Raw genomic sequence first — 229,973 nt, 5'->3', positions numbered from 1 at the left:
TCTGGTTCAAACGAAGACAAAAAAGAATAAAACGTCTGTTTTTTGTCAACTACAAGAATGGATCTCTAGTTTGCCCAGCTATATCAAGGGTTTGTTTAAAGATTTAAGCTGCGAAAGTTGAGTTATTAATTAATTAAATACAACGGTTTTATTCTCATGGACCAAAATCCGATCTTCTATATGCCATTTCACAGCTCTCGCTAGAACTACACGCTCTATGGTTCGACCAATTCTTTTCAATTCTCTAACATCATCCCGATGACTAACACGCTGTACATCCTGCTCGATGATTGGACCTCCATCAAGTTCTTCTGTCACATAATGCGCAGTAGCTCCGATGATTTTGACACCACGTTGGTAGGCTTGAGAATAGGGTTTACCTCCTACAAAAGCAGGAAGGAACGAGTGGTGAATATTAATAATACGATTACGATAGTGTTGAATAAAGGTAGGTGAGATAATCTGCATGTAGCGAGCAAGAATGATCACATCTATATCATCCCCAATCACTTCTAGTTGACGTAACTCCGCTTCCTTCTTCGTATCTGCGGTAACGGGAATCAGATGATAGGTAATTCCGAAAGATTCAACGTATTCTTTCATATCTGGATGATTACTAATGACCATCGCAATTTCCCCATCTAGATCTCCGGCTTGCCATTGCCATAGAAGTTCAACTAAGCAATGATCCTCTTTAGATACAAAGATCGCGATCTTCTTCTTCCGATTCACATTATGAATTTGCCAATCCATCTCGAACTTTGAGGCAACCTCTTGGAATTGCTCTTCCAATTCTGGTAACCTCTGTTCCAGATCAGCCAAGTCGAATTCAATTCGCATGAAGAACATCCCACCCGAAGGATCCATCGTGTACTGATCCGATTGAACAATATTCGCTCCATGTTGATGCAAGAAATGAGAGACGGCAGCTACAATTCCTGGTCCATCAGGACATGAAATAAGCATTCTAGCACGTTGTTTATGTGGATTCTCTGACAAAGCAGCGCTTTTTGTGTGTACTTCCATGTGAATGACTAACCTCTTTTCCCCTTCAATTTCACATCTGTTATATCTGTAGACTAGCTCAGAATATCCTTACCTGCTAAGCATGCGATGATCCGCTGATTAATTGCTTCTTCAGTTAGATCAGGAAACAGATCTGCTTGAAGAACCATGTCATATAAACGTTCTAACGGTTCACGTGGATCCGCCTTTTTGGCCTTCGCATCTGTCTTCAACAAGTTCCAAATATCTAATACAAATTCACGAGGATTCAGATCTTGTGCTGCGAAGAACGCATGAAGTTTCTCTACTTGACTTAAAAATTCAATTCCAAAACGTTCAGTCACATTCCCACGTAACATAGCGATTTCAATTTCATACATTGGCCGTTGTTTCTTCACATCTTTACCAATCCAAGGTGTCTCCAGAATAAAAGGTAACCCTTGTAACCGTTCATGATGTACTATGCGGTTAATCGTATCAAAGCCAATAAACCCGCTACCCACAGGCGTATGGCGATCCTTGCCTGCCCCGCGTGGATTCTTACTATCATTTAAATGGATGACACCCAATCGGGATATCCCAATGATTCTGTCAAATTCATCAAGTACACCGTCTAAATCACCGACAATATCGTATCCTGCATCATGAATATGACAGGTATCCATACATATCGTTAAACGTTCATTATATTTTACTTTATCAATAATTCGAGCTAACTCCTCGAAGCTGCGTCCAATTTCCGTCCCTTTACCAGCCATGGTCTCCAAAGCAATATGAACATCTGTCTCATTCGTGCCTTCTAACACATCGTTTAACCCATCTGCAATACGTTGGATCCCGTAATCGGCATCCATATCTGTATATGCTCCCGGATGTAATACAATATTCTTCACACCAATTGCGTGAGTACGACGAATTTCTTCCTGTAGGAAGTTAATTGCCAGCTCATACGTATTGGCCTTGTACGATCCTAAATTAACAATGTAAGGTGCATGAACAACAATCTCTTCGACACTGTTCTTCTGCATAAGCTCCTTACCTTCTTCAAGAAACATAGAATCGATCGGTTTACGGCGTGTATTTTGTGGTGCACCCGTATATACCATAAACGAACTAGCTCCATAGGTATTTGCTTCTTTAGCTGCACTCAATAGACCCTTGTCCGAAAAAGATACATGGGAACCAATTTTCAACATGCTGAATCCCCCTTTATCACGAATAACCTTTATATTAACTTGAATATCGAAAAAAATCTAGAAATGGGTTATAATCATAAAAACGTAAACTTCTTATATTTTTCAAACTAATGATTAAAATAGTGATTAATTTCATTGAGGTGATCATATATGTACACCACACTTGTGGTCAGTTTGTTATTAACCAGTACACCTAACAGGTGGTTTATGAACTCCATTGCCTTCTGGACAGTCGTAATGTTGGGAGCCATGTGTATCGGTGGATTCTTCATGTTGCGTAAGTTTCTGAAGGTACTTCCCAAAGCAGATGGAAAGTCCAAATTGGATTGGCAGAATTATTGGGTGGAGCAAAGCCGTCCGATGTGGAACGACGAATCCAAGGCTTTTCTAGACATGTTAGTTAGTCCCGTACCCACGGCATTTCGAGATATAGCCAAACATTCCATCGCAGCTGAGATTGGTAAGATAGCTATTGAGAGTGACGCTACCGAGGTTACGCAAGATCATTGCATTCAAGGATACATAGTTGCAACACCTAAGCGAGACAATAAATTTCTCATGAAATTTTTAACGAAGAATCAGATTGATTACAAGAAGTATGAGCATCTCCTGAACAGATAATCATGATATCAACAAGTCACTTCGCCAATAAGACCACACAATTGAAATGATTCATTTCTGATTCATTTCAATTGTGTGGTCTTTGTGTATAAAAGATACATTAAACCAAAGGAGTTCATGTTCATGAAGATTGCTATTTGTGGAGGAACCGGCTTTATTGGACAATCATTAATTAAGCATTGGATAACACAAGGACATCATATCATCATCATTACTCGACAGGTCCCCTCTCATACTACAGTGACAAACAAACAACTAGAATACATCACTTGGAATCAAATAAACCAAGACCCCGAGATACTTGAGAACTTAGATGCACTGATTAACTTGGCAGGAGCATCTCTGAGTCAGAAGTGGACGAATCCAGCCAAACAGCGCATTATTGAATCTCGACTAACCACGGTCTCGGCAGTCAATAAATTAATCTCCCGTTTAAACACTAAACCGGCTGTCGTCATTCAGGCATCAGCCGTTGCAATCTACGGTACTTCACTAGAAGAAACATTTGAAGAGACTTCACCAACACATGTTATGGACTTTCCCTCAGGGGTTGTACAACAATGGGAAGAGACCGCAGATCTTATTGTTGGAGTACGGCTAGTCAAGTTACGGATTAGTGTTGTTCTTGGAAACGATGGTGGCGCCTACCCAATGATGCGGCTTCCCTTCAAACTCGGCGTAGGTGGGAGAATTGGTAGTGGCCAGCAATGGATGTCTTGGATTCACATCTTGGATATGGTGAGGCTAATTGAATTCTGCATCCTCAACCCTAATATCGAAGGAGCTGTTAATGCATCTGCACCAGATCCTGTCACGAACGACCAATTCGGTAGAGCCGTTGCTGCTATACACCATCGCCACTATTGGTTCCCCATTCCTAGCTTTCTCTTAAAGGGAATCGTGGGTGAGTTATCACTTATTCTGTTAGAAGGGCAACGTGTCATCCCAAGTAAAGCACTTCAGCACGGATTTGTATTCAGATATCCTGAAATCCAGGGAGCTATTCAGGATCTCAAATGATACGTATACTCACCCTTAATGATTGTAAATATATCCCCATCACGAAGAGGATACTCTTTGTATGCAATCATAGGCTCCTTATTCAATAAGGTACCATTCTTAGATCCCAAATCTTTAAGAACATACCCTTCATTCCCCTTCGAGATCTCCACATGGGCTCTGGATGTTCCTGATGTAACCTCTACAAACTGGGCAACATCAGCAGCCCTTCCAATAATGAAATGAGGAAGATTTAATACAATGGGTGTGGGCAATACTTCACCATAGGATGACTCTTCACGGAGTAACCCACTCTGTCCTATTTCTCTTCGTTCTAGATAGGGATATGATGATTGAGATGGACTCTTTCTATCCGCAGAAGAATGATGATCTGGTTTCAGTAGGACTGTAGCATTGGCCCTAGGAGAAGACAACATTTCCGTTCTTTGTCCTAGCTGGGCATAGTAGTCACCCCTATCATCTTCATTATTTTCAGTTGCAGCAGCGGTCATGGTCGAACTTGAAATCAGTTCCCCACTTAATCCCGATATAAATCTCGAACTCGAGACCGTGCCCGTGCCCGTGCCCGTGCCCGCTTGATTGTGTTCTGATGTTGGGTGATCTGGGAACTCCCATTTAGTACGTGAAGGCTCTGGTTCTCGATCCTTTCCTTCCCCTCCGAAGAATCCCGTTAATCGTTCTACTTGAAATGAAGAACCCACCTTACGAGCTGGACGATAATCTTCCAGTTCTTCAGAATATGGATCAAACAAGGGAACCGACTCGGATAAGATCTGCTCTCTCCTCCCAAGAATCCGGAGTTTACCCTTCCAACCCAACCATGCAATAGCTCCCAAGAGAGCGGTGATAAGAATGCAAACAACTAGCATGCCTGTCCCTTGATGAGTCATATAGAGAAACCGCCATATAATAGCACATGTTACCAAACACCCAAGTGCTATATAGGTAGTCATTGAGGAAGTTTCATGTTCTTCCTGTTCTTGATCGATATCATCCGATCCTCCATTCTTCATATGATCATTATTTCTCCAAGATTGCTCTATATCTATTGGAGATATTACTGGGGGCATTGCAGGAACCTTTCGAACGAGTTCTTGTTCTCCTCTTGATACGAATGGCGCACGGTGAACCATATCCTTCGGAGCAGCAGATGCCCTTCGTTTGTGATCATGATCTGGCGCATGCGAGGATCCTTGAAGGATGATATTAGACTGATGGCTTGGTGCACTAGAAGGATGGAATTCAGACAGATCGTTATTTATGAGTGTAGACTGATATGAAGCATGCTGCCCTACCTCTGAGATTAAGTTTAAGAGCAGACCTTTTAATCCAGTCCATGTAAATTCTTCAACTACACTCACATAATGAAGCAATGATTGAATACCATTACCTTGCAATTCAGATACAGATGCCATAAGTCTTGTTATTAACTGCTGTAGAGAAGCGTGAGTAGCCTCTGCATTCTTCACAGATGGAATGGGTATATAAGTCAGATATACTGCCCCCATATGGAAGGGCCCCTCGATAAATATATAATCTTCTTGAAGTATGTATTGCTCTGGATCTAACATATATAATTTACTATCTTCTAAAGTACTTACAATTTGCAATAATAGGCCGTAGTACTCATTCAACGTTAATTTATCGCTTTTAAGTAAATGGGTAAGCATTTTTTTATTGGTAATTTCATATTGGAGACTTACTTTGAAATTTACTTCCTTCATATGAAGAGGCAACAGATGTGGCACTTTGGCTGCAGAGATCATATTGGTCTGAACTCTACTTAATTCAGATGAAGGAATGCCCTCCGGACTGCTCAGAACCATATAATTGCCACCGTTTTGAATGAAATCACGACTTAACCCAAACAACATACTCACCTCATTCTATTAGGGTAATGTATTTAGATAGACTTAATTACAGTCTATATAGAAAAGCACATAGGATACCAGGAACAACTGCCAGCATAAATGGAAACCGAATCTGCTCCTTGTTCATCTTACTCAACAGGGCAGTATCCTTAAGAATAAATAAGCCTACAATGACATGGAATACCTTTCGGAGACGTACAAGTGTCTCTCTACGCCATAAGAGTATGGCAATTCCAATGAGCCCTGCAAATATTATTGAATACAATAAGGTCTGAATCGTGAACAATGTTCCTGTCCAAGCACCAATGCCGCCGAATAGTTTCACATCACCCGCTCCAACAGCTCCTAACCAATACATCACTAACAGGATGCCAAATCCGACTCCCAGTCCTTTCCCAGTGAACATTAACCCACTCCAACCAGCATCGATGAAGTGGAATAGTATGCCGCACAACATGGCTGGAATGGTCAACACGTTTGGAATTTTCATTGATTTAATATCTGTAATGAAAGCAGTAGCCACGAGTAATCCACATCCTGCAAAAGCAATCTCCATTCCTCTTCTTCCTCCTGTCCTTATGATGAATTATCTCAGATCAACGACGGTAAACATGACTTCAACTCGTTGTCCATCCTCTGTCGTTATAATAAATGGCCATGTACCCGGTGTTGTATTCGTACCGACGAACCATTCCCATTCAATATAACCATCTCCATCCGCCTGACTCCATCCCAGATACTTTGCTGTACTCTGACCAGTTTTATAAAATACAGATAATTGTGCCGTAGCATGAGGAGCTACCTTCACCTTTACCCTGGCTTTCTTCCCGACAATGGCCGGATCAGGCTTCTCTAGGACTTCAATAGATGTTGAAGTATCATCTCCATCTGTACCATCTTTTACGGATTCAGATGTATCTCCAATCCACAGACGTTCTTGCGCTTTCGCTTGTATTACGATTTTTTTATTGATGAATGGGACTTTCATGGGCAGTTCATAACTAACCTCAATGCCGAAATATGGATTGCTTCTAGTCTTCATATCAGGAAGATAAATATTAGACACATGAATACGATCAACGCTTAAGAATTCACTCTGTATGAAGGGCTTAAGCAAAGGTCTAACCACAGGATCAAGCACGGCTTCGGATGCAGCATTCTTTATTTTCTGTAATGGCTCATCTCCCATTGCTACAGCATCCATCATCCATTGATTGAATGGAGCTGGAAGTGAACTACTATACTGGGATGCCCAATCCGTCACAGACAATTTAGGTATGACCCAATTCCCCGTTAACTTAGAGTCTTGGCTCTCCTCTGACGAAGGATTTCCTTGCTCCACTACTAAGGAAATGGGATACATATAAGATGAGACCATCTTGACCGCATCGGATACGGTACTTTGAAGGGCCGTTGAGATCAATGTCATCTGAATCATATAAATGAGGAAAATAACGAAAAAGATAAAGAAGGGAAACACTAACGCAGCTTCAAGAACCATGCTTCCTTGTTCTTTGTTCCTTCTCCTAATAGGAAAAATCCGCTTTTTTGATAGCATAATAACGGCTTCCTTCCACTTTATCTTCACTCGAACCGAACATCTTTAAGATTCCTGGAAGGAACCATACCTGCATTCCAATCCGAACCTCTCCTGAGGAGTATGTCGCCCTCTCTGCGGGATTAATTCCCGTATTGAAGCGAATAAGTGAGAGCATGCGTGACATTTTATTCTCATTATTACTATGAATAAATAGAAATACCCTCAGATAATCGCGGTAAGTCATCTGCACCTTTAAGTATGCTGACAACTCTACGGATCCTTTCACACACAATTGAATCATGTCCGCTATTGCCATCTCAATTCCGTAGAGCAAGGAAGCAGCTAGAATTAACAAGGGATTTCCCAATTTGCTACTCTTCACTAACCCCTCCATCGTGCGTATCGCCAGTCTCGTACCAAATATTTCTGCATATGCGGCTGATACGTTACCAACCGGATTATGAAATCCATACAGAATGTACTCCAACTCTTGATTATGAACACTAAGCTGTTCTACTACATCATCCCCTACTGAACTATCAGGTTGACTGACTATGCTTCCTAATTGAGAAATATCAAAGTGTTGAAAATAGAGTGCCGCATATTCATTCTGGTAGAATTCATCTTGTAATCCAGACATCATCCCACCCATTGAACCAAACAACCCATCCATGTTATCCATAGCTGATGCACCAGCATCATAAGGATCATTATCCAATGGAGCTCCCTTATAAGAATCGCCGGCCGTTTGTCTATTGAAGGATATACTTTCATCGTAATATTGTTGCAACGTACGATATTCCTCCATATGGCCTTTGGCCTTGTCTTCTAATTCATTTATTTTATTTAGTACATTAGCAGCGTCCTTTAACTTCGCTTTCGATTTCTTCTCCGTCGCCTTACGCTCCTGATCCGAAGAGCGGTTCTCCTCCAATTCCCTCTTTTCTTCATCAAGGATGTTCCCTGAACCTGAAATAGAATATTTCCGTAAGTAGGTATCTGCTTGTTCACGTGTCTGAATAGCGATAGACTTCATCTGGCTGCTTGAAGTTCCTCCCATCACCGAAGTAAAGGATGTGATTTGCTTATCCAAAGATCCATATTGGTTTGTCTGAATCTCGATTTCATTCTTTAAATCTTGTAGAAATACTTCCGGTAGTAGTAATTTCTCAGTCTGTCCTCTAATCTGTTTAATAGTTTCTGAATCCTCATTACTTAATTCCTTTGCACTTCCTGGAGTCTTCTCACGAGATACTTGATCGTACCCTTCGTTCTGAGCACGATTCTCTGACTCTCTAATGACTTGTTTCATTTGTTCATTCATCTGATAAGCTTCTTCCCACGACTCTAGTGCTTGGGGCAACAGGATTTGATGATCTACACGCGAAGAATTCTGAATTCTAGAAACATTAGTTATTACACCAGAAGATCCCTGACGATATTCATGAATCATTGCTGCGTATGAGTCAATTAAATCGTCATTGTCGTCGTTATCATCATTGTCATCATTGTCATCATTGTCATCATCATTTTCTTCGTTATCGTCGTTTACACTTTTACCTGAATTGCTATTACTTTGTCTTTCCGCAATTAATCGTTCTAGCTCATCCACCTTATTAACATAATCATCATACTGAGCTGCTATATCCTCTCCAGAATGGACACCACCACCCAATGATTGATTAGAAATGTATGTAGAAGACTGACTCATAATTAGACTAGATAGCTGTTCTGTACTCTTTACCGCCTTTTTTTGCTTTACGATCATCTCATCTAAGGCATCTTCCCTTTTGTCATATAACTTCTGAAGTTTTTTCAACACATCCACAGTGTTAGATGCTTCTTTCATCGATTGAGACAATGGTTTAAACTTGTTTACTATTTCTAACGTGAAATCAATGGGAGCCTTGTATTTCATTTCTTCACCAATCTGGTGATTAAATATGTCATATTCCCCAAGCATCCGCTCCATATGTAAAGAGGACGTATCTAATTCTAGTGGAAGTATTGAAAAGGCATCTCCCCGATCACCATGATCCATACTGCCATTCAGAACCCCCGACATAATCTGATCTCCGTCACTCTCTCCATAAGCAAATAAACCGTATTCTTGCTGTAATTCTGGTTCATAGGCAGACATCACAGAGCGAACTGCGGACCGAACTAGACGCTCACTCTGAACCTTCATTGCAGCAATTCTCGCATAATCAATGAATAAAGCGACAAAAGTAAATACAATAGCTAAGATCAGTATGAGAAAAATAGACACCGAGCCCCTCTGATCCGTATGCCACTTACCGAACATATTGAATTCCCCCCTTTCCCTATCTAATTTAACTTGTGATACTGGCATATCGCTTAGCGTTAACTCTGAAACCCTAATCCTCTACTTCTTCTTTGATCCGTACTTATTCAATACTTCAGCAGCATCGTCCTTATTTGTAGCAATTCCGCCTGATCCTTTGAATTTAGCAGCATAATATCGCATGAAATCAACCGTTCGTATAAATTCAACAGGTTCAACAATGACCGATTGTGCGTTTGCCTCTAACTTAGATCCCCCAGAGAGTATCTGTGTTATGGAAGGTAAATGAATCAATTGATCTAATTCAGTACTCACTTTACGTTGTAGCAATGTGTTCTGATACGTGATCTCACCTTGCATATTCCCTGTTACTAACTTGCTTATTTTTGATAGTTTAGTAGCTGGAAGTGTTCCAGAACTATCGCTTCCAGGTAGAGAAATAGATTGCTTATTCTTAGCACCTGCCCAGCCAAACATAGCACTCAGCATCTGATCATCAGTCAGTCGCCAATACAATGAATCATATTGCCCTTGTTGAAAACCTCCATTAGTTGTTTCTTTGTAACTGTTATCCCAGCTATAGGCGGATCTCTCAACCGCAGCTGAAGCGACTTGCTGTAATATCGATTGTTGATAGATATACATACAGAAGAACATGAGAATGATCGTTACCATCAGTACAATAGGCATCACGAGGGAAGCCTCAAGTGTGAAGCTTCCCTCGTTACCTTTGAGTCTAATTCGCATCAATAAAGTCTTCGCTTTTGCTACCTACTTTGTTTAATAAATTTGAGACAATTGATTTAAGTTGATTCTTAAAGATCACAGCTATTACAATAATTGCTGCGATGATCAGAATCATTTCAAGCATCCCAAGCCCTTCTTCCTCTTGCCAGAATCCCTTTATTTTTCCCCATACCATCGTTACCATGTCATCACTCCTCCTACATATTCATCATCATCATTGCGGGCGCACCAACCAGAACAACAACTACCATAAAAATAACGACCATCGGAAATACCAGCTTAGAAGATGCTTGCTCTCCGCGTGTACGAGTGATCATTTTGCGACTCTCCCATAACGTTCGCGACAGATCACGTAAGGACAATACAAAATCATTACCTCCACGTCTGAAATTCAGCAGAACCGTCGTTGTAAAGATCGATACTTCTTGCAATGCACATCGCTTACTGAAACTCTCAAATGCCTGCTGAAATGAGTACCCACTATCCCAGTCCCCAATCATCCGATTCAATTCTCTATACAAGGGATGTTCCTGTTCCTCTTTCTTTCGTCCAACACAATGAATGATCGCCTTTTGTACCGTTTCCCCGGCACCTACAAGTAAGACTATTTTGTTTAGAAACTCAGGAAGTTCCATCAGTATTTCCTGATCACGTGCTTGAACCTTTTTATGAAGATCTCTCACCAGTGCTACAGGTAAAAGTACCGCTAATGTCGCACCTAATAATAATCCTGTTTTTTCACCTATTCCTATCGAAAGCACACATCCCAGACATAGCAGTAACCAGCTGTAACACATCATTTCTCCTAAATAGAGGAGCGTCATCTCACCACTGTATCTCACGCCATGAATTTTCTGAATGGAACGCTGTACTTTATAGAAGAAGAATGGAAATCTAGTGGTTATCTTTGACTTATCCAGAATACATAACATCGGGGGGACCACTTTGTTAAGCCGTATCCCCTCCATAGGCAACTTGCTAAGTTTCCGGTACTTCTCATCGCTATGCCAGTTCAGCACCACCCAACCTCCCACCAGCAGAACCAGCACCACAATGCATAGGATAATCACAGCCATCACCTCCTACAATTTGATATTCATGATCTTGCTAATCCAGATTCCACAAGCTCCTAATACTGCCAGTGAGAACGTTGAGATGATCAATCCAATACCGCTATACATTGGTGTCATATAATCGGGTGACGATAGATTCATGAATAATATCATGAGGACTGGCGCTGCAAGAATAGCCTTAGATTCGAATTTCTTCTGCGCAATCATAACCGTAATCTCCTGCTGAATATCTAACTTCTCCCCAATAATAGTGGATGTTCGGCGCACTACTTCTACTAGATCCCCACCCGTTCTCTTACAAGTCGTGAATACATCAGCGAAATTCGTGATATCCTCCATCACCGCACGTCTGCTAAAGTCTTGTAATGCTTCTTCAATAGGTTCACCGTATTCTAAACGTGCACAAATAATATTCAATTCAGTAATCAGATCGTTCTCAGCTTCAGGGTCCAGCATTCGTAAATCCTGAACAGCTTCTCTAAATCCATTCTCTACAGAACGTCCTGCTGACAAAGAGGATGATAACGAGAAAAGAGCTTGTTTGAAGTGCAGATTCATGGCAGAACGACGTCGGTTCAACATATATTGTCTCCAGAACCCTGGAACAAACCAAGCACTACAAGATATAAGAAGGGACACAATCCATTGGTGATAGAACAAATATCCTACTCCATAAAAAAGGAACCCACCGATAACCATACTTGTCACGCGTTCAAAGCTACTTAGATCATAGACCGTGTAGTCTGGAAGAACAGGTTGTACCCGCCCTGTCTGATCACTTCTCTCCCTCGTTCCTGCCTCCCCCTTCCGTTTGTTTCTCACTCTCTTTACCTTAGCTATTGCTGTCACTCAAGCTTCACCTCCTTGCCCTCGATCACAAGAACATGATCAAGTCCCGCCATCCTCAGCTTGTCCACGTGTTGCATGGCATGACCACAGGACTCCAATTGTCCAACGATTCGCCCATCCTCCTCCCCTCTCTCCCGGAATTGAAAGAGTGGACTCACTTGTACTTCCCCGTTCTCCATACCCAGCACCTCACTAATTTCCGTAACTCGTCTTGAACGATCACGTAACCTAGATAAATGAACTAGTATATCGATAGCTGAGCTGATCTGCTGACGAACAACAAGGATCGGAAGATTAGCACCACTAAGTACCATCGTTTCAAGGCGACTGATCATATCCTTCGTACTGTTAGCGTGACCAGTTGAGAGAGAGCCATCATGCCCGGTGTTCATTGCTTGCAGCATATCCAAAGCCTCACTACCACGAACTTCTCCCACTACAATCCGATTCGGACGCATCCGTAAAGATGAACGAATGAGATCGCGAATCGTAACTTCTCCCCTTCCCTCCGTATTGGCATTTCTCGTCTCCAACGAGACTAGATTCGGTACGGTTACAATCTGTAGTTCAGCTGAATCTTCTATCGTGATCACGCGCTCGTCTACTGGGATGAACTGTGATAGGGCATTAAGAAATGTCGTCTTCCCCGATCCTGTTCCACCGCTGATGAATATGTTGTACTTGCCTATCACCAACTTCTGGAGAAATATGGCCGACTCCTCACTCAATGCGCCACGTCTTACTAGATCATTCATCGTCATCGGTGACTCTGGAAATTTCCGAATCGTCATGGTAGGTCCCTTCAGAGCAATAGGAGGAAGAACAATATTGACACGTGAGCCATCCTTCAGTCTCGCATCTACGATAGGAGATGACTCATTAACTACACGATTCACTCCCGCTACGATGGTCTGAATAATATCTTCTAAGCGATTCTGCGATTCAAATTGTTGAGTAAGACGTTTCACCTCACCTTCTTGCTCAATAAATATATCTTGATGGCTGTTGATCATAATTTCCGTAATCGATGGATTATCTACTAAGGGTTGTAAGACGTCCAGTCCACGAAAAGAGTCATAAATACGGCGGATGAGTGTACGTTTCTCAAGTGCAGTTAAATCGTATAACTCCTCTTGATGCAGCACAGTTCTCTCGATAACCTTCATTAATTCAGCATCATCTACCGCTGATGTCACATCTAGACCCGACCGAATCCTATTTCGAATAACTTTGAACAGGTCCTCATCCATGTAACTGTCCTCCGACACCACCTGGTAAGAGATCTCCCACTAAATCTCTACATAGATTCAGAATATCTCTTTGAAAAATCGGTGAGCTTAATAGAATATCTTCATGACTTACCTGTTTCCATGAGGGAATATAGGGAAGTACTCCGTCAATATGTTCTATATGGGCTGGTAGTGTGTTCGCTACACTTCCAACATAACGATTCAAGATAAATCTGCTCTTTAACAACATATTATTGAACATCGCAGGGTTACTTTTCTTCATAAAAGAGAGCCAATGCCCCGTCTTGTGCATGCTGATCACATCATCAAGAAGTAGCCAGACTAGACTCTCACAAGTCTCCATAACGGCTTCACAACGCTCTCCTGCACCTGTGTCTGTATCCGCAATAATGACATCATATTGACCGCCATCTGCAATACATTTCATCAGTTGACAAGTATCATGCTTAGTCATCTGAATCCATTCCTTAAGATTATTCAGTGGTGCAAACATATCCGCTTTAATGCCTTCATGAGAAACTGCATAAGTTGAAATAGAAATAGATGAGTAATCTTTCAATTCTTGTGCAGCCTTCAACTCGTATAATAAACGTGAAAGGTCAGGCCCACTTTCTCTACTTCGCATCTGCCTAGGAAACACAGCACTGCTATTCATCGTCTCCAAATTAAGATAGAACACAGACAGCCCACAAGCACCTAATTGCTTGGCCATATTTAATGCGGTTGTTGTCTTTCCACTTCCCCCTACAGCAGATAACAAGCCAATCATAGCCGTCTCACCTGAGGTTATCGTGGCTGATCGCCCCATTGGACTTACTGATAAATCTAGAATAGCTTGGAGCAATTGAGGAAGTGGTTGATATTTCACAAGAACAGGACCTTGTAGTGAACTCTGTCCCACTTCGTCTAAGACGATCCAAGTTAGGGACTGATCACCTTGGTTCAACCAAGGCTTAAGAAATATAGCTTCTGCTACTACAACATCCGGTCTCTCATTTCCGTTCATGTACTGCAGAAATTTATCCGCTTCAGTAAAAGCAACAACTCTGATCTTCTCACCGAACTCACTACTGTGGACGTAGCAGAGTAATGGCTCAATATATTCGTTCTCCTGAACAGCCAGCACTACCAGCACTACTCTAGCAGGAATCATAAGTCTCCTCCTTTAACAATGAAACACCAAAAAGCACCGTTCAACAGCCGCAATTACGCGGTTGTTAAACGGTGCTTCCGTTTACGATCCATTAATTTACTGATAGAATATCACAGTTTATTCCAGCCAGCAAGTATGAAATTAACATACAGAACATTCATAAGTAATTTCTATTTATGATTATCATTTCTAATTCACACATTATAAAGGTAACATATCTCTTGCAATGGCTTTTGGTTTACATTCCTTACATACACCTACTACAGTTCCCTCTTCACTTGCATAGAAAATTAACTTATCCATTTTCTTGCAATATGTACACTTTTGCATCTTCTGATTTTGTTTCTTTTTCTTCTCCTGCGCGAATTCAATGACATGACCGTTGACCGTTGTCTTCGGAGTTCTTAGCATTTTAAATAATAAGATTAATATAACGACAACAACGACCCCTATAATAACTAACCAAATATTATTCACGAAGTTGAATCTCCTCCATTTAGTCTAAGAATCTTTCCCTGTCCTTTGGCGACGGTATCATACATTGATCGGATTTCCCGAACCAGCGATAGCGATGTTTAGCTATAAATTGGTATACAGGATCTCTCATAAGTCTGGGCACAATAATAAAACTATATATAAGCGACCATGGAAATTTTAAGTGTCTGGCAATACGTAAGACCGCCGTAGATTTCGTAAAATACATATCGTTTTCAACCAAGACGATCGTATTCATAGAATCTGTAGGTAGACCACCCTTTCCCAACACTTTCTTCCCCATCTCTGACTGTAAAGAAGCAAAAAAGAACCTTTTTGCAAGATCGCGTTGAATAATAAACTTCGTAGCCCCTTGACACATCAGACAAACACCATCAATAAGTACAAGGGGAGAAGGACTACCTGTTGGAGTGATTTTCGCAATTGGTTTCCCATTGTGTTCTTCCATTCCTAACTCCTCCTACTATTATTTAATTATGACACACAATCATCATAACATGACATACGGAAAGTTTGAAAATTCATAAAGAAAAAAGCGCAGGATAAGTTCCCACGCTTTTCTCACTTCTACATCTACTTAGCAATAGCTTTCTCAAGCCATTGATGTTCATCGACCTGCTCCTGTATTGCACCTTTAAAGTTCTCCATACATTTGCAAATGAAATCTTTGCGACATATAGGACAAGGTGTTTTGAGCAATCTGCTGATGGTGGTCATTTTCCATTCAGGATAACGGTTATAAAACGTGCGGCACTCTGTTCCGTCTGCCAAATAGATGATGAATTCATACAATCCATCTTTCTCATTATTGCTGGCTTCTTCCACGTTCGAAATTATCGGTCTGTAAGACATCAGTATCACCCATTATATTAAATTTGTTAATCCAAAGATGGCTTATCCAACAAGTACTTAGACATTTTAATGAATTTTCAACTTGATGTCAATTTTATTATACCACTACTCCGGCTAAAAGGAGAAATAGTAACCTTATTTCATAAAATTAAACAAGACAAGCAGCACTAAGTTTCCCTAGACAAACAAAATTGCAGGAGTACAATAAGTATTATATAAGGCAACTTTATTATGACAAAATTTACAGGATGTGATTCATATGAAGGGTTCAGATCGTACATTTACTACAGATGACGGTTCGAGAGTTAACAGAAGAACCTCTTTATCAGAAGTAAACCATTCCATGAAGGTGCCCATGACCGGATCATGGATTAAGAAATTTATGGCTTTTGCTGGGCCTGGCTATTTAGTGGCAGTAGGATATATGGATCCAGGGAATTGGGCAACAGATATTGCAGGAGGTTCTCAATTCGGTTATACGCTCTTATCCGTTATCTTGGTATCTAACTTAATGGCTGTTCTACTCCAATCTCTCTCAAGTAAGCTTGGTATTGTCACGGGACATGACTTAGCCCAAGCATGTCGCAATAATTATAGTCGTCCTGTCAGTATTGGTCTGTGGTTTCTGTGCGAGCTAGCTATTGCAGCATGTGATTTAGCAGAAGTTATTGGTTCAGCTATCGCGCTTAATTTACTGTTCGGAATACCTATTATGTATGGGGTTCTTATAACGGCAGTGGATGTACTACTTGTATTACTCCTTCAAAAGAAAGGATTTCGAGCTCTAGAGATATTAGTAGTTGTATTGATTGTTACTATTGGTGGCTGTTTTGCCATCGATCTGTGGCTCTCCCATCCCAATGTAGGAAGTGTATTTAAAGGATTTATACCGGATCCTGACATTATTCAGAATCCTCAAAAGCTATATATTGCGATTGCTATCCTTGGCGCAACTGTGATGCCGCATAATTTATATTTGCATTCTTCCATTGTACAGACTCGTCAATATGAGAATACGCTAAAAGGGAAACGAGAAGCGATTCATTTTGCAACTTGGGATTCTACGATTGCTTTAACATTAGCTTTATTTATTAATTCAGCCATATTAATCGTTGCTGCAGCTACATTTCATAAAGCAGGAATGACTGAAGTCGCTCAGATCAGCGATGCATATCATCTCTTAACACCTCTTGTAGGGACAACGCTAGCTAGTATTCTATTCGGAGTCGCACTTCTAGCTTCCGGACAGAACTCTACACTTACAGGAACACTTGCTGGACAGATTGTGATGGAAGGATTCCTTAATATCCGCCTTCCTCAATGGTTGCGACGGTTAATTACTCGATTGATAGCTATCATTCCAGCTGTCATCGTAACAGCCGTTGCTGGCGAACAAGGTATTGAAAAACTACTGATTCTTAGCCAGGTCATTTTATCACTACAACTTCCCTTTGCAATTGTTCCGCTAGTTAAGTTCACCAGTGATAAGAAAATCATGGGGGTCTTTGTCAATCCACTATGGGTGCAGATATTAGCTTGGTCTGTGACTGTCATTATTATAGCTTTAAATATATATTTGATATTCCGCACCTTTACTGGATGAGATCCATAATAATCACTACACCTGATAAACTCGAAGTCATTTCAAGACCCAGAAAAGAAATACCAAAAAGGCAGCTCAAGGATAAATCACCTTGAGCTGCCTTTTTCCTGCACGTATAAGACTTAATTAATGCGGTCGAGAGGACTCGAACCTCCACGGGGTTGCCCCCACTACCCCCTCAAGGTAGCGTGTCTGCCATTCCACCACGACCGCGTAAAAATAAAGAGGAATTTCCCTTAGCAACACAATATATTTTACATGGCAGCCTATGAAAAGTAAAGAAAAAAGACCTATCCATACCGCACTTCACTTATGTAATACAACATAACATATTGATGATAGTATTTACATTTTTTTCATTATTTAAATTGACAACAATGTGACTATTCAGTATGATTAGTTCAATAAATTCAATATAACTCTAACACAAGTACAGATACGTCAATTTATATAACATATAACAATTCAAACAATTCCCATAATAGCGAAATATATTACATGGAGGTGTCATGACATGGACAAAGGCAGAAAGTTACTTGATTACGTACAAATGTTAGATTCCTCCTTGTACGTAGGTGGATTCAGGCATTCATCTGGGTTCGAAGCTGAAATATCAAAGGGTAACATTCATAACCGCGATGAACTCGATTTATTCTTAAGATGCCAACTTGAGAATGTGTTACTTCACACAGAGATTAGGGCGCTCAAAGAGGTATATCACGCTACTGAGAGTAACGACCTAGAACGAATTGCAATAATTGATAAATCCGTTCACGATCGCAATCATAATCCGATCGATAAACATACGGCTCAGAAGAACGGAAAACGCCTTTTAAAATTAGCTCGGGCTCTTTATCCATGGATGGACTTCGATGAACTGGAAGAAACGCTACAGAAACACGAGGCTGTAGGTTGCTTAATTACGGTACACGCTTGGATTAACCAAAAACTAGGCACAGACTGTGATCAAGCGATACAAGGATACATATTCTCAGCAGTATCCTCTTGTATCCATAGCGCTTCGGTCGTTATGAACATTTCCAGTGAAGATGAGAAACGATGGATCCAAACCTCTCTTGATCTCTTAGCACCAGAGTGGCATTCCGTTACAATGCACTCTAAGGATGTTCATGAATTTTCCTCTACTGCCTAAATCACCATAACAATCATGACAACAATAGAAACGGGTACCCTCCATAAATATGGAAGGTACCCGTTTCTAATGAGCACAAGCTTTTTTATTCGGAAAGTTGATTTCTTCTGTAATCTGTAAATTCAATATATTCCTTAATAAACCCCAATTCCTGTTCACTTAATTTAGAAGAATTACGTTGTATTTGCCGTATTACTTCTGTTGAATATTGTTCTTGCTCTTCTTTCAAGAGTTCGCCCTGCGATTCTCTGCCCACAATGAGCCAATCCAGACTAGTATTGAAATAGGCACCAATCTCAACCAGCTTATTTGTACTCGGTGTAGACTTTCCTCTTTTCCAATCACCGAAATTCCCTGTACTAATTCCTAACTCTTCGCAAAATAACTTTTTAGTCATTCCTTTGCTCTTAATTAAAATTTCAATTCGCTGGTAAATTGTCTGCATCTTATGACCGCCTTCCAATGTTGTCGAGAAAAGTGACGCATGTAAGTATTATATATTGAATAATTACGTAAAAAAGTATATACTATCTAGTATGTCTCCATTGAATTATATCACAGAATTTCCATCTATTTGTTCATAATCTACTCATGTTGCAGGGAGAGACCACTCATGTCAAATTTCACCGCTACACTACATCACGAAGTCCTTCATTCATTACAACAAAGTATTGTAGTCCTAAATCGTGAAGGTCGTGTTATTGCTGTAAATCCAGCCTGGGAAGCATTATCTATGTATCATAACTATCCTTCAACATTCCAATGGCTAGGTGTTAATTTTTTTCATATTAGCGAAATCCGTGGTGATGAACTAGAATTACACACATTATTAACATCATCATTCCACTGTATTATTCAAGGACATCTTCAATCCTTCACTCACGACTTTAGTATAAAAATAAACCAAAAGTTAGAGTGGCTTATGATAGAAATCTCTCCACTTTTAGCGTATGGCACTAACTCCGTTAAGGGAGCAAACATATTGATTACGAATATCACTAAAAGGAAACAATTAGAGCACGATTTACAAGAAGCTATTTCGCAGGTCAGAACAATACGAGGCCTCATTCCCATATGCGCTGTCTGCAAACGTATTAAAGATGATAATCTCCTGTGGAATGCCATTGAACATTTTTTGGAGAAACATACACATGCTGAATTCACCCATGATATTTGTCCTGATTGTATACGTACGCTATATCCTAAATACTCCTCTGCACTGGATAACCCATCCGAAGTATAATTTTCAAGCTGCCTTAGTATAGGTCTCAACGTACCTTTAATCTTATTGTCGTTGACAACCATTATTGTTGTACTTATAATTGTTACAACAACTAACTCTAAGGGAGTGTTTAAGCTGTCTAGATTTCCTTCCCCTGAACAGTCCATCGGTTTCAGATATGCCCATATTTTTCGCAAGTTAAGCACCTTATTCTCGATTCAACTCAAACCCTATGACATCACCCCTGAACAATGGTCCGTTCTCTATCAGGTATACCTTGAGGAAGGGATTAATCAGAAGAAGATTGCACGACGAACAGAGAAGGATCAACCCACCGTTACACGAATCCTAGACGTTCTGGATAAGAAACAACTCATTACAAGAAGCACAGACTCTACAGATCGCAGAGCATTTTTGATCCACCCAACGGAATCTGCAAAAAAACTCATCCTAGCTACGATTCCAATCGAAGTAGAATTGAATGACAATATAATATCTGGCGTCACGGATGAACAACTACAGTTATTACAACAGATCATGCAACAAATCCAACATAATATCGAACAAATTCATCAAGATTAGAGGTTATTGTTAGAATGACAACCATCAAAGAAAAGCTGTGGACCAGAGAGTTCATCATGCTGACCCTATGTAACTTATTATTATTTTTAAATTTACAAATGATTCTCTCGCCACTACCCGCTTATGTTAAGGATCATTTCCATGCAAACGACCTTACGGTTAGTCTTTTCACAACTATATTTGCATTATCAGCCATCGCTTCACGTCTATTCTCTGCCAAAGCATTAGAGAAAGGCAAAAGAAACGCGATTCTGTTCACTGGACTTATCCTGATCACACTCGCTACATTCGGTTATCTATGGAGCGGAACGTTAGCGTTATTACTACTTATGCGTGTTCTATTTGGAATTGGTTTCGGGATGGGAAGTACAACGTTGCCTACGATGGCTTCCGGTGTAATTCCTATAAGACGATTAGGAGAAGGTCTAGGTTATTTCGGGTTATCCACAAGTATCGCCTTATCGCTAGGACCGGTTATTGGGAGTACCCTATTGAATCAGAGCGGCTTTCCTACATTAGTATATGCAACATTGGCAACAAGCTTATTGATTCTTCCAATTATCTATCCATTAAGTAAAAAGGTAAAATCTCCGACTGCAGCACCTAAAGATCTCGCAGCCACATCTCAAAAACAAGGTTTCAACAAGAGTCTGATCATCCCAAGTTTACTTAACATGCTCATGTCCATTACATATGGCGGTTTATTAAGTTTCTTAATCTTATTTGGAAAAGAAGTTCATCTTGCGAATGCATCGTTATTCTTCTTGTTTAATGTCATTTCCGTGGTCATTGTCCGTCCGATATCTGGCAAACTTTATGATAGTAAAGGGCATATTGTGTTGATTATTCCGGCAGCACTATTCCTAATCACGGGACTCCTCTTACTTTCATACTCAACATCTACTGCTTCCCTTGCAGTTGCTGCGTTATGTTATGGTGTAGGATTCGGTACAGCACAACCTACCCTTCAATCTTGGATGGTACAATCCGTATCACCACATCAGCAAGGAATGGCGAATAGTATGTATTTCAACTCACTTGATCTGGGCGTGGCCATCGGTGCTCTGCTCTTAGGGCAAATCGCTTCCCATTCAAGTTATGCGGTAATGTATCGCTCCTCAGCTATATTCCTAGTATTGTTCATAGCGATCTACGCGATTTATATGATTAAGCGCACGAAGAATAACACTAGTAAGGAACAAGCGGTTGGAAACTAAATTTCTTATATTTTAATAAAAGCCATCAAAATCGTTTATGAATGGTTTCGATGGTTTTTTTTCATACACTGATAAGATGATCATTATTCAGCATACAAAAAGAAACCTTACAAAAGTAAGGTTTCTTCAAAAACTATAATGCGGGCGAGAGGATTTGAACCTCCACGGGGTTACCCCCACTACCCCCTCAAGGTAGCGTGTCTGCCGTTCCACCACGTCCGCAAACATAAAAGTGAGCCATGAAGGATTCGAACCTTCGACACCCTGATTAAAAGTCAGGTGCTCTACCAACTGAGCTAATGGCTCTCGGTGACTGTACAATGGTACGCCATAAGTGAGGTAAAATTAAAATGGTGACCCGTAGGGGAATCGAACCCCTGTTACCTCCGTGAAAGGGAGGTGTCTTAACCGCTTGACCAACGGGCCAGAAAGCATCACTTCTTGTGACGACAGGATTTATTATAACAAATAACAAACGGCATGACAAGCACTTTTTTTGAAACAAAAAAAGGAACCTCATCGGCCCCTCCATTTATCAAAATAAATGATAGCTATTGTTAATCATATGGCGGAGAGAGTGGGATTCGAACCCACGCACCGCTTACGCAGTCTAACCCCTTAGCAGAGGGTCCCCTTATAGCCACTTGGGTATCTCTCCAAAAAAATAATGGCTCCCCGAACAGGACTCGAACCTGTGACAACTCGATTAACAGTCGAGTGCTCTACCAACTGAGCTATCAGGGAACAGTAATTACAATTACTTTCATTAATATATCATCCCTGGATATTAGAGTCAAGATGAACTAATCGTAATTTCCCACTGCATTTCCCACATCGGTAACGGTTAGGATCAACCTTGCGTTTACGAAGATACTCCATGCCACATTGACTGCAAGTCAGCTTATATTTGTATGCCTGGGGTTTTCTCGCCTTGGCTCCTGGTAGGGTCTGACAGAATCTACTCCCACCTACTCGCTTCAACAATTGCTTGAACTCAGCATCACGGTGTCGGTACCCTCTGCCTCTCAGATGAAGATGATAATGGCATAATTCATGTTTAATGATTTTCTCCACTTCTTCGTTACCAAAGTTATCGAGTTGATGAGGATTAATCTCTATGTTATGTCCTTTTAGGAAATATCGCCCACCTGTAGAAGATAATCGACCATTAAACATAGCTTGATGTTGAAATGGCACCCCGAAACTTCGAATTGAAATATCCTCTACCCATGCCTGCAATTCCTCATTACTCATGTTTTCTTTCATTGAACGTATTCGTTTCCTTTCTATGTATCTTTTAATTCAATCTATCTACTTGAATTTTAACTTCACCTTAGGCTACACTGTCAAGTATACCGATAGAAAGAATTAATATAGCAGCAGCAACACTTAACTAAACCATGTTATAAAGGGGGATTCCTACAAGCTATGCCACAAATGAGATACGTTATTTTACAGAAACAGCAGGAACTTCAGTTCGTCGAGATGCCTGCAGACTATGCTTATCAGTTAAGTGCCCTTAACTTGCGACTCAACAAAGAGATCGACAAACTGACAGCACTAGATGTTCCAACATTACCCTTAGCCATTGCTGAATGTGATGGTCTAGATCTTTTGCAAGAACAACATAAAATACACGGCGGGTTAGATTATATCAATGAATTAGAGCAATCTTTTGCGTCTATTGATGAGACAAGCTACCCTATTATATCGCTACTCACAGAGATTCGTGCACTACAAGCTCAACTCGAACAGTGGTACGAAGAGGAATTGCAATAGATTATATGTAAACCTGCACATGACGGGCTTCTCTTCCATATGTTAAGAATACAGATGGAATTGCAAGAGGAGGAGATACCCTTGCCGCAGTGGCTAAGCAACCAATTAATGCGTGCTTTCAGTAAAGGTGACCGCCGTCAGATTAAACTGCTTAATGAATGTTGGTTTTTCTATCGCAATACTCCGGATAATAACAGTAGTCGATCTTCATAAATAACATCATCCTTATCAGTTTGTATACAAAAGCTTCGCCTCCCTTCGTAATAAGGGGGCGAAGCTTTTGTATATTATTGATGGATGAATCAGGTTATTAGTTCTGATCTTTCCGAGGGTTTCTCATGGTAAGTCCCACACGACCCTTTTTCTCATCTATATTTAGAACCCATACCGTCACATTATCTCCGACAGAGACAATATCCATTGGATGCTTCACATAACCGTTGCTTAACTGTGAGATGTGTACTAGGCCATCATTCTTAATTCCGATATCCACGAAGGCACCGAAGTCAATGACATTACGAACCGTACCTTGCATTTCCATACCCGGCGTTAAATCTTCCATCTTCAATACATCTGTACGGAAGATCGGAAGTGGAAGCTCTTCACGTGGATCGCGTCCTGGACGTTGTAAGCTTTCCATAATATCACGTAACGTAGGTACACCAACATCCAACTTGGTAGCTAAGTTCTCAACATCTTGTTGTTCTAAGATCTGGCTAAGTTCTTGGCTTCCCAATTTCTCAAGCTCCAGATTTAATTCACTGAAGATACGACCTACAACGGTATAAGATTCGGGATGGATAGGAGTACTATCTAACAAATCCTTACCTTCTGAAATTCTCATAAATCCAATACATTGCTCGTACGTTTTCGCTCCTAAACGTGGAACTTTTTGCAATTGTTTACGGGAAAGAAACTTTCCGTTCTCCTCCCGATACTTCACAATATTCTTGGCTATTGTCGCGTTCACACCTGCTACATATGACAATAACGATGGCGAAGCCGTATTTACATCTACGCCAACATGGTTAACTGCTGATTCAACAACTGCCTTAAGGCTCTCTTCCAAATGTTTCGGGCTAACATCATGTTGATACTGACCGACACCAATGGCTTTGGGTTCGATCTTAACCAACTCTGCTAATGGATCTTGAATACGGCGAGCAATGGATACAGCACTACGCTCAGCTACATCTAGATCAGGGAACTCCTCTGCAGCTAACTTAGAAGCAGAATACACACTTGCTCCAGCTTCATTAACAATAAGATAGGCTAGTTCTTTATCATGTAGATCACTAATAACTTCAGCGACAAATTGTTCTGTCTCTCTAGAAGCCGTACCGTTCCCAATAACGATCAACTGAATCTGATATTTAGTAATCAATTCTTGGAATTTCTCCGTTGCTTCCTTCGTTTTGTGATGTGGAGCAGTCGGATAGGTAACCGCCACTTCAAGAAGTTTACCTGTATCATCTACTACTGCTAGCTTACACCCTGTACGGAAGGCAGGATCCACACCTAATACGCAACGTCCCTTCACAGGCGCCTGCAAGAGCAAACTACGCAAGTTGCCAGAGAAGATAGAGATCGCTTGATTCTCACCTTTCTCCGTCAATTCTGCACGAATCTCCCGCTCAATAGAGGATGCAATAAGACGCTTGTATGCATCTTCAATAACAGATTCAAGCACTTTTTTCACGATAGATTCATGCTTAATCACCTTTGTACCCATAAAAGTATGAATGGATTCAATCGGTACTTCGAGTCCTACCTTCAGGATATTCTCTCGTTCTCCACGATTAATCGCTAGAATACGGTGAGGAGGCATCTTCTTAGCCAATTCTTTGTAACTATAGTAGTTCTCGTATACGGATTCTTGTTCAGTATCTTTCGCTTCCGACACTAACATGCCATGATCCATCGTATATCGACGTACCCATGCACGTACCACGGCTTCATCTGCGATATTCTCAGCAAGGATGTCCATGGCTCCTTGAATCGCATCCTCAGGTGTATCAACACCTTTCTCAGCATCCACATAGGTTGCTGCCTCTGCAGTTAAATCCCCCTGCTTGGGCTGATCCCATATCCAGTTCGCCAAAGGCTCCAAACCTTTTTCCTTTGCCATACTCGCACGGGTTTTGCGCTTTTGGCGATATGGACGATACAAATCTTCCACTTCTTGTAGTTTGACCGCTTGTACAATCGATGCTTTTAATTCAACAGTAAGTTTACCTTGTTCATTTATAATTCGGATGACTTCTCGTTTACGCTCTTCCAAGTTCCGCAAGTAGCCAACTCGTTCTTCAATATCTCTTAGTTGATTCTCATCCAACTCTCCTGTCATCTCTTTACGATAACGAGCGATAAATGGAATGGTATTCCCCTCATCTAGCAATCCAACCGTTGTACGAACTTGCTTCAAGGAGATATTTAATTCTTTAGCGGTTTGTTTAACAATGCGTTCTTGTTCTTCCGCTTTCATCTCAACTTCATTTATCTCTACAACTGCTTCATTCTCTAACAATGGTATCCCTCTTTCCAAATACGGTATGTATCATATTATCACAAACTTTCAGTCATTTTTCCAGCGGAGGGTATAATCAACGAAAATAATCCCCGTTATATAACCGAGAAAACGGTCAAAGTATAATCAGAAAAAAAAGGTATTCTCCATGGTTTAGAGTCTGACTAGCTAATGTTAGCCCATCTGATGCTCTCTTCCAAAGGAGATACCTTTTCTTTATTTAGAAATATTTCTTAGGTTACGCGTCTTCAACATTATTGAAACAATCTTCACACTCTCTTGAATCTAAAGAACTCGCTGTGGTAATCTCCTGGCTGCATGCCAACCGAAATACCTGCATACATCATAGCATCGCCACTAAAAATCTGAGATTCACCCATTAGACGATAATCTGCATTAGGATCTAATCCCTTTAATTTCAAGCGATTCAGCGGAGCATTCGATTCGGATAAGACGCGGAAGTAGAATACAGCTACTTCGTTTCCATCTGGCGATACAAACATCCAAGCCGTCTCATTTCCCTCGAAAGGACTGAGCAAGCGGTAGAAGTGTCCGAACTGTACCAAGCTACGAATCTCTTTATACAGGGAGATCTGTTGCTTCACTGTCTCTTTCTCTTCATCACTAAATTTCGTTAAATCTAGTTCATATCCGAAGTTCCCTGACATCGCAACAAGTCCACGCATCTCTAGCGGTGTTGTACGCCCTACCTGATGATTAGGAACATCAGAGATATGCGAACCCATCGAACTAATCGGATACACAAGGCTTGTGCCATATTGAATCCTCAGACGTGATACGGCATCCGTATTATCGCTTGTCCATGTTTGCGGCATATAATACAGCATACCCGGATCGAATCGACCGCCACCTCCTGAACAACTCTCAAACAAGATTTCAGGGAAGGTTGATGTAATACGCTCCATCACATCATATAACCCCAACATATAACGGTGTGCGGTCTCCTGCTGTCTCTCAGGAGGTAACAAAGCAGAACCAATCTCCGTCATGTTACGATTCATATCCCATTTCACGTAAGTAATCGGGGCACTTTTCAGAATATCACTGAGCATCCGTACAATCTCATCTTGTACATCTCGGCGCGAGAAGTCGAGTATGAGTTGTTGTCTTCCTTCTGTACGACGACGATCAGGTACATGCAGACACCAATCCGGATGTTTACGATACAGATCACTGTCCGGCGACACCATCTCAGGTTCGAACCATAGCCCGAAGCGCATCCCTTGATCCGTTACTCTACTTACTAAGTCTTCAAGTCCATTAGGAAGCTTATTCTTATCTACAATCCAGTCGCCTAACGACGAATTATCGCTATCACGGTGGCCGAACCAACCATCGTCAAGAACGAATAGTTCGATACCAAGTTCTTGGCCTGCTTTTGCAATATCCTCTATCTTGTCTGCATTAAATTGGAAATAGGTAGCTTCCCAGTTATTTACGAGTACAGGTCGTTCCGCATCACGATATTTGCCACGTGCCAACCTCTCACGATACAACGTATGATACTTATGCGACATTCCTCCAAGGCCATCAGCTGAATACACCATAACGACTTCAGGCGTCTGAAAGGATTGTCCCGATTCTAGTGTCCAGTTAAATTCAAAAGGATTAATTCCTATAGAAAGACGCGTTGTTCTGAACTGATCCACTTCAGCCTGTGCAATAAAGCTCCCACTGTACACTAAGCTGAACCCAAATACTTCACCATGATCTTCATCGCTTCCTGGAGATAATAATGCTGCGAATGGATTCTGTTGATGACTACTAGAACCACGACGACTCTCTACGCTCTGCATCCCATAAGTTAATGGGCGACGTACAATATCCCGCTCTCTAGTCCAAGCTCCAGATAACTGTAGCCATTCGTAATCTGCGTGAGGGAAGTCTACACTGGCGCTAAGCACTCGTAGCAATTGTACAGATTCTTTACCCTCGTTGATGATAACCATAGAGCGAGTAATGACATCATATTGTTCAAATGCCGTATACTGCAATTCAATACGTAGGCCTGATACCTTATCTTCTAGCTCAACCACTAAGGTCTCTGCTTCGTGTTCTCCTTCAACATATGTTGCGGGTAGTCCTTCTAAACGAGGTTTTCCACGTTCCACACGGTGGGTGCAATATGTAAATTCAGTAATCATTGATCCATTGCTAAGACGACATTGTAATAACGGGTGGCGGAAATCGCTCGTACCGTATACAGGTAGTTCTTGCGGGAGTGTATCAAAAGAGATCGTACGATCCTCAGCCACTGGATTCGGGCTGAACGAAGCACGTTCTGTTCTTACGAGTAACCAACTTAGGTCTCCTGCACGTAGTTTCTTACCATAATAAAGGTGCGCTAAATATCCTGAAGGTAATACTTGAAACACATAACTAGCACTGGCTGTTTGCAAATGAAATAATTGCTTATCTTGATCAATATAGATGCTCATTTGTGTCCTCCCCTTAAGCTGATAAATGTATCATATCTTCAAATGGTTATGCTTACAATCATACTTTAATATAGCCTGAAGGCAATATGGGAATATGGAGATATGACCTAACGACAATATAGCAATACGGAAGTAAATCTTGAAAAAAAGACGCACCGTAGGTGCGCCTTGTAGTCCCTATATCATTCGTAGTCATCTTTAAAAATCGATTAAACTTAAAGAGATGAGCAGAGCTTCATCTACTTTCTTCATGGTTTCCTCGTCAAGATGAGTGATCTTATCTGTTAGTCTTTGTTTGTCAATCGTCCGTACTTGTTCCAGCAAAATAACAGAATCCCTGTCAAATCCATGGGAGATTGCATCAATCTCCACATGGGTAGGAAGTTTCGCCTTTTGGATCTGCGCGGTAATCGCCGCTACAATGACCGTAGGGCTGAAACGGTTACCGATGTCATTCTGGATGATCAAAACCGGCCTCACCCCTCCCTGTTCAGAGCCAACCACAGGTGAAAGGTCCGCGAAAAATACATCACCGCGTTTAACAATCAATGTTTACACCCCGCTTACTGAGCGGCCTAGAGTGCTGTCTGCATCTTCCTCTGCGTGGAAAGCCTCAGACGCCATAGTCAAATTAATCTTTGCCATTTCCATGTAACCACGTTGCATAGACTCACGGATATATCTCTTCTTCCGTTCTGTCAAATACAGTTTCATGGCTTGCCTAATGAGTTCACTACGATTGGAATTCTCCAGCGCAACGATCCCATCCACTTCCTGCAAAAGATGATCTGGTAAACTGATCATAATTCTCTTCGTGTTCTGCAAATTAGCCACCTTCTCTTCCACCCCCACAACACCTTATCACCTGAGCACCAGTATAGCTTTTTTTAAGGAATTTTATACAAATGAATATATATGCCGATCGTATATCATGTATGCTACATTCCATTATAAACTACAATCAGCATTTTAGTAAGACAATCACTAGGCTTAATTTAATTTAGATCCTGTCCCTTTTCCATTGTTACCATAAAAAAACATCTGATATCAGATCTCCTACCGTAATAAGGGGTTGACGATATGTTGAAGGACTCCATCTAACATATAGTAGCGTGGAACTCTTGAGGATAAAATACAGATCAGTTCGTAATGGATGGTACCTAGCTTGGATGCCAACTCATCTGTGCTGATACATTCACCAGATTGTTGGCCGATGAGTACAACCTCTTCACCCACTTGGATTTCTTGTGCTTCCTTACCCAACGATTGTAGTGACACCATACACTGGTCCATACAGATTGTTCCGATGACAGGAATCCGGCGTCCGCGGATCAGCACTTCTGCTTTACCACTTAGCATACGGGAATATCCATCAGCATAACCGATTGGAAGTGTTGCAATCATTTCATTATCTTCCGTCACATATCTGCTTCCGTAGCTAACTCCCCACTGAGGAGGGAGCGTCTTAACAAAGACTATTTTCGTCTTCAGCGTCATGATCGGGTTCAGTACAATCTTCTGACAATTCACTTCATCTGTCGGATAGAGCCCATATAGGCTAATGCCTATACGCACCATATTATGAGAAATAAGTGGCATATCAATAGCAGTCGCACTGTTTCCCGTATGTATAATAGGGATATTACAGCCCCTCTCCTCTAGTGCATCAGCAACAGATCGAAACCGTCGGTATTGTTCCAGTGTATAGCTTTTATCTTCTTCATCTGCCTTGGCGTAATGAGTGAACATTCCCTCAACTTGAATTCCTTGAATGGAACAAGCTTTCTCTATAAAAGAAAGTGCCTCTTCCCCAGGTAATAGTCCAAGTCGTCCCATTCCACTGTCGATCTTGATGTGTACTTTTAAAGGTTTAACAACACTTTGCACAGGCAATTGGATAATAGCCTCAAGTACTTCCTGAGAAAAAAGTGTTATCGTAATGTCATTTTCCCATGCGATCTGAATTGCTTCAGGTGGAGTATAGCCCAGAATTAAAATGGGGAGTTCTATTCCTGCCTGACGAAGTTCTAACGCTTCATCTAAGAAAGCAACACTAAGATAATCAGCACCCATTCTCTCCATTTCTTGAGCTACTCTCACCGCGCCATGTCCATAAGCATTGGCCTTTACGCAAGCTAATATCATCATTTCTTGTGGTAGTGCTGAGCGGAAGGCTTGATAATTCGAACGCAAATGGTTCAAATTAATTTCCGCGATTGTAGGTCGATAGTTTACTTGCAATTCCAGTCACCTTCTCTGAAGTTTGAGCAATCATCATTGATGTTTGTATTTACCTAATGGTAATGTTCTGGAAGGCGTCTGTCAATTGTTCGCAAGCCATCTTTTACTAGTCATTATTCCCCATAACCACAGCAGACTAGCATAAACGATCTCGTCGTCCTTTTAATGACGAAGAAACGTCTAGCGTTGAAACATAAGCCTATTTATAAGTAGAAATACTTATAAATTCTTATATTTTAAAGAAAAGACGGAATTCGTTATCGTAGAGGGAGAGTTCCCCATCAATAACGGATTCCGTCTACAATTATTATTTACCCGTTTGTTCAGCTAAAGACGCTGCAATATTCATCATTTCGCTATTTGGCAGATTAGCACTCGTAATTCGGAACTCAATTCCATTATCCATCCATTTCAATGTCCGCTGTTCATCCCCTGTTAGTAACCCTACAGTAAACCCTAGATCTATCACTTCTCCTGGAGCAAGCGAGACTGCTCGATCTAAGGGGCGGGCTTCCATAATCGTATATTGATACGTACCGTCATATCGTAATACGACCGCGTGATCTTTGCTATTAGCTATATTATTCGAATAATTTAGAGAAACGCCCTCTGGACTATACCCCGGCTCAATGACACCGAAGCTACCTAACTCCTTCTCAACAATGACAGGCTCAACCTGCGATTCACCGGATAGATCTGTCACAATCGCATTCCCAAATTCATCTACTTCAGCTAATGTACCTACAGAAGGTTGATCCATTGCTGTCATGTTACGCTGCATATCGAATGAATCTTTTTCGAATTTAGTATTGAATGCAAACTCATTAAATTTCACTTCCACAACGACATTCGCTTCGGAATCGGACACTTGTACCTGTTTCGGTGCATAACTATCTTTATTCAGCCAAATCTTTTGTCGTACAAGAGATTGACTGTGATAATTGGCTACTACATCAAACACATAACTATCTTTGTCATCTACGAATTGACGAGTGTTATCCGTAAGGATGCCGCGGACCAGGGTCTGATACAAATACACCTGCCCTTGATTCTCTGGCCAATCACTTTGGAATCTAAAGCTCTTATTGAGGCTTGGCGTAAGAACGAACACGCCATCATCATTACGTAGAACGATTTGAGTGATATCCTTCTGAGCATTCTTCAAGCTAATACGATAGTACGAAGGATTCTGATACCATACCTCTACATCATACTCCTGAGGCTTCTCACCTGTGTACAATGTCATAACACCTTTTCCTTGATAAGAACCGTCCTTACTTTGCAACTTGTCGATTACGTTGTTCAAGTCTTTGACTACGGAAGTGGCATCCTTCTTTCCACCACAACCAGCCAACACGACTGTCACACATAATACCATAGCGAGCACCCATACATACCGGCGCATGACATCATCCCCTTTTTCCACATGTATTGAATTGATTAGTACATGTCTATGAGGGACTTGGTCACAATATGCAGACTAGCATGACAAGCTTGAGATTAGATCTAAGACGTTGCAGATATGACAGCTGTTGGAGTCTTGTTACATGCGGGTGTAGGCTACCTCCGTGAGCTTGGAAGCACGACTATACGATCTATTTGTTGCTAAATACTCTAGAAGTTACGTGGCTCTCTCTGATCGCAAACAAACAAGCCGTTCCGAGGATGATAAGTAGTGTCAATAACGGTCTGAAAGCTGCCGTTAATCGATTATACGTCTTCACTCGGATACTGCACTGTCATTTCATCACAAAAAAGAAGCTCATCCCTGAGCTTCCTGATTACCGCTTTGATGGTGAGAATGACCAGCTAATTCTTCACCATTTCAACGATCAGATGACCGTTATAATTCTCTAGATGTTTTATTGTGAATCCCGTTTCCAATTGATAACGCTCTCAATAACTTTATCTAAAATCAGGCGGAATACGTCTTGCCACACCCGTTAAGATGGCTGCTTCAATAATGGCTTTACGTACGGCTGGAACAACTTGCTCGTTGAAGATGCTCGGGATAATATATTGTTCGTTTAATTCGTTTTCTGTTACAACAGAGGCGATGGCACGAGCAGCCGCTAATTTCATGGGTTCATTGATTCTTTTGGCTCGGCAATCAAGTGCGCCTCGGAATAATCCTGGAAATACAAGTACATTATTGATTTGATTCGGATAGTCGCTTCGCCCAGTTGCAAAGACCGTTACATGCTTAAGGGCTTCATCCGGATTTATCTCAGGCTCTGGGTTAGCTAATGCGAATACAATGGATCGCTCATTCATATTCTGAACGTCTTCTCCATTTAACACACCGCCACGTGACACGCCGATAAAGACATCTGCTCCGCGGATAACATCTTTTAATGAACCAGATTCACTCTCCACTTGTGGCTGATCTGCTAACCACTGCCACATGGGATGATCGTACTTCTCGCCATGGACGATAGCGCCTTCCTTATCCACTGGCACAAGCCGTGTAACACCTGCATCTAATAGCATTTTACATATGGATACACCCGCAGCTCCGATCCCGTTAACGACGATGCGAACCTGGTTAACCCGTTTATTAACGATCTTCAGCGCATTTAACAATCCAGCGATTACAACCACGGCAGTTCCATGTTGATCGTCGTGGAAGATTGGAATACCCAATTCCTCGGTTAGTCTTTGCTCAATTTCAAAACAACGAGGTGAGCTGATATCTTCAAGGTTAATACCGCCAAATATCGGACTAACCGCTTTGATAGTTCGAATAATTTCTTCGGTATCGCTCGTATCCAGACATAGAGGAAATGCATCTACACCCGCTAGCTGTTTGAACAACATGGCCTTCCCTTCCATGACAGGTGCTGCTGCATAAGGACCAATATCGCCAAGCCCTAATACAGCTGTTCCATCCGTAATCACAGCCACCGTATTCCGTTTAATCGTTAACGAATAAGCTTTTTTCGGATCTTCATGAATAGCTTTACATACTTTGGCTACGCCAGGTGTGTAAACTTGCGATAAATCCTCGCGATTCTTAATCGGGAGCGTCGGTTGGATGACGATTTTGCCGCCAAGGTGAACTAGAAAAGTACGATCAGATACGTTAATTAACTTAATACCACTTAGCTTTTTTAAAGACTCGACGATGATGGCTTCACTATGATCCCCTGCGTCTACTGTTATGTCTCGTATGGATGATCCTTTACCTGAACTTATGACGTCAATTGACGTGATATCACCGCCTGCCTTACTCACAACTGCGGCAACATCCCCGAAGCTAACTTGGTCATGATCCAATTCTAACCTAACGATAATACTCGTCTGTGCCATTGGTTAAATCTCCTCTCCCATATCAGTAGTGTAATCATTTTCCAAATAACGTTGTACACACAATATACAATATTTAAAATAGTTGAACAATCCTATTACTAAATTCAATGAGAGAGTCATAAAAAAAGCACCCTCCGAATTTCATCAGACAAACCAGAAGTTTATCCAATGACTATTCTATGGGTGCGTTTCTACTAATTATTCATATATTGTAAGTATTACATATCTGTTCGCGTTCCATTTATCAATGATACTCCCGCCACTTACCAACGCTGTCGCTTTGGCTGAAGTGGGGGTTTCTGATGTATCATCCAACTTAATTCAGGATGCTTAACACCAGTGGAGTTGACACGTTGATGGTCTGGTTACCATCCAACCCCTCTATCCCATTCGCTCCTATGGCGGATACGTTTGGGAATACTTTTCGCATAATATTGGCTGCGCCGTTTACATCGGCATGTACTAAGCCCTTACAATTCTTATACAGACCGCGATACATCCGTTTGCCTGAGAAGGTCCATGTCCCCTTTTCGCCATAACTCGGCAATGGGTCTAGATCTTGGAAGCTAGCTTTCGAGGTATACGCCTCTTCGGTCAGGATAACGAGGACGCCAGCGTGTCCAGAACTTCCTGTTGCAACGGCTGAAGAGGCTCATTCTTCCCAAAAGCGGTAACGATCTGTCGGATGTAAAAATTGGTCGTGTTATACAGATTCTTGGCATCCTGACATGCTTGATCGAGGTACGCAAACAAGTGATGACCTGGTTTAATCCACACTTGATGGGTTCTGTACATTGACTTTGAATCTGACAAAGATTCACCCCTTTACAGTCGCGTAATGCGAATGTATGTTCTACCTTTATTGTACCTCTTAAGATATAAGAAGGGAAGAACATCTTGTGGAATTATTCAGGAGGTCGCCGATTCACCTCACTACTTATAGAAGTGGGAGTCCTCTCGGAGAAAAATGATAGATTCCCTATTCAGACTTTGCAATCCCGTAGCTAATCCTGATAGAAAGAACACTAAGTAAGACACGAGCATCAATATACCCATGATCATGATAAAGCGTAATTTATTCTTCTTTATCTCATTCCAAGCTAAAAACATCTCTTCACATCCTAATTATTGTGTCTTGAAATCATTGAGTACTTTCTGAATATCTTTCTCCAAAGATTCTGTACTATCGGTTGGAGCGTATCTTCCCACAACATTTCCTTCTCCATCAACCAGGAACTTCGTGAAGTTCCATTTAATACTTTTCATTAGAAATCCTTTACTGTTACTAGTCAAATAATCAAATATGGGATGCGCATCTTTGCCATTCACCTTCACCATGTCATGCATAGGGAAAGTAACACCATAGCTCATTCGGCAAGATTGTTCAGCTTCTTCCCCATTACTAAGTTCTTGACGGAATTGATTCGAAGGAAATCCAAGTACAACTAATCCTTCTTCTTTATATTTATCATATAGCTTTTCTAATCCATCAAATTGGTTGCTCAACCCACATTTAGTCGCTGTATTAACAATCAACATCGGTTTCCCTTGATATTCTTTCAACTGATATTCTGACCCATTGGATCTCGTTACGATAATATCGTATATACCCATTTCCAATCACTCCTTCAATGATCAATTTAGACAATCACACTAATTTTCCCAAAAAAGCATTCAAACTTTTTAGATTTTCCATAACCAATTCAGCATTTAGATCCATAAAATTACAGCTGGTAATTTTCTCAATAATGGCTTCTTCAATCGGTTTCCCATTGACCTTTGCCTTCTCTGTCAACGAAATAATCGTTGCTCTTTTGTCAGTCTCTGACGGTTGTTTAATGATCCAACCTCGATCCTCCATTCGAGTAATAAGGGGATTTAACGTCCCTATTCCAAGTTCCAACCGAATACCAATATCCTTTATAAGCAGACGATCTTCTTCCCAAAGAGCTAGCAATACGAGGTACTGCGTAAATGTTAAATCAAATGGTTCTAACGTACGTGCATATAATTTCGAGAAATTACCAGCTGCTTTGTATACCTCAAAGCATATTTGTTGATCGAGTTTTGACGGTTTGTCCACAAAATCACACCTAAATCTAAATTTGAATTACACTACAAATCGCATTACATCGTGTACGATATATATATTATTAATTACATCGCGTACGATGTAAAGTGTGTATTATTATTCCTCCCTTAAATTTCAATAATTAACAACCCAGCTTGGTCATGCGCATGGTACAATGATAGGGTTAAATTACTTTATTCTACTTGAATTTTATAGGGAGACCCCATGGAACTCGAAACTACGATATATACACCATTGAAACCTTCATTTCGCTCACGCATGAAGCTAAGAATCAAGTCACCCACCGCTTTGGACACACCCTTTTGGAGGATCGCACAAAGTGGTGTTTGGACATCATCTTGTTTTATGTTCGCTATTACATCGCTTAGCATACCTACTGGATTAAGCACTACACTTAATATGTTGATATGTATCACTATAGGCACATTAGGATTCGTATGCTCAGCGATCTTACTTGCCATGCTACTCTCGCTTCTACGCATTCCTATTCCACGTCTATACGCAGGTGGGGTTTTATTTAATTTAATCGCTTTTTATTTCATGTTCTGGATTCCGGGGTCTGGCATAGTTCCATCGATAATCATGTCCATAACCCTCACTTTCCTAGGTGTAGTTCTAGGATATTGGATAGCACTTGTTACTAGCTGTCATATAAAGAAAGTCACCAAATGGGTATTCACAATGACACTTTGCATCTTGTCAGGTATCGCTATCGGTATCTTCTCTCACGGAAAATCAGATATCACCCTAGTGCAACCTATATCGGACGACAAGGTTTCTACCATTTCCCTATCGAGTCCAGCTGATCCAGGAGTATACGCTACTAAATATTTCACGTACGGGAGCGGTAGTGATCTACACAGACATGAGTATAATTCTAATGTTGCACTCCAATCGTTATCCGTAGATGCCTCTTCTTATATTGATAAATGGCCGCGGCTACGCACTCTCTTCTGGGGATTTAACCAAAAGTCACTTCCTGTAAACGGGAGAGTCTGGATGCCTACAGGTGAAGGACCATTTCCACTCGTGCTCATGGTTCATGGAAATCACTTAATGGAAGATTACTCCGATGCAGGATATGGTTATATTGGGGAATTGCTAGCTAGTAGAGGATTCATTGCTATTTCGGTAGATGAGAACTTTCTAAACTATTCCGTATGGTCGAATATACCTAATAATGATATAAAAATCCGTGCTTGGCTGCTTCTCAAGCATCTACAACAGATTGAGTCGTTCTCTGAACAATCTGATTCTCCCTTCTACAACAATGTCAATCTAGATCAAATTGCTCTGATTGGGCATTCTCGAGGAGGACAAGCCGCTGCGATGGCTGCAGATGCGAACAAATGGTTTCTATCCGATTCGGATCTTAAGATAGATCTTAAGAATAAGACCTTTTCAATCAAGGCTGTAGTCGCTCTCGCACCCACAGATTCCAAAGTTGATGGGATGCAAGCGAAACTTCGCAATGTTAGCTATATGGTTCTTCAAGGAGCACGAGATGGGGATCTGAATGAATATTTCGGAGAACGTCAGTATGCTCGAACTAGCTTCTCATCCCATGACGAAGGATTTAAAACTTATCTTCACATCCCTAATGCAAACCATTCCCAGTTCAATACGTCATGGGGTGGATTGGACACAAGCTTGCCGAAAGGGTTATTCCTTAACCGAAATCAAATGATGCGCGGGTCAGATCAAAGGGAAATTGCTAAGGTGTATATTTCCTCTTTTCTCGAAACTGTCCTACATGGTTCAGATGACTACGAACCGTTGTTTCGTGATTATCGTACAGGACTGGATTGGCTACCTAACTCTATCTATTACAACCGATTCGAGGATGCTACATTCACGGCCCTAGCTCAATTTGATGAAGATGATGATCGAACCACTGTGTTACAGGATGGGACAGCTAACGCAAGTGATGGGTTACGATGGAAGGAAGAATCTAGTGTTCCACAGAATAAAAGAGTTCTCTTGGAGAATACCGATCAGAAAGATCAAGAATTATCCTACTCACTAACGTGGGACGATGAGGATATCAAAGATGAATTTGCTGAAGCTGACGGGTTAGCCTTATCGATTGCAGACCAAGGAACAATTGCGGATCTAGAGGAGATTAGAGAAGACAATTTAGAGGATGTGCTAGAACAGCGTGATATTCCTCTAGACTTGGACATCGAGGTAGAGACAAGTGATGGTGAATCAGTAACCCTCCCCCTATCTCAATTCATGGACTTGCAACCGATGGTTGTCCCTCAATTCACTAGAAGTGAATGGCTTGAGAAGTATTTTGATAATGGGAAATATGATCTTCCAGAGAAAGCTATACTACAGACGGTTGAATTACCTTTCGAAGAGATTCAAGAGATCAATACGAACTTCAACCCAGCTCTAATCAATAGAATCACACTGAATTTCAATCATGGGCCTAGTAAAATCACTTTAGATGATGTGGGGCTATACCGTTATTAACATAAAAGTGTACAATAGTTGAGGAGGTGAACTACATGGACAACGAAATACTACGTTATACTTTTGCATATAAAGTCATATCTACAGGGAATGAAGAACAAATTAGCGTATTTGCCGATAGCAAAGAAAAGGCTTCTGAGCTTGCTTTGGAAACGGCATATGATTATGAGTTTACTTCCATGGAAGATATTGAAATGGGACAACTCCTTAGCATATCTAAAGCCGTTGGTGATAATTACGTAGAATGCGCAGGCTGCGCATCATAAACAGTAAAAGAGGCTGTCCCTTAAGTCATAAATGACTGGGACGCCTCTTTTTTATTAGAACGATGGGGGTGAATACTCCATCCATTCGCATATTATTCTAATCTCCCCATTCTCACATTCAGCTCTAATGGACCCTCTCATTTTCTCCATCAAACTCTTTGTGATCGAGAGTCCAAGCCCCTTCCCCCGACCTGCCCGAATCTGATCTGCCGTGTAGAACCGATCGAAGATCATGCTCGTGTCGATTGGCATATCTACTTCGTTAGAAATAACGAGTCTAACATGTTGTTCGCGTCGTTCAAGAAAGATAGACACGTTACCTTCACTATGTGATATAGCATTATTTATTAAATTCTCTATCACTCGCTTAATAGCAGATTCATCTGCGATAACATAGAGAGCATCCTCTGGCAAGCTGACGAATGGCACCCTGTTCTGTTCAGTAAAAGAATCATAAAATCCTAGTAAAGTCTCTATGACTAGATCATTCATACTCACTTGTTCGAGTGATAGTGATAGTTCATAATCAACAGACTCTATCACAGACAACTCAAAGAAATCGTTTAGAAGAGTCCTCAACCTGTTCCCACGTCGGATGGCAACACCTTGATAGTCCATTCTTTCTTCCATCGTTAAATCCTGCCCATTCAATAACTGTAAATATCCAAGAATGGATGTGAGCGGGGTTCGTAGATCATGCGAAATGTTGGCAATCGCCTGTTTCAATTCTTGTTCAGTACGTCTCTGATCCGCCTTCACTTGACTGATTGTATCCATCAGCAGATTGACTTCCACAATGAGCTGTTCCATATCTGGATCTATAAGAGATACATCAACTTTTTTTAAAGAGTCAGAACCTCGATAATGTGTAAGCTGAGCAGTCACATTTCTAATATCCTTTTTCAAAAAAAGCCAGCGAGTGAACATCCACCCAAGTACGAGTAAAGTTACCACGTTAAAGACTAGCATGAATGCCCACCCCCTATTTAACTATTTCACTTCTTTGCGACCAAATGCCCCTATTCCTCCAAAAATAAACACAATCATCGTAACGAATCCTACACATAAACAGCGGACAATCTCTGATGTTGTGAGCGTAGGGTCAAACACAACACCGAACATCTGATATAGTATCGTATATTCATAAATGCTACGAATTACGTTAAAGGAATTCCCTAATATGACGAAAAGTAAAGTTACCCCTGTAATGATTCCAATAGATAAAATGATCGCCTTACCACTCTCTTCCACCATAACACCTATAAACACGAGAAGGGCAGAGAATGCTGCAAGTTGTACTAAGGCTAAGCCAAGGAATCTAACGATAAGCATCCACGTTATGCCATCACTTGCTTGGTTGAACCCATTAGCTACCATCGCTCCCCCACCCGATATCAAGGGGAATATCAGCCACATCACAATGACACCGAAGAAAAACACGACACATTTTGAAATAAATATATCTACACGCCGTCTACCACAACTCATCACATTCTTAATAACACCTGTCTTATATTCATTCGATATAAAGAACCCTGCAAATATGCCAAGTAATAGGGAGAGAAATATAGGATTGCTTGCTGATCGTATGGTAATCAAAAAAGTTGCCATACCTGTCTCAATATATTTCGGTCCCTCGTCAGGCCCCGCAACCATTAATCCCCCGGTAATATCAAGAGCAATCAACCCCTTTGAAGATAAGGCAATTAATGTAGCATACAGAATCCCCCATAATGCCATAAGCAGAAAAAGGACCCAAAATGTCCTGTTATGCTTCAACTTATAAAACTCTGCTCTCATCAAATTACGCAACAGGTTCACCCCCGATCAATCTCGTGAAATAACTCTCCAAGTTATCGCTTATCGGTGTAAGTTGCTCAACGAGAATGCCATTGTCTATAAGTAACTTAGAAATATTTCCACCCTCATGAAGATAGTCATACAACTGAATCATGCCATCTTGCATAACCTCAAAGTTCGTGGTCCCAAGATCCCTCTCCATCACGGCAACTGCTCTTTCAACGTCATTTACCTTGATAAGCAAAAATTTACGCAAATGATTATTTAGTTCTGTCGCAGTTATTTGCTCTAGTAGTTGCCCATTGTGAATGATGCCATAGGTGGTAGCCAATTGATGAAGCTCTTCTAGAATATGACTTGAGATAAATACAGTCATTTCCCGTTCTCGATTAAGCTTTTTTAATAGGTCTCGTAATTCAACAATCCCCATTGGATCAAGTCCGTTCGTGGGTTCATCAAGAATAAGAAACTCAGGATCACCCAGAAGAGCAATTGCTAACCCCAATCTTTGTTTCATCCCTAACGAGAAGTTCTTTACTTTCTTACGACCGGTCTTATCAAGTCCCACTAGAGATAGTGTCCGTTGGATACATTCTTTACCTGGAATTCCTTTCTGGAGACGACAGACTTCTAGATTCTGTTCAGCCGTCATGTGTAAGAACAATGCTGGCGTCTCGACAATAGCTCCAATACGTTTCCTTGCTTCAACCAATCCCTGATCATCACTGGTTCCGAACAATTCTAATTCTCCGTCACTCGGCTTTGCAAGCCCAGTCACGATCCGAAGTAACGTGGACTTTCCTGCCCCGTTTTGTCCGATGAATCCATAAATATCGCCTTTTTTTATCGTCAAATCAACTTGGGTAAGCGCATAATCTGACTTATATCTTTTGCTGATTTGTTTGGTTCTCAATACATATTCACTCATGGCTACAGCACCCTTCTCATGTGATAACCTTATTCTATTAACTAAAGCATAAGAAACGTTTAAGAAAACTATTAAGAAAACCTTAAGTTTAATTCCTAATATAACCGATAACCCATGCCCCAGATCGTCTCAATATAGTCACGTTCCGAATCTAACTTGGCAAGCTTGCTACGTAAATGACTTACATGTACATTAACTGTGTTCATATCCTCATTCATATATTCTTCACCCCAGACACTTTCGAACAAATTTACCTTTGAGAACACTTTACGGGGATTCATCATTAGAAGCTCTAGAATGGCAAATTCTCTAGCCGTCAGAATCAACTCACAGTCCTTAAAGAACACCCGCTTCGATTCCCTGTCCAATGATACAGCGTGGTATGTAAGCTGTTGGTTCTCCGAAGGTTCTGCTAATCGTTGATATCTTCTTAAAAGAGAGTCCACTCTTGCCGATACTTCCTCAACATCGAATGGCTTCGTAATATAATCATCCGCACCTGCCCGAAGAGTGGCTACTTTGGTTGATTGTTCGCCCTTTGCTGAGATTACGATAATAGGCACAGACACTTTCAATTCACTGATTTGTTCTATGACCTGTTCCCCATTCAATCCAGGAAGCATCAGATCAAGTAAAATTAATTGCCACTCTTGAGAATTAAGGTATAACAGTGCCTCTGTCCCAGAGTAAACAGGCTGTACCTGATACCCGCTATTCCTCATCATCCTACATAATAATAGATTTATATCATTATCATCTTCTGCTACAAGAATATGTATAAGTGGTTTCTGCACACGTTTCAATCTCCTTAAATAGATCTACTATAGTTACACCGTTAGAATATAATATGTCGATAATAATTAAGATGATTTCATTAGCAAGGACCGAACTTTAATTCTAAAGTTCGGTCCTTTTGATTCCTACTTATACAATATCCACTCTATCAATATTTCTGAAAGTGAAGTAGGCGACGCACACACCTATCACAGCTAGCGTAAGGGGAATCGCGATAATAGAACTAAGTGAGAAATCATTATTATTAGAGTTAACCAATGAAACAATGATAAGGGATGACACTATCGTTGTTGGAACTGATTTCTTCCTCATTCCAAAATATAAGCAGATCAAACTCATTCCTGTTGCTGCTAACGACTGAACCACATTATTGATTAAGGCTGTAGTTAGCCAATCATTTGATAGATCATTTGGAACTAAGTTAGCGTAGTTATTAACCACAATGAAAATCCCCGATACAATTACATTTGAAACGATGATCACGACGAATGTTATCCCCGTAATGAGTAGGATCTTAGCAAGAATGATTTTTTTGCGTGGGATCGGGTAAGTGAATAGTACTGAAATGGTATTCTTCTTATATTCATCAATGATTAATTTAGAAAAGAGTACAGCAGCAAAAATAACAAACGTCACTCTTACGAAAGTTCCAATGATTGAGAGTGCTTCAGTTACACCTGTAAAGGCGGGGTCTACCTCTGTCCCATCCATATAAGGTAGTAAGCACAACAATATAATGATACTTAGGTTCGCAATCACTACCCCTCTAAAATACCATCCCATTTTATTCTTCTTCAACTCAAGCTTCATCAAGTTAAGCATACTTCTCAACCTCCTCTATTTGTGTTAAAAAGTATTCCTCTAGCGACGCCGTTTTTTTGTTAATCGATTCGATGGCAACATCATTAAGGATCAATGTTTTGGAAATATCTGATTGCGCGATACCCGTCTCGTAAATACGAATAACTGAATTATCCATCACCTTAAACTTTGTGATATGAAGCTTATTCTCCAGAACGAAAGTAGCCTTCTTATAATCAGGCGTCTTGAGTTCTACATAGTCCGTATTCTGACCTCTTATGGTGTCCATCGGAATCTCTTGAATCAGCCTTCCGTTCTTAATAATGCCTACCGTATCCGCTACCAGTTCAATCTCTCCCAATAGATGACTTGAGATTAACAATGTCATGCCATATTCTTTACTCAACATACTGAATACATTTCTCATGTCTTTCATACCCACAGGATCCAGCCCATTAATGGGTTCATCTAGAATTAATAGCTCCGGCTTCGTGATAATGGATCTAGCAATACCCAACCGTTGCTTCATACCTAGAGAGAAATCTCGAACAGATTTGTGATCGACATTCGTTAAATGTACTAATTCTAACGCTTCTTTAATCGCCTTTTTATTATAAAATCCCATATAAGCACAGTGTAATTCAAGATTCTCGAGTGCTGTCAATTTGTCATAAAACACTGGGTACTCAATGATGCTACCGATCCGCTTCAAGTAGTCTATAGACGATGGGGTTAGAGGCTCTCCGAACATTTCAATATCCCCACTGGTTGGTTTGACCAGGTTCAGTAACATCTTCATCACGGTCGTTTTACCCGCTCCATTGGGACCTAGAAATCCGTAAATCTGTCCTTGATTGACTCTCATACTCACATCCGTTACAACATCTTTCCCTTGAAATGATTTGGTTAAGTGACTCGTACTTAGGATAACACTCATTTTTTTTGGCTCCTTCAAATGTTCTTATCTAAAGAATAGAGCATAACCTTTTCTTTTTTATTTCATAAATCTTAAGAAATCCTTACGAATGAACAGCATACTAATATGTAGCTCGTCGAAGTTGCACGGTAAATGTTGTTTTCTTAAAAGGACTACTATGAAGGTGTATTTGCCCGCCCAACTGCTCAACCAATCTTTTCGTTATGGTTAGACCTAGTCCGCTACCCTGAAATGATTTATTCCTAGAGTCTTCGAGCGTGTACATTCTTTCAAAAACAAGATCATGGTGTTGCTCGTGAATCCCCTTCCCTTGATCCCACACATCGATATATACGTATGCTTCATCACTTCTTAAATTAATACCTATCACTTTCCCATCGGATCCATATCGAATGGCATTCTCCATTAAATTATTCAATATTCGTTCCAAAGCCTCTTCATTCGCGTAGGCATATATCGGTGCTTCTGGTATTTCAATAACAGGTTGAAGATGATTGGATTGAATCACGTCATAGAATGACAGAATACTATTCTTGCACACCCCATTCATGTTCACACGCGTGACTACCCAATCTTGGTCGTCTGACTCTAGTTTAACCAAGTCAAAAAAATCATGAACCAATTTAACGATTTCTTGCGCCTTTTGATGAAGCATTTTTAATAGGCGTTCTTGCTCTTCCTTATCTAAGTTAGGGTCATGTAGAATCACTTCGATCGTCCCGAGAACGACGGTTAATGGGGTCTTAAGATCGTGGGAGACATTAGCAAGCATTCGTCTCATTACCAGTTCTGTTCGCTTATAATTTGCCGTTAACTCTTGGTTAGCATCCAGCAACAAGTTCATCGCCGTTAATAGCGATTGGATAGTTACATCGTCCGTCACTCGCATGAGCTTCTCTGATGAGGCATTCTCCACTATAGACGTTAGTTTACTGTAACAGTATTTCAAGTCATCTGTTCTTCTCTTCGCAGTTATATATTGAAATGTAATGATTATCACTAATATAAAAATAATACTAACAAGTAGAATTATCATACTAGAAATCTCCTAATCTATAGCCAATTCCCCACAATGTCTTAATATATTTTGGCTCTGAAGGGAGGTCTTCAATCTTCTCTCGTAATCTTCTCATATGTACGTTAATGATATTCTCATCCCCATAATAGGGCTCATCCCACACCGATTGATAAATGTGTTCTTTGGTAAATACCTTTTTGGGATTCGCCATAAGAAGCTTGAGTATGTGTAACTCCTTAGAAGTTAACTTTATTTCTTGTCCATTCTTGCTAAGCGTTAGATTATCCATATCCATGGTCAACTCATGAATCTCAACAATATTTACTCTTTGATCAACAGGAGTATTCTTATGATAACTCGCCCTTCTAAGCGCAGCCTTGACTCTAGCAGAAAGTTCTATCATCGAAAAAGGTTTAGCAATATAGTCATCCGCTCCAAAACCAAGTCCTAATGCTTTGTCTACTTCACCATCTTTAGCAGATACAATCAGAATCGGAATTAGACTCTTATCTCTAATGATTCTTAAGAAGTCCATCCCACTTAATTTCGGAATCATCAGATCAAGAAGAATCAAATCGAAAGGTTGTTGGGCAAAAATCTGTACTGCCTCTTCCCCATCCTGTGCATGAACAACAGAGAACCCTTCCTTCTCCAAGTAACTCACTACCATTTCAGCTATTGAAGGCTCATCTTCTACAAGTAATATTGATTCAGTCACTTCATCCCCACCTCTCTATGACTTGTTATATTCAAGATTGTATCTCACTTCTAACACATTAGCACCCCATGATATGGAATGTTGTGTGATGATCGTATCAATACCCTAACTTGTGAAAATCAAACAAAAGCCTTCCTAATCGAAGGCTTTCAGACAATCACGGAAGCTATATATTTTTCCGACGAAATTTCTTTATTAATACATCAGCAAGTAATGCACACAACGAAGTAACAAATAAGTAAATCCCTATCATACTTATTCCAAGACCTTCATATTGTCCTACTAATATACCTATCGGGACTAAGAATATGGATACAATCAAAATTACTACGAAGATGTACTTACTTAGATTCTTTTTAACTATTCCCTTCACTTCTAGGTACTCAAACATAAAGACAATTAAGATTGCGACTACAACTGTCACTGTATATATGAACCCAAATTCCAACCCATCACACTCCTCACTTTGAATTATTAACATTATATTGTATTTTATAGTAATTAGATAATTTAAAGTTCATTACCCAAGTATTATGCCATCTAAAAGAATAATCCCTCCATATACTGGTTAGGTTCGTAAGGATACGATTAAACCATTGCATATTTATTATGGAGGTCAATTTATGAAGAAGTGGACCATCATTACAGCGACAACTCTTGTCGTTATCGCCTTAGCAATCACGAGTTATTTATTAAGTAACCGAGAAGCGCCTATTTTTAAGTTTGAAGCAGAAGATGGCATTCTCAATGGGGTAGAGAAAAGTCAACAAACAGCTAACTTCTCTGGTCACGGGTATGTGACTAGCTTCGATCAACCTGAGGATGCTCTATCCATGAAGAAATTGCCCCTAAGGAGGGAATGTATCAGTTGAGGATTGGTTATAACGGCCCTAATGAAGATAAACAAAGTACGATATTGCTTAACGATCAACCTTTTGGTGATATTAGATTGCCCCCTACGATGGGATTCACAGGAATGAAATATGGAAGAGTTAAATTAAAAGAAGGAGATAATGTATTCACATTAACGACTGGATGGGGTTGGTACGATATTGATTACGTCAAAATTCAAAAGACATCTTCCAAACCAGAGCATCAAGCCATCGATACGCTTGTTAACCCCGATGCTTCATTGGAAGCATTAACATTACATCAATTTTTAATAGATAACTATGGTAAGCGTATATTATCGGGACAGCAGAACCTTATAGATGCTCTAGAACTCAAAGCTGAATATGGTAAGCTTCCAGCTATGGTTGGATTCGATCTTATCGAATACTCCCCTACTAGAGTAGCTAATGGATCTAAATCTTGAGAAGTGGAGAATATCATACAATGGGATGAACTTGGCGGAATATCGACGCTTGCATGGCAATGGAATGCACCTACAGACTTGATCAATTCGAAAGAACAACCTTGGTATAAGGGTTTCTATACGGAAGGGACAACATTTAACATTGAACAAGCTTTAGCTAACCCAGAGTCAGAAGAATATAAGCTTATTCTGAGTGATATTGATGCTATTGCTATACAGTTAAAACGTCTTCGAGATGCTAATATTCCTATCCTCTGGAGACCCTTACATGAAGCCGAAGGAGGATGGTTCTGGTGGGGTGCCCAAGGTCCAGAGCCTGCCAAAAAGTTATATAGACTTCTATATGATAGATTAACAAATGTTCATCACATCAATAACCTCATCTGGATATGAAATTCTGAATCACCAGAATGGTATCCTGGTGACGATGTTGTCGATATTATCAGTGTTGATTCGTACCCTTCCGCTTCAGAAAGTATATGATCACCCCTATGTCATTACACTTGACAAGCTACGCGACGTATACACGTATAGGTAGACTTAAACATACCTATGATCAATTATAAGAGGTTGACCCGTATCCTAATAAAACTTATAATTCATATATATACTAAAATATGGTTTATTACTAGAAGGTCTTACCATGGGAGTGTTAAGTTGATGGAACATACCACTACGATCCGATCAAGAATAGAAGAATATATAAGACAATCAGGAATTGACCTACACATGTTCTCCGAAGCCTCCAACATGGACCCGAGAATATTAAGTGCTTTATTGACTGATAACTCTCCAATATCTATATCCGTTGGACAACTAGATCTCATTACTTCTGGTATGGGACTCACTGAAGGTGACTTATACGACTTATATGTTGAGTCTTTTGTAACTACTCCTCCGCACTATGATAATCTAAGTGTGTTTATGCTACGTTGTGCGGAGCTAAAGAATCATAGTTGTATCACTAAAGTTATAGGTTATCTAGTAGATATAAATTTGAAGTCATCTATATTTGATATAGCCGAATTCTTGTTTGAGCACGGTCAGCACGATGCTGCTGCTCTCATGTACGAAAACGTTATTGAACATGAAGAATTGAGTCATTCGGAACGCTTAGCAATTAGTTATTATAGACTCTTTCAGATTTATAGAAAAGATGGACATAAGAGCTTCATGATTGCAATGCAGTTCATTCCGTATCGTCATCGATTGCCCGATGACTATGCTCTAGACGGACTATTATTGCTCACTCAACTGTTTGCAGTTAAAGAAAAATGGGATGATGTCGAGAATTATTCTGATGAACTGAGTCAATTGGCTGATACGGTATACCAAAAGCAGCTGCAGTGGAAAGATCCTGAATTCAAACCTGCTCGTCCTCTAATATATTACTATGGACAGGCTCATTTGTTTAAGGCGGGTTCTTATGAGCATCGTGGAATGTTCGAAGAATCAAAGAATTGGATTCCGAAGTATGGAAATATCCAATGGTCTCAAGGATTAGATGAAAAGGATGCCCTGGAAATAGAACAATTTAGTATGTTTGCTAAAGCTAACTTATTATCCATTGAAATTAAAGAAGGAAATCTAACAAGAATTGTAGAATACTTAAATTTCCTCCAACAACAACCTAATGAAATTGTATATGGTTTGACCACTTTACTTGAATCCGCTAATCGAGTTAATCTTTCAGTTGACGAATATCTCGATATATTTACAGATCAAATTGCACAATATCGAATTGATCATAAAAAGGGTATGTGCCATGAATCCACTTCATATTTCTATATGGAGCCTTTTTACACTTATCGTTATCATGTATTTTTCCAAACATATGCTTTATACTGTTTTAAAAAAGGGCTTCCTAGAGAAGGTCTAGAAAATATCCTGCAGAGTTTTAGACTTTCATTCACTATAAATAACAAAGATGGTATGGTGAACAGCATGTCGTTATTCGAAATGAATCGTCAACATGCAACCGAAGAACAAAAATTAATCTATAGTGGAATATGTAAGGAGGTGTGGGAACATGAAGAAAATTTACGTCCGTATGGCGACGCAAGTAATGATGTTTAGCTTTCTAGGAGCTGGTCTAATAACATTATTCTCTCACGGAATGGGAGTTTAAACAAACTAAAAGCTGTCCACGAAGTCTTTAAAGACTTCGTGGACAGCTTCTTTTATATATACTATTCTTTTCTACTTATTCATTTAACTCCGCTTTTTTGGACGCCTTTGATTCTACCGAAGTAGTAACGGTTATAGGCGACCATTCTGCAATAACGGTCTGTCCATGGACAGATACACTTCCCTCAGGCGATAAATCCTTCTCTGTCATTATCCCAAGCGCAATCGTGAACTGATTTAACTTGATTGGAATGTTTTTTTCGCGTCTGATCTCTACGCCATTCAGATAGAATACCGCTTCATCCTTAGCACGATTGTAAGTGATTTTATAGGTATTAAATTCTCTTGGTTTAAAGTTAGTATCTTCTTTAAAAATGCAGAAGTATCGTGTCTTGTCAGACGGAGGCACTTCAACACCTGGAAAAGGAAGAATACCAAACACACTAGCATACTTATCATTTCCAGCAAAGAAGTCAAGCGCTGCACCGGTTGTGAAGTCCAACAAATTCAGAGAGACATACCCATCGTATAGGTCATTCGGAGCTGTATCCTGTGTACGAGCACGGATATCCAGTTCGAAGCTCACTTCACCCGTCTCAGGTACTTCTACTGGATCCACGGAGTAATACATATGTTTGGCGTTATCCAGAATCTGAATGTGATCGTTTTGTCGACTTAATGTAGCTCTTGCATACAGAATCCCATTACGTACAATTACGACAGCATCTGGCTCACGATACTCCCAGAATGTTCCGTCTGGAAGTGGGAATCCACCCATTTTCCATACTTGACCTTCATCCAGAATCGTATGAAAGTCACCAATGACACATTGTTGTTCCATCTTAAGTCCCTCATCTCATATGATTTGATATTTCTAATATTAAACAATAATCCCTTGAATAATCATGACCACAATAAGGATGAAACCGAATCGAGTAGTTGCTTGTACGGAGCCCCCCATTAATGGAAGATAAGCTCTTGATGGATTGTGATCCTTCAACTTACCATAAACACCGTATATCGGTATCAGAGCCAACCAAGCGATTAACGCATAATAGGGTAATGCTCCCACTAGAATAGCTAATATTAGAGAAATAGCAGCGATGAGTAGGAGTATCTTGGAGAATCGAAGCGCTTTGGCTTCCCCCCATACAACGATTAATGTTTTTTTACCGGCTTGGAGATCTAGCTTCCAATGTAAGAAATGATGATTAAATAATACTAACGTGGTAAGGAGTCCTATCGGCAATGATAGAACAAAGGCACGGACATCCATATGTGACGTCTGTACATAGTAAGCTCCCATCACGGGTAAGACACCAAAGGAAATCAAAATGGCAATTTCACTATAACCCTTTCCTCTATATCCTAATCGAAGTGGCGGTGCAACATAGAAATAAGCGATCAACCCGCCGAGAAGACCGAGAACTAATGCCCACCAACCACTAAAGAGGCTTAGAATAACGCCAGATAATATCGCTACCCCGAATAACGCCCAAGTTACGATCGTATAGACACGAACACTCCACATGCCATTTGTCAGGTAGCCAGAGTGACTAGTTATCGCATCTACCTCTTCCTTCGCAACGGTATCTGCACCATTCTTATAATCCCACAAATCATTAATCATATTGGAAAATAGGTGTGCAAGACCTGATCCTAAGAGTGTTAAGAGGAACAACCAACCATTAAACATGCCATCCCATACCCAGCCTCCAATCGCCCCTAATGCAACTGGAACCAGCATAACCATAACAATCGAAGCACGTGATGCCTTCAAGAACTGTCTGAACTTGTTCAAACCATAGCCTCCTTCTGTTTAAGATACTGTCCAAACTAGGTCAGCTTGTCCATCTATCTTCTTTACAATAAACTTGAAAATACCGCCTACACAACATATCGTAGACGGATCTTTGAATTATTATCTTCAATTAAAGAATATCATATATTGTTGAATTTTGTCTTGTTGCGATAATTTCCCACATCAACATGATGGTTATTATTATGACTACAGAAGTCTCTCATATTTACTAAATCCGTTGACTTCACCCTTATATTCGTACCCACATTGGCTATAAAAGGAATTTAGAATTGCATTATCACTCACACAGTCGAGTCTAATTCGATCCTTACCAGCAAATTGGGCTCCACTTTCAATCCAACGCATAATATCTGCGCCAAGGCCTTTTCCAGCGTAACCACGATGAATAGCCAGTCTATGTACAAACACAGCAGTGTTCGAATGTGCTTCGTTCTTTCCCCACAAACCCCGATCCCATTCGCTTACTCCCTGCTTAAGAATGACAGTAGCGACGCAATTACCATTCTCTTTAAAAGCATACACCTCACCACGCGAAATCGACCCCACCATGTCATGACTATCTTCTCCCTGCAATAGACCACTCCATTGCGTGGAATCTTTACTTTGCAACCATTTAGCGGTCCCAATGAGGATATCCATGATATCTTGTGTATCCTTTAATTCTGCTTGAGAGGCTAATACCCTCTCATTTACTGATTCATTCATTATCATTGCATTCATGTCCTCCATCGAAAGTTAGTGAAAATAGAGCTAGGCAAAAAACTTCGGTCGATATCCATATCGACTTCCGTTTTTCGCCTGTTTATCTAATGGTTTTATTATAAGATAAATGCTTTTGAGATAATAACTAATAATATAAAGAGGACTAAAATCGCACCTGTAGATCCGCCTAAACCTAATCCTCCGAACCCTCCAACTCCACTCATGATTCATTCCTCCTCTGAATTAGAATACATCATAGCATATTCAGTATGTTCATGATGGAGAGGGCTAATCGGCAATGAATTGTTGCAAATGTCCCGTAATTAAGGCTTATGTTTGTCCAGTTCTAATTCATTTACGATAGCCGAAACTAATGGTTCTAATGGATTAAGAATCGTCCGTGAAGTCATATGTTTCATTTGTTCAGCGGCTTCCACCATGGACAATTGAGCAACGGAGATGACCCTCTCCTCATTCTTAATTACCTCATGTAAGTACTCCGTTATTTTAAGATTATACTCTTCATTCTTACCTTGCATGATGTAGTCAAAAGCATCTTGAATGACGATCACTTCCACATCCAGCGTTATCCCTACACGGTTAGCGTAGTCATGAAGACGCCTCATAGTTCCCTCTACTGTTGCTGGATTCGTAAAAAGAATCATTTGAGATTGCTCGATGTCGCAAATTTGATGAAAGAAGGGTTCATCAATTTTAATAATAGGTAATGATATCGACGATGTGTCTTCTGGCAACATGGCAATATAATTTGTACAAGTCATAAGAATAGCGTCCACTTTGCTACGTGCAATCCATTCTAGTTGCTCTTTCACCTTATCCTCGGCATCTGCACGTTGGAAACTCTCATCAACTGTAACACGATACATTAACGCAGGATCTACAAAATGAACTAATTCAACGTCATACTCCGAAAGTGCTTGTTCTACATATTCAATATTGGAATAATGCGCATGTAAGCAGCCGATTTTCTTCCTCAATTATATCACCCACCTTTTGTTAATCTAGATTAGATCATTATATCATCATACAACCTCGTATCACCTTTTTATAGCAACAAAAAAAACAGCGACACCTAAGTGCCGCCAATCATCAAAACTATATCTTAACCTTTAATATTACTTTTCTAACTAGGACTTTCTCCTGAATAGCAATCCCAGTCATGTGTCCATCTTGGGGGTAACATACCAATACATCTCCTGCATATACAGCTACAGCAGAGTTGACTTCTCCAGTGAAGAATACAGCATCTTTATCTTCATTGTAGGCTTCTTTTACCGTAAGACGATCAATCTGCTCATAGCCGATCTGCTCGCTACCCTCAATTATATAATGAAAGTCCAGATATTTCTGATGGGCTTCCCAGAAGCACTCTTCTTCATTCTTCGTCTCATATTCAGCAACAACATAGAAGATATCATCATTAACTTGATGAACACCAACGGACTGTTCCGAGAAATCCGTTTTTTTAAGGAATTGCACTCCTTGATGAATCTTTGAATCCAATGGATTCTGTTCCAGAAGATAACTTAAGCGATCAACAATCATCTTATATCCCCCTTAGCGTACCAGCCATCCGCCATCCACAGCTAGAATATGTCCATTCATGTAATCGGATGCTTTACTCGACAAGAAGACAACAACGCCCATAAGGTCAGATGGATCTGCCCAACGGCCCGCAGGAATGCGAGATAGAATTTCCTGATTACGAACCTCATCACTACGAATAGGTGCTGTATTATCTGTCTTGATGTACCCTGGTGCAATCGCATTGATCTGAACGTTATGAATCGCTAGTTCATTAGCGAAGGCTTTGGTAATCCCTGCAACAGCATGTTTGCTTGCTGTATAAGATGGAACGAATTTGCCACCTTGGAAAGATAACATAGAAGCGATGTTGATAATTTTACCGCTCTTTTGCTCCACCATGATTTTAGCTACTTGTTGACTCAAGAAATACACGGAGTCTAGGTTAATTGCCATCACAGCATCCCAATCTTCTTCTTTGTACTCCAGTAGAGGTGCTCTACGAATCGTTCCTGCATTGTTTACTAGGATATCAATCGTGCCGAAGGCCTTTACACATTCACTAACAACAGAAGTAATGGCTTCTTTCTGCGTAAGGTCTGCTTGGTGAAAAACAACTTTACGACCTTCCTTCTCGATCATTTCTCTCGTCTCATCCCAGTTCGTATCATAAGTAACTACGAATAGATCTGCCCCCGCTTTCGCTAATGCCACTGCATAACCTTGACCTAGACCTGTATTTCCTCCTGTAACAATCGCTATCTTACCTTTTAAATTGAAAAAATCCAGTGAAAATTCATTTAAATTCATACTATGTTCCTCCTAATGGCTAATGGTGATATTTCATTTATTTGAAGTTGTGATCTCTTGAAATTTGGCTACATACTGTGCAGCTAGTTCAGTTATAAGGTCATAACGATCATCTTTGGCAGGTGCTGTTAAGTTCCCACCAATACCCACTGCGATACAACCATTACGAATCCACTGTTCCATGTTGTTCAGATCTACGCCCCCTGTTGGCATGATCTGGACATGAGGCATAGGTCCTTTAATAGCTTTGATATAATCAGGTCCGAAGGCGCTACCTGGGAATAATTTAAGAACATCAACTCCCAGCTTCAACGCTTCTTTCATTTCATTTAGAGTCAAGCAACCTGGCATATAAGGAATACCATACAGATTACACATCATAGCTGTCTCTTCTTCAAAAGAGGGACTCACCACAAATTCAGCACCAGCCAATATAGCAATTCTAGCTGTTAATGGATCAAGTACCGTACCCGCTCCAATTACCGCCTTATCTCCATATTTTTTAGCAAGAATCTTGATAGCCTGATCTGCATCAGGTGTTGTGAAGGTTACCTCGATGTTATTAAGGCCTCCCGCAATACAAGCCTCAGACATTTGCACCGCTGCTTCGGCCGTATCTGCTCGAATAACAGCAACAACTCCAACCGATGAAATATTTTGTAAAACTCTGATTTTCTTCATTTCGTGTACGTCCCTCCCCTATTCAAAAAGATTAGCGAATCTCGTCCATCGCTACGGCATCCATATCTTTGTACGTGTAGTTCTCTCCTGCCATTGCCCAAATAAATGTATAATTGTTCGTCGCTGTTCCACAATGAATAGACCATGGAGGAGAAATAACAGCTTCCTCATTCTTCATAACGATATGTCTTGTCTGCGTCGGCTCGCCCATCATATGGAACATTCTCGCTTGTTCGTCCAATTCGAAGTAGAAATATATTTCACTACGGCGATCATGAACATGTGTCGGCATGGAGTTCCATACACTACCTGTTTGAAGTGCTGTCATACCCATACACAATTGACAACTCTGAATACCGTCTTCATGGATATATCTGCGAAGAACACGACTATTTGCGGTCTCTGGTGTACCTAAGGTTTCTGCTGGTACATCCTTGAACGATTGTTTTTGAGTTGGATATGTCTTATGTGCTGTAGCGGAAACCACATAAAACTTAGCTGGATTTTCACTTGAATCGCTTTCAAACATAACCTCTTTATTCCCTAATCCGATGTATAAACAGTCTTTCAGTTCTAATGAATACGACTCGCCATCCACCGTCACCTTACCACTGCCGCCAACATTAAAAACACCCAATTCACGGCGTTGTAAGAAATAGTCCGCTTTAATCTCATCATATCCTTCTAAACGGACAGGTCCATTTACGGGTAGAATCCCCCCAGTAATCATTCGATCTTCAAGCGTATAACACAATTTCACTTCATCTGGAACGAATAAATCCTGAACCAGATAATGACTGCGTAATTCTTCCGTAGTAAAAGACTTCGCTTGTTCAGGATGAGTAGCATATCGTTTTTCCATAGCAACAAATTCCTCCTGTTTAATTAAAAGTTTAGTAAACTTTATAAATATTTTTTGTGATTACACTTGAAATACTAATTATAAGAGTCATATTAGTCAATATCATTTTTCACTATATTATTTTTATTTATTTATGCATATATGATAAACCCCTTATATTTCAAGGATATTTTCATGAAATAAGAATTGATTTATTTATTTAAAGTCGTCAACAGCAGGAAATGTTATTGTTAAAAACCGATTTATGTGATAATTTCTAAATGAGCATTTTTGAATGCGATTTCATAAATCGAATTACTAAACTTTTTTTGCGATGGATAAACAGGAAGTACTTTGTTGATCTAATACGATAAGGAGGCATTTATAATGAATACTCATTTGGATGTAGTTACTTTTGGAGAACCTATGGCGATGTTTTATGCCAATGAACCCGGACCACTGCATGAGAGCAACTCTTTTTCCAAAGCACTTGCAGGTGCAGAAACGAACGTAGCGACAGGATTGTCCCGTTTAGGATTGCATGTGGGTCTAGTAACCAAACTAGGTGAAGATAACTTCGGTAGATTCATCATAGACGCTCTAAACAAAGAGAAGATTGATACCCAAAGTGTAGCATTTACAGAAGACTATCCGACGGGGATGTTAGTGAAATCTAAAGTTCTTACAGGCGATCCTGTTGTAGAATATTTCCGTAAGAATTCGGCTGCATCTAAATTAGATGTTTCTGATTTCAATGAGAATTATTTCTCTTCAGCCAGACATATGCATATGACGAGCATACCCGCAGCCTTATCTCCAGAATGTCGCGAATTCTCTATCCATGCTATGAAGTTCATGAAGAAGTCAGGAAAGACGATCTCCTTCGATCCTAATCTTCGTCCTAAATTATGGGCTGATACGGAAACGATGGTGAGTACCATTAACGAGCTAGCTACCCAATGCGATTGGTTCCTTCCAGGAATTAGTGAGGGTAGAACATTAACTGGATTGGAGAAACCAGAAGATATTGCTTCCTATTATCTAGACCGTGGCGTTTCGCTCGTCATCGTTAAATTAGGTGCTGAAGGAGCTTACTATAAAACAGCCGATCAAGAAGGATATGTACAAGGATTCCCTGTTGCAGAAGTCGTTGATACCGTTGGTGCTGGTGATGGATTTGCTGTAGGTGTTGTCAGTGCGATGCTTGATGGACTTTCGTTTGAGGAAGCAACACAACGTGGAAATGCAATCGGTGCACTTGCGGTCATGTCACCTGGAGATAGCGATGGATTGCCTACTCGTGAGGGTTTAGAGACATTTATGAAGAAGTAACTAACTAATTAAGACTAGTAAATAATAGGTAGGGATGCTAAATCAAGATTCTGGCGCTGTGGGAGTCACGTTAGCTGGAATTTCTCCTGCTAAATCGAATGGTATCCGCTATAGCGACTCGTATACGCCACTATGCAGGGAAACCTCCAGTAACTTATTACTTGTATCACACTTGGTGCAATTTAAGTCACATTAGCTGGAGGTTATCCTGCTAATTCGGATGGTATCCACCACAGCGACTCGTATTCTACTATAACGGGGAAACCTCCAGTAACTTATCCCCTAGTACCGTGCGAACTCTTGTTGGTTCGATGCTCGATGCTCGATGTTGGATGTTGGATGTTGGATCATTAGTAGGATCAAGGTCATAAAATTAAAGAGTGTTTGAGCAGAAACAACCTTCCGCCTAAACACTCTTTTATCATTTAAAATATATTCAGATATGTCCTAGTACATACTCGCCTAGTTCATATCTGCTTCTATGGTCTTAACAGACTTTCCTCTGTGTAATTGTGGGACGAAGCGATAGATGATCGGCACTGCTGTGCCCGTCTCTTCGATGCATTGAAGTAATATTTTGGCGGCTTGCTTGCCCATATCGTAAGTTGGTTGGCCGATGGTTGTAATGTTCGGGTTATAAATATGAGCAAAGTCAGCATCATCTATACCCATAACCGATATGTCCTCAGGAATCTGTATATTATGTGAACTGGAGTATTTCAACATCTCAGCGAGCACGATATCATTACCTGCAAGGATCGCCGTAGGTGGTTCCTGCATTCGAAGCAATTGCTCCATCGTCTTCTGGATATCTTCCTTCGGGACACTTCGGATATATTCTTCTCTGACCGTAAGGCCACATTCATCCATCGCTCTCTTGTATCCGCCCAATCTTTCCACCCTTGGAGTGATACGATGTGTCTCATGTGGCAAGGTAATTAGCGCAATTCGGTCATGGTGATGGTGTACCAACTCTTGAATGCCGATTTTGACAGCCATTTCATTATCTAGAAGTAAGCTATGTGTCGTGACCTGCTCAACAAGTCGATCCAGAAAGACCATTGGGAAGTTCTCAGCGATAAGTCGACTATAGGCTGCAGCATTATTCCCCGTTGGGAAAATAATCAATCCATCTACCTGGCGAGCTACCAACATCTCAATATATTTACTTTCTTTCTCCGGGTTCTCATCTGCATTGCAAATAATGACCTGTACGCCATGAGTTTGAAGCTCGCTCTCAATAGCTCTAATACACTGGATTGATAGGGTATAGTCGATATTCGCCACAATAACACCGATCATATGCGTCCGATTATTCTTTAGACTTCTGGCAAGCCCATTAGGCTTGTAATTTAGTTCATCCACAACTTCTTCAATTCTCTTTTTCGTGGAGTCACTCATATATTTGTATCGTTTATTTAGAAATTGTGACACAGTGCTCTTAGATACTCCTGCTTTCTGTGCTACATCATCAATCGTTAACTTCTTCATATCTTAAGCTCCTTCTTATCCTAAAAGGAAAACCATAAACAACTTTATAAAAGTATATCTTTTTTTTAGTAAATTTACCATAACAACTAGGACACACCATCCCCTATAGCCTCACTCGACGTATTTAACATCTTTTTTACAATTGTATGAGCTAACGTTAATCATCAACCGATAAAATACATTTATGATCCATCCACATCCCCGATGAACGTTAAATGAAGGAGACGACATTATGAAGATAGACTTTCATTTTCATCTAGAACAAGGAACTTATTCCCTAGAATGGCTTAAACGTACAGGATTAGCACTAGAACAAACTTCAAGAAATCATGCCCATCCGACAGAGCCCGAGTCACGTGCCTGGATTGAACATATCAGTAGAAGTTTAGCCCGCAGAATGAAAGAAGGATGTTATTCAGAGGATTGGATTACTAGATACTTAGAACAAGGACGCAAGAAAGGAATTACACAATTTGGGGTCGTTGATCATTTGTATCGTTTCCAAGAGTTCAAGGGTTATTACGAAGAATTCATGTTGGTTGATGATAGTCCACTAGGCAGAATGCAGCGAAAATGGTTGGACCTCGTATGTACTTACTCTATAGAAGATTATTTAACGGGAATGCGGAATGCAGCAAGATTCTATGAAGAATTATCTATTGGGGTTGAAGCTGATTATTTCCCTGGCAGTCAGGAGAAATTGAAGGCTCTTCTTGAACCGTACTCGTTAGATTATGTCATCGGTTCAGTTCATTTTCACGAAGGATTGAAGTTGGATCAACCCGAAGTACAGAATAAGTTGGCGAGTTACGACCCATCTTTGCTGTATATACAATATTATCACACTATCATTGAAGCGATACACAGTGGTATTTTTCAATTCATGTCTCAATTGGATCATATCACAATGTTCAGTCATACACCTCCAGAAGAGGAACTAGCCGTTCATTATAACGATGTAGCTGCTGCCCTCTGTATTGCCGATGTCGCTACAGAGATAAATACAGGGTTAGCCTATCGCCATCCAGCCATGGAAATAGGTCCAAGTGCTTCATTTTTAACTATTCTAAAAGATTATGACGTACCGATTACACTCGCTTCCAATGCTCATTATCCGGATGAATTAGGAACGATGCTCGATGATGCCATCCAACTTCTTCAACAAATCGGATATGAGGAAATCGTCTACTATAAAAATAAACAGCGACTCACGGTCCCCTTATCTTCACCTTCAACGCTTCCGCTTGTTACCCTATCTTAATAGCAGGATTCCTATGAAGACGATAAATACATGTGTGAATAAACTGTACGTTAAATATAGCAAAACAGGATACTCTTCCTTCAAAAGATCGAGGAAGAATATCCTGAAATGGAGGGACTACTTATTTATTTTCACTTCGGAATTTTAACCAGTACGTTATATACGACATCTTGTTGCAGGTCCTTGATGATGCCATCTTCTATATATTTGCCATTCACATATACTTCGGTTGTTGTAACCTCGGCATCTCGCTTCATATCGATATGCAGTTCTGCTCCTCTAAACAACCGCTTAACAGTAACCTCTTGCCACTCAGAAGGTAGTTGTGGCTTAATATGAATTCCTTCTGGACTGCCCTGTAATCCAAAAAGACCATCAATTAAACAGCGATACACCCAAGGAACCGTCCCTGTATTAAATAAATGACTGGATCGCCCAGCGGTATCCGGAAATTGTCTATAAGCACCACGATAATAATTGGGTATAAATACAGGCAATTGACCTCGTCTAATGATATCTTCTGAGTCTGGCCCTGGAATCATTTTTCGAAGTAGACGATACGCATTATCCTTCCCTCCTACAGCGTAGAGCCCATAAATATAAAATGCCGCAGCATGATTATATACCGCTCCATTCTCTGCCGTTCCCGGGTGTTTCTGCGTTACTCTCCCAACATCCTCTCGCATCACTGTGTAGGATGGCGCTAGCTTCTCCACACCATACGGAGTCTCCAACTGTTCCTCAACAGCCTGAATCAGCTTCTGTTGCTTCAATTCATCCGCAGCACCGCTGAGTAATGCCCATCCTTGAGGATTAATGAATATTCTACCTTCCTTATCTTCACTAATCCCAAATACAACATTGTCATCCGTTATGCCGCGTGCATACCATTCTCCATCCCACAAATACTGATTCACTACAGCATTCGTCTCTTCCGCAGCCACTAAGAATTGCTCGCTAATATTGGATCGGCCACTTCTACTAGCGATATCAGCCCATATCATAAAGGCATATGATGTAGCAATCGTTAGCCACCCGGAAACCCCTTTTCCTTTGTAGCCAACCATATTCATGGGGTCACACCAATCGCCTTGATTAATAAAGTTCAACCCTCGCTCATCCCGATCGTTCATAAGCCAGTGCATCGCACGGTTGATATGTTCGAAGACAGATTCGGTTTCCACACTATCCGCAAAAGGAAGCATTTCATCCAATACCGTATAATCATTTGTTTCATCTAAGTAGGTACTCAAACAGATCGGTAACCACACGCAATGATCCGTATGTGGGACTTGGTTAATATATTTCAGCTCCGCACCTTCGTACAGAATGATGCCGTCCGGCATGGATCCGTTTGCTTTTTGTTGGCTTAATGCTGTTAGAAAAGCATTTCTTGCTATCTGGGGTTTAATATAACTCATTCCCATATTGTCTTGAAGGTAGTTCCGAGTCTGAGGATCCGTTGAGAGACGGTTGGTCTGACCATGATAATACATTTGGCGCGGTAGCCAGTGGTTCACGAATTGATCGAGATCCGCATCTGGCGTTGTAATCTCAATACATCCTCTGCCTTCCTGTATGTATTCAGCATATTCCCGTTCAGCCAGAACAAAACCATCCTCACCCCTAGCATTCTTATCTAAGAAATAGCTTTGGCGGATTTGAGCAATCTCTTCCTCTGTTCTAGCTGGACCAAATATAAACCGATAGGCTTGTTCCTCACCCGGATCCAGATCGATTCTGTATTGCAAGGCAGCAACGGGCAATTCATAGCGGGATTCCCCTTTGGACAATGCTTCATTTTGGATCGCTGATGGGTTATGAATACCCCCTTCTCCTTCGAATGCCTCTTGGTTCACTTCCCATGCGAAAGGCTCTTGCTCTGCTAACAAAAATGTTTTATCTTTCAGGTTTTTGATCTTATCGTAATCTTGATATTTCTGATATGGCGTAATCGCAGAGCACACGATCCCTTGCAGATCTTCCTTGTACTCGCCTGATTGATTCATCCATGACATATAGCCTACGGTAAAATAAGGATAGATACTTAACTTCCTTTTCGTCTGCGAAAGGTTCGTCACTTTCACACGCCACAGTTCCATTGGATCCTCTTTAGGTAAACTCAGACTCATTTCGATCAGGATATCATTACTTTCAATTTTCCAGACAATGTTATGTTTCCCTACAGAAAATGTATAGTTATCAGGGAGTACGCGAACAGGCTCATACGGTGCAGAGAAAATTTCACCACTCACTTCATCCTTCACGTACACGAAACGGCCAGGATGATGCGCATAATAAGGTTGCTCAGGTTGCATGAACGTCTTGGCTTCCAAATTGGGTGCATAGGAGTACTTTCCAGGTTCCGGCTGCATAAATTGTGCCACAGCATACCCACGACAATTCATATGTATCATCATATTTTCATTCCACAAAAAACCTGAAGCCTTTGGAAGAACTGTAGGACTCGTCAATTCAACATATTCATTATTTTCAGTTGCTCTTATCATCAACGTACACCTCTTTATTTAGTATTTTAGAGAAAATTATTATTAAGTCCATTTAACTCAACGAATGATCAATGATTACCCTTTCATTTCATGGATGTAAATCCCCTAAATTATACCTGTCTTCAAACAATATTGCACCCTTCGCATCAGGACTTATTCGTAATCATGCAACAAATAAAACCACGAACCCCAACGATGAGTTGAGTATTCATGGCTTTTTCATGATCTTCGTTAGACTTTCTTTATAAATATTTCACTTAAGTCTACCGGTTCGTTTTCAAGAATGTTAATCCTTCTTCATAATTCTCCCAGTGTGTTTCAGTAGTATGTAATGATTCTCTTGTTGTTCGTTTAAGCTGCATTTTGGCTATAGTACCTGCAACAATAACGGCAGCCCGTCTCATTCCAAAGTTCTTTAAAGCCTTTTGATGCTCGACAAGTTTGGCTTGGGATTCTGGCATGAATAGTTTTACACTTCTCACGTCCACAATAACATCAAAACTACCCCCAAGTTCTTGTGCGAGGGCCTGAACCTCACTGGTCACTCTATCGAAATCTTCCGAATTGGCTTTAGCATCCCATACAATCTCAATGATTCCAATAGTACGATCTAATATATTCGTAGATGACGTACATATCCCCCTATAGTTGCTTATTCTGTATACGATTTAATTGCAGATATATCCATTGAGTATAACAGTATGGGTTGTCGAAGGATAGATTATATTCCCGAAAATAATAACACTCACGGTTAGACCGAGACATGGGTCTCAAGGCTATCAAAAAAGAGAAAACCAAAAAAAGCAAAGCCTCTGGGCTTCGCTTCTCTTGTCTTCTCTTGCCTTGTCTTGCTTTAACCAACCTGTTAATTTCTGTTAATTGCTGTTATTCAGCTTTCACAAGAATCTTCACTTGATTTTTTTCTTTCAAGAGTGCTTCAAATCCCTCTTCAACAACTTCATCAAGTGTAATTCGTTTCGTTACAAGCTTCTCAGCAGAGAAGTAGCCTTGAGTCATCAAGCTAATAACGGCAGGGAACACGTTGCGATAACCGATAATCCCTTTCATGGTACGTTCCATCATCACAATATCATTAGGTTTAATAGACGCTTCTTTCTCGAAAATGCTGACGATCATTAATTCGCCGCCAACTTTTGTCGAATTAAGAGCCTGTGTAAGAACAGGAGGCACACCCGTAACTTCATAAGCAACATCTACCCCACCGTTGGTACGATTGTGAATTTCTGCAACGACATCATATTCTTTAGGGTCAATGACGATTGCGCCAAGTTCAGTCGCTTTTTGCTTCCGTTCAGGTGACAACTCAACAGCGTAGATTTCTGCTGCGCCTGAAGCTTTCAACGCTTCAATAACGAGCAAGCCGATTGGACCTGCGCCGAATACGACAGCTTTATCACCAACTTTGAATTTGCTTTGACGAACAGCATGAAGCGCAACTGCGGAAGGTTCTACAAGTGCACCTTGTTCATAGGATACACTATCTGGAATTTGGTGAACCATATATTCTTCAGCGTTCACGTATTCGGAGAAACCACCGCCGCCGCCTGCAAGTCCAAGGAAGCCCATGGTAGAGCAAAGGTTATAGTAGCCTTCTTTACAAGCATCACATTTACCACATGCATAGATTGGTTCTACAACGACACGATCACCCACATTGACTTTGGTTACACCTTCGCCAATCTCTACTACTTTTCCGGAAAATTCGTGTCCCATAACGATAGGTGCTTTTTCTCCAGTGATTGGATGTGGTGTGCCCTCTGGAATAAAGATTGGACCTGCTGTATATTCGTGCAAGTCGCTGCCGCAAATACCGCACCATTCGACTTTAATTTTCACTTTACCTGGTTGAGCTGTTGGTTCTTCAATGTTCTCTAGACGTAAATCTTTCTGACCATGCCATCTTAATGCTTTCATTTGTGTCATCTCCCTAGATAAGTATAACCACGAATAATACGCTATAATTATGGAAATATAATACCTAATTCGGAAACGTTTCCATAAATAATTATGTCACTATATCAACATATTGTCAACCGAAATGGTGCAGTAAACATGATAATATTCATATAATTCCCAAGTATGTTATACTTAATTCGTATTTTATGTATACTACTGTGGAAACAATTTCATACAGTTAAAGGAAGTGCTGGAATTGGCAAATAATAAAGTTACGATAGAGGATGTAGCTGCTCGAGCAGGTGTTGGAATCGCAACCGTGTCTAGAGCTATTAATAATACAGAGGGTATAAGTCCGAAGACAAAAGAAAAGGTGCTGACAGCTGTCGAAGAGCTTGGATTCGTTCCTAATTCCTTTGCACAAAACTTAAAGTTTCGTCAAACCAAACACATCGCCTTGGCTGTACCTGATATTCGCAACGCTTTTGTTCCGGAAATTGCTTATTCCGTTGAACAAGCGGCGAAGCATTATGGCTATCGTGTTGTTCAGATTAATACATTAGGGAATATAAGATCAGAGTTAGAGCTACTACGTGATATGAAGAAACTTCATGTGGATGGCCTTATTATTTTACCGCTTGCTTATCCCAAAACCATGAAAGATCTCATTAATAAAGCTAATCTTCCAATCTCCATCATCAATTATGGCAAGACATTAGAATCTGATGTTAAGGCCGATATTGTAAGTCTCTCCACACCCGAGGGCAGACTAGTCATGGAACATTTGCTAAGTATAGGGAGAACGAGAATTGGGTATGCTGGTGCTCCAAAAGAAATCATTGAGGAAAGATTCTTTGCCTATGAGGATGCACTAGATCAGATCGATCGATCATTAATCTATTTTGGGGATGACTTTTCTCTGCAGACCGGAGCTAAAGCAGCTGATTATTTTGTTAACCTGACGCACATTCCAGATGCGATCTACGCCGGAAATGATATGGTCGCGATTGGGCTATTGAATCGCTTCAAAGAACTAGGTATTCGCGTGCCAGAGGATATTGCTATCGTTGGCGTTGATAACAATTTATTGTGTACGATTACGACTCCAAAGATCAGCTCCGTCTCCATCATGGGTGCGGAGGTTGCAAAGGTGGCAACAGAACTGCTGTTACAACGTATAGAAGAACAGAAAAGGGGCCTTTATGAGAGGATACAATTCGAGCCAAGACTCATCGTTAGAGAGTCTAGTTTAAGCCGAACGCGTACTACGCAGTATATTGAATAGAGTGGAATGAACCTACATTCAAATATGTAGAGCGCCATAAATGTGTATTGCTAACTACACTCATTTACGACGCTCCCATATTGGAAATTATTGACTAAGTATAGGATGAATCCTAGGAATAAATATCCATGTCAACGAGTTTACCTGCTACATATGTGTAGTCAACCTTTGAAAGCCCAAATCCTTGCATTGTTTCACTTACTTGAAGAACTTCCAATGCGGGTACAGTCCATTCTTTTTTAGTCATATTGTTCACCTCCTTTCAAGTGGTCTATTTCTTATTTCAACCTTTGGAGAAAGCGATGTGCGATTAAGCTTCGCATGAGGTATTGTACATGTGGATCCTCCGCTTGCTCTGGCTTAATTGTTGATCCTACCCGATCAAGTGAACTCTTTACTTGATCCATATTCAGATAGGAAGAAGTCAATTCATCACTGTATGACAATCGAATCTCTTCTTGGACAGCGTTCCAATTCGGAGCAATGCGATGTACCCAATCCATCCCTTGAGCACCACGAGTTCTCTGATTCAATCGAACTTTATCCGGAAGAACGTTTTCTGTTGATCTACGAATAAGAGAACGACCGAACCCATTATGGACGTATTGACTGAACGGAACTCCCAAACAAAATTTCACAACTCTCGAATCGCTAGTAGGATCTCGTTCCCATATCCCATAACGATAGGATAATTGGGCTGATATGGTACTCTGCATATTGAGAATAGACAGATTACCGAAGAAACTTTGTCTCTCATTCATAATTTGAACCGGAGATTCTCGCAGACCGACATCGTAATGCTCTAACTTCTCGTATATACCTGATTGAGCTGCGAATTCTGGATGAATAAGAGAAGGAACAATAGGTTGGAACTGAGAGGTTACTTTTTCTGGGAAAGCTTGCTGGCGCACCGCATGGATAATACGCTTCCTACCTATCCTAAGCTGTTTCCCATAATCCGATATTCCTTGGTACAATCGAATCCAACTAAGTCTTTTTAATAGCAAAGCATAGTAACCGACTGCCGAGCCCCAAGATACAGAAAAATTCCCCCTGACTCCTGTCAGTAACACACCTACTCCTTGCTGTGCCGCTTGCTGCTGAATACTTTTAATCCAGAATGAATTTTCTAAATTTTTGTAAGGTGCGTGAAGTATATCTAGCCAGTCATCAATCTCTGACAATGGACTCATTCCAGGAAAATCAAGATAATTCGCTTTTATATTCCCTACATAATCCACAACAGATTGTATATAGGGAGTTTCATCAGCAAATATGTTGCGAGATGTCCAATCAACGAAATCACGCGAGGGAATTGAACTATAAGCCTGTAAACATTTCCCTTCCTGCTGCAGCATCCCCGCTGCAAATCCTGCAACAGATCCAGAATCAAGTCCGCCACTTAAAGTAACGCCAACTTGCTTATAGGTCCGTAATCTTGACCGTATCGCTTCCTGATATATTTCCTGAAATGCCTCAACATACTCTCCATCCGTTCGATATGATATATCCTTCGTATCTGTAACTAGTGATCCATATTGCGTGAAAGAGAGTTTACCCTCATATAAGGTAAATGAATGTGCAGGTGGTATTTGCTTAATATCCTGATAAAATGTTGTATGTACATTAACTGCATCCAGTAACGTGGGAATCGCCAGAAATTCTGCGAATCTTTCTTCACACAGTCGCTTAGGTAAGTTACTTAAAGAAAACATGGGTTGTATGACACTACAGAATGCAAAGCGCTCTATATTGTGGGTATAATAAAGTGTGCGACTACCCACTAAATCCCGAGCACCAAAGAGGGTGTGGCTACGCCGATCCCATATAACAAAAGCAAAGTCTCCTATTAAATACTTTGGTGTTTCTTGGCCCCACTTGACATAAGCAAGAACAATTAATTCGCTATCTGTCATACTTAATCGTATGTCCCGCTTCACATTCAATCTCTCAAAAAGTTCATAACGATTATCGATAATGGCATCGGCTATTATGGCTACCCCATACTCTTCATCCCAGTAAGGAAGTTGTTCATGAACTGATTCTGGCGTAATCCATTGTGAGCGGCATCCGAGAATAGTTGAACCTTGAACCCACGTATCGAAGTCATCTCCTGGGAGATCTCGAATCGCATCCATAAAAGGGGCGACTTCATTGGGAGAAATAAAAGGCTTGTCGAATTCTATAACTCCTGCTATAACGCTGATGTCAACCGCCTCCTATCTATATTGATACAATTTGTATCATAAACGAAAACCTATTATTTTACAATTGTTTTTTTCAGAAAATTTTTAAATATAGTATTCATAGTATCTAATGACAAAAAGCTACCCATTAACCCCTATCTGATAATCCAGCAACTGCCTGAATGTCCCTTTCACTTCCTGCGATAGCTGGTGATATCCACCTTGTTGAATAACCTCACCTTGCTCCATAACAATCACCTGATCTGCATTGCGAATTGTAGATAGGCGGTGAGCGATAACTATAATAGTCATACTTCCTTTGAGCAGCTCCAGTGCTTCTTGAATCAGTCGTTCATTCTCACTGTCAAGCGCGCTAGTCGCTTCATCAAGCACAAGAATGGTAGGACGTTTCAATATGGCTCTTGCCAATACAATTCGTTGCCTTTCTCCTCCCGACAATCGGACGCCTCGATCACCAATGATCGTATCAAGCCCTTGTGGAAGTTTCCGTACAAATTCATCAGAGGCAGAAAATTCCAAAGCTTTCCATAACTCAGAATCATCAACATAAGGTGCCACTAGTTTCAGGTTATCACGAATCGTCTCATTGAATAGAAAGGGATCTTGTGCAACATATCCAATGGAGCTACGGAGAGACAACAATTGCTGATCATCTCGTAGCGTAATACCGTCTATTGTCACTTGTCCACTCTCAGGATGAATGAGACCCATAAGCATATCAATCAAGGTACTTTTACCAGCACCAGATTTACCAACAATGGCTGTCATCCGATTGACAGGGATATGGACATTAATGTCACGAAGAGCATATTCAGACTCACTAGGATCATAACGGTAATCCACTTGATTGCACGTTATTCCTTCTTTCATAAGAATAGGTTGGATTCCTTCAGTGGTATTGATTCCTTCAGTCAACTCTCTATCGGAGTCATACTCTCGCTGCAAATTTCTTAATGCCTTAAAAGCAGGAATATTCGATACAAGCTGTTCCATACTATTCTGTAGAAGAATAAACCTTGGCCATAATCTAGAGAAGATGAGTACAACAAGAATTAATTGTTCAGCAGGTGTATGAATAACCTCTAGAGCTAAATAGACCAACCCTACAATAAAAAGAATAGAAGATATCTTGTAGAAGAACTGCGAAAGTGAGTTAAGCTTAGCAAATTGAATGACATTACTCTCTAATCTCTGGCTAAGATGTTTGAACCAATTGATGTGTGAATATTCTAGCTTGTTACTCTTAATATCCTTGATCGCATTAAAATGATCACTAATGCCAGCAAAATAATGCTGAGATAACACTGAAGTCTCATCACCGATATGTTCAGCTTTCTTAATAAACCTACGTGAGAACAAAGCGAGGAAGATACCACTACCAAGTACTACAAGAGTTAAAACTGGCGATAATAAGAAGGCCAATCCCAACTGAATGATCGTGAATATCGTCGCAGTAATCATCTGAAGAAAGAGCGAGGTACCGAAGCTAACCCTTCCAAGCTCATTGGTCATAATATGATTAAAGTCTGACTTACGTTTTCTCAAGAAAAATTCCCACTTCGCCTGCATCAGTCCCTCATAAGTATTCATTCGAAGTGAACGGACGAATTCTTGGAGGATCTTTGTATTCATCACTAATTGGCTTCTCTGTAGTAATGCCTGCCCCCCCAAGATCATCACATAGATGGCTAGAACGATGGGTAGATTAAGATTGATAGACCATGAATCAACAAATCGAAATAGCGTTGACACAAGGGGTACCCCATCCAAATCCATTTGAATTACACCAATTATACTAAGAAGAGGGACGATCAAATAGATCCCTATGCCATCTAATAAGCTAATCACAAGTGTCATAAACATGTTGAGGTACAGTTTTATTCCTGCGACACGATGCATTTTACGAATATAATAGAATAGATCCTTCATTATACTAACCCCTTATGCGGATCACCGCTTCATAGTCGCTAGAGTTTCAGACTGCTTACTATTTCCGAACATCCCTACGACAGCATACCTTTCGTGTCCTTCACTTCCGGTTACAATATAAGATCCACTACGTAGCCAAGCATGCGCTACCATGTTCCCCGTGTCATCTCGCCCACTTCCCAAATACAAAGTACTTGGAATCCCTCTTCGCTTAAGCATCTTTAGTGCGGCAATACCCTTAACCAGGCATTGGCTCTCCCACCATGTTACGCGACTCATCGCATGAATGGCTATCGATATCTTACGCAATAGTATGAGCTCCTGCTCCGTACATCTAACATATTCCGTTTCCTTCATTCTCTCTCCTAAGGAAGGTGCTACTCTAGAGAAAGGAAGAAGCTTTAAGACTCTTCCCCATGCCAAATAGAAATAAGCTTCTATGAACATCCACTTAACATCCATCGGATAAGAAATGAATTTATGAGCTTTCTTATACAAGCTCATTATTGCTTCCTCACCTGTACGAGTCCATCAGTGGCAAGTTGCTGTATAAATGTGCATACTTGCTGTCTACACACATCTGGTTCAATTTCATACTCTGCCACTAATTGTTCGACCACTCCATTTATGGTGACAGGAGAAGCGATAAGTTCCCATATTTGGCCCCCAATCTGACCAAGGTTGTAATACTTACCGTTTTCGATGCTCAACATCACTTTCTCGCCATCCATATCACTTACCAGGTTACCTTCAGACTGAACGATAAGGTCATTAGCTGTGATTAGTTCAACGCTCATGATTAAAAGCCTCCTCTATTAGAATACTGTACAAAATCATGTATGATACAGATTGTATTATTAATTGTAAATTAGGGGAAGTCGCTCCGCAAAATTTATACAGACAGTCGTTTCAATCGACGCAATAAGCTTAGAAAAGGCCGAAGTGGGAAATATAGAAAATAAAGTGATTTAGGCAATGGTAACATTAAAGCATCGAGTGTGCTAGGAAGAAGTTTGTTTAACATGTATGCTATTATCTGTTTTGCCGACATTAACATAAAGAGGTAGCGATTATAATGCCAAGCGATACTTTTCTCCGGTACGGGATTTAATTTAACGATTCTTTTGACATAATATAGGGCCATTTCTGCTAGTCGTTGAGATTTTGAGTTGATCGTTAATAATTCTAAATCTTGAGAAATCTTCGTTAAAAGTAGGTTCGACAATAGGATGAATGCTTGTCCAACGTATTGCTGCCCACCATATTGATCGAAATGAATTTTCATATTTCCACTGCTTATTGTAGGTAGTAACCTTTCAATATCCATTAACCAGCGTAATCGGAACCAGCCATGTCTAGCACCATGATCCGTAAGATAGCAGAGTAGATCTTCATTTCCCAAACAGTAAAACGTTTGATTAGATATTGTCACATCATTTCTACGTTCCCATAGTTTATCGAATGAGTATGACTTACTGAAATGAGGGTTTAGTCTCCAATGAATTTCAATTTGTGCCGAATGTTCCCTATTCTCGAAGGATAAGTGGTGTGTTTTCTTCTTCCAGTTGTTTAAGATATATGGATCCTTCATCTCGTAACCAAGCTGAACTAATATTTCCTCGGCCTTCTCCACATCATCTGCATGAACTAGAATATCTAGATCTTTGGATGTCCGGTGAGTCAGATTACCGTAGAGTTGTATAGCTAGAACAGGGCCCTTCAATAAAAGAGTACGTATGCCACTATTGGTTAACGCTTTGCATATATGATTCATTTCTCTGCTAAGGTGTAACATCTTCAGGGTATTGGTTTGATATTGATGATGAAGTGTTTCCATAACATTAGCTGGAATTAGTAGTGAGGTGCTAATTCTTTTCAACTTTAAATAAACAAGAGGATACACACGATGATGCATAACAAGCTTCATAAACAATGTCCAATCCAGATCGGATGTATATGGCTCAAGAATACTCTCATCTAGCATATCCTCATGTAAAATCAATAGTAAAAAGGATAACTCTTTGGATACATCACTCAGGTCCAACTCAATTGCATCTAACTTCAAAGTAACTACCCCACTATCTTTCGATATCAGTGATTGCTCGTAAGCTACGCTTCGCTTCAGGAAATATGACGATTACGTCTCCCATTCTGCTCTTACGTACATATCCATCTAATACCATTTTACCTTGTCCAGATATAACCGTCCATACCTCTCGCCGTAAAATATTAAAAGGGATAAGAACTGAACCTATGCACTTTCTTATAAAAGCTCATTATTGCTTACACATGAAGAGGTTCTCTAATATGTAAAAAATTATAATTCGATACTATAAGATACCGCTATACAGTGCGTTTAAATGGCTTATCCCCTAATGCCTACGAGCTACATATAGAGAAAGAAAAGAAACGTCAGTTCTATTTAAATTAAACTGAGGGTAATAACGATCCTTTTTTCACTGTCCGCTTGACAGTGTAGCGTTTCATTCAGGTTATTGTTTCTACAGTCTTCGTATAACATATCCAAAAGTGGAGCTTCTGCGGATATATGTATTTACGGACCTATTCTTAACCACATTAATCCTTGTAGCCCAATCATCTAACCACGCTCTCCTACTTACCCACAGCAGAATCTGATTAATAATTTTTATTTCGCGAAGAAAAGGCATAACAATATAAAAATACATGATTTAATAAAATGGTAATTTGATAAGGAAAAGAGGCTCAATGACCCCTATATATATAACAGGTATTTTATCGTTGGCTTCATATAATATATAAAATAGAAGTGACAATGTAAGTATGTCACATACTTATACTACAGAGAGTGGTAATCCCATTAGTAAGACTAATCCCCTTCCCGTTGTATAGCAATACAACCTCAAAACAAAAATATCCAATAGAAAGTTTGGGGTACTGGAATATCCACAGTTGAAATCCAAAGAATTAATGACAGTGGTCCTCCTGCTCTTTACCTGCATGGAATATCAGCAGTCTAGGATTCTTGGTAGTGGTTCTGAGAAGTGGTTAAGCTATTGGCAAGCATAGATGGAGGGGAATTCTAATGACTAAAAAAAAAGACTAGTAAGAATCTCAGAAAATAACTTACCCTTAAAAGCAGCTGAAATCGGTTTAACAACTGATTCTAAAAAGCCCTTTGTAGTTAGTTCGAATGGGAATATAGAGCTATCAAAAAAAGATGATGTAGATAAGATTCAAGAAAACATTAAAGGCATTACATCCAAACTAGAGTCAACTACGAAAAACATAAACAATGCGAATGCATTTGGAGCAATCGGCAATAATACAAACGATAACTATACTTTCATCAATAAAATGTTTAAAGACGCATTTAGTAAAAACATCTATGATCCTGCTATCTCCAGTAATCAATTCATTACAAAATCAATAACTATTCCTCAAGGTGTTTATCGAATAAAACAACCAAACTTGTTTTTAAGCACTCTTTCAGCAAGATCACAGAACCTCGTTATAAATGGTAATGGCTCCACTCTTGTTTTTGAGGATTTTGAAGGATACTGCTTTATTAATAATGATAAACTCTTAAATGTTGATTTTTATAACCTTAACTTTATATCATTAAATGATGCCACAGCACCAAAAAGAACGTTAATTAAAAGTATTTCAGATGGCGGTGCGCAAGCATTCAGATTTCATCAATGTAATTTTAGCGGAAAATTTCAATATGGTCTCGATCTGCAAGGTTCAAGAACAAATTCAGAATGGACATTCAATCACTGTGGGCTTTTTGGTATATGGGAAAGCTTTCTGTATATAGGAAGTGTCAATACTTCAGATCAATTTTTAAATTACTGGTTTAATAATTGCAAGTATTGGTCATCTTCTAATTGGATTACTGCCCATAGGGGTGGTCATTTTAAATTTAATCATTGCGATGTAAGTGGATTTTCACCTGTAGTGGATACGTATCTGTTTAAGTTGCTAGGTGGGTCTCATGCATACGGTGTAACTTCTTTTATTGATGATGGAACTAGATATGAATTAAAATCTTCTTTTGCTAAAGTGATGTATTGCGAATGGGACTCAGCTAGAATCAGTTTTGAAAACTCAGATATGGGTTCTAACGCTTTCAATGTTATAGAACGATTGGGTGTATTTCACTTCAAAAACTCAACAGTAGGTGATAATTCAAGCTATACATTTATCAATTGTGTGTTACTTGGACGTTTTATAATGACTACAGGCAACGTTGCAACAAGAAATTACTTGAATTTTACCGACTGTCTTCTTTTAGGCGATAACAATTCTACAACTTTAGAATCTGTATTCACTTATATCACAGGAGTTAATCCGTATGAAAAGTTTAAAGTAATTCTAAATAATACAAAGTTTAAGGGTAAATTGATCAATCAAACTATGGACGGATTAACTCACCCTTACAGTTACTTAAAACAAAAGTCAACTTTGATTCAAAGTTCATGGGCAACATTATTGTCAGACTGGCATTACCCAGTGAATCAACCGACTTTTATCGATGAGATAATTGTACAAAACATCTACAAGAGCGATGGAAACACCTATAATTTTGTTATTAAAAGCGATGTATCTACTGTATCTGTAATTCCTGTAACCAATACTTCCTCAATTCAAATAAACAGTAATACTAACAGCATATATATTGGGTCAAAAATCACTATCGGAACATCTAACATTATTTACACAGTAGTTTCTCAAGACTATAGAAAGAATTTTTCACTTATTCTTGATAAAACAATCGAACCCACCGTAACCAGTGGTGATATCGTATCTATTTACTTTACAGAGATAACCTTCACCCCAAATACTCATTTAAAATCTGTTATCTGTGTCACTAAAACCGTTATTACAAATCCCTTGTATTTAAAAGTAATTGGTCAGGCATTTCCTGTGGGTGGGGTCAGAGCTAGAATTTTAGTAAAGACTATTGAATAAAGCCATTATTAATAGAGGCTTTAATTGTTAAATGAAGACCTTAATTAAGTAACTCAAATAATGTTTTATCCCAATAGAGGTCGTAGAAAATCTACACCTCTATTTTGTTTGGCAACAACTATACAGCAAAAATGGGGATTAGAGACTAATCTCCAGAGCTTAACGTGGCGGAATTCACTACTTCCACTACGGACTAATAACATATTTATTGGGAGTTCAGGTGGGCATATAGAATTAGCAAAAACAATGTTCATAATCTATTGGATTCAATTATATCAGTTCAATTAATTGAAAGAATCAAGAAGACAGATCTGATAGGATCCTTAGGTTTCTATATTGATAATTATTGAGTAAAGCAGGTGAACCTGATGACTCTACGCGCATACAGAACGCAATTTATTATGCTAGAAAGTTAATACGGAAGAACTCGGTCGAAAAAGGAATCAATGTACAAAAATAAATGATACATAATGTATCATTTATGATATACTAAATCTGCGACCTCCGTTATCGGTAGCCTTCAATATAGTTGTCTTATGCGTATGACATATATTTACACAGGACAAAAGGAACAGGGTGTGAAAGGAGAATACATATGGATAGACTAATTCTTTTACTAATCTATTTAAGAAAAAAGCCATTAATAGGAAAGGTATTCTTCCTTTTGTTGAAGTTATGTGGCATGGAAATCCCACCGGAAGTGAAGATTGGAAATAATGTGAAATTCGTTCACAATGGTTATGGAGTTGTTATACATCCCAACACCGTGATAAAGGATAATGTTCAGATTTTTCATGGAGTGACAATAGGTCGTGCTGATGCGTACCTTCCAAGTTCAGAATCATCTATGAAGAACATTGTAATTGAGGACGGCGCGATCCTATGCGCTGGAGCGAAAATACTCTGCAAAACAGGTACCCTTATCATTGGTAAAAATACTATAATCGGTGCGAACGCAGTTATATCTAAATCAACCGGAGACAATGAAATTTGGGCAGGTATTCCAAGTAGAAAAATAGGTGATAGAACTATATGAGATTGCATCGAGAGAGCAACACAAATACGCCTTGATACATAATGTATCATCCATGTTATGTTATATCTGAGTTAGGTCAGGTTATTATTACCCAACCTACTTATTAATCGTATCTAGGAGGGTGTATTTTGCAAAAAAATAGTACAAACCTGATATTCTCATCAAGCATTATATTGTTAGGCATGGCATTGTTATTGCCATTTTCTTTATTTAAGGATTACGGTCGCACACTTGATTTCAATCTATTTATTGTATGGACTATTATTTTTATTTCGGTGGTAAGACTTTGCATATCAATGGTAACAGGAAAACGCCAGATAATTGATATGACTTTTTATGTGTTTATATTTGTTTGGTTTGGATATATTCCATTTGTTCAACTTATAACAAATACCTTTCCCCTTGCGGGGGAATACAGCTCAAGTGAAATACGATTCGGGTTGCTTATTATACTTATTGGCATAATAAGCTATGAAATCGGAAAAAAGTTTAACAAAAAGAATAACGATTCAAAAGTTACAGTACCAAGTAAATCACAGTGGACACCAAATTTGAAAATGTTTTATATTACATCTATAATTTCGATCCTTATTACAAGTATAATCGTATTATCTATCGGTGGAATCTCTTCTCTTTTTATTTCAAGACAAGCATTGTCAAACTTTGCAGGTAATGGTGATAAAACATCATTATTAATTACCACAACATTGTTACGAGTTCCAGTTTTTGCCTCTCTTCTACTAGGAGTTTTTTGCATTAAACAGACAACAAATAGAAATTCAACTTTAAATTTAACAGTTTTCACACTATTTATAGTTAATTTCACAGTAACTAATCTTGTTTCGTCTCCTAGATATTGGTTTGGTGCGGTGGCATTAACATTTGTTTTTATGATAACAAAATGGAAGAAATCATCTTTTACGAAATGGACACTCTCATTCATAGTTATTCTTTTATTTATTTTTCCATACTCAGATATATTTCGGCATAACACAACAACTGCAAATGTAAACTATAGTGAAATATTAAATAGTGTTCGAAATGAGTCTGCCAACATAGCCAAAGATGGAGATTACGATGGATTTCAAATGGTTTTAAATACTGTTAAAGATACCCAATATAACGGATATTCATATGGAAAACAGTTTTTAGTATCAGCACTATTTTTTATTCCTAGATCTTTGTGGCACAATAAACCCTATGGCACTGGTCAAACTGTAGCTACTCATCTTGGATATGATTTCACTAATTTATCTGCACCATTATGGGCAGAAGGATTTCATAATTTCGGATTATTTGGAGTAGTGTTGTTATTTTTTATCTATGGTGTTTTTGTACAAAGAATCCAAGATATTTATAACAGCTACCCCAAAAGTTATATGAGTATCTTTGTTCCATTCTTTGCTGCCTATCAATTTTTCTTTCTTAGGGGCGAAATGTTAAGTGGAATTAGTTACTTGGCATTTTTTACAATAATATCATTAATCATGTATAGACTTATAGGAATGAAAGAACGAAATAGAAACAACGTCTAGATTAATACAATCCTTGAAATCACTGTACATGAAAGATATTTGAGTATGAAAGGCTGTCCTGTCCATAATGTAGTTGCAGTAGCAACGTTTTAACTCCTCATGACAGAGTTTGTAATCCAATGGCATCTTGATAGCCAGGATGATTTAACAGTAAAACTATGATTATGTACATTGATTCAACCACATTATTCATGGGACTCTTAGCTACAAGAGTCCATAAATAAAAGATGGAACACCATAAAAAGGTTGCCTAGTTAGGTGTTGACAATCCAATTGATTTGTAAATTTGTGAGGATGCAGAAATGTGTTCTCTTTTTTGTTGTACGGGAATTGTAAATTATATAATGAACGAATTAATCAAATAATAACAATCACGAAATATTCTAAATATGATCCAACCCATGCTAGATTTCTAAAACAGGAAGTTGGACTCTCCTACTTAACCAAACCAAAACAATACATCCAAACACGAAACAGGATTTCATTTATTTGTTATGGATGAAGAACTGGATTGCGCAGAATGGGTCAAATCAAGCGGCTATATAACAATGGATATTTGAATATTAAAGGAGAAGTCTTTGTGGCCCTTCCTCCTCAACTTGGAACAAATCCTAGATGGATTGATTGTTATAAAAGTTCTGGTCAACTTTGTAGTCTATTTATTGATGGTGCACGGTTTTTTTGGGGGAGGAGGGGGGGAGGTTAATTATATACAACTTTATGCCTTCCATTCTTGGCCTAGCCAATAATGAAGAAGGCAATGTAATATCGATACAGAATTGCATACTGATGATACTATTCCATTTAAATGATCAGTGAATCCAACGCGTAGGTTTAGACGTACCTTCGGATTAAGCGAAAGACAAGTGATTCCTGTTCCCCCTGTGTTACATCTTCAACTAGTTACATGTGTTGGCGGAAATGACGGAACTGGTGTAGTAAAACGTCTTAACTATGTAGTGAAAGATTCTATCCCAGGAGGGAAAAATTTCTCAGAGACCTGCGATATCACTTCCGTTCATTGGGGAGCAGGTGAAACTGGGAGTGTAGATCAAGCGAAATCATCACCAAATACGAAAATCACAATTCTCTTTAGCTGTCCTGGCAACTCGGAAGCAGCAGGAGTTACATTCACTCCCTTACTTGGACTCGATCTATAATGAGAGATGTATAAAGTTAATTAAGTTCTTTTCATTACTCTCCAAAACCACAAGAACGGTCTTAGTGGGAAATACAGAAAAAAATATCTTTTGGATAACGGAAGTAAGTCCGCGTCCAGTGAACTTGGAAGAAGTCTCTTAAGCACAAAGAGCGTCTTCTGCCTTACTGTCAATGCTGAGATAACACTTCGCTTGTATTGAGAATTAATAGCTTTAACTTCTGGACTATCCTTAATACCCTGTAGAGCCATTTGAGCTAGCTTAATTGATTTTGTATGAGTTTGTGACGACTTAATATTTTGCGGAATATTGGATGATAATAACAGTTCACTTAATAGAAAAGCTTGCTCCACATAAATTCTACCGCCATATTGTTTGTAATAATTGTTTAAATAGGTGACATCAATTGTATTTTTTACTAGACGCTCTATATCTATTAACCAACGAAGGCGAGACCACCCATGTCTTGCACCATGATCAGAAAGATACGCCAACAAGTCCTCATTTCCTAGTTGGTTAAATTCCTGAGAGGAAATTTTCACAATGTTTTTATTTTTCCATAGCTGTTCAAATGAAGGTGGCTCAACTATGTCCGGGTTGAGTCGCCAATGAATCTCAATTTGTATAGAGTTAACGGGATGAAGAAAAGACAAATGATGTGATTTCTTTTTCCAGTATACATGTAATTCTGATTTATCTGGATGATATCCAAGTTGCTTCAGCACATCCTTAGCTCTATCAATATCATTAGTATCAATTAATATATCTAGATCTTTTGAAGTTCTATGAGATAGTTCTCCATAAAGTTGGACAGCTAGAACAGGTCCCTTTAATACAATTGAGCGAATCCCCTGAATTGCAAATAATTTACAAACCATTCCCAATTCTCTCGTTAGCTCTAACATCTTAACTATATTCCTTTTGTTGAGTAGATGGAGTGCTTTCATAGTATCTTCAGGAATTAAGCCTGGGATAAATTTATTTAATTTCACATATACAAGAGGATACACCCGATGATGCATAACCAATTTCAAAAATAGATTCCAATCAATGTTGGATGTATATTGTTTTATCAATTCTTCTTCTAGGGTTATATCTTCTCGAAGTATTATCAGCATAAATACCATCTCAGTTGAAAAATCATATTGATCAAAACTCATATCATTAAGCATAGGAAGGACCTCTCTTATAATCTTTTAAATTAATCCATGGATTTCATATCATCTCTTCTATAACCCTGACTATTCTTTGTAGGTTCATTTCATTTTGTAATATTCGCTGTGGTTTTTGTTCTGCATCCTTACTTCGGAATGTTCTTTCTATATCTAATTCTATTAGCTCATTCCACGAAACTAGTTGGTATGATTGCCTACTACTTAGTTCCACAATCGTATTTTGGTCTTCATTCATTAAACCTCTATTAAGCAAAATTAGAGGCTTATTACATATAATCGCTTCCCCTACTGTTCCCCAGCCAGGCTTTGAAATGATGACGTCTGCTGCCGCAACATAATTTTGTGACTCCGTATAGTGATGTGGAATATGGTGGACATTTTTCCCATTAATATTTATATTGCTGGAAACGACAAATAAGCATGAATCATCATGCCACATCTTTAATGAATCTAGATTACCAACTTGAATACTTATACCAAGAGCGAAATAAACAATACATTTATTTTGTTCTGGATTTAATTGATGAGATATACGATTGATCTCTTCCGTATTAGGAGTTCTGCAATAAAAACTTGACTTGAGGACATTCCCACTACCCCAACGAGGTTCTATTGACCCCGATAAGTGAATAAAGGCATCCATATGGGAGTAAGCATCATATAATGGTTTGAGGAACTCCTGATCAATTAATTGTTGATAGGCTGTATACCACGTAAAGTTAGAGATTCCCATCGATTTAACATTTGCTAGTTTCGCAGAGCAAATTGGAACTGGCGATATGTCGGAAATGACCATATCAACCTCCTCCTGGAGAATGAACTCTGCTTCCCTCTGAATTTCTATTGGCATTGTCTTCATATAATCTAAATCATAGATTTAAATAACATCAGATCCGGCTCAATAGAATCCTTCTTTAGTATGTATCCTAAATCGGAAGCACATTCACGGAAATCTAAATTTAACATATCTAAATCTCGTAAAGAATCCCGTATAAAACCAAGTCCTTTACCGGAACAGATAATAATATGATAACGATTAGGAGTATATAACATCAATGCTCTGATAATTGCAATACTACGAGTTGCATGCCCGTATCCATAGTCTGAAATATAGTAACAAATAGTCTTCAAAATGTAGCCCTATACCTTAATACAGTGTTGTTCTATCTCATTCCAAGTCTTATATAGCTCAATCATTTGATTGCATTCATGTGTGAATCCACTCTGAACCACAATAATTTCGAGTTCAGAAGAGGCTCTTATGCTGTGTAATGACTTCATAGGAATATGAAGAACATTTCCAGCATTCACATTCACAAAGTTACCATTTTGAATAAATTCGCCTTTGCCTTTAACAATTGTCCAGACCTCTTCACGACTTGCATGCATTCGATAGCTCAAACTTTTATCTTTTTGAATACTCACCCGTTTTGTGGTTACACAACGACCATCTTCGTAATTCTGATCATCTAATATTCTAATCCAGCCCCATTGTCTTTCTTCGTACATTGGACCCTGTTCAAAATTAATGAAATCCTTTATACGCGGGCTTGAACTTTTATCAGTCACTAAAATACCATCAGGACTTACAGCTACAACTATATTGGATAACCCGAGTATTGAAACTGGAATGTCAATTTCATTAATAAGATGTGTATTAACGCAGTCATCACTAATAATACCTTTACCAATTTGTCGATTCGGCATTTCTTCTGTTAACGTATTCCAAGTACCGAGATCCTTCCAATAACCTTCATAAGGAAGTACTACTATTTGAGATGCTTTTTCCAATACTTCATAATCAAAACTAATTTTAGGTATTTTATGATATTGCTTTGTTAACTCTTCGAATTGAATAGGTAGTCCTTTGCATTCAAGCAGTTCAATAACATAACCAAGCTTGAATGCAAATACACCACAATTCCAAAGTGCATTTTGATCTATTAGCATTTCTGCAATTTCTTCTGTTGGCTTTTCCTGAAAATGGCTAACAGACATATATTCATTATCTTTCTCAATATTGTTCTCGGGATTTGTAGGAATGATATATCCATACTTTGTAGAAGGGTAAGTTGGTTGTACACCAATAAGTGCAATTTCAGCATCTGAGGAATTTAATATGGATTCTAATTTTTTTACAGAATCAAAGAAGTGATTCTCCACGTAAGGATCAACAGGTAACACGACAACGACTTCATCCAATCCCACTCCGGCATAGGAATATAAATAAGTAGCTACCAACATGATAGCCGCATATGTATCTCGCCGATCAGGTTCTATGATTAAAGGAACATATTCTCCGATTTGACTTTGCATAATCTCAATTTGAGACTTACTCGTTGCGATATAACTTGAATCTTCTAATCCATTTGCAGTTATTTGCTCCCATACACGCTGTACCATGGAAACCATTTCATCACTATCATTCTCAAGCAACTTAAGAAACTGTTTCGATCTTGCATCATTGGATAAGGGCCATAATCTTTTGCCTGATCCTCCTGACAGCAGTACCAATTTCATATCTACACCTCCATTTATAATGTTGTTTTATTTTGATATTAAAAGGCTCCGATACTTATCCAACGATTGTTCTTTTCTTAAATACTGTTCTAAGTATTCCCTTCCTTGTATTCCTTTGTTTGCTAACAATTGTCGATCAAGTTTATACAAGGATTTCAACTCCTCTATCACGTCTGAGTAATTCTGTGGCTCGACAACGATTCCACATCCACTATTTTCGATTAATAGACAAGCCTCGCTACCTTTCTCGAGAACGCCTAATATAGGTTTACCAGCAGCCATTACACCATATATCTTGCTTGGAACAGAAACACCCTTAATCCCTTTCTGATTCACAACTAAATGAACGTCTGCTGCATTTAATGTATATTTAATCTCTGCCTTCGGTTGAAATGGTAGAAAGAAAACGTTGTTTAGTTGATTACGCTCCGCATATGTTTCCATTGTATTTTTCACTGCCCCATCCCCAATAAATGCAAATACAATATCATCATAATTGGAGAAGTCCTTCGTTATCTTAATCAAATTCTCTAAGTCATAGTAGAGTCCCATATTGCCAGAATACATAATTATAAATTTATTCTCCCAGCCATTCCCTTTAATAAATTCCTGTACTTTAAAATGGTCTTTCGCAAGAGGGACAATTTCCTTCTCGTCGGTCCAATTATTAATAACCGTACTATCTGTAATTGCCTGGTTAGCAAATCTCTTATACAGTGTTTCTTGCATATCGTGGCCAACCGTAATAATATGATCTGCGTACTTACAGTTCATTGTGTCAATCCACCGTGCTACACGGTAAATCGACTTATTCTTCATATAACTTACTGCTTCCGCCTGTTCTGGATTGAAATCTTGAATATTGTATATGTGCTTTGTACGTTTAAAGAACTTTCCAATCGTACCTATTAGTCCACCTAGAATAGGAGGTGTTGAGATGGTATAGAGAATCTGAACATCCTTTTGTTTCAGAACCAGTAAAATCGCATAAAAAAAATAAGTTGCAATATATCGCAACCTACTCCATTTATTTCGTTTATCCTGTTGGGGAAGCCTGATTCTTATGATATCGATATTCTCCATTCGATCCTTGGAAAACCTTTCACTTTTATTATTCCTCTCTATTTCTTCTTGTGTTTGGGCTGCTATGACCGTTATTCGAAAGTCATTTTGTATATGAAGGCATAGTTCTGTCAAAAGTTGTCCTGTTGATGCATAGTCAGGATAAAAGTAATTAATTATAAATACAATCTTTGGCTTCATATGGGCACAACCTCTTTCAATTGTTCTATCTCTTCTTTATCTTCAAATCTATACTTCATAAACCTTGCAGGTGTTCCGGCATGGATTTCATTTGATGATACATCCCTTGTAACTGTACTTCTTGCGGCTACTATCGACATCACACCTATTGTAATACCAGGATTCACAAAGACATCACTTGCGATCCAAGCGCCATCGCTGATTTTTATAGGCTTTGTAGTTAATCCGAATTTTGGATCATGAATATTATGCGTTCCAGTGCAAAGATAGCAATGTTGAGACACTACACAATGTTCACCGACTTCTATGTGATCTAGACTATAGAACTCTGCGTGATCTCCAATCCATGAATAGTCACCTATTGTTACTTTCCATGGGTATGTAAATGTAGCCGTAGATCTTATCTGAACTCCCTTACCTACATGTGCACCGAATATACGTAAAAGAAAATTACGCCATCTATACATAGGATGCAGAGAGAATCGAAACAGGCTTCCTTGAACAAGCCACCACAGTAATACGAACCATCCACTTCTTCCTCTTGAGTAACCGTCTTGATGGTAAAGGTCTAATCTTATCCTGTTACTTTTCATGAACGATCTTACTCCTATTATTAATTGGTTTACTGCTTAACAGTGTATTGTACACTGATAGGGTTGAATTCAAATAATGTTCACGTGTAAATCTATCAAGAACTTGTGTTTTACTATTAAGGCCAAATTGAGCCCTATCTTCATTATTAATCATTCGAATAATTGCGTTGGCAAGAGCATCGGCATTCATTGGGGGTACTAAATATCCTATATCTGGAGTAACCATTTCTGGAACTCCTCCGACATCAGTCGCTACGATTGGTAGTGATGCAGCCATGGCTTCAAGAATAACCGTTGGAAAGATATCATATACGGATGGTAGCACGAATACATCTGCTTGCAATAATAAGTCAGATACATCCCTTCGCAATCCTAGAAAGTAAACATTATTCAGATCTAATTCGGTTGCTAAGGTTTTTAATTGTTCTTTATAACTCATTTCCGATTCAAACGCCACATCACCAATAACCAAATACTTTAAATCTGGGTTTGATTGCTTAGTAATATACGCGGCCTGAAGTAAGTATTCAATCCCTTTCATAGGAGAGAGACGTGCGACGGTTATAAGAATCTTATCATTAGTAGCAATGCCTAACTCTTCCTTCAAGCTGTTTTCATATTTTTTATGAACTACTGATTGATTTATTTCAATTCCGTTATAAATTTTGATGAGCTTATGTGAGTAGCCCTTTCCCCACTTAAACATCACCTTACTCCGTTCACATAACACGATTACTTTGTCGTTGAATAAATGATTTAAGTACCCAATAAATTTATAAGCAACTAAGGGTTTTCTAGGAAGTTCATGAACAGTTTGAATGGTTGGAATACCAAGCAACTTCCCAACTATATTACCTCCCATTAATTCCATCTTGTGAGAATGAATAAGGTCAATTTTGTATTCTTTCACAATTTTTTTAATCGACTTAATGGATAGAAATAAATTTTTCAGATTTCGAAAATAATATGCAAGATCGATCGGTTTGCCAAATACAGCAAGTGTTGTAAAAATCACCTTAGCTCCTGCTGCTTCATACTTTTCAACATAGGGACTAGGTGCGGGTAATACGACATATGGTCTATATTCTGTTTTATCCAACCCTTGAACGAGTTGAAGTAGCACGGTATCCACACCACCTACATGACTGGCATAGGGTTGAATATAAAGTATGTTAATCACTTTCTAAACACCTCCCGAAACTGCCTGTTTAATTGCTGTTGTAACAGCATTAGCATAAGAATTAGGATGAAGCTTCCTCCATAAGCCTAAGCTCATTTTCCAATTGGAGCGTACATACTCTTGATTATCCATTAACCAACGAAAAGCTCTAAGCAAATCTTCTTCATCCAATGGATCTATAATTAAACCATTTTGCTGATCTACGATAATATCCTTTGTTGCCCCAGCGTACTTCGAGGCGAGAACAAATGTATTTGTAGCTAAAGCTTCGTTTACAACCAATCCCCATACTTCAATTAACGAAGGAAATAGTAAGCAATCACTTTGAATTAAATAGTCAGTTAATGCTTCCTTTTGTTTATATCCTTCAAAATATATTTGCTTTTCTAAACCAAACTCTTTAACTCTTTCTTTCAATTTCTGCTCATCTGGGCCAGATCCAACAATTTTTAATTCCCAAGACGGATTATCAAGTATTCTAAGAGCTTCGATAATCTGCACTAACCCTTTACGTTCGATCAGTTGACCAATGAATAATAACTTCACCTTATCGTTCTTGGTCAGTTCCGGTTCTACATGAATAGAATTCTCATTATACTTGTTGCGAAAATACCGTATATCGACGGTATTGTAGCCTACAACAATTTTACTATCCTGTACACCATAGTGTCTTAGACATTTTGCCGATTCGGTACCGTAAGTTACAAACGAATCGGCGGACTTAAAAAATACCTTGCGTGTTCGATTAACTATGGTATTCTGAACTCTGCTACTCTCAAGGGTACTTCCCCACCATACAAGAAGTTTTTTTCTGAAAATTCTACAATAGAAGAGTGCCGACCAATATCCGAGTGAATCATATCCAGAAGTAATAATCACATCAGGATTTTCTCGTATGAGCTTATAAAAAATACCTGGGTTAACATGCACACCCATATCCAATCTTTGAATATAAGTATGAACCCCAGGCAAGCATTCATAATCGTATTTAATTTCGTGATGATTTATATTCCAATGCCTATTCTTTTCTCGTTCTTCTAAATACCAAACCTTTAGCTTAATATCACTATTCTCAACTAATTTATTGAGCACTGGTATTCTATAAGGAGCAATAGTGTTCGTAAGGAGAAGGGTTTTTATCATTGTGATCACCTCACCTTAGATTTATTATTTTTTCTTTTATTGTGTGCGAAAACGATTTGATCTCAGTACGAAATACAATAACTATTAGGATCGAAAGTATAGTGAAGATCCACCAATCTGTGTATAATTTATTAGGGGTAAGTATCCATTAACTTTTTTTTCTTTCTAAATTTGATCATTAATATTCCATTTTTCAAGTAAAACCTTATTGGTTTCATACAATATCCACTTCCTAAACATAAACCCATATAAATAGTTAGATACATAATAAACTTTATCAAGTTATTCTCAATATTATTCAAGCTTGTTATTTCAATTATTAATAATGTGAATATTAATGAAATAGCAAACACCAGGGAAAATAAGAAAATAATTTTTTTGTCTAGATAATTTAATATTTGAGGTGAGTAATATAATTGTATAGACAAGACTAATAATTCTGTTAATACAAATATTAAACATGCTGAATACACACCAAACGTAGGTGTTATTAGTAAGTTTAGTATAAGACTAATTACTGTTCCTATAGTTAAAGGCAAAGAATGAAGCCTTACTTTTCCTAGAGGAATAAGATACCACCCACCAATAATACTTCCTACAGTCTTGAAAAGTAATATTGGAGACATAATGAGAAACAGGGTTATTGCACCGGAATATTCTACACCTAAGAATAGAAGAATAAACTCTTTCGAACATAATATTGTCCCAAAGATAAATAAAACTCCCAAAATCACATATACATTCATACCTTTTTTAATAATATCCTCTGCATCATCGGATTGAGATGTCGCTCTTGAAGACGAGATCTTTTGAATTAATACTGCAGATGGAAACATCAGTAATGCATAAATAAATGAAATAATTCTTTGGTCTTGTTGATAATTGGATAACCCACTGATATCTCCAGTGCTTCCTAATATAATTTTGTCAAGACTCGAATATATAACTACTGATATATTAGGGAGAAAGAGATAAAAGGAAAATTTAAGATGCGTCCCTATTTTCTTGACATCTATAGTTTTTAAATTTCGGAAGAATGGGATCGTACCGCAAAATAAAATGATATTACCAATTAACTGGCTGCCATTTATTAAAACAATATATAACCATAAGTCCTCTGGTTTTTTCACAAAAATAAAAACACTTACAGTACCCACCAGCTTAATAATTATATTTCTTGTAACTATTTTCTTGAATTCTCCAGTTCCTTGATAGTACCAGCTTATATCAAACAAACAAATCGCCATGAATATTCCCTGCAATATAAAAATGATTTTATTATTCCCAACTGGATAATAACCAATAAAAAACATAAAAACAATCATTCCAATAAGCAAAAAAACCATTCTCAGCAATTGGATTTCTAAATAATTTTTGATTCTTTGATTTTCATTAGATTGAGCTATAAGATTAGTTCCATACACCGTAAAACCAAATGAAAAAACAACCGCAAATAAATTTGAGATTGTTAGAGTGTAAGAATAAATACCATTTTGTTCAATTCCCAATACTCTAGCGATATACGGTATAGTTAGAAATGGGAGAATCGTATTAACAAACTGTTGGCCAAATACATATATAATATTCTTAAATGTTTTATTATCCACGACATATCCCTATAATGTTCAGAAACATTTTCATTGATGTTTTATTATTAATATTTACATTATTCTTCTTTGTTGTTTTCAATAATCTTAATGCTTCTTTTATAGAAGGTTTCTGTGAGTGACATCTTCTTAGAAAAATATTTATCATCCAATCAATAAATTCTTCTAAATATTCATTAGTATGTTTCCTTTTTAAATCAAATAATTGATCAAGTATATACTTAAAACTTTGATAACTTGTTTCTCTTCTAAGTGTGCTCATTAATGATGTTTTTCTGATTCTATGAAATAATAATACTTTCTGAAAATATATGATTTTAGGATTAAAAATTAATGTCTGAAAAAAGTGAAGATCATCTTCTGCAGGTATTATTCCAGGATGAAAATTAATATTGTTTTTTATCAAAAATTCCTTCCGATATATTCTTCTCCAAACAACAGGGGAGTATGAGTTCCTTTTTTTTATTTCCTTTAAATATTCAATACCATTAAAACTATTTGTATTTATACTATTGATTATATTAGTTTTGAAACTTAGTTTTGGTTCTATATAATTATTATTATTTATCATCAATCCATTTGAAATATCTTCTTCGAATACATTAGCATCAAAAATAATAATATCAGTTTCATCAAGCTGGTTGACATTTTCAACTAAATCTATTCTTTCAGCTAAAATATCATCCGAATCAAAGAAATAGACATATTTACCTTTTGCATTCTCCAACCCTACATTTCTGGCTGTACTTGGACCCATATTTTTTTGATTTATTAATATTATATTTGTATATTTTAATACATACTCCTGCAAAATCATCAAGCTGTCATCAGTTGATCCATCATTTATAGCTATTAATTCAAATTCCTGAGTATTTTGTTTAAAGATCGAGTCTAAACTTTCTCTCAAATACGGGGCCACATTATAAACAGGAAATACTATGGACAATTCCAAATGTCTTACCCCTTCCTGGATTATTCAACCATACCCTATGCAAATGATAATATTTCGGATATGCTGCCCCTTCTCATAATTAAGAATTATAAATATACTTAAAGAGACAGCGAACTTACCAACATCCGATACATATTGCTATATAAAAATTTAAGCATCTCCTACTGCAATATGAACCTTATCTGAATTCTGTTCTTGTACTCTTCTTATGTCTGCATCCACCATCATATGAATCAGCTGTTTAAATCCAACTTCAAGCTCCCAACCAAGCTGTTCCTTCGCCTTTGAACAATCTCCAAGCAAGAGATCCACCTCCGCAGGACGAGCAAACTCGGGATCAATTACTATATAATTTTTATAATCTAAACCTACATAGGAGAAGGCAACTTCAACCAGTTCTCTAACTGTATGCATTTCACCAGTAGAAATTACGTAATCGTCCGGTTCCTCCTGTTGTAGCATCAGCCACATAGCCTTGATATAATCTCCAGCAAATCCCCAGTCACGTAAAGAGTCTAGATTACCCATACGGAGCTCACTTTGGAGACCGAGCTTAATTCTAGCAGCAGCATCCGTAACCTTTCTTGTAACAAACTCTAATCCTCTTCTTGGAGATTCGTGATTGAATAGAATCCCCGAACAAGCAAACATATTGAAGCTCTCGCGATAGTTTACAGTAATCCAATGCCCGTATACTTTTGCAACGCCATATGGACTGCGTGGATAGAAGGGTGTTGTTTCTTTCTGTGGAGTTTCGATTACTTTCCCAAACATCTCAGAACTTGATGCTTGGTAGAATCTAGCTTCAGGCTTCATGATCCGCACAGCTTCCAACATATTTGTAACTGCAATTGCAGTAATCTGCCCTGTCGCCAAAGGCTGTGGCCAGGATGCTGCCACAAATGATTGAGCAGCTAAGTTATAGACTTCATCCGGATCAGAAATTTTAACCGCTTCTATTAAGGAAGCCATATCGGTCAGATCACCGGAGATCCACTTGATTTTATCTTTGATATGCTGCACGTTCTCATAATTTGGTGTGCTTGTACGCCTCCGCATACCGAAAACCTCATATCCCTTTTCCAACAAAAATTCTGCTAAATATGAACCATCTTGGCCCGTAACTCCAGTAATTAATGCCCTTTTCATTGTTGATTCCTCCACATATCTTCAATTATTGGTTAATCAGATATTCCTTCTGAAATGATTGATATACAGACCGCAATCCATCTTCTAATGAGATCTTAGCTTCCCATCCCAGTTGATTTATCTTCGTTACATCTACAAGTTTCCTCGGAGTACCATCAGGTATCGAACTATTGAACACAATCTCACCTTCATAACCGACGATCGACTGAACAAGTTCAGCCAATTCTTTGATTGGAATATCATCGCCAACACCGACGTTAATAACTTCACTTTCGTTGTAATGGTTCATTAGAAACAAACAGGCTTCAGCCAGATCGTCTGCATGGAGAAATTCGCGTCTAGGATTTCCTGTCCCCCATACTTCTACCGTAGGAACATTATTTTCCTTTGCATCATGGAATTTTCGTATCAATGCGGGCAATACATGAGAGCTTTTCAAGTCGAAGTTGTCATTAGGACCATACATATTGGTCGGCATAACAGATATATATTTTGTTCCATATTGTCGGTTATAGGATTGGCACATGGTAATACCAGCGATCTTAGCAATTGCATATGGCTGATTCGTTGGCTCTAGTTCGCCAGTGAGCAGATACTCTTCTTTAAGTGGCTGTGGAGCAAATTTCGGATAGATACATGTAGAACCAAGAAATAATAACTTCTCCACATTGAACTGATATGCTGCATCAATGACGTTCGTTTGAATAAGTAGATTATCTCTTATGAAATCAGCAGGATAATCATTATTGGCTGCAATTCCACCAACCTTAGCGGCAGCTAAAAACACATATTCAATCTGTTCTTCATGGAACAAGCTATTTACTTCTTCCCGGTTCCTTAAATCTAATTCTGTACTCGTACGTAACACGAAGTTGTGATAACCTTTGCTCTGTAATGCTCTTAAAATTGCGGAACCCACCAGACCTCTATGTCCAGCAATATAAATTCTTGAATTCAATTCCAATTTACGGGTCAACTCCTGTCTTATACTTTAGTTCAATACATTAGCGATTTATTCGAACAAGATGTTCTCGTTGGAGTATAGTCTCCATCCCTTGCAACAATGGTTTACGCAATTCTTCACTCTGCAAAGCAAAGTTGAGAGTTGTCATGATGAAACCCAGCTTCTCACCAACATCGTAACGGGTTCCCTCGAAGTCGTATGCGTACACGCCTTGGCTCTCATTCAACTGTTGTATAGCATCAGTCAACTGAATTTCTCCGCCAATTCCTTCCTCTAGATGTTCAAGAATTTCGAATATTTCCGGTGTCAATATGTATCTGCCCATGATTGCCAAGTTAGAAGGTGCTTTGCCTGCTGGCGGCTTTTCCACAAAATAACCTACCTCATGCAAACGTCCCAACCTATCGATTGGAGCAACTATGCCATAGCGCTGTGTTTGGTCTTGGGGAACTGCTTGAACGCCAATCACAGACTTTTGTACTTGCTCAAATTGGTCCGTCAGCTGACGAATGCACGGTATCTCAGATTGTACGATATCATCTCCGAGTAGCACAGCAAACGGCTCGTTACCGATAAAGTTGCGAGCGCACCATACCGCATGACCAAGTCCCTTCGCCTCTTTTTGTCGTATGTAGTGAATTTCTACATTAGAGGAACGACGTACTTCCTCAAGTAAATCATGCTTCCCTTTACTGAATAAATTACTTTCCAACTCAAGTGCATGGTCAAAGTGGTCTTCAATGGCACGTTTACCTTTTCCCGTCACAATGATAATGTCCTCAATGCCAGATGCTACTGCTTCTTCCACAATGTATTGAATAGTCGGCTTATCGACAATCGGAAGCATTTCCTTCGGCATGGCTTTCGTTGCAGGTAAGAAGCGCGTCCCAAGACCCGCTGCAGGAATAATTGCTTTTCTCACTTTCTTCATCCTTGGTCCACATCCATCTCTATTTATTCTTGTACTAGTATCAATAGGAATTGCTTATATAATAGAAAAACCTAGCTATGTACTCTTCAATGGAGAAAAGAACATAGCTAAATTTTCTAATAAGGGCATTCAACCCATCCTCACATCACACTCTCGACAATCATGTCTAAGGTCCCTTATGACCCACAGCGTGAACGAGTGCCTACAGTAATAGAGGTGCAGTAGACATTACCTTTTATCCCAAACATTTCTCTAGTTATCTAGCCTTTCATTCCGTAATAATTCATGTAGAAGCCAGCTTGATTATCTCGATTGATCCGATTAACCACAATTCCCAACATACGAGCGTTGACATGATCCAACTGTTCTTTAGCTTTCCTCAATTGATTTTTCTTCACCTTACCTGCAGCAACCACCATAATAACGCCATCGCACAATGTGCTGATGATGACACTATCCGTTACAGCTAATACTGGAGGGGAATCAATGAGAATGACATCATATTGCTGTCCCAACTGCTCCAGCAATTCTCGCATGGCTAGAGAATCAATCATATCTGACGGATTACCTAGCATCGGCCCAGAAGGGATCAACGATAACTGACTTACCATGGTTTCTTGGATAACATCATGTACATTTATATGTCCAGCTAACACCGTACTTAATCCCTGGCGATTCGATTGAGAGAAAAGAAGGTGCAGTGATGGCTTACGCATATCCATATCAATAAGAAGCACATTCTTCCCTTCCTGTGCATAAGTAATGGCCAAGTTGCTTATCGTTGTGGTCTTTCCTTCTCCTGCCTGGGAGGAAGTGACCATGATAGTCTTCAATACCTGATCATTAGAAGAATAATTAATATTGGTTCGAAGCAACCGATATACTTCCGATATAGGTGATTCGGGATTCATCGAAACAATTAAGCCGCTACTATTGATTGATCGACGCATATTTTTTCTCACCTACTTTTTGATTTTGTAATGCCTTCATCCTACGAGAGGTCTTTAACTCTTTCTTAGTGATCTTTCCAACAACTGCAAGTACAGAAATATCCAAAACCTCAACAATTTCGTCTTCAGTCTTCAACGTATCATCAAGATAATCGAGCAGAAATACCAGTCCGATCCCAAGCATAAGTGAGACAATAATGCTTATTATAATGTTCATAATTGGATTAATATTGATCGCTGATGGAGCTAATGACGTGTTCGCTTTACTTAAAATGGTGATGTTATCAACATTCATGATGTGAGGAATTTCATCTTTAAATACCGTCGAAACAGCATTTACGATAGCGGCAGCTTTGGCATAGGAGGTATCCTGGTAGACTAGATTCATTACTTGTGAATTATTCGCTGATGTAACAGATATCTTGGAGGATAATTCTAGAGCAGTCACTCCCAAGTCAGGGAATTTATCAACGACTTTATCCATAATGGCAGATGATGTGATAATTTCTTTATAAGAGTTAATAAGAATGATACTCGTTTGTATAGTACCCGGATTGAGTGTTCCCACTTCATTCGCTGAAGCCGATTGATTAACGATTATCTTGGCGTTTGCCGAATAGATCGGTGTTGTAAAGTAAAGGCTCTTGAATCCTGTCGCTGCCATTGCGATAACAACAATCGCTACGATCAACCACCATTTCTTCTGAACAATCCTAAAATACTGTTTGAGTTCCATACTCTCGCAACCCCTCGCTCCACTTGTGGAATATAAGTAACAGACAAAAATTGTATTTGACTTCCATCATAGATAATTTGACAAAATATCTCCGGAATTCACTTACCCAAAAAAAATGTTGATACATTATGTATCATTCTTACCCCATACTTTACGATACAGTTTGTATCATGTCAAGAATATATTTCTATCACTTCTTCTGATAGCGCTTACTATTTTATCTATCTCATTCCTCTCTAACTAGTTGGACTACAACTGCGATTATGTTATATCATTCTGTACGTCATTCTACCGTTCGAGGTACAAATAACGACAAAAGAAAACAGCGTTAATGATATACTCATCATTAACGCTGTTTCCTTTAATTAGGAAATTTCGATCTTGAATCGCTAGTAGAGCTACTATATACTAACTTGGTTAGTTACGATTCATATCAAAATACTCATTCCAATTTCATCTCACAAAATTATACATATAATAGAAGAACTTTAAAATAAAGGAGATGTCTTATGCGTATTATCCTCACAGTAGGTTGGGCTTTCATTCTATTCGTATTCACTTGCTCGGTAAACTTTCATCTGCTCATTAGATATCATATTGTTGTTTTCAATTTTAATCCGACTCCAGATTGGTCTGAGTTACTTAAGCTTGATTTTCAATGGACAAGTCATGATTGGATGAATCGAAAAATAGGCCATTTCTTCGGTTTCTTTATCCTAGCCATACTCTCATCAAGCTTGGGCAAATATAAGTCCGCCTTCTTCTTCTCTATCGTCTACGCAGCCTTGACCGAAATTCTTCAACTATTCTTCTTCCGAGGCGGTAGGATCTATGATATTGCCAATGATTCTGCTGGTATTCTCTTAGCTTATATAATATGTCTATTCCTCTTACGCAAAAGTACGAGACGTACAAGTTACATAAACAAAGAGAAATAAACCATGAGTTGCTGAAGTGTGGTCTGGAGGTCCAGATCAAGCGTGTGGAAAACGAGACTGTTCAGTTATGGAATGTTGTTGTAACATAGAAGGGAAAGTTGAGTTGATAATAATATTATTAAAAATAACTTGATACAAAACATTTGTACGTTATATGATGATACGAATTGTATCGCTAAATTGTTACTATAATTGATTAACAGAGGAAGTACGAATGAGCCCGCGCTTGTCGGTATTTATTTGATCGAGGATCCGTTCAGATCGAGTATGACAGCCTTATGCTAGGAAACTTTGGCTTTCCCTTTTTCAAAAAAATATAATTAATAGGGTGATGACAGTGGTTCATACAATGAGTACAACTATATATAAGGCTTTCGGGTATTCCATAAAAAGCGATATCCCGCTGCCTGAGCTGCAGCAGTTAGACATTCCTCTGAATAATATCGATATTTCCATCCGCTATGCTGACTTAACAGAAAGATGGGCAGAACTCTCTATGTTGACTAAGAAATACGTAGTAACCGAGAATCTGATTATGTTCTGGATACCGAATCAAGCTGTCTTCTCAGTGGAAGGCGGAACAATCATCACTATTTCTCCCGAGAAAGATGCGGATGAAGATAAACTCCGACTATACATTCTTGGGTCATGCATGGGTGCTATTTTACTGCAACGAAAGATCCTTCCATTGCATGGCAGTGCGGTAGTCATTGACCATAAAGCTTATGCATTCATTGGTGAGTCCGGACATGGCAAATCAACGCTTGCATCTTCCTTTATCCAACGGGGATTCCAATTATTAACCGACGACTTAATCGCCGTTACACTTGGTCCAGACAATATCCCTTATGTGACACCAGCCTATCCACAGCAAAAGCTTTGGCAAGAGAGCCTAGATAGCTTCGGCATGAATTCAGATGAATTCCGTCCATTATTTGATCGCGAAACGAAATATGCAATTCCTGTCGCCTCTCAATTTTCTACCGACATACTTCCTCTAGCCGGTATATTTGAACTGATCAAGATGGATTGCAGTCAACCCGATATTCGATTAATAAATAAGTTAGAGCGTCTTCCTCTCCTTTATCGCAATACATACCGTAATTTTTTTCTTCCAGACAGTGGGTTAACCAACTGGCATTTTGATATGACTGCCCGCATGTCTAGCAATATCGATATTTATCAACTCCAACGCCCATTACACGAGTCTACTGTGCAGCAGTTGACAGACATGGTTCTATCTACAATTGAGAAATAAACAACTGATAGCAATAGCCAATATATCTCATACGTACTACTAGCTCCTGAAATATAAGAACATAAAAACCCACTCCTTAATCATTCTACTTAGGAGTCGGTTTAGGTTGTTTCAGTCTTTCACTTAAATTTAATCCGATTCAACTTCTTTAATGCTATATTTCAATTGCGTGCTCCTTCCATTGAATTAGACCCGTGGGAATTTGACTCAGCTTACTGAATTTGATAGGAATATTGCATACAAATGTTTATAATTTAAATAGTTAAAATAATGACATGAAAAAAGGAGCGAAATACATTGATTAATATCGTCGGGCAAATTATGTTGTATGTAAATAACCAGGAAGAATCATTGAAGTTCTGGACAGAAAGGGTTGGCTTCTCCCTCATCTCAGAAACAGATAACGGCGAAGGAATGAAATGGTATGAAGTTGCGCCTACCAAGGGTGCTCAAACAAGCATCGTTCTACATAACAAGGAATTAGTTGCACAGATGTCTCCTGGAATCCATCTGGAGACTCCGTCATTATTGTTTTTCTCGGAGGATCTTGATCAACTGTATAAGGACTTCTCAGATAAAGGAATAACCGTCGGAGAAATGGTTAACGTGCCTGAAGGAAGAGTATTTAACTTTGCAGATGATGAAGACAATTATTTTGCTGTAGTGGAGAAGAAGTAACCGTTACATTTCATCTATTCACTCAGCAAACAACAAGCGCTTGTTGTTTGTATTGAGCTAGATTGATGGACGACCAAGTTAAACAAGCATAAACGGCTTCGCCGTCCTTTAGCGGCGATGAAACGTTTAGCGTTGGAATATAATCCTATGTATAAGCAGAAATACTTATACATTCTTATATTTTCAAAAAACAGCTTCTTAAAGGTTCTCTAAACCTAAGAAGCTGCTTGATACTTGGTATGATCAACCTAGAATAGCATGATCCATAAAACGGATCTCTCTAGTTTCCGTGCCATGTTGCTCGAATATAATAACCTCATTATCTCCTAATTTCAATAAAGGCGCTGGAATATACAATGTTTGCTGCGGACCGATTTCCCAATAACGACCAAGGTTAAATCCATTGATGAAGATTACTCCTTTTTGCCAGCCATCTAAGTGTACAAACGTATCCGCTATTTCCTCTATGCATAAGCGACCTTGATAGAAGCAAGGTTCCTTGGGAAGCTCTGACCCGATCGGTTCAAATGTAAGTTCAGACAAATTGTCCAGTGGTAATGGATAGCTTATCCACTCCGATAAGAATTGGAAGCCATGCCGAACTCCCTCCGTTATTCCCTTTCGATCTTCCAGATAAGGACCATAGTTAATGCGTCCCATATTCTCCACCAAGATTTCTATGGTAGCGCTTTCCTCTGGCACTTCAAAGGATAATCTCTGGTCCGGATTCCATCTCTCAAGAACACCCATTTCCTCACCATTCATATACACTTGTGCCCGATCACGCACTTCTTGCACTTCGAACTCCTTGCTCGGGCGTGGTCCACTAATATGTGTCGTGTATAGACAGTATCCGTACTCTTGGCCCAGCTTCTCCATCGTCTTAGGATAAACCGTATGGATCGGCGAAGAAATCTGAAGCAATTGATCACGCAACAGTGCTTGTCCCGTCATCTGAATCGAACCGTAATCCTTCTTAGGTATTGCAATGGGTAGTTCACGGGTACCTTTAAATCCATATTTGCTTAGTACATCACGAACCTTCCAATACTTATCCGTCGGTTCGCCAGACTCATTCAAGAGCGAATCATAATCATAACTGGTAACGGTTGCTTGATAATCGTACCGGTCTGTCATGCAATTCGCTCCGTTATACAATCCGAAATTCGTCCCTCCATGGAACATATAGAAGTTAACGGATCCCTTTAGCTTTAGCATATCCTCTAATACATTGGCTACATCGTCCGCGTCACGAGCGTGATGCGGTTTGCCCCAATGATCGAACCAACCATTCCAATATTCCATACACATGTATGGCGCATCAGGTTGATATTCACCAAGTTTGTGAAAAGACTCCTCTGCCCGGGAGCCGAAATTGGCCGTTGCCAATATCCCAGGCATCATTCCCCCTTGGATCATCGCATCCTCTGCTCCATCTGAAGTAAATAGTAGGACATTCATTCCATGCTCCAGCATCTTCCGCTTGATATGATCTAAGTACTTCTGATCATTCCCGTAGCTGCCATACTCATTCTCGACCTGCATGGCGATAATCGGGCCGCCATTGGTACACAATAGAGGCTCTAATCTGGGAAGCAGCTCGGCATAATAATCATCCACATGATTCAAATAGATAGGATCTGTGCATCTCAAGCGTAGTTCCGCCTCAGCAAGAAGCCAAGCCGGCAACCCTCCGAATTCCCATTCCGCACAAATGTAGGGTGATGGACGGACGATTACATGTAGTCCCAAATTCCCAGCGATTTGAATAAACTGAGCGACATTGGCCATCCCACTGAACTGGAATTGCCCCTTCTTGGGCTCGTGAAAATTCCAGGGAATATAGGTTTCCACGGTATTGAATCCGCAAGCTAGCAGCTTCTGCAACCGATCCTCCCAATATTCGGGTACTACGCGGAAATAGTGGATGGCACCTGAAATGATGCGCGTCGCTTGCCCATTATAGTAAAATTGATCATTTATATAACTAAATTCTGACATTGTGTTCACCTCAGCACTCGGTCTCTTTGAATTTCCTCTTTATAATAAAGTTGTACTAGTTGAGATCATACGATGATAGAGATTACAGAAACCGAGTTGATCATCCACCCAACTCGCTCCCCCATCATAGCTAAGTTTAGTAGTCTCCAATTCTTCTAAACTGGTAATATCTCCAGATACATAAGCTAGAAGACGTTGCTGCGCTGATCCGATTCTTGCAAGTAACCCTCCGTAACGAAGATCAATAATCTCCCAACCGAATATTTTAAAAGTTGCCGTCCATTGCACACGGTGCGCATCATGTAATTCATTTACATAAGTCATTAGCTGAGCCAATTCCACATCCGCGATTCGACACAGTTCCTTCTGATCTTGTAGCTCATAGCCATTCTTAATACGAATCCCTATGTCCGATTTGATAGATAGAACCGCGCATAACTTTTCGTATACGAGGAACAGCATCGACCATTTCGGATTATTCTTGGCATAAGTCTGCATTTGGGCTGCCATATCCTCGTAATGCTTCGGTAGATTTCGTCCCTCTACGTGCTTATCGAATAACCCCAGCAATAAGTCCTGCCATAATAAATATCTGGATGGATTAGCCTCTATTAAATTGTCCGCTGGTGTTCCAGGAAGTTCATCGATATATTTGGCTTGAATGAAATGATCCCACTCCCCGCCCGTACATGTTTTAAACCTTTGTTTCAGCTTCTTCTCATCTAGCTCTTTCGCATAGGTGTGTTCTGCATATACCTGTAGTGCTGGCAGTCCGGAGAATATGTTCCCTTCGTTGCCATTGTCACCCCACATGGTAGCAATGACCTCCGTTACCCCTTCCTCTTTGCATACAGATAAAGCTGCATTTGTTGTTCGGAACGCTTTTCCATGATTCGGAATAATCCCATTCCAGGTCCAAGCCCCTCCGGCAAAGATTGGCGATGAGCCAAATTTCTGGTGTTTCTGAATATAGTCCTTATAAAATGCAGGGTCACTGTGATAATAATCCCAATAAACATATTGCATTTCTTTCGGCATGTCAGCGATGACATGAGCGGGAACGACTGAATTTGTATCGTAATAGTCTCCATCTTGGGAACCGAGCCGGAAATACATGTCGCTCCATATCATCGGTTTCAAACCATACTTTGCTGTAATTTGAAGGACCCGATTCAAATGCTCATTCATCAATTCAAATCGAGGACGATACCCATTTTTCTTGATATAGTTGCCCAGACCAAGGGTGTGGGCTTCATCCATCCCGATATGAATTCGTTTACTTCGAAGTGGCGCCGTCGTAGCCTGTATCATCTCATCGATGAATTGATAGGTTTCTTCCGATCCAATCAGTAGAATATCATCTGTATCCTTATATTCATCTGTATGTTGCCATTGAAGTGCCTGGCGCAAATGTCCAAGTGTCTGAATGCAAGCAACCATCTCGATTCCAAATATGGTAGCATAATCATCGCATGCTTTTATTTCATCATAGGTATATCTCCCTCGCAAGTAACCAAAGTACGGACGCGTCGGGATTTCATAAGTATCTTCGGTATACAGCATCAACTGATTTAACCCCATCGTTGCCATGATCCGAATCAACCTCTTCACGCTATCGATTGACAAGACGGCATTTCGCGAGTTATCAACCATAGCACCACTGGTACGAAATTGAGGTGTTTCTTCCACATCGAAAGCATCTTCCACCCTGGCATGTTCAATAAAAAGACCCATGGCCCGATAGAGATGGATAGGTTGTTCAAACTGAATGTTTCCTTGCCGATCTTCTAAACTGACCACCAGGTTCCCCGGTCTTTGCGTGACTTCAATACAAAGACCATCCTTGGATAACGTGTATCCGAGTTCCTCTTGTAGGATGTGAAGTCCCTCTAACAACTGTGGCTCCAACGAATTCTTAATATGGATCAACATTCTTTTTCATCTCCTTTTTTTGAAATAGGGATTATCCTTTAACACCGGAACTTGCAATCCCTTCAACAAAATATCTTTGGGAGAATGCGAACAAAATAATAGGAATAATAACGATAATACATGCCCCTGCCATCTGTAGCGCGTAATCGGTCCCTGCTTGCTCTTGGAAATATTCCAACCCTACGGTTACGACCTGCCTGTCTATACTGGAAATGAATATAAACGGATTTACAAAATCATTCCACGTCCAAATAAAGGTGAACAACAGCATTGTCACAAGCGCTGGCACGGCAAGCGGCAATATGATGCGGTAATAAATTTTGAATTGGGAACAGCCATCCACCTTAGCCGCTTCAGAAATTTCTTTAGGCAAGCCTGCAAAGAACTGTCGCAGTAAGAAAATAAAAAATACATCGAACGTGGCCGGAATGATCAACGCCCATTGTGTATTATATATATGTAATGATTTATACAACATGTATCTCGCGATCACTGTCGTATCGGCAGGAATCATCATTGTAGCAATGAACAGGAAGAAAATGCTCTCTTTAAATGGGAAATCCAATCTAGCAAAAGCATAAGCAGCCATCGTAACGATTGCGAATCTGGCAATCATCGTCAGGACCACAATAATGACTGAGTTGCCATACCACTTGAAGAAATACTCATGATGAAAAATCGTTTTGAAATTATCCCAGTAGATCTGGTCTGGAATGAACTTCAGGGGTTCAGAGAAAATGAGTGCATTCGGTTTCAGCGCTGCTGAAATCATAAATAGGAACGGAACGATCATGAATAAACCAAGTACCAAAATCACGATCGAAGCGATGACCATGGAGGGTTTAACTTCGGTTCGCGATTTCTTTTTCATTAATAGTGAACCCATCTCTTTTGCCCCTTCCACTGAATGATCGTAATTACTAAGATGACCGCAAATAACAAAATAGCCTGTGCTGCTGCATAACTATACCGATTATAGGTAAAGGCTTCTTCATAAATGTTGAGTGAAATGACGCGAGACGCTACACCCGGTCCTCCGTTCGTTAACGCGCGCACAGATGCGTAGTTCTGAAAAGAACCGATAATACTTGTAATTACAAGGAAAAAGGTTGTAGGTGATACAAGCGGAATGGTTACGTTACGCACCCTTTGCCACCAGCTTGCTCCATCTAGATCTGCTGCCTCGTATAATTCACCAGGAACTCCTTGCAGAGCAGCTAGAAAAACGATGGTTTGAAACGAAAGACTCTGCCATACATTAATTAATGCGATCGTAGGCAGCGCCGTACTTACTCCTCCTAACCACATCGGTGGATTTTCAATTCCAATTAGATGAAGGAAAGCATTCACAGGGCCATCATACGGATCGAGGATCACCGAGAACACCATGGCAATGGCAACGATATTCGCAACGTAAGGAATCAGAATCATCGTGCGACTGACAGGACGAAGGAAAAATTTACGATTTAATAGAATCGCTAATAAAAAAGATAAAACAATCAGAACAGGTACGTAAATTAATGTGTATAGAAAACTGTTCCAGTAAGCCTTTATCGCAATATCATCGTGAAAGATGCGAACAAAATTATCAAACCCGATAAAGTTATAACTTGGTTTCAGCGTATTGTAATCCACCATACTAATATAAAAGGCATACAGGAGCGGAAATAAGTTGAAGATTAGAAAACCTGCTAGAAACGGCAGGATAAATAGTAAACCCGCTTTTGCCTCGCCTGATTTCATCATTTCTCTGATAGAGGACATTCCATTTCACCCCATTAAATAATGTTGGGCTGCCCTAGGCAGCCCAACATAACAATTTGTTTAGTTCGACTATTGATTCGACTGCTCAATCTTTATTGCTTCGTCGACACGTTCTTTAATCGTTTTTACCGTATCGTCAAGTGACTTCTGTTCAATTAAATACAATTCGCTTTCCTGTAAAATAATATTGCTATACTCTTGCGCAGCTGGACCTACAATTTTCTCTTCCGCAAATCCCTGATCATTTTGGTAAATCGCTTTGTTCAGATCATCCACGGATACTTCCCCGTTAGTACGATCTACGATTTTTTGGAACATTTCATTAATGTCCTGATCCTTTAGATCCACACGTGCAGGTAGGTCACCTGTATATTTATAGTTATTCTCAGCGAAGTATTTAACAAACTTGAATGCTTCTTTCGGTTGTTTCGAGTAGGCGTTGATCGCTAAACCATTAATTACAGCTAGATTATTTTTCTCAGTGCTATTCGCTGGTGTTGGAATTTCAGCAACGCCAAATTTCCAGTCACGCGGGTAATTTTCTTTATCTAGGAACATATTGGTATACCAAGTCCCAATGACGTGCATACCATATTGACCTGACATAAACCCATCCCAAGCCAGCTTTTTAGTTTTAAATTCCATCCAACTTGGTTGAACTTTATCTACATTTCCAAGATCACCATAGAATTGAAGTGCTTCTTTGAATGCAGGATCATCATAGTTCGAAGTACCATCTGCCTTATATCCCGATACATTTTTTTGGCGTGCCGTAAAGTACATATAGGCATCATAATCAAGCATATAAGAACCATAGATTTTTTTGCTTGGATCGGTTAATTTTTTAGCTGTTTCAACATATTGGTCCCATGTCCATGCGCCTGAAGGATAAGGAACATTTGCATCGTCGAATATTTTTTTGTTGTAGTATACAGCCCATTTACCAGCACCTGCTGGAAGGCTATAAATCTTGCCGTCTGTTTCTTGCAGATACTCTCCAAATTTCCCTTTTGCATCATAATTATCTTCTGTAATTAGATCATTAAGCGGAAGAAATGATTCGCTTCTCACGTATTTATCCAATTGGATCGGTGTGCTGAAAAGAATAATATCTGTGGAACTGTCCTTTGCCCCTAGATCAATATCGATCTTCTTGAAGATCCCTACGCCATCTCCAGGAATGACATTAAATTCTACGTTGATACCTGTGTCTTTCTTAAATGCGTCAACGACATTCAAAAAGTTACTATCTTTAGCCCGATTTCCATCCACGTAGATTTTCACAGTTTTAGCGGCATCTGTTGTTGTACCTGCGGTTTCACCAGAGGATGTTTCCTGATTCGAATTATTTGATCCGCATCCCGCCAGTAAGCCTGTTAGCATTACTGTGGCAAGCAACAAACCCGTTATTTTTCTTTGCTTTTTCATTGGTCTATATTCCCCCTATTACTTAAATGACTCACTTACTATGCAAGTATAGAAAATCCAACCCATCATGTTAATGCACGAAATTCAGGAAATTTATCTTATCCAGCTCATTAGAAAAACAAGCTCATTAAAAACAATAACCCACTTCGTTTTTCTTATCTTTTTCTATGAAAAGTTATAAAAAATCCACATTGTCATTACGGGACAATGTGGACTATGATATCGCCGAATTACATTTTATATTTAGCAGGTGGCATACCAACCACTTTCTTAAACACCCGGCTAAAATACTGTTCACTGTCATACCCAACCATTTGTCCAACTTCATATACTTTATAATGGGTTGTTCGTAATAATTTTTTGGCCTGATCAATGCGATAGCGTGTAATAAATTCCACAACACTCTCTTGGGTCTCTTTGCGAAATAAATGACTTAAATAATTCGGAGATATATTTAATTCCTCTGCGATAGCTTCCAATGAAATATTATGAGCATAATGTGATTGAATAAATTGCTTCGCCTGGTGAATCAATCTTCGTGACTCACCTAAGCTATTGAATACTAAAGCGGTTACTTTCTCCAAACGCTGAATCCAGACAATATAATCATAATCCGTGTATAAATGATCCAAGGATGGATAAGGATCTGATTCCCATGCTTCTTCCAGCTTAAGTGTCGGATGTTGTTCAGCAACATATGAGCTTAAGGAGAACAGCAGTGCTGAACAAAGGCTTTTGACCACATGCTTATCATTGGCGTGCGTTTCCTTAACAAATTCTACAACGCTTCCTAAGCATTGTTCCATTCTGTCCATATCTGAGATCTGAATAATGGTGTCGAACTGCTTGATGTAGTCATTAACATTCAAGAACAACCTGTCCGGTTGGACGACTGTTTCGGCGAATGCCTTCGACACATGATGTTGTCTCGCGTGATCCATAGCTTCTTGGTAACCCGTCTTTATAGAGCCATATCCTGCATGGATATCGGAAACACCGATCAAACCCGTGATGTTTAAATACGTTTTCAACGCTTTTAGCATAGCCTCCATCAGGTCTTCGATCTTATGTGACATCTCAGCATGGTCCGCTTGTGCATACAGAACCGTTATTTCCTTAGAATGCGTAAACACGGTATGAGCATACCGATAGTCAGACACGATTTCGGAGATGATGTTCTGTACAGAAAACTGGAATAAATCAACATCTTTGTCTTTATATTTCTGGTATATCTCTGTTCCATTCAAAAGAATCACACCCGCTTGAATTCGGTCCTGGGGGAGAGTGACTCCTAAATCTCGTAGCTTTTGTTCTATTTCATTCTCTTTGTAATAACTACCTTGTATAATTTCCTTCAAAAAATTGTTTTTGACAATTTCAAAATCTTTCGACGATAAATGTTCAACATAAGATTGTTTCAAATACGGCTTCTCTAACCTTGTCTCACTACGCGCTTGGCTTACCCGATCCATCGTGGATATGAGTTGCTCGGGTGTCAGCTCCAATTTCAGAAAATAATCTTTTGCCCCAAGAACCAAGGCTTGTTTCACATAATCGAAATCATCATAAGAGCTAAGCACGATAAAATCGGGTGGATTTAACCGTTCTTTTGCCTGCTTGATCAAATCAATTCCATTCATTACAGGCATCTTTATATCGGTAATTACAATATCCGGATGCAGCTCTTCAATGATTTCCAATGCTTTTTTTCCATTTTCCGCTTCACCGACAACAACGTACCCTTTTTCATTACCGGATAGTAATGATTTGATTCCGATCCGTGCCAGCATTTCATCATCAACAATAAGTATTTTATTCAAACCGTCCATCCTCCTGTTGGTTAAAAATCACAGGTTGCATGATTCGAACTTTCGTATATGCTCCAATACTGCTTTCAAGCTCCAGACCGTAGTTCTTTCCAAATGTTCGTTGTATTCGTTCATGCACATTTCGCACGCCTATGCCGGCTTTGTCATCATGATCGGACAGCAGCTTGTCCAATACTTTCGGTGGCATTCCAACGCCATTATCATAGACTTCTATGACGAGCTGATCTTTGTCCTGAAATGCACGAATCGTGATTGTACCCCTTTCTTCTTTAGGTTCAATCCCATGAAAAATAGCGTTTTCAACGATAGGCTGTAAAATAAATTTCAAACAACGATAATCTTTCATCGACTCTTCTATTTCGAATACCACTTCGAATTTATCATTGTACCTAATTTTTTGAATATAGATATAATCTCTTAATAATTCAAGTTCTTTATAAATCGGAATGATCGTTTCTTTCATCTTTATCGTATTCCTCAGCAAACGACCTAATACTTCAACGGTTTCTCGAATATTGTCCGCCTGCTGAATCATGGCCATCCAGCGTATAGAATTCAATGTGTTGTATAGAAAATGAGGATTAATTTGCGCTTGCAGGGCACGGTACTCGGCGTCGTTCTTCTCCGCTTGCTCAAGGAGATGCTCTTGGTGCAGGCGTTCAATGCGCATCATCATATAGTTGAAACTATGGGTTAACTGCCCGATTTCATCTTTTCGATCCGTCACCGTAATCACGGCACCCTCGTTCCCCTGGACCCTTCTCATCACTCTCGCAAGTTGCTGGATCGGATTAACAATTTTTGAGGCAATAATATACCATACGATCCCCGAAATAAGAAATGATAACAGAAATACAATGATCGTCACCTTAAAGATTAACGAAGACCCTTCTGTTAATACATCTAAAGGAATGGTCTCAACAATACTCCAGCCTGTAGTGTAAAGGGGAAACTTTGCCTCTAGCTCCTTATTACCATTGGAATCTGTCAGCACAGAATAACCCTTACCCTGAATATTCAGGGTATTCTCATATCGCTGGTTGATATTGTTCAATTCGCGATTGTAAACAATTTTATTCTGTGTGTCCAGCAAGAACAAGTTGTTGTTGGGATCATGCTTCGTATTAAGCTTGTCGAAAAAAAATTGCGATTTAAAGCTCATATATACGATTACGTCATTCTTTCCATATTTCAAACGCTTGGCCAGTGAAATGACATAGGGATTGGGGTAATGAAAATCAGCATAGTTTTCGTGGATTCCTAGCCATACCAGTTCTCCATTGGACTTCTCCAATTTCGGCATCCAATCCTTTTGGATGAGTTTATCCACGTCTAAATGACCTACATCTTCACCATATCGGATAATTTTCCCGTTACTTCCTATAAGAACTAGCGAGGAAATATACTTATACATGTTGGAAGCATACGCCCAATCATCAAATACTTCCCCTGCTTCTTTGACATCGAAAAAGTAATCCACCTCACTTTGATATTTGGACGCAAAGATCGATTCAATCGTATGGTTCACTTGTAACGAATCGATGATACGCTCCCATTCCCGCATGTCGAACTCGAGCGATTGTCCAAGGTATGACAGGTTATCCATGAAAGATTCACTTACTCGATCCTTCAATAGGGATTTGGAAATTAAATTCGAACTAATGCTGATACTGGCTGTAGGTAGAATTAATACAACAAGAAATGACACCATGATTCTCATTTTGATACTGTTTCTAAAGTTACGGATCATCTTGTTCCCCTTTGACGCATAATATGTATGTTTACTTTATTGATGTATTATTTTGACTGTGCTAAGATAAACTTAAATAAAGACGGTCCACCAACCGTCTTCAGCACAAACATCTTGAGTGGAGCATCCCTCGGATAAGTGTTACTCTAAGAAATGACCCACACTGGCGGATACCAATGAGTGGGTCATTTTCGTTTTTCGATGTATGTTAACAGCGCGATCAAAAAGATCCCACAAGCTATCAATTCACCGAACGAAATGTTCATGGCCTCACCTCCTTTCGGAGAGAGCCACCCACTCAAGGTGTGTTGCACTCAATTATTATATCAGACTGTGCCCAATTCAGGTATGGTCTTTTCTCTATGCCCTTTTTACTTTATTGATGTATTATTTTGACTATGATAAGATAAACTTAAATAAAGAGCCGTGCGCGAACACGACTCTTCAGTACAATCCGCACTAAGAGCGGTTGGCTTGCAAGGTGATCAGAAATAGACCGAATCCTTACTGGGGCGGTCTATTTCCTTTTATGGAAAGAAAGTATTAACACAACCAATGTCGCAAATGAAATCATAAGCGTCAAAGTTTGGTATACCTCCATTAGCATCACCTCCCTTCCGGGAGATTAGCCGACCGCCCTTATGCCATTGTACTCAATTAGTATATCAGACTACATGCAATTCTGGTAAAGATGTTTAATTTACAATAAACTTTTATTTATGGTTAATAGCAACATCTTCAACCGTTGTATGAATCGCAATCTGCTGCTCTTTACATGCTTCTTCGAACCATCCCTCTGGTTGCTTGTTTGTAATGATTCCCGTTGCCCGATGCAATGGGATAATCGTAAACAGAGCGCTTTTCTCAAGTTTACTTTCGTCAAATACGGCATATACTTCGCTTGAACGTTCTATCAGAAGTTGGGCAATGCGAGCTTCCAGCTCAGAATGCATCGTAAAACCGTGACCTAGTGAAACGCCATCTACCCCTAGAAACATCTTCGTCACGTTGATTTTGTCGATGACACTTTCCGCAAGTGGACCACTAAGCTCGTAGCTCTTAGCACGCATGATACCACCAATAACAACTACTTGAACTCCATCTGCATCCGCTAGCTCAGAAGCAATGTTCACGGCATTGGTGACGATCGTAATATTGCGATGCTGCTTCAATGCTCTAGCAATGAAAAACGTTGTTGTTCCTCCCGTTAGGCATACAATATCGCCTTCTACCACTAGCTTCGCAGCTACTTCGGCGATTCTTTCCTTACCTTGCCGCTGAAAAAAACGTTTATCTGCAAAAGGCAACTCGGATACCGATTGCATGAGTGCCCCTTCATAGATGGCTCCTCCAATGGTACGAATAATTTGCCCTGATTTCTCCAATAAGTCTAGATCACGTCTTGCGGTAGCTTCGGAACAGCCAATAGATTCAACTATTTCTTGAATTGATATTTTGCCGTGCAATTTAATGAGTTCTAGAGCTTTCAATCTGCGTAGCTCGCCCTTTGAATATTCCATAACTCTCTCCTTTGATGACAGCCTCTCATCCATTCTAATCCTAATATTGGAGGATGGAAGACTAAATTGCAAGTAGGCTGAAGTCAATTGCAATATCAGGAGCAACGATGCACATTATAAGGTTATGACCTGCATCTGCTTAACGTAATCTTGAAAAAGCTTATAGTCAATATGTCCTGCTTGGTCAGACATGGCATTCGCTGCTGCTGCCGCAGAAGCGATGCGTAGCTTCTCTATAGGAGAATCGCCACGTTCTTCTGCGAACGCCATACCTGCAACAAATGAATCGCCACAACCAACCGTATTTATGGCATGAATGGTTGGTGGAATGACACGGTACCCTTGTCCATCGATGAATGCAATAGCTCCCCTGTCACCCAATGTAACGCATACTTGTGCGATCCCCTCAGCTGCTAGCTTCTGCGCGGCCTCAGCCCATTCATTCTCTTGCAGTTGATCTTGTCCTAGCCATCCAGCTAGCTCATGTTCATTCGGCTTCACGAAATGTGGTCGAGCTTGCAGTCCGCTATTCAGTGCGGCGCCACTAGTGTCCAAGAATACGCGTGCCTTAGTTGACTGAATGATCCCAATAAGATCAGCATAGAGATCCGCTGGCGATCCTTGCGGTAAACTGCCGGATAGCACCATAACACTCGATTGCAGGGCAAGTCTGTGTATCGTCTCTTTCATCTCCGCAATGTGATTGTCATCGATTGTGGGTCCTTGTTCAAGTAACTCTGTCGAGGTTCCATTGGACTCATCAATGATATTCAGACACACGCGTGATTCTCCCGCTACATGAACAAAGGACGTTTGAATTCCCCGATTGCGTAAGCTACTTTCTATAAAATAACCACTACTACCCGCAACAAATCCAGTTGCCGTAACATCGCCACCGAGTAGTGTGATGACTTTGGCAACATTATTACCTTTGCCACCTGGCTCATCCATTTGCCGGGCGACACGTTGCACACCGCCTAGCTCAAGCGAATTCACATAGTACGTTTTATCTATGGCCGCATTTAGCGTGACCGTTGTAATCATCGAAGATCGCCGGCTTTTCCGATACATCCGCAAAGTTCCATCTTCTCCATCGCAAGACGCTTCACAGCTTCTTTAGCAGGAACCATATATTTACGAGGATCATTCTCTTCCGCATTAACAGAGAATACATCTTTAATTGCATTAGAGAATGCGATTCGCAATTCTGTAGCTACGTTCATTTTAGACATACCTAGCGCTACTGCCTTCTTCACTTGCTCAGCTGGAATTCCCGAACCGCCATGTAGAACCAATGGAACATCAACGATCTCAGCAATTTTGGCAATACGATCAAAATCAATGTTGGGTTCTCCTTTATAAATACCATGCGCGGTACCGATGGCTGGCGCCAATGTATGCACACCTGTACGTTCAATAAACAATCGGCAATCTTCAGGGTCAGCGAGCAACGCCTCGTGTTCAGCTACAACGATATCATCTTCAACGCCACCCACTTTACCAAGTTCCGCTTCCACATTTACACCTGCGGCAAGTGCAATTTCCATGACTTTAAGCGTGCGTTCTACGTTCTCTTCAAATGCAAACATAGAAGCGTCGATCATCACCGACGTATACCCTGCGCGGATACACTGAACAATCGTGGAGAAATCGGTACAATGGTCCAAGTGCAAAGCAATGGGTAGTCCAGTACGATCAGCAGCAACTTTTGCAGCTTCCGCAATGTAATCAGGCCCTAAGTGTTTAACGGTTCCAACCGTTGACTGAATGATGAGTGGAGACTGAGTCTCAACTGCTGCTTCAACAACCGCTTGAAGCATTTCTAATGTATGAACGTTGAAAGCACCAACAGCGTATTTATTTCTACGAGCGATCTGTAGCATTTCAGTGGATGAGATAAGTGTCATAATAAGTTCCTCCTAAGATTTTTTTCAGATAAAATGGCTATATAGTCGTAATTCTCTTCCTTTGTTTATATTGATGTGATGCCCACAGAGCGCTTCCAATAATGCCGGCATCGTCACTAAGTTCTGCACTCTTAATCGTAAAATGATTGCGATAATCCTGAAGTAATCTATGATTTAATTCATCTGTCATCGGTTCAAAAATAAGTTCGCCAGCTAATGCCCCGCCACCACCAATAACAATCACGTCGGGCGAGAGCGTCGGTACGACCCAAGCCAGTGCACGCCCGAGTGCACGTCCCGTATGTTCAAGTACATCGCGCGATAATTCGTCGCCTGCTAGACACGCACGAGAAACATCGCTTGAACGGATATCCTTCACATCAGTAAACCACTCGCTAAGTAGACTAGCTTCGCCTTGTTCCATTCGCGTCTGAGCTTGTCGAGCAATCCCCGTTGCCGATACAATCGTCTCGAGACATCCGATTCTTCCACAGCCGCAAGCATAGTTCTCATGATCGATGGGCACATGTCCGATCTCGCCCGCCATGAAGCGGTGTCCACGATGTAATTCTCCACGTTGTACAAACGCAGCGGCCAACCCCGTGCCAATGGTAATACCGTATACGTAATCATGACCGCGACCAGCACCTGCAACTGCTTCTCCATACACATACATGCGGACATCATTATCTATAAAGACAGGCTTACCTGTAAGATCCTTAAGTTTTGCCGCCACAGGTACTTGATTCCAGTTCAGATTAACTGCCCGAAGACTAATACCTGCCTCAGGATCCACAAGCCCTGGAATCCCTAAACCAATAACTTCGATATCCTCAATAGCGATTCCAACTTCTTCTCCAAGCTGTTCAAGCGTTAAAGCGATACTCGCAAGAATAGCCTCTACGCCTCTTTCAGGCTTGGTTGGATATTTACGTTTAACAAGGACATTGCCGAGTTCATCCAATATGCCGCACTCAATATTGGTACCACCAACATCGACACCAGCTACATATTTCATAGAAATCCCTCCTCTCCCGCTTCCAACTACTCAATATAGTCCGCACGAGCGTATACCTGATAGCCTTGCACAAATGTGTGACACACTTGGAAATGCTCATTCACTATGATTAAATCTGCATCCTTACCCAGCTCAATGGTTCCCTTAGCATGGTGAACACCAATCTGTGTAGCAGGATGAATGGTTAGTGCAGGAACAAGATCTGCAATGTCCATTCCTGTAAACTTAACTGCGTTAGCCAAAGCCTCAATCATCGTTAGAGAACTTCCTGCTAGACCACCTTCTGTTCCATCTTCTTGTTTCAAATACACCTTGCCTTGTTTCATAATGACCGGTAGCTTACCAAGCACGTATTCTCCATCCGGACATCCTGCCGCGCACATACTATCTGTGATCAGAAGAACTTTTCCCTCTGGTTTTATGTTGAAAGCCCATTGGATCAGACTAGGGTGTACATGAATACCATCGCAAATCAGCTCAACTGCTAATTGATCTAACATCAGTGATCCACCGGCTGCACCTGGTTCTCTATGATGTAAAGGCTTCATCCCGTTAAAGAGATGTGTAACTTGTGTAGCACCCCACTCCGTTGCCCGTTGCATCGTTTCGAAGTCGGAATCCGTATGTCCCAAGGAGATAACGACTCCTTTATGTACAGCATGACGGATGACTTCTTCTGCATGGTTCAGTTCAGGAGCAATCGTCATGAGCTTGATGATTCCTTTCGAAGCAGCCCAGAAGACATCAAATTCTTCAATAGATGGCTCACGGAGATCATTTGGATTCTGTGCCCCACATCTAGCTACATTCAGAAACGGCCCTTCCAGATGGACGCCTAATAAGTTAGCTCCATCTGGTTCACGTGCTCTCTTCATCGATTGTGCAGCACACTCCAGAGCCGCAACGATTTCTTCATGTGTCGCAGTAAGTGTCGTCGCTAGTAATGAAGTCGTTCCATTAGAAGCATGAAATCTGCACATACCTTGAATATGCTCTACACTTCCCAGCATGACATCGTACCCACCACCACCATGAACATGAATATCGATGAACCCCGGTAGCAAAATCCTTCCACAGGCATCTACACGTTCATGGTCTTCGCTCTCATCCTCTACACGCATTTCAGAAGAACTTGATATTCGTGAAATGGTTCCATTCCTGATCAGTAGGCTACCCTTCTCAATCCAGCCATCCGGTGTTAGAATACGCGCGTTATAAATTTCAGTATTTTTATGCTGCATCAACATTTCTCCCTTATATGTGGCAAAAACAATTTGATGTTTTATTTCATTTCATGATTATAATAATCGTAATATTTGATTTTATCAATCTTTTTTTGATTATATTAATAAAAATACAGAAATATGCCCATTTAAAAAGGTGAATATTGACTAGTTTAATTAACTCTTGATTTTATTTTTCTTTTTTATGATTGAAATAATAAAAGAATTGCATTACACTCACATTAGGTAAACACATTATTTAGGAGGTTATTATCCATGAGCCTAACTTATAGCGAAATTAAACAACAATATACGGCCTTACAACAAACCTATGACTACATGCTATCTAAAAGACAAGAAATTGTTTCCTTTGCGAAATCAAAATCCATCACTTCCGTTACCTTTGTTGGCTGCGGATCAAGCTACTGCTTAAGTGAATCCGCTGCATTCTCTACTCGTCTACGTGCAGGACTTCCGGCAAGTGCATTAGCCGGTGGCGATCTCATGCTAAACCCTGAGCGTTACAAGGCTATGTTAGAGAATACTCTCTTGGTTGCCCCGTCACGTTCGGGTAGCACAAGTGAAGTAGTTGAGGCACTTCGATTGCTCCAGACTGATAAGCCTATTGCTGTACTAACACTATCCTGCGTAAAGGATTCTCCACTTTCGAAAAAGGCACATTTATCGCTAGAGTTACCTTGGGCATTTGACCATAGTGTCTGTCAGACTCGTACCGTAACCAATCTTTATGTAGCCAATCTAATGTTGACCGCCTTCCTCGGCAACGATGAAGTTGTTATCGCTGATATCCAGAAGGCGATCGACCAAGGTGAAGCCTACATGGCACGTATAGAAAATGATATTCGTAAAGTAGCTGACTTTGCATGGACTAATGCCGTTGTGCTTGCTGATGGCGAACTTCAAGGTCTCGCTTCCGAAGGTGCTATCGCTTTAACTGAAATTGCGAAGGTGCAAGCACATTCTTACCACCTCTTGGACGTTCGTCATGGTCCGATGGTAACTGTGGGTCCCGATACACTTGTCATCGCAGCGATCACTGGCAATGGCACTGAACATCAGCGCAACCTGATGCGTGACATTAAAGACAGAGGTGCCACGATTATCGCATTCGCTGATCATGCGGAGGCCATAGCTGCAGAACTTGTCGATCTAGCTGTCATCTCCGACAACCGATTAGATGTTGCTGTGCAAGGTATTCCATTTATCTTCATTCCCCAAATCGTCGCTTTAACAAGTGCCGATCGTCAGGGCATCAACCCCGACCAACCCGATGGTCTCGTTGCTTGGGTCAAATTGTAGAGATTAACTATAAAGAGAACCTTCAGGAGATGTTCTGAAGGTTCTTTTGGCATGATATGTACCATGTAAGATTAGACCATGTAATATAGCGCATTAACCAAAGAATAGCGCATGAGTGATGTGCTATTCTTTGGTTTTCATATGTTTAGATTTCGTACCACTTAATCTCATTCGCTTCGAGCTTGAGGGAGAAGCTAGAACCATCACCACGATAAACGACGGTTTCCTGTGGCTCATAAGTGTTGTTAACAACGCAGTATTTACCATTCTTAACATAGGCGTGAACCTCAACATTATAGTTCTCACTCAGCCAGCGGTTGAGCTCGTGGTCGCTATGAGCGCTCCAGAGGATCGCACGGTAAAGCAGACGACTGTTCTCGAAACTATATGGCAATCCACTTATATATACGGCTCGTCCACGACCGAATTCATTCACTGCGAGTTGAACTTCTTTATCAACCTGACGGAGGACCGTGGTGCCTTCGAGAGCGAATATATTCTTCTTACCTTCACCGAAATCGATGATCTTCTTTCCATCTGAGTCTACAGCGCAATCTTCTGTAATAAAATGATCTTGCTCTTCCCAGTTGTATTTATCATAACCGAGGGTGAAACCACGTTCTTGTTCTACACCAAGGAGGCTTGCAAGCTGAAAGTACCTTCCGTTCGCTTGATGAGCTGCGGGTTCGCCTACCCCGATGAATCCACCACCATCGTGAACAAATTGCTTCACTGCTGTTACGATGTCTGTGTCCAGCCACCAATCCCCTCCGGTATACGCCGTATCGCCATCCCCTACATTCAAGATGACATCGATTCCTTTAAGAATGGAGGGATCCTTCTTAATATCTTCAAAACTGATGAATTTGACATCAAATGGTGCACCCGATAACGTCTCTATGATCCCTGCATAGCTATAATTCTGTTTCTGATAGAGTGCATGATGAACCATGTGATTACCCCATGCACGCATTTTACCCCAGCAGTTGAGGATCGCAACCGTTTTGACACTGTAGGGTGTTGTTCCTTGTACATTATCGTACAACGTACGGAATTCATCACACACGCTCTCAACGTAGTCCATGAAATCTGGGAAATCTAGTGCTAGTTTCAGATATCCCCCATACCCAATTCGATCAATCGGCTTGCGGAGGATGGCACGTCTTGCAGTAACCCAGTTCACTTTGGCTTCGCGTACAGGATCTCCACCCTCATAGAATGTATCAGGGAAGAAATAAGGTAGGAAACGTCCCTCTGTATAATTCACGCCTGGTATATCACTAATCAACCGAAGTGTAGAACCATTCCCTACACTACCAACGACAGCATCTACCCCAATGGTTGAGAACTCTTCCATAAACGGTTCGGTACCAATCCAATGATCGCCAAGGAACATCATCGCTTCCTTCCCATATTCATGTGTAATATCGACTAATTCCTTAGCAAGTACAGCAACCTCGCGCCGTTGGAATGCCTGAAAGTCTTGGAACTCCTTGGTTGGAATACGATAGTTATTATTAAAATAACCCTGATCAATGATATATTCAGCTCTAAACGGATAGTCAACTTCTTGTTCAAATTGCTCAAGAATATATGGACTAACGGATGCGGAATATCCATACCAATCAACATACTTCTCGCGTGCTAGCTCATCAAAGACGAGTGTGAACTGATGGAAAAAAGTCGTGAAACGAATGACATTAACATAGGGATGTTCTTCGATAAATTGCCGTAATCGTTGAATCGTGAACTCACGCGTCTTGGGTTGACGAACATCAAAGGTTATCTGAGGATCAACGTTGTCCCAATCATTCGTGACTGCATTGTACATATGTACGGGATCCCACATGATATAGGCTAGAAAACTAACCGTATAATCATGGAAGGGAATCGCTTGAATAATGACGTTCCCCGTTTCTTCGCTATAGTTCCATTGCTCAGTGGATATGACCTCTCCTGTGGTTCGATCGATGACTTCCCACCAACGTGTGATATCGTCACGAGTATTCACCTTCAGCATATCTGGATAAAGCCCCTTCATTAAAGGGATAGCAAGACTAGATTGCTCAGCGGTATAGAAAGGTGTCATAAGATACATCTGCTGAATCTCATCCGGATTTGCTTGTGCCCATCCATTTTCCTTACGAGTCGTATAGTACGTGGAATACACCTTGGCATCGATATCACGCAATTCTGCGGGGAAGTCCGTACCATCGCAATCGCGTATAGCGTCTGCGCCCCATCGCTTCATGACTTCTTTTGTTTGAGGAATAACATCTAGATCCGTAGGAATCGTGACCCGTCCTTTTTTCATGTTGTATAACTCCTTTTATTTATATTTGCGATTATAGAACCAGAGAAGACCTATTAGAAGTGCTAATCCCAGTAGCATCGTTCCGAGCCCGGGTGCACCAATATTTTTTTGCCCAATAATAACGAGTACTATAGCGAAGATAAAGACAATTAGTATCAACAAATGACGCAACAAATTCCGCATGGATTCACCCATAAGTAGCACCTTAACCTTTCAGCCCGCCCATGGTCATGCCTTGGGTTAGCTTCTTTTGAACCAGAATATAAAGAATAAGGGTTGGCAGCATTACTAGTACTAGACCTGCATACATTTGACCATATTGGACGGCTGATTTCTGAGCGGCCATCAAGTTCATTAAACCGACTGGCAACGTTCGAAATCCCGGCTTTGTTAGTAAAGTCATCGAAATGATATATTCGTTCCAGAAAGAAAGGAAATTAAACAAGATAACAGTCACAATGCTAGGTTTAGCCATTGGCATAATAATCTGTACCATCGTTCGGAAATAGCCTGCACCATCTACAGAAGCTGCTTCTTCATATTCCCTGGGCAATGATTTGAAATAGCCCGACAATAGGTAGACTGTGAAAGGAAGTGCCATTGCAGCATAGACAATTGCTAGAACGAATAAATTATTCAGGAATATCGGGTGTCCGAAAAGAGTACGGGCAACCTTGTCGCCGTTATTAAGCATGAGAAAGATCGGAACGACAATATAGTTCACGTTGATAAATAAACCGGCCATAAACATCAAATTCAAGATGACGCTTCCTTTGAATTTATACCGTGCCAGCACATAAGCTGCTGGTAATGCAATGACGAGTAAAAGGCCAATCGCAATCACTGTTACGATAACGGAGTTGAGCATGTAACTGCCCATCTTCGCTTTTTGCCAAGCATCCGCAAAGTTCTGTAGATAGAATCCTTTCGGAAGCGCCCAGGGACTTGCGTAGAACTCTATATCCTGTTTGATGGAGGCCATGAACGCCCAAGCTACAGGGACGATAATGATAATTGCTAGTGCGAACAGTACAACATAGATGAAGCCCTTATAGAACTTATCGCTGACGCCATGATGTGCGAGTTTATTATTCTTCAAGTTGTCGCCTCCTTAATATTCCAAATGGTCGCGTTTGGTGACTGCGTTCAGGATAGCCGCTAGTGCGAATGAGAACAGGAACACAATAACACCGATTGCCATACCGTAACCATACGAAGAGTTGGTATAAGCCTCTTTGTACATATAGCTCAGGAATACCTCAGTGGAGCCATCAGGTCCCCCTCCGGTCATCGCCATCACGAATAGGAAACTCATATTGATCGTACTGATGACGAAGAAGGTAAGCGTGGTACGAATATTCGTCCAGATTAACGGGATCGTAATGGTGAAGAATTGATGCATCCGCCCAGCACCCTCGAGTTCAGCAGATTCATATAAACTTTCAGGGACATTCGCCATACTAGCCATATACATAACCATGTAATAACCGATAGCCTGCCAGATCATAGCACCTGCGAGGGAGAAAATAACGATTTTCTGATCGCCCAGCCACAGTGTAGGGTCTGACGTTGCGCTACGGAATAAATTTAAGAATGCATTTAGCAGTCCGCTATTCGGATCATATATTGCCGAGAAAATGGCACTGATAACGACAACAGACAATATATTCGGAATGTAGAAGACGACTCGTAAGAAATCTTGCCCTTTAATCTTTTCACGAGAAAGCATCGATGCAAACACAAGTGCAAAAGCAAAGGTAACAATGGTAACTAATATGATAAGTAAAAGACTGTTCTGAAACGCTTGATAGAATTTATCACTATGAAAAAGTTTCGTGAAGTTTTGCAGCCCTACAAAGGTCTTCTCATCTGTATATCCACCCCATTTGTAAGTGGACATTCGAAATACATCGATCGTTGGTATGATTAGAAAAACTATGAATAGGATTACGGCGGGAGCAAGACAGAAGAAAATAAAACGCCCTTGTCCTTTCTTGATGTCCATATATCTATCTCCTTCCTAAGGTAAAAATAACGGTGGCAGCTTTCGCATGCCACCATTATTCATAGATTGATTGGCTTTATTTATTTCAACGCCCCACGTAATGCATCGCTTGCTTTCGTAATGGATTCAACCCACTCAGCTTGTGTCTTAGCTTTTGTCACAAGGGAATCCAGTGTACCAAATACCGTATCCGAGATGCTTACACCTTCCACAGGATCGGTTGTAGCAAATGCACCCATAGCCGCTTTTGCACCTGTGTCATAGATGCTATAGAAGAGTTTATTGTCACCGTCCAATTTACTAGCCATATCTTTAATCGGTTGAACTGCGCCTACTTTAGCAAAAATAGCAGCTGCTTCATCGGAATAAAGATATGCAATAAATTGTTTAGCTAGATCTGCATTCTCAGCCTTCGCAGGAACCCAGATTTGTTCAAAGAAGGTATAGGAGAAGCGATCCCCGCCCTCTTTTACAGCTGGAAGAGCCGTGAATCCCCATTTAAATCCTTCTGCACGAGGGGCTTTAGCCATTTCACCTACTACCCAAGTTCCGTTTGGCATGAAGAGAGCCTTGTTATCCAAAATAAGCTGTTGGTTTTTAACAAAGTTATCTTTATTGCCATTGGCTGGAACGGTTTTCTCAGTGTACGTCGTAAGTTTATTGATAATATCAAAAGCTTGCGTTGCTTCTGGTGATTGCCATACACCTTCCGTGTAATTCATCGCTTTAGTGAAGAATTCGGGACCCCCCACTTCGTTAAGTAATGCATAGAAGAATGAATCGAAGTAACCCGTAGTTGGATAAGAGAACAATGCAATTCCCTCAGCCTTAGCTTTGTCGCCTAATGCCCACATTTCGTCCCAAGTGGTAGGAACGGCCCAGCCCTTCTGCTCAAGTAAGCCAGCATTATAGAACAGTCCCGTTGGACTATAGAACATTGGCATCAGAAAGGTCTTGCCATCCCCATAAGGATTCGTAATGGTTGTATCCGTAAACCCAGGGATAATTTTATCCTTCACAGTAACACTCTCACCAGGAACCGTCATCGAAAGCACGTCTGTAAGATCAGTCATGTTATTATCTTTAATAAAGGTTTCTGTCAATCCTTTGGGCTGACCTACTGCAAGATGGATAACGTCAGGGAAGTCTCCTGTTTTCATACTAGGTCCAATGACATCTTCAAGACTTTTGTCAATCGTAGTTTCTACTTTCACACCCGCATTAGCTTTTTCAAATCCTGCTGTAATCTCTTTCCATACATCAGATCCATAAGCGGTTTCTAAAGCAGCTAACTTAAGAGTACGAGATTCAGCAGACGGAGTTGAACTCGCTGGCTTATTGGAGGAATTTGCTGGTGTGGAATTAGAACCACTTTCAGAATTACTGCCACAGGCTGTAAGGCTAATAGTCAGTGCAGCTGTAAGTGTAAGGCTAACAATTTTTCTCATAATACCCCTCCGCATTTATCATTTGATTAGTGCTTTGTAATCGCATATAAGTGAGTCTCTCTACTCATTTATCTTATCCCATGGAACCGCTTTATTTCTACATACATGTTGCCGTTCATTTTATATATCTTGCTTTTATTACAAATATATAAATTGAAAACTATTCCAATTCATTATTATGAAGTCTAGTGGATGTGGTAAAGTAAACTTATATAATTGGAGAGGACTGACTCGATTTGGGAAATGTACGTTATTGGCTGCCCGGAGAGGGACGTGGAGAGATCGCCGCTAGATTGATCTATGTCAGTTCCGCAATTTATGAAGGTGATTGGTACAGCATGCGCCATTCTCATAATTTCTCAGAACTGTTTTACGTTCGAAGCGGACGTGGGAATTTCATTGTAGAGAACGAAATCTATCCCGTGCAACAGGACGATCTTGTCATCGTGAACCCGAACGTGGAGCATACCGAGGTATCTGTTAGTAGCGATCCTCTAGAGTATGTTGTGCTTGGAGTTGAGGGATTAAGCTTTGACTTCGGGGATCGAAGTGGTAGCCGGAATCATGAGATCATCAATTATCGAAATCAGAGAGATGAGCTATTCTTCTATTTCAAAGCAATGCTTCGGGAAACAGAAAACAAGGATGAAAATTATGAAGCCATCTGTCAAAACTTACTCGAGGTTGTTATCATTATTTTAATGAGAAGCTCTGGTCATCCATTCTCCGTCGTGGCTACCCAAAGGGCTAACAAAGTATGTAGTCGGATCAAGCGGTATATCGACTCGAACTTTGCGGAGGAGATCTCGCTTGACTATCTGGCAGAAAAGGCACATCTCAGTAAGTATTATCTAGTACATACGTTTGCGAAGTTCTATGGCATGTCGCCCATTAACTATTTAATTGAGGTCAGGCTTCGTGCGAGCAAGGAGCTATTAGAAACCACGGATCTTTCTATTTCACAAGTAGCGGAATCTACTGGATTTTCCTCTCAAAGCTATTTCTCTCAAAGTTTCCGCCGGAGCTGCGGTCTAACTCCAAGCGATTACCGAATTCAGACCAAGAGAGTAGTTCAATGACTATATGGATTTCAATAATTCTGAACGTTGCAAATGGGCATTAAAAAAGATGACTCCTGATAAATTCAGAAGTCATCTACTCACTGACTAAGAAAGGTCTTCTTTTTCCAACTCTCCACAAATACGGTCACAGTTCAACCTTCGCTAGAAGAGCCTTTCTTTTACTCCTCTTTACTTTGTCAGATTCAATGCTCTATATATCATTGCGACAAACTCTGCACGTGTCACGGGTTCATTTGGATTAAATCTACCATCGGATCCATCTACAATTCCTGCTTGTTGTAGTAAAGTAATGGCTTTATAGTACGGATGGCTTGGTGATACATCAGAAAAAGCTACCGCCTCACGTATTGGTTCGAACTCAAAAGCACGCATGAATATCAGGGCCATATGTTGTCTCTGGATTGATTCATTCGGTTGGAACGAGCCGTCTGGATACCCCGTAATCATACCTTGACTAGCTAATTCCTCAATCATTCTTTGTGTCCAATGTCCCGAAGTGTCATTAAAACTCAAAGTCGGCTTTGGATCTGGGGAAGTGTTTGCAATCCATTTCGCATACAATTTTGTATTTTTTGTCACACGATCGGTTATAATATCCCACTTTTGGTTCAACGCAACATCTTGATACCAACCTCCAAATATAAATCCTTCCTTAGTGGGTGTTGGAAGCTCTGCTAACCTTGAATTATTTACTACAGATAGATTGACTATAACGTTCCCGCCATTGGTTTCAAAATACACCGTTAAAGTTGGTGAGGCTGTTGGAATATAACCTCCTCCATTATTTCCAGAGGAACTATTACCCATCCATTTTGCATACAACGTCGTATTCGCTGTGACCAGATCCTTCGAGAAGATCCACTGGTTTGTTAATGTTGTCTCTTTATACCAACCACCAAATGTATAACCTGGCTTCGTTGGTGCACTCGGTTCAGTTGCCGTTTCATTGTATGATTCATTCTGAGTCGCTACGATACTTCCTCCATGTGACTCAAAAGTCAATGTATAATGATTAATATTCCAGGCTGCATATAGGATGACCTTAGCTGTGCTTATATTGAAAGCATCATTCACCACATAATTTGTCCCACTTCCATCTGCTTCGGTATTCCAACCCTTAAAGGTAAATCCCGTTTTGACTAGACTTCCAGTATTATTAGCTACTGTTACACTTTTCCCAGTCTCATAGGTTTGACTATCTATGGGTACGATTCCTCCAGTAGCTCCATTTCCATCGTAGCTTACTCTATATTTTAAGATGCTGAATGTAATGGTAATCGAGTTACCTGCAGCATCTGTAACAATAAGTTCATAGGAATCTTCAACATCTATAGGCGATCCGCTTATAAAGGAATTGCCGTTTAATGTTGCGGTACCTTCATTAAATGTAATTGTTCGTGAAGAACTATAGCTCTCTCCATCTTCTACACCTTGGACGATCGGAGCTGTCATATCAAGAATAATACTATCTTGAGCTGAGCCGACAGTGCCTGCATGATCAATAAACTGTACATAAACTGTCTTGTAATCATCCCCTGTTGGCAATGTAAATGTATATGTCTTGCCTGCTATATACAACTCATTAGCTGACCAAGTCAGATTGTCACCGGAGAACTTTACATACACGACATCCGTCACTCCTACCGCGGGTGTGATCGCAAGATTTACTTCTTGCTCTGTTGTATACGCATCTCCGTTATTAATAACTACAGTGCCCGTTGGGGCTACCGTATGTAGTGTAATGGTTGACGTGTATGGGGGAGATTCATTTCCTGCCCCATCTATGAGCTGTATCGTTACTGCTTTTGCTCCATCGACACTTCCTATAGGAAGTAAGAAGCTACTACTGTAAGCAATCGTCGTTGGTGCTGATCCATTGACTGCATATTTGATAGTTGCAATATCGGTTACGCCTGTTGCTGGTGTCACTTCAACCACTACATTCGATTTATTCGTAAAGGCTTTGCCATCATTCACAACTATTTTACTCGTCGGAGGAGTTTTGTCTATCGTAAATCGCACCATTTCTGACTCAATTCCTGCTGTAACAATTAGAGTGTATACACCTTCTGCTGTGACAGGTGTACCACTCGTAAAGGGGGATCCATTCAATGTTGCCGTACCGATGTTGAATTGTGGTATAACATTGTACTATATTTATCACTCGTACTTCGGTAGCCAGTCGCCGTGTGCTTCAATCATATCGTCGCACATCGCAACGATATCATCGATTGAAAGTTCTGCAGCCGTATGCGGATCTAGCATCGCCGCGTGGTAAATATGCTCGCGTTTACGGCTCATCGCTGCTTCAATCGTTAGTAATTGTGTATTAATGTTGGTTTGGTTAAGTGCAGCAAGCTGCGGTGGCAGGTCACCCACATACGTTGGCGTTACTCCACTACGATCCACTAGACAAGGCACTTCGACACAGGCCTCTTTTGGAAGATTCGTAATTAGGCCCGTGTTCATCACGTTACCACCAATTTTATATGGAATTCCCGTCTCCATCGCTTCTAGAATATAGGATGCATACTCATGCGAACGTACATGACTTAGATCTTTATTGTTGACCATGTCATCCCGCATCGTGGACCATTTCCCGATCTGATCGACACAGCGGCGTGGATACTCATCCAGTGGGATGTTAAAGCGCTCAATCAGCTCCGGATAGTTACGCTTGATGAAATATGGATGATATTCTGAACTATGCTCAGATGACTCCGTCACATAGTATCCGAAACGGAACATGAGCTCGAAACGTACCATATCGCTGTGCTTGTCCTTTTGCTTCTCTCGTGCACGCCGCTTAATTTCCGGATATAGATCTACACCATCCCTCTTACACTCCAATAGCCAAGCCATATGATTGATTCCAGCAATTTTAGTCTGTACGCCTGTCGTATCCATTTCTAAATTCATTAATAAATCAGGCATACATGTCTGAACACTGTGACAAAGACCGATGGTTTGGATACTGCCATATGTACTCATAACGTTCGTTAACACCGCCATCGGGTTCGTGTAATTCAAGAATAGTGCCTCTGGACACACTTCCTGCATATCACGGGCGAAATCCAAGACCACCGGAATGGTCCGTAAATTACGGAAAATGGCGCCGATCCCTAACGTATCTGCAATCGTCTGCCGCAAGCCGTACTTCTTGGGTATCTCAAAATCAGTAATCGTACATGGATCATAACCTCCCACTTGAATGGCATTGATCACAAATTTCGCACTACGCAGTGCCTCTTTACGATCCGTGTAGGTTTTTATCCGGCAGGTACTACCCGATGTATTTTTTATATTATTAAGCATATTCTCTGAATCCTTAAGCCGCTCCATATCAATATCGAACAGCGCTAATTCGAAATTCTGAAGTGCAGGCGTCAGCATGCAATCTCCTAGTACATTTTTGGCAAAAACCGAACTTCCAGCTCCGAGAAATGTAATCTTATCCATCATTGACCTCCTAAGTGTGATAGCGTTTACTATATATATACTCTACACTTCACATTGGAATAATCACATAGATGAAATCCACTTCTATATGGAGATTTGTAGTTTCTCGTATATAATGAACTTATAACGGATGGAAGAAAGGAAACAACCATAATGTCGTATACTCAACCTTCGGTTGCGATAAATCCTTTTCCCAGCAAGGGTGAGCTCGTCGTGCTCTTCGCTGGTCAACAACATACAGAACCTTCCCATTTGGCTGGTCCTCAGGTGTTAGACTATCATTTGGTTCACTATGTCGTTTCGGGCAAAGGACGCTTTCGTTGTTTGGGAAGGGATTATGAGTTGGGCCCAGGAGATCACTTTTTCATTTTCCCAGGGGAACTTGTACGTTATGAATCCGACAAATCGGACCCTTGGCACTACCGCTGGATTGGCTTCAAAGGAGACTTGGCCGATCAGTTGCTGAGTCTACAGAACATTTCTCCACATTCTCCTACGCTACAGTCAAAGAAGAGTTGTAACATCACCATGTTGTTTCACAATGTATATCGTGTACTCCATGCCGGGGATGCGGCATGTGACCTGCGAGCTGAAGCTTATTTACGTCTGTTGCTTGCCGAATGGGTCAAGCATAAAGGCTCCGTTCCCGCCCGTAGCGAGTTCGAGCATCCAACACAGCATCAGGTAGAACATGCCATTCGTTGGCTCAATCTACAATATTCCAAGCCGATCACTATTGGTGAAATGGCCTATTCGCTCGGTTATCACCGCACTTACTTATCCAAGATTTTCAAGCAACAAACCGGATTAACACCGATGGGTTACTTGCAAAATATCCGTATGGAACGTGCCAAGACGCTACTTCTGGAACGATTGACCATTGAGCAGATCGCTTCCTCTGTCGGATATCAGGATGCACTTTATTTCTCCAGACAATTCAAGAAATGGTGCGGGGCCTCGCCGACGGAATACCGCTTGCAGCAACCCGGACGAGACTATGGTTGCAGGTAAGGCTGGATTCTTATTGCTCATTGTTAGTTTACGGATAGTATCATATCAAATGCTTTTTGCCATCAAGGGCAAGAGCCTCTAAAGCTCCTAATAAAAACAGGAAGCGGGGATTCACCCCTGCTTCCTGTCCTGTATTACTGCGTCTATTTCAATTGATAAACTCTTGCTTCATAGGGTTTCAGGCTAAATGAAGCAATCTCTTCATTCGGATTAACCTCGTAGTTCGCAATAAGCAATTTCTTATCCGCAAATTTTATATCATTCGGTAGTTTAAACAAGGCTTGTTCTTCTGAGAAATTGCATATGATCAGTATCTTCTCATCGTTCAGGCTTCGAGTAAAAGCATATATTTGTTCATTATCAGCTAAGAGCAGCTCATATTTTCCATAAACGATATTAAGATTTTTCTTACGTAACTTGATCAGCTTTTTATAATAATGATATATTGAATCTTTATCCTCAACTGCCGCATCCGCATTAATGACTTTATAATTAGGGTTTACAGCTATCCATGGCTGCCCAGTTGTGAAACCTGCATTAGATTCTTTCGACCATTGAACCGGTGTTCGCGCATTATCTCTTCCCCGTTCATGGATCGCTTGCATGATTTCGTCCGGTGTAAGAAGATTACCTTCCATATAATCCCTATACGCATTCAGAGTTTCGATATCCCGGTATTGATCCATGGATTGAAATGCAACATTGGTCATCCCAATTTCTTCACCCTGATAAATGTAGGGTGTTCCCTTCAACATATGAAGGCAAGTAGCGAGCATTTTTCCGGAAATGACCCTATACTCTTCACTGTCATTTCCGAAACGTGAAATAGCCCTTGGCTGATCATGATTACTCCAGTACAAACTATTCCATCCATCTTCTTCAAGCCCAACTTGCCATCTGGAAAAGATCGTCTTTAAGTCCGTCAGCTTCCATGGAGCTGGTGTCCACTTGCCAAATCTGCCGTTGCCAACATCCACGTGTTCGAAATGGAAGACCATATTTAACTCATTCCGGTCATTGCCTGTGTACAACTTCGCTTCTTCCGAACTTACACCAGGCATTTCACCAACCGTGATGGTATCATACTTGGATAACACTTCTTTGTTCATCTCTTGCATAAATTCATGGATGCGGGGCCCGTTAGTATAATGTGGGCCCCCGTTTCCATAAGGGTTGCCATTCACCGTTCCATCCAGGAATCGCTGATCCTTGGATATAAAGTTAACCACATCCATTCGGAACCCGTCGACGCCTTTGTCCAGCCAGTATATCATCATGTCGTATACTTCTTTTCGTAAATCCGGGTTCTCCCAATTTAAGTCAGGTTGTTTTTGACTAAATAGATGCAAATAATACTCATCCGTAGATGGATCATACTCCCACGCACTCCCACCAAAAGAAGCACCCCAATTATTCGGCGGATTCCCTTCTTTACCAGGTTTCCAAATATAATAATCGCGATACGGATTATCCTTGGACGATCGCGATTCGATGAACCACGAATGCTCATCCGAGGTATGATTCACAACCAGATCCAACATAATTCTGATATTGTGCTTATGAGCTTCCTCCAACATTTCATTGAAATCGCTCATGGTTCCGAACTCATCCATAATGTTTCGGTAATCACTGATATCATAACCATTATCATCATTCGGCGATTTATATACTGGGGACAACCAGATAACATCAATACCCAAATCCTGCAAGTGACCCAGCTTTTGAGTAATTCCTTTGATGTCACCAATGCCATCCCCGTTGCTGTCCTTGAAGCTACGAGGATAAATTTGATACACTATGCTTTCTTTCCACCATTTTCTCTCCATCTATACTCTCTCCTATCCAGAAGTAAGGTTACTATTTAATCGCACCCTGGGTAATACCATTAATAATCCATTTTTGTGCGAACAGATACACAATGACCATAGGCAATAAGGCCAGCAGATAAGAAGCGAACGCTAGATTGAAATCGGTACCGAACTGTCCCTGAAACACATATTGCACCAGTGGGAGCGTGTAGGAATCTTGGTCTCCCAGTAAAATTAGCGGTAACATGAAATCATTCCATGACGACAGGCAGGATAAAATTCCGACCGTTGCACTGATTGGCGCAAGGAGAGGAAAGATGATTTTCCAATATGTCCCCCATGTCGATGCCCCATCAATGTTCGCTGCTTCTTCAAGCTCTACCGGAATGGAGCGGATATAACCCACATACACGAACACATTGAATGCAAGGCCGTATACGACGTTGAGAATGATCAGTCCCATAATATTGTTCATATGCAGGTCTGTTGTCACCTTAACCACAGGTAACATAATGATCTGAAACGGGATGAACATGGCACTGATGAAATAGAAATACAGCCCTTTGAAGAACCTCTGTTTCATATTTCGCGCAATCGCGTAAGCCACCATAGAATTTGTCAGCAGAATGAATACGACTGAAGTAATAGTTATAACGGCACTGTTCTTGAAGGCATTGAAGAAATTCGTCGCCTTAATTGCATTACTGAAATTCTCAAAATGCAACCCCGTTGGCAGTGCGAAGATCGATTGAGCCATTTCCGCCGGGTTCTTCAGTGCGATGCTGACGGTCATATAGAGCGGGAATAAAATGAGCAGAGAGCCCAGTGCAACGAGTATAGTAATGGTCCAGTTCGTCTTCTTTGTCATCACATGTCCATCTCCCGTTTCTGTAGAAATTTAATCTGAATCACGGAGATCACGGCGATAAGAATAAAGTAAATGACGGCATTGGCCGATTGATAGGCAAATTCTCCGCCTTGAAATCCTCCTGTATAAATAAGAAGCGCAATCGATTGTGTAGAGCGTCCCGGGCCGCCTCCCGTAAGGGCAACAATCTGATCAAACACCATCAGTCCGCCCTTCATGGCAAGTACCATGTTAATGGTAAAGGAAGGAGCCAGAAGTGGGAACGTAATGTTCCAGAATTCTCTGATTTTTCCTGCACCATCCAGATTCGAAGCCTCGTACAAATCCTGTGGTATCGTCTGAAGACCGGCCAAATACAAAATCGTGTTAAACGCGATACCTTGCCATACGCCAACTATAACAATCCCAACCCACGCCCAATCAGCGTTTCCGAGAATATTTTGCGAGAGAAATTCACTACCTATTTTTTCTCCCCAGACAGTAAAAACATTGGAGAACAAGTAGTTGAAGATAAAGCCGATAATCAGGACGCTGAGAATGTTGGGCAAGAAGTATACGCCGCGAAAAAAGTTTTTGAATTTGATCTTAGCGTTCAGTCCTAGCGCAATAAGCAGGCTGATTATATTAATGAAGATCGTCATGATAATGGCATACTTGAAAGTGAACAGGTAGGAATTCATCACATTTGAATCTTTAAAGAGGTTCACAAAGTTCTTGATTCCTACGAAACCGTAACTCTCGCTGAAGCCATCCCAATTCGTAAACGCATAAAAGATTCCCTGTAACGTAGGAAATGTATGAAAGGCAAAGAACAATAGAACTGCTGGGATGGTCATTATGTAAAAGGCGATGCGGCGTTTAGCCATTAGTGTGTCTCCCTTCTATACTGCAAATAAGAAGAAACGGATGTACCGTCCCTTTTTAAAGTTCGGTATCCGTCTCTGTGACATATAAGGTTAAAGGATAGAATGCAACTCTGTATTATTTACGATTGGCAACTTTGTCCCACTCGGTGTCGAGTGAAGCTAGATAAGCGTCAATATCCTTCTCTTGCAAGAAGCCTTGAATGATTGAATCTAACTTCATAGCCGCAGGGATATAGTGATCTGCGAAATCAATGAGATGGCCATTTTTGAATGATTCCGTCAGGTCAGCAACACTAGCATCGTCTAGTGTAACACCTGTCACTGCAGAGAATGCTTTTTGCTCAGAGATATATTGCTTCACATTGTCCGGCTGAAGTAAGAAGTCCACAAATTTCTTAGCTTCCTCTTTGTGCTCCGAACTCTTAGAAATGGTAAGTATAGTATCTACACCGGAAACGAGTTTGTTCTTGGCTGGATCATTCGTGCTTGGGAAGGGGAATACACCCAGTTCAATATCCGGATTACCCTTTTGAATTTCTGGAATAGCCCATACTCCCTGCAGATACATTGCAGACTCACCCTTGGCAAAAGCGGTGTTGCCGTCGTTATATCCCTTGCCGTAGATATCCTTTTGAGCAAAGTCCAGGAGCTTCAGTTGCTTCTCAGCAATCTCACGATACGTATCCTTGAATGTTACACTGCCTTCCGCGCGCTGGGAGAAGAAATCAAGGCCTGCGATATTACCCGCCAGTGAGTTGAACTGGTGAAGGGATGTCCATGCATCTTTTAGTGTGAGATAAAAGGCGTTCTGTCCAGAATCCTTAACCTTTTGGGCAACTGCAATGAATTCATCCCAGGTTGTTGGAACAGTAAGTCCTAGCTCCTTGAAGATTGCTTTGTTGTAAATAACGCCGTTAGCATTTGTTGAGAAAGGAATGCCGTTCAACTCTGTCAGCCCGGTCATGCCTTTCAGCATATCCAGATAAACCGGTTGAATGTTCTCAATAAGCGGGTCATTCGTGAAATTCTCAAACAGTCCGCTTTTGGCAAGAGTCGAGAACGTATCCGTTGCGCCCGTTCCGATGACGTCAGGAATATCCTGTTTCGCAACGCGGGTCTTTAGAACCGTTTCTGCATCCGGTGGATTTACTTGGGTTACCTTAATGTTCGGGTTAGCTTCATTGAACTTGGTTACGAGCTTGTCGAAAGTAGCTTTAGCTTCAGTCTTGTTCTGGAAGAATTCAATTTCCACCGTCTTACCAGAAGCTCCTTCGGAATTACCACCATTATTGCCACATGCACTAAGTAAAGAGATCGCCAGTACGCCTACTAAAAGAGGTTTAATTACCTTTTTCATCATCTATTCCCCCTGAGAAAATTAATTTGTTGGTTATTGTGATCTGTGGTTATTCCTTCACCCTCAACTTAATTCTTGAGAGTAAACGTTTACGTTCTTTTGATGTGTTAACCTTTTCTCCTATTTCTGATCCCTCTCTCTCGTAATAACCATTTAATTTCAGATGGTAAACGTTTACGTTATATTGAAAAAAACTTTAGGTAAGTTTCCTTACCGACTGTCTTTCAACAATCTTATGAGGCATAATACTGCTTTCTGCTACGCAGTCGTTCTCAATCATATTAATCAGCTTCCCTGTAGCTAATTTCCCCATTTCATACAGCCGCTGATCCACTGTTGTTAAGGGGGGCACTGCCATTTCAGCAAGCTTCAGATTATCGTAACCGATTACGGAAATGTCTTCTGGAACCTTGAGACCATGCCTCGCAGCAACGGACAGAACTGCAACTGCCATCTCGTCACTCGCTGCAAAGATAGCCGTAACCTCCGGCGCAGTCTGAATCAGCTTCTCCATAGCTATACATCCATCATCAAACTCGAAATTCCCAAAGACCAGGTGAGACTCCTTAAAGGTTATCCCATAATTCTGTAACGCCTTCTGGTAACCTTCTATTCTCGTGATGCCAGCCATTTTATCAGTCACAGATCCGCTAACCATGGCAATTTCCCGGTGACCATTTAAGATCAAATATTCCACCGCATCATATGCTGCCTGCTTATCATCCACTTTGATGTAGGGAACGGAAGCGTAATCCGTTTTGGTAGATACCAATACCACAGGTGCTTTCATCGCTTGTAGCACTTCATAATACTCTTCATTCAGCATTTCGCTGGAGAATATAATGCCATCTACCTGCTTCTCACGTAGCACATGCAGATATTTCATCGTACGCTTACCATCTGCATCCGTATTACAGACAAAGACGCTATAGTTATGGTCGTTGGCGTACTCTTCTATACCATGGAGAATGTCCGCAGAGAAGTAACTTGATACAGTCGGGAACATTACCCCGATCGTCTGCGTCCGCTTATTGATAAGGCCGCGGGCGATTGCATTAGGCTGGTATCCTATTTCTTTAATAACCTGATTCACCTTTTGCTTCGTTTTGTCCGAATACCCGGAAAGATTATTCAGTACCCGCGAAACAGTAGCGATAGATACATTAGCTTTCCTTGCTACATCTTTGATCGTTGGATTGCTTGAAGCGTTTGGATTCATATCAATTCCTCTTTAACCTGTCTTACAACAGTAATGTAAACGTTAACTTTTTATTTCATGAAATGTAATACTTCCTACGTAAACGCTTACCTAAAATATAAATGTTGTTTTTATTTTTGTCAACCATTAATGACTATAAATATACTTTGGGTCAAACCTAATATTCCGCAAAGCCACGATTTCGTTGAGTTAATGGTTTCAATCAAAATACAATTGGCTTTTGAGGTTTGGAATAATCAAAAGGAAAAGAGGCACCGGTTGAGTTTACGAACTCAACCGATGCCTCTTTTTTTACACAATGGAGTAACAATATGGTCAAACGGCGTTTCCCATGCGGAAAACCCTTTGATGCATAAGGGTTTTAATCCCTTATTACATCATGCCGCCCATACCGCCCATGCCGCCCATATCAGGCATACCTGGTTTTTCTGGTTCTGGCTTGTCAGCGATAACTGCTTCAGTAGTCAAGAACATTGCAGCTACAGATGCAGCATTTTGCAATGCTGAACGAGTTACCTTAGCAGGGTCAACGATCCCAGCTTCGAACATGTTTACCCACTCATCAGTAGCAGCATTGTAGCCGATTCCGATAGCTTCTTTCTTCAAGCGTTCCACAATAACGGAACCCTCTTGGCCAGCATTAGCTGCGATTGTACGGATTGGTTCTTCAAGAGCGCGCAATACGATGTTTACGCCTGTTCTTTCATCGCCAGTCACGTCTACAGCATTTACTGCTTTATATACGTTCACGAGTGCAGTACCACCACCGGATACGATACCTTCTTCAACCGCTGCGCGAGTTGCATTCAAGGCATCTTCGATGCGTAGTTTGCGTTCTTTCAATTCTGTTTCAGTTGCAGCTCCGACTTTGATTACTGCTACGCCACCTGACAATTTAGCCAGACGCTCTTGCAATTTCTCTTTGTCGAACTCGGAAGTTGTATCTTCCAATTGAGCGCGGATCTGATTAACACGAGCGTCGATATCAGCTTTGTTTCCAGCGCCATCAACCACGATTGTGTTTTCTTTAGTTACACGAATTTGACGTGCAGTACCCAATTGATCAACAGTAGCAGTCTTCAGGTCAAGACCCAATTCTTCTGTAATCACTTGTCCGCCAGTCAATGCAGCGATATCTTGCAACATTGCTTTACGACGATCACCGAATCCTGGAGCTTTAACAGCAACTGCGTTGAAAGTACCACGCAATTTGTTAACTACTAGCATAGCTAGTGCTTCGCCTTCGATATCTTCAGCGATGATCACAAGCGGTTTAGCTTGTTGAACAATTTTCTCAAGCAATGGCAAGATTTCTTGTGTGCTTGTGATTTTCTTATCTGTGATTAGGATGTATGGATTCTCAAGAACAGCTTCCATTTTGTCCGTATCTGTAATCATGTATGGAGAAATGTAACCGCGGTCGAATTGCATACCTTCCACGACTTCCAATTCAGTAGCGAATCCACGGGATTCTTCAACAGTGATAACACCGTCATTACCCACTTTTTCCATAGCTTCAGCGATCAATTCGCCTACTTCTTCGTCAGCAGCAGAGATCGATGCAACTTGTGCAATGGATTGTTTGCCTTCGATTGGTTTAGCGATACTCTTAAGCTCGATTACAGCTGCTTTAACAGCTTTCTCGATCCCTTTACGGATAACCATAGGGTTAGCTCCTGCAGTAACGTTCTTAAGACCTTCACGAATCATCGCTTGAGCAAGAACTGTTGCAGTAGTTGTACCGTCACCAGCTACATCGTTGGTTTTAGTAGCAACTTCTTTAACAAGTTGTGCACCCATATTTTCAAAAGCGTCTTCCAATTCGATTTCTTTAGCAATGGTTACACCATCATTTGTAATCAATGGGCTACCGAATTTCTTCTCAAGAACAACGTTACGACCTTTAGGTCCCAATGTTACTTTTACTGCATTTGCCAAAGCATCAACACCGCGCAGCATAGAGCGGCGTGCGTCTTCACTAAATCTAATATCTTTTGCCATGGTGATGTATTCCTCCTTATGGATTATATATTACATTTCGTGCATTCCTATGTTCGAGGTGATTAGCCTACAATTGCATGTATGTCGCTTTCTTTCATAATCAAATATTCTTTACCTTCATATTTGATTTCTGTTCCGGCATATTTGGAGAAAAGAACTTTGTCGCCTTCTTTTACTTCAAGAGCAACACGTGCACCATCTTTTACCGCACCGTTACCTACAGCAATAACCTTACCTTCTTGCGGCTTTTCTTTAGCAGAGTCCGGAAGGACAATCCCGAATGAAGTCGTTTCTTCTTGCTCGATTGGTTCTACCAGTACGCGGTCACCTAAAGGTTTGATCATGAAAAATAGCCTCCTTATTAAAATAGTATATTGTGTGAGACAGTACCATCTGTCGAAATATGTATTAGCACTCGACAAGCCTCAGTGCTAACAACCAATTTTTATGATACTCAACTTGGGCACATTTTTCAAGTCTTTTGTACCTATTTTCAAAAAAAAATGTGTAAGCCCTCATACATTCTATCCATACCGCTGTTAAATATGCCCCTATCCTTCTAAATGACATTCTCCATAGAAAAAAAGACACCCCCTTCAGATGAAAGGCATGCCGATGAATGGAATAAGTCCGTTCTACTTAGATCTATTTATCTGTGTCATCTTCTTGCTGATATCTAGCTTCGATCTCTTCATCAGTTGCTAGCTGCTTACGATAGATCAGTGATGATACGAATACACTGAACTCGTACAATAATAAAAGAGGAATCGTCACTAGAAAGTCAGAAATGAAATCCGGTGGCGTGATTACCACGGCTATAAACACAAGTACAAAATATGAAATCTTCCGCATTTTACGTAGACGTAATGGATTCAGAATTCTAATCTTGGTTAAAAACATAACCACAAGGGGTAGTTCAAAAAGGAGTGCAAGAGGAATCACTAAACTAAACATAAAGCTGAAATATTGCGTAATCCCATACGTTTCTTCTAGGCCCATACTTGTGGTGACTGCCGTAGTAAAAGACAGAGCCATTGGAAACACAATATAATAAGCAAAGGAGATCCCTAGTAGGAAAAGAATCAACACAAACGGTACATATCTTAACGCCGCTTTACGTTCGATTTCCCTTAAGCCAGGGCTTACGAAAGCCCACAATTGATACACAATAAAAGGTAAGGATATCACTAGCGATATCACCATGGATATTTTCATGTAGATTCCAATACCATCCCAGAATGAAAAGGCATGAAGTACATAATCCTTGGCCGTATCCGCATCAATTAAATAATGATATATAGGATTGGCTAGAAACAAACCAATGATAAGTCCTCCCAGAAATACACATAACACATAAATAATTCTTTTACGTAGTTCACCTAAATGTTCAAAAATGGACATCTCATCCTGCACTGCAGACATGCTTGTCACCTCGGTTTTCACATCAATTGTGGCCAACACAAAATCCCTCCCCGCAGGAAGGGATCAATCTGTCAGTATGCTCCTGACGTACTATTCTGGAAGGCGTTTATTTTCTAACTCATTCGGAGTATTGGTAGCTTGTTTCACTTCAGTCTTCTGTGGAGAAGCTGAATCCTCCATAATGTCACGTGCTCCATTTTTAAATTCCCGGAAAGTCCGTCCTACAGCACGTCCTAATTCAGGTAATTTGTTGGGGCCAAATAGTAGTAACGCTAATATTACAAGCAAAATAATACCTGGAGTTCCAATTCCCATAATGAATTCCTCCTTATTTAAAAACAGTATCGCTATCCTTAAGTACTTGTGTTAAATCTATAAATTCAGCTAACACGAACACTAACACAATATTTAATATACGAATTATACCATAACTTATATCACATAAACACAGCTATTTTCGTTACTAATTCGCCATTATATATCGTTCTATTGACGATATTGACCTGTTACCATTAGGAGCGCTTCAGGCAACTGATCCATAATCGCCGCTAGAGATTCGTGTACGCCCTTTGGAGTGCCCGGAAGATTCACTATGAGAGTTCTGCCTCTAATGCCACAAATACCTCGAAAGAGCATTGCAGAAGGGTTACGCTGCATTACTACTCCCCTCATCGCTTCTGACATCCCAGGAACCTCACGTTCAATAACCTTTCTAGTTGCCTCTGGGGTAACGTCGCGGATGGCCAGTTCTGTCCCACCTGTCGTTAACACTAAATCTGCTCTGAAATAATCGGTTAGTTCAATGAGTGAGGCCATAATCTCATCTTGTTCATCGGGGACGATGCGGTATTCTACGATCTCTCCGCCCAATTCTTCTTCCACCAACTCCCGGATGACCTGGGCACTCGTATCTTCGCGCTCACCCCTGGATCCTTTATCGCTAGCAGTTAAGATCGCTGTTTTCCACACCATGTGATCACCCGCCTCCTTCTCTTCTTATTCTACCCTCTATTTTTAAGTGTTAAGTTGATAATCTCCGCTCTTCCCACCACTCTTCGACTGTAGATAAGTGGGTCCAATCACCATATCCTTTTGAAGCGCTTTGCACATGTCATACACTGTTAGAGCTGTAGCAGATACGGCGGTTAATGCCTCCATTTCTACCCCTGTCTTTCCAGTCGTCTTTACAGTTGCATCTATGTATAGTTCATTATGATCATTGTCAGTGAAATGAATATTTATGCCTGTGAGTGATAGGGGGTGACACATTGGAATCCAATCGGATGTTTTCTTCGCAGCCATTACACCTGCTACTTGCGCTACCGCAAGTACATCACCTTTGCCAATTAACCCAGCTTTAATCTTCGCAAGCGTATCTGGTGCCATCGTAACCGTAGTGTGCGCAACAGCAGTCCGTGCGGTCACTTCCTTGTCCGATACATCCACCATACGTGCTCTACCTTGTTCGTTGAAATGAGTCAATTCCATTTATTAAACCTCCTTATTGCAATTCACAACGCCATTCTCAGTAACGAGAATATTTAGCATTGCATCATGTCTATCCATGGGTACCTGGTGCACGACCTGCATTTCATAGCCAAGTCCGATCAAAATTGGAGGGTTCTTATGATTAACGTATGGCTGTAACCGCTCAAGATATCGATCATAATAGCCGCTGCCGTAACCCAACCTTCCACCTATCCTATCAAAGGCCAGTCCCGGTAAAATAATTACATCTGGAACAAAGTCATGTCTAAGAGCGCTTAAACGCAAAGGATCGGGCTCTTCTATTCCGTAAGCACCTGGTTCTAATTCATTCCAATCTCGAAGTGGGTAGATCTCCATAGAATACTCTCTAGGATCACATCTAGGAACAAGTACTTGTAAGCCTTTATTCCATCCCCATTCAATTAAACTTCTTGTATTTAGTTCAGAGCGAAACGGAATATAGACTAGAAAATGACTTATTCTCATAGATTCCATCTCTTGTGTTATATGACGAATAGCTTCATTAGACCACTGCTCACGTTGAATACTGGAACATGCATTTCGAGCTTTTGTCATAGTGAGACGTAAGTTTTTTTTAACATCGGATAATGGGTGATTATTCCCGTTCATTCCCATTCAGCCGCCTTTTCTATGTTTACGTATACATATGTTTTGCCTATAGTGTACCACTGTTGCTTTCTTTTCGCCAAGATCGGACTGAAGTCCTGCAACTGAAGTCGCGTAATCCCTCCATTTCATGTAAAATAACTAACAAGTAGAAGCGGACGTGCTGTCCTTTTTTCAAGAACAGAATCCGTTATATCGGAAATATTAGCAATATATTATCATGGATCAATATTTTCATATATACGCAAATGGATTTAGATACCTCAGCGATTATGAAATTGATCATGTGAGACTTAATGCTTTCTTATCATTTAAATAAGAACAAAGATGGAGGTTTCTATCGCATGTTACTTCAAGCTACTGGAATTAAAAAACTATACGGAGTTCATCCGGTTCTCGACGGTATAAATATACAGATTCTTGAAAAAGAGCGCGTCGGTCTCGTAGGTGTAAATGGTGCAGGTAAATCTACCTTTCTACAAATTCTAGCAGGGGAAATATCCCATGATGGAGGACAAATTTTCAAAGCAAAGGAAACTACGATAGGCTATCTTGCTCAGAATAGTGGTCTTCAATCCGATCGAACACTGTGGGAAGAAATGCTAGCCGTGTTTACTCCCTTAATCGATGCCGAACAGGAACTACGCTTAATGGAGAGTCAAATTGCTGATCCTGTTTCGATGGAGAATCCTAAGAAATATCAAGATCTATTAGATCGTTATGCAGTTCGTTCCGATTGGTTCAAAGATCATGGCGGTTACGAAATGGAGACCAAGATCCGCAGTGTACTTCATGGGATGGGGTTCGGAGATTTTGCACCTAATACGCCAATCTCAACACTTAGTGGTGGGCAAAAGACTCGTCTTGCGTTAGCACGTATTCTTTTATTAGCTCCCGACTTACTTATGCTGGATGAACCTACGAATCACTTGGACATTGCGACATTGACTTGGTTAGAAGATTACTTACGTTCATATTCAGGTTCATTATTAGTCGTATCCCATGACCGTTATTTCTTAGATCGTCTAGTAACAACCATCGTTGAAATTGAACGTCATCAATCCAAGCGTTACACGGGAAATTACAGTCGATATGTTGATCTAAAGGCTGCTGAATACGAATCACAAATGAAACAATACGATAAGCAACAAGGCGAGATTGCCCGTATGGAGGATTTCGTTCAACGCAATATCGTACGCGCCTCATCCACCAAGAGAGCACAGAGTCGTCGCAAATCCCTTGAAAAAATGGATCGATTGGATAAGCCACTCGGCGATCTGAAGAAGGCACACTTTTCTTTTGAAGTAGAATATTCGTCAGGTAAAGAAGTCCTACAGGTCAATGAGCTGTCTGTCGCATTTGATCCGTTAGAACCTTTATTCCAACATGTATCATTTGATATGCGTCGAGGAGAAACCGTTGCCTTAATCGGACCTAACGGAATTGGGAAATCCACCTTATTTAAATGTATGCTAGGTACACTCGAACCTGCTGCCGGCAATATCCATTGGGGAACGAAAGTGAAGATTGGCTATTATGATCAAGAACAGACCAATCTAAATTCGAAGAATACCGTTCTTGAGGAGCTCTGGAGTGAGTACTCTCATATGGATGAAGCTCGTATTCGTACGGTACTTGGCAACTTTCTATTCAGTGGCGAGGATGTTCTCAAGAAAATCTCTGCTCTCAGTGGGGGTGAGAAGGCTCGAGTTGCATTAGCTAAACTCATGTTGCTAGAAGCTAACATGCTCATCCTGGATGAGCCTACCAACCATTTAGACTTATTCAGTAGAGAAGTGCTTGAGTCTGCATTAATCGATTATGAAGGGACTCTTCTATTTATTTCACATGACCGTTATTTCCTTAACAAGATGGCAGAACGCATTGTTGAGCTCTCTCCAACAGGTACTGAACAGTTCCTAGGAAATTATGATGATTATACCGAAAAGAAACAAGAACTAGCTGAAATACAACAAGAGGCACTTCTTGCGGCAAAAACAAGCTCGAAATCAGACATCCCTTTAGATTCTATGGATACTTCTGGAGCTTCTTCATTCGAAGCGGAGAAATTAGCCAAACGTGAAGAACGTAATCGTCAACGACGACTGGTTACATTAGAAGAAGAGATACATGTATTAGAAGAGGAAATTACTGATCTAGAAAACAAGATGGCCCTCCCAGAAATTGTTCAAGATTATATGGCTCTACAAGAACATCAACAGAAGGTCGATTTGAAAAGAACCGCTCTCGAAAGCGTGTATAGCGAATGGGAAATCCTTGCTATGGAATAAGCAAAAAACATTCGTAAATGCAATGATATAAGAAACACAAAAAAAGTTTATTTCATATATTTGGGGTTATGCACAATGTTATCCCCGTAAAACGTGCATAACTCCTCACAAAAAATAGCCCTAAGGGCTATTTTTTTGCGTTTTAGTGCGTTTTTTCCGAATAATCCACTTTTATCCACTAAGTTATGCACATTATCCACAATTTTCTTGAAAATAATATCCACGGTTTCAAAATCAATTTCAAGCTAGATATATTCCTATTCGAGCTTATTTGTACACAATTCCACTTGGATATGTGGATAACCTTGTCCACATCTTGACAAGCTTATTTGTCTTTCTATAGAGACCACCAAAGTAACAAATAAGAATGGTTTTGTTGACTAATTGTTCTTACTCTTGTGGATGACAGCCATCGTGCACCGCGCGCTAGGAGTTACGCGAACGATCAGTCTTGCAATCACTCAGTCATCTCTACGTTAGACTGAAGAATTGAGGGATATTTTGAAAGAGCGCTATTACAAGCGGCAACATATGCAAGACCGGCAGCCATCACAATATCTTGATGGATTGCTGTCCCTCGATAGGTCTTATCTTCCCATACCACCGTTACGGCAGCTTCGGCATGCGCCTCTTCACCTGTACTAAGAGAATGTAACTCCAGATCACCAAATACGATCTCTGCATCAATCCCTTGGCTAATCGCTGATATTAGTGCTTCCAGTGGTCCTTTCCCTGCAGCGGTATGAACAGATTCTCGATCTTCATGTAGATGTCTCAGTGTGACAGATGCAATGCGCTCTTCTGCACTTCCCGATTGTACCTGAACTTCTCCAAGTTCAAAGTTCTGAATCCTTTTGCCTGTCGTATGACTGACCATCTTCAGCAGCAAGTCATCGGTGACCACTTTTAAACGATCCGCAGTGTCCTTAAAGGACCCATAAAGGACTTCCATCTCTTCATCCTTCATCTGAACTCCGTATCTAGCTATACGATCTTTCAGAGCATGTCGACCCGAATGTTTACCTAGAATAATCATGTCACGTGGAATACCTAGTGATTCAGGACTCATAATCTCATAAGTACTTCGATCCTTTAAAAGTCCATCCTGATGAATACCAGACTCATGCTGAAATGCGTTACGACCTACAATAGGCTTGTTATAAGCCATCGGAAAATGCATGGAACTACTAACTGCCTTCGATACTCCGTATAACTTCTCCATCGATATACCTGTTGTATAGTTCAGCGAATCTTTCCTTACTTCCAAAGCCATGACCAATTCTTCAAGCGCACAATTTCCTGTTCGCTCTCCAACTCCGTTCACCGTCACTTCAATCTGAGATGCTCCATTCTCAATCGCAGCAAGGCTATTTGCAACTGCAAGGCCCAGATCATTATGGCAGTGAGCGCTATACAGGACACCCGCTCCTCCTCTTGCTCCCTCACGAACTTTCCGGAACATATCTCCATACTCCCTCGGTAAAGCATATCCTACCGTATCTGGTAGATTGATCATGGTTGCTCCTTCTTCAATCACAGCCTCTACGATCTCAATTAGGTCATCTATTCCTGTACGAGCAGCATCCATAGCTGTGAATTCAACATGCTCACTAAATTGTTTGGCGTAAGCGGTCATCTCACGTGCCTTAGCTACGACCTCCTTACGACTCATACGCAATTGGTACTTCAAGTGAATGTCCGATGATGACAAGAAGAGGTGAATTCGACGACTTTCCGCATCCTTTGTAGCTCGAACAGCAGCATCAATATCTCCCTTTACAGCTCTTGCGAACCCGCATATTTCTACTTGCCGAAACTGCCGCGATATAGCCTCTACAGCCGCAAATTCACCTGGACTTGAGATTGGAAACCCTGGTTCCAACACATCTACCCCTAGCTCAACAAGCTTAGCAGCAAGTTGCACTTTCTGCTCGGGCTGTAGGCTTGCACCTGGTGCTTGCTCCCCGTCACGTAGCGTTGTATCAAATATATTAATCTTTGGCGATGTTGGTTGGTTTGTCATTTTATGACCTCCTAAAAGTTTTGTGAGCAATGCTCCTTTGCTGTACTCTTCGTAACAAAACTAGCTTCGGAAGCATGATCCATTTTGAAGAGTTAATTTCTTCTCTGATTAGTCTTCGTTTCAAAAAAACACCTCAGAAGCATATTCCCGATATCAATACTCCACTATAGTGCGTTCAGAGCGCGCCGCCATGTGTGTTCCATCAACAACAATAGAACATTGGAGATTCACCCTTCACCCTCTCCCGTGGCCGATTACTATCGTATTTACATGGAAAATCTCCCGTTAAATTATCGTAAAAACCACTAATTCTTTGTCTAACTGGAATTTCTCCTGTCAATCTAACCCGTTACCCGTTATTTTCGCTTCAAATTCGGAATTAGATGGATATTTTCCAGTTAGATGGTTTTCTAATAGCATTTAGGTGATATTAACTGGAAAATTTCCTGTTATTCATCTTCAGCTCATCAGGAGCACCACATTTTAGCCTTTAATTCCTCACTCCAATCCTTCATTACCTTCAAACCTCATCCCTCACTCCAATCCTTCCTTCATTCAACCTCAATCCCCTGATCATTCATTCCTTCGTTCAACATCAATCCTTCATTTCCTTCATTTCCTTATTTCCTTCAAACCTCATTCCTTCACTCCAACCCTTCCTTCCATCGATCATCATCCTCATCTTCATCCTCACCCTCGTTCCCTCACTCCCTTCACTCCGTCATGGCCCTAGGACGTAACGCCAGCACACACAAAAAGCCTGCCATCTCTTATAAATAAGAGACGACAGGCTTTCACCCTCCGCGGTACCACTCTTGTTGGTGCCTTATCGACATGACTGTCTAAGCACCCCACTTTGTTCTTTATGACCGGCTGTATGACCGTGTGCATAAAGATCTCCCTTTAACGGTGGATCACCGAACTCATGTACACTTCCTAAGTGGTTATTCAAAAAAGTCACCTTATGATCACGAAGTATGCCAAGTGAGTAATTCGGCATCGAATATCGATCTTGCGATAAGATAAGGTTTAAGGTAAGGTTCAAGCTTAGATAATACATCATCTAAAGTTTGTTCTCACATCTGACTTTTTGAACTCGCACTTAGCAAAGTTCCATGAAAATTAACTCCCGGGCGAGATTCAAAGGGGATTGCCACTGTGTCACACCAATTCCACAGCTCTCTGAAAGACATTAGCCTTTTACTACTCCCGATCATGGTCTGTATTGATATCTATTTGTGTATACAAAAAAGCCCGTCATCTCTTAAATCAAGAGACGACAGGCTGTTCACCCATTCGCGGTACCACTCTTGTTGTCCTTCTTACCTATGTAAACATAGGATCATTAGAAGAACCCCTCAAACGCCATCAGCCATAACTCACAATACGCTGGACTGACAGGCTTACCCTCTCACGGAGGTCAACGTAACGGTATACTTCCCCGGTGTGCACTACCAGGACTGCGACGAATGATTACTCGCCGTGTTCCACCATTCCGCTCCCAAGCGAGTTCAGGTCCCCTCGACTGCGTTGCACCATCCCGCAGCTCTCTATAATTATAATATCCCGGGGTTTACCTTACTACTCTTGTTCATCACGTTTGCTTCTATCTGAAATTTAAAATGATTATATCTACCCTAGATAAAATTGTCAATATAGGAATAACGTAAATAATAGTTCATCCCAACACTCATTACCACACCATTTATTCTAAATTATTGTTGCCCCAATCTTCTAAGGAAAGTTGTGGATCTGCCTTCATATCAAGAGATGTGAAGTATTGTTCCTTCCATTTGAGATAGGCTGCAGCTCCAATCATGGCAGCATTATCTGTACAATATTCAAATGGAGGAATGGAGAGATCTATTCCTTCTTTGGCACATTGTTTACTGAGTTCAGCTCGAATCCCACGATTAGCCGCAACGCCTCCACACAGTAGAAGTTGCTTCACATCGTAAGCCTTCACTGCACGAATCGCCTTCGTAACAAGTACATCCACGACGGATTCTTGGAATCCACGAGCAATAGCGGCGGACATAGGCTCGTCTCCACGCATTTTTCGCTGATTAATAACATTTAATACGGCAGACTTCAACCCACTGAAGCTGAAATCATAGGATCCCGGTTCTAGCCATGCCCGTGGCAGATCGATCGTCTCTTCGGACTCCAACGCCATCTTATCTACATGAGGTCCACCAGGATAAGGGAATCCAATGGACCGTGCTACTTTGTCGTACGCTTCCCCTACAGCATCATCCCTTGTACGTCCGATCACTTCGAAATGACCCTCTTGCTTCATATAGACAAGCTCTGTATGACCCCCAGATACAACCAATACCATGCAAGGATATTGAATTTCACCAATTAATCGATTGGCATAAATATGTCCTGCGATATGATGTGTACCAATAAGTGGTTTAGATATAGCGACAGACAGGCTCTTTGCAGCTACTACACCTACCAATAATGCCCCTACAAGTCCTGGACCTTGCGTCACAGCAATGGCAGATAGGTCACTCATTTGGATTCCTGAGGCAGCTACCGCCTCATCTAACATTAAGGTGATACTTTCTACATGTTTACGTGAAGCCACTTCGGGTACAACTCCACCAAAAGCTTTATGCGTCTCAATCTGACTTGCGATCAAGTTGGACATCACTTCATGTCCATCCTTCACGACAGCCACAGCTGTTTCATCACAGCTTGTCTCTATGCTTAAGATATAACAAGATCTCTCTTCATTCTTGTGTTCATTCATCAATCTAACGCTTCCTTCCCTACGGCTGTACTCCTAGTATTGTGGTAAGTCTGCCCACATGATCATAGCATCCTCATTATTATCCGAATAATAGCCTTTACGGATGCCAGCTGATTCAAAACCCTTTTTCTCATACAGACTTCGAGCAACGATATTAGACACACGAACTTCCAATGTCATCCGAATCATTCCTTTAATAGAGGCAATCTTCATTAAATGATCTAAAAGACGGTCACCCAACTTCCGTCCACGAAATGCTTCCAATATCGCAATGTTCGTCACATGTGCTTCATCAACAATCGTCCACATTCCTGCATATCCAATAGGCTTACCTTCGTACTCCATAACCATATAATGTGCAAAAAGATTGTTCGTCAATTCATTTTGGAAGGCTGTCTCTGTCCATGGTAAAGTAAACGCCTCGTGTTCAATGACCATGACATTAGGGATATCTTCTATTTTCATTTTTCGAAACGAGAAATCCTCATGCTCTTCATTATCCATCTGTTCTATTAACATAACTTACTCCCTTCATGACTTGCGAAGGAGATTGGCTTCCGCCTCAGCAAGTTGGGTATAATTCGGAATCAACGAATGCATATCGTCTTGTTCTCCAGCAAGAAACCTCTCCGTTCCTAACACCCCAACGTATCGACCTTCCATATCGTAAGAAACAACATGAAGTGCATCCCCTAGATATATTCTAAGTCGTTCTGCTGTTTCCTTATGAAGATTAACGTCTCCCACGAACCAGACCGATTGAGGTTTCTCATGTTCTGGAGTCTCCTCTATACGAGTCATAATCTGCTCGATCCATTTCTCCATTAAGCGGATAGCATCCTGCTCGATCCGTTCAGGCGCACTTCCATCTGATGAACTAAATAACGCTGTATATACTTGACCACGGCGAGCATCGATCAGAGGAATAATCCATTGAATATGCCCTATCTTCTCCCGATCTTCTTGTGCATTCATAGCATGGCTGAAACCACCATAAGCCAATGAATGTAAGCTAGATATCCCCACCACAGGAACATTCCATGCCCAAGCCAACGTCTTCGCTGCTGTAACGGCAATGCGTGTACCCGTGTAAGAACCTGGACCAACACCAACCGCGATCCCTTGCACATCTGAGTTTAATGTTGATGATGCTCTCAATACTTCTTCCACAATTGAGAGAATACGAATGGAATGGTTTCGCTCACCGAATTCATTGATCTCGTGTAGTACTTTTCCATTGTCCATCATCGCTACGGATAACGAAGTTGTAGATGTATCCAAAGCTAGAACCCTTTGTATGGGTTCTGTCTCTTGAGGTTTGTTCATGATTTAAAGACTCCATTCTTTTTCAGGTTACAACACCATTCCTCATAAGGTTCTCCAGAACCACGGACTGTAATCTTACGTTGTTCAAGCCCGGTAGTCTCTAGATAGACATGCAAATGCGATTCAGGTAGTAGTTCACTTATGATCTGAGACCATTCTACCAGGCAGACTCCCTCGCCATAGAAATACTCATCCAGTCCAAGCTCATCCGCTTCCTCGATCGAAAGGCGATAAACATCCATATGATAAAAAGGTAATCTACCTTCATATTCTTTAATAATCGTAAAGGTTGGACTATTAACAATCCCCTTCACACCTAAATGTTTAGCGAATAGTTGTGAGAAGGCTGTTTTGCCCGCACCTAAATCACCATCCAATCCAATCACAGTACCAGGTACCGTAGCTTCAGCAAGCCAAGCTGCCAACGCCTCAGTATCTTGTAATCCATTGGAGGTAAACATGTATTGTTCTTCATTATGACTCATTTCCAATTCAATCCCACCTTTACGGCCATTTACACCATAACTTGACCTTAATTATATCGGTCAATGCGAACACCCGCAAGAAGCGACAACTTCTATTTCTTAATAAAGAGTTGAGGCTTAGATATGAATAGGAACCTTCTCAAGAAATCAAAGGATTAGAAATTCCATAATATGCACAAAAATGAGGCACACGGCTTTTTCCAAAGAAATACGAATGCACAAAAAATAGCAGTTCAAGGTGGTTATCCTTGAGCTGCTATGTGGCGATTGTTGGTCATCGTAGCTTGGTCTATTATTTCTCTTCTTCAAGAAGCCGATCCACGCTCACTGTATGCGTATTGGTTGGGCGTGAGCCGACCTGAACAGTAGCCATTCCATTTATTTCATCCACATGCTCAATCCAGACAGGCTCTCCTTCTAATTGAACAGCAACGGTATCCTTAGTCTGATAAATATCAATGGCTCTCTTAACATCCATTTATGATTGCTCCTTTTCACTTTCATAATCTAACCCATTACCTTCTAAATCCAGAAACTCTTCTTCTCGATCCATATACAGTTTCTCAGGTGCAATATCACCAATATACCCATTAGCAATCGTCACTTCTCCACCACCAAGACCCTCATTCACCATTCGATCCACGTCCAATAGATAGGCTTCTTCTTCAGCCATGTCCGGCTCAGAACTTGTAACGTTGTACCAATTAACCTCTTCTGCACCAACTTTATCTTGATCTTGATCGTCCATGATGATTCATCTCCCCCTATTTTCTTGTTATAGGTTTTTAACTCTTCTCAATATGCCCTGCGACGTACGTAATCATGCGCGAAATCCCCACTAAAATGAATGAAGATGGGGCATACTATATTTTAAAAAAAGAAGAAAATAGAGGTGACTATTCATGCATACAGTGTGGAAAGGTGCGATCAGTTTCGGATTGGTCCATGTTCCTGTCAAAATGTTCTCGGCAACAGAAGATAAAGATATCTCAATGAGGTATGTACACAAAGTCTGCGGTAGCCCACTTTCCTACGTAAGGAAATGCCCTGTCTGTGAGAAGGAAGTGGAATGGGAGGAAATATCCAAAGGATATGAATATGAGAAAGGGAAGTTCGTGCTGTTTGAAAAAGAAGAAATGGAACAATTAACGGAACAAAATAATAAGAACATTACCATTTTAGACTTTGTTGATTTGACGGAGATCGATCCCATCTATTTTCAAAAAACGTACTACCTCTCTCCAGATCAAGCAGGGTCAAATGCCTATATGCTTCTTATGGAAGCCATGCGTCAGTCAGGCAAGATCGGAATAGCCAAAATTTCTATTCGCTCTAAAAGTAGTCTAGCAGCTATTCGTGTACTTGATGAATGTCTTGCTATTGAGACGATCTTTTATCCCGATGAGATTCGACCCGTATCCCAAGTTCCTAATCTCCCAGAACATATGGAAGTGAACAATAAGGAACTGGATATGGCCAAAATGCTCATTGAACAGCTCTCAACTCCCTTTAGTCCTGATAAATACACAGACGATTATCGGGTATCATTACAACAACTGATTCAGAGCAAGATTGCTGGTGAAGAGTTCAAGATTGCTCCCGCTCGTCAAGAATCCAATGTCATTGATCTCATGGCAGCTCTTCAAGCTAGCATTGAAGCTGTACAACCCATTATTACAGATCCCGGTAAACCGAAGCGAAAAAGAAGTACAAGTACAAAAACGGAAACTAGTGGTATAGATGATGTAACAAAACCCAAGGCTCGTAGCACATCCAAAAAAACCAAAAAAACCATATCTTAAAGGGGTTACTGCAATGGCTACTCGTCTAAAAGGAAGTATTATTGTGGAAGGCAAACATATCCCTGTATCTAATCCGGACAAACTTCTGTGGCCAGAAATGGGGATCACGAAGGCAATCTATTTACAAAAGCTTGCTATCCTTGCTCCCTATTTACTTCCATACTGCAGAGACCGACTGCTGACGACGATCCGATATCCACATGGCGTGGATGGAGAATTCTTCTATCAAAAGAATGCACCAGAACCCCGTCCACCTTATGTATCTACGGTTTCAGTCGATGATATTTCATATATCGTTCTTCATAGTCTGCCTGAATTACTATGGTTAGGAAATCTAGCCGCATTGGAATTTCATCCATCTCTCCATTATGCACATAGTGAGTTACCCTGCGAATGGATGATTGACTTAGACCCTTCCCTAGAAGTTGAGCCTCGTATCATGGAAGCGACAGCGATTGTGGGTGATGTTCTAACCTCATTAGGAATTCAGTCCATTCCTAAGACGTCGGGTGCAACCGGTGTTCAGATTATCATCCCAATTGAAGAGGGAATTACTTTTGACGACTTACGAATGATTGGACATTTCGTAGGACGTTATGTTGAGGAGCGTCACCCCGAGTTATTCACCTTAGAAAGATTTAAGAAACATAGGGGAGATAAAATATACTTTGACTATTTACAACATTATTCAGGGAAAACGTTGGCCGCGCCCTACACTCCGCGTGCTAGAGCAAAAGCTACCGTATCTACACCTCTATCCTGGGAGGAAGTTCAACACAACGTCTCCCCTACAGATTTCCATCTATTAAATATTGAGGCGAGACTATTGGACAAAGGGGATCTACTCAGAACGGTCTCACCTCAACCTCTTCAGCATATACTGCATCATTTAAAGCACAGATAAACCCGGAGTCAGACACCCCGGGTTTATCATATATATACACGTCATATTGATTTTAGATTTAATGGATCGCTTTCTTCTTGAAGCGTCCGCCTTTGACATCATGAATATTACCTATAGCAATGAAAGCTTCTTTATCCCATTCAGCAACTATCGTCTTTAATTTTGCTTCTTCTAGACGAGTAATAACAACAAAGATAACCTTCTTATTCTCACCAGAATAAGATCCTTCACCATCTAGATAAGTTACACCTCGTCCAAGCCGTTGTGTAAGCGCGTCACCAATATCTCTGTATAGATCACTGATGATCCATACTGATTTCGATTGATCCAAACCTTCATTGGTTACATCAATTAATTTGAAAGCAATGTAATAAGCAATAAGAGAATACATAGCATGGTCCCATCCAAACACGAATCCGGCACCACTAAGTATAAAGACGTTAATAAACATAACAACTTCACCAACAGAGAATGGCGATTTCTTACTCAACAGAATAGCGACGATCTCGGTACCATCTGTTGATCCTCCACCACGAATAACAAGTCCTACACCAATCCCAAGAATAACACCACCGAATACCGCTGCAAGAAGGGCATTACTGGTAAGTGGGGCAACTGGATGTAAAAGATAAGTTCCTATAGACATCACAAGAATGGAGAACAATGTCGATAAGGCAAATGTTTTACCAATTTGCTTGTAACCTAGAAACAGAAATGGAAGGTTAAAGAGTGTAAGAAATATGCCCAGTGGTAAATGTGAAAAGTGAACTCCCATGATCGATATCCCTGTTATTCCTCCATCAATGATATCGTTGGGTACTAGGAAAATCTCGAGCGCTACGGAGACAAGACCTGCTCCAATAAGCATAATAACCGCTCGAAGTAACTGCGTTTTCTTCATAACTGGATTTTTGGGTGGGTAATTTGTTTCTTTCTGAATATTTCCTTCAATCGTTTCTATACTCGTACTCACACAACTCCCCCTATTCATAATATCAGCCTTTCGTCCATGGTATATATTATACCATAGACTTTTATCATGAATAAAATTAATGCATATTTTTTTTGTTATAGAGGTTGTTCATAATAATGGAGACAACATACGGCATAAAATCTCCCCCCCTTTTTGCAAACGAGACCTTGCCATAAATTCATTAGGCTGTATTTCTGTTGAATCTTGGAGATCTTTTATGAAATCGTCCTCTATCCGTTGGATGGCATTCTGTTCAAATAACACGGCAGTCAACTCGAAGTTACAAAAGAAGCTACGCATATCCATATTTGCAGTACCAACCGATGCCAGAAGATGATCCACAATCATGATTTTGGCGTGTATGAAACCTTTACGATATTGGTAGAATCGAACTCCAGCCTCTAGCAGTTCTTCTACATAAGACAAGGAAGCCAGATGGACCAACTTTGAATCGGAGTTCCAAGGAATAATGATTCGTACATCTACACCACTAACCGCCGCCGTTTTGAGCCCCTCATAAATGGCTGGATCAGGAATAAAGTAAGGAGAAGTAATCCATATTCTTTCATTAGCAACCGTTATTCCTCCAAAACACATCTCCTGCAACGCATCCCATACTTGATCCGGACCACTACTCAGAATTTGAACTTGCTCCTCTCCCTGACATTCATGTACTGGGAATAACTTAGGATCTGTAATTCGTTCATTAGAAGCTAATTTCCAATCGTTCAGAAATATATTTTGCAGAAAATAAACGGCATCCCCTTCGACTTCCAGATGAGTATCTCTCCAATATCCCATTTTGGGGTATAGACCCAAATAGTCATCTCCTACATTTAATCCCCCTACAAATCCCTTCTTCCCATCCACAATGACGATCTTACGGTGATTACGGTAATTAATGCGACGTTCAAAGGTAGCGATACGCGGAGGAAGAAAGAAAAGAAATTCTACACCCGTCTCTTTCAAGCGATTAATAAAGGGACGTTTCAAGTGATAACTCCCAATTCCATCAAGAACCATCCGAACTTTAACTCCCTCTTTCACCTTTCGAATCATCACCTCCTGAAATTCAGTACCAATCATATCTTCCCTGAAAATATAGAACTCAATATGGATATGATCCTTTGCCAACTCCATCGCATCAAGCATGGCTTGGTAAGCTTCTTTCCCATCGGTTAGAACTCTACTTGTATTACACCCTGTTATGGGACTCTCTGATATATTCGATAGAAGTTGAAACAATCTCTTTTGGTTACGAAATGTGTTATTATGCATCTCTTCTACGTTGTCTACAATGACTGACTCTTTCCATAATAGTCCATGTATTTCCTGAAACAACCGGGAACCTCTTGAACGAACTTGCTTACGCTTACTATATTCCTGGGCTACAAAGTAATACACTACAAATCCAACCAGTGGAAAACAAAATAATATAAACATCCACGCTATAGCTTTGGTTGGATTTCGAAATTCAAGAATTAGGATCGTCGCCATTTGAAAAATAAATACGAATAGTGCAATAAGGAGCCACAACATGCGACTGACCTCCTCTAGAAAAATCATAATCTCACAGATTCTATCTCTCCCAGTAACGTTCATCATTGACCAATGAGATAGGGATTTATTCATTACATACCCTGGCTAAGGACAAATTCAACCAATAATCTCCAAAGAAATTGACATGTTTATAGATTCTCACGAATAAATAGAATATAACCAAGCTATTCACAACTCATCTATAGAAAGGAGTCCCTATGAAAAGTACGAAACCGAAACAACCTTTAACTCTTCTTGTTTTACGTGATGCACAACATTCGGTTAAACAAGTCCATCTCTCCAAACCTTTACTTATTGCCGTACCAACTATTGCTATTCTGTCCCTTTCTGGCTTAATTATCTCCATGCAAGTTCACTCTTCCCAAATCATTTCTAATATGGAACAGGAAATGCACCTCAAAACGATGACAACCCATCAGATGGAAATCACAGTAAGTAACCGTGATGAGGCTATCTCCAGATTGCAGAATGAGATTATCAACCTTTCCTCTGAGGCACAGGACATGAAGGGTAAGATGCAACGTGTGAATGATCTGGAGAAAGAATTACAAAAGTTCATTAATATGAATAAAACCAGTATGATTCCGAAGACGTCAACGAGTGTTTCTTTATCTTCTACTAACAATAACGCCGATCATATAGGTGGTGAGTTTATTGCCATAGACTCGACAGATATTCTTGACCTTACACGTGAGACAAAGGATGACTTTGAGGAGATCCGAGCTTTACTTGATTCCATGGAGAACAATATCCCACAAATGCTTGAAAAAGCCCAAGAAACACAAGATATGTTGGCTGGCATTCCTAATATGTGGCCAACCCCCTCACACGTTGTTTCATCTAGCTTCGGTTATAGAACAGATCCTTTTACCGGAGTTGCGTCCTACCACGCCGGTCTTGATATTTCTGGAGACACAGGGGATCCTGTCTACGCTGCAGGAGCAGGCATCGTGCTAGAAGCTGAGCAACAGGGCGCACGTGGACTTTATATTAAGTTAGAACATCCTGATGGATTACAGACAGTATACATGCATTTAAGCAAGATCAAGGTCGATGTGGGAGACGCAATCTCAAAGGGTCAAACCATTGGGGAAATGGGAAGTACGGGGCGCAGTACGGGATCACATCTTCATTTTCAAGTTGAGAAAAAGAACACCGTCGTAAACCCTCTATCTTATATTAAATAGTTCGGGGAGTTCAGCTCTCCAAAAACTAGGTTTATGCTTTCGAAGTATTTTTGTTACGAAGATTATCTAAGGAGCGTTGCTCCACAAAAATTAAGATTATGCTTTCGACGCTATTTTTTGAAACGATGGTTATTCGGGGAGTTTCGCTCTCCAAAAAATTTTAGGAGGTTATCAAACATGGCAAGATCAAGAAACTCAAATAGAAAGGCAAACGCAGCAACAGATACATTAATTGGACAAGGTTCTGAGGTTACTGGAAAGTTAAACTGTGAAGCCAACTTACGAATTGAAGGTACCTTTAATGGTGAGATTGAGAGCCAAGGGGATGTAACGGTGGGGGAATATGCGGTAGCTCGCTCTACTATTCAAGCAAGAGAAGTAATCATCGCCGGTAAGGTATATGGAGACATCGCCGCAACGGGTAAACTTACAATTACAGCAACTGGACAAATGTATGGGGATGTAACCGCCTCTTCTCTTATCATTATGGAAGGTGGTGCCTTGAGTGGTACTAGTACGATGAACCTTGCTGATTCTGTGACTGAGAAGTCGAAGGAAATGAATCCACGTTTCTTACAAACTGAAGTAAGCTAGCATTTATCTGACCATTGCCATCTTCTCAATTATGCTACGTAACCCTGTCATGTTATGTATTCACCACACAATAAAGCCCTGTAGAATAGACTCAATCCTATTCCTCAGGGCTTTGTGAGTTAGCGATCGCTGACCTTATGTTGATACATCACGTTTCTTGAATACCACCCAAGAAATGAGTAAGAAACAAATATAGTAAATGGCCAGTACCATTACCGAGAAGAGTAACGTTGATCCTGCTGGCCCAACTGGATTATCAAGATATCCCTTTAAATCCATATGTGTGAATATAACATACTTCATCCACTCATATTTCTCTGGATTAAGAAGAGCTAAGAAGATATCCTTCGTGAACAAAATAAACAATGCTACCACCATAGCGAACGTACTCGAACGAAATAAGGTGGAAATCATAAATGCGATCGTAGTGATTAATAGTAGCTCAACATATCGTGATCCTAGCGTCATTAATGTATATGACATATCACTCCATGAACTACTGATCATTCCTGCATTACCCTCATAATTAAACCAAATGTTAGAGAAGATGTATGCGAAGATGAACAACACTAAGCTACTTATCATCCCAAATAGGATGACGGAGATGTACTTTGATAATAAAATTTTGGATCGACTCCACGGTCTGATCAGAAGCAGTTTAATGGTTCCCCATGAGAACTCACTAGCTACAGAATCACCTGCAATAACGACTGCGAATATAATGTTCAGAAAAAACGTAATCGTCATGGATAACATCGTAACTTCCCATACATTAGGGTTATCTTCTCCTCCAGCCATGTAGAATACAAACGGCAGAAGTATGCTAAATATAGCTAATAGACATAACATGATCCATGTACGCACGCGACGATATATTTTCATATTCTCATTTAATACTAATTTATAGAAGCTAGACAATTTGTTCACTTCCCGTCATTTCCAAGAATTGATCTTCGAGCGTTCGAGTTACTTCGCGAATGCCATATACTTTGAGTCCTGCCTGAACAAGGCGAGCGTTAATATCAGCTATTTCTTCACGTGAGACCTGCATAATAAGCATATTATTCTCCACTCTGTCGACTCCCAATATAGCTGCAGCTTGCTGTGGTTGATCCACATCAAATGCTATTTCCGCAGCGGATACAGCCACCCCATCATCATTCTTCAATTGACGGACATCAATTAGGCGACCATTCTGAATAATAGCCACTCGATCACACATCAGTTCCATCTCAGAAAGTAAATGGCTCGATACGAATACCGTTGTTCCCTCAACTCTGCACAGATGACGTAAATAGTCCCGTAATTCTCGGATACCTTGCGGGTCCAATCCGTTAGTAGGTTCATCCAAAATAAGTAATTTCGGATTATGTAGAATAGCTTGAGCTACACCTAACCTTTGTCTCATGCCAAGAGAATACGTTTTGACCTTATCATGAATTCGATTATCTAGTCCCACAAGAGCAATAACCTCTTGTATGCGTTGCTTCGTAATCATAGGCATCATCCGAGCAAAATGCCATAAATTCTGATACCCGCTCAGATATTTATACATCTCTGGGTTTTCCACAATAGCCCCTACGTTCGCTATCGCCTCTTCGAATTCATTCTTAATACTTTTCCCACATATACGAATATCACCCTGGCTAATAGATATTAAACCTACCATCATGCGAATGGTTGTGGTTTTCCCTGCCCCATTGGGACCGAGAAATCCAAACACTTGACCAGGTGTAATTTCTAAGCTGAGGTTATCAATAATTGCCTTGGATGAGATAATCTTAGAGACACCCTCCAATTGAACTACGGGTTCCTGCTGCATCTAAATTCACTCCTTAGGATAAACAAACACGAAACGACACCGATCGAATCTTCCTCTAGTCTAACAAATATTTAGAAATTTTTCTCAACATTATTATTATTTGTACATAACGTATATTGATTTACAGCGCATTCCTCACAACACCCCATCTTTATATCATACCGATAGAATCCCGTCTTAAAAATGGGACTCTTAATATTTCCTTCTACAATACGTTCACAATACACACAGTAAAACTGAAACTGTTTAACCATACTAACTACCTACCCCTCACAGATATCACTCTTATTCGACATATTGTGTCATTCAAAATACAAAAAGATACATTTTGTATCAATAACTGTAATGTACTCGACATTTATTGTATTGTCAAGTAATTCCTAATGAGTAATTTATTTGGAAATTTTTTTCCATTGTTTCAGACTACTCTCGTCTAGTTCTTGAAAATTTGAAATAATAAATCTACGTCCTTCAATATCACTTAGAAGCCAACTAACTTGACTCAAAGGATGTACACTTTCATGCATTTCATTCATTCGAAAGGTCATTCTACCATAGCTCGTATCCACGACCCATACCCATTCACTTTCTGGTCGTACTATAGATATAATTCTATGAATTGTTGGTACCATATAATACTGCTTGAGTTCCTTCTCTGCTTCTCTTCTACTATTATCTTCCAGCATTGAAAGATCCGTAATCATCGTAATTTCTTCATCCGTTTGTGATCGAACTGAAATGTACTGATCCGGCATTGTTAACGGGAATGTTCGAATTAATTTCACACCTGCATATTTACTACCAGACTCATCCATTTCAAGTACCCCATCAAAATTTCTTGATAGTTGTATCATATGTATTCCTCCACTTTCTGTACTCCTTCATTCATTTACTTTCTGATAATTACCCAATCCGAGACAGATTCAAAACTACTTATCAAAAAATGACCTCGCCGTCAGGAAATCATGAATTATGGGTACACTGTTTTTGTAATTTGGACAACGTTCGACGGAGTTCGGACCGATTATGATGAAGCGAGGGAAAATAGCTGGGATTGAGGGAACACAAAAATAGGCTAGTTCTCACTAGCCATTACACCATCACCTAAAGAAAAGAAATCATTATTCTTTCTCATTCATTGTCTGCCTTCTTCAGATGCTCTTCTATCTCATTGTGAACTCGATCTTTCTCGACACGATCTACTTGGTAATAATAAATCCCGTTTATCATCTTGCCTTGACCAACTAGCTCTAGTGTGTCAATTCTATTCAGATCTGAACGATAATCTGTTACAAATTTCTTCATTTCATCAAAACTAATATCTGTTTTCACATTATTTCCCACTTCATCAAGCATCGATTGAACACGTACAATATTACTAACCTGCAACATATTCTTTAACGTCTGCGTAAGCACCTCTCGTTGTCTAGCATTGCGTCCGAAGTCTCCTCGCGGATCATCATACCGCATACGTGAGTATGCAAGTGCTTCAGCTCCGTTTAATTTCAGAATACCTTCTTTGAAATCATGACTATCATATTGAAAGGAAAATTGATTATTAACCTCTACGCCACCCAGCAAATCGATAATTTGGCTGAAACCCTCCATATTTACTTTTATATAATAATTCATCGGAACTTGGAGGAAATTCTCAACCGTCTGTATTGCCATATTCACACCACCAAAAGCATAAGCATGATTGATCTTATCTGTTGTACCATGTCCTATAATTTCAGTTCGTGTATCTCTTGGAATATTGAACATTAGAATGGATTCCTTAGATGGGTTCACACTTAATACAATCATAGTATCCGATCGACCCACGTCATTCTCACGTTGATCGACCCCCATAACTAGTACAGTATAAGGCTCTCGTTCATTCATACTCACAGGCAAGCCACCTTGAGGGGACTTATCTGTCGTTACAGGTTTAACCGGTTCCCTAGGTTCATAGATGGCATTCGCTGTCGATTTCACAGATTGATACAAGTAGATTCCGTAACCAACGGCAATGAGGATAATCAAAGATAGAACTAGCAAAGTTATTTTAATCCAACGTTTCATAGGTGTTACCCCTTTTTGTACTTCTATTCAATTAACCTCAATACATCACTGAAGAACAGGTACCGCATATTTATCGTCATCAATTGTATTCAAGTTAGGTCTGCCTACCGAATAATAAACAAAGGGAGAGTTCTTAATTTCCTGTGATCCGTATACATTCCGTCCATCAATCATGACTGGCTGTTTCATGATTGATGCAAGGTTTACTAACTCGATTTCAGCAAATTCTGACCACTCTGTTAGAATACAAATCGCATCACAGTCCATTGCAGCCTCCATAGCACCTTTCGACCATTCGATCTCAGGAGCATCCATCACAAGTCTGAAATTGTCCATCGCAATTGGATCGTAAGCCTGCACAGTTGCTCCTTTCTTGACCAACGTATTGATGATATCTATCGCAGGTGCATCACGTACATCATCCGTATTTGGTTTAAAGGCTAGACCCCACACCCCGATTCTTCGACCCTTCAGACTCCCTAATGCATCTTCTAACTTATGGATGACATTGAAACGCTGATCCTTATTCACTTCGACTACCGACTTCAATAGTTTAAACTCGTAATCTACGTTGCCTGCAATTTGAATAAGTGCTTCGGTATCCTTAGGAAAACAAGAACCTCCATATCCAATTCCAGCTTGTAGAAAGGAATGTCCAATACGTTTGTCATATCCCATTCCTTCCGCTACCTTTGTTACATCCGCTCCAACCTTTTCACAAATATTTGCAATTTCATTAATAAAAGAAATCTTGGTAGCTAGAAAGGCATTTGACGCGTATTTTATCATCTCACTAGAGCGAATATCTGTAATAATGATATGATCTGTTAAGGGCTTATGTAGTGCTTGCAATGCTTCTATAACTCTTTCGTTATCAATTCCAATGACAACACGATCAGGGTATAACGTATCCTTAACTGCCGTTCCTTCCCGTAGGAATTCAGGTATAGATACGATATCAAACGGCTGATCCGTTAATTCCCCAATCCATTCCTTCACTTTATAGTTCGTTCCAACAGGAACTGTACTTTTTGTAACCACGATTTTATAGTCATTCATGACGCTACCTATTTCTTTAGCAACTTGCTCAATATAACTCAGATTCGCCTCACCATTTGGCATCGAGGGCGTACCCACAGCGATAATAATCATTTCAGAATCCCTTACCGCTTCTCCGATATCTGTTGTGAAAGATAAATTCCCACGTGCAGTATTGTTGATTACTAACTCCTGAAGTCCAGGTTCATATATTGGAATCTCTCCGTTTCGGAGCATATCTACTTTACTTGGATCATTATCAACACAGATCACTTGATTTCCTATTTCTGCGAAACAAACACCTGATACTAAACCTACATATCCAGTACCTATCACTGCTATTTTCAACGAAAACACTCCTCTTCTATATGCAATTCGCCATACCCTCAGACTCCTGCAATATGACTTATATCTAATTTCGTTCCTTAAAATGCATCTTTAGCTCCAAATAACATTTTTACGGTTTTGAAAATAATCTTAAGATCATACGATATGCTTCTACGATCGATATATCGAATATCCAATTCAACCATTTCCTTAAATCCAACACTATTTCTTCCACTTACCTGCCATAGACCAGTACAACCTGGTGTTACACGAAGCCTTTGTTTATCATATGAGGAATACTCTACGACCTCTCTCAACAGGGGCGGCCTTGGACCGACCATACTCATATCTCCACGAAGAACATTCCACAGTTGAGGTAATTCATCCACGCTTGTTTTTCGAATGAATTTGCCGATTCTTGTAATCCTAGGATCATTCTTCATCTTAAACATCGCACCACTTACTTCATTCTGATCGAGTAATTCATCTAATAAATCTTCAGCATTAGAGACCATCGATCTGAATTTAAACATTTTAAATCTCTTTTCATTTTTACCAACACGAATTTGATGAAAAAACACCGGACCTTTCGGGTCCTCTATTTTAATAATTAGGGCTAAAATTGCAAAAAAAGGAGACAAAAGGAGTAGACCCAATGAAGCTCCCAGGATATCCATCATTCTTTTCATGAATAGATACGGATTACCCGACCGTGCACGATTAGGTACTACATGAGGATATGGCAAGTGTTTCTCAAGAAACAGTTCACCTTCGTTCCTTTGAGACGTTGGTATCATTTATACTCCCCTCCACCGATTATTAATTGGTTGGCTTGTTTCTCCATTAACTCTTCAAGTGCAGCAAGCATAGGAAGTCTTAACTCGTTATTCTTTAGGGCGAAATCCAGAGTCGTTAAAATAAACCCCAATCTCTCTCCAACATCATATCGGAGACCCTCGAAGTCATAAGCATATACCCCTTGATATTCATTTAGCATTTGAATAGCATCGGTTAACTGAACTTCTCCCCCAGCACCAATTCGATGTTCCTCTAAATACTGAAATATATCTGGTGTCAAAATATATCTCCCCATAATTGCAAGATTAGAAGGAGCATGACCTTGCGCTGGTTTCTCAACGAATTGATGAACCGAGCTTAGTCTACCTTCCGCCTTCAATGGGTCTATAATTCCATACCGATCCGTCTGATGAGGCAAGACCGTTTGCACGCCAACGATGGATCTTCCCGTAATTTCATATTGCTCTATCAATTGCTTCGTACAAGGCACTTCCGACACAACAATATCATCACCTAATAATATAGCGAACGGTTCATTGCCTATGAAATTCCTGGCACACCATACGGCATGACCTAATCCCTTGGGTTCCTTCTGTCTTATATAATGAATATCAACATTAGAAGACTTTCTTACTTCTTCTAACAATTCCAACTTCCCTTGTTCAATAAGCGTTTGTTCAAGTTCAAAGGCATTGTCGAAATGATCTTCAATTGCTCTTTTCCCTTTGCCTGTTACTATAATGATGTCTTCAATCCCAGAAGCAATGGCCTCTTCTACAATGTACTGAATCGTTGGCTTGTCGACGATCGGTAACATTTCCTTCGGCATTGCCTTAGTAGCCGGTAAGAATCGGGTGCCTAGTCCTGCTGCAGGGATAATTGCCTTCCTTACTTTTTTCATCACTTACCACCCTATCCTTATCTCTATTTTATTGTGTAGCCAAACTTCCACGATTCGACTACCATCATTCGATAATCTAGTAGGTCTCCTATTACATGATCAAGATATGAATATCTAATGAAATGAAATGTAATTTATATTTCTTCCATAAATGACCTCACGATTTTTTTGACTTTTTCAATAAAAGTCACAGTAAGGCTTTTTTCTTTGAATTTAATATTTAAGATGCAATTACTCTTATTTATTTAGTCTTTTATGCACCTTTATGGGTTAATCGGCCTAATGCACTTCACAGTAATTTATAGTAGAATGAGAATAAGTGTATTCATGGGGTTTCTTTTCCGTTTTATATGGAGAGGTTGATCCTTCTATGTATTCCAAGTGTATGTTTAGAAATTAGAAAGTAATTTAAATTAATTAGCATTTTTTTCAGAAGCCTTGTATTATACAATTGATTTACTTGATTCACCTTTTCGTTATTTAGTTTGACACGATATTGGAATACTTCTTCGTACAAACCTTTAGATTCTATTTCTCCAAAAAGTGTAACGGTTGAGCTGGTGTCTTCAATATCAAAGCCAAACACTACATTCTGTATCGTTGGAATATCTAAGTCACTTAGGAAACATATTGCGTTATCCCCTAATTCCATTAAGAATATAGGACGTCGCTTACTGTTTACCATGTTGCCCCTTACTTCTCTAATATAGATATGTGCATTTAGAGAAAGGTTGGCCCAATCATCAATATTGGGATTCATAGCTTCATTCCTTTAGAATAGTATAGGATGTATAAATAAGAATAAGTTTGGTAAGAATCAATGATACGTGTTGTATCGTACAAATCCCACCTATTGATACTTTATGTATCTCATACTTCCAATTTACGATACATATTGTATCATGTCAAGCACAAAAATTGTGTTTTCTTGTTTTTCGCTTTACTTTTAATCATAGAAATGATAGACGTAGATAGCCACAGGGAGGATATTTCATGAATCACGGGAATCGTATAGCGGAATTACGCGAGGTTCGAGGATGGACACAAGAAGAGCTCTCCCACTCAATTGGTATTACGAGAGCATCCCTTTCCCATTATGAGAAGAATCGACGTAAGCCTGACTTCGAGATCTTAACCAAACTTGCTGATGTGTTCGGTGTATCTATTGATTACCTCATTGGTCGAACTTCTCAACCTGCCATCGTAATGGATGACGATGTAAGACTCTTTGTGGATGATTTAGAATTATCCGACGATAAGCTATTAGAAAAATTTAATCTCACCATTGATGGGCAAAGCCTATCAGAGGAAGAAGCAAGAAGATTTATTGCTTTTGTTCGTATGGAACGAACGATGAAATAGAAGATTGTCTCACAAGCATAAACGGCTTCGCCGTCCTTGAGCGGCGATGAAACGTTTAGCGTTGAAATATAAGTCTATGTATAAGCAGAAATACTTATAAATTCTTATATTTTCAAAAATACCTTAGTCCCCAAAGTAACTTCTTTGGACACTAAGGTATTTCTTTGTAAACCCCTTATTTCTGTAAATTTCTTATGTAATCCTTCCATACTTCGGGATGAATACCACATTGTTGCATAATCTTTAGTATATCCACACTTTCCTTATCCGGTATCTCACGATTGGACCGGGCTTCGGTACCTACTTCATTTCTTTCTTTCATCGAAGATAACCTCACTCTACTTTTCATTGTTACTTTCATTCCGAACATCTTTTCTATGCTTTCTATCATATTATATAATACCTATTTTTTTTATGTTGTCGTCTTTTGGCACTGTTTCTGAAAGAAATAGGTTCTTATTTTGTCGAAAAAAAAACTTACCTACACAGTTCGATAAATCGAGTCTGTAGTAGGTAAGTTTATCACGAAATCTGTTCATCATTTCGTGAAATCCCTTTAATCATTCATTTATTAATTGCCACCGGTACGGGCTAGTTCACGCATATTAGCTTCAAATGCGGCAAGAAGAGCAGCCTCACCCGTTAATCCACTTTCGTAAACCTTCTCAATCTGTCTTGTCATCTTTTTATAGTCCTTTGGAATAACTCGAACGAACTGACTCAAACTTTCTGTCCATTGATCAAGCACTCGTTGTCCAAGGGTACTCTCCGTGTACGCAACATGATTACGAATGAGACCCTGGAGTTCTGCAGCTTCTGCAGCCTCTTCTACACGCTCAAGTAATACCATTTCCAGATTACAGCGTTCAATAAAGGTCCCCTCTGGGTCGTATACATAAGCAATACCACCTGACATTCCCGCTGCAAAGTTACGTCCAGTCTCACCAAGTACGACGACACGTCCACCCGTCATATATTCACAACCATGATCGCCCACACCTTCTACGACGACCTTAACCCCAGAGTTACGTACCGCGAATCGTTCACCTGCTATTCCACAGATATAGGCTTCACCACTAGTTCCACCATAGAACGCTGTGTTACCAATAATTATATTCTCTTCCGCTTTAAAGGTAGACTTCTCAGAAGGTTTCACAACCAATTTACCACCTGAAAGACCTTTACCCACGTAATCATTCGAATCTCCCACAACAGTTAGGGTTACTCCCTTCGGTACGAAGGCACCGAAGCTCTGACCTGCTGTTCCTAAGAATGTGAATTGAATAGAATCGTCTGGTAGACCAACCGCTCCATATTTACGTGTGATTTCACTTCCTAATATCGTACCTACAGCACGGTTAACATTCGTAATCGGTAGAACAGCTTGCACCGGGGTACCATTCTCTAAGGCAGGCGAAGCAAGTTCTAGTAACTGTTGAATATCTAATGTCTCATCTAGACCATGGTTCTGACGTTTACTGTTAAATCGAGTACTATCTTCAGGTAGTTCAGGAGAATGAAGGAGAACGGACAAGTCTATTCCTTCCTTCTTCCAATGACCTGTTGCTGTGATCGCATCTAGACAATCTGTACGTCCTACCATTTCCTGAATGGTTCGGAAGCCAAGATCAGCCATAATCTCACGTAAATCTTGGGCTACAAATGTCATAAAGTTAACTACATGGGCTGGATCTCCCATGAAGTTCTTACGCAATTCTGGGTTCTGTGTAGCAACCCCAACTGGACAAGTATCCATTTGACATACGCGCATCATAATACAACCTAGAGCAACCAAAGGTGCTGTAGAGAATCCATATTCTTCTGCTCCCAGCAACGCAGCAACGGCCAAATCACGACCATTTAGCATTTTGCCGTCTGTTTCCAGTACAACCCGATCACGGAGATTATTCAGAATAAGGGTCTGATGTGTCTCAGCAAGCCCAAGCTCCCATGGAAGTCCTGCATGACGAATCGAACCTTGTGGTGATGCGCCTGTGCCTCCATCGTAACCACTTATGAGGATGATGTCTGCACGTCCTTTAGCAACACCAGCAGCAATCGTTCCTACACCAACTTCAGATACCAGCTTCACGTTAATATTCGCACGTGGGTTAGCATTCTTAAGATCATAGATCAATTCTGCTAAGTCCTCAATCGAATAAATATCATGGTGAGGAGGTGGAGAGATCAAGCCCACTCCTGGAGTAGATCCTCGAACTTCCGCAACCCAAGGATATACTTTACGACCTGGAAGCTGACCACCTTCTCCTGGCTTAGCTCCTTGAGCCATCTTAATCTGAATCTCATCTGCATTAACTAGATAATTGGATGTAACTCCGAATCGTCCTGAAGCGACCTGTTTGATTGCACTACGACGTGAATCCCCATTAGGATCTGGGATAAACCGAGCTGGATCTTCTCCACCTTCGCCCGTATTGCTCTTCCCACCAATACGATTCATCGCAATAGCCATGCTTTCATGGGCTTCTTTACTAATCGAACCGAATGACATAGCGCCTGTCTTGAAACGTCTCATGATAGACTCTACGGATTCAACCTCTTCAATAGGAATAGAAGCTCCTACGGGCTTCAATTGTAGAAGGGAACGAATCGTTTTACGCTGTTCATTCTCACCTTGAACTAAGCGAGCATATTTCTTATAAAGGGTATAATCATTCGTACGAACCGATTGTTGAAGTAAATGAATGGTTTGAGGGTTGAACAGATGCTCTTCCCCATCTTTGCGCCATTGATATTCACCACCAGAATCGAGTTCTTTGTCATTTCCATCTTTATCTGTAAATGCACGATTATGATGAGACAATGTCTCTATAGCCACTTCTTCTAGACCGATACCAGCGATCCGGGAAGGTGTACGTGTGAAGTACTGATCCACGAACTCTGAGTTCAATCCGACAGCTTCAAAAATCTGTGCACCTCGATAAGACTGGATCGTCGAGATACCCATCTTGGATAATACTTTGACCACACTCTTCGTCGCTGCTTTAATATAATTCTTTACAGCTTTCTCATGTGAAATCCCACGCAACATTCCCTGTTGAATCATATCGTCCAAGCTCTCGAATGCTAGATATGGATTAACTGCACTCACGCCATAGCCTAATAAAAGAGCATAATGATGTACTTCACGAGGTTCACCAGATTCCAATAGAATACTTACCATGGTTCGAGTACCCTGACGGATCAAATGATGATGCAGACAAGATACCGCTAATAGTGCTGGTATGGCTGCATTATCTTTATCAACACCTCGGTCAGAAAGAATAAGAATATTATGCCCTTTATCAATAACACGATCTGCCGCTTTACATAGGACATCTAATGCTTCCCGCATTCCTTTCGCACCATCGGCCGCAGGAAAGAGGATCGGAATGGTCATGGATTTAAATCCTGGGCGGTGCACATGACGGATTTTGCCGAAGTCTTCATTAGATAATACGGGCGTATCCAAGCGAATCTGACGACAGCTCTCAGGTTCTGGATGCAGCATGTTACGTTCAGGTCCGATCGTTGTTCCAGTTGCGGTAATGATCTCCTCACGAATCGCATCGATGGGAGGGTTCGTTACTTGCGCAAACATTTGTTTGAAATAATTATACAGACGCTGTGGGCGTTCTGAGAATACGGCTAGAGGGGCATCATAACCCATGGAGGCTATCGCCTCTGCTCCAGTAGAAGCCATAGGTTCTAAGACTTTACGTAGTTCCTCAAAGGTATATCCAAAAGACTGTTGCAATTGTTGAATGTTATCATGCTTCGGATCTGGTAGCTCGGGTGCATCTGGCAGTTCATCTAGGTTAATTAAATGTTCATCTAACCATGCACGATAAGGTTTCTCTGAGGCAATTTCAGCTTTCACTTCCTCATCGGAAATAATTCTACCTTCCTTCGTATCTACCAATAACATACGTCCTGGACGCAACCGATCTTTGTAGAGTATATCTTCAGCTGGAATATCTAATACACCTGCTTCGGAAGAAAGTACAATAAGATCATTCTTGGTTACATAATAACGAGCTGGACGTAATCCGTTACGGTCAAGAATAGCCCCAATCTGAACACCATCAGAAAAGGCCATCGCAGCTGGTCCATCCCAAGGCTCCATAAGTGTGCTGTGATATTCATAGAATGCCTTTCTAGTATCATCCATTGTCTCGTGGTTATTCCAAGGCTCCGGCACCATCATCATGGCAACATGAGGTAACGAGCGTCCACTTAAATATAAGAATTCAAAAGTGTTGTCAAACATCGCTGTATCTGAACCATCTGGATTGATGACAGGCTTCACTTTCTCCAGATCATCACCGAATACTTCGCTTGCAAACAGAGACTGACGTGCATGCATCCAGTTCACATTACCGCGGAGTGTATTAATCTCCCCGTTATGAATCATATAACGATAAGGATGGGCGCGTTCCCAGCTTGGAAATGTATTCGTGCTGAATCGAGAATGAATAAGTGCAATAGCGGACTCGAACGATTCATCCTGTAGATCCACATAGAATTGGCCTACTTGGATTGTCGTCAACATACCTTTATATACGATTTTGCGACATGAGATGCTGGTAAGATAGAAACTTTCTCCTTCTTCATCCCCACTATAACGAGTAGCAAGTTCGATACGTCTACCAATCACATACAATTTACGTTCAAAAGCCATTTCATCTTGTAACGTACTATTTCGACCAATGAATACTTGGCGTACATAGGGTTTAGCATCCTTGGCAGATTTACCAAGCATATCGTCTACTGTAGGTACGTCACGAAAGCCCAGACAAACCTGACCTTCCTCTTCAATAATAGACTGTAATTTCGTCTCATGAGCTTCACGAATCGTTGGATCTTGTGAAAGGAAGATCATCCCTACACCATAGTGTCCTGGCTGAGGAAGGTTAAATCCTAACTTCGTGGCTTCCTTCTTGAAAAAACGATGTGGAATTTGTAGCATAATACCGGCTCCGTCACCTGAATTCGGCTCACTTCCTTGACCGCCACGGTGTTCCATATTAACGAGCATCGTGAGTGCTTGACTGACAATCTCGTGAGAGGTCTTCCCCTTAATATTAGCTACAAATCCCATTCCGCATGCATCTTTCTCATGTTGTGGATCGTAGAGTCCCTGTTTCGGTGGGAGTGCTGTGTGTCTCATGGTTCGCAACCTTTCTATATATAGAATATGAATTCACAAGTAAACAAAACCGATTGCTATTAGAACGTTCTAATTTGGTTATATTATTTTATCATCAACCTAATATCTACACAATTTAATATTTTTTATTATGGCGATAATAATTGTTTTGCATGAAAGCTTTAATGCATAGAAGTGTATTTTTAATAATTATGCATAATTAAGGTTCACTATTCAATACAATATTTCAGGAGATGAATATAAATAGTAAAAAAAGAGCGAGCCATCAAGGTCATTATGATGACCTTGATGGCTCGCTCCCATGATTTTCTTTTAAATTATGCTCTCAAAGTATGTTCTTCGTTAAGACGTTTTGTCTTTGTTAAGAAGTACATGAGTGTAGCAATCAGGAAGATCCCTGCAAATATTGCTAGAACTCCTACATCAGACCACATGGAACCGAAATTACCCGTAGAAATAATAGCTTTGTATCCTTTCACGCTATAAGTCATTGGGAACCATGGGTTGATTGCGCTCAACCAACCTGGAATCAATTCTTTAGGGAATGTTCCTGCACTTGTTGTAAGTTGTAGAATAAGAACAACAATAACTGCGAAGCGCCCTGGTTGATCGAACCATGTTACAAACGCCTGTACTAAGAACATAAAGGTAAAGCTAGTGAGTACGGTGAATAAGTAGAACAAAGGTACACTTTGAACTTCGAGACCTAATCCATATAGCGTTACCACTGCTGCAAGAATCGATTGAATGATCCCTATGCTACAGAATGCTAGTGTACGACTTACAAATTTGTTCCAGCCTGAAGCATTTGGCACACTAGATTCACGACTTGGTAATACGATCGTTGAAATAAGTGCTCCTACAAATAGTCCTAAGGATAAGAAGTACGGAGCGAACCCTGTACCGTAGTTAGGAACCTTATTTACCTTTTCTTCTTTGACTATTACTGGCTCAGCAAACATACCATACGTTGCGTCTGTTCCTTTTACTGCTCCAGTTGTATCTGCTGCTTCATTTAATTTAGTAGCAAGTTCATCAGAACCGTCTTTCAACTTCACAAGACCATTTTCTAATTCCCCAGCACCATCACTTAACTTCTTAGATCCATCGGTAATCGTTCCAATACCGCCACCTAGTTGACTCATACCACCAGATAACTTCTCAGAACCTGCCGCTATTTTATCGGCACCACCGGCTAATTGTTGACTTCCTGTTACAGCATCTCCCATCTTAGTCCCGAACAATTGAAGACCATCAGCCAATTGTGATTGACCCGACTCTAATTGTGTGGCACCTTGGACAAGTTGCTGCTGCCCTTGATGTAATTCTGTACTTCCTTTCAACAATTGTTGTGCTCCTTGATTTAACGCACTCGCACCGACATGAAGTTTCTCTGCACCTTCATGAAGTTTCGTAGCCCCTTGTGCTAACTGTGTCTGTCCTTGATTCAATTGGGTAGCCCCTTGCACTAATTGTTGCTGCCCTTGATTTAACTTGTCACTACCTTGCGCTACGGCTTGACTCGCTGCTAGTAGTTTCTGGACATCTTCACTTGCAGCAAGTTCTGGGTTCGATGCCGCTAATTGTTTCAAACCCTGTGCTACACTAGCTGCACCGCTAGCTACTTGTTCACTACCTGTTGCAGAATCCTTTAATCCTTGTTCCAGTTTAGCACTTCCTTCTACGGAAGCATTAAGACCCGTTTCCAATTGCGATGCTCCATCTACCGTAGACTTAAGTCCAACTTCTAGTTGTGAACTTCCATCTACAGAAGATTGTAGACCCGCTACAATCTTAGCACTTCCCTGTTCAGAGGACTCTAGACCTGCTTGCAATTGCGTAGTACCTTCGTGGGCTTGAACCGCACCTGTCTCCAACTTTTTCTGAGCTGCTTGTAGTTGCGTTAGTCCACCTGCAAGTGTTGAAGAGCCATCCTTCAATTGTGTTGCACCTGCTCCAAGATCATTAACACCTTGAGTCAGAGGCTGAATGCCATCTTGTAATTTTATTGAGCCGTCAACCAACTTCCCTAGATTATCTTTCAGCAAAGTGGCTCCATCATCCAATTTGCTTGCACCTTCATTAATATCACCAGCTCCAGTACCTGCCTCCTTAAATCCAGTAGATACTGTTTTGATCTGATCAAATAACGTTTGCGTGTATACTTCAGTCACTTTGGCAGCGACTTGTGCTCTGATCCGTTCTACCGCAGTACCACCAATCTGTCCTGCCAAGAAGTTATTCCCTTCGTTTGGCTTGAACACAATCTGAGCAGGCTCAGGTTGTTCATCTAATAACGTCGTAGCTTTAGATGAGAAATCCTCTGGAATAAGAATGGTCATATAATATTTATTATCGTCCATTCCAGCTTCAGCTACTTGCTTCGTAACGAATTCCCATTTGAATCCGTCTGTCTTCTTCAATTCCGTCATCAAATCATTACCGACATGGAGCGACTTGCCTTCATAATTAGCCCCTTTGTCAGTATTGACTACGGCTACAGGAAGATCGTCCATTTTACCATAGGGATCCCAAAAGGCCCCTAAGAACATGCCACTATACATGACTGGGATAAAAAGAATAGCAATCATACTGATCAATAATTTACGATCTCTGACCGCTGACCCCATATCTTTCAAAAATACGGATATCGACTTCATTATTATTTTCTCTCCTTATAGTACAAATACTTAATGACTATATTCCTCATCCGGTCAGTTTTAGACCTAAGAAAACTCCTCTACGAAATCCGATGCCGTGCTACTTATGCACACCGCTTCCTTAGGAAATTTTTTTCTCTATGTTTACTATTTGGGGTTATGAATCATTCATAACCTATCTGTTGGGATCTCTTATTTCCGCCAACCCTTCAGAGAGAAACAAGCGAAAGTAACGCTTAATCTCTTTCTCACTTAGTGGCTCGTAAGATTTTCGAGTTTCTGTTGTTAATGTAATGTAGAGCCTCAATATCACATTAGCTACAATCTTAGGATCGCATGGCTTAATTTCCTTATTGTCCAAAGCGGCCTGCAACTCACGCTCCATATACCCCAAGATCACATTCTCCACTTTATCGAGCGCTTCAAGTGCTTGTGGGGTTCCAAAATCACGTACCTCATGCGAAAGCTTGATAAACAACTCATGCTCACTACGGAATTCCAGCAAACGATCCAGAACTCTGTATAGATTATCAAAAAATTCCTTATCCCGACTGATTTCACGATCAGCAATTTCTTTCATATCTATGATAACTCCATACAGAATTTCATCAAAGAGCTCTTCTTTATTCGCAAAAAACGTATAGATCGTTCCTTTGCCCACGTTAGCGATCTTAGCTACCTGATCCATGGTTGTTGCTTTGTATCCAAATGTTGCAAATGACTGACCCGCAGAAGCTAGAACTTGCTTACGACGATCCGTCACAGCCATTTTATCGCCTCCTCTCTCCTTTAATTATGGTTACTCTCTTTAATGACCAGTTTTCTCAATTGGTCATTTAGTCATTTGTTAGTTTAACATGCTCTATTTTAAATATCAACCTCATCCTAAAAGAATGAATTTAAAATAATTATCTGGGAACTTACTCGTATATTCTTCCCCCCGTCCTAGGTCTAGGAAAAACTACCGCCTCAAGTCTATTTAGAAAAGGTTGCATCTCCCTTATAATAAATACATAATTACATAATAATGCTCTAATTTCTGTAAGTGTAAATATAGAACGAATAAGAAATAGGTGAACTCATGAGAAAAAAAAGAGTACTCCTGTTATCGGAAGGTTTCGGAACAGGACATACGCAAGCCGCTCATGCCTTGGCCCACGGAATGAAGTTGCTTTATCCACATTTACAATGCAGAGTTATTGAACTAGGTAATTTTTTAAATCCAACCATTGGCCCTTGGATATTATCTGCTTATCGTAAAACTGTAAATACATCTCCGGCTATTGTAGGCATGTTCTACAGGAATAAATATGACAAGTCCTTAAATAAACTTACACAACTTGCTCTTCATCGCATTTTCTATGCTCATGCTGCTCAAGTCATTTCACAACTGAAACCTGACGTTATTATATGTACACATCCAATCCCTAACACGATCATTTCTAGATTAAAGAAACAAGGGATTGATGTACCACTGATTACACTGATCACCGACTATGATGTTCATGGTACATGGATTAGTTCTGAAGTCAGTCAATATTTAGCTTCATCACCGAAGGTTAAGAACCTTCTGATCCAACGTGGTGTAGAACCTGACAAGATTCAAATAACGGGGATACCTGTTCATCCCGATTTCTGGCAAGTCGGAGATAAAGACCAACTTCGTAAAGAATTAAAGTTAAAGGATATGCCCACCGTTTTAATTATGAGTGGAGGTTGGGGTCTAAACTTGAAGCCAGATTTACTTCAACAGTTAACGTCCTGGGCAGACCGAATCCAACTTATTTTTTGCTTGGGTAGTAATATGAAGCTTCTAGAGAAGATGGAGGACAATCCGATGTTTGATCATCCCAACATCAGAATTCTCGGATATACCCACCAGATTAACAAACTCATGGATGTATCCGACTTACTGATTACGAAGCCAGGTGGAATGACTTGTACTGAAGGACTCGCGAAAGGAATACAAATGTTATTCCTTCAAGCCATTCCAGGTCAGGAAGAGCAGAATAGTCGCTTTTTTGTAAACCAAGGTTTTGCTGAAACCATTCATTCTCCAGAAGTGATTGAACAATGGTTCAACCTAATCACACAACAATACAACCCTTTCGAGGCTGGTAGACAACAACCGAAACGAGACGAGACGTATCTACAACCCGATTATTGTGCACATACTGTCTTAAATATGGTGATTGAACAATCCCATGTCCCCACGGCTTGGGTAGCCGCCTCTAATCCATAAGATTCCCCAAACAGCTCCTTACTATCTCTTAGTAGGGAGCTGTCTTTGTGTTTGTTTGAGACTGGTTCCATGTGTATTCTGTGAATATAGATAACTCGAATATAAGAAGTTGACACGCGTAGCCCAACGTACCTCACTATTCACAGCCCTGTATAATTCCCTCTGCATATAAGGATCACGATTAGAGAGTAGTAATTCCGAATAATTCCTGGCAGACACTAGAGCATGATCTAAAGACTGTTCAAGCCCCAAGATATAATTCACTGGGAATTCAACCTTATCAAACAAAGGATAGCATCCAATATGAGCATAATAATGACGAGTTAAATCGGCAATTCTTCCATGACGTTCCTTCTTTTCAGAACTGTGAAAGTGATGCTTATGATTGGCTGGTGCTAGATCTTCTAACCTCTGAATATACAACAGGCCTCTATACTCACTTTGAATAATTCTATTCAGCTCAACATATACAGCTTCCCGTAATCCTGAACTATAACCAGATATGAAATTAGTCATAACTTTTCCTGCCTTCCTTTAGGCTACTCCACATAACATATGCCTACGGATTGCGAAAAGTTAATAAAGGCTACAATATCGTTCTATTTATAGAATGAATGATTGCCAATCGTCTTATAGAATGTACGTGTGTTATGAACAGTAAGATCATCAGCTAATTTTAGTGACAGGAAATAATACGTATCGTCACTAACTTCTTTACGTCCATTTAAGGCCTCATTAACCGCATGAATGGTATCCCCATTAGGTTTAACACGATCAAATCGTCCATTAGCTACAGGACTAAATTGATATTTCTGATATATAACTTTATATATAGTATCGGGGAAATTAGCTGACCGTAGCCGGTTTAAGACAACATTGGCAACTGCCACTTTGCCTTGGTACGGTTCACCTTCCGCTTCTGCCATCACGATTTTACGGAGCATTAGCAGTTCTTTATCAGAGACAGTGTATTGCCAAGTCGAATGTTCCTTCTCATTCTGACTTAACAGCTGGGTCCGAGTAAAGAATAGTTCTTTGGGGGGATTGAGCTTAGCGTTAACCTCGGTCGTTATGTTCTTTTCCACAACTGTTTCCGTTACTTGTTTCTTATTCAAGGTTGCATGGTCTGAAGCAGTCTTTACTCCCTTAGGTGTTACAACCGATTGTGGTTCTGGTGTATTAACTAACGTATAGAATGGCTTACTATGTTCTATCGTATATGTTAACAATGGTTGAAAACCATGAATCTGTGTTGCATTCATAGATACCTGCTTGTACAATTCGCCTCTATCTTGTTTACCTTCTGTCTGCAACAGCAGATATATCGCAGAGAAACACACTAAAATAACACCGATTAAGAGTGTAAACCAGCGGTTTTGTCTAATGATATTCATATATACCTCCTAAAATTCCGGCGTTCCCCTAAACATGTAATCGAAAATATAGATTTTAAATAACCCTTTTGATCATTTTCGAAACATTATTGTTGTAGGGTGAACCTTTCCACCACTTCATACATCGGTTGAGAACCCATTCTAGTAGAGAATAGAACAAATTCATTGATGTGCCAAGGTGAAGACTCCAAGGAAGGGATTGCGGCTTGCAATAACTGTCCTTGAAATGCTGTTTCCCCATCGTATTTACGTGCTAAAGTGATGTGGGGCCGGTACTCACGTGCCTCTTTATGAAATCCATGTACTGATGTAGCTTCAGTTACTACTTGTTGAAGTCGTAGAAGTGGGTCTAGATTACCTGTGACACTTGCCCACAACACTCTTGGTGATTCAGTCAATCCAAACGTGGACCAAGGTCCAATTCCAAGTATAAAGGGAGCAACTTGAGTTGCACTTTGTCGCAAAGAATCACATAGAGCTGGAATTTTCTCTACCTCCACATCCCCTAGAAATTGCAAGGTGATATGATAGTCTTCCGAATAGGTCCATTTGCGAAAAGAAGTAGTTTCTTTCCAATCACTACACTCAGCCTCTAACATTCGTCGTAGTGATTCCGATACCCTTACAGCTACAAATAACCTTTGTGCGTTATTATTCGTTAAATTTGTTCTCATTTTATCAGACCCCTATACCATGTCAATCACCCATTTAATCATCGGGAAATGACTAACATTTGTAATTATAGCTGTTTCAGTTCTAATGCTCAAGCCGTCAAATTCATGGGTGTCGGTAAAAAACCCTAGCAACTTCGGCAAAAATATGTGACCTAAATAATTACATTTTTTAACGAAGTCCAATAAACTCAAGGCTTCGGAGTGTTCGTATTTTTTGATAATTTACCATTTAAATGTAACCTTTTAGAATAAATTGGACTAAGATAATATTTTTTATTACTCCTATTATGACCCTTTACGAGGAGTTAATTCTGAATATATCCCAGATAATATGCGATTTACGATGTAATCTGTTATTCTTTTTATGTGATATGTTCATGATCTATTCTTAGGAGGTTGAAACCATGCATCAAATAGTCAGTCTGCATAACTTATCAACCGAGCAACTTGAGCGAATTCAGCGTATTGCTCCGGGTTATACCGTCACCGTAGGAAAGAGTAAGGACCTGGATCCAGAACTTCTGAGGAATGCTGAAGTATTACTAGGTTGGTCTAAAGCCATTGAAGAAGACGTTCTCCATGAGGACAGTCCATTAAAGTGGATTCAAGCTTGGTCTGCAGGAGTAGATAAAATGCCTCAGGAACAATTTTCAAACAAAGGTATCTTATTGACAAATTCGAGTGGTGTACATGCGGTACCCATTTCAGAATCTATCTTTGCCATGCTTCTCACCTTCACTCGAGGTATACAACAATCCATCCATAATCAACAAACAAACCTATGGAATTCAAAGGTTGGTCCCGACGGATCAGCGACATTGCCAGAATTACGCGGTAAGACAATCGCCATAGTTGGTGTAGGTGAAATCGGGAGTGAAACGGCGAGAATTGCAAAAGCTTTTGGAATGAATGTACTCGGGGTACGCCGTTCTGGTAAATCCGATCCACATGTAGATACGATGTATACGATAGATAACTTACATGAGGTACTGCAACAAAGCGATTATATTGTTAATATTCTACCCCTGACCGAAGAAACTCATCACATATTTGATATAGCAGCATTTAACAGTGTTAAACCAGGTGCTTGTTTCATTAATGTGGGACGTGGCCCTACGGTAAGAACCGATGCTCTATTAAACGCATTGGAACAAGGAATTCTTCGGTATGCTGGACTCGATGTTTTTGAAGAAGAACCTTTACCCGCAGATCATCCTCTGTGGACTATGAACCAAGTCATTGTAACTTCTCATATTGCGGGCAATACAGAGCATTACGATGAACGGGTCATTGATATTTTTACAGAAAACTTAAAAGCTTATATAGAAGGAAAAGACCTCCCAAGAAATCTAGTGAATTACAAATTAAAATACTAGAAGATGTAAACATACGAATAGCCGATGGGAACCGCCTCCCTTCGGCTATTTATATAGTGATTTCATCTAAATTGAAATTACTTCATCCACCTTTAAGTCCTCTTGCTCTGCCTTTGTGTTCAATTGTGTGGTATAGAGTTGATAGTATCGGTCTCCCTGTCGCATAAGATCTGCATGGTTGCCACTCTCAACAATCTTACCTTTCTCCATGACAAGAATTCGATCTGCATGTGTGATGGTAGACAACCTATGTGCGATGACCAGCGTCGTTCGACCTTTCATTAATGTGAGCAGAGCATCTTGTACAAGACGTTCACTTTCATTATCCAAGGCTGCCGTTGCTTCATCAAGCAATAACACGGGTGCATCGCGTAATATGGCCCGCGCAATTGAGATTCTCTGCTTCTGTCCACCTGACAGACGAGTTCCCCGCTCACCGATTTCTGTATCCAGTCCTTCCTCCATCTCCATAATGAAATCATACGCATTGGCACTTTGAGCTGCAGCTATAATCTCATCTTCCGACGCATCTGCTTTACCATCGGCAATATTGTCCCGAATTGTACCCGTAAATAGATGGTTTTCTTGAGGAACGTACGCGAAGTAACTTCTTAATTCATGTAGCGGCATATTGCTAATAAGATTACCATCTATTGAAATCTCACCATCTGGAATAGGGTAGAACCCAAGTAATAATCTGAATAACGTGGATTTACCTCCACCACTTGGCCCAACAATTGCAATAACTTCGCCCCCACTGGCATCAAAACTAACAGCGTCAAGAATAGGATGACCTGAACTTGAATACTGAAAGGAAACCTCATTTATAGTTAAGTTACGAAATTCTTTATTCACCTTTTTATCCTCGGGTAGATTCTCAACCTCAGTTGGTGCATCCATTAAAGAAAATATGCGATCCGCACTTCCCAAGGAACCTTGAAAAGAAGCCCATTGCCCAGGCAACTGCATAAACGGTCCCACTAAATAATTCATCAATTGTATAAAAGCTAACATGGCTCCTACCTCTAAAGAACCTTTAGCCACCCAAAAAGCTGCAACTAATATAGCAATTAGAAAGGTAAGATTACCAAAAACGCTCGACACGGAAGTCGCTGCACCCTCAATCTTCCCGCCACGAGTTTCCAAATCAACTAGGTTACCATTTTGACGAGTAAATTTACGTAAAAGTTTGCGTTCCAAACCAAATGTTTTGACGACAGATGTTCCCACAAGAACATCTTGTAGAAAAGCTGACATGCGACCTAGTACTTCCTGGAGTTTCCCTGTGTTCGTTCTCATTAATTTACCAAATATGCCACCGATCAATACTGTAAGTGGACCAATAGACAGACAGATTAAGGCTAATTGCCAATGAATTAGTAGTAGATATACAAACGAAGCAACAATCAAAATAGGATTCTTAATTACCGACATCAGTGTATGCCCACATCCGTCTCCAACAGCCTGATTGTCCGTTGTTAGACGAGATAGTAACTCCCCTGAATGATGATCATCTCGATATGGAACATTCACTTTAAGTAAGTGCTCCATGGTATCGTTCCGCATATCTTGACGGATATTCACAGAAACCTTTGTCTTCCAGTAGTGATCCAAATAAGAATTCAATCCTAACAGGAATAGTGCGACAGCCCCTATAACGATAAAGAATGGCCATCGCTCTATGTCTCCCTTCGCGGCAGCATTCGTCACATTCGACAGAAACCAAGCCATCCATAAATCTAGCGCAACACCTAGCAACATCGTGAATGTCAGACCTGCATACAATAGCCGTTGCCTTTTCATATACAAGAATAGCCTATGCATCGTCGAACCTTGATTCATTTCTCGATTCCCCCTTTTCTAGGAAAGATCGCGCAAAGTCTGTAAAAAACTCTTGATGTCTGGTCGCGCTTTAATAATTCCGAATATCTTAACACTCTTGAAAGTTTCCTTTACTAACTCAAGTGGTACGTTCTCATCAATGATTAGCGTACCGATCACCTTCAGTTCCAGTTTCTTATTTCCCTTTTGCAACACTTCTAGTTCATCCAAGGAATATTTGAACACCCCTAGCGCACTATATTTGTACGTTGATGTTTGCTTGATTTCTCCAGAATGAACGATAAGCTGTTGCCGAATAGCCTGGCGGATAAAGTCAGTACGGTTAGAATAAAACCCCTCGTCTACTAATAGATCGATCTGTCCTAGATCCACTGCTCCTAAGTTAATTGTTACTTTCTCAGATTCTGAAATAACACTCGCCTCCATGGGTTAATATCAAATTTCCATCTCTCAAACATCTGTATACCATCCATATAGATGGTATTGTAATATACATTTCATAATATTACCAGTTATTTTTAATCGAAAATAAAATAAGGATACTGCCCTCTTTTAAAAAGGACACTATCCTTACCACTGTTACGTTATAACCACTCACTGTAATTCATTACTCGCCTAACCACACATTTCGCACAAATGTACCTTTTGAGACTGTGCATTGATCTATCACACGGAATCCAGCTTGTTCAACGAGATGTTGCACAGGAAGTGTAGATACGATGATAGCCCGTTTACTGAGTCTACGCAGACTCCTCAGCATACGAAGTTGATCTTCTTCCGATATCACTGAACATAGATTATAGGGCATATCTAATATGGCTGCGTCATATTCTTCCACTAGATTATTCATATCTCCCAATTTAACAACGTCTGGATATCCGAAGTGAGCAAGATTAACTCTCGCTCCTTTTACAGCTAGCGGATTAATATCACAACCCACCATATCGATCCCCATAGATAAAGCTTCAATCAACACATTTCCCATACCACAACAAGGATCAATGGCTCTCACCTCTGTCGGATTCGGAATAACGATGTTCACTAATGCTCTCGCCACATGTACAGGAAGACCCGTAGAATAATTCTGAGGTTTGTCCTTATGCTTAAGACGAATAGACTCCGAAGGGGACTGACACTCCCCCCATACCCATATACCCTGGATCGCCATCAGTCCAAATAGTACATCTGGTGATCGCATATTAGCTGTACCTTTAATACGAGCACCCGTCTTTCTCTCTAAAGAACGCTGTTCATCATAAGTAAAGGGATCCCCAGCCTTCATATACACCACTTTAAAAGAAGCATCGCCGATCTCAACTTTCCCTAACTTATCGCATAACTGATCCAATGAACTTAGTGCATGCGACACATTTAACCGCATCGATATAAATGCGCTTCTGCTAGGATTAATCTCCTTAGAACTCAAGATATACGTAGAAGTGTCCGCATCCTTGCCAAACAGAGAGCGGATCTCCATCTGACATAAATCAAGCTCTGTTTCGTGACAAGCGTAAGTATAAATATATTTATTTGTAAAATCGGTTATGCCATTCATACTATCCAATTCCAACTAGCCTCTCTTCTCCTACTACGTATGCGATGGCCTATTTTGCTGTATTAATCTAAGTCGTAGATTGATCCAACTTTTAGCCCATACAGTTCATTATATATTTTCTCAGCAAAGGCATCCGTCATCCCTGCAATGTAATCAATGACCATGTGCTCCCATGTCCATATCGGTTTATCCTTCAATTGATCTTTCTCATAACGTTGCAACCAGTCCGACGGTATGATCGATTTCGACACTTCTGGATCTAAGAATGCGTCCCATAGACGCTTGATAATCCATTCGCTTCTTTTTTGCAGACGTTGTACACGTAGATCTTTAATCATCGTGACCCATGCAAAACTCTTCAATACACATACGGTTCGTAACATATCCTCATTCTCGGCGTCGTCTTTCACAAACGTGACTTTCTTCCAATTCCCATCCGCTATAACGCCCAGATTACTCACGAAAAGGCTCACCCAATAGGCTTTCACTTCACGTCTTGTTCGTGAATAGTCATTCTCACACAACGGCATCTTCTCTTTCCATACTTGCAAAAAGGAGGTCAACACTTCTTCCACCTTAGGCTGTATTTGTTCTTTCGTCCATCCGTCCCAGAAGAAATCTTCAAGCGTCGTTATCTTCTCAACGATTAGTCGAATAATAGAGGGGTCAAATAAGAAATGCTCGTGTACCTCGATTTTTCCAGCTTTAATCCCATCCTCCAGGTCATGCGCTGAATAAGCAATATCATCACATAAATCCATCAGTTGAGCTTCCAACGTCTTCTTCCCGTCAGGAATGTCCCAACTTTTCCGAATCTGTGAGATATACTCCCACTCATGTTGATACATCCCCTTTTTAAGGACAGTACCTGGATATGGGTATTTGTTAATGCCTAGTAATACAGCATCCGATAAATTCAAGCCATCAACATTCTCTCTTTTCTCCAAGAACATAATCAGACGGAAGTTGTGTGCATTCCCTTCGAAATGTTCATATTGTTTCCTTAACCCGCTACGTACTTTCATGAGATGTTCTGGCGAGGAATGTTTCCCTTTCGTTGCTGCCTTTACTTTCTCATCGATAAATCTCTCGAGGATCCCATCCAGTACCTCTTCGCCCTTATGTCCAAATGGAGGGTGTCCAAAGTCATGGGCAATAGATGCGCATTCAACGACTTCTGGGTCGATCACCAGTCCAGGGTTATCTGCCATTTCAAGAGTGACTTCTGGATAGGAACGTAACAGACTCCTGGAGGCTTCACGGGCAATTTGAGCTACTTCAAGTGAATGAGTCAATCTCGTCCGATAATAATCACCTGTTCCCGCACCAAATACTTGTGATTTCCCTTGAAGTCTCCGAAATGTCGGAGAGTGTATGAGTCTTGAATAATCTCGTTCATAGGTGGCACGTGAAGCATCTAGCTTCGTCTGTTCGGGATATTGCCGATGTTCTCTTTTCTCTTTCAGTGTCATAGGTAGTCTCTCCTTACTCCATCATCCATGTAAGTATATATCTCATTATTATGCTCCATTATAAGCTATTTCTTGCATCGTGTATAAGAATATACCCATATTTGGGCTAAAAAAATCTTTTTTCCTTATAAAAAAAGACGCCTAATCGCGCCTCCATTGAAAAACACTATTATAATGTCAGATTGACTGCCATTCTTCTCGCAATAGACCCATTCTTATAGAATCATAATATTCTCCATTATAATACCGACACTTTCTAAGCCTTGCTTCCATCGTCATACCTAGTTTTTCACCGACCTTGATCATCCTATGATTACCTGACCAAGTCGTATAACCTACTCGTACCAAGGGTAATGTATTAAACAAATGATTAATCCACATTTTAAGTGCTCTTGTCCCATAACCTCCACTCCAATACTGAGGACGGTATATTCCAATCCCCATTTCAAGCCAATGAGAAGGTTCATGTTCCCAATAGTAACTAACTATGCCTATAACTTGACCTTCCATTTCTATGACCCAATAATCATCTTGATCTATTACTTTCGGTTTCTTCTTTAGATATTCTTCATATGAGATGGCTTTGTGTTCATAATAGGGCGCATCCCACTTCTTCCATTCGGGTGCTTTCTCTTTGTATATTAACTCCCAAAGCGTATGTAAGTCTTCCTCCTTAACGGGTCTTATACATAATTCATTATCTTTAAGCATCTTTAAAGTCCCTCTTTCCCTTATTCTTTGTTCCAATCCCAAAGTGTAACTTTACCTATACGGATATTGGATACATGTGGATCATCTTTCAATTTCAATAATTCCTTTGTAGGACCAGTCACTACAGCACCGTATAATCTCACGCCATGCTCCTCAATATATGATATACCAACATCGATATCATAAAAAGGTGCCAACTGCCTCGTAATGGATGGATATTGTTGAATTAACTTCAATGTTTTCATAAAATTAGCGTTACGAAGGTCACCGTTCCCGTAAACGTCGACAGATGGGAAGGTCGATGACTGCATCGTTACCTTCATTCCCCATTGTTTCTTGCTTTCCGTACTGCTCGTAACCATCATATCATCCGAATGCCACATAGGACTGCTAGGAAACCCAATCGGCTCAGTAATGATTCCGTTGTTATTTCCTGATTTATTATTTGGTCCAGTATCTACAGCGAACCATACAACTTCTAAATTCTTGTCCTTGAACTGTGACAATAACTCATCTGTGGTGAAGTATTTACGATAGGACACATAGGCTTCAGCTACTGTTCCCTCAGGTAACATGTTCAGACGCTTCCAGTCAGCATCACTATTGAATCCTTCAGATTCAGGTAACTGAAATATCGCGTTACTATATTGTCCCTGCTCATTCCATGCAAAATCATATGTGCGTAAAGAATTGAAAAAGAATGAACCTGAGAACTCCCCCACACTAAGTCGAGCAGCGCCCACCCGCTTCCGAATCTCTCCCGTAAGTTTCATCCCCTCATAAGGTCCAACACTACTGCTTAAATTCACTTCAATATTAGGTTGGGTAATCTTAATTACAGAGCTAACGATATCTCTATATTGTTCCCCACGATCAGGCTCACCCCATTGATAAAACACCATTGTAATGATCGATGTAATCACCGTAAAGATCAAGAACATACTGATCACAGTGAAAGCAGTGCTCCATCTTGCTTTCCATTTGCCTTTTCGTAGAATCCTCGCTTCATTCAAACGAGGTGAATCTGAATTCCATGATGGATGTTTAATTTCAGTCTTTTCCCCGTCACTCATCATTTCTTCCATATAAGAATGATAAAGCTCCATCTTTTCTAATTCCTGCTCCACAGTGCTGCGTTCCTCTTCTGACAGAGTACCCTCCATATAACTTTTCATCTTTCTCTTGAATTCCTCACTCATGTTGGTCGCCCCTTTCACGGTTTCGCCTCAATTTTTCTCTAGCCCGAAACAGCAATATTTTAAAGTGCGATAAAAGGTTTCTTGCACCAAGTCCTCTGTAGTAGCCTCATCCCGGCATAGTAATCGCAAATAACGATAAACATCCATCATATATTTTCTATATACTTCATCTAATGTGTTGGGCTTCATATTCACTCCTCTCACCCTATGAACGTATGACATTCAAAAAAGTTACAACTTCAATAATGCTTACACCCTAAAGATTTCTCAATAAAAAAAGGAACCTCTCCATTTATAGATGGAAAGATTCCCCTTTAACTATCCCTTATTAATTCTTCATCTTCGGATCCATCGCATCTCTTAACCCGTCACCCATCAGATTAAAGCCAAGTACTGTCAACATAATAGAGATCCCAGGAAAAATAACGGTCCACGGTGCTTTTTGAATAAATTGGCGTGAATCTGATAATATCTTGCCCCATTCCGGATCAGGGGGTTGTGCTCCTAAGCCTAAGAACCCCAATGCTGCCGCTTCTATAATCGCCATACCAATTCCTAATGTTCCTTGTACGATGATTGGCGTCATACTGTTCGGAAGAATATGACTAATTAGAATACGTCCATTCTTCATCCCGATAGCCTTCGCTGCTGTAATATATTCTTCCGATTTCAGACTAAGCACTTTGGAGCGAACCAGTCGTCCATACGTAGGAATATTAACAATAGCAATCGCGAGCAATGCATTCTGCAAGGATGGTCCTAAGATCGCAACGATGGCTATGGCTAGCAAGATACTTGGAAAGGCAAGCATAATATCAAACATCCGGGAGATGATCATATCCATCCATTTCCCATAGTAACCTGCCAATATCCCAAGCGCTGTTCCTACAATAACTGAACCAATGACCGAGAAGAAGCCAACCCATAGTGAAATACGAGCTCCATACAATACACGTGTAAATAAGTCGCGTCCCAAATCATCGGTTCCGAACCAATGAGTTAACGATGGAGATTGCAGTCGTTCCATCAATTGTTGCTCTTTATAGTCATAGGGTGCAATCCATGGTGCTAGCAATGCTATTAGAATGAAGAACACGATTAGGCCTAACCCTATCATTGCTGTTTTATTCTTTCGAAAAGTCTTCCACGCATCTCTCCAGGGTCCTGATACCTCTTCTTGTGTCGGAATGTTACTACTGGTTTGGGTGCTAACCGTTGCCTGTGTCATGGTACCCCCTTATTTATACTGGATGCGTGGATCAATGACAGAATAAAGAAGATCCACAATCAAGTTAATGATAACAAAGATAAAAGCGATGATCAGAATACCCGATTGAATGACCGGATAATCACGCGAGCTGATAGCCTCAAATACATATCGTCCCACTCCTGGCCATGCAAAGATGGTCTCTGTTAGTACAGCTCCACCTAGCAATGCCCCAGTCTGTAGACCAATCACTGTCAATAAGGGGATTGCTGCATTCTTCAGCGCATGCTTATACACGACAAGGAATTGAGATAACCCTTTGGATCTAGCTGTACGTATGAAGTCTGAACTCATCACTTCTAACATACTAGAACGCGTCATACGTGCAATAACCGCCATTGGAATGGTACCCAACGCAATACTTGGAAGAATTAAATGTTTCATAACGGTCCACACTTGATTCCAATGCCCAGACAATATGGCATCAATCATGTAAAGATTACTCACCGATTCTATGGGGTTACGTTGATCCATCCGCCCGCCTGTAGGGAGCCAATGCAACTTAATTGAGAACACCCATTGTTCCATGAGTCCTAACCAGAAGATCGGCATAGATACACCTACTAAGGCTATGACCATGCTCATGTAATCGAACCAGGAATTTTGTCGCCACGCACTAAGAATGCCAGCATTCACACCTATGATAATAGCAAACAACATACTAGCAAATGTTAACTCGAGCGTTGCCGCCAGATAAGGCAGGATTTCTTTGACAATCGGCTGTTTGGTACGGATAGAACTTCCCAAGTCACCCTTAACTAGATCCCCAAGATAGTTAAAATACTGCTGGAACCAAGGTTTGTTTAGTCCTAGTTGCTCTCTCAATACTTCTTTAGATTGTTCCGTTGCCTTATCCCCTAATATGGTATCCGCGGGGTCACCAGGTATAGCATGAATAATGGAGAATACGATGATGGTCATCCCCAGCAGTACAGGAATAAGGACCATCAATCGCTTTATCATATAAGAGTTCAAAATTGATCACCCACTCAGGTGTATTGTGTATTATTCAAAATAAATGTTACTGTAGGCTTCAGAACCTGTCGGAGAAGGAACATATCCCTTCAAATTCGCCTTTCCTGCAAGGATTGGTGTAGTATGCACCAACGGAATCCAAGGAGCGTCCTCTTTAATAATCACTTGTGCTTCCATATACATTTCAGAACGTTTACCTTGATCTACTTCTTTCTGAGCATTAACTAAGATCTTGTGAAGGTCTTCATTTACATAAAAACTACGGTTGTTACCGGGAATTGTATCTTTGTCCAACAACGTGTAAATAAAGTTATCCGGATCCCCGTTGTCTCCTGTCCAACCTAGCATATAGATATCATCCTTTTCTCCAGCCTTCAAATCATCTAGGTAGGTTGCCCATTCAGGTGATTCAATTTTGACTTTGACACCAATCTTGTCAAAATCAGCTTGGATCGCTTCAGCAACTTTCTTCCCATCTGGCATATAGGGACGAGATACAGGCATCGCATAAATAGTTACTTCCTCAGGCAGTCCATCCGGGTAACCAGCCTCCGCTAGCAATTGCTTAGCTTTCTCTAGATCATACGGATAATCTTGAATGCTGTCATTGTGTCCCCATAGCGTTGGAGGCATAGGGTTAACCGCTGGTTTCGCTTGACCCGCAAAGAAAGCTTCAATAATTCCTTGTTTGTTAACGGCATGGTTCAACGCCTGTCTTACTTTGACATCGTCAAAAGGTTTTTGTTTCAGATTGAACCCAAGATAAGCCACGTTAAATGACGGTCTTTCAATCTTTTGAAGCGCTGAGTTACTTTCCAATACTGATATATCATCCGGATTCAAATCTTCCATAAGATCGATCTCACCATTCTGTAATGCATTGAAACGTGCCGAATTATCCGGAATCGAGCGGACAACGACTTTACTTAATTTAGGTAGCCCTTCTTTCCAGTAGGTCGGATTCTTCTCAAGTGTAATGGAGTCATTTCGTTTCCATTCTTTAAATACAAAAGGTCCTGTTCCTACAGGGTCACTCTTGAAATTTTCTTTTTTCTCCTGGATCGCCTTCGGACTAGCAATACCGAAGCAAGTCATCGCGATATCTTGGAGAAATGGAGCTTGTGGCTGGTTCAAAATAAATTGAATCGTATACGGATCGATCACCTTTATTTCTTTAATGACACGACTGCCTTCAGTACCAAACATGGAATCATAGTAGTCAAATGAGTCACCTTCGAATTTATATTCACTCTTCGGGTCGTCCCAACGTTTAAAGTTAAAGGCAACAGCATCCGCATTAAATTCGGTGCCATCATGGAATGTTACTCCTTGACGTAGTTTAAATGTATAATTCAATCCATCGGGTGTTACTTCCCACGATTCAGCCAAGGCTCCTTGTACTTCTGTCACGCCTTCCTTGTATTCGAGTAGAGAATCGAATACTTGATGTCCAATCTTCAAAGATTCTCCATCGGTTACAATAGCGGGATCTAGTGCTACAGAATCGCCACCTCGTCCAAAAATCATTGTGTCTTGTCCCTTAGAAGCTGTCGGTTCCGTTGGGGCTGGTTCAGGCGTCGTCTGAGAATTACTTGGTGTCGGTGTGCTACTTTTATTACTGCTACTACAACCAGATAATGCAACCACAGTACTGAATGATAATACCAGTGCAAGTGTCATCCATCTCTTCATCTCTATAACGCCCTTTCTGTAGAACACATAGTATGAATCCTATATTCAGCTGAACATGATGCTCAGCATTGAATAACGCTTGAACTAGATCGTATACAAATGACAAGCTGTACGATGGTCACCTTCCACGTTGTTCCTAGTCACCAGATCTGGGCGATGCGTGGTGCACACATCCATCACTTTCGGACAACGTGTGTGAAATGCACACCCGATGGGTGCATTAGCTGGACTCGGCACCTCACCTTGTAAGATGACTCTCTCTTTCTTTATATCAGGATTCGGCTCAGGAACAGCCGATAATAATGCCTGAGTGTATGGATGCTGCGGATTAGAATACAACGACTCCTTGTCTGCCATTTCCACAATTCTACCTAAATACATCACGGCCACACGGTCACAAATATGCCTGACCACACTAAGATCGTGTGCAATAAATATATAGGTTAATCCGAATTCATCCTGTAGATCCTGCATCAGATTGATTACTTGAGATTGGATCGAAACATCTAGTGCAGAGACGGGCTCATCCGCCACAATCAATTTCGGCTGAAGCGAAAGAGCACGAGCGATTCCTATACGTTGCCGTTGACCACCCGAGAATTGATGAGGGTAACGTTGTAAATGGGATGAGGTCAGTCCAACAACATCAATAAGCCTTTGTATAATGGATTGCCTCTCTATTCGGTTGCCTACCCCATGAACAATGAGAGGTTCCTCAAGGATCCGTTGCACGGAATGGCGTGGATCTAATGAGGAGAATGGATCTTGAAATACGATTTGCATATCCCTTCGCTTCCTTCGTAATTCTTCTGAGGAAAGCTGTGAAATATTCTGACCCTCGAACCATATCTGTCCTTCTGTTGGTTCAATTAATCGCAATAACGAGCGTCCCGTAGTTGATTTGCCACAACCACTTTCCCCGACCAACCCAAAGGTCTCTCCCTTTTTTACGTTAAAAGAAATATCATCTACAGCTTTGACATACGCTTGTGTTCTACTAAATAATCGCTTTGGTAATGGATAGTATTTCTTGAGATTATGTACTTCCAATAAGTTCTCACTCATACAGCATCCTCCTGCGGCTCATCATGAAGCCAACACCTACAACGATGTTGAGTTTCTCGTTCTACTAACTCTGGAAGAGATTCGTGGCATTTCTCCATCACATAAGGACAACGTGCAGTAAATCGGCATCCTGTCATATGACTGCTAAGAATGGGTACATTTCCTGGAATGGAGTATAGTCTTTTTCTAGTCTCGTTCATACGTGGAACAGATTGAATTAATCCCTGTGTATATGGGTGAAGTGGATGATTAAATATATCATGCACACTTCCCTCTTCCACGACCTTACCCGCATACATAACCGCAACACGGTGACACATCTCAGCTACCACACCTAGATCATGTGTAATTAACATAACTGCTGTTCCTAACTCCTCATTTAGACCTCGAATTAGATTTAATATTTGCGCTTGTATGGTTACATCTAGTGCTGTTGTTGGTTCATCAGCGATTAGAACCTCAGGCTGACATGCTATCGCCATCGCGATCATAACACGTTGTCTCATTCCACCTGATAGCTGATGTGGATATTCATCAATGACCGCTTCGGGCCTTGATATTCCTACCTTTTGAAGCATCTGAATTGCATGAAGCCTAGCCTCTTTACGGTTGCTATCCCGATGTAGACGTATCGTTTCCGTAATCTGCTGGCCTATCGTGAACAACGGGTTGAGCGATGTCATGGGTTCTTGAAAAATCATAGAAATAGCATCTCCACGAATTTTTCGCATGTCTCGTTCTTTCATTTGGACAATATCTTTCCCTTTAAACAAAATCGATCCGTCAACGATTCTACCAGGTGGCTCAGGAACTAGCTTCAATATAGAAAGAGAAGTCACGCTCTTACCGCAGCCCGATTCACCCACAATACCTAGAACTTCTCCTTTGTTCACGTGAAGATCTATCCCGTCAACAGCCGGAACCTCTCCGCGCTCCATAAAAAAGTGTGTACGTAAATTTTTAATTTGTAGAATAGGTATATTCATAGGCTAGACCCCTTTTCCGATCTAAATGGATACTTCCTATGTCAAATCTAAGATGATATGCAAATGGGTAAATGTTGTGTGTAGTGTGTGTGGTAGAAGTATGTGTGATTAAATATTTGGTGGGAATGCAGATATATATACCTTTGATGTTATATGCATGTTATTTAAAATATCATTAATAGATTAAAATATATTTATTTTTCCTTATTTAAACAATAACATAGCATTATAATATGAATATACACAAGATTTTTTTAATTATAATTGAAAACTCAGCAAAATTTGTCTATCTATGTTATTTTAATTGACATATTAGTACAAAGTTTTACTTCCTCGACAAAATTCTCTTCTTACCCTAACCTATCATAATTTTCTCTTCTTACAGAAAGAGCATAGCTTAGGTAGCTACACTCTTTCTAATCCTCTTAAGATGAATTTCAATCATTGGTTCATAACTGTACACTTAATGACGATCATTTTTACCTTTGCGCCGAGATAATGAAACTCCACCAAATCCACTAATGATAGCAATGTAAAAACCAAGATCGTACCACCAGCCAATATTAGCTATTTCGTAGATACGAATATCACTTTTGAATAATCCGATGATTAATGAGATCGGTGCAATCCACCCATGCCATATTCCCCAAAAAAATCCTGCTGGATGATCAACGGTGTTCTCTCCATCTCCAGGAACACAGCCAGTTAAGGGTAATATAAGAAGTAAAGTTAACATTATGAGAATCCAGACTTTCCTACTCTTCATCATAAGGTACCTCCAAATTTCTTTGAATGATCATTCATATATGGTTCTAGGTGGACTCCCCATTATCCTTTCATCCCACCCTGCAGTCCGAACCCTTTGGACATATACTGCTGTGAGAGGATATACAAGACTACTGAAGGAACCGCGTATATCACAGAAAATGCCGCTAACTTACCGTAGTCTGCCATACCATATTGTCCAAAGAATTGGTACAATTTCAAAGAAGCTGGGAAATTCTCAGGTGTCTGCAATAGGATATACGGGACAAAAAAGTTTCCCCAACTTCCGGAGAATGTAAAGATGGCTACCGTGCAAATTCCCGGAACCATTAAAGGTGCGATCACCGTTCGAATGCCCACTAAGACAGAGGCACCATCGATCCAAGCCGCTTCTTCCAAGTCACTTGGTACTGCATCCATAAAGTTTTTTAGCATCCAAATACCATAGGGCATAGATGATGCTACAAAGAATAAAATGACGCCAAAAATGTTATCGTATAATTTTATACTTAAGAACAATTGATAGACAGGAACCATAACAGCTGTAATCGGTAAGGATGTCATAAATAATATCGTTAGCATGAATGACTTTTTATATTTCAATTGATATCGGGACAAAGGATACGCCGCCAGTAATGCTAATATAACCACGATGACAGCTTGGCCAACTGACATAATAAGACCAATAATGAATGCACGTTGATTCACACCATTCGTGATCACATCAATATAGTTGGCTCCAGTAATACGATCGGGTACTTTAAGAGTTTGCATCGCATTGGGGTCGATGGATGCGACAAGGACCCATAGTAGAGGTAATAAGAAACAGATCCCAATCAAGGCTAGAATCATATACGGCATGAGTCGATAAATGATTAAACGTTGTTTCGTATTCATATGAATTCTCCTCAAAGTTTTGTGAGCGTTACTTCTACGATTATTCTTCGAACAAAACTCACTTCGGAAGCATTATCTTTAGTTTTGTGAGCATTACTTCTACGATTATTCTTCGAACAAAACTCACTTCGGAAGCATTATCTTTAGTTTTGTGAGCGTTACTTCTGCGATTATTCTTCAAACAAAACTCCCTTCGGAAGCATAATCTTTAGTTTTGTGAGGTTACTTCATTTTCATTCTTTCATCGAGCGAATATAGAACAAGCTCAACACAATACCAATAAGCAGTAGCAATAAAGATATCGCGGTTCCATATCCTAATTGATAATTAACAAATGCTTGATTATACATAAAGATAGGCAATGTTGTCGTGGAGTTTCCAGGTCCACCACCAGTCATCGCATAGATCAGTCCGAATACTCCCAGCGTCTGCAGTGTCACAAGCATCATATTCGTGGTAATCGTATCTTTAATATATGGAATGATGATCTTCATGAGAATTTGCCATTTAGAAGCACCATCTACAACAGCTGCCTCTTCAATCTCACTTGGCACATCATCTAGTGCAGCTTGAAATATAAGCATAGAAAATGCCGTACCATGCCAGATATTCGCAAGTATGATAGTAACCATAGGAACGGTATATAGCCAAGTGACTTCAGGAATCCCGAAGAATGTAATGATTGAATTAAGCGTGCCATCATCTCCGAAAAAGCTATATAAACATAGAGCACACACAATCTCAGGGGTTACCCAACCTGCTAACACAATCGTACCGATTACACGCCGAAACATCCTATTTTTATGCTTCATCAAGAGCGCAATAAGAAATCCTAATACTTGTTGACCAATAACAGCTGACCCAATCAGGAAGATCAATGTATTCCATATACTAACTCTAACCGTTGGATCTTCGAACATGCGAATATAGTTATCAAACCCGACAAATTTCAGCTCTTTTGCAGCTTCACCAGTTAACGCTAGATTAGTGAAGGAATAGTAAAACGTTAACAAAATAGGATATATAAAAAACACAAGCATGATAGCTACTGATGGTAGTAAAAAATAGAGCCACGTATATGTTTTTCTTTTCTTATAAGAAACATCAACTGTCAAACTACTCATGCAAAGTTCTCCTCCCGCACGCTGAAGATCAATGAGAAAAAACGGCTTACCTAAGCCCCTATTTACTAGGACAGCTTAAGTAAGCTTAGTCATTTATTTTTCCATCACTTGATCGTTGCCAGCAATTCTTGTTACGTCCTGAGCATATTTTTTCATCGCATCCGCTGGAGACGTACCCGTAGCCACAGATTCAACCATGGTTTGTATTTGTGTAGACACTTCAGGGTATTTGTCCTGTGCTGGTCTGAATTCAGCATTCTTTAAGTATTCCGTCGCAATTTCATTAAACGGCATTTTGGTATATTCCGGATCCTTCGCAACATCTGCCCGGACCGTTATATTTCCGGATGCAATCACAAGTTTCTGAGTATTCTCTTTATTGAGTGCATATGTGATGAAATCAAATGCCTCATCTTTGTGTTGGGCGTTACTTGGAACCGACAATGCCCAACCTCCAGCTAAGGTGATAGATCCCGGTTCTTGCCCTTTGCTGGTTGGCATTGGAGCAAATCCTAATACGTCCTTATATTCCGGCCATGGTGCCGCACCATTCTCAAAATAATTACCTGATATCCATGAACCATCTAATGAGATAGCAAGTTTGCCTTTAGGTAAATATTCACGGGCAGAGGTATTTCCTGCTTGCCCATTCAATACTTTAGATAACGGTGGGCCAAGTTTTTCTTTATTAACACGCTCAATAAAGCTCAGTGCATCCAATATCCCCTGACTTTTAATAATCCATTTACCACTCGCATCATCATAGAGTCGATCCCCTGTTCCATAGAGCAACATTTCGTAGGTCTGCATGGAAGTAGCCTCTCCTGTAGCCTTGCCCATGTTCATCCAGATCGGAACAATATCCTGACCTGCCCTTTCCTTGATTGTTCTTGCTGTATTTAAGACATCATCCCATGACTTGGGTTGCCAATCTTCCGGAAGACCTGCTTGTTTAAAAATCTCTTTGTTATACCAGAGTCCTCTGGAATCCGTATTATAAGGCACACCGTATACTTTGCCGTCACTCGCCGTGACTCCCTTTTTCATAGCCTCAATAAAGGAACCATTCGTCCAATCTTCCCAAGCCTTTAATCGTTCATCCAAGGGTTCAAGGAATCCTGCGCTTGCATCCGAATTCAAAATAAAGGTGTCTTCCGTTACAATATCTGGCGCCGTATCCTTCGATTTCAGTGCTAACGCGATCTTCGCGAAATAATCTCCTTCAGATGCCTGAATAGGTGTCGGCTTAATTTCGACATCTTTGTTAGGATAACTGGCCGAGAGTTCTTTAATCCATTTATAGAACACTCCCTCTTCTCCAATTCCGTCATCTCTATATGTAATCGTGATGGTTTTCTTTGTCGTTGTGCTACTCTTCTCCCCTGTCCCTGTATTACCTTCTGCTGTCTTTTCCTTGGTGTTCGTACAGCCAAATAATAAAGAAGTACACAACAAAGTAGTTGCGATAAGTACAAACTTCCTTTTACCGTTTGACATGATATTCCCCTCCTTTTTTGGCTGTTACTAATCGTAAATATGAACACTATCTTTGTATTCGCTTTCTTTATGTGTTATTTAACATATTTATATATCGATACCTTTATTCAAACTATTTATCAGACAACGTATAATTTAGAATTACTCGCTCCCTATTCATACAGAGAAATACTATCTAAACAAAAAAAGAGAACCACCTTAATTAAGGCAATTCTCTTGATTATCGCAAATATGAAGTTGGTGTTCTTACAAAGCTGAATATTTGATTATAATGTCTGTTCCTCCGCATGACTCTCGGCAAACTTAGGAGGATTGAACCAATTCCCACTTTTTGCCCAAGTAGGGTCTAGAGGGATCCACTGGTTCTTATCCGTTATAAACACTTCATTCCATGCATGTGGTCCATAACCACCTTGCCCATTATACCCAAGCCCAGTAACCACTTTGACTTTGAGACCTTGTGATCGTGCCATCACAGCATACAATCTCGCATAATCGATACATACACCTAGTTTCGTATCAAACGTATCCTTGGGTGTCTGTTCATGCCATATTCCTTTTTGTTCATAATCATCCACTTTACTATAATCATAGGTAACTCTTGTGCCTACCCATTCATATAACAGTCGAGCTTTCTCTTCTTCATTCTTAGACTGACCTGCGATCTTCTCAGCAGCTTGTTCGACATCTGCCGGAACGGATCGATCGATAATGTCATACTTTTGCTGTAGAATGCCGCCTAATTCATGTTCTACTGCCTTCGTAAACACGGGTAGCTTTTCTTTCACTAGATTCCCCGATAAAGGTTCAATAATCATCTGCGCACCATCTTGATAGATTGGCGACGCCTCGACATGTTGGCTGAAAGTACTCGTTGGATATAACGAAACGTAAATAAATAGAATGGCAACAACCACAATACTACGAGCCAGACCCATGATTGCACCGATACCTAATCCCGCTACGCGACTAAGCAAATTGGCTGGTCTCCCTTTATTTTTAGAGAAGAAGGACATTCGCCCACTAAATAATATTGAGATGAGTATACCGAATAATAGTCGGATAAATAAATAACTCACGATAAACAACACTGCGAACCTCATTAATGGAAAATTAGCCATAAACGTCATAAATGTATAATAGACTTGTTCCCACCCATTTAAGTCTCCACTTGGTATCTTTGTACCATAATCCGTAAGCCACAGTTGAACTTTACTGGACAACCAGATCGTGAATGGCACAGATATGGCTAAGCCAAGTAGCGTAAGAACAACTCCACGCAGCATGCTAAACAACCTTCCTGCTGAACTAGAAGCCCCCCTACGCCAACCTTGGAATAATGACCCTATTAGAATACACAATAAAATAATCGTGACTATATTAAAATCTTGCAAACTTTGAAACCATGAATTGAACACGCTATTAATCTCCCCTTTATTTATATACAGGGATGAACTATTTACTTAGCAGTGGTTGATCTGTTACTCTGTGCACTCTCAACGAACGTTATGATCGTATCATTAACTTTCCACTGTCCCAAGGGTACTCCTTTAAACGTAACCTCTACCGTTTCAGTTCCCTTCGTGCCTTCCAATCTTACATTAGGTGTAGTAACCGTATACGTTGTTCCATCAGCATTTTCTGTATACTTAGCATCTTTAGCTTCTTTTAACATCATATTCATAGCTTCACTTTTTACCGTGTTAACCGTCTCATCCTTTACCGTTGTGACAACCTCTCCAATCTGATCTAAAGAGATTCCGCTATAAATAAGCAATCCTGCCACAATAACAATCGCAAGTACCCATTTCACCATGGTCTTCACTAGATTGAGAACGACAAAGAGCACAACGAGGGCAATAATAATCACTAGCCAGTTTTGCTGCAGAAAATCAGTCCATACCTGTACGTCCATTAACTATAACACTCCCATCGACTAAGCTACTTATGACAACCTCTATAGCAGTCATTGTTTAATTATACATGATTCCCATATAACCTGTAACCCTAACCCTACTTGAACAAAAAAAGGGAAATTGTTCTGTTTCAATCCAATTCAACGTACAAGTAGTATAGAACCTTGCCCAATCTTATACAGAGAGGAGTAATGATGTGAAAACTGCTTTTTGGCTTTACTTGTTTTTATTTTTAGCTTTCTTCGATCTACATGCCCAGTATCCCATTCTTACCCCATTTGCCGTTTCACTTGGAGCCGCCCCCGTCTTTATTGGATGGATGATGGGAATCTATGCGCTTACGCATCTCCCAGGAAACATTATTGCAGGAAAAGTGATTGATCGTCATGGGAGCCGTCGTTACATCATCTTCAGCCTTCTGGCTGCTGGAATTATTCTTCTCCTTCAATCATACGTCCAGTTTCCTTGGCAGTTACTAGTATTACGCTCCTTAAGTGGATTTGTATTAGCTTTTCTATCACCTGCTTGTCTAGCACTATTAGCATCACTATCCCAAGACCCTATCACTCAGGGTAAATATATGTCAGGACACGGCGTCATCCATACTCTAGCTTCTGTTATCTCACCTGCTGCAGGTGCATTTATTGTTGCTAACGCTGGTTATTCCGGAACCTTTCAAGCGCTTGGCTGGTTACTTATCGCGACTGGAGTTATGGCTATTTTCAGTGTGCCTTCATCGGTCTCTATCCCACAATCAACTATAAATGGATCACGAACAACATCAACCGACATCCCTGCGCAACCCCCATTTGTCTCGGTCTCATGGCGTTACTTTACGCTTCCATTCGTCGTATCATGTGCGCAAGGAATTCTCTTTTTTGAACTTCCTCTCCGTAATACGGGAATATCAGGAATCATGTCAACGGGTATCCTATTCTCCATACTAAGTGTGGGTGCATTCTTTACGCTATGTCTATTCTTCCTGAACCATTACTCTCCTGTAAAACGCGTTGTTTCTGGGATTATTCTGATGGCTTGTTGTTTTTTTGGTTTAGCAGCACTACCTACAATTCCTTTAGTGTACATTCTATTCGTGTTAGGCTCTTCAAAAGGGTTGATCTTCCCAGCTATGGCTTCTCTATTCATCAAACTTAGTGGTGGTGGTCGATTAGGTAGAGTCTTCTCCTTTCAATCGATAGCCATGTCCTTAGGTTCCTTTATTGGCCCTGTCGCTGCCGGACAACTCCGTGATCATGTTTCACCCTACTTTATTGCCTTTGTTCTACTAATGCTTGGATTAATGATGCTACCTATTCCTCGTCAACATATAGCATCACTCTATTCAGGAAATCCACATCGTAATCCTGATGCTCCTGTATAGGCGATGACACAAACCACTTGAAATAGGCCTTTGCACAAACCTTTCCCCCCCATCTACATAGGATACTGTGTGGCAAACATCCACGAAGGAAAGTGGGGTGAAATAAATGGGCCAATTCAATAATCAATTTAATAATAATAATAATAACAATCCTTGTTGCCCTCCAGTGCAACAAGCACCCGTTGCTGCCGCTCCTTGTATCGGAGGTCTCGGAGGAACAACAGGTATGATTCTCGTACTTTTTATTTTATTAGTGATTATTCTACGTGCTTTCCCAATCTTTTGTTAATAATCACATAACACTAACCAACCAAGGTCCACCATAATCTTATGGGGGGCCTGTCCTTTTTTTGCATGTAATCCCTAAAAAAAGCTAAACTAGAACTACCCAAACGGATTTCATTCAACATTTCCCGGGGAATTCTGAGGAATATCTCCTCTCATTATGAGGTGAAATACCAATGCCTATCTACATTATTGTCGAAGGAAAAAATGATCGTAGTAAACTACGACGCTTACTTAAGTCAGACATAACGATTCTGTGTACATTCGGCACATTAAATTCCGTTAAAGCGGAGTCCTTACGTAAGGAAGTAAGAGATGATGAAGTCTTCTTATTTATGGATAATGACAGTTCCGGCAAAAAAATACGCGGTGTGTTACGTGACTCTTTCCCTGATGCTGAACATATGTATACTCGTCGCGGGTATGCGGGTGTAGAGGGAACGCCCGATGAATATCTGATTGAACAATTAAAAAAGGCCAAACTTGATGAATATATCCTCTATCCCAACGTACCAGATAATTTATAATCCGATTCATTGAACATTTTTACACACACAAAAAAATCCTCTTCCTATCCTAAAATGGATAAGTTAGAGGATTCGTATATTATTGTGTTCAGTTACTCTTTTGCAAGTGCCTTTATATCTTTCACTAAGATATCCGCTGATACCTCATCCGTGTCATTCGCGTTATATAAGTTCCGGACCTGGTTATCTCGATCCACGAGAGCAATAAGATTAGCATGCGAATAGTTACCTTCTTTATCGCCAACAATCATAATTTTAAATGATTTCTCTGCTAAATCCCAAATCTTTTGTTTATCTCCCCGTAGAAAGTACCACCCATTATAGTCTACTTTGAACTTATCTCCGAATTCTCTGATTTTCTCTACCGTATCCACTTCGGGATCAAATGAAATAGAGACAAATTCAACATCTTTACCGAACATCCCCTCTTCCGCAAGATTCTTCTGTGCTTGCGTAAGCATGAATGTCGTTATTGGGCACACATCAGGACAATTCGTAAAGAAGAAGTAGAACAACCGTACCTTCCCCTTCGTATCATCAAGCGTAACCGTTGTTTTATCTACATTCTCCAATGAGAAATCCTGTACATTTCCAATGACAGGCCATTTTTCCTTGCCCACTCCTAATGAGGTGATCAATAGGTATGCTGCAAAGATGATAATAATGGTGATTGATATCCATGTCCATTTATAACGCTTTAAGGTTTGCATAAGTAACACCTAACCCCACTTTCGTCTAATCAAAATTCACTAGAAATATCGTCCTACATTCTAATGTGTAGTATTAATGATTAATACGATAAGACTTAAGGTTAAGTAGTTAATAGAGAATAAAAAAACTTTCTTAGCCCATACCTCATCACTTTTTGCTCGGAAACCTGTTAAAGAAAGATAAAGCCATATCACGGACAATGCCAGTGAAATGATCATGTAGTAAATTCCAGCATACCCGTACGTATACATGAGAATTGGCACTGGAATTAAAGCTACTAGGTAAGGAATCATTTGGATCTTCGTGCGTTTAATTCCCTTCACTACTGGGAGTAATGGATATCCCGCAGCTCGATATTCTTCCACACGACGAATCCCTAATGCCCAGAAGTGAGGAGGCTGCCATAAGAATAACATGGCGAATAATAACCAGGCTCCCATATCTACGACTCCTGTAACAGCGACATAACCAATGACAGGTGGCATAGCACCGGAGATTGCGCCAACCGATGTACTCCATGTCGATGAGCGTTTAAGCCAAAGGGTATAAATCGGCACGTAGACAACCATCCCTACAAGACCGAACAATCCAGCAAGGACTCCTGAAAAGGTAAATAATACCCCTAATCCTAAGATTCCTAGTATGATTGCATACCACAGAACTACTGATGGCTTCAAACGTCCCATCGGTAAAGAACGGTCACTCGTGCGCTCCATTTTTAAATCAAGTTCTCGGTCAAAATAATTATTAAACACACATGAGGACGCCATGACTAATATGGTCCCCAAGAGGGTCATGATCATCTTTCCGTATTGAAAATCCCATTGGGACGCCAACCAGAACCCTGCAAAAGCAGCAATTAGGTTTGAGCGGATAATACCCGGTTTCGTTATATAATAGAAATCTCTCCATGTTCCTGATTCGCTAGGTGGCGTCTTACTTGCCGAAAAAGATGCTGAATCGGAAGGAGCTTGATAACTCATACGATTGTCCACGCCTAAAGTTCCTCCTCTATATCTATCTTGAAGAGAACAAAAAAATCCTCTGCTATAAAGTTTATCATATACGAAGTGAAAAGTGTTCGACATTCAACGCTATTTCACTTCCAATTTGACAATTTGATGACTTTTGTCATAAACCTTCCTATAGAATAGCTTGAAATTGGGTACTTACTATATAGTATGATAATACAAAGGAGAGAACGCATATGGATACAGGCACACATTTTGTTATGGGATTCACACTTGCTGGCTTAGCATACCTCGATCCCGTCGTAGCATCAAATCCTTCGCTTGCTATAGCTGTAACCATCGGAACCGTTCTTGCTTCACAAGCTCCGGATATTGATGGGATACTTCGCTTGAAGAATAATGCCGTATACATTCGTAATCACCGGGGGCTAACTCACTCCCTTCCATTCTTACTTATATGGACCATACTTATCACTGCAGCGATCACATTGGTGTTTCGCGATGTATCCGTACTCCATTTAGCCTTATGGACCGGTATTGCAGTATGTGTTCATGTATTCAGCGATATGTTTAATACGTATGGTACACAAGCATTGCGACCCTTTACTGAGCGTTGGGTCTCATGGAATATCATTCACATCTTTGATCCATTTATATTTGGAACTCATTTAACAGCGATCTTGCTATGGGTTCTTGGTTTAGTACCGCCTGCTCCTCTATTCACCATTTTGTATAGCTCAACCATTTGTTATTATGTTTGGAGAACAGTCGTACACTATTTAAGAGTTAAGGAAGCAGAACGCTTAGATTCCAGTCACCAAGAAGGAGATACATACTTTGTACTCCCTACCGTATCTTTACATCAATGGCATGTAGTCAAGTTACAACCCAATGGAAGTTACGATATTGGAACCTTGAACCATCGCATTCTTACTTGGAAACAACAGTCCGTAGCTTCGGCACAACATGAAGCTATCGAACATTCTAAAGAGCATACTAACGTGAAAGCCTTTCTGTATTTCACTTCCTTTGCTGTAGCAGATGTTGAAATGATCGTTAATGGATATATTGTTCGTTGGGTTGATGTACGTTACTTGCATCGCACACAGTTCCCATTTGTAGCTGTAGTGGTTATGGACAATCACTTCACGCCTATCAGCTCTTATATCGGTTGGTTGAGCGATGAGAAGATGAATGAACGTTTATCTTCTCATTATTCTTCTTGACAAGAAGAGTTTCCCTTAGTCTAATATACATGTAGAACATTTACCGTCCCTTATTGGACGGTATCCGTTTTATGCAGGTTGATTTATTTGTATTTCAAGCATAAACGACCTCGCCGTCCTTTACAGCGAGGAAGGAAACGTTTAGCGTTGAAATATAAGACTATTTATAAGCGGAAATACTTATAAATTCTTATATTTCAAAAAAACCTAGAGCAAGTGCTCTAGGCTTCACAACTGTATTCATATATCAAGAAATTCGCTACATACGGTGTTCAATTATTTTCCTGATAGAGATTGCTCAGCCAATTGAACCAAGCGTTTCGTAATATATCCTCCGAGAGAACCTACTTCTCTTGAAGTATAGTTACCATAATAGCCATCCTGCGGAATTGTAACACCTAGTTCTTGAGCAGCCTCCATTTTAAGTTGTTGTAATGCTGCTCTTGCTTGAGGAACCACTAGATTGTTGGAACTGGATTGTCCTTGTGCCATAATATAATCTCCTTTCACTTCTGTCTCTGTAATGAAGTGCAAGCTTGCAAGCTTAGTATGGCTACATCGATAGACATTATTCTTTATTTACCTAAATAAAAACTGGAGGTTTTTTACATGAGTAAAAGTCTATCATTATGGTTCGCAACATCCTCAATTCTTATCTTAGCGGCGGCGGCAATTGCCATTAGTTATTCAGGATGGCTCGCCCTACTATTAACGATATTGGGCGTATGTAACATTGGATGGGGATTTGTTGCGAAAGCCAAGCATAGAAAGGCTTCTCTAAGAGATTCCAACTAAAAACTAGCGTCTTTTAGAAGGCAGAAAACCCATTAACTGTTTAACTTGATCTAGGGTCTTTGTTGCAGCTTCACTGGCATTCTCAGCTCCTTGAGCTAGAATGTCATGAATCTCACCCGTTTGACGAATCTCATGATATCGATTCTGTATAGGCTCTAGTGTCGCAACAATGACTTCTGCTAGATCCTTTTTAAAACCACCGTACATTTTGCCTTCATATTTGGTTTGAATATCATGAAGTGATAGGTCAGAGCATTGTGCATACATACTCATCAGATTACTTATCTCTGGCTTGGTCTCTTCATCGTATCTTACTTCTGCACCTGAATCTGTTGTAGCTCTACTTATCTTTTTGCGAATAATATCCGGTGTATCCAATAAGGCAATATAACTTGCTGGTACAGAACTACTCTTACTCATTTTTTTACTCACATCATCTAGAGACATCACCCGCGCACCTACTTCAGGAATATAAGGATCAGGAATAGTGAAACATTTACCAAAGCGACTATTGAAGCGACCCGCTAAATCACGTGTCAGCTCTAAATGCTGTTTCTGATCTTCACCTACAGGAACCAAATCAGCGTTGTATAATAGAATATCTGCTGCCATCAGAGACGGATACACGAACAGACCCGCTCCAACGGATTCCTTACCTGTTGATTTATCTTTGAACTGTGTCATGCGTTCTAACTCACCCATAGATGTCAATGTAGTCAACAACCAACCTAGCTCTGCATGTTGATGTACTGCCGATTGTAAATAAACATTAGACTTAACTGGATCTATACCTGCTGCGATATACAGTGCTGCATTCGCTTCTGATCTCTCTCGAAGATCCTCTGGATCTTGCGATACCGTAATGGCATGCAGATCAGCTACCATGAAGTAACACTGATATTGCTCCTGTAGCTTCACGAAATTCTTCATAGCTCCAATATAGTTACCTAGTGTAAGTCTACCGCTAGGTGTTATGCCTGAAAGTACTGTCTTTTTCATTTAGAACCCTCCTAGATTATTAATAAAATAAACAACAGAAAAAGGCCCATCATCCGCAAGGGACGTGAGACCGTGGTGCCACCCTTATTTGTTGCAACAAATTACCATTGTTTCAAGTGAAACAACATCTGTGCAACCTCTAATTTCCGTAACGTGGAAAACACGACCAGCATAATAAGGAATAACTCATTCCTGTTCAACTTGGCACTCAAGGGTCCATTCGGCACATCGGCTCCACCGGTTCACATCAACCACCGGCTTTCTGAAGGTCATCCGTCTATGCTTACTTGTCCCTATCATCGATTTCATAATCTTAATCAAATACTTAAGTGCAATGATAAGACTCTAACCCATACTTGTCAAACCCATTTTAGAATAACCCCATGATACATTTAAAGCCGAACTCTATTTAGATGCATCCGTCGCTCAAAAAATAACAAATAATTACCACTTCTAACTTACTAATTTACCTGTATGATTTTAGATCTTTAGATCCATAATAACCTCATTAAGTACAAAGGAGGTGAACAAACATGGGTAACGCAGGTCAACAAGGTAGAGGTAGTCGCTCCAACAACTTGGTAGTTCCTCAAGCAACAGCAGCTTTGCATCAATTGAAAATGGAAGCAGCGCAAGAACTAGGTGTTCAAATTCCTCAAGATGGTTACTACGGAAACTATACTTCCCGTGAAACTGGTTCTTTAGGTGGATATATCACGAAACGTCTAGTACAATTGGCTGAGCAACAATTATCGGGTCGTTCCAACTCATAATATTGCTTTCCACATCATATTTCAATTTAAACGATACAAAAGGCGGCCTTGTCCTCAAGGTCGCCTTTCCTTGTTTCATTCAAATAGTTCAATAATAATCAATTAATTATAAATTATTATGAGTCCGAGGAAACTTCATGATATGAATGTCGCGAATAACGAATCATCAAATTGGCCATGTTGTAATTGGATTCCAATATAGCATCAACCATAACAGTCCCCTGTCGCACCATGAAGTCGTAAGTAATCTCTCCATGTGTCCAATGGTGCTTATATTTCAGACTCTCGATTGCCATATTCCGAAAGGATAGTTGGTGAACTGCTGTTAGACCTTCTTCGGACAAAGCAAATTCCCCATTGCGACTAGCAATAGGATTGTGACGAATTCCAAATTTGCCAACTGCGTTATTACGAATTTGAATAAACAATGTTCCTGCAGTTAATCCAGCTAATTCTTGTTCTAATTCCTTAAATACAATGTCCAATTGCCTGGCCAACGATAACTGATCAATCTTGATCATTAGATCCCTTCTCCCCTTAATTTCACCCCTAACATAGGGCTTATGACTCATTATAGATGCTCCATCACTAAGGATCAACATATCCAAACAAAATTGGGTATATATTCCTATTATTTGCACATAAATCATTCAGTTTATGATCTTTTTTGATAAAATAATGCCTATTATGACATTCATGTCACATGACCATGTAACAAAAAAAAGATTCCCATTTCGGGAATCCTCATCTTTTTTCAACTTTATATTCGTATATTTTCACACGACATGTTTCGTCAATTCCATAAATTCTTGGACATCCGCTACACATAAATCAATAGCACTCTGCCAGAATTCAGGACCCGTCAAATCTACTCCAAGATGTTTATTCGCTAGCTCTTCAACCGTCATCACACCCGTATCTTGTAATAAACGGTCATACTTATCTGCGAATGTTGTACCTTCTTGCTGTGCACGTACATAGAGACCTGTACTGAACATGTAACCGAATGTGTATGGGAAGTTATAGAACGGAACGTCTGTGATGTAGAAGTGGAGTTTTGCAGCCCAGAAATGTGGGTGATACGATGAAAGTGCTCCACAGAAAGCTTCCTGTTGCGCTTCTTCCATCAATTGGCTTAACTCCTCTGCACTTACAAGTCCATTCTTTCGCTTGTCATAAAAACGAGTCTCAAATAAGAATCTCGCATGGATATTCATAAAAAAGGCTATGCTATTTTGAATTTTCCCTTCAAGTAAGGCAAGCTTCTCTTGTGGATCTGTAGAAGCCTTAACTAATGCATCCGCCACGATCATTTCCGCAAAAGTTGAAGCTGTCTCAGCTACATTCATAGCATAATTCTGATTAAACATAGGCAGATCTTTCATAAGGTGCTGATGATACCCGTGGCCAAGTTCATGCGCTAACGTTGACACATTGTCAGCTGTACCTGCATATGTCATGAAAATACGTGTCTCTTTACTTACAGAAAGGGAGGTACAGAATCCTCCTGGACGTTTACCAGGGCGATCTTCTGCTTCAATCCACTCATTGTCAAAGGCCATCTCTGTAAATTCCGCTAATTTTGGACTAAATGTGTTGAATTGCTTCACAATATTTTCTGCAGCATCTTGAAATGAGATTTTACCTGATACTTTCCCAATTGGCGCTTCTACATCTGCCCAACTTAACTTATCGACACCTAGTATTTTAGCTTTACGATTCAAATAATCTACAAATACAGGCTTAGTATCAATAATAACATTCCACATGGCATCTAACGTTTGCTGTGACATGCGATTAATCGCTAATGGTTCCTTAAGAATTCCATCCCACCCGCGGCGATCGTACAGTTTAAGACGGAATCCTGCCAAGTGATTTAATGTATCTGCACAGTAATCTTCTGTATCTTTCCATGTTTGTTCCCATTTCGTGAACATTTTCTCTCTTGTTTCATGATTTGGATCGTGAAGCTTATTAGACGCTTGTCCTGCGGATAACATCACTGTTGAGCCGTCTTCTTCAAATGGAATTTGAACATGACTAACAATCGTATCATAGAATTCTCCCCAACCATGATAACCGTCAACAGCCAAATCAAGTGCTAGACTTTCTAATTCAGGGTTTAATTTCTCACGTGCAAGATCCCGGCTCTCATTCAATACAAAGGATAATTCACGGACTTCCTCGCGATCCATCCATAATTTCCATACTTCATCATTTGTACTTCGAAGTAAATTATCAAATTCACCGCTAACACTCATGAGCTGTGCTTGTAAATTTGTAACTTTTCCTGACAGTTGAACTGCCTTCTTATCTTGCTGATCTTGTGCTCCTAAACAAGAAACAAAAGATCCCACCTCTGAAATTCTCTCCATACAACTTGATAATTGTGTAATGAAACCATCGAATTCCTTAGTCCCTTCAACACTTGTAGGAGCCTTAGCTTCCTTGATATGTTGTTGAACTTCTTTAATATCTTGTTCTAACGTTTGTAAGAATGAAGCAAATGGTTCAGAAGAGGAGCCGCCTGGAAAAATAGACTCTAAATCCCATGTTAACGATAACTGTGATTTCATTTTACTAACCCCTTTTTTATATTTGAATTGGACTTCCATTAGCGATATAACTATAATATACGATTGTATTAGGATATATCTAAATAGGAGGAATAAGACGTATGAGACCATTACAAATTTCACCAGAAACGGCTATCACTTTATCCAAAAAACTAGGCGTTCCCATTGAACACCTTATGCATATGCCACAACATATTTTAATGCAAAAAATTGCGGAGCTTGGCAAAGAGGAAGCCAATTCTGAACCTACCTCTAAGCAGGATCCATCGTGATCCCATTCCAAAACACATGGCCATATGACATTATAATGGGTGATATTTACGTACACCATTGTCCATTTTGCGCAAAGACAAATGTCCTCATTCCTTTAAAACCACAGGAGCTCACGATTATCCATGAGGGAAAGAAGAAACTTCTTATTTTCCCATGCTGTCATAATAAGACTACTATCATTGATACAGACTCTGATTACTTGTTATGTGATCAACCCCTACGTTAATCAACGACCACTTGGAGTGAAACGTATAGAGACAAACGGATGGGCTTTCCCAGTCCCTCCTGTTTGTCCCTATATGTATCATACATATATAATTAGAGACCTGCCATTTCCTCAGGTAGTGCCATTTGTTTTTCCTGCATTTGTTCTCTTAATACACTCCATTGTTCTCGTGAAGCACGAATCATGGCAACATCCATAATTTTTTTATCATTAATAACTCGTGAGAACCACTTAACAGCTTCATTAAAGTTGCCTATTCTTCGGCTAATTTCCCCGATTAAGTACAATAATTTAGCATTATTAGGGCCTACGCCTTCTTTCTCATAAACCAGTATGTAAGAATCCAAACAAAACTTCAGGAACTTCTGCTCCTGTTCATGATCTCCATTATAACGGTATAGCCATGCGATATGCTGAAGGAAACTCGCAGTAATCCGTTCCGTATCTCCAATGGTTTGAGCACAGATCAATGCTAGCTTGTACGTCTCAAGTGCTGTCTCCCACTCACGGTGTCCACCGAAATCACGTTCAATCCATCGTACGGTTATTTTCTCTTTTAAGAGAGTTCTTTGCTTGTCTGTTAGCTTCGTAGCTGAATTCTCAGTAGATGCAAATCCACATTTCGGACATACTCTTACTACATAATAATCAGGATTCTCATTCTTATAATAAGCACAGAAATCAGCATCCGTTCTTACAGCTTTTTTGAAACTAGGGCGAACACGTGAGGTCATAAATTCATGATTACAGTTTATACAAGTTACTTTAATTGAGTAAAGAGGTTCTAGAGTATTCAATAACAAGACTTCCCTTCATTTGTGTCATAAGGTCGATCATATATACTCACTACATCTAACATTAAGGCGTATTAACAAAATGATGAGCAGGACCAGATAGTCTTTTTAGGACGAAGGAATGTAATGGTTCCTCTATCCCAACTTCGGTTAAGGCTTCATTCATACATTTGAGCCAAGCTTCCCCATGGCTCTCTGTAATCGGAAACGGCAGGTGTCTTGCCCGCATCATCGGATGACCGAATTCATCAGAGAACAATGAAGGGCCTCCAAAAAATTGACTTAAGAACATATACTGCTTCTCCATTACTACTGTTATATCAGTGGTAAATAACGGACTCAATAAGGGATCCTTCTGTACCTTAGGATAAAAGGCTTCTACAAGTGCACGTATCGTTTGTGCACCACCCAGATTATCATAAATACTTAGGTTAGGATTCATGTGTTCACCAACTTTCATCTCCATAAATAACATCATTCTATATTATAACAAAAAACAAAAAAAAAGGCGCTAAACGTTGTGTCCGTTTAGCACCTTATAGCCGATTAGTAACTTTTCCATTCCTCTTCACCTGAACGGATTAACGAGGCACGAATGACATACACGAAAGCGCAGACGAGAATACCAGCAACAACACTCATGCTCTCCTCACTCCATCCATTTCATTTAACATCCAAGAAAAGATAAACTTTAATACAGTTATATTAGCACATAATCTAGAAAAAAACACCCTGAATTGTAAACGCTTTCTATACTTTTTAGTACTGTTTGTCCTAGATAGATCATACATCTATGAACAGAAGAATGACGCAAGTTAAAGCAAGCTGGAGGTGCAGATCAATGACATTGAAATCCTTGGGAATTCCATTATTAGTAGCCATGTTAATAGGATTAGCTGTGCTCATGTTGATCTATCCTGTTGCTTATCTAGAAGCTGCCCTACGCGGTTTAGCCATTTGGTGGGATGTCTTATTTCCTTCACTCTTTCCCTTTTTCATCATATCTGAAGTCTTATTGGGATTTGGTATCGTTCATTTAGTCGGAACATTACTAGATCCCTTTATGAAACCTGTTTTTCGGATCCCCGGAAGTGGTGGCTTCGTAGCAGCTATGGGTTATGTGTCTGGCTATCCAATAGGAGCGAAATTAACCGCACAATTATGGCAACAGAAAATGGTAACTCGTCATGAAGGAGAACGTTTAGTTGCATTTACGACATCTTCTGATCCTATTTTCCTCATTGGGGCTGTTTCGATAGGTTTCTTTCACAATCCACAAATCGTACCGATACTAGCCATCGCACACTATGGAGGGGGTTTTCTTGTTGGGATCATTATGCGCTATCATGGTTCAAAAGATTCACAGGAAACACAACACGTATCTCAAGCTCCTACTAAACCTCGTATTAACCGATTAAAGGTTGCATTAAGGGCCATGCACCAAGCTCGTGTCCAGGATGGACGTAATTTGGGAGAACTCCTTCAGGAAGCAATCCTGTCCTCATTAAAGCTCATTATTGTGGTCGGGGGCCTTGTTGTCTTTTTTTCTGTGTTTCTAGAATTGCTCACCCAGGCTAATATCATGAAGGGCTTATATCTAATCATTGAACAAATACTCACCGTTATAGGCATACCACCCGCTTTATCTAACTCATTAGTTGGGGGGATATTTGAAGTCACACTGGGTGCAAGGTATGCCGGTGAATCCGCTATGTCTATTCCTTTATCTTTTAAAGTTGCTGCCGCAGCCTTCATTCTCTCCTGGGGTGGATTATCTGTACATGCGCAGATTGCAAGTATTCTGCATTCGACGAATCTTCGTTATTGGCCCTTCATGATCGCACGCTTGATCCATGGCATTCTCGCTGCAACTTTGGTACTCTTGTTGTGGAACACACTAGCTGGGGACCTAGATTCACAGAGCACCTTGTTAACCACTGATAACATCACTCTACCTAATTTGCATTCACCTTACGGGTTTATAAATAACCTTTTTATCTTTATTATTCTACTCATTGCCATAGCCCTCTTATCCGTTATGAGTAGCATAATCAAGTCCTTTTGGATGCGATTTCGACACATTTTGGACAAATGAAACATTGTGTTCTGGTCCAATATTGATTATGATCGATATAAACCCATGATAAAGGAGCTTATCATCCTTGAGACCACCCTTAAGATATTATGTTCTGGACCGCGGGGATCAGTTATCTGTTGATTTAGCAGAACAATTCCACAAACTTGCGGCACAACACCATTTCGAAATGGATGCAGAATCACCAGATATCGTTATTTCTATTGGCGGAGACGGCACCATGTTGCACGCTTTTCATACGTTTATAGACCACATACCTGACATTGCATTTGTTGGAGTACACACAGGCCATTTAGGGTTCTATTCCGATTGGAAAGCCGATGAGATACCTGAATTGGTTGAATTAATGAGCAAAAGTTATTTGTCGGAGGTTGCTCCTCGTATCGTAAAATATCCACTTCTGGAACTAACTATTCATCGAAAGTCGGGAACTACCCCTTACATTGCACTTAATGAATTTACACTTAAGGGTGTAGATGGTACACTTGTGGCGCAAATCGATATTAATGACCAACCATTCGAAATGTTTCGAGGTGATGGCATTTGTATCTCAACACCATCAGGAAGTACAGCATATAACAAGAGTCTTGGAGGAGCCATGGTTCACCCTACCATTGACGCTATACAGATTGCCGAGATTGCTTCTATAAATAATCGTATTTATCGTACAATGGGGTCACCACTTCTTCTTCCTAAACATCACCATTCTGATATTTATTCGCGCAAAGAACAGCGTCTTTTACTGACCATTGATCATAATAATTTTACAATTGACGATTTAATATCGGTAAGCTGCCAAGTTGCTAAACAGAAGATTAGTTTTGCAAGATACAGACCTTACCCTTTCTGGAATCGTGTTCGATCCGCTTTTCTGGAATAAAATTTCTTCGTACAAAAAAAGCAGTCCCTTAATCAGGAACTGCTTTTTTCTGTTTCTTTCGGTGGCTGTGGTTCGCGAGTCTTCTGAAGAACAAAGTACGCACATCCGAAATTACAATATTCATTTATATAGTCCACCATACTCGATATGGCAGATTCTTTGGTAGCCTTGGGATGGTTGTCCCGGTAAAATCCTTTTAAACGCAACTGGCTATATCCCCAGTCACCAATAATGTAATCGTATCTTTCCAACACATCGCTGTAACGATCACGGAACGCTTCGGGGTTCCAGCCATCTTTGTGATCTTTCAATATTTCATAGTTTTTTCCACCTGCTAGAATCAAGCACAATTCCCCTGCCTTTCCTCTCGAATCCTCAATATCGATTTATATATGTTTAGCAGCCGATTTCACCTGTTCATGTGCACGATAAGAGCTACGCACCAACGGAGCAGATTCAACGTGACTAAATCCTCTTTTTAGACCTTCTTCTTTCAATAATGCGAAATCCTCAGGTTTAATATACTTCTCTACCTTTAAATGTTTCGGAGAAGGTTGCAAGTACTGACCCAGAGTCAGAATATTGCAATCAACAGACCTTAAATCATCCATCGTTTGTAGAATTTCATCCCATTCCTCCCCAACGCCAAGCATAATACTTGATTTCGTTGGAATATCAGGTTGTAATACTTTGGCATTACGTAACAACTCAAGCGTTCGGCTATATTTAGCTTTAGCACGTACACGATCAGATAGACGTTCCACCGTTTCAATGTTGTGATTGAGGATATCTGGCTTAGCATCCATTACGATCTTCAACGCATCTGGATTTCCCATGAAATCGGGAATAAGTACTTCTACACTGCAGAGTGGCATACGACGACGAACCGCATGAATGCTTGCTGCAAAAATAGAAGATCCTCCATCTTGTAAATCATCACGCGCTACACTCGTTATGACGCAATGTTGTAAATTCATACTTTCTGCTGCTTCTGCAACCCGTTCAGGTTCTTCTAAATCCAACTCTGTTGGCATTCCTGTATTCACTGCACAAAAGCGGCAAGCTCGTGTACAAATATCACCTAGAATCATAAATGTTGCTGTACGATTAGCCCAACACTCATATATGTTTGGGCAACGTGCCTCTTCACACACGGTATGAAGTGTCTTTGAGCGCATCATGCTCTTAATCTCTTGATAGTTATCATCTGTAGTGAGTTTAATTCGAATCCAATCAGGTTTGGGTTCCTTTGTGGTAGTTCTCGACACTTAAAATGTACCACCCTTCATACATGTTTTGACAACGATTATTCCATATTATATCACGAACCCCAGTCAATTACCTTAATTTCAAGCTTGGAGTAAACATTTTGGATAAAATCATCCAACTTGATAAAACTAAGAATATAAAATTTTGACGATTACAATTCAATGGAGTTGTCTTCATAAATGAGGAGGTACATTGATGTTTTCCCTTAGCTCCAGCTCCAAGAAGAAAAAGACGTGTAACAGGTGGATTTGTACCTCTGTTGCTACCATCCTTGCCCTGTCGTATTGTACACCTACAGAAGCTCTTAAAGTAGTTCCCAAGATATCCAACAGTTCTGCAACTACTCAACAAGACGATATTTACGCTTCAAGAAAATTACTATACGAGAAGATCAGTACAGTCACTCAAATTCCATGGTACCGAATCGCTGCTATTGATCAATATGAACGTACCCTAACGAAGGTTCATCCTAAAGATCGGGCGCATCCTCCCCGCCTTACTGATGTTTATATGACTCCACCTACTTGGGCTGGAGCCCTTAATCCTGATCAGGCTGACACCAATGCTTTATCAATATCTGTTTTTGAAGGCTTAGGTAAGGATGGATCAGGAGATCAAATTGCGGATCCTAATAACGATATGGATGTACTCTACAGTATCGCTAGTTACTTACTTCATTACGGACAGTCTCACAATGATTTCAATATTGCCCTGTGGGAATATTACCATAATAGTCGGGCCGTGCAGCGAATTCAACAATTCTCTAAATTATATGAAAAGTACACCCCACAACAATTAAATATTCATTCATTTCCTCTGCCTCTAAACAGTGTTTATTCGTATAGAAGCACATGGGGTAGTGGTCGTAATTGGGGAGGTTTTCGTATCCATGAGGGCACAGATCTCTTTGCAGGTTATGGCCTCCCCGTCCGTAGTACATGCTATGGTATTATCGAAATGAAGGGTTGGAATTCATTTGGGGGATGGAGAATTGGAATTCGAGATATCAATAACCATTACCACTATTACGCACATCTTATGGGATTTGAAAAAGGTGTGGAAGTAGGCGACGTTGTCACAGCCGGACAAGTTATTGGCTATGTTGGAAGTTCAGGCTACGGTAAACCAGGTACACAAGGGAAGTTCCCTCCACATCTTCATTATGGCATTTATCGTGACAGTGGTTTGATCGAATGGTCATTTGATCCCTATCCCCTTCTACATGAATGGGAACAGGCAGAACGAAGATCACTTACTAAAGGAAAAAAGGGTACCTCATCATGAATTGAGGTACCCTTCTTTTGTAATGGTGCATTTATGGATTAGTTACATCATTCGAATCTGGCTGATTATGGGTGTTCGATGATTGATTATTATTCGTATCCGTTGGGCTGGTGCCGTTAATATCTAATGGAATTGAAATATTAGGAGCATCCCCTTCATTTCCACCAATAGGTTGACCTTTAGAGTTGTAATAATACATAGGAACGTCACCTACAACCATTAGGTATGATATAGGTATTTCCGTCTCTACAGAATCATGTTCCATATCAAAAGGAATGACTACAGCAACGTCTACACTGACGTGGATGTATACCTCCACAAGAATCATATTGATTCCAGCATCCCGTTGCCTCGTTGATAATTCGATCTTAGCGGCTCCCTGAGGCTCTATTTTCACGGGAATTCCAGGACCAATTGAAGCCAGAAAAGGACTTCCTAACGCCATCCCAATAGGAATATGTTCCTTTAACTGATGTACGTCGTTTAATGTAGCTTGAACAACCTTAAACGTATTGGATGTAATCTTCATTTGTTCTGCATAATTCAACATGAACCCTGATACCTTGCCGGACGTATCCATTTTCCAATTCACGAGATCATCGAAATTCTGTTCTTGCGCAACCTGTGCTGTAATCGCCTCATTGATCGCTTCCGTCGCCAGCTGTTTCACTCTAATTTGAGCCAAATTCATAATAGGTGGTTTCAAATTACGATCTATATACGCGAATCCCTGAAACATTATGATTAAAAAAACGAGAAACCCAACAAGCCACAATCTACGTCTGCTTCTGGGTTTCCCGCTTCGCTGGCTATGCCACCTTGCTCTTCTTTTCATGATCATCCCCCTAATGCCGACAATAAATCTCTATACAAGCATATGATTGGGATTACAAAAAAAGAAGAAGCTCTAATCTAAGATGGCCGGTATGTGTCTTCCACATCTGATAATTCTATTCTAATGTAATGCCACTTTTGCCGATTTCGAGCGTTCAGATTTTACTGGAATTTCAGGCAATTCGTTAACAGATATAATACGATCGGACTTCTTCTCTGGCTGCTTCCAATACTTCTCATTTCCCGGTAAATCATCGAACCACGAGGCATCACTTGGACAATCCAGAACCATAAACTTCCCATACACATCGTCTCTTGATTGGTGATATTTTAAATAAGCCTTACCGTGGTCAATAGCTAAGATCTCAATTTTTCCAGATGTATGACTCATAGATAGACGGACTCGTTTACCCAACCCTGATGTCTTCGCCTTAGCCTCTTCCACAAGTTGATACACCTGCTCCAACGGAAGTACAAAATCTCGGTTACCTGCAACCGGACGATTTATAAAGAAATAATAAGGTGTGACACCAGCCCACGACAATTGATCAAGAAGTTCTGCAAGTACATCGGCATTATCATTGATTCCACGTAAAATAGGCGTTTGGTTTACGACGATTGCTCCTGCTTGATGTAACGCCTCAAACCCCCGTTTGGCTTCAGGCGTTATTTCACGCGGATGATTAATATGGGCCATGACATAGATGCGTTTATCAGCACTTGAGTGCCTCTTGATAAGTTCTAATAACTTCTCGTCTTCGTAGATTCGCATCGGGTTAAATACAGGAATTTTAGATCCTAATCGAATAACTTTGACATGCTCAATATCACGCAATTGGTCAAGAATGATCTCTAGCTTCGAAGTAGCTAGGATTAAGCTATCTCCACCTGTTAGTAATACATTATTTATTTCTGGATGATTCGCAATATACTCAATTCCTGGGCTTACATCGGACATCGCTTCTTTTACGTCATTACGAAATAAGCGCTTTCTAAAACAATATCGACAATAAGCACCACATACCTCGGATACAATTAATAAGGCCGTCGTTCTATATTTATGCTGGCAACCGGGTACAACGTAGTTCGTGTCTTCATCCGATGCATCCCAGCGACCATACTCGGATAGTTCTCCTTCATTCGGAATAACTAATTTCTTGATCGGATCATTTGGATCAGCCCAATTCACTAGCTTTAAGTAATAATCATTAACGCGAAATACGAATTTCTCCGTTATCTGTTTAAGTTTCTGACGCTCATGTTCCGGGATTTCCATGATCTTATCAATATCGGTAATATATTTCGGCTGTGGCATATTACTCCTCCTTGAAGTTTAAAATATGGTTTGTTACATTTGTCCCCCCTTTTTCTTAAAATAAAAATGACCCGTCCCATCACAAAGCGAAGTAAACACTTCACCTTGGGAAGGGTATCGGGCCATAAAGACGCAAAAAGACCCGATAACGGGTCATTAGAACAGTTATAAACCATAAGTTGACCCATCTACTACTGACGAGGTTAGCTGTCGGGCTCGGGAAAGATGGTTCCCTACAAATGTCTCTTGATTCGCCCCAAATAAAATGGTTCCCCCGCTTTTCAGCTACTATGCTGAAAATTAAGCGTAACTTTATAGTACATAAGTCCATTCAATTAGTCAAATGTTGGATATTTTAAATTTCAAAAAACAAAGAACATTCATCAAGGCATTAGATTAGTTTAATGAATGTTCTTCGTCAAATATTACTTTCCTTCAGCAACTGCCTTTGCAGCATGTTCTCCACTCAAGCGTCCGCTAGTTAACGCATACTGAACCGCACTACCTGACATATAGACCTGGTTGTACAAATAGCGATTCGCTGCTTCTCCACCCGCGTAAAGATTGTTGATAATCGAGCCATCTTCTTTTACAACGCGATAATGTTCATCAACTTTTACTCCACCAAAGGTACCCATTGTCTTAGGATAATACTTAAAGGCATAGAATGGACCTTTATTAACAGATACAAGTGTCTTTACTTCTTTGTTGAATTCATCTTTACCTGAAGTTACTCCAGCATTGAAAGTATCCATTGTTTTCACAAGAGCTGCTCCAGATACTTGCATAGTAGAGGCTAATTCTTCCATTGTATTTCCGACAGCGATCTCAGCATTAGGAAGTTTACCTTCAATGGCACCAATTACTTTCGCATTGGCTTCACTTGAATCTATCACCATCCACACTTGTTCATTTGGAACAACCTTATTCGTTACAATAGCGTAATGACTATTTTCATCCATAAAACGTTCGCCTTTTTCGTTCACTAATACTTTAGTAGTATCCCATTCAATACCACGTAATTCTGGAACCAAACTTCCCATACCTAGACCAATCACCCACGGATCTTCGTATAACGCTGCGCCTAATTTTTCTGCCATGACTATCCCATCACCTGTACTACCCGCAGCAGCTGCACTGATCCCCATATCGTCAACAAATTGAGGTAAGAAACGCTTCATCATTTCCTCACTCTTAGCAAATCCTCCTGAAGCGATGATGACTTTTTTCGCATGAACGATCAGCTTTCCTTCAGCATTCTCCGCTGCAACACCAATTACGTTACCTTTATCATCCGTGATTAATTCCGTTGCTTTTGTCTCTAAAAGGATATCGACTCCTTTATCTTTAAGGGTCTTATCTAGATTTGCAATTAAGCTAGCACCACCAGCTTCAGGAAAATGAAGGCGAGCTACAGGATCAACACCATATCCTTCCACACGAGTATACTTATGATTCATATAATCAACCAACCAGTGTGTTGTATCTACTGCCTCATCCATAAAGGTTTCTACACGATCATAATCTGGATATATACTATCAGGATTACTTGTACTTTGACGCTCTTTCCACAACTGCATCCATGATTCTGGTGAATCCTCAATGCCTAGTTCCTTTTGGAAACGAGTACCTGTTGCAGAAATACCTCCGCCAGATAACGCTGTAGAACCACCTACCGTTGCCATTTTCTCTAGTACAATAACCTTGGCGCCGTTCTCAAACGCAGATCCAGCAGCTGTGAGACCTGTACCTCCTCCACCAATAACGACAACATCCGTTGTTAGTTCAGTTTCCTTTTGTGCCTTATCATCCGTTATGGCAGCAACCTTAAGGGTAGCTACATCTCCGCCCGCTTGCTTGACACAATCTTCAACCGCAGCAAGGATCGCCTTCGATGAATTAGAAGCGCCTGACACAACATCAACTGCCAATGTCTGTCCCTCAACAATTTGCTGAGGGATACGTTCGAATGGTGTATTGCTAAGACCATCCGTTTCGCTATGCTCTTTAATAGTTACAGATACGATCGCGTTATCATCAAATACAACCTCAACCGTGATATCACCATTGTTACCTTGTGCCTTTGATGTGTAAGTACCTGCTTTATAAGTTGCTGTTCCCGAAGTTGTATTCGAATTTGCGTTAGTATCTTTGGCAGAATTTGAACAAGCAACTACATTTAGTATTAATACTAATCCCAACAGCAAGAAATTTACCCTTTTCCAATTCCTTTTCATGGTTTTCCCCCTTGGCGTATAAAATCATTGTATACATAGATCTTATATGGTTGGGTCATCACGACGTCAAGCAGACTTTGTGAAATTTTGCACGTATAAAGGTGTGGAAAAATGAAAAGTATGGGGTTAACCCGATCCCCGATGTTTACACATTCAGGATATCTTATTTTCTTTTATCTCCTGTTGAACACCTGAAGAGATAACATCACCATTTCTTCTCTTTTTTCCAACATAGAGGGTCAAATATTGCTCCTTATCTCTAAGTTCAATGTACTGGCTTTTTTCAGTAACAGGGCCTAGATCTGCAACATCTAATTGTAAAAAATTTAATTTCTCCAATTTCTCTAGCATTTTATTTCTACTGTAGTAATCTCTTAATTCAATTGGGATATTCATAAACTCCTTACATTTACTCCCTAGATGAGGATAGGCTCCCGTAAGAAGCCCCTCTTCTTGTAGAAAGGGAGATACAACATCCATCAGACATTTGTTCGTTGATTTAGCATATGCTTTGCTCATTCCATGATCGATTATTATATCCACTGATGAATGAATAATCGGTAACTGATCTACTTCACAGCAGAAGAAGATAAAGTGATGATGTGCATCCTGCAGAGCTAAATTTTTTTGAGTATTCATGAGCCTTTCTTTATCCTGACAAATAAGAATGTAAGTACTATTCTTGGGGATGAAATCAATATATTGCATTAAAAATCTGCCAACACAATGATCTAATTCTAATATGTATTTAGGTTCATTTGCGTGATTCTGTATGTAGTCAATTAATGTTGTTGTACCGTTATACATAAAATTAATATACTTCGGTGAAGTCGCTTCCAAAAACTCCTGTTTCGTTGGTATCACTTTTTTATGACTTACTACCTTTTTATCTATATATATGCCATCCTCAATTACTGCAGCATAGCCACATTCACACTGAACCATAGCTTCTAATATCATATTCTTCTCAATCGTTCCATCACTGAAATCTAACGTTGCTGAACAATAGGGGCAATGTAATAATCCTATTGAGGATATTGGAAATCCTAATCTTTTTCTTTTACCCATATCATTCATTTTCAATTCATGTATTCTGTCACTTAATAAGGAATCAATCACTTTTAATTTTTGCTGTTCTTTCATGATCTGATCCTTTTTCTTTTCCAATACAGATAAGTAAAATTTACGGTATTCATCTGTTTTGTCACCTTCAAGCCGATTAAAGCATAGAATTTCCTGAATTTCAGTTAAAGAAAGATCTAATTGCTTTAACATATATATTTTTTCAAGATCGCCATGATCCTCGTCGCTAAATTTATACTGACAACCATGCTTTTCTACAACGAGTAGTCCCATATCTATATAATGACGGATGGCATCTTGGGTAATATTATTTTTTTTGGAGAACTCACCAATTTTCATTTCACATTACTCCTTTTTCATTCGTGAAAATTATCACAATATAAAACAAGACGGAATACGCCTTTATATCGCTATCGTACCCGATGATTACATACGGCGCAACTATTTGAACAGCTTTATGTAGTACTATTATTTTATAGACTTCAAACATTGAGAACATTCTATAAAAGCAATTTCTCTCTCCTATTCACTAAGATAAATCAAATGGCAGAAAGAATCCTGTGGTAAGGATCCTTTTCTGCCATTATAGTCGTCTTTTTAATTCGAATTCTGATTGCTATAGTGTCTCTGTCTCATCGCCTCAAACATTAATACAGAGGAAGCCATACTCACGTTCAGTGACTCCGCTTGTCCTCGCATAGGGATGATGAGCGTATCATCTACTAACTGACGAACTCCTTCTGACACGCCTTTCGCTTCGTTTCCAACCAGTAGCCAAGTAGATCCTTTGAATTCGTACTCATAACAATTATAGTCTGCTTGTAGACTAGTGCTAACTAGGCGTGCACCGCCCTCTTTCGCTTGTGGTAGGATATCAAGTAAATCCCCTTCCACCACAGGTAGATGAAAGATCGACCCCATCGTAGAACGAATCGTCTTGGGATTGTACAGATCTACACATCCTCGACCTAATATAACCCCATCCGCTCCTGCTGCATCTGCGCTACGAATAATCGTACCTACGTTCCCCGGATCTTGTACACCATCCAGTACCATCACTAGACTGTTCTCTTTGGCTAGTAAGTCAGCAAGATCAACCGTTCGTTTGCGAACAACTGCAAATACAGGTTGTGGCGTAACCGTATCGGTACATTTACCAATAATCGCTTCCGAGACACCAATCCACTCGGCATCATTTGAATTTAAATGCTTCAATTCCGCTGGAATTCCCTTGTCTATATCATAAGCAACACATTCAATGTCCGCTTCATACTCGAAAGCTTCCTGAACTAAGTGTATCCCTTCTACAATAAACTTATGTCCTCGATCCCGATGCTTCTTTTCCAACAATTGCGTCCATTCTTTCACACGCGCATTGTGCAGGGATGTAATATCCATCTTAACCCATCCTTATCCTGTAACCCTATTTGGGGAATTCCAGTTCCAATTTAATCAAATCATCTTTTTGTCCTAATATAACAAGAACATCGTCTTTATCTAAAGGTTCATTCGCATCCGGTGAGATGTTCATCTTACTTCCCGTCTTAATAGCCATCACATTGCATCCGAATCGAGCTCTAACATCCAGTTGTTTCAGATTCTTTCCAATCATCTTATCTGAGGTTCTCATCTCCACAATGCTGTAATCATCGGATAGCTCAATGTAATCCAGAATATTAGGAGATGTCAAATGATGAGCAACCCGAAGTCCCATATCGCGTTCAGGAAAAATAACCTTATCTGCACCGATTTTGTGTAGTACTTTCCCATGAAGTTCATTCTGTGCTTTAACAATAAGGGTAGGTATACCTAAGTCCTTTAATATCAATGTGGTTAAAATACTGGATTGAATATCTTGTCCAATGGCTACAACAACCACTTCAAAATTACGAATACCTAATGCACGCATAGCTTCTTCATCGGTAGAATTCGCCGATACCGCATGCGTCACAATGTTGGATATTTCCTGAATTCGCTGTTCACTGGAATCGATTGCTAACACATCAAAACCCATATCCGTCAGTGCTGTTGCGACACTTGATCCAAATCTACCCATTCCAATGATGGCGTACTGCTTCTTAGCCATTGATTAACCTCCGCTATTCAAATATATTCAATGATTATATCATATTGGTAACAAAACTTGAATTTCAGCTGGGCAAGAGGGGAATATTAAACGTTGATTACACTAGGTAGGAGGGAATACAAACATGCCGATCGTACTCGACTTACGTCAAGCCATCGTACACAAGGTTCACAGTAAGACTGATACTGAGCTACGCGAGATGATTGAGGGATCCGTTGATGGTCCAGAAGCTGCATTACCAGGACTAGGAGCCATATTCGAAATGATATGGAAGAACATTGATTCCAAACAGCAAGATGAACTAATTCAAGTTGCTCAGAAACATTTACAATCTGTCACCCCTGCACCACTGTCCTAGAAAAAAAGTAAATCCCTCTCCCACAAAGGGTAGAGGGATTTTGCTATACATATGAAAGCATGTATATTATGGAGCAACTTCAAGGAACTTAGCATTTGGATTTTTCTCCATCGCCGTTCTCATCGCGTACTCGTTCTCGAACAGTACGACATAGTTCCCTTTTTTATCTTGTACAAGCGTCGAGTTGATTCGGAATTTACTTGAATCGATATTATCATCTATGATCCATCTAGCGAACTGATATTGCATGCGCTGCAGTTGCACATCCACGCCATATTCGCCTTTCATCCGATATTCAAATACTTCGAATTGAAGTTGACCAACAACCCCAAGAATCGTATCATCAAAGCTCACGGTTTTGAATACTTGAATCGTGCCTTCCTCCGTTAGCTGGTCAATCCCCTTTTGATATTGCTTGTGTTTCAGGGCATTCTTAACGGTTACCTTCGCGAATATCTCAGGTGAGAATGTTGGAAGCTCTTCGAACACCATATCACTATCTTGGCTAAGGGAATCCCCAATTCTAAAAATACCTGGATCAAACAATCCGATAATATCTCCAGGATATGCTTCCTCTACAATGTCACGGTCTTGCGCGAGAAACTGTTGTGGTTGCGACAGTTTAATGTCTTTGCCTACACGGATGTGCTTAACACTCATCCCGCGATGGAACTTCCCAGAGACGATCCGAAGGAATGCAATTCGATCTCGGTGAGCTGGGTTCATGTTCGCTTGAATTTTGAAAACATATCCAGAGAACTTCTCGTTCGTTGGTTGCACTAGACCACCTGCGCTGCGGCGAGGTTCTGGCTTAGGAGCAAGTTGTAAGAAGTTTTCTAAAAATGTTTGTACCCCAAAGTTGTTAATTGCGCTCCCGAAAAATACGGGTGTTAACTCCCCGTTATTGACCTTCTCAAGATCAAATGGATCTCCAGCCACATCCAGCAACTCTAGCTCCTGACATAGTTGGTCATGTAAATACTCCCCAGCCATTTCGCGAATGATTGGATCATGGTAATCTTTTACCTTCTGTACTTTGATAACAGAATGGTCATTACCTTGAAATAGCTCCACTTGATTGTTCATCCGATCGTAGACTCCGCATAAGTCGCGACCCGTACCGATTGGCCAGTTCATAGGTACCGAACGGATACCTAATACCTGTTCCAGCTCTTCCATCAATTCAAACGGGCTCCGACCTTCTCGGTCAAGCTTATTGATAAATGTAAAGATTGGAATCCCTCTTTGGGCGCATACTTGGAACAATTTGACCGTTTGGTTCTCTACCCCTTTAGCCACGTCAATAAGCATGACAGCACTATCTGCTGCTGTCAGTGTCCGATAGGTGTCCTCACTGAAATCTTGGTGACCTGGTGTATCTAGAATGTTAATCCGATGTCCAATATAATCAAATTGCATAACCGAAGAAGTTACCGAGATTCCACGTTGCTTCTCAATTTCCATCCAGTCACTCGTAGCATGCTTACTTGCCTTACGGGCTTTAACTGAACCCGCTAGACGAATAGCGCCCCCGAACAAGAGTAGTTTCTCTGTTAAAGTTGTTTTACCAGCATCCGGGTGAGAAATAATCGCAAAAGTTCTGCGCTTATCTACTTCCTTCTGCAAAGTTGGGTCAATTACTTCGCTCATTTCACATTTCCCTTCATCACTAAAGTCATGTCTATTATTGTACCACATTCTGTACGCAAATCATCCTCATGTATTGCTACATGAGGATGATTTATGAAAGATTTTTTTTATATTATTTTTTCCACACGACGTTATCTTCATCCTGACCATTCACAGGCCACCAATGGAAACCGTCATTTTCCAAAAGTTTATCTGCCTTTTCTGGACCCCATGATCCCGCTGGATAAGTTGAAAGATTACTTGGATCTTGTGCCCAAGCTTCAGCAATGTGATCTACAAAAGTCCATGCTGATGCGACTTCATCCCAACGTGTGAAATAAGTCGATTCACCACGTGCCGCATCATGTAGAAGGCGCTCATAAGCTTCAGGAGAGTTAATACCAACCATACAACTCTGGCAGAAATCCATCGCTACGGGTTGAATATCCGTCTCAGATCCAGGTTTCTTCGCATTAATCTTAACGTAGATCCCTTCCATTGGATTCACTCTGATCACCAATAAGTTAGGTTCAAGTTTATGTTTTTGACCTAAATATACATTTGTAGGCATGCTACGGAATTCAACCACAATCTCAGTAGTTTTTACAGGCAATCTTTTTCCAGTGCGAATATAGAACGGAACACCTGCCCAACGGAAGTTATCCACAAATAAGCGTGTCGCGAAGTAAGTCTCGGTATTCGAAGCAGGATCTACTTTGTCTTCGTCACGGTAGGCTGGCAGTTCGTTCCCATTAGCACTACCTTGAATATATTGACCTCGAACAACATTGTTCTCCACTTCTTCGGCATTTAGATATGGGCGTAAAGAACGTAGAACCTTAACCTTCTCGTCCCGGATGTCTTCTGGTAACAAACGACTTGGTGGTTCCATTGCAATCATTGTTAACATCTGAAGCATGTGGTTCTGCCCCATGTCCTTCAATGCTCCTGCATGATCGTAATATCCCCCACGCTCTTCAACGCCAACGGTTTCACTTAACGTAATTTGAATGTTAGCAATGTGCATATTATTCCATAATGGCTCAAAGAAAGCATTCGCGAAACGAATGACTTCAATATTTTGCACCATTTCCTTACCTAAATAATGATCGATACGATATATTTCTTCTTCTTTGAACACTTGTCGAATTTGTTCATTTAGCTTCTCAGCTGACTTCAAGTCATATCCAAAAGGCTTCTCAATAACAAGGCGATTCCATCCTGGACCTACCAGCATGCCACCTTTTTCTAAATTGAAAGACACATTACCGAATAACTCAGGTGCCAATGCCAAATAGAACATACGGTTACCAGGAATTTGATAACGCTCTTCAATCTTCTCTGTTTGTTCCTTTAATTCACGGAATCCATTAACATCGTTAATATCTAGAGATTTATATTCAAAATGCTGAGCAAATGTTTGCCATTCTTCGTTTTCTTCCGTTTTATAACGGCAAAACTCACGAATTGATTGATACAGATCATCCCTGAATTCATCCTGTGTACGTGGACGACGTGCTACGCCAATCACTGCAAAATCTTCTGCTAATTTTCCTTCACGATAAAGACTATAAATAGCAGGGAATAGCTTTCTTCTTGCCAAATCTCCGGTTGCACCAAAGATAAAAAACACCGCACTTGGGGTTTGAATTTCTTCAAGATTTAAGTTATCAGCCATGGCTCCTCATTCTCTCTCTATGTAATATAGTGTATATTTATGAATTTTATCATTTACAACTTTGTAAAAAGTATGAAGCATCAAATGTTGTGATGCTATTTTAGCACATTGTTCTGCATCATGCCATCTTATTCCTGACAAGACTACTGTGATTTCACGAACCCCTCAAATGATATGCATTTAATATTCAATCGTGATGATTGGAAACCCAAGGGTAACTCGATTCTGCCCGCTAAGTTCATCATGATGAACTGCAATTTGAAGATCTATGGTATGGTCACCACTAACAAGATTGAAGCCAAGGGAGGGTGCTACATAAGAGTGGCTAAGCGTCATATCATCCGCATACGTCTCTACTTGTTTTAATTTTAGATGGGACTGTATTGTGGTCTCTACATCCTTCATAGTCGTTGTTATAGATTGTTCCTCTTTAACGTTCCCCTGAACAGAGGCATTCCATTCAGCAGCCATATTCATAAGATCCAATTGAGCGTGGAATTTGTCCTGCAAATGTTGGATTGCAGATGAATGGACTGCATCTAGCGACTCCATTGTGACGATGAAATAGCTCTGATCTTCTGAAATAACCTGCCAGTTCAAGTTAACTCTAATTCCGTCAACTATGGTGAGCGAACGATAAGATTCATGTTCTGTATTCGTTACTGATTGAAGGTTAGATAGCCCCAGAAGTTTTGTCAGTTTTTGAGCGGCTTCTTGGGAACTTAACTTGCCATCATTGCTCCATTCCCCTTGCCATTTAACGACGACTTTCAGTGGAGTCTCCATGATCTCTTGACCCCATTGAATTAAGTCAGCAAGTCTCTTATCTTCTTTATTTATTTTTTGAGCTACAGAAGCATCCCGACCAAATCCTATAAATATAACGATTATACATAATAGCATGATTCCAATTTTTCCAAGACCTCTTTTATTACTCATGATTGAATTCCTACCTTTCGACTCTAAATCTATGAATCTACTAAATAGGGTTGCCCATTTACTATCTTTTATACCTAAATCCAGATTTATAAGACAAAAGAACCCAAGAAGCTCTTTATAACTTAGCTTCTCAGGTTCCTTATTTAAATGATCATACCGCTTATATTACTCTGCTAATCCGTTTTTATATGCATAGATTGCCGCTTGAGTACGATCATCTACATTTAACTTAGATAATATATTCGTCACATGAAATTTGACCGTCTTGATCCCTATGATCAGATCATCCGCAATTTCTTGATTAGACTTACCTTTTGCCATCAAGCGTAACACATCCATCTCACGCTCGGTTAGTTCTTTATGAGCAGCCGTCTCGATCTGAGGATGGCGTAACCGATTCATCATTTTAGATGCCACTTGTGACTCTAATACAGATTGACCACGTGCTGCAGCTCGAATGGCTTCTGCAATCTCAGTAGCTCGTGACGTCTTAAGTAAATAGCTGAATGCTCCAGCCTCTATTACCGGATACATTTTCTCATCATCTAAATAACTTGTCAGTACAATTACCTTACAATCAGGATATAGCTTTAACAATTGCCGTGTTGCTTCGATCCCATCCATACCATCCATAACAAGATCCATCAGCACGACATCTGGTTTATACTCCCTAGCCAGTTTGATGCCTTCTTCTCCGCTTCCGGCTTCTCCAACTACTTCTATCCCATCTTCCGTTCCTAATACGGCAGCGAGACCTATACGTACCATTTCATGATCGTCTACCAACAGAACCTTTATTTCTGATTCATTCTCCATGTGTCATTTCCCCCATATCTTCATGCACAATTGGAATTGTGATTTCAATACGTGTGCCTTTATTTAATGCTGTTATAAATTGAAGCGAACCGCCAATCTCCGTCACACGTTCATTCATATTCGATAGACCATAGGAAGTCTGCTTTTTGTCACCTAATTCAAACCCAACCCCATCATCATGAATCATAACCCTTACCGTCTCCTGTCTAAGGTGAATACGAATTTCCATCTTATTTGCCTTAGAATGACGTAGTGCATTGGACATTGCCTCTTGGACAATCCGAAATAAATGATTCTCGATGCCTTTTACTAAATGGATACCCTTATCCATTTCAAACACAATTTCCATGGGAACCTTCTGTTTCAACTCATTCACTAACTCCATGAGACCTTGTTCTAAAGGTTTACCCTCCAAATAAACAGGACGTAGATGCAGGAGAAGCGCACGCATTTCTGATTGAGCAACAGCAGCCATTTCTTCAATTAAAGCTACCTGTCTCTGGGCTTTGTCAAAATCCTTATCCAGTGTTCTACCCACAGCCGTAGCCGTCATAGAGATCGCAAAAAGTTGTTGTGACACAGCATCGTGTAATTCGCGAGCTAACCTCTGTCGTTCCTCTACGATCGCCGATACTCTAGCCTGTTCTGCCAGTTGTGCATTATGGGTAGACAAACGTTGTAGTGATGTAACCTGATCTTCCCATTTCTTACTAATACGTCTCAATTGTTCGCCAAGCCGTCCAACTTCATCTTCTCCAAGAGCTGGCATAGAGCGAGCAACAATCCCTTTTTCCCAGGAAAGTAAGGTTTCACGTAAGAGTTCTAATTTGCGTTTCATCCGGTAGCTCTGATAGAAACCACTTATCATACCGATACAAATTGGAACAAGTACTAATGTGGCAACGGTCTTAAACCCTAATTCCCAAGAATCAAATGGCGCCAAATAACCATATGTATACAATAAATAAAGAATAACAAGAAGCAAAATAAAAGAAAGAAGGGCTCCTTCGCCCATGCTTTTAGATAGCATGTTCACAGACTTCTTGGTGTTCACTCAGGAACCCCTCCTATGTTCAGATTAATCGTATGTCTATATCTCCTACGATATATGACACCGCTACTTTTACTTTATAGTCACTGTTATCATAATTAGCTGACTTCCAGGTCAATCGGTTCATCATGCCACTGTCCTTTTTACCATCGAAATCAATAGACCCGAAGAGAACAAAAGCTTCTATCTCAACCCCATAATAATCAGGTATATTTAAATCCATATCTCCCATAACACCTTGAAACATAATGGTGGTCTCTCGCTCTTCTGGCATACCTAAAGATAAATCTAGGTCACTCTCACCGAGCACATGCCATACGCTCATACTTCTCATCACCCAAGGTGATTGATCCCAATCAAAGTTAGTCATAAAACTCATCTTTTGTACGAAGCCCTCATTCGGATGTAACCTCTTTGATTTCCCATAAAATAAACCCAGAGAGATCAGGCTAATCGCTACAACAAGAATCAGATGATCTAAGAGAATTAGAACAGCTCCAATTCCCAGAAAAATATTTCCTTTTTTGATATCACCATTACGAATTCTATATATGCCTAATAACAGTAATAAGAGAGCAACAATGGTAAGAAAACTCATCCACTTGCCAAACAACATAAGGAAACCTATACATATCAATCCTATAGCTATGATTCGATTTCTTTTATCCATGGCGTTGCCCTCCTCTGATTAGTAAATTTCATAAGTGGTGGAGTTAGAAAAGCCATAGCAGTATGAAATCATACTGTATGGCTTCGCCTATCATAGCATATCATAACATTCGTTAATACGAGTAGAACTTATTTAGAACATTTTATTTACTTTCGTTCTTAGTTACAGCTGGCCCATTCATTTTGCTCTTCAATGCTTTTAATTGTTCATCAACCTTCAATTGTTTCTCAGCATCTACTGGATTAGCAAATCCTGCATGACTTGAACGGTAAGGGGCTTGCATCACATCAGCTTCAGCTTCTAATTGCATAATCTTTTCTTCCATACGGTGGAATCCAAGTGAAGCACTTCCACTCTCAATATTATGCAAGCTGTTTACTTGATTCATTTGTTTTTTAGCTTTAGCCATCTGTGCACGTGATACTAACTCATTACGTTTGTTGCGCATTTTGTAGAATTCATCTTTCATTTCATGCAGTTGCTGTACTAATTCTTTCGCTTGAGTCTCAGATTGCATGTGAAGCCCTAGATATTCTGTATGCTTTTGATCAAAATAAATTTTCTCTTCCAGTAACTTACGTGCAACTTCTTCCTGTCCGTTCTTCAAAGCTAGTTCAGCTTGCGCTTCACGTTGTCCACCCATCTTCACAGCTTCTTCTACACGTTGTTTCATTCGACGTTCGTTCGCCATTTGTTTCGCAACTGTAACCTCTGCTTCGTGAATTTCAGCCTCCATATCGCGTAAATACTGGTTCAACATTACGATTGGATCTTCAACTTTATCTAGTACCTCATTTACTGATGCCTTTGTCATATCTTTTAATCTTTTGAATACTCCCATATCTTACACTTCTCCCTTCTCATACTTAGAAAGTTTAATTTTCAATTCTTCTACTTCTTTTTTCAAAGCCTTTTTCTCAATATCCTTCATCATGTCATCCAATTCAGAGGACTGAGCATGATTGTAACCACCTGGATTTACATTGTTGTTAAATTCGGAATTAAATCCTGTATGGTTGCTGTTATTGTTGTAAGAACCACCATTATTATAGTAACCACCAGCACCTTGATTCGGATTACCATTCCCATTTCCATAAGGATTAAACGGAGGTACATATTCTTTCGGAACAACTAATGAAGCGATAAAGTATATGAACAGTGTAGTACTTGCACTAAAAGGAATGCTGATCAACACAAGGATTCTCAATAGTGTAGCATCAATGCCCATCACTTCCGCTAAACCACCACATAAACCTGTGATCATTTTATTGCGTGATGATCGGTATAACTTACTCATGAGGTTACTCCTTTCCGCTGTTGTTCAGCTTTTGTTTCAGTTTTGCCATTTCTTTTTCCAAAATGTTGGATACGGAAGATCCAGCTTGATCAATGTAATCTTGACCCGCCCGACGTAATTCTCGTAAGCTTCGTGCTTCTAATTCCCAATCTGTTATACGATCTTCCAGTCGATTAAACATTTTGGGAACATCCTTACCACCAAACTCACCCATACGTTGATTCATACGTTGCTGTAATCGTATGTTCTCCATACGGGCAGCATAATATTGACGTTTACTATATACAGTCTGATATTCCAACTTAAGTTCATTCATTTGATTCTCTAATTCACGAAGAGACAATCTGCTATCCTCTAGCAGTTCCCCATATTGTTCTAACTTTTCCTCATATATAATCTTCTCTTGAAGTGCAAGCTTCGCTAAATGATCCTCACCTGCTTTGAGCGCCAAAAGGGCCTGTTCTTCTCGTTTATCCTTCATGGAGGATGCTTGATCTACTTGCTGTTTCAATTGCTTCGTATGTGAAGCATACTGTTGAAATAATTTCTCAACTTCTGTAATATCGTCCCGTGTTGACATTAGAAATTGATCAATTAATTTAACCGGGTCCTGACTTTGTTCTAAACGTTCATTCAATGTTGCTACGGTTATATCTCTCATCCGGCGAAAAACACTCATATTTACATACTCCCTCCTTAAGAATCTGTCTTCACTTATTTAATATACGTTAGTAAGTACTTCTTTTCTTTTTGAGAAGTGATATTCCAAAGATAAGTAGTGCGATTCCGAGTAGAGGTCCAATGATCCATGATAACTTGGCTATTAATGACAGAACCCCGATCACCAAGATAATCCATCCTATTAGTACTTTCCCACGACGCACACCATAATAACCGAGAGCGATTAAAATGATTGGGAATACTAATCCTAACAACCTTCCCACCAACGGTCCAAATACTCCTAGTAACATCAATGCTCCAATAGCGATTAATACAACTGCTAAACCATTACCTCTTTTCATGCATTCTCACCGCCTTTCACTGCATCACCTTATGTACTTATTGTAGGTTAATCCGAGAAGTTTCAAAACAGACCAGAGGCGGTTTTTGTTCCTAGACCTAAGGCGGGGTAACGCTAGTCTTAAGGAGGGTAAATCACATAAAAACAGAAAAAGGTTTATAAGATTGCTTATCTAAGCAATTTTATAAACCTTTATGCTGTATACCGATGGCCGGACTCGAACCGGCAAGCCTCGCGGCACCGCATTTTGAGTGCGGCGTGTCTGCCAATTCCACCACATCGGCAAAACTTAATGGTGCGCCCTAAGAGATTCGAACTCCTGGCCTTTTGATTCGTAGTCAAACGCTCTATCCAGCTGAGCTAAGGGCGCAAACATCTTAAAACTAATTGGTGCGGAAGACCAGACTTGAACTGGTACGATAGTCACCTACCGCAGGATTTTAAGTCCTGTGCGTCTGCCGATTCCGCCACTCCCGCACAATTAATGGAGGCGCCACCCAGATTTGAACTGGGGATAAAGCTTTTGCAGAGCTGTGCCTTACCACTTGGCTATGGCGCCATGTATGAAATGGAGCGGACGACGGGAATCGAACCCGCGACCCTCGCCTTGGCAAGGCGATGCTCTACCGCTGAGCCACGTCCGCATATAAATGGCTGGGAATATAGGATTTGAACCTATGCATGACGGAGTCAAAGTCCGTTGCCTTACCGCTTGGCTAATTCCCAACAACTTAGATAAAAATGGGGCGACTGATGGGACTTGAACCCACGAGTGCCGGAACCACAATCCGGTGCGTTAACCCCTTCGCCACAATCGCCATAATTAAATTAGTACAAGATGTTAATTCAAAAAATATGGGGCGACCGACGGGAATCGAACCCGCGAAATGCCGGAACCACAATCCGGTGCGTTAACCACTTCGCCACGATCGCCATATTGATGAATAACAGATTTCTTTTTGGCAGGGGCAGCAGGAATTGAACCCACACCAACGGTTTTGGAGACCGTTGTTCTACCTTTAAACTATGCCCCTATAAAAGAAATGGTGGAGGATGATGGATTCGAACCACCGAACTCGTAGAGAGCAGATTTACAGTCTGCCGTGTTTAGCCACTTCACTAATCCTCCATAAAACATGGTGCCGGCGAGAGGACTTGAACCCCCAACCTACTGATTACAAGTCAGTTGCTCTACCAGTTGAGCTACACCGGCGCACCTATAAAACATTGGTTAAATCAATGGTGGCTCGGGACGGAATCGAACCGCCGACACGAGGATTTTCAGTCCTCTGCTCTACCGACTGAGCTACCGAGCCTTATAAGGTAATAATGGCGGAACCGACGGGATTCGAACCCGCGATCTCCTGCGTGACAGGCAGGCATGTTAGGCCAACTACACCACGGTTCCATAAAAAAATAATTGGTTGCGGGGGCAGGATTTGAACCTGCGGCCTTCGGGTTATGAGCCCGACGAGCTACCGGGCTGCTCCACCCCGCGTCATTGATAATAAGCATATTGAGTTAAATGGTGGAGGCTGAGGGGATCGAACCCCCGACCCTCTGCTTGTAAGGCAGATGCTCTCCCAGCTGAGCTAAGCCTCCACGAGAAAGACATTTACTATCATAACAGATATATTGTCATAAAATCAAGTGCTTATGCAATATTTCTTTATTTAAAAATGGTGACCCGTAGGGGAATCGAACCCCTGTTACCTCCGTGAAAGGGAGGTGTCTTAACCGCTTGACCAACGGGCCTTGTAAATATAATGGCGGAGAGAGAGGGATTCGAACCCTCGAGACGCTTGTGGCGCCTACACGATTTCCAATCGTGCTCCTTCGGCCAGCTCGGACACCTCTCCATATGGCTCCCCGAACAGGACTCGAACCTGTGACAACTCGATTAACAGTCGAGTGCTCTACCAACTGAGCTATCAGGGAATAATCAAGGTTTAATCCTTGAAAACTAGATACGAATGAATTTGCAGTTCGAAACTTTCATTTGCTTCTGAAGCCTAAACTTCAGAATATTAGGATAAGCCCTCGACCGATTAGTATTGGTCAGCTCCATGCATTGCTGCACTTCCACCTCCAACCTATCTACCTCGTCGTCTTCAAGGGGTCTTACTAATTGGGAA

The 229,973-nt window shown here is 40.3% G+C and carries 217 protein-coding genes, 24 tRNA genes, 1 rRNA gene, 2 pseudogenes, 1 riboswitch and 1 other annotated feature; of the genes and pseudogenes, 47 read left to right on the top strand and 197 right to left on the bottom strand.

Annotated elements, in window-relative coordinates; genetic code table 11:
* Positions 1-129: 129 nt before the first annotated feature.
* Both purU and AC1D7X_RS14990 read right to left on the bottom strand, forming a co-directional pair.
* Entirely contained in the window at positions 130-1,026 is an 897-nt protein-coding gene (purU, locus tag AC1D7X_RS14995; protein ID WP_495454964.1) for a formyltetrahydrofolate deformylase, read from the bottom strand.
* A 53-nt stretch (positions 1,027-1,079) separates the two neighbouring features.
* Positions 1,080-2,201, bottom strand: coding sequence for a deoxyribonuclease IV (locus AC1D7X_RS14990; protein WP_495454963.1), 1,122 nt, complete (start codon positions 2,199-2,201; stop codon positions 1,080-1,082).
* 150 nt (positions 2,202-2,351) lie between these two features.
* On the opposite strand from AC1D7X_RS14990, the gene AC1D7X_RS14985 reads away from it, so the two are divergent.
* A complete protein-coding gene (locus tag AC1D7X_RS14985; protein WP_495454962.1) occupies positions 2,352-2,822 on the top strand; it encodes a DUF2621 domain-containing protein in 471 nt (156 codons plus the stop codon).
* 123 nt (positions 2,823-2,945) lie between these two features.
* Positions 2,946-3,842 (top strand): TIGR01777 family oxidoreductase, encoded by an 897-nt coding sequence (locus tag AC1D7X_RS14980; RefSeq protein WP_495454961.1) that lies wholly within the window; start codon positions 2,946-2,948, stop codon positions 3,840-3,842.
* Here the strand turns inward: AC1D7X_RS14980 and AC1D7X_RS14975 are convergent.
* The 13 genes from AC1D7X_RS14975 to AC1D7X_RS14915 all read right to left on the bottom strand — a co-directional run bounded on the left by AC1D7X_RS14975 (position 3,827) and on the right by AC1D7X_RS14915 (position 15,977).
* Positions 3,827-5,716, bottom strand: a complete 1,890-nt coding sequence (locus AC1D7X_RS14975; RefSeq protein WP_495454960.1) for a DUF6382 domain-containing protein — start codon at positions 5,714-5,716, stop codon at positions 3,827-3,829. The two genes, AC1D7X_RS14980 and AC1D7X_RS14975, sit on opposite strands and share 16 nt — an antisense overlap.
* Before the next feature lie 43 nt (positions 5,717-5,759).
* Positions 5,760-6,269: an A24 family peptidase gene (locus AC1D7X_RS14970; RefSeq protein WP_495454959.1), complete on the bottom strand. Its 510-nt coding sequence runs from the start codon at positions 6,267-6,269 to the stop codon at positions 5,760-5,762.
* A gap of 30 nt (positions 6,270-6,299) precedes the next feature.
* The gene (locus AC1D7X_RS14965; RefSeq protein ID WP_495454958.1) at positions 6,300-7,271 is read right to left on the bottom strand and encodes a pilus assembly protein; all 972 of its coding nucleotides are present in this window, start codon (positions 7,269-7,271) and stop codon (positions 6,300-6,302) included.
* Complete coding sequence (locus AC1D7X_RS14960; RefSeq protein ID WP_495475529.1) at positions 7,240-9,558, bottom strand: TadE/TadG family type IV pilus assembly protein; 2,319 nt, start codon at positions 9,556-9,558, stop codon at positions 7,240-7,242. Before AC1D7X_RS14960 ends, AC1D7X_RS14965 begins: the two co-directional genes overlap by 32 nt.
* An 81-nt stretch (positions 9,559-9,639) precedes the next feature.
* Entirely contained in the window at positions 9,640-10,305 is a 666-nt protein-coding gene (locus AC1D7X_RS14955) for a TadE family protein (protein WP_495475528.1), read from the bottom strand.
* Positions 10,295-10,489 (bottom strand): Flp1 family type IVb pilin, encoded by a 195-nt coding sequence (locus AC1D7X_RS14950; protein WP_495475527.1) that lies wholly within the window; start codon positions 10,487-10,489, stop codon positions 10,295-10,297. Before AC1D7X_RS14950 ends, AC1D7X_RS14955 begins: the two co-directional genes overlap by 11 nt.
* 13 nt (positions 10,490-10,502) lie before the next feature.
* Entirely contained in the window at positions 10,503-11,381 is an 879-nt protein-coding gene (locus tag AC1D7X_RS14945) for a type II secretion system F family protein (RefSeq protein ID WP_495475526.1), read from the bottom strand.
* 6 nt (positions 11,382-11,387) lie between these two features.
* On the bottom strand, positions 11,388-12,200 hold the full coding sequence (locus AC1D7X_RS14940) for a type II secretion system F family protein (RefSeq protein WP_495475531.1): 813 nt from the start codon (positions 12,198-12,200) through the stop codon (positions 11,388-11,390).
* A 23-nt stretch (positions 12,201-12,223) separates the two neighbouring features.
* Positions 12,224-13,477 (bottom strand): TadA family conjugal transfer-associated ATPase, encoded by a 1,254-nt coding sequence (locus AC1D7X_RS14935; RefSeq protein WP_495475525.1) that lies wholly within the window; start codon positions 13,475-13,477, stop codon positions 12,224-12,226.
* Positions 13,470-14,630 carry a nucleotide-binding protein gene (locus tag AC1D7X_RS14930; RefSeq protein WP_495475524.1) on the bottom strand — a complete coding sequence of 387 codons (1,161 nt, stop codon included), beginning with the start codon at positions 14,628-14,630 and terminating at the stop codon, positions 13,470-13,472. Before AC1D7X_RS14930 ends, AC1D7X_RS14935 begins: the two co-directional genes overlap by 8 nt.
* Positions 14,631-14,831: 201 nt before the next feature.
* Positions 14,832-15,107, bottom strand: a complete 276-nt coding sequence (locus AC1D7X_RS14925) for a hypothetical protein (protein WP_495475523.1) — start codon at positions 15,105-15,107, stop codon at positions 14,832-14,834.
* A 19-nt stretch (positions 15,108-15,126) separates the two neighbouring features.
* On the bottom strand, positions 15,127-15,573 hold the full coding sequence (locus tag AC1D7X_RS14920) for a thiol-disulfide oxidoreductase DCC family protein (protein ID WP_495475522.1): 447 nt from the start codon (positions 15,571-15,573) through the stop codon (positions 15,127-15,129).
* A 125-nt stretch (positions 15,574-15,698) separates the two neighbouring features.
* Complete coding sequence (locus tag AC1D7X_RS14915; RefSeq protein WP_495454949.1) at positions 15,699-15,977, bottom strand: hypothetical protein; 279 nt, start codon at positions 15,975-15,977, stop codon at positions 15,699-15,701.
* A 259-nt stretch (positions 15,978-16,236) separates the two neighbouring features.
* On the opposite strand from AC1D7X_RS14915, the gene AC1D7X_RS14910 reads away from it, so the two are divergent.
* Positions 16,237-17,580 carry an Nramp family divalent metal transporter gene (locus AC1D7X_RS14910; RefSeq protein WP_495454948.1) on the top strand — a complete coding sequence of 448 codons (1,344 nt, stop codon included), beginning with the start codon at positions 16,237-16,239 and terminating at the stop codon, positions 17,578-17,580.
* A gap of 130 nt (positions 17,581-17,710) precedes the next feature.
* Here AC1D7X_RS14910 and AC1D7X_RS14905 read toward each other — a convergent pair.
* Positions 17,711-17,793 (bottom strand) — tRNA-Leu (locus AC1D7X_RS14905).
* 301 nt (positions 17,794-18,094) lie between these two features.
* On the opposite strand from AC1D7X_RS14905, the gene AC1D7X_RS14900 reads away from it, so the two are divergent.
* Complete coding sequence (locus AC1D7X_RS14900; protein ID WP_495454947.1) at positions 18,095-18,733, top strand: urease accessory protein UreF; 639 nt, start codon at positions 18,095-18,097, stop codon at positions 18,731-18,733.
* Between the two features lie 85 nt (positions 18,734-18,818).
* On the opposite strand, the gene AC1D7X_RS14895 is transcribed toward AC1D7X_RS14900, so the two are convergent.
* On the bottom strand, positions 18,819-19,178 hold the full coding sequence (locus AC1D7X_RS14895; RefSeq protein WP_495475521.1) for a helix-turn-helix domain-containing protein: 360 nt from the start codon (positions 19,176-19,178) through the stop codon (positions 18,819-18,821).
* A 168-nt stretch (positions 19,179-19,346) separates the two neighbouring features.
* Between AC1D7X_RS14895 and AC1D7X_RS14890 the strand changes: the two genes are divergently transcribed.
* From AC1D7X_RS14890 to AC1D7X_RS14880, 3 genes are all read left to right on the top strand, one after another.
* Complete coding sequence (locus AC1D7X_RS14890) at positions 19,347-19,976, top strand: nitrogen regulation protein NR(II) (RefSeq protein WP_495454945.1); 630 nt, start codon at positions 19,347-19,349, stop codon at positions 19,974-19,976.
* Positions 19,977-20,081: 105 nt separating this feature from the next.
* Complete coding sequence (locus AC1D7X_RS14885; protein ID WP_495454944.1) at positions 20,082-20,537, top strand: MarR family winged helix-turn-helix transcriptional regulator; 456 nt, start codon at positions 20,082-20,084, stop codon at positions 20,535-20,537.
* 14 nt (positions 20,538-20,551) lie between these two features.
* Entirely contained in the window at positions 20,552-21,754 is a 1,203-nt protein-coding gene (locus AC1D7X_RS14880; protein WP_495454943.1) for an MFS transporter, read from the top strand.
* Positions 21,755-21,893: 139 nt separating this feature from the next.
* Here AC1D7X_RS14880 and AC1D7X_RS14875 read toward each other — a convergent pair.
* The 6 genes from AC1D7X_RS14875 to AC1D7X_RS14850 all read right to left on the bottom strand — a co-directional run bounded on the left by AC1D7X_RS14875 (position 21,894) and on the right by AC1D7X_RS14850 (position 23,020).
* Positions 21,894-21,976: transfer RNA gene (locus tag AC1D7X_RS14875), tRNA-Leu, on the bottom strand.
* 11 nt (positions 21,977-21,987) lie between these two features.
* Positions 21,988-22,060 (bottom strand) — tRNA-Lys (locus AC1D7X_RS14870).
* A gap of 45 nt (positions 22,061-22,105) precedes the next feature.
* Positions 22,106-22,180: transfer RNA gene (locus tag AC1D7X_RS14865), tRNA-Glu, on the bottom strand.
* 140 nt (positions 22,181-22,320) lie between these two features.
* A tRNA-Ser gene (locus AC1D7X_RS14860) sits at positions 22,321-22,412 on the bottom strand.
* Between the two features lie 10 nt (positions 22,413-22,422).
* Positions 22,423-22,498 (bottom strand) — tRNA-Asn (locus tag AC1D7X_RS14855).
* A gap of 30 nt (positions 22,499-22,528) precedes the next feature.
* Complete coding sequence (locus AC1D7X_RS14850) at positions 22,529-23,020, bottom strand: SprT family protein (protein ID WP_495454942.1); 492 nt, start codon at positions 23,018-23,020, stop codon at positions 22,529-22,531.
* Between the two features lie 162 nt (positions 23,021-23,182).
* Between AC1D7X_RS14850 and AC1D7X_RS14845 the strand changes: the two genes are divergently transcribed.
* Positions 23,183-23,533: a hydrolase/acyltransferase gene (locus tag AC1D7X_RS14845; RefSeq protein WP_495454941.1), complete on the top strand. Its 351-nt coding sequence runs from the start codon at positions 23,183-23,185 to the stop codon at positions 23,531-23,533.
* 81 nt (positions 23,534-23,614) lie between these two features.
* Positions 23,615-23,746, top strand: coding sequence for a cortex morphogenetic protein CmpA (gene cmpA / locus AC1D7X_RS14840; RefSeq protein WP_495454940.1), 132 nt, complete (start codon positions 23,615-23,617; stop codon positions 23,744-23,746).
* A 97-nt stretch (positions 23,747-23,843) separates the two neighbouring features.
* On the opposite strand, the gene AC1D7X_RS14835 is transcribed toward cmpA, so the two are convergent.
* The 13 genes and pseudogenes from AC1D7X_RS14835 to AC1D7X_RS14775 all read right to left on the bottom strand — a co-directional run bounded on the left by AC1D7X_RS14835 (position 23,844) and on the right by AC1D7X_RS14775 (position 36,622).
* Complete coding sequence (locus AC1D7X_RS14835; RefSeq protein WP_495455290.1) at positions 23,844-26,018, bottom strand: Tex family protein; 2,175 nt, start codon at positions 26,016-26,018, stop codon at positions 23,844-23,846.
* Positions 26,019-26,329: 311 nt separating this feature from the next.
* Complete coding sequence (locus AC1D7X_RS14830; protein ID WP_495454939.1) at positions 26,330-28,519, bottom strand: alpha-galactosidase; 2,190 nt, start codon at positions 28,517-28,519, stop codon at positions 26,330-26,332.
* A 198-nt stretch (positions 28,520-28,717) separates the two neighbouring features.
* Positions 28,718-29,068, bottom strand: coding sequence for a type II toxin-antitoxin system PemK/MazF family toxin (locus tag AC1D7X_RS14825; RefSeq protein WP_068527880.1), 351 nt, complete (start codon positions 29,066-29,068; stop codon positions 28,718-28,720).
* Positions 29,069-29,071: 3 nt separating this feature from the next.
* Positions 29,072-29,353 carry a CopG family ribbon-helix-helix protein gene (locus AC1D7X_RS14820; protein WP_068528371.1) on the bottom strand — a complete coding sequence of 94 codons (282 nt, stop codon included), beginning with the start codon at positions 29,351-29,353 and terminating at the stop codon, positions 29,072-29,074.
* 222 nt (positions 29,354-29,575) lie between these two features.
* A complete protein-coding gene (gene alr, locus AC1D7X_RS14815; RefSeq protein ID WP_495454938.1) occupies positions 29,576-30,760 on the bottom strand; it encodes an alanine racemase in 1,185 nt (394 codons plus the stop codon).
* A gap of 307 nt (positions 30,761-31,067) precedes the next feature.
* Complete coding sequence (locus AC1D7X_RS14810) at positions 31,068-32,165, bottom strand: LolA family protein (RefSeq protein WP_495454937.1); 1,098 nt, start codon at positions 32,163-32,165, stop codon at positions 31,068-31,070.
* Positions 32,166-32,665: 500 nt separating this feature from the next.
* Positions 32,666-34,069 carry an NAD-dependent malic enzyme gene (locus tag AC1D7X_RS14805; protein WP_495454935.1) on the bottom strand — a complete coding sequence of 468 codons (1,404 nt, stop codon included), beginning with the start codon at positions 34,067-34,069 and terminating at the stop codon, positions 32,666-32,668.
* 316 nt (positions 34,070-34,385) lie between these two features.
* Positions 34,386-34,616: a hypothetical protein gene (locus AC1D7X_RS14800; RefSeq protein WP_495475520.1), complete on the bottom strand. Its 231-nt coding sequence runs from the start codon at positions 34,614-34,616 to the stop codon at positions 34,386-34,388.
* 47 nt (positions 34,617-34,663) lie between these two features.
* Positions 34,664-34,882: a hypothetical protein gene (locus AC1D7X_RS14795; protein ID WP_495454933.1), complete on the bottom strand. Its 219-nt coding sequence runs from the start codon at positions 34,880-34,882 to the stop codon at positions 34,664-34,666.
* A 156-nt stretch (positions 34,883-35,038) separates the two neighbouring features.
* Positions 35,039-35,179: pseudogene (locus AC1D7X_RS14790) on the bottom strand (ABC transporter permease); the annotation flags it as partial.
* 15 nt (positions 35,180-35,194) lie between these two features.
* Complete coding sequence (locus AC1D7X_RS14785) at positions 35,195-35,683, bottom strand: glutathione peroxidase (RefSeq protein WP_495454932.1); 489 nt, start codon at positions 35,681-35,683, stop codon at positions 35,195-35,197.
* Between the two features lie 34 nt (positions 35,684-35,717).
* The gene (locus tag AC1D7X_RS14780; RefSeq protein WP_495454931.1) at positions 35,718-36,152 is read right to left on the bottom strand and encodes a MarR family winged helix-turn-helix transcriptional regulator; all 435 of its coding nucleotides are present in this window, start codon (positions 36,150-36,152) and stop codon (positions 35,718-35,720) included.
* 182 nt (positions 36,153-36,334) lie between these two features.
* Positions 36,335-36,622, bottom strand: coding sequence for a hypothetical protein (locus AC1D7X_RS14775; protein WP_495454930.1), 288 nt, complete (start codon positions 36,620-36,622; stop codon positions 36,335-36,337).
* Between the two features lie 220 nt (positions 36,623-36,842).
* Here AC1D7X_RS14775 and AC1D7X_RS14770 point away from each other — a divergent pair, with 220 nt between their 5' ends.
* The gene (locus AC1D7X_RS14770) at positions 36,843-38,639 is read left to right on the top strand and encodes an alpha/beta hydrolase family protein (protein WP_495475519.1); all 1,797 of its coding nucleotides are present in this window, start codon (positions 36,843-36,845) and stop codon (positions 38,637-38,639) included.
* A 35-nt stretch (positions 38,640-38,674) separates the two neighbouring features.
* Positions 38,675-38,905 (top strand): hypothetical protein, encoded by a 231-nt coding sequence (locus AC1D7X_RS14765; RefSeq protein ID WP_495454928.1) that lies wholly within the window; start codon positions 38,675-38,677, stop codon positions 38,903-38,905.
* Between the two features lie 54 nt (positions 38,906-38,959).
* On the opposite strand, the gene AC1D7X_RS14760 is transcribed toward AC1D7X_RS14765, so the two are convergent.
* From AC1D7X_RS14760 to AC1D7X_RS14720, 9 genes are all read right to left on the bottom strand, one after another.
* A complete protein-coding gene (locus AC1D7X_RS14760) occupies positions 38,960-39,874 on the bottom strand; it encodes a sensor histidine kinase (RefSeq protein WP_495454927.1) in 915 nt (304 codons plus the stop codon).
* A gap of 21 nt (positions 39,875-39,895) precedes the next feature.
* Positions 39,896-40,717 (bottom strand): ABC transporter permease, encoded by an 822-nt coding sequence (locus AC1D7X_RS14755; RefSeq protein ID WP_495475518.1) that lies wholly within the window; start codon positions 40,715-40,717, stop codon positions 39,896-39,898.
* The gene (locus tag AC1D7X_RS14750) at positions 40,710-41,633 is read right to left on the bottom strand and encodes an ATP-binding cassette domain-containing protein (RefSeq protein WP_495454925.1); all 924 of its coding nucleotides are present in this window, start codon (positions 41,631-41,633) and stop codon (positions 40,710-40,712) included. Before AC1D7X_RS14750 ends, AC1D7X_RS14755 begins: the two co-directional genes overlap by 8 nt.
* Before the next feature lie 95 nt (positions 41,634-41,728).
* Complete coding sequence (locus AC1D7X_RS14745) at positions 41,729-42,427, bottom strand: response regulator transcription factor (protein ID WP_495475517.1); 699 nt, start codon at positions 42,425-42,427, stop codon at positions 41,729-41,731.
* Positions 42,428-42,557: 130 nt separating this feature from the next.
* The gene (locus AC1D7X_RS14740) at positions 42,558-43,250 is read right to left on the bottom strand and encodes an ABC transporter permease (protein ID WP_495454923.1); all 693 of its coding nucleotides are present in this window, start codon (positions 43,248-43,250) and stop codon (positions 42,558-42,560) included.
* Positions 43,243-44,166, bottom strand: coding sequence for an ABC transporter ATP-binding protein (locus AC1D7X_RS14735; protein WP_495454922.1), 924 nt, complete (start codon positions 44,164-44,166; stop codon positions 43,243-43,245). The genes AC1D7X_RS14740 and AC1D7X_RS14735 overlap by 8 nt, the downstream gene beginning before the upstream one ends.
* 100 nt (positions 44,167-44,266) lie before the next feature.
* Positions 44,267-45,202, bottom strand: a complete 936-nt coding sequence (locus tag AC1D7X_RS14730) for a sensor histidine kinase (protein WP_495475516.1) — start codon at positions 45,200-45,202, stop codon at positions 44,267-44,269.
* A 1-nt stretch (position 45,203) separates the two neighbouring features.
* Positions 45,204-45,854, bottom strand: a complete 651-nt coding sequence (locus tag AC1D7X_RS14725) for a response regulator transcription factor (RefSeq protein WP_495455289.1) — start codon at positions 45,852-45,854, stop codon at positions 45,204-45,206.
* 214 nt (positions 45,855-46,068) lie between these two features.
* A complete protein-coding gene (locus AC1D7X_RS14720) occupies positions 46,069-46,350 on the bottom strand; it encodes a YesK family protein (protein WP_495475515.1) in 282 nt (93 codons plus the stop codon).
* Between the two features lie 175 nt (positions 46,351-46,525).
* Between AC1D7X_RS14720 and AC1D7X_RS14715 the strand changes: the two genes are divergently transcribed.
* The 3 genes and pseudogenes from AC1D7X_RS14715 to AC1D7X_RS14705 all read left to right on the top strand — a co-directional run bounded on the left by AC1D7X_RS14715 (position 46,526) and on the right by AC1D7X_RS14705 (position 49,293).
* Entirely contained in the window at positions 46,526-46,774 is a 249-nt protein-coding gene (locus AC1D7X_RS14715) for a hypothetical protein (RefSeq protein WP_495475514.1), read from the top strand.
* A pseudogene (locus AC1D7X_RS14710) lies at positions 46,762-47,610 on the top strand (glycosyl hydrolase). The gene AC1D7X_RS14715 and the pseudogene AC1D7X_RS14710 overlap by 13 nt, the downstream one beginning before the upstream one ends.
* A gap of 267 nt (positions 47,611-47,877) precedes the next feature.
* Positions 47,878-49,293: a helix-turn-helix domain-containing protein gene (locus AC1D7X_RS14705; RefSeq protein ID WP_495454918.1), complete on the top strand. Its 1,416-nt coding sequence runs from the start codon at positions 47,878-47,880 to the stop codon at positions 49,291-49,293.
* A 127-nt stretch (positions 49,294-49,420) separates the two neighbouring features.
* On the opposite strand, the gene AC1D7X_RS14700 is transcribed toward AC1D7X_RS14705, so the two are convergent.
* The 9 genes from AC1D7X_RS14700 to kduI all read right to left on the bottom strand — a co-directional run bounded on the left by AC1D7X_RS14700 (position 49,421) and on the right by kduI (position 55,766).
* Entirely contained in the window at positions 49,421-50,185 is a 765-nt protein-coding gene (locus tag AC1D7X_RS14700) for a DUF6081 family protein (RefSeq protein ID WP_495475513.1), read from the bottom strand.
* 39 nt (positions 50,186-50,224) lie between these two features.
* Positions 50,225-51,145, bottom strand: a complete 921-nt coding sequence (locus AC1D7X_RS14695) for a prenyltransferase (RefSeq protein WP_495475512.1) — start codon at positions 51,143-51,145, stop codon at positions 50,225-50,227.
* A gap of 207 nt (positions 51,146-51,352) precedes the next feature.
* Positions 51,353-51,877 (bottom strand): GNAT family N-acetyltransferase, encoded by a 525-nt coding sequence (locus AC1D7X_RS14690; protein ID WP_495475511.1) that lies wholly within the window; start codon positions 51,875-51,877, stop codon positions 51,353-51,355.
* 107 nt (positions 51,878-51,984) lie between these two features.
* The gene (locus tag AC1D7X_RS14685) at positions 51,985-52,092 is read right to left on the bottom strand and encodes a YjcZ family sporulation protein (protein WP_495454914.1); all 108 of its coding nucleotides are present in this window, start codon (positions 52,090-52,092) and stop codon (positions 51,985-51,987) included.
* Between the two features lie 99 nt (positions 52,093-52,191).
* Entirely contained in the window at positions 52,192-52,866 is a 675-nt protein-coding gene (locus tag AC1D7X_RS14680; protein WP_495454913.1) for a hypothetical protein, read from the bottom strand.
* A gap of 118 nt (positions 52,867-52,984) precedes the next feature.
* Positions 52,985-53,434 (bottom strand): NanQ anomerase/TabA/YiaL family protein, encoded by a 450-nt coding sequence (locus tag AC1D7X_RS14675; protein ID WP_495454912.1) that lies wholly within the window; start codon positions 53,432-53,434, stop codon positions 52,985-52,987.
* Between the two features lie 12 nt (positions 53,435-53,446).
* The gene (gene kduD, locus AC1D7X_RS14670) at positions 53,447-54,223 is read right to left on the bottom strand and encodes a 2-dehydro-3-deoxy-D-gluconate 5-dehydrogenase KduD (protein ID WP_495454911.1); all 777 of its coding nucleotides are present in this window, start codon (positions 54,221-54,223) and stop codon (positions 53,447-53,449) included.
* 33 nt (positions 54,224-54,256) lie between these two features.
* Positions 54,257-54,904 (bottom strand): bifunctional 2-keto-4-hydroxyglutarate aldolase/2-keto-3-deoxy-6-phosphogluconate aldolase, encoded by a 648-nt coding sequence (locus tag AC1D7X_RS14665; RefSeq protein ID WP_495454910.1) that lies wholly within the window; start codon positions 54,902-54,904, stop codon positions 54,257-54,259.
* A 31-nt stretch (positions 54,905-54,935) separates the two neighbouring features.
* Positions 54,936-55,766: a 5-dehydro-4-deoxy-D-glucuronate isomerase gene (gene kduI, locus AC1D7X_RS14660; RefSeq protein ID WP_495454909.1), complete on the bottom strand. Its 831-nt coding sequence runs from the start codon at positions 55,764-55,766 to the stop codon at positions 54,936-54,938.
* Between the two features lie 366 nt (positions 55,767-56,132).
* Between kduI and AC1D7X_RS14655 the strand changes: the two genes are divergently transcribed.
* Positions 56,133-57,077: a sugar kinase gene (locus tag AC1D7X_RS14655; protein WP_495454908.1), complete on the top strand. Its 945-nt coding sequence runs from the start codon at positions 56,133-56,135 to the stop codon at positions 57,075-57,077.
* A gap of 462 nt (positions 57,078-57,539) precedes the next feature.
* Here AC1D7X_RS14655 and AC1D7X_RS14650 read toward each other — a convergent pair whose 3' ends face one another.
* Positions 57,540-58,568: a LacI family DNA-binding transcriptional regulator gene (locus AC1D7X_RS14650; protein ID WP_495454907.1), complete on the bottom strand. Its 1,029-nt coding sequence runs from the start codon at positions 58,566-58,568 to the stop codon at positions 57,540-57,542.
* A gap of 232 nt (positions 58,569-58,800) precedes the next feature.
* Here AC1D7X_RS14650 and AC1D7X_RS14645 point away from each other — a divergent pair, with 232 nt between their 5' ends.
* Positions 58,801-59,829 (top strand): PHP domain-containing protein, encoded by a 1,029-nt coding sequence (locus AC1D7X_RS14645; RefSeq protein WP_495475510.1) that lies wholly within the window; start codon positions 58,801-58,803, stop codon positions 59,827-59,829.
* 131 nt (positions 59,830-59,960) lie between these two features.
* On the opposite strand, the gene AC1D7X_RS14640 is transcribed toward AC1D7X_RS14645, so the two are convergent.
* From AC1D7X_RS14640 to AC1D7X_RS14630, 3 genes are all read right to left on the bottom strand, one after another.
* Positions 59,961-62,339: a GH36-type glycosyl hydrolase domain-containing protein gene (locus AC1D7X_RS14640; protein WP_495475509.1), complete on the bottom strand. Its 2,379-nt coding sequence runs from the start codon at positions 62,337-62,339 to the stop codon at positions 59,961-59,963.
* A gap of 263 nt (positions 62,340-62,602) precedes the next feature.
* Complete coding sequence (locus AC1D7X_RS14635) at positions 62,603-62,884, bottom strand: hypothetical protein (protein WP_495454904.1); 282 nt, start codon at positions 62,882-62,884, stop codon at positions 62,603-62,605.
* Positions 62,885-63,224: 340 nt separating this feature from the next.
* Positions 63,225-64,274: a 2,3-butanediol dehydrogenase gene (locus AC1D7X_RS14630; RefSeq protein ID WP_495454903.1), complete on the bottom strand. Its 1,050-nt coding sequence runs from the start codon at positions 64,272-64,274 to the stop codon at positions 63,225-63,227.
* A gap of 238 nt (positions 64,275-64,512) precedes the next feature.
* On the opposite strand from AC1D7X_RS14630, the gene AC1D7X_RS14625 reads away from it, so the two are divergent.
* Positions 64,513-65,541: a LacI family DNA-binding transcriptional regulator gene (locus tag AC1D7X_RS14625; protein ID WP_495454902.1), complete on the top strand. Its 1,029-nt coding sequence runs from the start codon at positions 64,513-64,515 to the stop codon at positions 65,539-65,541.
* Positions 65,542-65,653: 112 nt separating this feature from the next.
* On the opposite strand, the gene AC1D7X_RS14620 is transcribed toward AC1D7X_RS14625, so the two are convergent.
* The 6 genes from AC1D7X_RS14620 to AC1D7X_RS14595 all read right to left on the bottom strand — a co-directional run bounded on the left by AC1D7X_RS14620 (position 65,654) and on the right by AC1D7X_RS14595 (position 71,742).
* Positions 65,654-65,788, bottom strand: a complete 135-nt coding sequence (locus AC1D7X_RS14620) for a paeninodin family lasso peptide (RefSeq protein WP_495454901.1) — start codon at positions 65,786-65,788, stop codon at positions 65,654-65,656.
* Positions 65,789-65,819: 31 nt separating this feature from the next.
* Entirely contained in the window at positions 65,820-67,727 is a 1,908-nt protein-coding gene (locus tag AC1D7X_RS14615) for an asparagine synthase-related protein (RefSeq protein ID WP_495455288.1), read from the bottom strand.
* Positions 67,728-67,868: 141 nt separating this feature from the next.
* Positions 67,869-69,677: an ABC transporter ATP-binding protein gene (locus AC1D7X_RS14610; protein WP_495454900.1), complete on the bottom strand. Its 1,809-nt coding sequence runs from the start codon at positions 69,675-69,677 to the stop codon at positions 67,869-67,871.
* Positions 69,678-69,698: 21 nt separating this feature from the next.
* The gene (locus AC1D7X_RS14605; RefSeq protein WP_495454899.1) at positions 69,699-70,181 is read right to left on the bottom strand and encodes a lasso peptide biosynthesis B2 protein; all 483 of its coding nucleotides are present in this window, start codon (positions 70,179-70,181) and stop codon (positions 69,699-69,701) included.
* On the bottom strand, positions 70,181-70,474 hold the full coding sequence (locus AC1D7X_RS14600; protein WP_495454898.1) for a lasso peptide biosynthesis PqqD family chaperone: 294 nt from the start codon (positions 70,472-70,474) through the stop codon (positions 70,181-70,183). The genes AC1D7X_RS14605 and AC1D7X_RS14600 overlap by 1 nt, the downstream gene beginning before the upstream one ends.
* A gap of 95 nt (positions 70,475-70,569) precedes the next feature.
* A complete protein-coding gene (locus AC1D7X_RS14595) occupies positions 70,570-71,742 on the bottom strand; it encodes a nucleotidyltransferase domain-containing protein (protein ID WP_495475508.1) in 1,173 nt (390 codons plus the stop codon).
* Between the two features lie 1,271 nt (positions 71,743-73,013).
* Here AC1D7X_RS14595 and AC1D7X_RS14590 point away from each other — a divergent pair.
* The 4 genes from AC1D7X_RS14590 to AC1D7X_RS14575 all read left to right on the top strand — a co-directional run bounded on the left by AC1D7X_RS14590 (position 73,014) and on the right by AC1D7X_RS14575 (position 78,361).
* A complete protein-coding gene (locus AC1D7X_RS14590) occupies positions 73,014-74,630 on the top strand; it encodes a hypothetical protein (protein WP_495475507.1) in 1,617 nt (538 codons plus the stop codon).
* A 595-nt stretch (positions 74,631-75,225) separates the two neighbouring features.
* On the top strand, positions 75,226-75,666 hold the full coding sequence (locus tag AC1D7X_RS14585) for an LbetaH domain-containing protein (protein WP_495475506.1): 441 nt from the start codon (positions 75,226-75,228) through the stop codon (positions 75,664-75,666).
* A 128-nt stretch (positions 75,667-75,794) separates the two neighbouring features.
* On the top strand, positions 75,795-77,201 hold the full coding sequence (locus AC1D7X_RS14580; RefSeq protein ID WP_495475505.1) for an oligosaccharide repeat unit polymerase: 1,407 nt from the start codon (positions 75,795-75,797) through the stop codon (positions 77,199-77,201).
* Positions 77,202-78,067: 866 nt separating this feature from the next.
* Complete coding sequence (locus AC1D7X_RS14575; RefSeq protein WP_495475504.1) at positions 78,068-78,361, top strand: hypothetical protein; 294 nt, start codon at positions 78,068-78,070, stop codon at positions 78,359-78,361.
* Between the two features lie 20 nt (positions 78,362-78,381).
* Here the strand turns inward: AC1D7X_RS14575 and AC1D7X_RS14570 are convergent, their stop codons facing one another.
* The 14 genes from AC1D7X_RS14570 to AC1D7X_RS14505 form a co-directional block, all read right to left on the bottom strand.
* Positions 78,382-79,533 carry a nucleotidyltransferase domain-containing protein gene (locus tag AC1D7X_RS14570; protein WP_495475503.1) on the bottom strand — a complete coding sequence of 384 codons (1,152 nt, stop codon included), beginning with the start codon at positions 79,531-79,533 and terminating at the stop codon, positions 78,382-78,384.
* 43 nt (positions 79,534-79,576) lie between these two features.
* Positions 79,577-80,332 (bottom strand): hypothetical protein, encoded by a 756-nt coding sequence (locus AC1D7X_RS14565; RefSeq protein ID WP_495475502.1) that lies wholly within the window; start codon positions 80,330-80,332, stop codon positions 79,577-79,579.
* Positions 80,333-80,676: 344 nt separating this feature from the next.
* Positions 80,677-82,056 carry a sugar phosphate nucleotidyltransferase gene (locus AC1D7X_RS14560; protein WP_495475501.1) on the bottom strand — a complete coding sequence of 460 codons (1,380 nt, stop codon included), beginning with the start codon at positions 82,054-82,056 and terminating at the stop codon, positions 80,677-80,679.
* Positions 82,057-82,083: 27 nt separating this feature from the next.
* The gene (locus AC1D7X_RS14555) at positions 82,084-83,319 is read right to left on the bottom strand and encodes a glycosyltransferase family 4 protein (RefSeq protein ID WP_495475500.1); all 1,236 of its coding nucleotides are present in this window, start codon (positions 83,317-83,319) and stop codon (positions 82,084-82,086) included.
* The gene (locus tag AC1D7X_RS14550; protein WP_495454891.1) at positions 83,316-83,912 is read right to left on the bottom strand and encodes a WcaF family extracellular polysaccharide biosynthesis acetyltransferase; all 597 of its coding nucleotides are present in this window, start codon (positions 83,910-83,912) and stop codon (positions 83,316-83,318) included. Before AC1D7X_RS14550 ends, AC1D7X_RS14555 begins: the two co-directional genes overlap by 4 nt.
* A complete protein-coding gene (locus AC1D7X_RS14545; protein ID WP_495475499.1) occupies positions 83,902-85,092 on the bottom strand; it encodes a glycosyltransferase family 4 protein in 1,191 nt (396 codons plus the stop codon). The genes AC1D7X_RS14550 and AC1D7X_RS14545 overlap by 11 nt, the downstream gene beginning before the upstream one ends.
* 3 nt (positions 85,093-85,095) lie before the next feature.
* A complete protein-coding gene (locus tag AC1D7X_RS14540; RefSeq protein ID WP_495475498.1) occupies positions 85,096-86,235 on the bottom strand; it encodes a glycosyltransferase family 4 protein in 1,140 nt (379 codons plus the stop codon).
* Positions 86,236-86,366: 131 nt separating this feature from the next.
* A complete protein-coding gene (locus AC1D7X_RS14535) occupies positions 86,367-87,842 on the bottom strand; it encodes an oligosaccharide flippase family protein (protein ID WP_495475497.1) in 1,476 nt (491 codons plus the stop codon).
* Positions 87,835-88,794, bottom strand: coding sequence for a glycosyltransferase (locus AC1D7X_RS14530; RefSeq protein WP_495475496.1), 960 nt, complete (start codon positions 88,792-88,794; stop codon positions 87,835-87,837). The genes AC1D7X_RS14535 and AC1D7X_RS14530 overlap by 8 nt, the downstream gene beginning before the upstream one ends.
* Positions 88,795-88,944: 150 nt before the next feature.
* Positions 88,945-89,943, bottom strand: a complete 999-nt coding sequence (gmd, locus tag AC1D7X_RS14525; protein ID WP_495475495.1) for a GDP-mannose 4,6-dehydratase — start codon at positions 89,941-89,943, stop codon at positions 88,945-88,947.
* A gap of 25 nt (positions 89,944-89,968) precedes the next feature.
* Positions 89,969-90,907: a GDP-L-fucose synthase family protein gene (locus tag AC1D7X_RS14520; protein ID WP_495454884.1), complete on the bottom strand. Its 939-nt coding sequence runs from the start codon at positions 90,905-90,907 to the stop codon at positions 89,969-89,971.
* Between the two features lie 40 nt (positions 90,908-90,947).
* Positions 90,948-91,838, bottom strand: coding sequence for a UTP--glucose-1-phosphate uridylyltransferase GalU (galU, locus tag AC1D7X_RS14515; RefSeq protein ID WP_495454883.1), 891 nt, complete (start codon positions 91,836-91,838; stop codon positions 90,948-90,950).
* A gap of 260 nt (positions 91,839-92,098) precedes the next feature.
* Positions 92,099-92,788 carry a CpsD/CapB family tyrosine-protein kinase gene (locus AC1D7X_RS14510; RefSeq protein WP_495454882.1) on the bottom strand — a complete coding sequence of 230 codons (690 nt, stop codon included), beginning with the start codon at positions 92,786-92,788 and terminating at the stop codon, positions 92,099-92,101.
* On the bottom strand, positions 92,769-93,524 hold the full coding sequence (locus AC1D7X_RS14505; RefSeq protein WP_495475494.1) for a YveK family protein: 756 nt from the start codon (positions 93,522-93,524) through the stop codon (positions 92,769-92,771). Before AC1D7X_RS14505 ends, AC1D7X_RS14510 begins: the two co-directional genes overlap by 20 nt.
* A gap of 509 nt (positions 93,525-94,033) precedes the next feature.
* Here AC1D7X_RS14505 and AC1D7X_RS14500 point away from each other — a divergent pair.
* The 3 genes from AC1D7X_RS14500 (at position 94,034) to AC1D7X_RS14490 (ending at position 96,398) form a co-directional block, all read left to right on the top strand.
* Complete coding sequence (locus AC1D7X_RS14500) at positions 94,034-94,462, top strand: VanZ family protein (RefSeq protein WP_495454880.1); 429 nt, start codon at positions 94,034-94,036, stop codon at positions 94,460-94,462.
* A gap of 337 nt (positions 94,463-94,799) precedes the next feature.
* A complete protein-coding gene (locus tag AC1D7X_RS14495; RefSeq protein WP_495475493.1) occupies positions 94,800-95,720 on the top strand; it encodes an aldolase in 921 nt (306 codons plus the stop codon).
* Positions 95,721-96,017: 297 nt separating this feature from the next.
* Positions 96,018-96,398, top strand: a complete 381-nt coding sequence (locus tag AC1D7X_RS14490) for a VOC family protein (protein ID WP_495454879.1) — start codon at positions 96,018-96,020, stop codon at positions 96,396-96,398.
* A 243-nt stretch (positions 96,399-96,641) separates the two neighbouring features.
* Here AC1D7X_RS14490 and AC1D7X_RS14485 read toward each other — a convergent pair whose 3' ends face one another.
* The 13 genes from AC1D7X_RS14485 to nagA form a co-directional block, all read right to left on the bottom strand.
* The gene (locus AC1D7X_RS14485) at positions 96,642-98,399 is read right to left on the bottom strand and encodes a glycoside hydrolase family 35 protein (protein WP_495475492.1); all 1,758 of its coding nucleotides are present in this window, start codon (positions 98,397-98,399) and stop codon (positions 96,642-96,644) included.
* A gap of 39 nt (positions 98,400-98,438) precedes the next feature.
* Positions 98,439-100,331 carry a beta-N-acetylhexosaminidase gene (locus AC1D7X_RS14480; protein ID WP_495475491.1) on the bottom strand — a complete coding sequence of 631 codons (1,893 nt, stop codon included), beginning with the start codon at positions 100,329-100,331 and terminating at the stop codon, positions 98,439-98,441.
* A 31-nt stretch (positions 100,332-100,362) separates the two neighbouring features.
* On the bottom strand, positions 100,363-101,217 hold the full coding sequence (locus tag AC1D7X_RS14475) for a carbohydrate ABC transporter permease (RefSeq protein WP_495475490.1): 855 nt from the start codon (positions 101,215-101,217) through the stop codon (positions 100,363-100,365).
* Complete coding sequence (locus AC1D7X_RS14470) at positions 101,202-102,095, bottom strand: carbohydrate ABC transporter permease (RefSeq protein WP_495475489.1); 894 nt, start codon at positions 102,093-102,095, stop codon at positions 101,202-101,204. The genes AC1D7X_RS14475 and AC1D7X_RS14470 overlap by 16 nt, the downstream gene beginning before the upstream one ends.
* 69 nt (positions 102,096-102,164) lie before the next feature.
* Complete coding sequence (locus AC1D7X_RS14465; RefSeq protein ID WP_495475488.1) at positions 102,165-103,523, bottom strand: ABC transporter substrate-binding protein; 1,359 nt, start codon at positions 103,521-103,523, stop codon at positions 102,165-102,167.
* Between the two features lie 230 nt (positions 103,524-103,753).
* The gene (locus AC1D7X_RS14460; RefSeq protein WP_495475487.1) at positions 103,754-105,343 is read right to left on the bottom strand and encodes a response regulator; all 1,590 of its coding nucleotides are present in this window, start codon (positions 105,341-105,343) and stop codon (positions 103,754-103,756) included.
* Complete coding sequence (locus AC1D7X_RS14455) at positions 105,336-107,102, bottom strand: cache domain-containing sensor histidine kinase (protein WP_495454872.1); 1,767 nt, start codon at positions 107,100-107,102, stop codon at positions 105,336-105,338. The genes AC1D7X_RS14460 and AC1D7X_RS14455 overlap by 8 nt, the downstream gene beginning before the upstream one ends.
* A 517-nt stretch (positions 107,103-107,619) precedes the next feature.
* Complete coding sequence (locus AC1D7X_RS14450; RefSeq protein ID WP_373887467.1) at positions 107,620-107,703, bottom strand: putative holin-like toxin; 84 nt, start codon at positions 107,701-107,703, stop codon at positions 107,620-107,622.
* A gap of 112 nt (positions 107,704-107,815) precedes the next feature.
* A complete protein-coding gene (locus AC1D7X_RS14445; protein ID WP_495454871.1) occupies positions 107,816-108,622 on the bottom strand; it encodes a DeoR/GlpR family DNA-binding transcription regulator in 807 nt (268 codons plus the stop codon).
* 114 nt (positions 108,623-108,736) lie between these two features.
* The gene (pfkB, locus tag AC1D7X_RS14440; RefSeq protein ID WP_495475486.1) at positions 108,737-109,693 is read right to left on the bottom strand and encodes a 1-phosphofructokinase; all 957 of its coding nucleotides are present in this window, start codon (positions 109,691-109,693) and stop codon (positions 108,737-108,739) included.
* On the bottom strand, positions 109,663-110,529 hold the full coding sequence (fba, locus tag AC1D7X_RS14435) for a class II fructose-1,6-bisphosphate aldolase (protein ID WP_495475485.1): 867 nt from the start codon (positions 110,527-110,529) through the stop codon (positions 109,663-109,665). The genes pfkB and fba overlap by 31 nt, the downstream gene beginning before the upstream one ends.
* Positions 110,530-110,566: 37 nt before the next feature.
* Positions 110,567-111,547: an ROK family protein gene (locus tag AC1D7X_RS14430; protein WP_495454868.1), complete on the bottom strand. Its 981-nt coding sequence runs from the start codon at positions 111,545-111,547 to the stop codon at positions 110,567-110,569.
* Between the two features lie 26 nt (positions 111,548-111,573).
* Positions 111,574-112,788, bottom strand: coding sequence for an N-acetylglucosamine-6-phosphate deacetylase (gene nagA / locus AC1D7X_RS14425; RefSeq protein WP_495454867.1), 1,215 nt, complete (start codon positions 112,786-112,788; stop codon positions 111,574-111,576).
* Positions 112,789-113,046: 258 nt separating this feature from the next.
* Here nagA and AC1D7X_RS14420 point away from each other — a divergent pair, with 258 nt between their 5' ends.
* Positions 113,047-114,090 (top strand): SIS domain-containing protein, encoded by a 1,044-nt coding sequence (locus tag AC1D7X_RS14420; RefSeq protein WP_495454866.1) that lies wholly within the window; start codon positions 113,047-113,049, stop codon positions 114,088-114,090.
* Between the two features lie 145 nt (positions 114,091-114,235).
* On the opposite strand, the gene gnpA is transcribed toward AC1D7X_RS14420, so the two are convergent.
* The 5 genes from gnpA to AC1D7X_RS14395 form a co-directional block, all read right to left on the bottom strand.
* Positions 114,236-116,404 carry a 1,3-beta-galactosyl-N-acetylhexosamine phosphorylase gene (gene gnpA / locus AC1D7X_RS14415; RefSeq protein WP_495454865.1) on the bottom strand — a complete coding sequence of 723 codons (2,169 nt, stop codon included), beginning with the start codon at positions 116,402-116,404 and terminating at the stop codon, positions 114,236-114,238.
* A gap of 15 nt (positions 116,405-116,419) precedes the next feature.
* A complete protein-coding gene (locus tag AC1D7X_RS14410) occupies positions 116,420-116,599 on the bottom strand; it encodes a DUF6903 family protein (protein ID WP_495454864.1) in 180 nt (59 codons plus the stop codon).
* Positions 116,600-116,609: 10 nt separating this feature from the next.
* Positions 116,610-117,503 carry a carbohydrate ABC transporter permease gene (locus tag AC1D7X_RS14405; RefSeq protein WP_495454863.1) on the bottom strand — a complete coding sequence of 298 codons (894 nt, stop codon included), beginning with the start codon at positions 117,501-117,503 and terminating at the stop codon, positions 116,610-116,612.
* A gap of 12 nt (positions 117,504-117,515) precedes the next feature.
* Entirely contained in the window at positions 117,516-118,409 is an 894-nt protein-coding gene (locus tag AC1D7X_RS14400) for a carbohydrate ABC transporter permease (RefSeq protein WP_495454862.1), read from the bottom strand.
* Between the two features lie 80 nt (positions 118,410-118,489).
* Positions 118,490-119,857, bottom strand: coding sequence for a carbohydrate ABC transporter substrate-binding protein (locus AC1D7X_RS14395; protein ID WP_495454861.1), 1,368 nt, complete (start codon positions 119,855-119,857; stop codon positions 118,490-118,492).
* Positions 119,858-120,093: 236 nt separating this feature from the next.
* Between AC1D7X_RS14395 and AC1D7X_RS14390 the strand changes: the two genes are divergently transcribed.
* The gene (locus AC1D7X_RS14390) at positions 120,094-120,936 is read left to right on the top strand and encodes a helix-turn-helix domain-containing protein (RefSeq protein WP_495454860.1); all 843 of its coding nucleotides are present in this window, start codon (positions 120,094-120,096) and stop codon (positions 120,934-120,936) included.
* A gap of 171 nt (positions 120,937-121,107) precedes the next feature.
* On the opposite strand, the gene AC1D7X_RS14385 is transcribed toward AC1D7X_RS14390, so the two are convergent.
* Positions 121,108-123,051, bottom strand: coding sequence for an InlB B-repeat-containing protein (locus AC1D7X_RS14385; RefSeq protein ID WP_495475484.1), 1,944 nt, complete (start codon positions 123,049-123,051; stop codon positions 121,108-121,110).
* Positions 123,052-123,099: 48 nt separating this feature from the next.
* Positions 123,100-124,398, bottom strand: coding sequence for an alpha-glucosidase/alpha-galactosidase (locus tag AC1D7X_RS14380; RefSeq protein WP_495454858.1), 1,299 nt, complete (start codon positions 124,396-124,398; stop codon positions 123,100-123,102).
* A 153-nt stretch (positions 124,399-124,551) separates the two neighbouring features.
* Here AC1D7X_RS14380 and AC1D7X_RS14375 point away from each other — a divergent pair, with 153 nt between their 5' ends.
* Positions 124,552-125,409: an AraC family transcriptional regulator gene (locus tag AC1D7X_RS14375; RefSeq protein WP_495454857.1), complete on the top strand. Its 858-nt coding sequence runs from the start codon at positions 124,552-124,554 to the stop codon at positions 125,407-125,409.
* Between the two features lie 143 nt (positions 125,410-125,552).
* Here the strand turns inward: AC1D7X_RS14375 and AC1D7X_RS14370 are convergent, their stop codons facing one another.
* The 12 genes from AC1D7X_RS14370 to AC1D7X_RS14315 all read right to left on the bottom strand — a co-directional run bounded on the left by AC1D7X_RS14370 (position 125,553) and on the right by AC1D7X_RS14315 (position 137,068).
* Positions 125,553-127,235, bottom strand: coding sequence for a glycoside hydrolase family 13 protein (locus tag AC1D7X_RS14370; protein WP_495454856.1), 1,683 nt, complete (start codon positions 127,233-127,235; stop codon positions 125,553-125,555).
* Positions 127,236-127,266: 31 nt separating this feature from the next.
* Positions 127,267-128,085 carry a carbohydrate ABC transporter permease gene (locus AC1D7X_RS14365; RefSeq protein ID WP_495455285.1) on the bottom strand — a complete coding sequence of 273 codons (819 nt, stop codon included), beginning with the start codon at positions 128,083-128,085 and terminating at the stop codon, positions 127,267-127,269.
* On the bottom strand, positions 128,085-128,951 hold the full coding sequence (locus AC1D7X_RS14360) for a carbohydrate ABC transporter permease (protein ID WP_495454855.1): 867 nt from the start codon (positions 128,949-128,951) through the stop codon (positions 128,085-128,087). Before AC1D7X_RS14360 ends, AC1D7X_RS14365 begins: the two co-directional genes overlap by 1 nt.
* Before the next feature lie 115 nt (positions 128,952-129,066).
* Positions 129,067-130,308, bottom strand: coding sequence for an ABC transporter substrate-binding protein (locus AC1D7X_RS14355; RefSeq protein WP_495455284.1), 1,242 nt, complete (start codon positions 130,306-130,308; stop codon positions 129,067-129,069).
* Positions 130,309-130,504: 196 nt separating this feature from the next.
* Positions 130,505-131,527, bottom strand: coding sequence for a LacI family DNA-binding transcriptional regulator (locus tag AC1D7X_RS14350; RefSeq protein WP_495475483.1), 1,023 nt, complete (start codon positions 131,525-131,527; stop codon positions 130,505-130,507).
* A 372-nt stretch (positions 131,528-131,899) separates the two neighbouring features.
* Positions 131,900-133,528, bottom strand: a complete 1,629-nt coding sequence (gene groL, locus AC1D7X_RS14345) for a chaperonin GroEL (protein ID WP_495454853.1) — start codon at positions 133,526-133,528, stop codon at positions 131,900-131,902.
* 62 nt (positions 133,529-133,590) lie between these two features.
* The gene (groES, locus tag AC1D7X_RS14340; protein WP_495454852.1) at positions 133,591-133,872 is read right to left on the bottom strand and encodes a co-chaperone GroES; all 282 of its coding nucleotides are present in this window, start codon (positions 133,870-133,872) and stop codon (positions 133,591-133,593) included.
* Between the two features lie 301 nt (positions 133,873-134,173).
* Positions 134,174-134,950 carry a twin-arginine translocase subunit TatC gene (gene tatC / locus AC1D7X_RS14335; protein ID WP_495475530.1) on the bottom strand — a complete coding sequence of 259 codons (777 nt, stop codon included), beginning with the start codon at positions 134,948-134,950 and terminating at the stop codon, positions 134,174-134,176.
* Positions 134,951-135,040: 90 nt separating this feature from the next.
* Complete coding sequence (gene tatA / locus AC1D7X_RS14330) at positions 135,041-135,265, bottom strand: twin-arginine translocase TatA/TatE family subunit (RefSeq protein ID WP_495454851.1); 225 nt, start codon at positions 135,263-135,265, stop codon at positions 135,041-135,043.
* A gap of 171 nt (positions 135,266-135,436) precedes the next feature.
* Positions 135,437-135,922, bottom strand: coding sequence for a MogA/MoaB family molybdenum cofactor biosynthesis protein (locus tag AC1D7X_RS14325; RefSeq protein WP_495454850.1), 486 nt, complete (start codon positions 135,920-135,922; stop codon positions 135,437-135,439).
* Positions 135,923-135,964: 42 nt separating this feature from the next.
* Positions 135,965-136,438, bottom strand: a complete 474-nt coding sequence (gene moaC, locus AC1D7X_RS14320; protein ID WP_495454849.1) for a cyclic pyranopterin monophosphate synthase MoaC — start codon at positions 136,436-136,438, stop codon at positions 135,965-135,967.
* Between the two features lie 3 nt (positions 136,439-136,441).
* Positions 136,442-137,068, bottom strand: a complete 627-nt coding sequence (locus AC1D7X_RS14315) for a 5-formyltetrahydrofolate cyclo-ligase (RefSeq protein ID WP_495475482.1) — start codon at positions 137,066-137,068, stop codon at positions 136,442-136,444.
* A gap of 341 nt (positions 137,069-137,409) precedes the next feature.
* On the opposite strand from AC1D7X_RS14315, the gene AC1D7X_RS14310 reads away from it, so the two are divergent.
* A complete protein-coding gene (locus AC1D7X_RS14310; RefSeq protein WP_495454847.1) occupies positions 137,410-139,356 on the top strand; it encodes an ABC-F family ATP-binding cassette domain-containing protein in 1,947 nt (648 codons plus the stop codon).
* A 457-nt stretch (positions 139,357-139,813) separates the two neighbouring features.
* Here the strand turns inward: AC1D7X_RS14310 and AC1D7X_RS14305 are convergent, their stop codons facing one another.
* The 7 genes from AC1D7X_RS14305 to AC1D7X_RS14275 all read right to left on the bottom strand — a co-directional run bounded on the left by AC1D7X_RS14305 (position 139,814) and on the right by AC1D7X_RS14275 (position 146,696).
* The gene (locus tag AC1D7X_RS14305) at positions 139,814-141,379 is read right to left on the bottom strand and encodes a 2-isopropylmalate synthase (RefSeq protein WP_495475481.1); all 1,566 of its coding nucleotides are present in this window, start codon (positions 141,377-141,379) and stop codon (positions 139,814-139,816) included.
* 1,705 nt (positions 141,380-143,084) lie between these two features.
* Complete coding sequence (gene tsaD / locus AC1D7X_RS14300) at positions 143,085-144,137, bottom strand: tRNA (adenosine(37)-N6)-threonylcarbamoyltransferase complex transferase subunit TsaD (RefSeq protein WP_495475480.1); 1,053 nt, start codon at positions 144,135-144,137, stop codon at positions 143,085-143,087.
* A 33-nt stretch (positions 144,138-144,170) separates the two neighbouring features.
* Positions 144,171-144,656 carry a ribosomal protein S18-alanine N-acetyltransferase gene (gene rimI, locus AC1D7X_RS14295; RefSeq protein ID WP_495475479.1) on the bottom strand — a complete coding sequence of 162 codons (486 nt, stop codon included), beginning with the start codon at positions 144,654-144,656 and terminating at the stop codon, positions 144,171-144,173.
* Positions 144,657-144,668: 12 nt separating this feature from the next.
* Positions 144,669-145,463, bottom strand: a complete 795-nt coding sequence (gene tsaB / locus AC1D7X_RS14290) for a tRNA (adenosine(37)-N6)-threonylcarbamoyltransferase complex dimerization subunit type 1 TsaB (protein ID WP_495454842.1) — start codon at positions 145,461-145,463, stop codon at positions 144,669-144,671.
* Positions 145,460-145,948: a tRNA (adenosine(37)-N6)-threonylcarbamoyltransferase complex ATPase subunit type 1 TsaE gene (tsaE, locus tag AC1D7X_RS14285; protein WP_495455282.1), complete on the bottom strand. Its 489-nt coding sequence runs from the start codon at positions 145,946-145,948 to the stop codon at positions 145,460-145,462. The genes tsaB and tsaE overlap by 4 nt, the downstream gene beginning before the upstream one ends.
* 292 nt (positions 145,949-146,240) lie before the next feature.
* Positions 146,241-146,426 carry an H-type small acid-soluble spore protein gene (locus AC1D7X_RS14280; protein ID WP_495454841.1) on the bottom strand — a complete coding sequence of 62 codons (186 nt, stop codon included), beginning with the start codon at positions 146,424-146,426 and terminating at the stop codon, positions 146,241-146,243.
* Entirely contained in the window at positions 146,427-146,696 is a 270-nt protein-coding gene (locus AC1D7X_RS14275) for a hypothetical protein (RefSeq protein ID WP_495454840.1), read from the bottom strand.
* A 154-nt stretch (positions 146,697-146,850) separates the two neighbouring features.
* On the opposite strand from AC1D7X_RS14275, the gene ku reads away from it, so the two are divergent.
* Positions 146,851-147,750, top strand: a complete 900-nt coding sequence (ku, locus tag AC1D7X_RS14270) for a non-homologous end joining protein Ku (RefSeq protein ID WP_495475478.1) — start codon at positions 146,851-146,853, stop codon at positions 147,748-147,750.
* 13 nt (positions 147,751-147,763) lie between these two features.
* Positions 147,764-148,654, top strand: coding sequence for a non-homologous end-joining DNA ligase (gene ligD / locus AC1D7X_RS14265; protein WP_495475477.1), 891 nt, complete (start codon positions 147,764-147,766; stop codon positions 148,652-148,654).
* A gap of 58 nt (positions 148,655-148,712) precedes the next feature.
* On the opposite strand, the gene AC1D7X_RS14260 is transcribed toward ligD, so the two are convergent.
* Both AC1D7X_RS14260 and cls read right to left on the bottom strand, forming a co-directional pair.
* Positions 148,713-149,555 carry a YitT family protein gene (locus tag AC1D7X_RS14260; RefSeq protein WP_495455281.1) on the bottom strand — a complete coding sequence of 281 codons (843 nt, stop codon included), beginning with the start codon at positions 149,553-149,555 and terminating at the stop codon, positions 148,713-148,715.
* A 180-nt stretch (positions 149,556-149,735) separates the two neighbouring features.
* The gene (gene cls, locus AC1D7X_RS14255; RefSeq protein ID WP_495475476.1) at positions 149,736-151,166 is read right to left on the bottom strand and encodes a cardiolipin synthase; all 1,431 of its coding nucleotides are present in this window, start codon (positions 151,164-151,166) and stop codon (positions 149,736-149,738) included.
* A gap of 218 nt (positions 151,167-151,384) precedes the next feature.
* Here cls and AC1D7X_RS14250 point away from each other — a divergent pair, with 218 nt between their 5' ends.
* Positions 151,385-152,374 carry a M23 family metallopeptidase gene (locus AC1D7X_RS14250; protein WP_495454836.1) on the top strand — a complete coding sequence of 330 codons (990 nt, stop codon included), beginning with the start codon at positions 151,385-151,387 and terminating at the stop codon, positions 152,372-152,374.
* A 177-nt stretch (positions 152,375-152,551) separates the two neighbouring features.
* Complete coding sequence (locus AC1D7X_RS14245) at positions 152,552-152,968, top strand: bactofilin family protein (RefSeq protein WP_495454835.1); 417 nt, start codon at positions 152,552-152,554, stop codon at positions 152,966-152,968.
* Between the two features lie 135 nt (positions 152,969-153,103).
* Here AC1D7X_RS14245 and AC1D7X_RS14240 read toward each other — a convergent pair whose 3' ends face one another.
* The 8 genes from AC1D7X_RS14240 to AC1D7X_RS14205 all read right to left on the bottom strand — a co-directional run bounded on the left by AC1D7X_RS14240 (position 153,104) and on the right by AC1D7X_RS14205 (position 160,678).
* Positions 153,104-153,886, bottom strand: a complete 783-nt coding sequence (locus AC1D7X_RS14240; RefSeq protein ID WP_495475475.1) for an ABC transporter permease — start codon at positions 153,884-153,886, stop codon at positions 153,104-153,106.
* Positions 153,879-154,790 carry an ABC transporter ATP-binding protein gene (locus AC1D7X_RS14235; RefSeq protein WP_495454833.1) on the bottom strand — a complete coding sequence of 304 codons (912 nt, stop codon included), beginning with the start codon at positions 154,788-154,790 and terminating at the stop codon, positions 153,879-153,881. Before AC1D7X_RS14235 ends, AC1D7X_RS14240 begins: the two co-directional genes overlap by 8 nt.
* Before the next feature lie 392 nt (positions 154,791-155,182).
* On the bottom strand, positions 155,183-155,644 hold the full coding sequence (locus AC1D7X_RS14230) for a DUF1854 domain-containing protein (protein WP_495454832.1): 462 nt from the start codon (positions 155,642-155,644) through the stop codon (positions 155,183-155,185).
* A 277-nt stretch (positions 155,645-155,921) separates the two neighbouring features.
* Positions 155,922-156,854, bottom strand: coding sequence for an LCP family glycopolymer transferase (locus tag AC1D7X_RS14225; RefSeq protein ID WP_495454831.1), 933 nt, complete (start codon positions 156,852-156,854; stop codon positions 155,922-155,924).
* A 45-nt stretch (positions 156,855-156,899) separates the two neighbouring features.
* Entirely contained in the window at positions 156,900-158,240 is a 1,341-nt protein-coding gene (locus AC1D7X_RS14220; RefSeq protein ID WP_495454830.1) for a UDP-glucose dehydrogenase family protein, read from the bottom strand.
* Positions 158,241-158,317: 77 nt separating this feature from the next.
* Positions 158,318-159,016 (bottom strand): sugar transferase, encoded by a 699-nt coding sequence (locus tag AC1D7X_RS14215; RefSeq protein ID WP_495454829.1) that lies wholly within the window; start codon positions 159,014-159,016, stop codon positions 158,318-158,320.
* On the bottom strand, positions 159,013-159,918 hold the full coding sequence (gene galU, locus AC1D7X_RS14210) for a UTP--glucose-1-phosphate uridylyltransferase GalU (protein ID WP_495454828.1): 906 nt from the start codon (positions 159,916-159,918) through the stop codon (positions 159,013-159,015). Before galU (AC1D7X_RS14210) ends, AC1D7X_RS14215 begins: the two co-directional genes overlap by 4 nt.
* A gap of 346 nt (positions 159,919-160,264) precedes the next feature.
* Positions 160,265-160,678: a hypothetical protein gene (locus tag AC1D7X_RS14205; protein ID WP_495454827.1), complete on the bottom strand. Its 414-nt coding sequence runs from the start codon at positions 160,676-160,678 to the stop codon at positions 160,265-160,267.
* Between the two features lie 233 nt (positions 160,679-160,911).
* Between AC1D7X_RS14205 and AC1D7X_RS14200 the strand changes: the two genes are divergently transcribed.
* The gene (locus AC1D7X_RS14200; RefSeq protein ID WP_495454826.1) at positions 160,912-161,280 is read left to right on the top strand and encodes a helix-turn-helix domain-containing protein; all 369 of its coding nucleotides are present in this window, start codon (positions 160,912-160,914) and stop codon (positions 161,278-161,280) included.
* Between the two features lie 175 nt (positions 161,281-161,455).
* Here the strand turns inward: AC1D7X_RS14200 and AC1D7X_RS14195 are convergent, their stop codons facing one another.
* The 4 genes from AC1D7X_RS14195 to AC1D7X_RS14180 all read right to left on the bottom strand — a co-directional run bounded on the left by AC1D7X_RS14195 (position 161,456) and on the right by AC1D7X_RS14180 (position 169,879).
* Positions 161,456-161,602, bottom strand: coding sequence for a hypothetical protein (locus tag AC1D7X_RS14195; RefSeq protein WP_495454825.1), 147 nt, complete (start codon positions 161,600-161,602; stop codon positions 161,456-161,458).
* Positions 161,603-161,851: 249 nt separating this feature from the next.
* On the bottom strand, positions 161,852-166,450 hold the full coding sequence (gltB, locus tag AC1D7X_RS14190) for a glutamate synthase large subunit (protein WP_495454824.1): 4,599 nt from the start codon (positions 166,448-166,450) through the stop codon (positions 161,852-161,854).
* A gap of 317 nt (positions 166,451-166,767) precedes the next feature.
* The gene (locus AC1D7X_RS14185; RefSeq protein WP_495454823.1) at positions 166,768-169,110 is read right to left on the bottom strand and encodes a YhgE/Pip family protein; all 2,343 of its coding nucleotides are present in this window, start codon (positions 169,108-169,110) and stop codon (positions 166,768-166,770) included.
* Between the two features lie 175 nt (positions 169,111-169,285).
* Positions 169,286-169,879 carry a TetR/AcrR family transcriptional regulator gene (locus tag AC1D7X_RS14180; protein ID WP_495454822.1) on the bottom strand — a complete coding sequence of 198 codons (594 nt, stop codon included), beginning with the start codon at positions 169,877-169,879 and terminating at the stop codon, positions 169,286-169,288.
* 312 nt (positions 169,880-170,191) lie between these two features.
* On the opposite strand from AC1D7X_RS14180, the gene AC1D7X_RS14175 reads away from it, so the two are divergent.
* Positions 170,192-171,352 carry an MGDG synthase family glycosyltransferase gene (locus tag AC1D7X_RS14175; RefSeq protein ID WP_495454821.1) on the top strand — a complete coding sequence of 387 codons (1,161 nt, stop codon included), beginning with the start codon at positions 170,192-170,194 and terminating at the stop codon, positions 171,350-171,352.
* Between the two features lie 21 nt (positions 171,353-171,373).
* Here AC1D7X_RS14175 and AC1D7X_RS14170 read toward each other — a convergent pair whose 3' ends face one another.
* The 3 genes from AC1D7X_RS14170 to thpR form a co-directional block, all read right to left on the bottom strand.
* A complete protein-coding gene (locus AC1D7X_RS14170) occupies positions 171,374-171,868 on the bottom strand; it encodes a hypothetical protein (protein WP_495454820.1) in 495 nt (164 codons plus the stop codon).
* Positions 171,869-171,951: 83 nt separating this feature from the next.
* Positions 171,952-172,746: a cell wall hydrolase gene (locus AC1D7X_RS14165; protein ID WP_495475474.1), complete on the bottom strand. Its 795-nt coding sequence runs from the start codon at positions 172,744-172,746 to the stop codon at positions 171,952-171,954.
* 86 nt (positions 172,747-172,832) lie between these two features.
* Positions 172,833-173,420 carry an RNA 2',3'-cyclic phosphodiesterase gene (thpR, locus tag AC1D7X_RS14160; RefSeq protein ID WP_495454818.1) on the bottom strand — a complete coding sequence of 196 codons (588 nt, stop codon included), beginning with the start codon at positions 173,418-173,420 and terminating at the stop codon, positions 172,833-172,835.
* A gap of 404 nt (positions 173,421-173,824) precedes the next feature.
* Here thpR and AC1D7X_RS14155 point away from each other — a divergent pair, with 404 nt between their 5' ends.
* A complete protein-coding gene (locus AC1D7X_RS14155) occupies positions 173,825-174,796 on the top strand; it encodes a D-2-hydroxyacid dehydrogenase (RefSeq protein WP_495454817.1) in 972 nt (323 codons plus the stop codon).
* A gap of 66 nt (positions 174,797-174,862) precedes the next feature.
* On the opposite strand, the gene AC1D7X_RS14150 is transcribed toward AC1D7X_RS14155, so the two are convergent.
* The 18 genes from AC1D7X_RS14150 to AC1D7X_RS14065 all read right to left on the bottom strand — a co-directional run bounded on the left by AC1D7X_RS14150 (position 174,863) and on the right by AC1D7X_RS14065 (position 193,758).
* Positions 174,863-176,638, bottom strand: coding sequence for an ABC transporter ATP-binding protein (locus AC1D7X_RS14150; protein ID WP_495454816.1), 1,776 nt, complete (start codon positions 176,636-176,638; stop codon positions 174,863-174,865).
* 18 nt (positions 176,639-176,656) lie between these two features.
* Entirely contained in the window at positions 176,657-177,064 is a 408-nt protein-coding gene (locus tag AC1D7X_RS14145; protein WP_495454815.1) for a CopG family transcriptional regulator, read from the bottom strand.
* A gap of 181 nt (positions 177,065-177,245) precedes the next feature.
* The gene (locus AC1D7X_RS14140) at positions 177,246-178,208 is read right to left on the bottom strand and encodes a TRM11 family SAM-dependent methyltransferase (RefSeq protein ID WP_495475473.1); all 963 of its coding nucleotides are present in this window, start codon (positions 178,206-178,208) and stop codon (positions 177,246-177,248) included.
* A 47-nt stretch (positions 178,209-178,255) separates the two neighbouring features.
* A complete protein-coding gene (locus AC1D7X_RS14135) occupies positions 178,256-179,665 on the bottom strand; it encodes a deoxyguanosinetriphosphate triphosphohydrolase family protein (protein ID WP_495475472.1) in 1,410 nt (469 codons plus the stop codon).
* 177 nt (positions 179,666-179,842) lie between these two features.
* Entirely contained in the window at positions 179,843-180,376 is a 534-nt protein-coding gene (locus AC1D7X_RS14130; protein WP_495454812.1) for a GNAT family N-acetyltransferase, read from the bottom strand.
* A 20-nt stretch (positions 180,377-180,396) separates the two neighbouring features.
* Positions 180,397-181,575, bottom strand: coding sequence for an anti-sigma factor (locus AC1D7X_RS14125; RefSeq protein ID WP_495454811.1), 1,179 nt, complete (start codon positions 181,573-181,575; stop codon positions 180,397-180,399).
* Positions 181,576-181,602: 27 nt separating this feature from the next.
* On the bottom strand, positions 181,603-181,764 hold the full coding sequence (locus AC1D7X_RS14120) for a sigma factor (RefSeq protein ID WP_495454810.1): 162 nt from the start codon (positions 181,762-181,764) through the stop codon (positions 181,603-181,605).
* A 139-nt stretch (positions 181,765-181,903) separates the two neighbouring features.
* On the bottom strand, positions 181,904-182,803 hold the full coding sequence (nikC, locus tag AC1D7X_RS14115; protein WP_495454809.1) for a nickel transporter permease: 900 nt from the start codon (positions 182,801-182,803) through the stop codon (positions 181,904-181,906).
* A gap of 9 nt (positions 182,804-182,812) precedes the next feature.
* Complete coding sequence (locus AC1D7X_RS14110; RefSeq protein ID WP_495454808.1) at positions 182,813-183,817, bottom strand: ABC transporter permease; 1,005 nt, start codon at positions 183,815-183,817, stop codon at positions 182,813-182,815.
* 30 nt (positions 183,818-183,847) lie between these two features.
* Positions 183,848-185,509: an ABC transporter substrate-binding protein gene (locus AC1D7X_RS14105; RefSeq protein ID WP_495475471.1), complete on the bottom strand. Its 1,662-nt coding sequence runs from the start codon at positions 185,507-185,509 to the stop codon at positions 183,848-183,850.
* Positions 185,510-185,593: 84 nt separating this feature from the next.
* The gene (locus AC1D7X_RS14100) at positions 185,594-186,574 is read right to left on the bottom strand and encodes an ABC transporter ATP-binding protein (RefSeq protein ID WP_495454806.1); all 981 of its coding nucleotides are present in this window, start codon (positions 186,572-186,574) and stop codon (positions 185,594-185,596) included.
* Positions 186,571-187,560 carry an ABC transporter ATP-binding protein gene (locus AC1D7X_RS14095; RefSeq protein ID WP_495454805.1) on the bottom strand — a complete coding sequence of 330 codons (990 nt, stop codon included), beginning with the start codon at positions 187,558-187,560 and terminating at the stop codon, positions 186,571-186,573. The genes AC1D7X_RS14100 and AC1D7X_RS14095 overlap by 4 nt, the downstream gene beginning before the upstream one ends.
* A 463-nt stretch (positions 187,561-188,023) precedes the next feature.
* Positions 188,024-188,329 (bottom strand): hypothetical protein, encoded by a 306-nt coding sequence (locus AC1D7X_RS14090; RefSeq protein ID WP_495454804.1) that lies wholly within the window; start codon positions 188,327-188,329, stop codon positions 188,024-188,026.
* Positions 188,330-188,388: 59 nt separating this feature from the next.
* On the bottom strand, positions 188,389-189,222 hold the full coding sequence (locus tag AC1D7X_RS14085) for a carbohydrate ABC transporter permease (RefSeq protein ID WP_495454803.1): 834 nt from the start codon (positions 189,220-189,222) through the stop codon (positions 188,389-188,391).
* A 233-nt stretch (positions 189,223-189,455) separates the two neighbouring features.
* A complete protein-coding gene (locus tag AC1D7X_RS14080; RefSeq protein ID WP_495454802.1) occupies positions 189,456-190,346 on the bottom strand; it encodes a carbohydrate ABC transporter permease in 891 nt (296 codons plus the stop codon).
* Positions 190,347-190,439: 93 nt separating this feature from the next.
* Entirely contained in the window at positions 190,440-191,843 is a 1,404-nt protein-coding gene (locus AC1D7X_RS14075) for an ABC transporter substrate-binding protein (RefSeq protein ID WP_495454801.1), read from the bottom strand.
* Between the two features lie 266 nt (positions 191,844-192,109).
* Positions 192,110-193,261 (bottom strand): transglutaminase domain-containing protein, encoded by a 1,152-nt coding sequence (locus AC1D7X_RS14070; RefSeq protein WP_495475470.1) that lies wholly within the window; start codon positions 193,259-193,261, stop codon positions 192,110-192,112.
* Positions 193,262-193,302: 41 nt separating this feature from the next.
* Entirely contained in the window at positions 193,303-193,758 is a 456-nt protein-coding gene (locus tag AC1D7X_RS14065; protein ID WP_495454799.1) for a hypothetical protein, read from the bottom strand.
* A 197-nt stretch (positions 193,759-193,955) separates the two neighbouring features.
* On the opposite strand from AC1D7X_RS14065, the gene AC1D7X_RS14060 reads away from it, so the two are divergent.
* The 3 genes from AC1D7X_RS14060 (at position 193,956) to AC1D7X_RS14050 (ending at position 195,952) form a co-directional block, all read left to right on the top strand.
* Entirely contained in the window at positions 193,956-195,140 is a 1,185-nt protein-coding gene (locus AC1D7X_RS14060) for an MFS transporter (protein ID WP_495475469.1), read from the top strand.
* Between the two features lie 106 nt (positions 195,141-195,246).
* Entirely contained in the window at positions 195,247-195,429 is a 183-nt protein-coding gene (locus tag AC1D7X_RS14055) for a hypothetical protein (RefSeq protein WP_495454797.1), read from the top strand.
* Between the two features lie 172 nt (positions 195,430-195,601).
* On the top strand, positions 195,602-195,952 hold the full coding sequence (locus tag AC1D7X_RS14050; RefSeq protein WP_495454796.1) for a toprim domain-containing protein: 351 nt from the start codon (positions 195,602-195,604) through the stop codon (positions 195,950-195,952).
* Between the two features lie 92 nt (positions 195,953-196,044).
* Here AC1D7X_RS14050 and AC1D7X_RS14045 read toward each other — a convergent pair whose 3' ends face one another.
* Together AC1D7X_RS14045 and cyoE are read right to left on the bottom strand one after the other, a co-directional pair.
* A complete protein-coding gene (locus tag AC1D7X_RS14045) occupies positions 196,045-196,662 on the bottom strand; it encodes an SCO family protein (protein WP_495454795.1) in 618 nt (205 codons plus the stop codon).
* A 60-nt stretch (positions 196,663-196,722) separates the two neighbouring features.
* Positions 196,723-197,658, bottom strand: coding sequence for a heme o synthase (gene cyoE / locus AC1D7X_RS14040; RefSeq protein WP_495475468.1), 936 nt, complete (start codon positions 197,656-197,658; stop codon positions 196,723-196,725).
* A gap of 212 nt (positions 197,659-197,870) precedes the next feature.
* On the opposite strand from cyoE, the gene AC1D7X_RS14035 reads away from it, so the two are divergent.
* Positions 197,871-198,860 carry a metal-dependent hydrolase gene (locus AC1D7X_RS14035; RefSeq protein ID WP_495454793.1) on the top strand — a complete coding sequence of 330 codons (990 nt, stop codon included), beginning with the start codon at positions 197,871-197,873 and terminating at the stop codon, positions 198,858-198,860.
* A gap of 276 nt (positions 198,861-199,136) precedes the next feature.
* On the opposite strand, the gene AC1D7X_RS14030 is transcribed toward AC1D7X_RS14035, so the two are convergent.
* The gene (locus AC1D7X_RS14030; RefSeq protein WP_495454792.1) at positions 199,137-199,352 is read right to left on the bottom strand and encodes an alpha/beta-type small acid-soluble spore protein; all 216 of its coding nucleotides are present in this window, start codon (positions 199,350-199,352) and stop codon (positions 199,137-199,139) included.
* Positions 199,353-199,469: 117 nt separating this feature from the next.
* Between AC1D7X_RS14030 and AC1D7X_RS14025 the strand changes: the two genes are divergently transcribed.
* A complete protein-coding gene (locus tag AC1D7X_RS14025; protein ID WP_495454791.1) occupies positions 199,470-199,655 on the top strand; it encodes a hypothetical protein in 186 nt (61 codons plus the stop codon).
* Positions 199,656-199,658: 3 nt separating this feature from the next.
* On the opposite strand, the gene trpS is transcribed toward AC1D7X_RS14025, so the two are convergent.
* Positions 199,659-200,654: a tryptophan--tRNA ligase gene (gene trpS, locus AC1D7X_RS14020; RefSeq protein ID WP_495475467.1), complete on the bottom strand. Its 996-nt coding sequence runs from the start codon at positions 200,652-200,654 to the stop codon at positions 199,659-199,661.
* A gap of 55 nt (positions 200,655-200,709) precedes the next feature.
* Positions 200,710-200,963: a binding site (T-box leader), on the bottom strand.
* Positions 200,964-201,187: 224 nt separating this feature from the next.
* Between trpS and AC1D7X_RS14015 the strand changes: the two genes are divergently transcribed.
* Positions 201,188-201,427 (top strand): alpha/beta-type small acid-soluble spore protein, encoded by a 240-nt coding sequence (locus AC1D7X_RS14015; RefSeq protein ID WP_495454789.1) that lies wholly within the window; start codon positions 201,188-201,190, stop codon positions 201,425-201,427.
* 116 nt (positions 201,428-201,543) lie between these two features.
* Here the strand turns inward: AC1D7X_RS14015 and AC1D7X_RS14010 are convergent, their stop codons facing one another.
* Positions 201,544-201,948, bottom strand: a complete 405-nt coding sequence (locus AC1D7X_RS14010) for an O-methyltransferase (RefSeq protein ID WP_495454788.1) — start codon at positions 201,946-201,948, stop codon at positions 201,544-201,546.
* 255 nt (positions 201,949-202,203) lie between these two features.
* Positions 202,204-204,003 (bottom strand): M3 family oligoendopeptidase, encoded by a 1,800-nt coding sequence (locus AC1D7X_RS14005; RefSeq protein ID WP_495475466.1) that lies wholly within the window; start codon positions 204,001-204,003, stop codon positions 202,204-202,206.
* A 101-nt stretch (positions 204,004-204,104) separates the two neighbouring features.
* Here AC1D7X_RS14005 and AC1D7X_RS14000 point away from each other — a divergent pair, with 101 nt between their 5' ends.
* A complete protein-coding gene (locus tag AC1D7X_RS14000; RefSeq protein ID WP_495454786.1) occupies positions 204,105-204,275 on the top strand; it encodes a YycC family protein in 171 nt (56 codons plus the stop codon).
* Entirely contained in the window at positions 204,272-204,502 is a 231-nt protein-coding gene (locus AC1D7X_RS13995; RefSeq protein WP_495454785.1) for a hypothetical protein, read from the top strand. Before AC1D7X_RS14000 ends, AC1D7X_RS13995 begins: the two co-directional genes overlap by 4 nt.
* 92 nt (positions 204,503-204,594) lie before the next feature.
* Here the strand turns inward: AC1D7X_RS13995 and AC1D7X_RS13990 are convergent, their stop codons facing one another.
* Both AC1D7X_RS13990 and AC1D7X_RS13985 read right to left on the bottom strand, forming a co-directional pair.
* On the bottom strand, positions 204,595-205,299 hold the full coding sequence (locus AC1D7X_RS13990; protein WP_495454784.1) for a DUF2225 domain-containing protein: 705 nt from the start codon (positions 205,297-205,299) through the stop codon (positions 204,595-204,597).
* Positions 205,300-205,360: 61 nt separating this feature from the next.
* Positions 205,361-205,738, bottom strand: coding sequence for a globin domain-containing protein (locus tag AC1D7X_RS13985; protein WP_495455280.1), 378 nt, complete (start codon positions 205,736-205,738; stop codon positions 205,361-205,363).
* A gap of 399 nt (positions 205,739-206,137) precedes the next feature.
* Between AC1D7X_RS13985 and ylbJ the strand changes: the two genes are divergently transcribed.
* A complete protein-coding gene (gene ylbJ, locus AC1D7X_RS13980) occupies positions 206,138-207,391 on the top strand; it encodes a sporulation integral membrane protein YlbJ (protein WP_495475465.1) in 1,254 nt (417 codons plus the stop codon).
* 67 nt (positions 207,392-207,458) lie between these two features.
* Positions 207,459-208,271: an NAD kinase gene (locus AC1D7X_RS13975; protein WP_495454782.1), complete on the top strand. Its 813-nt coding sequence runs from the start codon at positions 207,459-207,461 to the stop codon at positions 208,269-208,271.
* Between the two features lie 32 nt (positions 208,272-208,303).
* On the opposite strand, the gene AC1D7X_RS13970 is transcribed toward AC1D7X_RS13975, so the two are convergent.
* Together AC1D7X_RS13970 and lipA are read right to left on the bottom strand one after the other, a co-directional pair.
* The gene (locus AC1D7X_RS13970) at positions 208,304-208,615 is read right to left on the bottom strand and encodes a YutD family protein (RefSeq protein ID WP_495454781.1); all 312 of its coding nucleotides are present in this window, start codon (positions 208,613-208,615) and stop codon (positions 208,304-208,306) included.
* A 42-nt stretch (positions 208,616-208,657) separates the two neighbouring features.
* A complete protein-coding gene (lipA, locus tag AC1D7X_RS13965; protein WP_495475464.1) occupies positions 208,658-209,539 on the bottom strand; it encodes a lipoyl synthase in 882 nt (293 codons plus the stop codon).
* Between the two features lie 196 nt (positions 209,540-209,735).
* Between lipA and AC1D7X_RS13960 the strand changes: the two genes are divergently transcribed.
* The gene (locus AC1D7X_RS13960) at positions 209,736-210,824 is read left to right on the top strand and encodes a M23 family metallopeptidase (RefSeq protein WP_495475463.1); all 1,089 of its coding nucleotides are present in this window, start codon (positions 209,736-209,738) and stop codon (positions 210,822-210,824) included.
* Positions 210,825-210,855: 31 nt separating this feature from the next.
* Here the strand turns inward: AC1D7X_RS13960 and yunB are convergent, their stop codons facing one another.
* The 6 genes from yunB to AC1D7X_RS13930 form a co-directional block, all read right to left on the bottom strand.
* Complete coding sequence (gene yunB, locus AC1D7X_RS13955; RefSeq protein ID WP_495475462.1) at positions 210,856-211,659, bottom strand: sporulation protein YunB; 804 nt, start codon at positions 211,657-211,659, stop codon at positions 210,856-210,858.
* A gap of 120 nt (positions 211,660-211,779) precedes the next feature.
* Positions 211,780-212,973, bottom strand: a complete 1,194-nt coding sequence (locus AC1D7X_RS13950; RefSeq protein ID WP_495475461.1) for a KamA family radical SAM protein — start codon at positions 212,971-212,973, stop codon at positions 211,780-211,782.
* Between the two features lie 177 nt (positions 212,974-213,150).
* A riboswitch (cyclic di-AMP (ydaO/yuaA leader) is annotated at positions 213,151-213,290 on the bottom strand.
* A gap of 108 nt (positions 213,291-213,398) precedes the next feature.
* On the bottom strand, positions 213,399-215,210 hold the full coding sequence (locus AC1D7X_RS13945; RefSeq protein ID WP_495475460.1) for an FAD-dependent oxidoreductase: 1,812 nt from the start codon (positions 215,208-215,210) through the stop codon (positions 213,399-213,401).
* Between the two features lie 153 nt (positions 215,211-215,363).
* Complete coding sequence (locus AC1D7X_RS13940; protein WP_495454775.1) at positions 215,364-216,632, bottom strand: MerR family transcriptional regulator; 1,269 nt, start codon at positions 216,630-216,632, stop codon at positions 215,364-215,366.
* Positions 216,633-216,890: 258 nt separating this feature from the next.
* The gene (locus tag AC1D7X_RS13935) at positions 216,891-217,691 is read right to left on the bottom strand and encodes a TrmH family RNA methyltransferase (protein ID WP_495475459.1); all 801 of its coding nucleotides are present in this window, start codon (positions 217,689-217,691) and stop codon (positions 216,891-216,893) included.
* A gap of 25 nt (positions 217,692-217,716) precedes the next feature.
* A complete protein-coding gene (locus AC1D7X_RS13930) occupies positions 217,717-218,379 on the bottom strand; it encodes a potassium channel family protein (RefSeq protein WP_495454773.1) in 663 nt (220 codons plus the stop codon).
* 124 nt (positions 218,380-218,503) lie between these two features.
* Between AC1D7X_RS13930 and sspI the strand changes: the two genes are divergently transcribed.
* Positions 218,504-218,737, top strand: a complete 234-nt coding sequence (gene sspI / locus AC1D7X_RS13925) for a small acid-soluble spore protein SspI (RefSeq protein ID WP_495454772.1) — start codon at positions 218,504-218,506, stop codon at positions 218,735-218,737.
* A 66-nt stretch (positions 218,738-218,803) separates the two neighbouring features.
* On the opposite strand, the gene AC1D7X_RS13920 is transcribed toward sspI, so the two are convergent.
* The 29 genes from AC1D7X_RS13920 to AC1D7X_RS13780 all read right to left on the bottom strand — a co-directional run.
* Positions 218,804-220,387: a peptide chain release factor 3 gene (locus AC1D7X_RS13920; RefSeq protein WP_495454771.1), complete on the bottom strand. Its 1,584-nt coding sequence runs from the start codon at positions 220,385-220,387 to the stop codon at positions 218,804-218,806.
* Positions 220,388-220,499: 112 nt separating this feature from the next.
* On the bottom strand, positions 220,500-222,044 hold the full coding sequence (gene zwf / locus AC1D7X_RS13915) for a glucose-6-phosphate dehydrogenase (protein ID WP_495475458.1): 1,545 nt from the start codon (positions 222,042-222,044) through the stop codon (positions 220,500-220,502).
* 180 nt (positions 222,045-222,224) lie between these two features.
* A complete protein-coding gene (locus AC1D7X_RS13910) occupies positions 222,225-222,983 on the bottom strand; it encodes a YwmB family TATA-box binding protein (RefSeq protein WP_495454769.1) in 759 nt (252 codons plus the stop codon).
* A gap of 165 nt (positions 222,984-223,148) precedes the next feature.
* Positions 223,149-223,799: a response regulator transcription factor gene (locus AC1D7X_RS13905; RefSeq protein ID WP_495454768.1), complete on the bottom strand. Its 651-nt coding sequence runs from the start codon at positions 223,797-223,799 to the stop codon at positions 223,149-223,151.
* Positions 223,789-224,853 carry a sensor histidine kinase gene (locus AC1D7X_RS13900; RefSeq protein WP_495475457.1) on the bottom strand — a complete coding sequence of 355 codons (1,065 nt, stop codon included), beginning with the start codon at positions 224,851-224,853 and terminating at the stop codon, positions 223,789-223,791. The genes AC1D7X_RS13905 and AC1D7X_RS13900 overlap by 11 nt, the downstream gene beginning before the upstream one ends.
* A gap of 19 nt (positions 224,854-224,872) precedes the next feature.
* Entirely contained in the window at positions 224,873-225,520 is a 648-nt protein-coding gene (liaF, locus tag AC1D7X_RS13895) for a cell wall-active antibiotics response protein LiaF (RefSeq protein ID WP_495475456.1), read from the bottom strand.
* Between the two features lie 142 nt (positions 225,521-225,662).
* Positions 225,663-226,361, bottom strand: coding sequence for a PspA/IM30 family protein (locus AC1D7X_RS13890; RefSeq protein WP_495454765.1), 699 nt, complete (start codon positions 226,359-226,361; stop codon positions 225,663-225,665).
* A gap of 3 nt (positions 226,362-226,364) precedes the next feature.
* Positions 226,365-226,817: a PspC domain-containing protein gene (locus AC1D7X_RS13885; RefSeq protein ID WP_495475455.1), complete on the bottom strand. Its 453-nt coding sequence runs from the start codon at positions 226,815-226,817 to the stop codon at positions 226,365-226,367.
* A gap of 4 nt (positions 226,818-226,821) precedes the next feature.
* Complete coding sequence (locus tag AC1D7X_RS13880) at positions 226,822-227,496, bottom strand: PspA/IM30 family protein (RefSeq protein WP_495454763.1); 675 nt, start codon at positions 227,494-227,496, stop codon at positions 226,822-226,824.
* A gap of 49 nt (positions 227,497-227,545) precedes the next feature.
* A complete protein-coding gene (locus tag AC1D7X_RS13875; protein ID WP_495454762.1) occupies positions 227,546-227,839 on the bottom strand; it encodes a LiaF transmembrane domain-containing protein in 294 nt (97 codons plus the stop codon).
* A gap of 201 nt (positions 227,840-228,040) precedes the next feature.
* Positions 228,041-228,122, bottom strand: a tRNA-Leu gene (locus AC1D7X_RS13870).
* A 9-nt stretch (positions 228,123-228,131) separates the two neighbouring features.
* Positions 228,132-228,208, bottom strand: a tRNA-Arg gene (locus AC1D7X_RS13865).
* Between the two features lie 18 nt (positions 228,209-228,226).
* Positions 228,227-228,315, bottom strand: a tRNA-Leu gene (locus AC1D7X_RS13860).
* An 8-nt stretch (positions 228,316-228,323) separates the two neighbouring features.
* Positions 228,324-228,397, bottom strand: a tRNA-Cys gene (locus AC1D7X_RS13855).
* Between the two features lie 10 nt (positions 228,398-228,407).
* Positions 228,408-228,482 (bottom strand) — tRNA-Gly (locus AC1D7X_RS13850).
* Positions 228,483-228,489: 7 nt separating this feature from the next.
* Positions 228,490-228,564 (bottom strand) — tRNA-Gln (locus AC1D7X_RS13845).
* 16 nt (positions 228,565-228,580) lie between these two features.
* A tRNA-His gene (locus AC1D7X_RS13840) sits at positions 228,581-228,656 on the bottom strand.
* Between the two features lie 38 nt (positions 228,657-228,694).
* A tRNA-His gene (locus AC1D7X_RS13835) sits at positions 228,695-228,771 on the bottom strand.
* Between the two features lie 27 nt (positions 228,772-228,798).
* Positions 228,799-228,872: transfer RNA gene (locus AC1D7X_RS13830), tRNA-Trp, on the bottom strand.
* Between the two features lie 10 nt (positions 228,873-228,882).
* Positions 228,883-228,967: transfer RNA gene (locus AC1D7X_RS13825), tRNA-Tyr, on the bottom strand.
* A gap of 8 nt (positions 228,968-228,975) precedes the next feature.
* Positions 228,976-229,051, bottom strand: a tRNA-Thr gene (locus AC1D7X_RS13820).
* Between the two features lie 27 nt (positions 229,052-229,078).
* Positions 229,079-229,154 (bottom strand) — tRNA-Phe (locus AC1D7X_RS13815).
* A gap of 14 nt (positions 229,155-229,168) precedes the next feature.
* Positions 229,169-229,246 (bottom strand) — tRNA-Asp (locus tag AC1D7X_RS13810).
* Between the two features lie 13 nt (positions 229,247-229,259).
* Positions 229,260-229,336: transfer RNA gene (locus AC1D7X_RS13805), tRNA-Met, on the bottom strand.
* A gap of 28 nt (positions 229,337-229,364) precedes the next feature.
* Positions 229,365-229,440, bottom strand: a tRNA-Val gene (locus AC1D7X_RS13800).
* A gap of 78 nt (positions 229,441-229,518) precedes the next feature.
* Positions 229,519-229,593 (bottom strand) — tRNA-Glu (locus AC1D7X_RS13795).
* Between the two features lie 12 nt (positions 229,594-229,605).
* A tRNA-Ser gene (locus tag AC1D7X_RS13790) sits at positions 229,606-229,697 on the bottom strand.
* Between the two features lie 3 nt (positions 229,698-229,700).
* A tRNA-Asn gene (locus AC1D7X_RS13785) sits at positions 229,701-229,776 on the bottom strand.
* Positions 229,777-229,866: 90 nt separating this feature from the next.
* A 23S ribosomal RNA gene (locus AC1D7X_RS13780) occupies positions 229,867-229,973 on the bottom strand; the annotation flags it as partial.

The sequence above is a fragment of the Paenibacillus sp. Y568 genome (assembly GCF_059445545.1).
This window is presented reverse-complemented; position numbering and strand designations above follow the sequence as displayed.

Excerpts from the sequence above, each read along its gene's own strand:
- AC1D7X_RS14700 (WP_495475513.1), bottom strand. The coding sequence starts at position 50,185 with ATGGAACAACAATGTGTCATTGGTGACTTTCATACGATTCTGGATGAA.
- AC1D7X_RS14980 (WP_495454961.1), top strand. The coding sequence starts at position 2,946 with ATGAAGATTGCTATTTGTGGAGGAACCGGCTTTATTGGACAATCATTA.
- pfkB (WP_495475486.1), bottom strand. The coding sequence starts at position 109,693 with ATGTATCGGAAAAGCCGGCGATCTTCGATGATTACAACGGTCACGCTA.
- groL (WP_495454853.1), bottom strand. The coding sequence starts at position 133,528 with ATGGCAAAAGATATTAGATTTAGTGAAGACGCACGCCGCTCTATGCTG.
- AC1D7X_RS14215 (WP_495454829.1), bottom strand. The coding sequence starts at position 159,016 with ATGATACCAACGTCTCAAAGGAACGAAGGTGAACTGTTTCTTGAGAAA.
- nikC (WP_495454809.1), bottom strand. The coding sequence starts at position 182,803 with ATGACACAGGCAACGGTTAGCACCCAAACCAGTAGTAACATTCCGACA.
- AC1D7X_RS14675 (WP_495454912.1), bottom strand. The coding sequence starts at position 53,434 with ATGATTGTTGATCGCTTAAGTTATCTTCTGGAACAGAATCCATTGGAT.
- AC1D7X_RS14705 (WP_495454918.1), top strand. The coding sequence starts at position 47,878 with ATGGAACATACCACTACGATCCGATCAAGAATAGAAGAATATATAAGA.
- AC1D7X_RS14765 (WP_495454928.1), top strand. The coding sequence starts at position 38,675 with ATGGACAACGAAATACTACGTTATACTTTTGCATATAAAGTCATATCT.
- AC1D7X_RS14930 (WP_495475524.1), bottom strand. The coding sequence starts at position 14,630 with ATGATTCCTGCTAGAGTAGTGCTGGTAGTGCTGGCTGTTCAGGAGAAC.
- AC1D7X_RS13930 (WP_495454773.1), bottom strand. The coding sequence starts at position 218,379 with ATGGCTAAGAAGCAGTACGCCATCATTGGAATGGGTAGATTTGGATCA.
- AC1D7X_RS14690 (WP_495475511.1), bottom strand. The coding sequence starts at position 51,877 with ATGATAATGAATGAATCAGTAAATGAGAGGGTATTAGCCTCTCAAGCA.
- AC1D7X_RS13880 (WP_495454763.1), bottom strand. The coding sequence starts at position 227,496 with ATGAGTGTTTTTCGCCGGATGAGAGATATAACCGTAGCAACATTGAAT.
- AC1D7X_RS14685 (WP_495454914.1), bottom strand. The coding sequence starts at position 52,092 with ATGAGTGGAGTTGGAGGGTTCGGAGGATTAGGTTTAGGCGGATCTACA.
- AC1D7X_RS14180 (WP_495454822.1), bottom strand. The coding sequence starts at position 169,879 with ATGGCTGTGACGGATCGTCGTAAGCAAGTTCTAGCTTCTGCGGGTCAG.
- galU (WP_495454828.1), bottom strand. The coding sequence starts at position 159,918 with ATGAAAAAAGTAAGGAAGGCAATTATCCCTGCAGCAGGACTAGGCACC.
- yunB (WP_495475462.1), bottom strand. The coding sequence starts at position 211,659 with ATGAAAAGAAGAGCAAGGTGGCATAGCCAGCGAAGCGGGAAACCCAGA.
- AC1D7X_RS14130 (WP_495454812.1), bottom strand. The coding sequence starts at position 180,376 with ATGCTTAAAGATAATGAATTATGTATAAGACCCGTTAAGGAGGAAGAC.
- AC1D7X_RS14050 (WP_495454796.1), top strand. The coding sequence starts at position 195,602 with ATGCCTATCTACATTATTGTCGAAGGAAAAAATGATCGTAGTAAACTA.
- AC1D7X_RS14360 (WP_495454855.1), bottom strand. The coding sequence starts at position 128,951 with ATGGCTAAACGCCGCATCGCCTTTTACATAATGACCATCCCAGCAGTT.
- moaC (WP_495454849.1), bottom strand. The coding sequence starts at position 136,438 with ATGGAATTGACTCATTTCAACGAACAAGGTAGAGCACGTATGGTGGAT.
- AC1D7X_RS14510 (WP_495454882.1), bottom strand. The coding sequence starts at position 92,788 with ATGCGTCGATCAATCAATAGTAGCGGCTTAATTGTTTCGATGAATCCC.
- AC1D7X_RS14880 (WP_495454943.1), top strand. The coding sequence starts at position 20,552 with ATGACAACCATCAAAGAAAAGCTGTGGACCAGAGAGTTCATCATGCTG.
- AC1D7X_RS13935 (WP_495475459.1), bottom strand. The coding sequence starts at position 217,691 with ATGGATATTACATCCCTGCACAATGCGCGTGTGAAAGAATGGACGCAA.
- AC1D7X_RS14955 (WP_495475528.1), bottom strand. The coding sequence starts at position 10,305 with ATGCGAATTAGACTCAAAGGTAACGAGGGAAGCTTCACACTTGAGGCT.
- AC1D7X_RS14480 (WP_495475491.1), bottom strand. The coding sequence starts at position 100,331 with ATGTTGATCCATATTAAGAATTCGTTGGAGCCACAGTTGTTAGAGGGA.
- AC1D7X_RS14630 (WP_495454903.1), bottom strand. The coding sequence starts at position 64,274 with ATGAAAGCATTAAGATGGCATGGTCAGAAAGATTTACGTCTAGAGAAC.
- kduD (WP_495454911.1), bottom strand. The coding sequence starts at position 54,223 with ATGAATTTAAATGAATTTTCACTGGATTTTTTCAATTTAAAAGGTAAG.
- AC1D7X_RS13885 (WP_495475455.1), bottom strand. The coding sequence starts at position 226,817 with ATGAGTAAGTTATACCGATCATCACGCAATAAAATGATCACAGGTTTA.
- trpS (WP_495475467.1), bottom strand. The coding sequence starts at position 200,654 with ATGAAAAAGACAGTACTTTCAGGCATAACACCTAGCGGTAGACTTACA.
- AC1D7X_RS14560 (WP_495475501.1), bottom strand. The coding sequence starts at position 82,056 with ATGAAATTGGTACTGCTGTCAGGAGGATCAGGCAAAAGATTATGGCCC.
- AC1D7X_RS13945 (WP_495475460.1), bottom strand. The coding sequence starts at position 215,210 with ATGAAAAGGAATTGGAAAAGGGTAAATTTCTTGCTGTTGGGATTAGTA.
- AC1D7X_RS14245 (WP_495454835.1), top strand. The coding sequence starts at position 152,552 with ATGGCAAGATCAAGAAACTCAAATAGAAAGGCAAACGCAGCAACAGAT.
- AC1D7X_RS13905 (WP_495454768.1), bottom strand. The coding sequence starts at position 223,799 with ATGGAGAATGAATCAGAAATAAAGGTTCTGTTGGTAGACGATCATGAA.
- AC1D7X_RS14585 (WP_495475506.1), top strand. The coding sequence starts at position 75,226 with ATGGATAGACTAATTCTTTTACTAATCTATTTAAGAAAAAAGCCATTA.
- AC1D7X_RS14445 (WP_495454871.1), bottom strand. The coding sequence starts at position 108,622 with ATGGAATATTCAAAGGGCGAGCTACGCAGATTGAAAGCTCTAGAACTC.
- AC1D7X_RS14760 (WP_495454927.1), bottom strand. The coding sequence starts at position 39,874 with ATGCTAGTCTTTAACGTGGTAACTTTACTCGTACTTGGGTGGATGTTC.
- AC1D7X_RS14640 (WP_495475509.1), bottom strand. The coding sequence starts at position 62,339 with ATGATAAGAGCAACTGAAAATAATGAATATGTTGAATTGACGAGTCCT.
- AC1D7X_RS14655 (WP_495454908.1), top strand. The coding sequence starts at position 56,133 with ATGAATACTCATTTGGATGTAGTTACTTTTGGAGAACCTATGGCGATG.
- tsaB (WP_495454842.1), bottom strand. The coding sequence starts at position 145,463 with ATGAACAAACCTCAAGAGACAGAACCCATACAAAGGGTTCTAGCTTTG.
- AC1D7X_RS14030 (WP_495454792.1), bottom strand. The coding sequence starts at position 199,352 with ATGGCACAAGGACAATCCAGTTCCAACAATCTAGTGGTTCCTCAAGCA.
- AC1D7X_RS14055 (WP_495454797.1), top strand. The coding sequence starts at position 195,247 with ATGGGCCAATTCAATAATCAATTTAATAATAATAATAATAACAATCCT.
- AC1D7X_RS14715 (WP_495475514.1), top strand. The coding sequence starts at position 46,526 with ATGAAGAAGTGGACCATCATTACAGCGACAACTCTTGTCGTTATCGCC.
- AC1D7X_RS14470 (WP_495475489.1), bottom strand. The coding sequence starts at position 102,095 with ATGTCCTCTATCAGAGAAATGATGAAATCAGGCGAGGCAAAAGCGGGT.
- AC1D7X_RS14025 (WP_495454791.1), top strand. The coding sequence starts at position 199,470 with ATGAGTAAAAGTCTATCATTATGGTTCGCAACATCCTCAATTCTTATC.
- AC1D7X_RS14005 (WP_495475466.1), bottom strand. The coding sequence starts at position 204,003 with ATGAAATCACAGTTATCGTTAACATGGGATTTAGAGTCTATTTTTCCA.
- AC1D7X_RS14200 (WP_495454826.1), top strand. The coding sequence starts at position 160,912 with ATGAATCACGGGAATCGTATAGCGGAATTACGCGAGGTTCGAGGATGG.
- AC1D7X_RS13910 (WP_495454769.1), bottom strand. The coding sequence starts at position 222,983 with ATGAGTAATAAAAGAGGTCTTGGAAAAATTGGAATCATGCTATTATGT.
- AC1D7X_RS14975 (WP_495454960.1), bottom strand. The coding sequence starts at position 5,716 with ATGTTGTTTGGGTTAAGTCGTGATTTCATTCAAAACGGTGGCAATTAT.
- gltB (WP_495454824.1), bottom strand. The coding sequence starts at position 166,450 with ATGAGACACACAGCACTCCCACCGAAACAGGGACTCTACGATCCACAA.
- AC1D7X_RS14665 (WP_495454910.1), bottom strand. The coding sequence starts at position 54,904 with ATGAAGAAAATCAGAGTTTTACAAAATATTTCATCGGTTGGAGTTGTT.
- AC1D7X_RS14015 (WP_495454789.1), top strand. The coding sequence starts at position 201,188 with ATGGGTAACGCAGGTCAACAAGGTAGAGGTAGTCGCTCCAACAACTTG.
- AC1D7X_RS14075 (WP_495454801.1), bottom strand. The coding sequence starts at position 191,843 with ATGTCAAACGGTAAAAGGAAGTTTGTACTTATCGCAACTACTTTGTTG.
- AC1D7X_RS14910 (WP_495454948.1), top strand. The coding sequence starts at position 16,237 with ATGAAGGGTTCAGATCGTACATTTACTACAGATGACGGTTCGAGAGTT.
- AC1D7X_RS14380 (WP_495454858.1), bottom strand. The coding sequence starts at position 124,398 with ATGGATAAGATTACATTTCTCGGAGCTGGAAGTTCGGTTTTTGCCAAA.
- AC1D7X_RS14325 (WP_495454850.1), bottom strand. The coding sequence starts at position 135,922 with ATGGTGTGGAAAACAGCGATCTTAACTGCTAGCGATAAAGGATCCAGG.
- AC1D7X_RS14150 (WP_495454816.1), bottom strand. The coding sequence starts at position 176,638 with ATGAATCAAGGTTCGACGATGCATAGGCTATTCTTGTATATGAAAAGG.
- AC1D7X_RS14010 (WP_495454788.1), bottom strand. The coding sequence starts at position 201,948 with ATGATCAAGATTGATCAGTTATCGTTGGCCAGGCAATTGGACATTGTA.
- AC1D7X_RS14770 (WP_495475519.1), top strand. The coding sequence starts at position 36,843 with ATGACACTTTGCATCTTGTCAGGTATCGCTATCGGTATCTTCTCTCAC.
- AC1D7X_RS13875 (WP_495454762.1), bottom strand. The coding sequence starts at position 227,839 with ATGAAAAGAGGTAATGGTTTAGCAGTTGTATTAATCGCTATTGGAGCA.
- AC1D7X_RS14165 (WP_495475474.1), bottom strand. The coding sequence starts at position 172,746 with ATGAATATCATTAGACAAAACCGCTGGTTTACACTCTTAATCGGTGTT.
- AC1D7X_RS14315 (WP_495475482.1), bottom strand. The coding sequence starts at position 137,068 with ATGAACGGGAATAATCACCCATTATCCGATGTTAAAAAAAACTTACGT.
- AC1D7X_RS13890 (WP_495454765.1), bottom strand. The coding sequence starts at position 226,361 with ATGGGAGTATTCAAAAGATTAAAAGATATGACAAAGGCATCAGTAAAT.
- AC1D7X_RS13950 (WP_495475461.1), bottom strand. The coding sequence starts at position 212,973 with ATGCCACAGCCGAAATATATTACCGATATTGATAAGATCATGGAAATC.
- AC1D7X_RS14985 (WP_495454962.1), top strand. The coding sequence starts at position 2,352 with ATGTACACCACACTTGTGGTCAGTTTGTTATTAACCAGTACACCTAAC.
- AC1D7X_RS14965 (WP_495454958.1), bottom strand. The coding sequence starts at position 7,271 with ATGCTATCAAAAAAGCGGATTTTTCCTATTAGGAGAAGGAACAAAGAA.
- AC1D7X_RS14950 (WP_495475527.1), bottom strand. The coding sequence starts at position 10,489 with ATGGTAACGATGGTATGGGGAAAAATAAAGGGATTCTGGCAAGAGGAA.
- AC1D7X_RS14455 (WP_495454872.1), bottom strand. The coding sequence starts at position 107,102 with ATGATCCGTAACTTTAGAAACAGTATCAAAATGAGAATCATGGTGTCA.
- AC1D7X_RS14260 (WP_495455281.1), bottom strand. The coding sequence starts at position 149,555 with ATGAAGAAAACGCAGTTACTTCGAGCGGTTATTATGCTTATTGGAGCA.
- AC1D7X_RS14485 (WP_495475492.1), bottom strand. The coding sequence starts at position 98,399 with ATGTCAGAATTTAGTTATATAAATGATCAATTTTACTATAATGGGCAA.
- AC1D7X_RS14960 (WP_495475529.1), bottom strand. The coding sequence starts at position 9,558 with ATGTTCGGTAAGTGGCATACGGATCAGAGGGGCTCGGTGTCTATTTTT.
- AC1D7X_RS14605 (WP_495454899.1), bottom strand. The coding sequence starts at position 70,181 with ATGAGCTTGTATAAGAAAGCTCATAAATTCATTTCTTATCCGATGGAT.
- gmd (WP_495475495.1), bottom strand. The coding sequence starts at position 89,943 with ATGAAAAGGGCATTAATTACTGGAGTTACGGGCCAAGATGGTTCATAT.
- AC1D7X_RS14080 (WP_495454802.1), bottom strand. The coding sequence starts at position 190,346 with ATGAGTAGTTTGACAGTTGATGTTTCTTATAAGAAAAGAAAAACATAT.
- AC1D7X_RS14650 (WP_495454907.1), bottom strand. The coding sequence starts at position 58,568 with ATGAAGAAGTTAACGATTGATGATGTAGCACAGAAAGCAGGAGTATCT.
- AC1D7X_RS14600 (WP_495454898.1), bottom strand. The coding sequence starts at position 70,474 with ATGAGCGTTGAACTAATCACAGCTAATGACCTTATCGTTCAGTCTGAA.
- cls (WP_495475476.1), bottom strand. The coding sequence starts at position 151,166 with ATGTTGTGGCTCCTTATTGCACTATTCGTATTTATTTTTCAAATGGCG.
- galU (WP_495454883.1), bottom strand. The coding sequence starts at position 91,838 with ATGAAGAAAGTGAGAAAAGCAATTATTCCTGCAGCGGGTCTTGGGACG.
- AC1D7X_RS13960 (WP_495475463.1), top strand. The coding sequence starts at position 209,736 with ATGTTTTCCCTTAGCTCCAGCTCCAAGAAGAAAAAGACGTGTAACAGG.
- AC1D7X_RS14475 (WP_495475490.1), bottom strand. The coding sequence starts at position 101,217 with ATGGGTTCACTATTAATGAAAAAGAAATCGCGAACCGAAGTTAAACCC.
- AC1D7X_RS14395 (WP_495454861.1), bottom strand. The coding sequence starts at position 119,857 with ATGAGAAAAATTGTTAGCCTTACACTTACAGCTGCACTGACTATTAGC.
- AC1D7X_RS14175 (WP_495454821.1), top strand. The coding sequence starts at position 170,192 with ATGAGAAAAAAAAGAGTACTCCTGTTATCGGAAGGTTTCGGAACAGGA.
- AC1D7X_RS14145 (WP_495454815.1), bottom strand. The coding sequence starts at position 177,064 with ATGGAGGCGAGTGTTATTTCAGAATCTGAGAAAGTAACAATTAACTTA.
- AC1D7X_RS14805 (WP_495454935.1), bottom strand. The coding sequence starts at position 34,069 with ATGGCACAGACGAGTATTATCGTTAGGTTAGAATTGGATCATGACCAA.
- AC1D7X_RS14065 (WP_495454799.1), bottom strand. The coding sequence starts at position 193,758 with ATGGACGTACAGGTATGGACTGATTTTCTGCAGCAAAACTGGCTAGTG.
- AC1D7X_RS13940 (WP_495454775.1), bottom strand. The coding sequence starts at position 216,632 with ATGAAAATTGGTGAGTTCTCCAAAAAAAATAATATTACCCAAGATGCC.
- AC1D7X_RS14565 (WP_495475502.1), bottom strand. The coding sequence starts at position 80,332 with ATGGTCATTTCCGACATATCGCCAGTTCCAATTTGCTCTGCGAAACTA.
- nagA (WP_495454867.1), bottom strand. The coding sequence starts at position 112,788 with ATGCAGCATAAAAATACTGAAATTTATAACGCGCGTATTCTAACACCG.
- zwf (WP_495475458.1), bottom strand. The coding sequence starts at position 222,044 with ATGGCTGATAACTTAAATCTTGAAGAAATTCAAACCCCAAGTGCGGTG.
- AC1D7X_RS14155 (WP_495454817.1), top strand. The coding sequence starts at position 173,825 with ATGCATCAAATAGTCAGTCTGCATAACTTATCAACCGAGCAACTTGAG.
- tatA (WP_495454851.1), bottom strand. The coding sequence starts at position 135,265 with ATGGGAATTGGAACTCCAGGTATTATTTTGCTTGTAATATTAGCGTTA.
- ligD (WP_495475477.1), top strand. The coding sequence starts at position 147,764 with ATGGCTACTCGTCTAAAAGGAAGTATTATTGTGGAAGGCAAACATATC.
- kduI (WP_495454909.1), bottom strand. The coding sequence starts at position 55,766 with ATGGAAAAACGATATGCTACTCATCCTGAACAAGCGAAGTCTTTTACT.
- AC1D7X_RS14225 (WP_495454831.1), bottom strand. The coding sequence starts at position 156,854 with ATGAAACGTTGGATTAAAATAACTTTGCTAGTTCTATCTTTGATTATC.
- AC1D7X_RS14835 (WP_495455290.1), bottom strand. The coding sequence starts at position 26,018 with ATGAAAGCGGAAGAACAAGAACGCATTGTTAAACAAACCGCTAAAGAA.
- AC1D7X_RS14350 (WP_495475483.1), bottom strand. The coding sequence starts at position 131,527 with ATGAATCCAAACGCTTCAAGCAATCCAACGATCAAAGATGTAGCAAGG.
- AC1D7X_RS14920 (WP_495475522.1), bottom strand. The coding sequence starts at position 15,573 with ATGGAAGAACACAATGGGAAACCAATTGCGAAAATCACTCCAACAGGT.
- AC1D7X_RS14195 (WP_495454825.1), bottom strand. The coding sequence starts at position 161,602 with ATGAAAGAAAGAAATGAAGTAGGTACCGAAGCCCGGTCCAATCGTGAG.
- AC1D7X_RS13920 (WP_495454771.1), bottom strand. The coding sequence starts at position 220,387 with ATGAGCGAAGTAATTGACCCAACTTTGCAGAAGGAAGTAGATAAGCGC.
- AC1D7X_RS14500 (WP_495454880.1), top strand. The coding sequence starts at position 94,034 with ATGCGTATTATCCTCACAGTAGGTTGGGCTTTCATTCTATTCGTATTC.
- AC1D7X_RS14750 (WP_495454925.1), bottom strand. The coding sequence starts at position 41,633 with ATGAGTGAATATGTATTGAGAACCAAACAAATCAGCAAAAGATATAAG.
- AC1D7X_RS14000 (WP_495454786.1), top strand. The coding sequence starts at position 204,105 with ATGAGACCATTACAAATTTCACCAGAAACGGCTATCACTTTATCCAAA.
- tatC (WP_495475530.1), bottom strand. The coding sequence starts at position 134,950 with ATGTCTGCAGTGCAGGATGAGATGTCCATTTTTGAACATTTAGGTGAA.
- AC1D7X_RS14365 (WP_495455285.1), bottom strand. The coding sequence starts at position 128,085 with ATGACAAAGAAGACGAACTGGACCATTACTATACTCGTTGCACTGGGC.
- AC1D7X_RS14275 (WP_495454840.1), bottom strand. The coding sequence starts at position 146,696 with ATGGACGATCAAGATCAAGATAAAGTTGGTGCAGAAGAGGTTAATTGG.
- AC1D7X_RS14185 (WP_495454823.1), bottom strand. The coding sequence starts at position 169,110 with ATGAAGTCGATATCCGTATTTTTGAAAGATATGGGGTCAGCGGTCAGA.
- AC1D7X_RS14410 (WP_495454864.1), bottom strand. The coding sequence starts at position 116,599 with ATGGGTGAATCCATGCGGAATTTGTTGCGTCATTTGTTGATACTAATT.
- AC1D7X_RS14235 (WP_495454833.1), bottom strand. The coding sequence starts at position 154,790 with ATGCAGCAGGAACCCGTAGTTCAATTGGAGGGTGTCTCTAAGATTATC.
- AC1D7X_RS14915 (WP_495454949.1), bottom strand. The coding sequence starts at position 15,977 with ATGTCTTACAGACCGATAATTTCGAACGTGGAAGAAGCCAGCAATAAT.
- AC1D7X_RS14735 (WP_495454922.1), bottom strand. The coding sequence starts at position 44,166 with ATGAGTGTTATCCTAAGTACGAGTCACTTAACCAAATCATTTCAAGGG.
- ylbJ (WP_495475465.1), top strand. The coding sequence starts at position 206,138 with ATGACATTGAAATCCTTGGGAATTCCATTATTAGTAGCCATGTTAATA.
- AC1D7X_RS14280 (WP_495454841.1), bottom strand. The coding sequence starts at position 146,426 with ATGGATGTTAAGAGAGCCATTGATATTTATCAGACTAAGGATACCGTT.
- AC1D7X_RS14120 (WP_495454810.1), bottom strand. The coding sequence starts at position 181,764 with ATGAAGCCCAACACATTAGATGAAGTATATAGAAAATATATGATGGAT.
- AC1D7X_RS14420 (WP_495454866.1), top strand. The coding sequence starts at position 113,047 with ATGAGCCTAACTTATAGCGAAATTAAACAACAATATACGGCCTTACAA.
- AC1D7X_RS14250 (WP_495454836.1), top strand. The coding sequence starts at position 151,385 with ATGAAAAGTACGAAACCGAAACAACCTTTAACTCTTCTTGTTTTACGT.
- groES (WP_495454852.1), bottom strand. The coding sequence starts at position 133,872 with ATGATCAAACCTTTAGGTGACCGCGTACTGGTAGAACCAATCGAGCAA.
- AC1D7X_RS14620 (WP_495454901.1), bottom strand. The coding sequence starts at position 65,788 with ATGACTAAAAAAGAATGGACTGTACCCGCATTGGAAGTTCTTCAAGTA.
- AC1D7X_RS14890 (WP_495454945.1), top strand. The coding sequence starts at position 19,347 with ATGTCAAATTTCACCGCTACACTACATCACGAAGTCCTTCATTCATTA.
- AC1D7X_RS14085 (WP_495454803.1), bottom strand. The coding sequence starts at position 189,222 with ATGAATACGAAACAACGTTTAATCATTTATCGACTCATGCCGTATATG.
- AC1D7X_RS14045 (WP_495454795.1), bottom strand. The coding sequence starts at position 196,662 with ATGCAAACCTTAAAGCGTTATAAATGGACATGGATATCAATCACCATT.
- AC1D7X_RS14310 (WP_495454847.1), top strand. The coding sequence starts at position 137,410 with ATGTTACTTCAAGCTACTGGAATTAAAAAACTATACGGAGTTCATCCG.
- AC1D7X_RS14570 (WP_495475503.1), bottom strand. The coding sequence starts at position 79,533 with ATGCTTAATGATATGAGTTTTGATCAATATGATTTTTCAACTGAGATG.
- gnpA (WP_495454865.1), bottom strand. The coding sequence starts at position 116,404 with ATGAAAAAAGGACGGGTCACGATTCCTACGGATCTAGATGTTATTCCT.
- AC1D7X_RS14645 (WP_495475510.1), top strand. The coding sequence starts at position 58,801 with ATGAAGATAGACTTTCATTTTCATCTAGAACAAGGAACTTATTCCCTA.
- tsaE (WP_495455282.1), bottom strand. The coding sequence starts at position 145,948 with ATGAGTCATAATGAAGAACAATACATGTTTACCTCCAATGGATTACAA.
- AC1D7X_RS14850 (WP_495454942.1), bottom strand. The coding sequence starts at position 23,020 with ATGAAAGAAAACATGAGTAATGAGGAATTGCAGGCATGGGTAGAGGAT.
- AC1D7X_RS14355 (WP_495455284.1), bottom strand. The coding sequence starts at position 130,308 with ATGAAAAAGGTAATTAAACCTCTTTTAGTAGGCGTACTGGCGATCTCT.
- AC1D7X_RS14540 (WP_495475498.1), bottom strand. The coding sequence starts at position 86,235 with ATGATAAAAACCCTTCTCCTTACGAACACTATTGCTCCTTATAGAATA.
- AC1D7X_RS14305 (WP_495475481.1), bottom strand. The coding sequence starts at position 141,379 with ATGACAAACCAACCAACATCGCCAAAGATTAATATATTTGATACAACG.
- AC1D7X_RS14785 (WP_495454932.1), bottom strand. The coding sequence starts at position 35,683 with ATGGGTATATACGATATTATCGTAACGAGATCCAATGGGTCAGAATAT.
- AC1D7X_RS14170 (WP_495454820.1), bottom strand. The coding sequence starts at position 171,868 with ATGACTAATTTCATATCTGGTTATAGTTCAGGATTACGGGAAGCTGTA.
- fba (WP_495475485.1), bottom strand. The coding sequence starts at position 110,529 with ATGACACTTATCTCATCCACTGAAATGCTACAGATCGCTCGTAGAAAT.
- AC1D7X_RS14830 (WP_495454939.1), bottom strand. The coding sequence starts at position 28,519 with ATGAGCATCTATATTGATCAAGATAAGCAATTATTTCATTTGCAAACA.
- AC1D7X_RS14100 (WP_495454806.1), bottom strand. The coding sequence starts at position 186,574 with ATGAGTGAGAACTTATTGGAAGTACATAATCTCAAGAAATACTATCCA.
- sspI (WP_495454772.1), top strand. The coding sequence starts at position 218,504 with ATGCCGATCGTACTCGACTTACGTCAAGCCATCGTACACAAGGTTCAC.
- AC1D7X_RS14465 (WP_495475488.1), bottom strand. The coding sequence starts at position 103,523 with ATGAAAAAGCAAAGAAAAATAACGGGTTTGTTGCTTGCCACAGTAATG.
- AC1D7X_RS14375 (WP_495454857.1), top strand. The coding sequence starts at position 124,552 with ATGTCGTATACTCAACCTTCGGTTGCGATAAATCCTTTTCCCAGCAAG.
- AC1D7X_RS14090 (WP_495454804.1), bottom strand. The coding sequence starts at position 188,329 with ATGATGAAGAGTAGGAAAGTCTGGATTCTCATAATGTTAACTTTACTT.
- AC1D7X_RS14095 (WP_495454805.1), bottom strand. The coding sequence starts at position 187,560 with ATGAATATACCTATTCTACAAATTAAAAATTTACGTACACACTTTTTT.
- AC1D7X_RS14105 (WP_495475471.1), bottom strand. The coding sequence starts at position 185,509 with ATGAAGAGATGGATGACACTTGCACTGGTATTATCATTCAGTACTGTG.
- rimI (WP_495475479.1), bottom strand. The coding sequence starts at position 144,656 with ATGTTAATAGAACAGATGGATAATGAAGAGCATGAGGATTTCTCGTTT.
- AC1D7X_RS14935 (WP_495475525.1), bottom strand. The coding sequence starts at position 13,477 with ATGGATGAGGACCTGTTCAAAGTTATTCGAAATAGGATTCGGTCGGGT.
- AC1D7X_RS14230 (WP_495454832.1), bottom strand. The coding sequence starts at position 155,644 with ATGATACAACTATCAAGAAATTTTGATGGGGTACTTGAAATGGATGAG.
- AC1D7X_RS14725 (WP_495455289.1), bottom strand. The coding sequence starts at position 45,854 with ATGGTAGTGAGTTACTTGGAGAAGGAAGGGTTCTCTGTTGTTCATGCA.
- AC1D7X_RS14555 (WP_495475500.1), bottom strand. The coding sequence starts at position 83,319 with ATGAAGCCAAAGATTGTATTTATAATTAATTACTTTTATCCTGACTAT.
- AC1D7X_RS14205 (WP_495454827.1), bottom strand. The coding sequence starts at position 160,678 with ATGAATCCCAATATTGATGATTGGGCCAACCTTTCTCTAAATGCACAT.
- AC1D7X_RS14125 (WP_495454811.1), bottom strand. The coding sequence starts at position 181,575 with ATGAGTGAGGAATTCAAGAGAAAGATGAAAAGTTATATGGAGGGTACT.
- AC1D7X_RS14610 (WP_495454900.1), bottom strand. The coding sequence starts at position 69,677 with ATGAAGGATCTATTCTATTATATTCGTAAAATGCATCGTGTCGCAGGA.
- AC1D7X_RS14430 (WP_495454868.1), bottom strand. The coding sequence starts at position 111,547 with ATGAAATATGTAGCTGGTGTCGATGTTGGTGGTACCAATATTGAGTGC.
- AC1D7X_RS14900 (WP_495454947.1), top strand. The coding sequence starts at position 18,095 with ATGGACAAAGGCAGAAAGTTACTTGATTACGTACAAATGTTAGATTCC.
- AC1D7X_RS14845 (WP_495454941.1), top strand. The coding sequence starts at position 23,183 with ATGCCACAAATGAGATACGTTATTTTACAGAAACAGCAGGAACTTCAG.
- AC1D7X_RS14505 (WP_495475494.1), bottom strand. The coding sequence starts at position 93,524 with ATGGAACTCAAACAGTATTTTAGGATTGTTCAGAAGAAATGGTGGTTG.
- AC1D7X_RS14550 (WP_495454891.1), bottom strand. The coding sequence starts at position 83,912 with ATGAAAAGTAACAGGATAAGATTAGACCTTTACCATCAAGACGGTTAC.
- AC1D7X_RS14945 (WP_495475526.1), bottom strand. The coding sequence starts at position 11,381 with ATGGCTGTGATTATCCTATGCATTGTGGTGCTGGTTCTGCTGGTGGGA.
- AC1D7X_RS14730 (WP_495475516.1), bottom strand. The coding sequence starts at position 45,202 with ATGATAATTCTACTTGTTAGTATTATTTTTATATTAGTGATAATCATT.
- AC1D7X_RS14990 (WP_495454963.1), bottom strand. The coding sequence starts at position 2,201 with ATGTTGAAAATTGGTTCCCATGTATCTTTTTCGGACAAGGGTCTATTG.
- purU (WP_495454964.1), bottom strand. The coding sequence starts at position 1,026 with ATGGAAGTACACACAAAAAGCGCTGCTTTGTCAGAGAATCCACATAAA.
- AC1D7X_RS14450 (WP_373887467.1), bottom strand. The coding sequence starts at position 107,703 with ATGGAGGTATACCAAACTTTGACGCTTATGATTTCATTTGCGACATTG.
- AC1D7X_RS14590 (WP_495475507.1), top strand. The coding sequence starts at position 73,014 with ATGTTTAAAGACGCATTTAGTAAAAACATCTATGATCCTGCTATCTCC.
- AC1D7X_RS14035 (WP_495454793.1), top strand. The coding sequence starts at position 197,871 with ATGGATACAGGCACACATTTTGTTATGGGATTCACACTTGCTGGCTTA.
- AC1D7X_RS14400 (WP_495454862.1), bottom strand. The coding sequence starts at position 118,409 with ATGGACATCAAGAAAGGACAAGGGCGTTTTATTTTCTTCTGTCTTGCT.
- AC1D7X_RS13985 (WP_495455280.1), bottom strand. The coding sequence starts at position 205,738 with ATGAATCCTAACCTAAGTATTTATGATAATCTGGGTGGTGCACAAACG.
- AC1D7X_RS14135 (WP_495475472.1), bottom strand. The coding sequence starts at position 179,665 with ATGACACTGAAAGAGAAAAGAGAACATCGGCAATATCCCGAACAGACG.
- ku (WP_495475478.1), top strand. The coding sequence starts at position 146,851 with ATGCATACAGTGTGGAAAGGTGCGATCAGTTTCGGATTGGTCCATGTT.
- AC1D7X_RS14895 (WP_495475521.1), bottom strand. The coding sequence starts at position 19,178 with ATGCAGACAATTTACCAGCGAATTGAAATTTTAATTAAGAGCAAAGGA.
- AC1D7X_RS14775 (WP_495454930.1), bottom strand. The coding sequence starts at position 36,622 with ATGGCAAGTAAGATCGCTGAGCATACGAATCCTAATGTGCCTATAGTG.
- AC1D7X_RS14810 (WP_495454937.1), bottom strand. The coding sequence starts at position 32,165 with ATGCGCCGGTATGTATGGGTGCTCGCTATGGTATTATGTGTGACAGTC.
- liaF (WP_495475456.1), bottom strand. The coding sequence starts at position 225,520 with ATGGATAAAAGAAATCGAATCATAGCTATAGGATTGATATGTATAGGT.
- AC1D7X_RS14970 (WP_495454959.1), bottom strand. The coding sequence starts at position 6,269 with ATGGAGATTGCTTTTGCAGGATGTGGATTACTCGTGGCTACTGCTTTC.
- thpR (WP_495454818.1), bottom strand. The coding sequence starts at position 173,420 with ATGAGAACAAATTTAACGAATAATAACGCACAAAGGTTATTTGTAGCT.
- AC1D7X_RS14740 (WP_495454923.1), bottom strand. The coding sequence starts at position 43,250 with ATGCTTAACTTGATGAAGCTTGAGTTGAAGAAGAATAAAATGGGATGG.
- tsaD (WP_495475480.1), bottom strand. The coding sequence starts at position 144,137 with ATGAATGAACACAAGAATGAAGAGAGATCTTGTTATATCTTAAGCATA.
- AC1D7X_RS14370 (WP_495454856.1), bottom strand. The coding sequence starts at position 127,235 with ATGGAGAGAAAATGGTGGAAAGAAAGCATAGTGTATCAAATTTATCCT.